Genomic DNA, 230,686 nt, shown 5'->3' on the forward strand with positions numbered 1-230,686 from the left:
CTCGGAATCCTTGTTATCCTCACGGGCAACGAGCGTGATCGTAAATGCGGAATCCTCACCTTCGGTGATCAGCGCATCCTTCTTGGGGGTCAGGCCGAGCGGGCTGGCATACGCCGGAGTCATCGCCACCAGGTCCGCATCATCCAGCATCCGGGCCAGCATCAGCAGATCGACCTCCTCGAACTTAAAGTTCCTGGTATTGGCGGTAATGTCCGCCTGGGTCGCCTGGATGCCTACCCCTTCCTTCAGCGTAATCAGTCCTGCATCCGCGAACATTTGCAGGGAGCGTCCGATATTGGAAGGATCGTTCGCCATCACCAGGGTCGCGCCCTCAGGCAGTTCATCAATGCTCTTGTAGCGCTTGGAATAACCGCCATAAATGGCATCATATACCGGTTGAACCGCAACGAGCTTCGCATCTTTGCTGGCATTGAACTGTTCCATGTAAGGCACATGCTGGAAGAAGTTGGCGTCCACCTCTTTGTTCGCCAGCGCTTCGTTAGGCTGCACGTTATCGGACAGCACTACAACCTCCATATCCACGCCTTCTTCTTTCAGAATCGGCTTCACAATATCAAGGATATCCGTCATCGGCGGAATCAGCGAGGCTACCTTGATCTTCACAGGTTCAGTGCTGGCGGCAGCCGGTGTCTCTTCTGCTTCCTTGTTGTTTCCGCAGCCCGCAAGAGCGAGTACCAATACGAGCAGTGTTAATCCGAAGGCAGCTTTCATTCTTGTTCCGGTTCTCTTAACCGTTCCGTATCCTGCAGTCATCGTCTTCTTCATTATTATCTCCAGCCCCCATTGTTATATAGTATCTCAGCGTTTATCCAGCAGTCTTGCCAGCGTACTTCCTGTGAACTGAATCAATTGCACCAGCACAATCATGACGAGAATGGCGTAGATCATCACTTCTGTCTCGAAGCGCTGATATCCGTAGCGGATCGCGAAATCGCCAACCCCGCCGCCGCCGACCACACCCATTACTGTTGAAAAAGAAATGAAGCTGATCGTAGAAGCTGTCAATCCCAGCACCAGTCCGGAACGGGCCTCCACATACAGAAACTTAAAGATCACTCCCAGCCTGGATGCCCCCATGGATAACGCCGCTTCTATCGTTCCTCTGGGAACCTCCAGCAGAGATTGCTCCACCAGCCGTGAATAATAGGCAATAGCGACAATAGACAGCGGCACCGTTGCCGCCAGCGTGCCAATTGCCGTTCCCACCACCAGGCGGGTAAACGGAATCAGAGCTACTACCAGCAGCAGGAACGGAAACGAACGCACCACATTTACAATGCTGTTCAGTATGAGAGACAGGCTTCTGTTCTCATACAATTGGCCTTTGCGGCAAAAATACAGCAGTGTCCCCAGCGGAAGCCCCAGCAGCAGCGCAGCCCCCACGGAGATTCCGACCATCACAAAGGTCTCTCCGATCGACTGCCACATCTGATCCTGATACTTCAGCATGCTCTCAAACATAGGGTTCCCCCGTTCTTCCCGTAATTCTCTCCCGGTAGGAGCCCGAATGGCTCCCCGGCGGAAGAAAGCCGGCCTCATCCCGGGAAAAGAAATCAACCATCCGCCCGCGCTCCATTACAGATACCTCTGAGCAGATGCTCCGGACAACATCCAGCTCATGGGTAACTATAACGACAGTAACACCAAGCGAATCATTGATGTGGCGGAGCACACCCAGGATATCCGCCGTGGTGCCCGGATCAAGCGCGGAGGTCGGCTCATCGCACAGCAGCAGCTTCGGATTGTTCGCCAGCGCCCGGGCAATCGCTACCCGCTGGCGCTGGCCCCCGCTGAGCTGCGCCGGATAGTAATTAGCTTTGTCCGCAAGCCCGACAAACTGCAGACATTCCAGCGCCCGCTTCATCCGACCGGCACGCGGCACTCCGGCAAGCTCCAGCGGAATCGCCACATTGCGGCTGACGGTGGCATTGCCGACAAGATTGAACTGCTGAAAGATCATGCCGATTCTTTGCCGCTGCTGCCGCAGCTCCTTGTCCGGCAGCTCTGTAAGCAGCTTGCCGTCTACAGTAACCGTTCCCCTATCGGGCCGCTCCAGCAGATTGATCAGCCGCAGGAGTGTAGATTTGCCGGCACCGCTTGCCCCGATAATGCCGTGAATAGCACCCGTCTTCACTTCAAGCGATACATTGTCCACAGCAGTATAAGGGCCGTTCTTCAGAGCGAAGCTTTTGCTAACCTGACTCAGTGATAGAATATGAAGCCCTCCTCAATAGACTGCCCGGACTACAGCGCTCCACCTTCGGCTGTATTGTACTATAATTATTTAAAATCTGTTTCATTAAAAATCTCTTTAAATAATAAGGCATTTCTTCCGCTGTGTCATCATTTTTCTCAAAATGATTTATAAGCGCTCCGGAAGGGATACCCATTATAAGGATTGCCCCCGGGCCGTTTGGGATTATTCTTGTATATACGCCAAAAAGGATGCGGCCCTAATAGGACCCCATCCTTTTTTGCTATTTCACAAGAAAAATCTCCTCCGCTCAGCGGTTCCCCGGCACAATCCGGTTATACGCAGGCTTGGGCTGATGCTTCTCATCGAACAGAAACGGCCAGTTTTTCCGTCCCCGGACGGGGAAATCATCCAGCCAGGTATAGTCATCCGCTGCACCCCAGAAGGTGACAGAGGAGATGACCTCGCGGTATTCCTTCAGCAGCCGGAACACGGCTTCATACCGCTCCGCCTGCAGCTCAAGCAGTTCCGCAGGAGGAGCCTTAAGATCCGTTCGCCTGTCATCGAAGCGGAACAGCGACAGATCAAGCTCCGTAAGCTGCAGCTGAAGGCCGAGCGAAGCATATTTCTCAATCGCTTCCCTGATTTCATCCAGGCCCGGATCATACAGATTCCAGTGGGCCTGCAAGCCGACGCCGTGCACCGGCACCTCCCGGTCAATCAGGGATTTCATGAGCGTGTAAATTTTGTCCCGCTTCTGCGGGTCGGATTCATTATAGTCATTGTAGAAGAGCAGCGCCTGCGGGTCCGCTTCATGCGCGTACCGGAACGCTTCGGCAATGAAGTCCGGTCCGGCGATCTCCAGCCATTTGGAGGGGCGCAGCAGCTTACTGCCTTCATCGGCAATAGCTTCATTGACCACATCCCAGGCATAGATATCTCCCCGGTAACGCCCGACCACGGTTTCAATATGACTTTTGAGCCGGGCCAGCAGTGTATTCTTGTCTACCATTCCGTGCGATTTGTCCTCAAACAGCCAATCGGTTGTCTGATTATGCCATACGAGGGTATGCCCGCGCATCGCCATGCCATGCTTCCGGGCAAAGGCTGCCAGCGTATCCGCCGCCCCGAAACGATAGATCTCCTCTGCCGGATGCAGACTCTCAAACTTCATCTCATTCTCGGCAGTAATACTGTTGAAATGATAAGCCAGCAGCTTTTCCTGTGAACTGGCCGTCCGCGGATTGACCGCTGCGCCGATCTTGAAATCATCAGCGAACACCAGCTTCAGTGCAGGCTCCTTGAAGTCCAGGCTTTCTCTCACGGCTAATAACACTCCTTATTCACATTAGTCGGATCAGGCAAAGCAAGCATCGCTCCGGCCGCCTATTCCTTCACACTGCCGACATTCAAGCCCACTACAAAGTACTTCTGCATAAACGGATACACCAGCAGGATAGGCACAGAGGCCACGACTGTGATTGCTGCCCGTATAGAGAGCGGCGTCACCATCGCTCTTGCCGAATTCTGATCCATCCCCACCCCATTCTGTACGGTTGGGTTGCCGTTGGAATTCATCGTTGAGGATAGCAGCTTCATCAGCTCATATTGCAGCGTACTGAGATTCTGTCTGGATGAGGTATAGATAAAGGCATCGAACCAGGAGTTCCACGCGCCGACAGCCACAAACAGTGCGATGGTAGCCAGCACCGGCTTGCAGAGCGGAAACACCACCCGCATGAATATTCTGAAATCCCCGGCGCCGTCGATCTTCGCCGATTCCAGGAGGCTCTCCGGAATGGTTCCGATATAGGTACGGATGACGATCATATTGAATGCGCTGATCATGGACGGGAAAATATACACCCAGAAGCTGTTTAACAGATGCAGATCCTTGATCAGGAAATAGTTCGGGATCAGACCGGCGCTGAAATACATCGTAAGCACAAAGATAACAGTAATCGGCTGGCGGAATACATATTCCCTGCGGCTTAAGGTGTATGCAAGCATGGTGGTCAGAAAAATATTAAGTATCGTAGAAATTACCGTACGGGCTACTGAAACCAGGAAAGCGTCAAAAATAGTTCCCGTGGCAAAAATCGCCCTGTAATTCTGAAAAGTCCATTCTCTCGGCCATAAGTAAATACCGCCGCGGATCGTATCGTTCCCTTCATTAAACGAAACAGCTATCGTGTTGATGAATGGATATAATGTCACAACCACCAGACAGACCATAAAGAGCGTATTGAAGGAAGTGAACAGAATCGGCTCAAGCCTTCCGGTGCCTAGACTCCTTTTCACCGTATAGCCTGCTTTTGGCCCAGGGCTAATTTGTCGGTTATCCATCATTATAACAACCTCTCTTCCCCAAGCCGCTTGGAAATCCCATTAGCCATAAGCAGCAAGGTTACACTGACAACTGTTTTGAAAATCCCGCCCGCAGTGGCGAGTGAATAATTCCCTTGGGCAAGCCCGTATTTAAGCACGAAGATATCTATCGTCTCCGCCCAGTCCACTACCAGCCCGTTGCCGAGCAGATACTGCACTTCAAAGCCTGCCTCCAGGACATGTCCTATGGACATAATCATCAGAATTACAATCGTTGCTTTGATACCCGGCAGGGTTACAAACATCATCTTCTTGTAACGGTTAGCACCGTCAATTTCGGCAGCTTCATAAAGGGCCGGGTCAATGGAGGCAATGGCTGCCAGATAAATAATGGTATTCCAGCCCACTTCCTTCCACACATGCGAAGCCCCTACGATTCCCCAGAAGTACTTTCCCTCACTGAGCCATAGAATCGGCTCTTTAATCAGATGCAGCTTCATCAGAACGATATTTACAATCCCGTCGTTAATGGAGAGCGAGGTGGCCACAATGCCGGTAACTATAATCCAGGACAGGAAGTGGGGCAGATAAGAGATTGTCTGCACGGTCCTTTTCCAGAAGACCTTCTTGATTTCATTCAGCAGCAGCGCAAGCACGATAGCTGTAACAAAACCGAGAATCAGATTGATAAGCCCCATCGCCAGCGTGTTGCGCAGTACACGAATAAAGTTATCATCTGTAAACAGAAACCTGAATTGCTTGAGTCCCACCCATTCCTGTTCACCGAAGGACTTCGCCGGCTTGTAATTCTGAAAGGCCATGGTCCAGCCCCAAACGGGAACATAGGCAAAAAGAATAATGTAGAGCATCAAAGGCACAGACATCCAAATAAGCTGATTCTGGTTTTTGATCAAGCGCCAGGTAATCGGCTGTTTTTTCTTCTTTCGGTTCTTCTTCGGATGCCGGACGACAGTATCTATTTCTAGGGTCTCATCCATATTCGTTGTCTCCTACTCCATGAAATTAATTTAGCAAGTGGAAGGCCCTGATCGGCCCTCCACCTTCTGATCCCGGAAACAGCGTTCCGTTATTTACTCCAGTTCTCAATTCTCCACTTAATCTGCTCATTGATCTTGTCTTCATATGCCTTCACATTAGCCTTTTCGATCTGTCCGGTGTAATCGGTCCATACGGAATCGAAATCTGCCGGGTCGGCAAGGATGGCTTTAGGCAGGAACTTGGTCTGCAGTTCATTCAGTTTGGTACTGGCTATTTTGGCATCCGATCCTTCAATTAAGTCGATGGACCAGGCAGGATAATAGACCGGGTTGGCAGGTGGTTCACTGAAGAAGTCCACGTAAGAGTCAAAGCCATAGGCATCAAGCACTTCCTTGTCAAAAGGCTTCAGACCCGCTTTGTATTCTTCCGGCTGTGCAGCAGCATCCGTTGAGTTGCCGTCACTGAAGCTTCCTTCGGTTTTGGGCAGGTAATCAAACATCGCTTTGGCTTTGTTGGCCAGCTGCCAGGTGGCATCGGCTGCATTGTCACGCTGTTCCTGGGTTCTCATAAATCTGCCGTTCTCCACGATATAATCTTCGCCTTCCACACCCCAGGAGAACGTTTTCTGCCAGTCTTCCTGAATCAGAGTGTCGAGCAGCTTGATGATCTGCACGGCATTTTTGGCATTGATGCTGATACCGAAGCCGTTGTTAAGGTTAAGAACGGCAAGATCGCGGTAGTAGTCTTTGGTTGACTCGTCGTATACGAGCGGAAGACCGACATAGGTGCGTTCAATTTTACCTTGGGTAGTCAGAGAATCCTCAGCAGCGTTGAAGTTCCAGTGCTGGTCGAACATCCCCAGAACGGTTCCGCTGGACAGCTTTGCCATATACTGGTCATAATTCTGTACAAAGGTCTCTTTATCAATCAGACCCTTCTGGTTGATTTCATTCAGCTTCTGGTAGTATTGCTTCGCATAATCTTTATTTGCAAACACTTCAGCTACGCCGTCATTGACAACCACACCGCCATCATTTGGATGGCCGATCAGATGCTGCGGCGCATTGAACAGACCCCAGTTTTTCCAGTCATAGTTCAGGATTTCGAACCCGATCGTCGGGCTTCCGTCGATTTTAGGATATTTCGCCTTATACTGCTCAATCAGGTCAAAGTATTGGTCCAGTGTCTTCACCTGCGGATAGTTGAATTCCTTGAGGACAGCTTTTTGAATCCAGAAGGCAGGTCCCGAATACCAGGAGCTGTTGACCTTACCATTGTATACACCGTAGTTAGGCAGGATATAAATATGGCCGTCGTTCGGGTCCTTCATCATGTTCCAGTATTCGGCATAATGCGCTTTCAAATTTGGCGCATGCTCTTCAATCAGGTCTTCCAGCGGAATATAAGCCCCTGCTGCTGTAAGCTTGGTATTCCCGGTCATGAGATCCGGGTAATCCTGGCCGGCAATCATAACGCCCAGCTTCTGGTTAATGTCACCTGCCAGGAATTCCATATCGAAGCTGGCTCCGGTTTCTTCCTTGATCTTCTTGTAAATTTTGTTGTCCGGTGTCGGCTGTTGTCCAGCTGCCCCAATGAATACGCTTACCTTAAATGGTTCTATCTTTCCTTCCGTGTTAGCTGAAGCGGTTCCTACCGCAGTTGTCTCTTCAGCTTTGCCCGCAGTATTGTTGTTGTTGCCCCCGCAGCCGGATAGCGTAAAGCTTAGGGATAACAGAACAATTAGGGAAAACTTGTACATCGCTTTCGACTTGCCCCCCATAAAGCACCTCCATAATGTGTTGGTCTTTAATTTGTAAGCACTTACATATATGAATTATAGAGGTGATCACCCTGCTAAAATACGACCGAATTAAAGGTATACCCCCATAAAAGTTTAGAACTTTGCATGGCGGTACTCATTCGGGCCCATGTGCATCTCCTTTTCAAACCGTTTCAAAAACTGGCCGTAATTGACATAACCTACACGTTCAGCTATCTCCGAGAGCTTCAGCTTGCTGCCGCGCAGCAGAACCGCCGCCTCCTGAATCCGCAGATGATGCAGCTGCTCATTGAAGGTCATGCCGTTCTTCTTAATCAGCAATTGCCCCAGATAGACGGGATGCAGGAAGAAGACCTCTGCCAGCTTCTGAATGCTCAGACTCTCCTGAAAATGCGCACCGATATACTCGTTAATCTCCTGCACAATGCCATGCGACTTTTGATTCTGCTCACGCATCAAGAGATCAATTGCCATTTCACCGCACATTAATAAGCGGCTGAGCAATTCATCCAGCGGGATCATGGCCTGCTGGATCTCCGCGATTCCAGACCCTGCCGTCCCCTGCTCCCCGCCTCCGTCCTCCGCCCCGGGTGCGAGCTCGGTGATCCGGTACATGAGATGAATCACAATTTTCCGAACCACCTCCGGTGCCACCTGCTGTGCACGGAAGCTGCGGTCTGCTTCCTCCAGCGCTCTGCGGTAACCGTCCGCATCGAGCAGATTAACAGAATCAAGCAGGGCATCCATCAGCCGGATATGGTCATAATGATAGCTGAAGGAATGGCCCTGTATCCCGCGGTAAGCCAGAATCCCGGCATACTCAGGATTATAGAAAAAATGCTGCAAAGCCTCTTTGGCACTGCGGTAACTCTCCGCAATCCCCGGCAGGGAGTCCTCAGGGGCCCCAATGGCCATATAGATCTGTCGGCTGCCATATTCCTGCCGGAGGATATTCAGCCCCTCTTCTATTGTGCCGCCTTCAGGTCTGTTTGCCGGCATACCGTATACAATCCCGAGTATGCCCGCCTCCAGATCCATCATCACCATGGCCGGATAGGCGGCCAGCAGGGCAGCCGCCCTTCCCCGCAGCTCTGCATACAGCTCCGGGACAGTCTGAATCAGACAAAGATTCCAGATGCGGACTCCCTGAAAGCCTGGCATGCGATCCAGCAGCTCCTGAAGCGCCGGATCTGCTTTTTTCCCGTACAACAGTCCTCTAATCAAGGCCACCGCCTCTTCTTCAGAGGCAATCTCATGAATCATTCTGCGGTTCGCTTCCTGTTCCAGCTCCTGATGAATTTCCCGCAATTCCTCGGCAGCCTCCTCCGGAAAGACCGGCTTCAGCAGATAATGGCTGATTCCGTAGCTGATGGCCGTGCGGGCATATTCAAATTCACTGTAGCCGCTCAGAATCACGAACTTGGGTCTGCCGGCATCCTGCTCTTGCCAGGCCTCTATCATCTCCAAACCATTCATGAGCGGCATGTTCACATCTGTAATCACCAGGTCCGGCTCCAGCAGCTTCATCAGCCGCAGCCCCTCCCGGCCGTTGCCGCAGGTTCCGCACAGCTCGAAGCCGAGTTCCTCCCAATCAATCCACAGCTGCATACCTTCAAGGGCGCTCGGCTCATCATCAATTAATAATACTTTGTATTTCACAGGTTACACCTCGCCTTCCAAGGGATGATTCATCTCCAGCAGCCTGAGCGGAATGCCGAAGGTGACCAAGGTCCCCAGACCCGGTGTGCTGGATATCTCGAAGCGCACCTGATCGGCATAATACAGCTCAAGCCTGCGGTAGACGTTGCGGATTCCGATATTGGCCCCGGAGGAGTCCTCCTTGCGGATGGCGAACAGCAGCTCTTTAAGCTTATCCGGCTCTATGCCTTTGCCGTTATCCGATACGCTAATCTGCAGCCGGTTATCCAGCACTGCCGTGCTCACCCGGATAATGCCAAGCCCTTCAATCGTCTGTAATCCATGCTTGCAGGAGTTCTCGACCAGCGGCTGCATGCTCAGCTTCGGAATTTTATATTTCAGTGACTGCTCATCAATCTCAAACACATAGTCGAATTTATCCCTGAACCTGAATTTCTCGATTTTGAGATACATCTCGATGAATGTGATCTCCTCCTGCACCGACACCAGGTCTTCCTTCCAGCTGAGCAACCTGCGCAGCAGCTTCGACAGGCTTTTCACAATATCCGTAACATCGGAATACTTATTCTTGGTACAGACCACCAGAATCGCATTCAGCGTATTGAACAGAAAATGGGGGTTCATCTGGCTCTGCAGGAAGTTCAGCTCCGCCCTGACGCGCTCCATCTCCAGATTCTTGCTCTGGATCTCCAGCTTATACACATCGTTGATCAGCGAGTGGATTCTGGAGGTCATCCGGTTGAAATTGCGGATTAAGCCGCCGATCTCATCCCGCCCCTCATCGATGGTGATCAGCTCAAACTTCTCGTTAGACACCTTTTGCATATGACGGGACAGGCGTTTCACCCGGTAATTGTAAGAGCGCAGCATAATATAGATGAATCCGCTGGTCAGCAGCGTAAGCGTTGTTGCCAGCCCAGCCGCGTACAGACGTATATCCAGAATCGCCTGGGAAATCCGCTCACCCTGGGTGATTCCGGCAATTCTCCAGCCTTTGAGATAGTTGGCCGTACCCACAGGTACTATCCGAACATCCTCCTCCTGACCTTGACCGTTACCCAGCTGATCGAATACGGGATAGGGTTCTTTGGTGAGCCGCTGATAGCCGCTGTCCGCTGACATGACAATCTTGTTCTGCTCATTGATGAGGTAGAGGCTTAAGTAATCCTTCTCCCGGACAATAATGTCATAGATCTCATTAAGATCCAGATCAATGCGCAGCACCTTCTCATACTTATTCAAGTTTCTGTAATTATCCATCGTTTCAACTACACTTAGCGTAGGGATTGACGATGCCAGATTCTTGTTCTCACTCGTCCGGTAGGCAGTCACAAACACCTGGGTACTCGCATTCTTCGCCTGTCTATACCAGTCGCTGGCCCATACCTTGTCATTCATGACCTGGTAATTCCCGCCGGATACAATGGTGCGGTTGTCTGTGTAGATGCTGATCCGCTCCAGCTGGTTGTTAACAGGCATGTAGCTGTTCATCCGGTCCCTCAGCTGTTCGTCGAACATATTATAGAATTCTATGGAATCCGTGTAGGTGCGGTCCAGCATCTCGTACAGATTCTTATCCGTAGACAATGCATAACCGACGGAGACCCCCCCTTCGATGAAATCAAGAATATCCTTGCGCGCCCGCTCCAGGGAAATCTCCAGGTTCTGCTGTTCTCTGGATTTGATAAGATCCGTAATCCGGTCCAGAAATACAAGATTAAGCACCATTATAGGCAGAAGTACACCGACAATATAAATCAGGTAGAACTTGTAATTGAGCGGGATATCGTTAACAATCGTCGTGAATTTGAATCTTTTTCTCCACATGCCTTATGCACCCGGCTTTCTCAGAGCTGCTTGTTCTTATTGGCATTCTTGTAGACTGAAGGTGAAGAACCAACCCTCCCCTTGAACTTGTCGATAAAATAATCCGTATTCGAAAAGCCCACCTGCAGTGCGATATCCGATATCTTGAGCTGGGTGCGCTTAAGCAGTCCCTTGGCCGCTTCAATCCGCTTCTCATTCAGATAATCGCTGAAGCTCCGGCCCGTTTCCTTACGGAACAGCTGGCCCAAATAGGCCGAATTCATATGAAACTGCTTGGCAATATCCTGAAGCTGCAGCTTGCTCCGGAATTCAAGATCCACGTACTGAATGACATTATAGATCGTATTCCCTTCATTATCCGCCCGTAATTCAGCCAGATAAGCCGCTGCCTGCAGGCAGAGCTTGTCCACATACAGACTCAGCCGGTAATAATCCGCGAGTCCGCCCAGATTGCCATACTCCGTCCGCATCGCGTTCATGATTCGGTCGGGATCTCCCTGCAATTCAGCGATGCTACGGCATAAGGTCATCTCCAGATGGGCCACCTCGGCCTGGGCAGCATCGATCTTCAGCGGCTTGGCGGTAATGGCAGCGAACGCTTCCCTGACACAACTCAGAATCTGCCCGGTCTCGCCTGCCTTGACCTTCTCCAGCACACAGGTGAAGTGCCCTTCAGCTAATTCGAGGGACTGGCCCTTTGCTCCCAGGTCGTTATAGTAGAAGATTCCGCCCTTCTCCCTGCGGTACTTCAATCCCCAGACCTCAAGGCTCTGTGTGTACAACTCCTGGATAGAGCGCGCCCCTTTCCGCTTGCCGCTGATCAGTACGGCCACAGGAACGCCAAGCTTCTCCGACTGTGCCCTCTGCACCTGGGCGGCGGCCGCCTCAATGGCTTCGGAGGACATCCCCGCACACCGCACAATAAGACCCGGCCTGCCCGCAGGGTCCTGAAAGACATAGCCAAGCTCACCCGGGAATCCTTCCCCCTCCCCTTCATTCAGGCTCATTGTGCTTGATACAGCAGCAGCAAGGATGCACTGCAGCTCCGTCTCAGGCTGAAGGTCCGTCAGCCTATCCGCTGCGCGCTCCAGCTCTTCGCTCCATTCCCCCTGAATGAACCGGTTGATCAGATTATGGACCAGGAAGTTTTGCTTCTTGCGGCCCTCCTCTCTGGAAGCGATTTCATTTTGGATGATAGCTTTGATCTTCAAGAGCAGCGCCCCGATCTCCTCATCATCGACCGGCTTCAGCAGATAGCCATCCACCTTCTGGCGCAGCGCAGTGCGGGCATAATTGAAATCGTCATATCCGCTCAGAATAACGAATCTGGGCGGGTGATCCATCACTTCCTTCACGGCAGCAATCAGCTCGAGTCCGTTCATTACGGGAAGGTTGATATCCGTAAGCAGCAGGTCCGGCTTATGCTCCTGAATTAACCGGAGTGCCTCCACAGCGCTAAGCGCTTCGGCGCATACTTCGTAACCGGATTTCTCCCAGTCGACCATCGTCCTAAGTCCTTCAAGAACCCACGGTTCATCGTCAACAATCATGACTTTCAGCATGAGCCTCGCTCCAATCCCCGAATCTAAATTTTGTCAGCAAATGAATTACAAATAATGCTAACATACAAGTTCAATGATGTGAATTACAACTTAATCAGATATCGGAGTCACATAAAGTAACATTGGTCATTTACTTTTTGCGGATATTCTCTATAATTAGGGTTAATTTTATTGATTATCCGGCATTATCTCACACAGGGAAGTGATATTCTTGACGGTCCACAATCTTTTAGCCTCCAACGAATTCAAGAAGCGCCTCTCCCGCTGCTACAATGAAGTGCATAGGGAACTGTATGGGGTGGGTGTCACACAGCTGAGAATAGATGCCGCCGGCGAATCGATGATCCTCTTTCTGGTGAAGCATCAGCGGGTAACCGCGCTGCGGGCGCTGGAAGAGAACTATCCCGAGTTGAAGCAGTCGGTGGATGCTGCGCTACATCAAGAGTTCAAGCGGATCTTCCGGAAGAAGCTGGCCGATGAACTGGATATGCCCGTCACCGGTGTACTCCGGGATTATGATCCGGGTACAGGCTGGGCCAGCACTATTATTATCAGTGAATAACAAGTAGAAGCGGCGGCGTCCGGATTGTATTCTGGGTGCGCTGATTAGGCCTAAGGTTTGCCCGATTTCTGTTTACAGACTGAAGGAAGCCGTTGATTAGAGGGATACCCCTCTAGTTCAGCGGCTTCTTTTCATTTCAAAGGAGCTTACGCCATGAAAATTATCGTCGGCATCACCGGAGCCAGCGGCTCCATTTACGCTTATTCCCTGATCCGCAGCCTGCATCAGCTTGGGGCTGAAACCTATGTCATCGCCACAGGTGCCGGAGAGAATGTGATGAAATACGAGTGCGGCGCGGATATGCAGGAGCTTGCCGGATACGCCACCGTGCTGTCCAATACGGATCTGTTCGCACCCGTGGCCAGCGGGTCCTTCAAGACCGACGGGATGGTGATTATCCCCTGTTCAATGAATACGCTGGGAGCTATCGCTAACGGCATGGGGGATACACTGCTTAGCCGGGCAGCCAGCGTAGTACTTAAGGAGAAGCGGCGGCTGATTATCGTTCCGCGCGAAACCCCGCTCCATCTGATTCATCTGGAGAATATGCTGCGGATTGCCCGGGCGGGGGCGGATATCATGCCCGCTTCGCCGGGCTTTTACAATCATCCGACCGAGATCTGGGAGCTGGTGAATTTCATGAATGCCCGCGTCCTCGACGCACTCGGGATTGACCATCAGCTGATGAAGCGCTGGGGGGAAGCTTAGAGGGCCGTGCCGGTCTTCTGCCGAAACAGGGAAGCCCGCAGCCAGTGTGGCATGGCTGCGGGCTTCCCTGTTCTTTTAAGAAAAATAATGTATGAAAGCCAAGCTAATCCTATTCTCCCAGCTCCGCACGGATCTTCAGGAACACCTGATAGCTCCGTTCGGCAACCTCCGAAATCGCAATCGGGTGGAAGCCCGGCAGATCCGCGTACAGCAGATCATTCAGCGGTGCGGTCCAACTGGCGGGAAGCCGGGCTGCGCCCAGCTTCGCTCCCATAATGGAGCCGACTGTGGCACCGTTGCAGTCGGTATCCATCCCGGCAGAGACAGAGGTAACCACGGCTTTCTCAAAGTCATTGCCGCCGTATATAAGCGAAGCTGCAACGATGGCGGCGTTGTTATTGGTATGCACCGGGTCATAATGGCTGAACCGGTCCCATAGCCTGCTGACAAGCTCACGCTCGCTGCCCGCTTCCTGTGCAATGGCTATTCCGGTCCGCACATCCCCGGCCAGTCTGCTCGTCTGAGGAATTTCGCTGAGTCCAATCTCCACAATCCGCTCGTTATCAAGGCCCGCAAACGCAGCAGAGATCATTGCAGCATTGAACATTTCGCCGTAGATCCCGTTCTTCACATGGGAGAAGGAGGCATCCCGCCAGCCCAGCTCCGCCGCAAGCTCGGGGTTCCCGGCCGATCCATAGGCCAAGGCGTCCGCACGGATGGCCGCCCCGATCCATTCGCGGTACGGATTCAGATGCATGCGCACCCGCTCCTGCCGCAGCGGCCAATCCTCCGGCTTCTCACCGTGCAGATGGGAGGTTTCACCGGCAAAGTTCATATAGGCCTGTGTTTCTGCTGTACATACCTGGCTGTAGGTCAGATGCCCGTGCCACAGCTTGCCGATATCCCAGGAATCCCAGTCCAGCCCTTTCTGCTCCAGCAGCATCAGACCGAGGACCGTATAACGGATATCGTCGTCACTCTCCATGTAGCTGATCTTCTCCCGGGTGCTGGTGAATGACCAGTCGCTTAAGCCCAGACCGTATTCCGCCCGGGCCGTAGAGTACTCAGGTGTATACCCTGTAATCGGCCAGGCATCCGCGCCGCGGAACCACAATTCAATGTTCTCCCAGCCGGTACGGCCGTCCTTCCCGTACAGATAATCCCAGTATTCCAGCGGCTTGCCCAGCGCACAGCCTACACTCCGGCCAAGCCACGCTCCATAGAACCTGTCCCTCCACTCTTCCGGTGTCCAATTCACCGTAAGCTTACGCGGACCTCCGGGGCGCAGCCGTCTGATCGACGCCAGATCCGAGGGCTCCTCGTAAGGAAAGTCCGCGGCCACCTGAAGGGCCATCAGCTCCCGGTACACCTCCATGAGCTTGCCCTCATCACTTCCGGCAGCAGCCAGCTTCTCTGCCAGACGGCCTGGCCGGCAGCCTTCCTCTATCCGCTGCTGCAGCTCCAGCCGCACCGTCTCCTGTAGGCGTTCCCAGCCTGCCATCCGCTACAATTCTCCCGCCGCGGGCAGAGGCCCGCGGTCTAACCGCTCCAGTGAATCAAACAGCAGCTTGATAAAGGCTTCACGGTCTACGCCGAGCAGCACCTCTGTATTGGCAGGCTGCTCCGGCTTCTTGCGCCGGTCGGCAACAGTCATCCCCCGGGTCAGCTTGCCTTCGGTTTCCACTGTTACATGCAGATGCTCCGATTCAAAAAGCTCCGGATGCAGCAGCCAGGCAATCGCGCACGGGTCATGCAGCGCATTGCCGATATAACCCATCTTTTTGCCGTAGATCGAATAGAAATCCAGCAGCTCTCCGACCATTACGGATACGGGTCCACGGGTTTTCAGCTCCTGAATCTCCTCTTCAAAAATCGCCGCCTTATCCGTTACATCCAGTCCGCTCATCACAATGGGAATCCCGGATTCAAAGACAATCCGTGCCGCCTCCGGGTCGACATATATATTGAACTCCGCTGTCCGGGTCACATTGCCATAGGCAAGCCCGCCGCCCATCAGGGAGATCTTCTCGATTCTGTCCTTCACTTCCGGATAAGCGGTAATCAGGAGGGCGATATTCGTTAGCGGAGCTGTAGGCACCAGGGTAATCTTCTCTTTGGATGCGCGGATAATCTCCAGCATGAATTCTACTGCCCCTTGCTCCACCGGCTTAAAGCGGCTGGCCGGAAGCGCGGGGCCGTCCATGCCGGACTCCCCATGTGCTGCTTCTCCGGTTACCAGCTTGCCAAGCAGCGGAGCCGCCGCTCCCTTGGCCACGGGAATATCGGCATTTACAAAGCTAAGCACCTTGAGTGCATTATCGGTGATTTTATCAAGAACCTGGTTGCCGCCAACCGTGGTAATGCCCCGGATCTCCAGCTGCCCGGGATGAGCCAGCGCAAGCAGAATGGCAATCGCGTCATCATGCCCCGGATCGCAGTCAATTATGATAGGTGTTGGCATCGTTGTCGCTCCCTTGTAGGTTTAATATTGAAAAGCCGAAGGCAGCCCTACGCTTCTTTTTGCTTTTCGCTAAATTCTTTAGTGCTTCTTATAGATCTATCTATTTGGCAGTCGTCTTAAGCTTCTTGTTCTTCTTCCTTGTCTCCGAAACCGCGTATATAATCAGCCCCACTACCGTCGCCACGTAAGGAAGCGTGGCGATCAGCTCCGCCGGAATCTTCAGCACCTGCAAGGCATTGGAGAGCGCATCGGCTGCGCCGAAGAGCAGCGAAGTTAACGCTGTTCCTACGGTTGTACTCCGGCCCATGGATTCAGCAGCAATCGCAATCCAGCCCCGGCCGGCCACCATATCACGGGTGAACAGCGACAAATAGCCCATCGACATATAAGCTCCGCCCAGACTGGCGAAGAAGCCGCTGAGCAGCAGCGCCGTGTACTGGATCCGGACCACGCTGACTCCAACCGACTGGGCTGCATGCGGATTCTCGCCTACCGAGCGGATACGCAGCCCCAGCGGGGTGCGGTTCAGCAGATAATAGACCACAAGCACAGACAGAATCGAGAAATAAGTCAGAATGTGATGTCCCGACAGAATCGGACCCAGCACCGGAATATCCTTCAGCAGCGGAATCTGCACACTCGGCAATACTTTGCTCGCCAAGGAGGTCGATGAACCCTTGTCCCCGCTGAGCAGATACAGAATAAACACCGTTCCGCCTGAGGCGAACATATTAATCGCCACACCGCCTAGAATGATATGTGTCTTGAATTTCAAGGTGAAAAAGGCCAAAATCCCGGCAATCAGCGTTCCCGACAATACCGCACCCAGCAGCCCGACCCAGGCGCTATGCGTATAGGCGCTGACAATAACACCGGCCAGAGCCGAGACCAGCATAATCCCTTCCATCCCGATGTTGATGATTCCGGCACGGTTCGAGATGAGCGCTCCCAGTGCAGCGAACAGGATAGGTGTTGTCACACGCAGTACAGAGAAGGCAAAATCCGTCGTCAGAATGACATCTAGCAGACTGTTCATGCTTCCTTCGCCTCCTTCAGCAGCATGCGGTTCTTCCAGAACTTGAGGAACTGCTCAGCCGAAATCAGCAGGATAATCACAGCCTGAATGATCGAGATCATCTCGGACGGCACATCGGACAGCCGCGCCATCAGATCGGCTCCAATACGGATATAGGCCAGGAAAAGCGCAGAGACAATGACAGACAGCGGATTGTTCTTGGCCAGCATCGCCACCAGGGCACCATCCAGGCCATAGCCCGGCAAAGACGTCCACTGAAAGCGGCTGTACATTCCGAGTACTTCCACCGAGCCGCCCATCCCGGCAATAAACCCGGCGATCAGATGCACGAGAATGATAACCTTGGCAGTCTTCATGCCCGAGTAACGGGCAAACTCCCGGTTGACGCCTGTCATCCGCAGCTCATAGCCCCATTTGGTCCGGTAGAGGAACAGATGGGCCAGTACGATCAGCACCAATACAATAATAAGTCCGGTATGAATCCGTGTGCCTGCAAAAAGCTTACTCAGTTGCGCAGTTTTCTCGAATTTAAACGAAACGTTGGCGAAGGCCTTGGCATCCCGCAGATGATAGTTCAGCAGGTATAGCCCCACCCCGAACAGGATATTATTGAACATCAGCGAGGTCACCAGTTCATTGGCGTTCCACTTCGCTTTGAGAATTCCGGGAATGGCTGACAGCAGCGCCCCTGTGATAGAGCCTGCCAATATTGCTACCAGCGGATGCAGCCAGCTGTTCAAGCTGAGATGAATCGCCAGTACAGAGGCCACGACACCGGAGAAATAAAAGATCCCCTCTGCCCCCAGGTTGAACATATTGGCCCGGAACAGCAGCGAGACGGCAAGGCCGGTGAACATCAGCGGAATGGCCATCTCAATGACATTGCCGATATGCCCCTTGGTGGAGAACGGCTCCAGCAGGAAAATACCAATCGTCTTGAGCGGCTGGTCACTGACCAGCGAGATGATCAGGAATGCGATAATCAGCGCAATGACAATAACCGCTGCCGTCCGGATTGCCTCAAAATATTTAGCTCTAAACATGATTTAAGGCCCTCCCGGTCTGCTCTTTGTCCTGCCTGTTAATTCCCAGCATATAGAGTCCCAGCTCTTCCTCACTCACGGCAGAAGGATTGTCGAAATACGCAACGATCTGCCCCTCGTACATCACAAGCAGACTGTCGCTCAGCTCCAGAATTTCATTCAGATCCGCCGATACCAGAACTATGGCGCATTTGTCCGAGCGCAGCTCCAGCAGCTTCTGATGAATGAATTGCGCAGCCCCGATATCCACACCCCGGGTCGGCTGCTCAGCGATCAGCAGCTGCGGATTCGTGGAGCACTCCCTTGCAACGACCACCTTCTGCATATTGCCGCCGGACAGCATGCCGACTGGCTGCCGTGTACCGGAGCAGCGCACTTTGAATTCTTCTACCAGCGATGACGCCAGAGCAGCAATTTTGGAGCTGTGGAGAAAAGGCCCCTTATTCATATCCTTCGAACGGTAGCGCGTAGAGATCAGGTTGTCGGCAATGCTGGCGTCTCCGGCGGAGCCCTGCCGCATCCGGTCCTCCGGGATATAAGATACGCCCAGGCTGCGGATGCCCAGAATATCCAGCCCGCGGATATCCGTGCCTTTTACACTAACCGCCCCACTGCCGGAGACGCCGCGCAGACCGCCGGTCAGCGCTTCAATCAGCTGCGTCTGCCCGTTCCCTTCGACGCCGGCGATGCCGACAATCTGGCCTTCGCGGACCGAGAAGCTAATCTCCGCGAGGAGTGCTTTGCCCTGACTGTCCGAAACAGCCAGCTGCTCTACCCTAAGCACCGGCTTGCCGTGCGGAATGCTGTCCTTGTCGTACTTCAGCACGACATCGCGGCCGACCATCAGCCTGGAAATTTCCTGCTCCGTCACCTCGCGGGTCTGGAAGACTCCTTCGCTCCTGCCGCCGCGCATAATGGTAATCCGGTCACAGATTGCTTTAACTTCCTTCAGTTTGTGCGAGATAAACACGATGGTGTGACCCTGCTCCTTAAGCTGCTGCAGCTCATGGAACAGCTCCTCTGTTTCCTGCGGAGTCAGCACGGCGGTCGGCTCGTCGAGGATGAGGATTTTGGCCCCGCGAACCAGTGCCTTCAGAATTTCCACCTTCTGCTTCATGCCGACCGACAGATCCTCCACCTTAGCCCTGGCGTTTACCGAGAGGTTATATTTGCGTGCCGTTTCCTCCGTCAGACGCACCGCTTCACCAGCATTGAAGCCCACACCTTTTCGCGGCTCCATGCCCAGCACCATATTTTCGGCCACAGTAAAAGAAGGCACCAGCATGAAATGCTGATGAACCATGCCGATGCCGCGGTCAATTGCGTCCTGCGGGGACTGCAGCTTCACTTGTTCTCCCCGGATATAGATCGCGCCTTCACTCGGCTCCTCCATCCCAAACATGATTTTCATCAGAGTCGATTTACCGGCTCCATTCTCTCCCGCGATCGCATGGATTTCGCCCTCCCGCAGGGAGAATCCGACATCCTTATTGGCAACAACGCCGTTCGGGTATACTTTGGTGATTCCCCGCATTTCCAGCAGAGCATTTGCCATGGGTCATCAACGCCTTTCAACTTGGGTGGTCTGCAAAAATAGGCAGCTGGAGCTCTCCCAAAGAGAAGAGCCTCCAACTGCAGAGCTGTGTAAGCCAATTTCATTTTATAAAGCTATCTTTGATCAATAATCTTAAGGCTTCACGGCATTGCGGATCGCTTCAACTTCAGCCGTTTCCATGCCCATCGCATTGTCGACGGTAACTTCCTTATTAATCAGCTTCTGCTTCACTTCTTCCACCTTAGCCTGCAGATCAGCAGGGAATACGTCTTTGTAAATGTCATTCTCCGCAATGCCTACGCCGTCTTCAACGAAGCCGAGCACATCACGTTTGCCCATCTCAAGCGTCCCGTCCTGCAGTTTTTTCACTGCGCCGAGAATGGCCGTATCGATCTTTTTAATCGCGGAAGTGACAATCAGGTTTGCTTTTTCACTATCCGTATCTTTCAGCAGCAGCGCCTGGTCCGAATCAACACCGATAGCATATTTAGTCTTTTCCTTGGCTGCATCAAAGATTCCCAGTCCCGTACCGCCGGCTACGTTGAAAATAATATCCACACCCGAGTTGTACTGGATCAGCGACAATTCCTTGCCTTTGGCAGGGTTCACGAAATCTCCGGCATAGGATACCGCTACCTTCACATCCGGATCAACATACTGTGCGCCCTGGATGTAGCCCACCAGAAAAGCATTAATGCCGGGGATATCCATCCCGCCCAGGAATCCGATCACATTCTCCGGGTTGGCATTCGGCATATCAGACTGTGTCGCAAGTGCTGCCGCCGCCCCTGCCAGGAAAGAGACCTCATTGGTCGAATACGACATGTTGTACATATTTTCAGGCGCTTCATCGATATCGGTATCGTAGTTGATGAATTTTTTATCCGGATTCGCCTCAGCCGTTGCATTGAACATTTCCGTAATTTCTGAGCCGCCCGAGATGACAACATCCCAATCCTCAGCAGCAATATCATTAAAAGTAGGTTCCCACTTCGTCTTGTCCGCGCCCATTTCGACCACTTTTGTTTCGGCGCCGAGCTCGTCCTTCACTTTTTGCAGGCCGCTGTTCGCCGCATCAAAAAACGACTTGTCGCCCAGCGTTCCCGGAATAAGCAGCACCACCTTGAGCTTGTCCCCTGCAGCAGCCTCTCCGCCTTCAGCATTTGTTCCGGAGTTGACCGCATTACCATTGCCGGACGTGTTGTTTCCGCATGCAGTGACCAGTACCATAACCGCCATCAGCAATAAAGCGAGCATCTTCTTTTTCATTTTCTAAGTTCACACCCCTGTTTTGTAATAGATCAACGCTGATAAAATAGCATAAAGTTCCAATTACACGTTTTGTCTAACGGGTAGCATCGGGCAGCATGAATAAAAGACTGTTTAAATTCTGAAAACAAGCAATTTACCTTGAAAACCAAACATTTCATGTTACATTTCTCGAAAAAACCGCATAAATCCGAACAAGATGGCCAGTCCAGTTGAGAATCTTCGGTTTAATTGATAAGATCATAACAAAAGAAAAGATAAATATTTATATATTTTCGGTCATCTTTTTGTACGATTCGGCTAAATGACGATAAAGGGAGGCTCATCATGGACCGTGTTCTATATATTGTAAATGCAGAGCATGAAGCAAATACGTATATCCCTCCGCATCAGCATGAATGTTTCGAGCTTGTGTATTATATCCATGGCCAGGGAACCTGCAGCATTGGACCGCGCAGCTATCATTTCCGGCCCTTCACCTTTGGCCTGATTCCGGCAGGTTTCAAGCATGACGAGAATCATCAGCCCAGCCCGGAGGTGCTGTTCGTCGGCTTCCATTGCGGCAATCCGATTATCAATACGCTATCCGGCGTTTTTGACGATGATAAGGAACATACCGTACTGCAGACCCTGCAGCGGATGAATGCGGAATTCAAGCGCAAGCGTGACGGGTTCGCCGAGCTGCTGAATCTGCAAATGAGCGAAATTACCGTGTATCTGCAGCGGCTGCTCGCCGCCTCGGATTTCCATTCCCCGGCAGAGGATCAGATGCAGTATGTGCTGAATTATATGAATGAGCATTACCGCCATAAGCTCTCCGTGTCCTCTCTGGCAGAAATGTCCGGTTATAGCTACGACCGCTTCCGGCATCTGTTCAAGGAAAGATTTGGACATTCCCCGCACCGTTATCTTGTACTGAAGCGCCTGGATTATGCCAAATCTCTGCTGCTGCATACCCAAATGCATATTTCGGAGGTCTCTTCCGCTGCCGGATTCGTCAATGATGCCCAATTCTGCAATATGTTCAAAAGAGAGAGTGGACTCTCACCGCGTACTTTCCGCATCAGAAGTAAGGTCATGTAATATAACATTAGTCATTTACTTTTCGCTTTTTTTCACTATAATGGAACTTAAGCTTACGTGATGATGACTTATACCGGCTGATCCCGATTATATCCAGATCCGCCGCCCCAATATAAGGTTTGCCCCATTTCTGTTCACAGAATGAAGGAAGCCGCGATTTAGAGAATCTTTTTTCTCTATGTCTGCGGCTTCTTTTTTTATTCCCTTTTTGGAAGGTGCGCGAGTCAAGGCACGCTGAAGCTTACAACGGTGTACAGTTCAACAATTAATGAGTGAAGGAGGTGCAGCCCGGATGGCATTCATGAATATACGGCAATTGCTGGAGCACTGGGAACGCAGCGGCCGGCTGCTGAAGGTCCGCAAGGAGGTGGACCCCAAGTTTGAGCTAGGGGCCGTGATTAAGGCCGTGAAGGGCAGGCAGCCCATGGTCTTCCAGAAGGTAAAAGGTTACTCCGTCCCGATGGCAGCCGGTCTTGGCGGCTCCAAAGAGCTGCTCGCCGGGAGTATGGGCATGCAGCCGGAAGACTTGCTGCCACGGCTGATCGAGGCCGTTGTTCATCCGCTGCCTACGAGAAGCTGTGATCAGGCTCCGGTGCAGGACAACGTGATTACGAGCCGGATTAACCTGCGGGAGCTGTTCCCGGTCTGCACCTATAACGCCTTGGACAGCGGAGCTTATTATGTCTCCGGGGTGATGGTCGTCAAAGGCGCGGACGGGCAGAAGCGCTACACCTCCATCCGGCGGATGCAGCTGCTGGACGGCAACCGGACCAGCATCCTGATCTCCTCCCCTGAATTATTCCAGCAGTACAGGGAATTCGAGGAACGCGGTGAGCCGATGGAGGCGGCATTCATGTTCGGCATCGTCCCGGCAGTCGTGCTGGCTTCCCAGGTCAGCACCCACCTGTTCCATGCCGATAAGCTGGAGGTCGCCTCTGCCCTGCTCGGCCAGCCGCTTGCAGTAGTCCGCTGCAAGACGATCGATCTTGAAGTACTGGCCGAGGCCGAGGTTGTATTCGAGGGCCGGATTCTCCCCCGGGTCCGCGAACCGGAAGGTCCGTTCGGCGAACTCGGCGGTTACTACGGCCCGCGCACCGAGCAGCCGGTCGTGGAATTCTCCGCTGTCACCTACCGGAACAATCCGGTCTGGCAGACCATTCTCCCGGCCAGCTATGAGGAGAAGCTGCCGATGGCGATTGCACGTGAGATTGCCCTGCTGGGCTCCGTCCGCCAGGTCGTCCCCGGTGTCAAAGATGTTCACATCAGCATGGGCGGCGTCGGGCGTTATCATGCGGTCATCCGCATCCGGAAGGTGCAGGAAGGCGACGGCAAAACCGCCCTTCTAGCCGCCTTCGCTGGCGACAAAGATCTCAAGCATGTAGTCGTTGTCGATGAGGACGTTAACCTGCTGGACCCGCTGGATGTGGAGTGGGCCATCGCCACCCGTGTCCAGGCTGATCTGGACACCTTCATCGTCACTGGAGCGAAGGGTTCGCCGCTCGAGCCCTCGCACAACCTGCGTGGCGTCACCGCCAAAATGGGCATCGACGCCACCTTCCCGCTGGCTGAAGCGGAGCATTACCGGCGGACCTCTATCCCCGGCCAGGAGGAAATTGAACTGGCCAGTTATTTATAGACGAAGAAGCCGGATCATCGAGACACAATTTAGCTTAACAGGAGGTGGATCATGCAAGCGATCGGATTGATCGAGACCCGGGGACTAACCCCGGCCCTTGAAGCACTGGATGCGATGTGCAAAGCAGCAAATGTGAAGCTGGTCGACTTCAAGCGCGTCGGCTCCGGACTTATAACGGTTATCGTCGAAGGCGATGTCGCCGCAGTTCAGGCAGCCGTGGAAGCCGGTATCGCCGCTTACCCCCGGACGGGGGGACAGCTGATTTCCTCCAACGTCATTCCCCGGCCGCACCCGGATCTGGCGCGGATGCTGCTGTAGATTGATTGAACTATAGAACTACATGCATGCACCTAAGACTATAGCTAACAGGCTGCAAATCAGCGGTGACCGGAGCAAGCTTTGATTATAAAGGGCGGGTAGCAGGGAGTGCAAGAAACGTTTCTGCGGCTGCATGTAAATAGCCATGAATATGCGCTGGCTATACACAACACGTGTGGCACTCTACCCGAGGACTAACTCGTTACTCTCCGGCCCGCTGCCCGGCAGCGAAACGAGTAACTTAAGTACATCTGTGAGTACTATCTCCTAGCAGCTACTGTGAGTACGTCTGTAAGTGCTACCTCCTAGCCGCTACTGTAAGTACATCTGTGAGTACTACTGTGAGTACATCTGTAAGTACATCTGTGAGTACTACTGTGAGTACATCTGTGAGGACTGTGAGTACTACTGCAAGTACATCTGTGAGTACTACCTTCTAGCCGCTACTGTAAGTACGTCTGTAAGTACTGTGAGTACTACTGTAAGCACATCTGTAAGTACAGGCCTAAAAGTTGTACGTTTTACAACTTAGACACCCCGATACTTGGGAAATTGTAAGGATTGTTGTATGAAATACAACAATTTCCCGCTTAGCAGCTTGAATACGGGAGGAATGTTGCCTTTTATACAACAATTCCGGATTAGGCTACCATTTCACGAGGGGAATGTTGTATTTCGTGCAGGATTTTCGTTAGTGTCTTTAAAGTTTAGCTTGTACTGCACGCTATATAGGACTCTTCCTATGATTAGTGGACGTTTTTCCGTTTGGCAGCACTTCTCTGCGTGTGAACAACACGATCCCAAGTTGTCTGAAAAATTGTCTGAAGGAAACCTATACGGGCGCATTCATACTTAGTTTAGGAGGTGATTTCCCTTGTCCAATTTCATGAAGAGCATTGTTGCCGAGGTTTTGGAGCGAAATCACCCTGCTGCTCCTGCTCTCATATCCGTTGTTTCACCTGTTACCGTTGCTCCACTTGTTACCGTTACTTCACCCGTTACCGTTCCTATTCCAGCTCCGGCGCTTGCTTCTGTCTTTGCTCCCGCTCCGGCTTCTGTTTCTTCTGCTACGGCTACTCCTGCTGCTTCTGCTGCTCCTGTTGCTTCTTCTGCTCCGGCTCCGGGTGCGACTGCTGCTGCTGCTTCTGCTTCTTCTGCTCCGGCTTCTGTTTCCGCCGGCCCTTCCTGTTCAGCAGGCAAGCAGGCGGACTGCCCGGACACTTGCAGCAGTCCCCGGGATTGTCCGCAACCGCCGGGCGGGATCAAGCGGGTCAATTACCAGCGGGAGCAGGCCGGGAAGAGGCTCGCATTACTTGGCCTGCCCGGTGCATTCCCTACTCCAGTCCGGTTGCCGGATAACGCTGCACAACTCAGCAACAGACATCTTCCTCAGGAACTGCCGGCAGCATCCACAGCTACCGGACGATCCCAGGCAGTCAATGTGCCTGGGGATCATCGGAGCTTTGCCGAACGGTATCTGTCCCCTCTGCTCTTGCGCACCCTTCCTACCGGGAGCGTGCATTCTTCCGGGGGCTGGCAATCTTCCGGGAGTGGGCAGGCTTCTATTCCAGTCGGTGCTCAGCATTCGGGCAAGAATTCAGCCGGAGATATTCCCTGCCGGCCCGGTATCCCCGGGGCTGGCGCTACCCAGATCAAGGATTCAGCTGGAATAACATACTCCCGGAACACCGCTTCACCGGACACTCCCTTCCCCCTCATCCGGGATGGAACTATGGATGCCTGGCTGTTCCCTGTAATCAGCAGCAGGCTTCGCGGCGTGCTAGGCACTGCTGGCCGCAGCTGCAGCTCAGCAGGCATACTAAGCGTTCCTGTCTGCCATCCGGGCCAGCTGTTCGCCGCAGAAGAACTGCTGGGCAGTGATCCTGCTCTGGAAGCAGATATCCAGTGGGGCGCCAGCGGCGGGAGCTTTGAGCTACGGCTGTTCAGCAACGATTCCGCCAAGCTGGACCGCTTGCTGACGGAGCTCACCGGCATCCTGCAGCGGGATTCCGCCCGCCGGGTCCGGGTATACACGAGCCTGCAGCCCGGCCCGCTGCTGCGGCGGCATCTGGCTGCAGGCCAACAGGAGGCCATTGCCGTAATCGATGCCGCCTCGCGCTGGAGCAGCATCGGCCTCGCGGAACAGCTGCTCGGCGGCTGCCCGGATGCAGGCCTTAGCCTCCGCGCCGAACGCAGCTACTGCATAATCAGCGGAACCTCCGCTCAGCTGGCAAGTGTGCTGCCTGGGTTAACACGCTTTGCAGACCAGTAGCAACTCTGATAAAACAAGGAATCCCGCCCTGTCGCCCAAGCAGTCCTAAAGACTAAGCCCATCAATAACAAAGGAGGTGCCGGTGATGCAGGCACTCGGATTGATTGAGACTCTCGGATATACCACCGCCGTCTCCGCCGCAGATGCGGCCCTGAAAGCGGCGGATGTGCAGCTGATTGCCGTTGAGAAGGTTATCGGCGTCGGCGGTTCACTCGGTGTAACCATTCACTTAAGCGGTGATGTTGCTGCGGTCGGCGCGGCGGTAGATGCAGGCAAAGCCGAAGCCCAGCGGATAGGTACAGTCATTTCCGCCCATGTCATCGCCAAGGCCCACGAAGATGTGAACCACAAAATACTGTCCAGATTCCTGCCGGGCCTGTCGGCAGACTTCAAGACGACAGACGCCGGAACTACATCGGACGGAGCCAAATCTGCCGCACCTGCCATACTTGCTGAAGCTGATCAAACCGACCAAACCGGAACAGCCAGTACCTCGGCCCCGGATCTGCCAGAAATTGAATAAGCACTAACAATCTACCTATCTACCTATCTATCTATCTGTCTATCTGCCTGCCTGCCTGCCTGTCTGTCTGTCTATCTGTCCACCTATCTACCTATCTAACTATCAGTCTATCTATCTGTTCGTCTGTTCGTCTGTCCGTCCGCCTGTCTATCTGTCTTATCCCCTTACTACGTATCTCGTTTCCAGCAGGCATTTTTGAACTACAACTAAATTATTGGAGGTTTTCTATAATGGGAGAATCACTCGGATTGATCGAAACTAAAGGTCTGGTAGGCGCAATTGAAGCAGCGGATGCCATGGTGAAGGCAGCAAACGTGGAAATCTGCGGATATGAAAAAATCGGCTTTGGTCTGGTCACGGTTATGGTACGCGGGGACGTAGGCGCCGTAAAAGCCGCTACGGATGCGGGAGCTGCCGCTGCCAAACGGGTCGGTGAACTGGTGTCCGTTCATGTCATTCCCCGTCCGCACAGTGAAGTGGAACGCGCACTGCTGTCCAAAGGCATTGAATAAGCACTCCTATGGACAGCCGGCATAGCACAGTTGCGGAGAATGCCCTGCTGGGATTGTCTTACCGGTCCAGAACGGCAGCGCTGAATGAGGAATATCCCCGGGTGCTGGTGCTGCTGGCCGGCCATTTTATCGGCATGGAGGATGGTTACGCTGCGGTGCGGGGCTTAAGCACATGTAACTTCAGGCTGCGCGTATGGGCGGAAGATCAGCTGCTCGGGACAAATAGCGCCGGAGAACTTGCACGACAAACCGGAGTAGATGACCTTATCCCCCCCGGGCAGGCCCATAAACTCTCTCCTGCCGATGCTGACGCCTTGTTGATTCCTGTACTATCGCTGTCGCTCCTGTCCCGGCTCGTTCAGCTGGATACCGGGCATCCCTTCGTGAGGCTGATTGTCGAGAACCTATGTGCCGGCAAGCCGGTGGGCGCTCTTACTCTCGGAGCAGAGCCGGAACATTACCGCTGGAGCGAGCAGGGTTTATCTCAGGCCAGTCCGCTGCTGAAAGAGAAAATGCGCAGCATGGTGACCGCAATATCCGGCTACGGGATCAGGCTCCTGGCGCCCAGCGGTCTAGGAAGCTGGCTGTCTTCCAGTAATGAACCGCCGAGGAAGCAGGTGCTGACAGAGGAGGATATCATCGCAGTCCTCAAGCTGGGCAGAACCTCCATTACTCTGAACGGCCCGGCAGTCATTACCCCGCTGGCCCGGGACACGGCCCGGCAATACGGAATTGAGATTATCCATGTAGGATTTGAATAGAAGAGGTGACAATCACATGAAGCTGGGAATCATTACAGGACACGTCGTAGCTACACGCAAAGATGAGAATCTCGTCGGTGCCAAGCTGCTGATCGTACAGCCCATTCTTCCCGATAACACCCCTGCGGGACAGCCGCTTATTGCGGTTGATACTGTAGGGGCAGGCATCGGAGAGACCATTATCTATGCAGTGGGCAGCGTAGCTTCACGGGCGTCGACGCATCCGAATGCTCCTATAGATGCCGCAATTGTCGGAATCGTGGATAGTGTGGATTGTCCCAGAGCAGGAGGCTTGTAGATTATGCTAACGACCGATATCAAAGATGCGATTCAGCGCCGGCGGATGATTGATGTGCTGCTCTCCGGCCAGCTCCATGCCGACCTGGTGCTGAAGGGCGGCTATATTATCAATGTAATCACCCGTGAGATTTACCCTGGGGATGTAGCTATTAAAGGTGACCGGATTCTGCTTGTGGGCGAGGCTGATAAACTGATCGGGCCGTCCACAGTAGTCGAGGATATGCGCGGTAAATTCATCAGTCCGGGCTTTATCGATTCACATATGCATTTTGAAAGTGCGATGCTGACGGTTACGGAGTTCTCCAAGCTGTCGATTCCAACCGGAACAACCACGCTGGTGGCTGATCCCCATGAGATTGGCAATGTGCTGGGCGTTCCCGGAATGAAGGCGATGATTGAAGAAGCGAAGACCCTGCCTAACCGCGTGCTGTTCACCGTACCTTGCCTTACACCCGATGTGCCCGGTCTTGAGACCGCAGGCGCAGATATCGGCTCCAAAGATATGCAGGAACTGCTGAATGACGACCATGTTCAGGGAATCGGCGAGCTGCAGGGCTTCAGCAACGTCCATCCCGTATACCGAAACGCCCCTTACCTGATCGATGATCTGCTCGCTTCAGTGTCCTATGCCAAGGCTATCGGCAAAAGCATTGAGGGCAACGCCCCCGGCCTGTCCGGCCAGGAGCTGGCTGCCCACATCATCTGCGGCGGAGGCCATGTCTCCTGCCATGAGACAACGACCAAGGAAGAAATGATGGAGAAGCTGCGCTATGGGGTCAGTGTATTCATGCGCGAAGGCTCCTCGCAGCGCAATATGGCGGAGTGCATCCGGGCAATCACTGAGGAGGGTATGGATTCCCGGCGGGCCATCCTGGTCTCCGACGATATGGTGCCGGAGGATCTGCTAAAGCACGGCCATATGAATGATATCATCCGCCGGACGATCGCCGTCGGCATTGATCCGGTTGAGGCAATTCAGATGGCCACAATTAATCCGGCTACCCATTTCGGCTTCCAGGATATCGGCGTGCTGGCTCCAGGCAAGAAGGCCGATATCGCCGTCATCAGCGACCTGACGAACATGACCATTGCCGAAGTCTATATCAGCGGAGCCAAGGTTGCCAGTGATGGCGAGCTGACCCGCGAGATCCCCTCCTATATCTATCCGGACTCCGTTAAAAAGTCTGTGAAGCGCAAACCGGTTAAGCCGGAAGATCTATACCTTTCCGCCGAAGGCGCTCAAGGAACCGTCCGGGTCCGCGCCATCGGGGTCATCCCCGACCAGAATCTGACCGGCTCCGGCATCTTCACCGCTGCCGTGAAGGATGGCGTTGTGCAACCCTCTGTAGAAGAGGATCTGCTGCCCTTGCTCGTCGTAGAACGGCATGGCCGCAGCGGCAAGATCGGCAAAACCTTCGTCCGCGGCATGAAACTGAAGGCCGGTGCCATCGCCGAAAGCGTGGCGCATGACACCCATAATATTATCGTCACCGGCACCAATTACGCCGATATGGTGACTGCGGTCAACCGGGTCATCGCGATGGACGGCGGCATCGCCATGATCGAAGGGGGCAAGGTGGTCGGCGATCTGCCGCTGCGCATCGGCGGATTGATGACCGATGAGCTGACCGGCAAAGAGATGAGCGCAAGAATTACCGAGCTGCACCGGCTGGCCCGCGAGGAGCTGGGCTGTACGCTGCATGTCCCGTTCATGCATCTCTCCTTCCTGTCGCTGGTCACCAGCCCGGCCTGGAAAATCACCGACATCGGCCTGATCGACGCCGATGCCTTCACCGTGCTGCCGCCGCTCGCCTGAGCCCGTATTTTAAATGAAAGGAGTACGCTACATGGGTATTCAGGTAATTGATCTCTCACAGGAAATCTATCAGGGAATGCCGGTTTTTCCGCCGCATCAGAAGACGATGATCTTCCCCAATATGAGTCATGAAGAGAGTAAGAACAAGCTCGGCTTCGAGTTTGCCACGAACAACCTGCTGATTAACGAGCATGGTCCGACCCACAGCGATGCGATTTACGAATATGATCCGCACGGGCCGACGATTGATGAGATGCCGCTGGAGTATTTTTACGGACCGGCTGTCTGCCTGGACCTCTCCCATATTTCACCGGACGCCTACATTACCCGGCCTGATCTGGAACAGGCGCTGCGCAAAGACCATCTCCATCTGGATAAAGGCGATATCGTCCTGCTGTACACTGGACATTATAACCGTGCCTACGGCACTGAAGAATGGCTGACCCGCTATACTGGCCTGGATTATGAAGCGGCCGGATGGCTGGCGAAGCAGGGGATCATTAACATCGGCATTGATGCGCCTTCTATTGATAACCCGCTGGACCCGCTATTTTCCGGCCACCTGATCTGCCGTGAGTACCGGATGACCAATACCGAGAATCTCTGCAATCTGCATCTGATCGCCCAGAAGCGTTTCCTGTATTTCGGACTTCCGCTCCGGATCCGCCGAGGCACCGGCTCCCCTATCCGTGCCGTCGCGGTATTCATAGAATAAACAGATGAGGCAGGTGATTGTACCGTGACCACAGACAAGGTAATTGAAGAAATCCCGGTACCGGCTTACGAGGGAAGAAGCGCGCGGGTCCGCCAAGGCCAGACGCTCTACATCATCGATACCGAGGGCAAGCAGGTGGGCGATTTCGTCTGCTTCAATGCCGAAGACCCTGACGAGCATGTCTCCCCCGTACACATGAGATCCTCGCTCAGCAGTATCCGGCTCAAGCCCGGCGACGGCCTCTACAGCAACCGCCGCAGACCGCTTATGCAGCTGACGAAGGATACGGTGGGGAAACATGATTTCTTTTTTCCGGCATGCGACTATTACCGCTACAAAATCGACTTCGGGCTGGAGGAGCATCCGAACTGCCATGACAATCTACAGAAGGCGCTGCATAAATATCAGCTGGGTCACAAAGAGCTGCCCGATCCGATCAACTGGTTCATGAACAATGCGCTGGATGAGAATCTTGACTATGTCATTGAAGAGCCACTCTCCCGGCCCGGCGATTATGTCGCGCTCCTAGCACTGACTGACGTGATCGTCGCCCTCTCCTCCTGCTCGCAGGATCTGGCCCCGGTCAACGGCTTCAAGGTAACCCCGCTGCTGATGCAGATTACTGAACCAGCTCCGGCTGTACCCCCGCTTTACCGGGATATACCGTATCGTTAAAACTGCACTATGGTAGCTTTTGTACACAAATCTTGCATTTGTTCACTGCCCGATTCTCCATCCTGTTCACTGTTGTAACCTTGCTCTACTGTCCCGTTCATGGTATGCAGCTTATAATTGTACTATGAACAATATAGATCAGGCCGGTATCGCCAGAGTACACAGTGAATCAGGGGGCTGTTTATGGGACTGCACAAACTCGGCAATCGAAGAGCATTGTACAGCAGGTTATTAGTCAGTATTACGCTTTGCGTCTCCTTAACTTTTCTTGTCTCCACCATCATCTATTATAATTACTATATCGGTGTGGAAAAAAAGCAGGCCTTCCAGTCCGACCTCGGCAACCTCACGCAGACCAGCAGGGAAGTCGTTAACATGACCGATGCTGCGCAATCGCTTTCTTTTCAAATTTACCGCAACAGTACGATCTCCAAAATTGTTTTCTACGACAAGCCTGATATCTATGATGTCACGGCAGCCATGTCCGAGCTGGGCAATTACTTAAGCTCCATGCCTTATATTGAGTCCATATATGTCTATAATCCCAAAAGCGGACAGCTGTATATTGCCTCTTCCCACGGGCAGAACGGTGTATTTACTGAGCAAGAGCTGGTAGACACCCCTATTCTGGATATCCTGGGCCATTATCAGGATTACAAGGCCTTCACACCGATTCCCAGAGTGTATTCCAATGGTGCGCGGGAGAATGACCAGGTTCGTGCTTATACTTTTTTGTGTCTGGATGCCATCGGCTGGGACCGGGCTATCAACTCTGCGGTAATCGTTAACATCTCTGCCCCCTGGATCAATAAGGAAATCACCAGTCCTAATAATTCTGCCAGCGCCACTTACATTCTGGACGATCAGGGGGCTTTTCTGTCCGGCAACAGCCTGAAGCAGCAGGAGCTCTCCCCGGAGGAAGCCGGATGGATTGAACAGCGGATCAAAGGCCAGGAGGCGGGTTATTTCATCGGGCCCTTCGGTGGCGTGAACTCGCTGATTTCTTATACTGCACCGGATGACTTAAGCTGGCAGTATGTGCGGATTACACCCTACGACAACATTACTGAGCATACGAATACTATCCGCAACACCACCCTGCTTATTGCAGCCCTTGTTCTGGTGGCCGGCATCGGCCTCTCCTGGATCATGTCCAGAAGCCTGTATCTGCCAATTGACCGGATTGTCAGCGAGATGAACATTCTTGAAACGGAGAAACGAGACAGCATGTTCATGATCCGGCAAAATACACTGCGCGATCTCATTCTCGGCCTCAAGCCGTTGCAGTCTATTCAGCAGGTAGAGAAGCTGCGCCAGCTCGGGATTCACTTCACCTTCAATGATGATTTCCGCCTGATCCTGCTGCGGATTGATCACTACAAAGAGTTCAGGGAAGCCCGCTCTTCCTACCTGCTGGCCTCCAAGTTTGCCATTATGAATATCGCTTCGGAAATTTGCGGCCAGACGTACCGGGTCGAGACTGTGGATATGAACGATGACGGCATCCTTGTGCTGCTGAACATTATCGATCCCGTGGAGTATACGGATACCGGGCTGATCGAGACGCTGCTCCGGCAGATCCAGCAGGCCTGCTCCGACTATCTGAAGCTAAGCCTTACCCTCACCTACAGTCATATTGACCATAACGCGGGCCAGCTGCACCAGCTCTACAAGCAGGTCCGGGAAGCGTCGAATCACCGACTGTTCTACGGACATGGCTGTATCATTAACGCCCAGGACATATGCGCTCTTGAGTCCAGTACGTATCATTATCCTACCGATAAGGAGAAGAAGCTCACCGATGCGCTACTGAGCGGTAAACTGGAGGACGCTGCCGGGCAGTTCAGCAGCATTATCCGGGAGACCGAAGCCTTTCCCTTTCAGACGGTGCAGTTAACGGTATCCAGACTCAGCGTGACGGTCAGGGAGATCGTGAATACTGTCCAGAAACGTAACCGTTTACAAAACGACGCAATCAGCGGGCTGCCTTGCCTGGATTCCATTGAGACCATTGACGAGCTGGAGGAAGCCTTCTCCGCTCTCTTCACTGCATTGCGCGAACAGCTGGACGAGAAGAAGAACTCCAAGCAGCATGATCTGATCTGCCAGATTAATAGCAAGATCAGCGAAAATTACATGAAGCCGAACCTAAGTCTCAATCAGATTGCTGATGAGCTGGATATGTCGCCGATCTATATCAGCCGCCTTTACAAGCAGCAGACCATGAACAGTATCGTCGATGTCATTCTGGAGGTGCGGATGCACGAGGTATGCGCCTTGCTGGAGAACACCGACCTGCCGGTAACGAGCATTGCCGAGCGCTGCGGCTTCACCAGCAGCTCTTATCTGCACCGGATGTTCAAACGCAGCTTCGGTACGACGCCTACGGATTACCGGCGTTCGAAGAATGCTTAATTGTTGACACATTAATGTTCTGGGAGTGTCGGCTATGCTGGCATTTCCGGCTGTTCTGCTGTAGCTGGTTCCAATTCTAGTTCCAGTTCCAATTCCAGTTCAAGTTACAGCTCAAGTTCCAATCCAACTCCAGCTCTAGTTCCTGTTCCACCTCAAGTCTCAGTTCCAGCTCAAGTGCCAGTTTCATTTTCCGGTCCCAGCTCGCTCCAGCTCCAGCTCCAGCTCAAGTCACAATCTAACTCCAGTTCCTATTCCTGTTCCCGCCCGGTTCCCATTGAAATTGGTCGTGACAAGCTAAATGTTGTACGTATTACAACACTAAGCCAACAATACAGGGCATTTATAAGGATTGTTGTAGGAAATACAACAATCCTCGCGATTAGCCGCTAGAATGAGGAAAAATGTTGCATTTCATACAACAATCCCCGCTTAGCTAGCGCATATTGAGCAGAAATGTTGTATTTTGTGCAAGATTAGTCCCCAGTACACAGAGAACTCACCCGCTTTGCTAGTTATTCCCACGCTTTGGTGGAACACCAAGCCAGTCTTTAACTCTACGGAGGTGCTCCCTCCATTTTGCTAGATATTCCCTCGCTTTGGTGGGTGTTCCCTCGCTTTGGCGGAACACCAAGCCAGTCTCTAACTACTCGGAGATACCCCCTCCGCTTTGCTGGATGTTCTCACGCTTTGCTTGGTTTTCCCTCGCTTTGGTGGAACACCAAGCCGTCTCTAACTCTACGGAGATGCCCCTTCCACTTTGGCGGATGTTTTCACGCTTTGCTGGATGTTCTCACGCTTTGCTTGGTGCTCCCTCGCTTTGGCGGAACGCCAAGCCCGCCTCTAGCTACGCGGAGAAGCTCCTCCGCTTTGGCCAGTCTCCATATACACGGAGACTGGCTTTTCTGCTCTCCTCCCCTACCACGGAAGCGGATATCTGACGTGGCTTTCTTTTGCTCTTCGAGTGCTGTATGCAGGTCTAGCTACCGCTTAAACAGCGGAGAAGACGGAATGAATGTGGAGAAGCGGCAGCGGTCGCCTTTGTATACGGATTTTCACCGCTAAGGTAAAATAAATAAAATCCGGATACAACAGCGATCGGAACATCATTTCGTTTTCGGAGCGTCCACCCAATGCGCCTCCGTTGCACCTGCCCCCTCCTACCACCTGCCCATAAAAAAGCCCCAAAAGCCATGCGGCTTCCGGGGCCCTCCTCTACTTAATACCTTTCTCCGCAGTATAAGCATTCCACTGCTTCGTCCACTCCGCCTGGATCTTCTCGAGTCCGGCCTGCTTGGCCTTCTGCATGAAGGTCTCCAGCCCCTTGTCGATATCCTCCACCAGTCCCGCCTCCAGCGGGAACAGATATTGCTTCTCGACCTGCTCCAGCGCCGCTTTCTCTGCCTGATAGGAAGAATAGTCCTCTGCAAAGCCGAGGAACAGATCGGGCTTCTGAATCTTGTCGAGTTCATCGAAGATTGCCTTCACCCCGTCAAAACCCTTGTCGAACAGCATATACTCCGGATTTCTCCATGCCCAGCCGTTCATGCCCTCCCGGGTGAAGCCGTTGGTCTGGCTTGTTCCCAGCAGCTTGTAATAGCCGTCTTCCACAGTATAGTTCTTGCCTTCAATCCCATATTCGGTCAGCTGGTTGTAGCGTTTGTCCAGGACCAGCTTTTCATAGAATGCGAGCGCCCGCTCCGGATTCTTGCTGCTCTTCGGAATCGCAAAACCATTATGAACCGGATGCACCGGAGTGGCATACCCCGTCGTCTTGCCGAACGGATAATACCCCAGCTCCCATTCGGGATGTGTGGTGCTAATCTTCATGACCATATCATTAAAGCGCGTCGGATTATCCCCGAACATGCTCGCCGCCTTGCCGGAAGTAATCGGGTCCTGCATCGTATCCTTGATATTCAGCACATTCTTGGGAATGAAGCCTTTTTCCTGCCAGCGCTTCATGACCTTCAGCTCTTCTTTTTGCTCATCGGAGCCCCAGTACGAGTACACTTCAGTAGGGGATTCATATTTCACGCCCATCCCATATGGCAGCGCACCGACCATCTTATTCAGCTCGGTATAAATGTAATGGAGGTTATTGCCGATATCGCTGTTCAGGGAAGCCGGCATCATATCCGGTTCATTCTGGCGGATTCCGTCCATGTAAGCCTCATAGCTGGCCAGATCCGTAGGCTGGGGAAGATTGTATTTCTTGCGCAGGTCCTCCCGCCAGACGAAGCCGTTGGTCACGTATTCTTTGTACGTCGCAGGCACTGTATAGATTTTGCCGTCTACCTTAACATCCTCCCACATCGACTCAGGAACGAATTTCTGCAGCTCCGGCGCGGCCTTAGGCAGCAGCTCATCCAGGGCCAGGAACGCGCCGCGTTTCGCATAGGAAGCATATTGAGTCCAGTCCGCCGTGAAGATCAGGTCAATCGCCTGGCCCGAGGAGAGCAGCAGCTTGTATTTCTGATCCCAGTCCGTCCAGCTCGTATAGTTGAATTTAACCGTTGTATTAAGCTCCGCTGCCGCCATCTTGTTGACTTCGGCTTCAATCGCCGGCAGATCCTTCGGCGCATCACCGAGCATGTAGAACTGCAGTTCCACTTTCTTGGAGGTGTCAATTCCGGCTTCTGCCGTAGCAGTGGTACTGCCCTCTGTGGCCGCAGCCGTGTTGTTTTTACCGCTATCCGTGCTGCCCGCTGCCTCTTTATTGTTGCCGTTACTGCCGCCGCATCCCGCAGCGAGCAGCGAGACCGCCAGCATGGCTGTCAGGACAGCCAGCGGTTTTTTCCGTGCATTCTTGCTCATCATGAATCCTCCCAAAAATGTTGTTTGGTAATACTGCTTCCTGGTTCAGCTCCTCACAATATCTATGTTAGCCGAATAGCAGCCGCGAAGAACAGCGCGGAGCCGCTACAAGGTTCTAACCTTTTACCGCGCCGATCGTCAGGCCTTTAACGAAATAGCGCTGGATGAACGGGTACAGAAACAGAATAGGTCCGGTGACAACGATGGCCATGGCCATTTTGGTAGACTCTGTAGGCAGATCTGCCCCGAGGCTTACCCCGGTTCCCGCTCCCATATTCGCAATAAACGAAGCCGAGTTGATCACATTGTACAGATGGAACTGCAGCTGATACTTGTGTGTGTCATTGATGAACAGGGAAGACGAGAACCAGTCGTTCCAGTACGTCAGCGCGAGAAACAGTCCAACCGTGGCAATGCCGGGCATCGACAGCTGCAGCACAATCCGCCAGTATATTTTGAAATCGCCCGCCCCGTCAATCTTGGCAGATTCGAACAGCTCCTCAGGAACAGCGGAACGGATGAAGTTCTTCATCAGAATAATCAGGAACGGCGTCATCAGCCCCGGCAGAATCAAGGCTCCATACGAGTCGGTCAGATGCAGATATTTGGTCATCAAAATGTACCAGGGCACGAGGCCCCCGCCGAACAGCGTGGTGAAATAGATATAGAACGAGAACGTATTGCGGTATTTGAAATCCCTGCGGGCCAGCACATAACCAGCCATAGTCATGAAGAACAGCCCCAGCGTCGTCCCCGTAAGTGTAGTGAACAGAGTAACGCCATAGGCGCGCAGTACCTCATCCGGAAAAGTGAACACCGTCTTGTATCCTTCCAGTGAGAATTCCGCAGGAATCAGATGGTAACCGTCCCTGATAATCGATTCATTGGAGGACAGCGAGGCGGATATAATCAGCAGAAACGGGATCAGACACGCCAGCGAGCCGATGATAATGACCGTGTACGCCAGCCCCTGCAGCAGTCTGGTATAGTGATCGTCTTTAATATGCATGCTCTTTCTCTCCTCCTAGAACAACGCGTAATCATCATTGATTTTGCGGATCATGTAGTTCACCGTCATGATCAGGATGAAGCCGAACAGGGATTGATACAGACCCGCCGCCGTCGCCATGCCGATATCAAAGGTCACCTTCAGGGAGCGGAAGACGTACGTATCCAGAATATCTGTTGTGTTATACAGCACCCCGTTGTTGCCGATCAGCTGGTAAAAGAGGTCAAACTGCCCCTTCATAATGCTTCCGAGTGAAAATAGCAGCAGCACAACGAAGGTAGACTTCAGCATCGGCACCGTAATATACCAGATCCGCTGAAAAATATGCGCTCCGTCAATTTTGGCCGCTTCATAGTACTCATCGCTGATCCCTGTGATGGCCGCCAGGTAGATAACCATGCTGTAGCCGAGATTTTTCCACAGATAGAACAGGATGATCAGGAAGATCCAGACCAGCGGCTTATTATAGACATCCACAGGTCCCGCTCCGAACCGGGCCAGCAAGGTGTTCAAGAAACCGCTATCATAATTGAACACGTTGTAGACGATGACGCTCAGAATAACGAAAGAAACAAAATACGGCAGGAACATAATCGACTGGGTCAGTTTCTTGAACCATTTGTGGCGCAGCTCACTAAGCAGGATCGCACAGACAATTGCCAGTACGTTGCCGAGCAGGATGAAGGCCAGATTGTAGCCGATGGTATTGAGCGTCAGCTTGATCAGCGTACCCGATTTCCAGAGAAACTCGAAGTTCTTCAGACCCACGAAGGGAGCATCAAACAACCCGGAATTGAAATCAAATTGGGTGAACGCATAATACACGCCGACCATCGGGAAATACGAATTGACCAGGAAGAACAGCAGCGCCGGCAGCAGCATCAGAAAAAGAATCCGGTTATGAATCAGCTCATGCAGAAATCCCTTCTTCCTTCTCTTCCGCGTGCCGGACTCTATCTGCGGGGACAGCCCGCCTGTTCCCTTCAGTGGAAGCTGGATAGCGAGTGGCATACCCGACTTGCGCTTACGGTGTCTCAAAGCCTTCACTCTCCTATACCTATATAAGTTGGCGGCACTGGCTCCGAAGCCTCCGCCCCTCGCGGCCATTATGGCTTCGTCCAATGGATGCCCTGAGTATAGAAGATACCTCCTGCAGCTGAACAGTGAACCTTACAGCTATCCCTGTATTTTATTGCCAACCCCAGGGTGTACATTTCATACTTTTGTGCAGTAACCACGCTTGAACGCAAATAAGCCCCCGGATTACTCTCCTTCAGGAGAAGAATCCGGGGGAATGGTGTGCGTACTCCCGCGCTCATATCATCATATATACTTCTAAAGCTCTACCGAACATGCCACGCCCGGCTTCTCCCTCACTCCCTGCCGGCGCCCGGCAAACTGCGATTCGGCCTGATTCAGCACCTTCCGTTTCCGCCAGCGCAGCAGCACCAGTCCTCCTCTTGCCGCTTCATCGGCAATCATGCAGCAGTAGATACCCAGCAGCCCCCAGCCGGACGAAATTCCGAGCCAGTAGGAGCCGCCTACGCCAATCAGCGTCATGGAGATCATCGAGACCACCATGGTATAGCGGGTATCACCAATCGCATTAAGCGAGTTGCCCATAGCCATATTTAGCATTTTGCACGGCTGCAGCAGCAGATTAAGCGCCAGCAGGGATACGCCGATAGCGACAATCTCCGGATCGGCAGTGAAGAATCCGAGCAGCGACCGGCCGAACAAATACAATAGCAGCACATTGGCGCTGACGATAGCCAGCCCGATGTACAGCGTCCGGTATGCTGCACGATAGGCCTCCTGCGTCTGCTTGGCACCGAAGAGATAGGCGATCTGAATCTGCCCGGCCATGGCGATGGCATAACCCAGCGTGAAGCAGAAGGACTCCAGCGTGTTCAGATAGGTACGTGCAGCCAGCTCCTTGGCACCCAGCAGGGCGAGAAAAGAATAAATCACCAGCTGTGACAGCACCCAGGAGGAGGAGTTCAGTCCCAGCGGCCAGCTGATCCTGACGATCTCCGCGAATAATTTGCGGTGGAAGGTCCGAAAATCCGGCAGTCTGATTCTGCGCTCAAAAGCGCTGCTGAACATATACAGCAGTACAGCCACACCGATCAGCCTGCTGATCATCGTGGAGACCGCAATGCCGCTTAGTCCCATCTCCGGCAGGCCGAACATGCCGAAGATCAGAATATAATTGAGCAGAATATGAATAACATTCACAGCCACTCCCGTATACATCGGCCCGCGCGTATTGCCTGTATTGCGGATTGCAGAGCCTAGAGAGGCAGTCATTCCAACCATGAACAATCCGCCGCCCACATAAGTGAGGTAGACATGAGATAGCGGAATCAGATTTCCTGAAATATGAAGCATCCGGGCAACCGGATCAGCATACAGAAACAAGCTGACACTGAAGGCAACCCCCAGGATAGTGCTTACGGTAACTCCCATAATCGCAATCGTACGCGCCTCTTCATTGCGGCCGGAGCCGAGCCGCTGCGCAATCAGTATTCCTGCACCTCCGGCGAACGTGGTAAACAGTGTAATCAAAGCGCCAAATAACTGATTCGAAATGCCTACAACGGCAACGGCATCATCAGAGATCCGGCTGACCATGATAGTGTCCACTGTCCCGAGCAGCGTTTGCAGAAATATTTCAATAAATATGGGCCAGGCCAGCATCCACAGTCCGCTCTTCCCACCCATGGGTTTCATGGAATAAACCCTCCTCTGCCGATATGCGGCTGCTATAACCTGTGTAATCAAGCCTTGCAATTCAAGCTTGCTCGAAATAAATTATAGATGATATACTCTGGAAAATGTACCATATCTCAAACCTAAACTTTCAATATTCAAACCATCCTGCAGGAGGCTACCCTAATGAATCCGCTCCTATTCCGCATTCCTCCCCTGCCGCATTATATTGCAAGCGGCTTCAATCACTACCCGCCCGGCTATCAGCATCCGAACCGCCAGCATATCAAAGTATTCGATCTGCTTGTCGTCCGGCAAGGCTGCCTGTACATCGGTGAAGAGGAGCGGCGGTTTACGGTGAAGGCAGGAGATGCCTTAATCCTTCGTCCGGACTGCCACCACTTCGGAACGGAGGGCTGCCGGGAGGAGACTGCCTATTATTGGCTTCATTTTCAAACCTTCCATGACTGGCCCGCGCTGCCCGGTTCCGCACTTGATTCCGGCAGCCCGAATGAGCCGGTGGGCGGCCTGCCCGCTTCGTTCTTCAACATCAGCTCGTTTAACCTCGCGTTGTCGCAATTCGTCACTCTGCTGCAGCCGGCCAAGATCGAAGAGCTGCTAGCCCAGCTGGGGCAGCTGCAAGCCACTGCCCACCTGGAATCGGTCCGCTTCCGGCAGCAGGCTCTCTTCCAGGATATTCTGCAGTTGCTTGCTGCCTCCGTGAAGCCGGAGCAGCACAGCTCCCAGTCCACTGTATGCGCCGAGCAGGCCGCCTCCTTCCTCCGTGCCCATTACCGCGAAGAGATCACTACGGCGATGCTCGGAGACAGCCTTAACTTTCATCCGGTCTATATTGCCCGCTGCATGAACAAGGCGTATGGCTGTGCACCGATGGAATATCTGCTCCGTTACCGGATCGAGCAGAGCAAGCTGCTGCTGATGCAGACCAGCTTCCCTATCGCCCGGATTGCCGAAGAGGTCGGCTTCAACCAGGCGCCTTACTTCAGCTCCACCTTCATGAAGCTGGAGGGGCTGTCACCGCGGGAGTACCGCCAGCGCTTCTCATGAGAACAGGCCATCAGCGGTTTCCTCCGCTGATGGCCTGTTTCACTATTGTTTATATTTCGGGGTCTCCGCAAATTACCTGAGTCATCATCGAAGCCAAAAACCCGCTTTGTGGGGGTATTGTACCGATGCTTACTCCGCCTCCGGCAACGCCGCAGCCATCCAGAACTCCCACTCCAGCTGCTGGTCCGCAGGGATCCGGTATTCCGGATGTACCGGCGCTCCCCAGCTGTCATCGCCGCCGACACCCATTTGCTGCGCGGCAATGGTGACAACCGTGTAGTGCACCTTGGGCAGCTCATAAGGATGCGCTGCCTGCTCCAGCTCGAACGCTGTGTATGGCGACAGCGTACATTCCAGCGGCTCTCCCGCAGCCGCCTGAATCTGCAGCCCGCGGCCGCGCTCGTCCGTAATGCGTACCTGGCGTACGCCGGTACGGTTGCCGGACTCCTGCGGCACCAGATAAGGTGACGGCAGCTCCGTCACCTTACGCCGGAAGCGTCCCAGACGCGCTCCAGACGCGCGGTCACTGTAATTCTCTTCCGGCCCGCGGGCATACCAGTCCGACTCTCCATAATCGGCGGACATCCGGAAGGACACAGCCACAACCGGCACATCCGGCAAGCCGGCCGCTCCGGTATAGACCATACGGACCCGCAGTTTGCCGTCTGCGTAGACCGTATACTCAATTCGGGTCTTCAGCTCCCGGCTGATGCTGAATGCATAGTCAAAGGTCACCGTGGCCCGGTCCTTCCCGGTCTCAAGCCTTACCGCCGTGCAGCTGCGGGCAAGACTGGCCGCGAACCAGCCGCCTGCGTGGTAAGCAAGCGCAGTTCCCTTGTCATTGTCCGTGGTTGCCCGCCAGAACAGCGGAGCAGGCGGAGTAGCAATCATCTCACGCCCCCCGTAGCAGAGCGACACCAGTGAACCTGCCTGCTTGGAGAACAGGGCAGCGAATCCGCGGCCGGTTACGCCAATGTTCACGTCTCCCTCGATCACCCTGAACTCTCCGGCCGCAGGCAGTATAACATCCTCTAGTTCCGCCGCAGCCTCAGCGGCTTCAATCCGGAAGACATGCTCCCCGTAGGCTGTCTCAAATCCCGCCTCAGCCCACAGCTCCGCTTCCTTCAGCAACAGGCTTACCGCCAGCGTGTACTCTCCCGGAGCTCCTGACACCTCCGGCAGCGCAAGCGGAATCCGCGCCTCTGCCTGCGGCGCAACCGCCACCTCCTGCTGCCCCTTGAAGATTTGCCGCCCTTCCAGGTACAGCCGGAACTCCAGCCGCAGCCCTTCTGTCCCTTCGAACAGATTACCGTTGATGATCTTCACTGCATCCCGTTCCGGTACAAGCCGGATGTTCTGGTAGAGGAACTTCACCTCCTGCATCTTCGGGGTCACAGTCCGGTCAGCGTAGACAATCCCGTTGCCGCAGAAGCTGTAATCCGTCGGCCGGTCATCAAAATCACCGCCATAGGCCAGATACTCCTCTCCGTATCTGTTTTTGGCCACCAGTGCCTGGTCAATATAATCCCAGATAAATCCGCCCTGATACTGCGGATACCGGCTCTCCAGCTCGATGTACTTATGAAGTCCGCCTACTGAGTTGCCCATGGCATGCATATATTCACAGCTGATGTATGGCTTATCCGGCTGACCTTCCAGGTATTCTGCAATATCCGCGGGCTTGGCGTACATCCGGCTCTCTATATCACTGGTGTCATTGTATTTGCGGTTATGGAACACCCCTTCATAGTGCACCAGCCGCCCCGGATCGGTCTTGCGGAAATAATGGGACACATTCAGAATTACCTCACCCGCATACGATTCATTACCGCAAGACCAGATGAGGATGGACGGATGGTTCTTATCGCGCTCCAGCATCGACACTGCACGGTCCATTACAATATCCTGCCACTCCGGTTTATCACCGGGAATGTTCCAGGACGGCTCAACCGCGCCCATCTTTTGCCACGAGCCATGGGATTCCAGATTCATCTCGTCAATCACATAGACACCGTACTCATCGCACAGCTCATACCAGAGCGTCTGATTCGGATAATGTGAGGTCCGCACAGCATTGATATTATTCTGCTTCAGGATGATGATGTCCTTAATCATGTCCTCTCTGGTGATGTTCCGCCCTCTGCGGCTGTTGAATTCGTGACGATTGACTCCTTTGAAAATAATCCGTTTGCCGTTCAGCAGCATCAGCTTGTCCTTCAGTTCAAACACGCGGAACCCCGCCAGTTGCACAATCGCCTCCACCTGTTCTCCGCGGCCATCGAATACAGAGATACAGACGCTATAGAGATACGGATTTTCTGCGCTCCACAGCGATACCGTACCTGCCTCCAGGGTAAAGGCCGCCTTTCCAGCCACAACCTGCCCCTCGGTTTCTGCCACAACGGCTCCGGCCGCATCCTTCAACCCGATTTTCACAAAAGCGTCCGCCGCCGTTGCCATGCTAACTTCAGCAGTTAACGTTCCCTCCTGATAGGCAGCATCCAGCTCCGCATTAATCCGCAGATCCTGCACATGGAGCTTCGGCACCGTATACAGATACACCTCGCGGAAGATACCCGAGAACCGCCAGAAATCCTGATCCTCCAGCCAGCTGCCCGTGCAGCGCTGATAGACTTCAACGGCCAGCTTGTTCACACCCTCCTGCAAATAAGGGGTCAACTCAAACTCCGCAGGTGTGAAGCTGTCTTCACTGTAGCCGACGAATTGTCCATTGAGCCAGACATAACACGCCGCCTCTACTCCCTGAAAAGATATAAAGACCGGCCCGTTCTCCATATTCGCCGGAACTTCAAAACATTTCACATAACTCCCCACCGTATTGCTCTCCTCCGGAATCGCCGGCGGCCGCACAGCATCAAGCCCGTCCCAGGGATACATCGTGTTGGCATACTGCGGCTTGCCGTACCCCTGAAGCTGGATATGACCGGGCACCTGAATGTCCCCCCAGCCTCTGGTATCATAATCCGCCTTATAGAAATCCTGAATCCGGCTGGCCGCATTCACCGCGTAGCTGAATTTCCAGTCTCCGTTCAGGGAATGACGCAGCTCCATCGGGGCTTGCCGCTCCGCTTCCTCCATGGTCTTGTAATAACGATGGTCCGAATGCGCTTCCAATCGGTTCACCTTAAAAACCGAAACATCGCTTAACCAGTCCAGACTGGGCTCGTTGCTGAACATTATATTTTCCTCCTTATTGGTCTCTCACAATGATTTTGTTCTCTTCCATGATTCCCTTACCGTCTGCGTCAGCAGTTCCAGCTTAATTTTACCCAAGACCTTCGCAGGTTCATAGTGCAGGATCACAACTAAGGTGCACATAGCTGACTTTGGGGCATTTGACCCTGGCCTCTTACTGCATCTTAAGCTTTTAGCAGCCGCAAATGGAATAGCATATTTACCGTTTTTACTGGATTATTTATCTGTTTATTTAGAGGAACACCCCCCACTCCGCTTTCACGCACATAATCACAAAAAGCCCCAGCTGAGCGGCAACCGCCGTACAGCATGGAGCTTTTAAAGTAAGGGGCTTAGCTTTTATCGCACTAGCCTTTCAACATATTAGCCTTTTACAACAGCATTAACCTTTTACAACAGCATTAACCTCTTTATACTCGGCCAGGGTCAGCACTTCTCCAAAAATCCCGATATCCCGCAGACCCGAGATATGCATCTCCTCATCCTTCGAGGCGCAGCAGTCGCTGATACACTTGACCTTGTAAGTGTGGTACATCGCATCGGATGCCGTAGAGCGGACACAGACGTTGGTCCATACCCCGGTAACTACAACCGTATCAATCCCCTCCTCACGGAGAAAAAGATCCATATCCGTATAGCTGAAGGCGCTATGCCGTCTTTTCTGCACGATATAATCGCCTTTATCCGGCTGCGGGGTCAGCTCGGTTATGAAGTCCGATCCCCAGGTGCCCTTAATCGCATGAACCGGCCTAACCCTGAAGTCAGCATCATTCTGCCGGTGCGCCTCCTGTACGAAGATCACCTGAATATCATTTTCGTGGCTGAATTCGATCAGCTCCTGAATCGCAGGCACGATTCCCGCCCCATTCGGACAAGTCAGTGCTCCATCCGGATGGATGAAATCATTCAGCATATCAATAATTACTACCGCGTGTTTAGCCATTATGTTCTCTCCCCTTCTCCTAGTATTTCAGCAAACGCGGAAGCTCGCTGATCGTCTGCCGTTTCACGAACTCGCCATAGCCCGGTTTACCGACTACACCAAGCTCGTCATCGTAGACCAATGTGCCTCTGACAATGGTTTTTTCCACCTTGCCCTTCAGCTTCATTCCGTGGAACGGCGTATATTTCGGTTTGCAGTGCATTTTATCTTTATCGAGCGTCCATTCCTTCTCCAGATCGACAATCGTGAAGTCGGCATCGGTACCGATTTCAAGGGCGCCTTTCTTCGGATACAGGCCATAATGGATGGCCGGATTCGTGCACAGCAGCTCCACCAGGCGGGACAGGCTGAGTCTGCCTTTGTTGTAGCCTTCACTGATCATAATCGGCACCAGCGTTTCTACACCCGGAATCCCCGGGAAGGAAGTCCAGACATCCATGCCCGGCGTATCCTTTTCCGTAGCAATCTCATAGGGGGCATGGTCGGTAGCCATGAAGTCAATCGTTCCGTCCACCAGCCCCTGCCAGAGCGCTTCATTATCTTCCGGACGGCGCAGCGGAGGTGCTATTTTGGCAAAAGTCCCGAACTCCGTCATCGCATCCACCGCATTCAGCGTCAGGTAGTGCGGACAGGACTCCGCTGTCACCTTCACCCCTTTAAGCTTCGCTTCCTTGATCAGCTGATTGCCTGCCGCCGTACTCATATGCACGATATGCAGGCGGGCTCCCGATTCCTCCGAGAAGCTGATGCCCAGCTGGATCGCCGCTTTTTCCGCCAGAATCTTGCGCGCTTCAGCCCATGCCGGGTAATCCATCCGTCCTTCCTTTTTCAGCTTCTGGGTATAGTAATCGCAGATGGCATAGTTCTCAGCGTGAATTCCGATCGGCATTCCAGTTTCGGCTACAGCATAGAAGGCTTCGAGCATCTCAGGGTCCGTCACACGCGGGTAAGATGGCACGGACGGTGTCATATATACTTTAAAAGCAACCACGCCCTCAGCAGCCTGCTCCTTCACAATATCCAGCACATCATTGCGTACATCCTCGCCGGTAATTCCGCCCCACATGGCGTAGTCGACGATTCCTTTACCTTCGAGCGCATTCAGCTTGTTATGCAGGTTCTCCACCGAACGTACAGACGGTACGCTGCAGCAAGGCATATCTACAATCATCGTTACCCCGCCCGCCGCCGCACTGCTGGTTCCGGTAACGAAGTCTTCACGGTGTGTGAACCCCGGATCATTAAAGTGGGTATGCGAATCAATAACTCCTGGCAGCACCAATTTGCCCTGTGCATCAATAATCGTATCGGCCTCCGCGTCAATATCCTTGGCGAACCCTACGATAACACCTTTGTTCACCAGAATGTCCGTCAGCACTTGTCTGTCGCCTTGCGGAATGCTCGCATTTTTAATGATCAGTTCATAACCCATGAATACACACCTCTTCTTTATAATTTGGTTGAATCCCCACTCTGGCCGGACGAGGCAAGATCAGCTCCACGCTTCTGTACACAACAAAAAACCCAGGGTACAAAAGGCACATAATAGTAAACACTGCCTCACCCGGATACCTCCGCACGGTGAAAAGCAATTCCTATCACATACCTCCTGTAGCCTGGGGCAATTTACGGTCGCCTGGTCGAAACGCTCAAACCAAATTATTGAGCTTATACAAGAGCAAGAGCTTATTTGATTAGTCCATCTGATAAGCAAGCAGTCCCGGCAGCGTCATGTTAATTAATATAACACTATATCCAGGATCGGCTTCCTTAAGTACCTTTATCATATCATCAAGAGGCTTCCCGTCAAGATTATAAACCGCTTTGTCAAGAAACGGTCAATTTATGTGTCATTTAACATCACATGAACGGTCTTTGCATTCCATTTTCCCGGATATTCCGTTCTTTCTGCTGCCCTTCTTATCTACTGTATAAGCAACTTAGGAAAACCCGGGACCCCGGTCTCCGCAAGGATTTCCAACCCAATATAAGGCCTTACTCTATTTATAATTCATCTCATTCTTATACCGGTTTCGCTACAAGCTTAAGTACTGGCTGCAGCATTTCCAATCCTTAATTGCAGCGACAATAATCATACGACCCTGCGGCTCAAGATTAGGGTCTGGCTGCTTTCGCTTCATTCTCCAGGGAGGCAAAATAAGCAATTTTGTGGTCCACCTTTTGCGCAAAGCTCTGAAAGAATTTAATCTTCTCATCAATATGCACTTTATGCTCCTGCAGCAGTCTGCGCTGATCGGGCAAAGCACTTACCCCTTCTTTCGAAAGCGCAATGAATTGCTTGATATCGGCAATCGCCATCCCTGTATCCTTGAGACAGCAGATTAACGAAATTAACTCCAGATCCTCATCGTCAAAACACCGGTTGCCGTTAACATCTCTTGCCACAACCGGCAATACGCCCTCCCGTTCGTAGTAACGCAGCGTATATTGGCTCAGTCCGCTTTTTTGTGCTATGGTTTTGATGCTGTATCCCATTATTGCAGCTCCCTTCTGTCAGCTGGTATCGGTTTCACCTCTTAAGGTAACACCATTTGGTTTCTATGAAAAGCCGCTCTATAAATCTATTGACTTACACCTAACTCTAAGGTCTAAGCTTAACACTGTACCTTCATTTAAGGAGTGAATAATTAATGGTAAAAAGAATTAACGTTGCTAATGGTGCGCTGGAGGTCGCTGAAATCTCCCTGGGCTGTATGCGGATTGCAGATCTGTCACCACAAGAGGCCGATGTACATATTCACAGCGCCCTTGAGGCTGGCATAGACTTTTTTGACCACGCTGACATTTATGCTGCCGGTAAAGCTGAGGAGGTGTTCGGCGACGTGCTGGCTGCAAGTCCGGGCATGCGTGAGCAACTGCTGATTCAGACCAAATGCGGAATCCGTAATGGCTTCTTCGACTTCTCCAAAGAGCATATTGTGAGCTCGGTAGAGAACAGCCTGAAGCGCCTGAAGACCGATTATGTCGATGTTCTGCTGCTGCACCGCCCGGACACCCTTATGGAGCCTGAAGAAGTAGCAGAAGCCTTTGATCAGCTGGAGAGCAGAGGTTTGGTGAAACACTTCGGCGTCAGCAACCAGAATCCCCTGCAGATTGAATTGCTGAAAAAGAACGTCAAGCAGCCCCTGCTGTTCAACCAGCTTCAGCTCAGCGTAATGGTCACCGGCATGATCGATTCCGGGATCAACGTCAATATGACAAATTCCGGATCAGTTGTCCATGATGGAGGCATCCTGGAGTATAGCCGCCTGCATGATATGACGATCCAGCCTTGGTCACCGTTCCAATACGGTTTCTTTGAAGGCGTATTCCTCGGCAATGAGAAGTTCCCGGAGGTGAATGAAGTCATTAACCGTCTGGCTGCGGAAAAAGGTGTAGCAGATACGGCCATCGCCATCGCCTGGCTCCTTCGCCATCCGGCTAAGATGCAGCCGGTGGTCGGTACCACCAACACAGCGCGCTTGCTTGATATCGCCAAAGCTTCCGATATAACCCTCAGCCGCCAGGAATGGTACGAGATCTACCGCGCGGCCGGGAACGTGCTTCCTTAAGTGAGTCTTAGCATCAACATATAAAACATATAAAACCCGCAACGAATTTGATGATCTAAGTTCGTTGCGGGTTTTATCCTTAATTTGAGATGGAGTATAAATATAAAAATCCCTCAGGAGTCAAACTCCTAAGGGACTAGTTTCATAAATTATACCGGCGAGAGGACTCGAACCTCCACGGTTTCCCACTCGATTTTGAGTCGAGCGCGTCTGCCATTCCGCCACGCCGGCATATACATAGAATTAGTTCTAAAAGATAATGGAGGTGCCACCCAGATTTGAACTGGGGATAAAGCTTTTGCAGAGCTTTGCCTTACCACTTGGCTATGGCACCAAAAAAATGGAGCGGACGACGGGAATCGAACCCGCGACCCTCGCCTTGGCAAGGCGATGCTCTACCGCTGAGCCACGTCCGCATATAATGGCTGGGGATATAGGAATCGAACCTATGAATGACGGAGTCAAAGTCCGTTGCCTTACCGCTTGGCTAATCCCCAACATTTGATTTAATAAAATGGGGCGACTGATGGGTCTCGAACCCACGAATGCCGGAACCACAATCCGGTGCGTTAACCCCTTCGCCACAGTCGCCATATGAAGCTTATTTAATTGCAATGCCTTATAACCCTTATAAAAGAAATGGGGCGACCGATGGGTCTCGAACCCACGAATGCCGGAACCACAATCCGGTGCGTTAACCACTTCGCCACGATCGCCATATTAAATTTTATAGGATATTACTTGGCAGGGGCAGCAGGAATTGAACCCACACCAACGGTTTTGGAGACCGTTGTTCTACCTTTAAACTATGCCCCTAAAAATGGTGGAGGCTGATGGATTCGAACCACCGAACACGTACGTGAGCAGATTTACAGTCTGATGCGTTTGGCCACTTCGCTAAGCCTCCGAGGATGGTGCCGGCGAGAGGACTTGAACCCCCAACCTACTGATTACAAGTCAGTTGCTCTACCAATTGAGCTACACCGGCATATTAAGTTGTAAAAAATATGGTGGCGCGGGAGGGAATCGAACCCCCGACACAAGGATTTTCAGTCCTTTGCTCTACCGACTGAGCTACCGAGCCGAACATTTCTTCATAAAGATGGCGGAACCGACGGGATTCGAACCCGCGATCTCCTGCGTGACAGGCAGGCATGTTAGGCCAACTACACCACGGTTCCAAATTGGTTGCGGGGGCAGGATTTGAACCTGCGGCCTTCGGGTTATGAGCCCGACGAGCTACCGGGCTGCTCCACCCCGCGTCAATGTTAAAGATCTATTCTGTTAAAGATAGATGGTGGAGGCTGAGGGGTTCGAACCCCCGACCCTCTGCTTGTAAGGCAGATGCTCTCCCAGCTGAGCTAAGCCTCCATATATGACTCGTATGGGATTCGAACCCATGTTACCTCCGTGAAAGGGAGGTGTCTTAACCCCTTGACCAACGAGCCATGCTGATTAAATATTTGTAAGGTAAAGCTACGGAGAGAGAGGGATTCGAACCCTCGAGACGCTTGTGGCGCCTACACGATTTCCAATCGTGCTCCTTCGGCCAAACTCGGACACCTCTCCAGATGGCTCCCCGAACAGGACTCGAACCTGTGACAACTCGATTAACAGTCGAGTGCTCTACCAACTGAGCTATCAGGGAATATACATATCAGGCTTGATCACCTGAAAACTGAATCCGAAACGAATCTGCATTCTTCGAAATTTGGATAAGCCCTCGACCGATTAGTATTGGTCAGCTCCATGCATTGCTGCACTTCCACCTCCAACCTATCTACCTCGTCGTCTTCAAGGGGTCTTACTAATTGGGAAATCTCATCTTGAGGGGGGCTTCACGCTTAGATGCTTTCAGCGCTTATCCCGTCCGTACGTAGCTACTCAGCCATGCTCCTGGCGGAACAACTGATGCACCAGCGGTACGTCCATCCCGGTCCTCTCGTACTAAGGACAGCTCCTCTCAAATTTCCTGCGCCCACGACAGATAGGGACCGAACTGTCTCACGACGTTCTGAACCCAGCTCGCGTACCGCTTTAATGGGCGAACAGCCCAACCCTTGGGACCTACTTCAGCCCCAGGATGCGATGAGCCGACATCGAGGTGCCAAACCTCCCCGTCGATGTGGACTCTTGGGGGAGATAAGCCTGTTATCCCCAGGGTAGCTTTTATCCGTTGAGCGATGGCCCTTCCATGCGGTACCACCGGATCACTAAGTCCGACTTTCGTCCCTGCTCGACTTGTAGGTCTCGCAGTCAAGCTCCCTTATGCCTTTGCACTCTGCGAATGATTTCCAACCATTCTGAGGGAACCTTTGAACGCCTCCGTTACTCTTTAGGAGGCGACCGCCCCAGTCAAACTGCCCGCCTGACACGGTCCCCGTACCCGGTAAGGGCACTAGGTTAGAACCTAGATACGATCAGGGTGGTATCCCAACGGCGCCTCCGCAGAAGCTTGCGCTCCTGCCTCACCGGCTCCCACCTATCCTGTACAGATCGTACCCAAATTCAATATCAAGCTGCAGTAAAGCTCCATGGGGTCTTTCCGTCTTGTCGCGGGTAACCTGCATCTTCACAGGTATTAAAATTTCACCGGATCTCTCGTTGAGACAGCGCCCAAGTCGTTACGCCATTCGTGCGGGTCAGAATTTACCTGACAAGGAATTTCGCTACCTTAGGACCGTTATAGTTACGGCCGCCGTTTACTGGGGCTTCGGTTCACAGCTTCGGGTTTAACCCCTAACCACTCCCCTTAACCTTCCAGCACCGGGCAGGCGTCAGCCCGTATACTTCGCCTTGCGGCTTCGCACAGACCTGTGTTTTTGCTAAACAGTCGCTTGGGCCTTTTCACTGCGGCCCCCTCGGGCTATTCACCCTACCGAGGCACCTCTTCTCCCGAAGTTACGAGGTCATTTTGCCGAGTTCCTTAACGAGAGTTCTTCCGCGCGCCTTAGAATTCTCTTCTCGCCTACCTGTGTCGGTTTGCGGTACGGGCACCTTCTCCTGGCTAGAGGCTTTTCTTGGCAGTGTGAGATCATGACCTTCGCTACTACAATTTTCGCTCCCCATCACAGCCCAGCCTTAGTGATGTGCGGATTTGCCTACACATCAGCCTCACTGCTTAGACGGACACATCCATCAGTCCGCGTCACTACCCTCCTGCGTCACCCCATCGCTCATAGCGGATTACGGTGGTACAGTAATTTCAAACTGTTGTCCTTCGACTACGCCTTTCGGCCTCGCCTTAGGTCCCGACTTACCCTGAGCGGACGAGCCTTCCTCAGGAAACCTTGGGCTTTCGGCGGATCAGATTCTCACTGATCTTTTCGTTACTCATACCGGCATTCTCACTTGTATGCTGTCCAGCGCTCCTTACGGTACACCTTCAACCTGCATACAACGCTCCCCTACCCCAGATGCAAAGCATCTAGCCATAGCTTCGGTGGTGTGTTTAGCCCCGTTACATTTTCGGCGCAGAGTCACTCGACCAGTGAGCTATTACGCACTCTTTCAATGGTGGCTGCTTCTAAGCCAACATCCTGGTTGTCTGTGCAACTCCACATCCTTTCCCACTTAACACACACTTGGGGACCTTAGCTGATGGTCTGGGCTGTTTCCCTTTTGACAATGGATCTTAGCACTCACTGTCTGACTCCCGGCAAGAAGTTAATGGCATTCGGAGTTTGACTGAGCTTGGTAACCCTTGCGGGCCCCGCACCCAATCAGTGCTCTACCTCCACCACTCCATTCACCGAGGCTAGCCCTAAAGCTATTTCGGGGAGAACCAGCTATCTCCGAGTTCGATTGGAATTTCTCCGCTACCCCCACCTCATCCCCGCATTTTTCAACATGCGTGGGTTCGGGCCTCCAGTGCGTGTTACCGCACCTTCACCCTGGACAGGGGTAGATCACACGGTTTCGGGTCTACGTCCACATACTCAATCGCCCTATTCAGACTCGCTTTCGCTGCGGCTCCGGCTTCTCACCTTAACCTTGCATGTTAAACGTAACTCGCCGGTTCATTCTACAAAAGGCACGCCATCACCCATAGATCGGGCTCTGACTTTTTGTAAGCACACGGTTTCAGGTTCTATTTCACTCCCCTTCCGGGGTGCTTTTCACCTTTCCCTCACGGTACTGTTTCACTATCGGTCGCCAGGTAGTATTTAGCCTTAGCAGATGGTCCTGCTGGATTCATACGGGGTTTCACGTGCCCCGCACTACTCGGGATCCGTCTCGGAGAGAACACAGTTTAGGTTACAGGGCTTTTACCTCTATCGCGGGCCTTTCCAGACCTCTTCGCCTACCATATTCCTTTGTAACTCCATGTGAGACGTCCCACAACCCCAAGGGGCAAGCCCCTTGGTTTAGGCTGTTCCGCGTTCGCTCGCCGCTACTGACGGAATCACTATTGTTTTCTCTTCCTCAGGGTACTTAGATGTTTCAGTTCCCCTGGTCTGCCTCTGCGTATCCTATGTATTCAGATACGAGTAACTGCGAATTACCACAGCTGGGTTTCCCCATTCGGACACCCCCGGATCAAAGCTTGCTTACAGCTCCCCGAGGCAGTTTCGTTGTTCGCCACGTCCTTCGTCGGCTCCTGGCGCCTAGGCATCCTCCGTGTGCTCTTATTAGCTTAACCAATGCGTTTTCCGTTAGGAAAATCGCTGTAGCAACTAATAACTATTTCAACTTGCTTACACAAGTTTCAGCTAAAAGATGTTCTAAAACGCAAATTCGTTTCGGTATCCAGTTTTCAAGGATCAAGTTTAAAGATGAGAGTTTGAGCTCTCAAAACTGACCAACGAGTGAGTAACAGGCCTAGACCTGAGTTTTGGAAGTAATACTTCCGATTTGAATGTCACCGTTGCAGGTGACGATTCTCCATAGAAAGGAGGTGATCCAGCCGCACCTTCCGATACGGCTACCTTGTTACGACTTCACCCCAATCATCTACCCCACCTTCGGCGGCTGGCTCCCTTGCGGGTTACCCCACCGACTTCGGGTGTTGTAAACTCTCGTGGTGTGACGGGCGGTGTGTACAAGACCCGGGAACGTATTCACCGCGGCATGCTGATCCGCGATTACTAGCAATTCCGACTTCATGCAGGCGAGTTGCAGCCTGCAATCCGAACTGAGACCGGCTTTGCTGGGATTGGCTCCACCTCGCGGTTTCGCTTCCCGTTGTACCGGCCATTGTAGTACGTGTGTAGCCCAGGTCATAAGGGGCATGATGATTTGACGTCATCCCCACCTTCCTCCGGTTTGTCACCGGCAGTCACTCTAGAGTGCCCAGCCTTACCTGCTGGCAACTAAAGTCAAGGGTTGCGCTCGTTGCGGGACTTAACCCAACATCTCACGACACGAGCTGACGACAACCATGCACCACCTGTCTCCGATGCTCCGAAGAGGGGCACTATCTCTAATGCTTTCATCGGGATGTCAAGACCTGGTAAGGTTCTTCGCGTTGCTTCGAATTAAACCACATACTCCACTGCTTGTGCGGGTCCCCGTCAATTCCTTTGAGTTTCAGTCTTGCGACCGTACTCCCCAGGCGGAGTGCTTACTGTGTTAACTTCGGCACCAAGGGTATCGAAACCCCTAACACCTAGCACTCATCGTTTACGGCGTGGACTACCAGGGTATCTAATCCTGTTTGCTCCCCACGCTTTCGCGCCTCAGCGTCAGTTACAGCCCAGAAAGTCGCCTTCGCCACTGGTGTTCCTCCACATATCTACGCATTTCACCGCTACACGTGGAATTCCACTTTCCTCTTCTGTACTCAAGTCACCCAGTTTCCAGTGCGACCCCAGGTTGAGCCCAAGGTTTAAACACCAGACTTAAATGACCGCCTGCGCGCGCTTTACGCCCAATAATTCCGGACAACGCTTGCCCCCTACGTATTACCGCGGCTGCTGGCACGTAGTTAGCCGGGGCTTTCTTCTCAGGTACCGTCACTCCGGTAGCAGTTACTCTACCGGACGTTCTTCCCTGGCAACAGAGCTTTACGATCCGAAAACCTTCATCACTCACGCGGCATTGCTCCGTCAGGCTTTCGCCCATTGCGGAAGATTCCCTACTGCTGCCTCCCGTAGGAGTCTGGGCCGTGTCTCAGTCCCAGTGTGGCCGTTCACCCTCTCAGGTCGGCTACGCATCGTCGCCTTGGTGGGCCGTTACCCCACCAACTAGCTAATGCGCCGCAGGCCCATCCCCAAGTGGCAGATTGCTCCGCCTTTCATTCTCTCTTCAGGAGAGGAAAGAAATTATCCGGTATTAGCTACCGTTTCCGGTAGTTATCCCAGTCTTGAGGGCAGGTTGCCTACGTGTTACTCACCCGTCCGCCGCTAAGCATGAATGGAAGCAAGCTTCCATTCAAACTCCGCTCGACTTGCATGTATTAGGCATGCCGCCAGCGTTCGTCCTGAGCCAGGATCAAACTCTCCAAATTGTATTTAGAAAGAGCGATTGCTCATTTTGAAACATCTGACGAGAATTTTCATTCTCTATTTTGGAAGTCACTTTCGTGATTTCCTACTCACTCGTTGTTCAGTTTTCAAAGATCAATGTCTCATCGTTTGTCGCCGTTGTTTGTTTCAGCAGCGACCTTTATAATATATCACAGCGCCCTCGTTTTAGTCAACCTTTTTTTTGATTTCTTTTTTCGGCTGATTTACGACTGCTTTGCAGCGCATCGTTATGTCAGAGGGACGAGTTATAATTTATCACATAAGTTGCGTCCTAGTCAACCCTAAATATTCCCCTCATTTTCTGCGCTCATGCAGCAAGGAACAAATAAAAAAAGAGAGTACACTACCTCTCTCCATCCTCCTGCTTACTTTTTCTATTATAGGTCTATTCATGTCCGTGGACAGCCACATAACTAAAGGGTATACCGAATTGCATGCCCGTCCCCGGCCTCAACAGCCCAAGAAGTAATTTCTCTAATTAATGAACGCGATACAAGCTTGCGCAGAACAAGCGGCAGCTCTGCCTGGAGCTGGCTCAGTCCTGAATGCTGCAGAAGTTCTTTAATACTCCAAGCCTCCTTGCGGCTGCTCAGGATATGGAGAAGCATGGCGCAACAATCCGCCATTTTTGACATTAACGCAAACTCGCAGGCCAGCAAAATCAGTTCGACTCTCTGCTCCAGCGTTTCTGTACTTACTGTCAGTTCTTCATATAACTTATGAACCGGAGAATTCAAATTCTTGACCTGTCCCCACACTGCGGGCTCCGGAAAATATCCGGCCTCGCTCACTTCAATACGTGCCCAATGATACAGAGCGATAAGCACGCAGTTATAAGCATCCATAGTACAGCCTGCTTCAAGGTAACGTTTCGACTTCACGTACATATGTAGAAAACGGGAGAATTCCATAAACAATACCCGCTCTTTCAGCGGACCTTGAAACTGAATGAGTTCCTTCCGCATCTCCGCCAATATCCCCTTAGGGTCCCAGATCACCTCACCGGACATTAAACTGGTAAGGAGTTCATTATTGTCCCCTGCCATCACAGCGCGTTCCAATGCAGATAGACCCACATGCACGGATTGCGTCCGCCTGTCCCCGGCAATGGTGTGGGTTATAATCCGCTCTGTCTCCTGTTCCTCATGCAGCATGAGCACCATCATATCAAAGTCGTGCAGCAGCGCGCTCTGAAACGTGTCATTGCCTCTTTGCCGCAAAGCAACGGCTCCAAGAACATTCTCATCAAATGTCTCCCCACCTAATAGGGTCAAATTGGACAGTTCCATACTTCCCTCCATCAAATTTGGCGATTTTGCATCCAGTCAGTTATAATTCTCTTTACATAAATGATATTCTACATATTCATGTCAGTTCCTCCTGGACAACCGAACTATATTTCAGTTAGGAGATAATACTCATGAAATTTAAATCGGCCAAAATCAACGCTTTTCGCACCTGGGGACTGCTTCTTACGATGCTGGGTATGGGTCTTATGATTATGGGAACCGCAGGCATTGTATTCTGGGGGTCTGCAGGCAAGGTTGTCGCTGCTATCGGTCTCGTCATTGGTCTAATCTCCATGATGGCCAGTCTGGCCATCTACTTCTGGGCGGGCATGCTCTCAACCAGTGCTGTCCAGGTGGAATGTCCCGAATGCCATAAGCAGACCAAAATGCTTGGCAAAACGGACCGCTGTATGTTCTGTCACACCATCCTTACGATGGACCCTGCACAAGCCACAATTACCGCTGAAGAACTCGAAGTCCAGCAATTGAAGCAATAATCGAATTCATATGAATCTTTACAGAAATAATCTTCTGCCGGATACAAACAAAACGGGTGTCGTCCTCTACTGGACGACACCCGTTTTATAATCAATCCACCTAAGCATTATTCAACAATTGCCTTGAGTGCTTCCCACGCTTCCGGATTGGCAAAGCTCCGATTCCATGAGGCTACACCGCCAAGGCCGAAGGACTGCGCCAGATTGACTCTGGCTGCCAGCGAAACTTTATCCTCGATCCATATTTTGCGCAAAACATCCTCTTCTTTGTATTCCACATAATTCTGCCCTGCTTCCTTATCAAGAACCGGTGTCAGCTTCTTCTCGGCAAGTATCTCCTGGACCGCATTCATACTGACGGCCTTGGAACTTACTTTGGTTTCACCTTTCTCGGTCTTCTCGGTCCAGATACGAGTGTACAATGGTATCCCCAGAATCAGCTTCTCGGCAGGGACTGCATCCTCTTCAATAATACGGCTTATAGAATTCTTCACCCACGGCAGGGAAGCTACAGAACCGGCAACCGGACTAGCCGCCCAATGCTCATCGTAAGCCATCACAATCAGGAAATCCGACACGGCTCCAAGCGCCCGGCGATCCAGGAACAAGGACCACATTTCACTGTTTGATTTCGGAGTTACATCAATAGAGACAATCAGATTCCGGCTCTGAGCCATGGGCTTCAGTTCCCGCATGAATTGGGTTACATTAGGTCCGTCCTTGGTATATACATTCTCAAAGTCGATATTAATACCGTCCAGGTTGTACAGATCCGCATACTTCAGCATCTGCACAATTGTATTCATCCGCCTATCATACGTGGATAGTACCTCCGTAGTCAGGTCCGCCTCAAAGCTGTTGCTGAGCAGTCCCCATACCTCCATGCCCTGGGTATGAGCCCACTCCACATAGGCGCTGTCAGCCTGGCTGCGAACATTACCATTAACATCGATAATGCTGAACCATGTTGGACTAACCACATTAATTCCTGGCAAATCAGCGAATTTCGCAGGATTCGGCTTGCGTTCGTAGACTGCCTCCCAGAACATATTAACGGGCTTTCCTTTCCAGCTGCGTTCGGCACGGGTAGGAGCCACAGGCTGCTGCACTACTGTTCTATTCCCGTCTGCTAGAATATCATCCGCCTTGACGAACCCTGTATATCCGCTTTCCAGCTGCACATACAGCCAGCCTTTGATGTCTGAATTCCAGATTCTCACTGTGGCTCCCGGCGGCATATCAGCAAGGATTGGCGCATGTACGGAGGCTCCGCTGCGTAGCGCTTTGGTCCGTCCGCCTTCCTTACCCTTCACCTTGCCTAACGGCACCGTTTCGCCGGCAGTCATTAACAGAACGGCACCTGTACTGCTATCCTCGTCTACCTCAAAGCCATATAGGTCCTCCAGTGTATCTGCCGGAAGATATGTCACCCCATCCTTCTCTTCAGGCGCAAGACGAAGCTGCAGGGGCTCATTGTTCAAACTTGCTGCTGTTGAATCTTCCTGCATATATAAAAGACTGCTGTCTGTCGACAGAATCACAGACTTGCTCTTTTCCTCGTAACGGATAGATGAATCTACGTATTCCTGTAATAGCGGCAGTGGTAATAGCAGGCTGTCCCCTGTCCCTGAGGCTGAGTATCCGGTAAGCTCTCCCTTAACAAAAACAGGCTTCTCCAGCCCCTTCCAATCCGGATCCAGATGCTGACGGTTCGGTAATACATAATAAACAACCCAAAAGGCTGCGGCAGCTATAATGACAAGTCCCAATAAGCGGCGAAAAAGACTTCCACGCTTTTTGACGCGTCTTTGTCTCTGTCTTCTGTCCAAAATATATCCTCCAAACAGTATGATAAATTTATAATCAGATAGCACTTCTGTTAAGTATACGACATCGCGGCCCTATTGGTTGCGCCAAACTGCTGGAAGCTTTGTATTTTTGTAACAGCTCCATAGAAAAAAGCGTGTAGAATCCGCATTCGGATTCTACACGCCTGCAATTCCATATCTTAGTGCTGCTTCTCGTTGCAGCATTTGCAAACACCATACAGTTCCATACGTAATCCATGAATCTTAAAGCCTGTGGCCAATTCGGCACGCTCCTCTACCTCATGGAGAGAAGAATAGCTGAAATCCTCAATCTTACCGCATTCCTGGCAGATGACATGATAATGATCAGACACATTGGCATCGAAACGGCTGGAATTATCACCGTAGGTCAGCTCGCGGACCATACCCGCTTCTATAAACATCTTAAGATTGTTATACACCGTTGCCACACTCATACTGGGAAACTGAGGCTCAAGCGCTCGGTAAATATCGTCTGCCGTAGGATGATTCATCGCTTCCATCAGGTACGTAAGAATCGCATGACGCTGAGGCGTAATACGGACACCGGTTGTCTTCAGTTGCTCCAATGCATGCTGTACGCCACTACCCATCCATGCCACCGCCTTTAATTATACAACTTAATAATAACTCTAATGTAATTGTAAGACCGGGCTTTCAATGTTGTCAACGAAGTCCTTACATTATATTTATTATTATATAATAAAAATTACTTAATTCAATATTTGCTCACATTTAGATTGCTGTTTCCATCCACACGAAGCTTGAACTCACCCGTTCCGATCTGGCCGGAGAGGTTTTTTTTGTCGATTACAAGTCCCGGCAGGTCCGTTACAATATCCCCGTACCCGCTTGAGCCCTCCACCGTATAATTACCCGTAAGCGGCAAGTAGAGATCGATATCTCCGACAGCACTGTAGATATCCCAGTCTCCGCCGAAGTCGTTCGAACGAATGTTGATTCTGCCATTCAAAGATTCGGCATGCAGCTTCGTTCTGGCTCCGGCTACCTCCACATTGCCGTTCTTCGTGGACAGATCCAGTGCATCTCCGCTATCCGTTGCCGATATATTACCGACTGCCGATGACAGCTTCAGAGCCCCGCTAACCTCCCAGGCCCCCATATCTCCACCGCTTGTAGTCAGTTCAACACTCCCCTGTACGTTTCTGGCGCGTACTGCGCCATTGAGGGTTTTACCTTTTACATTGCCGTAAATACGGTGCAGGATCAGCTCCCCGTTCCCTGTCTCCAGAGAAATATCTGAAATAGCCTCCACGTTCTGCAGAGTAATACCGCCGTTCATCGTGCGTACCCCCAGATCAAACCGTCGGTCCTCGGGCAGGGAAATGTCCAGATCTATCCGCGGCTGGCGTTTGCCGGATTCACCGTACGCCTTCCCCTGGGGAGTGATCTTGATCGTCGTGTCTTCTGTCACATCGACAAAAGACTGATCCGCTATGGATTCGGCAAGCACCCCGTCCAGCTGATCCACCCAGACTGTAGCTGTAATCTCAATATCCTCCACAGCAGCCCGGTGGATCAGAATATCCCCGTTAATCGCATCAATATTGATTCCGGACGTATTCAGTTCAACTGGAACAATAAGCGGAGCCTTCTCATAACGGCTTCCTTCAGCTTCTCCATAATCAACTGCCGCTACAGTCAAATTAAGACTGACCCGGTTCCAAAGATGCAGATAATGCTCCTGCTCCGTTACGATAAATACGCATGCCGAGAGCAGGATGGCCGAGAACAGTCCGCGCAGGTCCATACGGGCTCTGGCAGTAGTGACGTTCTGTCTGCGGCGGCGGGAAAAGAAGTGGATCAGCAGATACTCCACTCCCCATAATACCGGAATAACAGGCCACCATTTCAGCAGCAGCATCATATAATCAGTTCCGTCACGCCAATCCATGAGCAACAGAACTCCGACACTAATCAGCACTGCGGAGGCAGTATATCTGCCCACACGCCGGCTCCGCCGTTCCTTGCTCAGACGTGCGCCCGAGTCCTTAGCAATCTCCCGTACACCCAGAAGCAGGCCCAGAATCATCAGCAGAACCGCTACGGTTGCACCTGCGGAGTTCTCAATGAACACTTGAAGCCAGGGCGGCTTCTGGCGGAAAAGGAAGAGCAGCGCCCCGCCAATGAGCAGCAGCAGACCAAAGGAAACTCCCGGCTCGCTGATTCTCACCCGGCGCCCTGTATTCTTTGCAGAATCCTTCATATCCGATAGTTCAGGGTCATGCTCTTCAGGGAACCGCAATATCCGGTCTGCAGACTGGAGCACATCGAACACATTATAGAAGTACAATGCCGGGATCAGGAGCGCCAGCAAAATTAGCAGCGGTACATTGATCTGCATTCCGATGGATGAGAAATACAGCAGCGCCACAATATCCAGCAGAATAAGAAAGATAAACGAAATTCCTTTACGGAGCAGCCCGAGATACAGATGTCCCGTGCCGGGAATAACTGCAGCCAGCAGGCCGGCTATAAATTTGCGTTTGCGGGGACGCCGCTTTTGGCGGGGAGGGATATAAGGGGCATTAGGTGCTCCGCCAGCTTCAGCTTCCTGCAAATCAGCTTCCTTCTCTTCATCCTGCACGGGATTATTCTCATGATCATGTTGACCTGAATTCATCTCGGCACTCCTCCTTTCAGAACGTTTGCTTCGCTTGTCATTCAATCTTGCCGCTCCGGTGAAATTCTACCAGCTCCACACCCGGAGCTACCTCTTCAACACCTGCAGGAATAAACCCGTGTTTGGTGTAGAGCGTTACTGCCGGAACATTCAGCTTCCCCGTAGATACGATAAACTGTTCCATTTCCGCATAACGGGCAAAGATAAATTCTAACATTCTGCCCGCCACCCCTTGGCGAAAATGATCCGGACTTACCATCATGCGTGTAACGGTCAGCTTACCGGGAGCCTCCTCCATTACTGCAACAGCCCCCATGAGCTCCTCATTGTCGTCGAGACAGCCGTAGAAGTCCTCTTTAACCCGGCTCAGCATGTCTCTGGTCTCCAGCAGCGGCGGAATATCACGGAACCCTATGATCTCCGCTTCCAGGCGGTACGCCTTATGCTGAAGACTCCAGAGCTCATCCAGCGTTATCTCATCCTGCAGATCCAGCTTCACAATTGTATCCATCCGTACTAGTCCCCTTATATACTGCAGAGGGCCTGCCGTTGCCGACAAGCCCTGTGCTCATGATTCTATGACTTATTACCCAATCTATTAGCCAAAAGCAGCCCCTAGCTGTTCAATACGTCAGCGAGCAGTGTGTTAACCAGACCCGGGTTTGCTTTTCCTTTGCTTTCTTTCATAACTTGTCCTACGAGGAAGCCGATCGCTTGTTTCTTGCCGGCCTTGTAATCTTCGACAGATTGCGGATTGGCAGCGACCACATCCTGGACAATTTTTTTGATTGCCCCTTCATCACTGATCTGGACCAGCCCCTTCTCTTCAACGATAACTGCCGGCAGCTTACCGCTCTCCAGCATTTCTTTGAAGACGGTCTTGGCAATTTTGCTGCTGATGGTTCCGCCTGTGATCAGGCCGATCATCTCACCCAGCCCCTGCGGCGTAATCTTCACCTGGGATAATTCCAGATTATTGCTGTTCAAATATCCCAGCAGGTCTCCCATCATCCAGTTGGCGACAGCCTTGGCATCCTGTGTGTAGGCCAGACTGCCCTCGAAGAAGTCAGCGAGCAGCTTGGATGAGGTAAGCACTCCGGCATCATAGGCAGTCAGGCCAAATTCTTCACTGTAACGGGCCTGCCGGGCATCCGGAAGCTCCGGAATGGTCGCGCGGATATCTTCCTTCCATGCATCGCTAATATGCAGCACGATAAGATCCGGGTCCGGGAAATAACGGTAGTCATGCGCCTCTTCCTTACCGCGCATAGACAAGGTTTTGCCTCCAGCTTCATCCCAGCGGCGGGTCTCCTGGACAACGATCCCCCCGTCGTCCAGAATCTCGCCTTGACGGAACTGCTCATACTCCAAACCACGGAGTACGCCGCGGAAGGAGTTCATGTTCTTCAGCTCTGCCCGGATGCCGAATTCCTCCTGGCCTTCCGGCCGCAGGCTGATATTGGCATCACAGCGCATCGATCCCTCTTCCATCTTCACATCGGATACATCGCAATACTGCATAATGGCGCGGATCTTCTCCAGATAGGCGCGCGCCTCTTCCGGTGAACGCAGATCGGGCTCAGAGACAATCTCAATAAGCGGAGTCCCCACCCGGTTGAAGTCAACCAGTGAAGCAAAGCCGCCGTCCACATGAGTCAGCTTGCCCGCATCTTCCTCCAGATGAAGACGGGTGATGCCGATCCGTTTGGTCTCTCCGTTCACTTCAATATCAATCCAGCCGTTCAGGCCGATAGGCTGGTCATATTGCGAAATCTGGTACGCTTTTGGCGAATCGGGGTAAAAATAGTTTTTGCGGTCGAATTTGCTGACATCGCCAATCGTACAGTTAAGCGCCATCGCCGCTTTCATCGCGTACTCTACGGCCTGACGGTTAAGAACCGGCAATACGCCGGGGTGGCCGAGACAGACCGGACAGGTATGTGTATTGGGCGGAGCGCCGAATTCTGTGGAGCAGCCGCAGAAGATTTTGGACTTGGTATGAAGCTCCACATGAACTTCAAGCCCGATGACCGTTTCATATTTAGACATAGATAATCTCATCCCTTAAAAGTTTTGTGGGCATATACTCAAACTGGTAGCTACATTTGCGGACGGGCCTTGTGATGCTCTGTATGTTGTTCAAAGGCATGCGCAACGCGCAGTACCGTACTCTCGTCAAACTCCTTGCCGATAATCTGCAAGCCGACAGGCAGGCCTTCAGCGAAGCCGCAAGGAATGCTGATAGCAGGAATACCAGCCAGACTGACAGGTATGGTCAGGATATCATTCAGGTACATGGTCAGCGGATCTTCGGTCTGCGAGCCCAGCTTAAAGGCTGTGGTTGGCGCAGTCGGGCCGATTACGACATCATATTTCTTGAACACTTCATCAAAATCCTGCTTAATCAAGGTGCGTACCTTCTGCGCCTTCAAATAGTAAGCATCATAATATCCGGAGCTGAGCGCATAGGTGCCGAGCATAATCCGGCGTTTGACTTCAGGACCGAAGCCTTGGCTGCGGGAGTTATGGTACAGATCCAGCAAACCGCCGCCATTGTCTACACGAACCCCATAGCGGACGCCGTCAAAACGGGCCAGGTTGGAGGAAGCCTCCGAAGAGGAGAGCAGATAATAAGCGGCTACGGCATATTCAGTATGCGGAAGAGAAACTTCTTCCCACACGGCGCCAAGACCTTCAAGAACTTTAAGCGCTGACAGCACAGATTCGCGGACCGATGCATCTACGCCTTCGCCGATGTATTCCTTCGGCACTGCAATACGCAAACCGGAGATATCGCCGGTCAGCGAGCTCAGGTAATCCGGAATGCTGACCTTGGCCGAGGTGGAATCCTGGGCGTCATAGCCTGCAATCGCCTGCAGTACATACGCGGAATCCTCAACGGTCCGGGTAATCGGGCCAATCTGATCCAGTGAGGAAGCAAATGCCACCAGACCGTAACGCGACACTAACCCGTACGTTGGCTTAAGGCCGACCACTCCGCAATAGGAAGCCGGCTGGCGGATCGAGCCGCCGGTGTCGGAGCCGAGGGTGAAGAACACTTCTCCGGCCGCAACCGCCGCTGCCGAACCACCGCTCGACCCGCCGGGAACACGTTCCAGATCCCACGGATTGCGCACCGCCCCGAAGCTGGAATTCTCATTGGACCCGCCCATGGCGAACTCGTCCATGTTCAGCTTGCCCATGGTTACGGCATCGGCCTGGCGCAGCTTGGAGACTACGGTCGCATCATAAATCGGCTGGAAGTTATTAAGGAACTGGCTGGCACAGGTGGTGCGCAGACCTTTGGTGACAATATTATCCTTGATTCCGGCAGGAAGTCCGAACAGCAGACCGCGCGCGGCTCCGGAAGCCAGCTTGTCGTCTAGTGCTCGTGCTTGATCACGGGCACCCTCTTCATTCAGTGTCAAAAAAGCATGAACCTTACTGTCATGCTCCGCAATGGCAGAAAGCGACGCTTCCGTCAGCTCACTGACCGAGACCTCTTTACTGTGCAGCATGTTATGTACTTCAGGTAATCGATATTGAAACAGGCTCAACTTGCTTCCTCCTCTCAGGCTTTAGTTATTCCAGAACAGCGGGAACCTTAAAATGTCCGTCTTCATCTTCCGGTGCGTTAAGCAGCGCTGCCTCCTGGGACAGGCTCTCCTTGACTACATCGTCACGCATCACATTACTGACCTGCAGCACATGAGTGGTCGGCTCTACATTTTCAGTATCCAGCTCATTCAATTTCTCGGCATATTGTAAAATAGCATTCATTTGTTCGGTGAAGGTAGCCTCTTCTTCCGGGCTTAATTGCAGTCGGGCCAGCTTGGCCACATGCTGCACATCTTTGACGGTGATGCTCATAATGAATATCCCTCCTGTTTAAAGGGCTAAAGCGCCCGGATAACGTTTTTAATTATATTGTAGACGGCCTTACAATTCAATGCGCTTGTCGATGGAGGGAGATATATGCAGCAAAAGACCCGCACCTGCTGATTGTGGCAGGAAGCGGGTCTTGACTGATTAAGCTTAATCCGGCTAATGATTCAACCTGTAATACAGGTCATTCCAGCGCAGCTCATTTTCAAGTGAAATCAAGGTGCTGGAGGCGTCGATGACAAGACACTCGATTCCTGCCATGCGCGCCCAATCCCGGAGCTGTTCACTCGTTGTGTGGAAGGAAAAGGCGAAGTGATGTGCACCCCCGGCCAGAATCCAGGCTTCCGATGCACGGGTCAAGGACGGCTGCGGCTGCCAGAGGAGGCGCGCTACCGGCAGATGAGGCATTCTATGTTCATTCTGTACGGCATTCACTTCATTGACGATCAGGCGGAACCGGTCGCCCATATCCACCAGGGTAGCATTGATTCCTGTGCCGCTTGCGCCGCCAAATATTAGACGCGCCGGAGCTTCCTTCCCGCCGACAAACAAGGGATGCACTTCAATCCTTGGTTTGTCGGCAGCCAGGGACGGGCAGATCTCCAGCATATGGGAACCCAGCACCATTTCATTGCCCTTTTGCAGATGATACGTATAATCCTCCATGAAAGAGGTGCCTTGATTCCCGGCCATAATCTTCATCATCCGTACCAGCGCGGCCGTCTTCCAGTCGCCTTCACCGCCGAAGCCGTAGCCTGCCGCCATCAGCCGCTGAGCCGCCAGCCCCGGCAATTGCTTCAGTCCATGCAGGTCCTGGAAGCTGGTCACGAACGCTGTATATCCGCCCTCCTCCAAAAATTCGCTCAGCGCAATCTCCATCCGCGCCTGTTCACGAATGGCTTCCCGTTCAGCGCCATCGGCACGTCCCTGATCCGTAAAATCGTACAATTCGGCGTATTCATCCATCAGCGTACGAAGCTTGGCATCACTTACACTCCGAACCCGTTCAGCCAGATCGCCGGCCGGATAACCGTTGACCGTCCACCCCAGCTTGATTTGCGCCTCCACCTTATCGCCTTCCGTCACCGCGACATCACGCATATTGTCGCCGAACCTGGCGATTCTCATCGTCTGGCTCCCGGTATAACCCGCCGCCGTCTTCATCCACCCTCCGATTCTTGCACGCACCTCTTCATCCTTCCAGTGGCCTGCAATAATCTTTCGGGCCATGCGCAGGCGGGCGCCGATGAATCCGAACTCACGGTCGCCATGCGCCGCCTGGTTCAAGTTCATAAACTCCATATCAATACTGTCCCAGGGAATCTCGATATTGTATTGGGTATGGAGATGCAGCAGCGGCTTGCGCAGCTGGGTCAGCCCCGAGATCCACATTTTGGCCGGAGAGAAGGTGTGCATCCATGTGATCACCCCCGCGCAGGTCCCGCTGGAATTGGCTTCAAGGCAAACTCGCAGAATCGCTTCCGGAGCCGTAACCGTTTCGCGGAATTGGATCGGATACGGAAGGCCCCCTTCGCGGTTTAACTCCTCCACCATTTTCCTGGAATTCTCCTCCACTTGCTCGAGTACATCCTCTCCGTACAAACCTTGGCTCCCTGTGACAAACCAGAATACATAAGGCTTAGCCTGCAGCATATCAAATTCCTCCGTTTGTTCAACTCGTTTTGAATTTCAATTCAATTTCGTAATGAACGGCCTCTCCAGGCTCAAGCAGCTTCGAAGAATGCGCTCCGCGCTCTTCCGCTCTCCCCCGGGTCCAGCAATTGGACGGCTCGAGTCCCAGCACATGTTCGCCTGCTCCGGGCATTCTCCACTGCACCAGTCTGGGCAGCGTCCGCTGATCCCACTTCAGCTCTGCCGTCAGGCCTCCCGCAGAAGAGGATAAGCCGGGTACAGGAAAAGAAGGGCTGCTGATTTGAGCGCAGATGTATGTTTGCCGCTCCAATGGCTCATGGTAGTACACTTGTTCCTTGAAACGTTGATCCGGCGCCTGCCATTCATGTATCCCTGATATCTCCATATCATCATCACGCGGAGCACAGCTGCTCTCCGGCAAGATGATCCGGGTATCCTCTGCAAGCAGCGGAAAGCCAAAGTTGAAATGATACAGCATCAGATGCGGGGCCGGGGTAAAGCCTGCATTCTCCACGCTATCGCAAAGCTGCAAACTGTTCTCTCCAAGCCTGCTTGTAATCGTGCGGGTCAAACGCAGCTTATGTCCAAAAATGGACGTCTCCTCTACGACTCCCCGCAGGCGCATCTCATATTCATTGCCTTGCCATTCCGCCTGATATGAAGCCTGGCGTGCGGGTGTATGATGGATCTGCCCATGCAATCCATAAGCTCCGTATTCGTCCCGGCCGGCCGCACCCGCCTGTGACAAGCCGCAAGTCATCAGCAAACCGCCGGAAGCCGTCTGCAGCCAATGATTCCCTTCTTCCCTGAAATAAGCAGCATGGGGATCGCCGTTGGCGGCAGACCAGCTAACCGGAATGCCGCAAAATTCAGCCAAAGAGATATCCATTCCTTTCCCGGGATGCACCCAATAGGAGAGGCCTGAGCCCGTCCGCACGCGGAACACTTCCTGACCGGCCTCCGGCCCCTCTCTCATTACAAAGGGCAGCACTCCCGCAAGCTGCTCTATTCGGCCAACTCTGGCCTCCAGCTCGCGCCGGGTCCATTCTCTGCCATAAAGTCTTGCCATACCGCCATTCCTCCTGCACCCGGGAAGGCAAGCCTCAGGCTTGTCCGGCACTCCCGAAAATTCTCATCGTGCGCACAATATCCTGCTGCACTGCTTCCATAGCCCATCTGGATATGTCATGATAATAGCTTTTGTGCTGCTTCGCGCTGTTGGCCGCCAATTTCGCCTGGAGGGTATTCGCCACTTCATGCGCCATATTGGAATAATAGTTGAGCTTGCGGATGCCGCACTGTATGGAGGTGATATAGGCGGCTTCATCCAGTCCGGACCCGCCATGCATCACCAGCGGCAGGCCGGTAAGCTCTTTGATGAGCTTCAAACGCTCAAAATCCAGAACCGGTTCTGTCAGATAAACACCGTGCGCAGTCCCGTAAGCAACGGCGAGCGCATCGACATCGGTATGTTCAATAAAGGTTTGTGCTTCTTGGGGATTGGTGTAAACATCGTCCGGATCATATTCTTCTATTTCTTCCTCCGCTCCGCCGCCCTCCGGACGCAGAATCTTGCCAAGTTCGGCTTCTACGGAAACTCCGAGCGCCTTGGCGATTTTGCTGATTTCATTGGTCTGGCGGATATTCTCATCCAGCGGCAGATGCGCACCGTCGAACATCACCGACGAGAAGCCGAGCTGCATCGCCCGGATCAGAATTTCGTGATCCTGGCCGTGATCCAGGTGTACCGCAACGGGAACCTGCGCTTGCCTCGCAGCCGCCAGTATAATTGGAGCGATCACCTCCAGCGGAACAAGCGGAATATGCACTTCCGCAAAGGACAGAATGACCGGTGAGCGCGCCTCCTCGGCCCCGGCAATGATTCCCCGGATCATCTCCAAATTAATCACATTGTACGCGCCGACGGCATAACGCTTGGCTTCGGCATCCTTCATTAACTCTTTCAGGGTCACTAATGGCATTCTTCAGCATCTCCTATGGGTTCGACATGACGTTATTCACTGCTTGATACAGCCGTTTATATTTGGCGTAATTCTCGTCATAGTGCCTACGGTTCTCAGGGCGCGGATAGAAGGTAGTGCCCATTTTCACCAAACGGCGGGCAGCTTCTGCATAGGAAGGGAACACTCCCAGCGCCACCCCGGCCAGAATAACCGCTCCTAGAATACCCGCCTCTTCGATATCAAGGGCGATGACGGCCCTGTTCATGATGTCCGCCTTGATTTGCAGCCACAGGGCGGACTTGGCACCGCCGCCGCAGGCCTTTAGTTCTCTGATACGCATACCCGCTTGCTCCAGACAATCCAGATTGAGCCTCATCTCATAGGTGACGCCCTCCATCAAGGCTCTGTACAGTTCACCCTTCGTGGTGTTGAAATTCAAGCCCGCGATGACCCCAACCGCAGCCGGATTCATGTAAGGTGTGCCTGTGCCGGCAAAATGCGGCAGTACCAAAATGTCTGTAGGACCTTCTCCGGCGCTCTCGCCCATAATCTCATAGACACTCCGGCCGGACTCATCTGCCGCACATTTCTCTTCATAACCGAACTGGTCCCTGTACCACTTGAGCAGGGAGCCGCCGGTGAAATTAAAAGCATAGGTGGTATAACTCCCCTGGATATAAGGAACTAGCGCCAGCTTGCTGAGTGCAAGTGCTTGGTCATCGACCTGCATGGTATGGAAGACCGGCGTGATGCACTCTACGGTGCCAATGCCGTCTACGGCCGAGCCTTCTTCCGTGACTCCCGCGCCAATGGCAGCACATACCTGGTCATGTCCGCCGAGCACCAGCTGAAGGTGAGCAGGCAGCCCCAGCGCCTCAGCCGCTGCAGGTGAAATCCGGCCGAGCCGTGATCCAAGCTCCAGCGCCTGGGGAAATATCCCGCTCCTTAAGCCTGACGCCCGGATAATCTCCTCATCCCACTCAAGCCGGTGAACATCAAAGGCCATCGTTCTGGATGCCAGCGAATAGTCGATCACGGGTCCTGCACCCAGCTTGAAGAGAATAAATGATCCAAACGGCAGAAAGGTATGAAGCCGCTCATAAATGTCCGGCCGCTTTTCCCGATACCACATCAATTTGGAGAGGGTGTACATCGGATGGGGATGAAGACCCGTCTTGCCAATGATGTTCTCTTCTCCGATATGCTCCACCAAAACCTCCAGTTGCTCGCTTCCCCGCTTGTCAATATACAGCAGGCTGTTTCCAAGCACGCCGCCCCCGCTGTCGAGCAGAACGGCAGCCTCCCCAAAGGAAGAAACGGACAGTCCGGCAAGCATGGCAGGCGGTCGGTCATACTTAATCATTGCGGAACTGATCACAGCTTGAACCGCTTCCCACACCCGCTGCGGACTCAGCTCATAACAGCCGCTTTCCGGCGATTCCATGGGGTATTCCCTGTATGCCTGGGCCAGCACCTCACCCGTTGGAGCCATAATCAGGCATTTCGTTCCTGTTGACCCGATATCTAAGCCTATGAGATCGACGGCCATGTCCCCGATTCAGCCCCTTTCCCCATCCGGGACGTATTTCACACCGGCTAACCTATAGCGCTCAGAGATTATGTCTTGTTCCTCTATGCTCAGACCGCCTTCTTGGGTCACCTTAATTGTGGCAAAAGGCAGGCTCTCAGAAATCATGGAATAGCTGACTGCATCATCACATAAAAGCGAGCATTCCCCTGCTTCCGCACCGTACAGAACAGGCTCTATATTAAAAACGGTGTCGTCCCGGACACATAGAACGGGCTCTGCCCAAGGAATTAGCGCGCCCTGTTTGATATACAGAGGAACTTCATCCTCAGCAACCTGGCGGGTGATCCATTGTCCGCCGTTCAGCCACTCTCCGGTCAATCGTTCGTACCAGCGGCCTTGAGGCAGGTAGAGCTTACGTGTGTCACCGTTACCATAGACAACAGGAGCAGCCATAAGATCCTCTCCAACCATGAACTGGTCGAAGCAATCCAGCACCTCAGAGTCACCCGGGTAATCCATCACTAAGGGACGTATAGGCGGTACCCCCTGCTGACGGTATCTGCCAAATGCGGCATACAGGTAAGGAATCAGACTCATTCTGATTTGCAGAAGCTTCCTGCATTGCTGCGCCAGTTGCGGCCAATCCTCCAGCCATTCACCGGCATGGTTCTTGTCATGATCGAATTGCTTCCACGGCGGCGAAGGAATCATATAACAGTTAAGCACCGCCAGAGGCGAGAAAATCACAGCACCAATCCGGCGCAGCAGCTCTTCCCTCGTTGCTGTCTGGCGGACCTCCGGCGACCAGAGCAGACCTGAGAAGGACGCTGTGGCCAGCCCCCGTACGAAGTCTTCATGGTCGTAGAGGTCGCTGTACAGTACATAGGGATAGGGCGCCGCGAGCGCATGGGAAGCGCGCACCTGTCCATAGGTCCGGCGGTCCGCTGCCTTGAACGGGGCGAGCATCGTTTGCTGATAGAGCTGGCCGAACAAGCTGTGCATCTGCTCCCCGTCCGCGCCTCCCGGAAAACGGGCGAAATCGGGAAAACCCCAGTTGCCGATATAATCGCCGTTATCACATTCATCCAGCTTGAAGCCTGACAACCCCGCCTCGATGAAGGGCTGGTGGATGTCCGTGAAGGCTTTCCGGGCCTCAGCTTGGGTGAAATCCGGCACCAGACCGTCCCATACATAGCTGTCGGCCGAATAAGGCTTCAGCTCCGGGAAGACAGGACTATCAGGATGCACATAAGCATGTTCCCACAGATTAAGCCGGTACCCCATATCCTTCAGATCCTGGATCAGCCTTGTTTCATCCGGAAATCTGTTGCTGTCCCACACATAAGTACAGGAGTAGGCGTTCGTCTGCCAGCCGGGCTCCAGACCAAACATGTCGCAGGGCATCTCATCTTCCCTGATTTGCCGGGCTAACTGCAGGACATCTTCCTGATCCGCATGCCAGTCGGCGCGGTACATCACTCCCAATCCCCACATCGGAGGTAACGCCCCGCCGCCGCTGAACAGATTATAGCGGCTGACCGCGTCCTTCATATCCCCGCCGCAAAACACATAAATATCTACTCCTTGCGCCGCAGGGATATCCACCAGCATATTGCCGCTTCCCTTTTTCACTTCCCAGTGCCCCTTCTCGGTGCCTGCCGATTCGAAGCCTTCCAGATCCTGCCTGCTGCCAACTCTCTTGCACCCTCCGCTGAAAAAGGTCGCGTACCGGGCCGTATCCACCAGAATGGCATAACCGGCAGTACTTACATAAAAGGGAACCGGCGCATGGGAGTCGCCCAGATCCGCGGACGGGTCGGAATTCGTTCGCAGCTTCTTCTTGCTGCCGCTCTGTCTGAACGATTTAAGCTGTAAGCCCAAACCGTATACTTCCTCTTCCGGCTCCAAGGGAATCTCCAGCAATACGGAGCCCTGGCGCGGTTGAAATTGAATGTCCTCCCTTAGAAAGGGAAGCGGATGATCTTCAAGCGCATTCAGCGCTTCGAGACATATGACGGGCTTCAATACCGATACCGGTGTAAATTCTTCGGGTGTTCCGAAGGTCAGCTTAAAGATTCCACTGGCAATTTTCTGCATAATCCATTTCTCCTACTGTAAATAGTTTTTGGAACTATCCCTTCACGCTTCCCAGGACGAGACCAGACACGAAATAACGCTGTAAAAAAGGGTAGACGCACAAGATGGGCAACGTGGCCAGAATGATCTGCGCGCTCTTGGTCGTGCGCGGTGAGATGCTGGCCAGGAGTGCGGCGTCCTCAGACCTCACATTGCTGAAATCGAAGCTGACAATAATGGAGCGTAAATAGGTGGCGAGCGGATAGTTCTCGGTCTGGTTCATGAAGATCATTCCGTCAAACCAGCTATTCCAATGCCCTACCATAGCCAGCAGCAGAATGGTCGCAAAAGCAGGCAACGACAGCGGGAAATATAACCGCCACAGGATGGTCCAGTGTCCGGCTCCATCTATGCGGAAGGACTCATCCAGTTCCCGGGGCAGTCCTCTGAAGAAATTGATCATCAGAACGATGTTGAAGACCGCCAGGGCTGTCGGCAGAACCAGTACCATCATGGTATCCAGCATGTGGAGGGATTTCACCTGCATGTACAGGGGAACAATGCCTCCGCTGAACAGGATGGTGAACATGAAAAACCATACATAAAACGTCCGCATGCTGAAATCCCTGTTCTCCCTGGAAAGGGGATAAGCTGAAATAAAGGTAACCAGCATCTGCAGGGCGCTGCCCACAAGCACACGGATCACAGCCACGCCCAAGGATCTTAGAAATTCCGGACGGGTAGCGATAAATTTATAAGCGTCCAGTGAAAAGTCCGACGGAAAAAACCGTACCTTCCCCATCGCCACCGCCGAGGCGGAGCTGAAGGAAATGGCTAACGTATTGACAATCGGCGCAATGCAGAGGATTCCCAAGAGAATGAGAAACACTTTGTTGAATACTGCGAACACGGTGCTGCCGTTCAAACGGTATTTCACCCTTGCTCCCCCTTTCAAAAAATGCGGTAATCGGCAAACTTATAGGCCATATAATAGGAGACTGAAATAAGTACTCCAGACACCAGCGATTTAAACAGTCCTACGGCTGTCGCTACGCTGTACTGCGCCTGATTGAAGGCCAGCCGGTAGACCAGTGTATCCAGGATATCGCCGGAATCGACCACCAGCGGATTGAGCAGCATGAATACCTGTTCGAACCCGGCGTTCAGCACATTGCCCAGACTGAGAGTAGCCAGAAGAATGATCGTAGGACGAATGCCGGGCAGCGTAACATGCCAGATCTGCCGCCAGCGGCTGGCTCCGTCAATCATGGCTGCTTCATACAAATCCGGATTGATGGAGGTTAGCGCAGCCATATAGATAATCGTATTGAAGCCAAAGTTCTTCCACACTTCAGTAGTGACCAGTACGCCGGGGAACAGCCGGTTGCTGGACAGGAAGCCCACCGGCTCTCCGCCAAAGGCCTGGATGAGGCTGTTAATCACCCCCTCCAGACTGAGGACATCCAGAATGATGCCGCCGAGCACCACCCAGGACAGGAAATAAGGCAGGTACATCGCAGTTTGCAGCACCCGTTTCAGCTTCTGGCCGCGCATTTCGTTCAGCAGCAGCGCAACAACGATAGGCACAATCAATGAAAATACAATTTTCAAAATCGAAATATAGATCGTGTTATACATGACTTGCCCGAAGCGGGGCATGGAAATAATATATTGGAAATTGTCCATCCCGACCCATGGACCCGCAAGCCAGCCCTTGAACACGCTAAAGTTCTGGAAGGCCATCACAATCCCCATCATCGGGATATAGCAGAATAGAACAGCCAGTATAATTCCCGGTATCAAAAACAAATGGTACGGTAATTCATGTCTGAAGCGGCTCTTCAGGTGCAAAGCTCTCACAATAGGCTACCCCTTTCATCACAAGCTGGCGTTGATCTCGTCCAGAATCTGCTGGCCGCCCAGCTTGTGCCACTCGGATACGAAGGTATCGAAGGCGTCAATAGGCTCCGCACCCATGATGATCTTCGTGAAAATTTCACGTTCATAATCGCCCAGAATGCCCATTTTGTTCAGCATCGTTTCCGTGGTGCCTCCATAAGCCTGGGGAATCAGATGATCCGTGCCATAGCCCTCCACAATCGCTTTGAAGGCTTTGACCTGGTGATATTCCATATAGCCGGTCCCCTTGCCGTCCAGATAAGCTACGCTCGGTTCGTATTTCCCCGTCTCGGTCAGAGCCTGATCCAGCTTGCTGGGATCGCGCTTCTCGATGGCTTCGATCAGGTATTCCAAAGATTTCACGGTAGCATCATCGGTCGTAAGGGTCCGGGCCAGGGACAAGTGCCCCTGTTCCACAATGGTCTGCCCTTTTTCGAAAGCAAAGAATTTCTTGACCTCGGGATCATTCCGGTTCGGACCGTAAGCCATCTCGTTGTAATCATTCAATAATTGGACGAGAATTTCGGGATGCTTATAGTCTTTGTTCACCGCATAGTAACTCACCACGGTTGTGCCTACATTGGCAAATACATCCTCGCCGTCGGCGCTTGGAGCCGCCAGTGGAGTCCAGACCATATCCGGCTGGCCCTCCAGGCCCGTACCGTACATGTATACGTTCCAGCAGCGTCCATAGCTGATGCCGTATTTGCCGCCGCTGACCTCCTCCGTTACCTTCGTCGTATCCTTCATGCCAAACTCAGGATCAATCAGGCCGGCCTGATACATTTCTCTGAGCTTAGCCAAGGCATTCTTCATTTCAGGCTGCACGCTGCCGTAGGTGATCTTGCCGTCATCTCCTTTGAGCCAGCTCTGCGGATAGGCATGGTAGCCGTTGAAGAATCCGGTGGTGGAGGTAATCCCGTCGAATAGCCAGTTGCTGAATGCCAGCCCGCCGGTGTCGTCGATGCCGTTGCCGTCCGGGTCCTTTTCTTTGAAGGCCTTGGCCACCGCTATCACATCGTCGATGGTCTTCGGCACAGGCAGGTTCAGCTTATCCAGCCAGTCCTGCCGCACCCATAGCAGACTGGGTTCATAGATGACCGAGGTCGTGTAAGGCAAAGCCATGAGCTTGCCGTCAAAGGTAGCCGAATCCATTGCAAGGCCGCCGTCACCGGTGAGAATCTCCTTCGTCAAATCAGAAGCATGCTCCTCGAAAACATCGGTGAGATCCGCTGTCATACCGGCCTTCACCATGGTCTCCAGCTGGTTGGTGGAGGCTTCAATGACGATATCCGGGATTGAGCCCGAGGCAATAACGATATTCAACTTCTCATTGTATTCATTCTGCAGAGCTGTCCATTCGTGTATGACGTTCAGATTGAACTTGTCAGCATAATGCCGGTACCAGATGTTGTTCGCAAAATCATCCCCTGCGGGATACCCCCAGGTGGGCAGGGAATAACGGCCTACCCGCAGGTCAATGGGTTGCTTCGGATCGGCACTGGAGCTGGCAGTGTCTTTGGTATTGGTATTGGATGGTGAGCTGCAGGCTGTCAGGGCCAAAAGAACGGTACTAATAGATAAAGCGGCAATTTTTCTCATGATTTTGCTTCCCCCTCATATTCGGTTTCTGCATGATCTCTTTATTGCACAATCAGAGCCGGCTGGCCCCAGAAGGCCCTGTCATATCCGTAGTCGCCCAAAGAATCAGTGATCAGGGTGATGATGACCGAAGTTCCGGCATATTCGGCCAGCGGGATACTGAACGGCGTCCAGGCCCCGCCCGGCATGATATCCTGCGACCACTTTACCGTTCCGTTCACCGCTATGCGGAAGCCGGCGCCCTGGGAGTCATCCGATCCGTCCTTAATACCGGCGAATCCCTGCAGTACAGCCTGCGTGTCAGCGGGCAAATTCAAGGCATATTCAATATGCGTCTGCCCGTGCTGCGGCGGGTGGGCATCCAGCCCCTGCTTCTCAACGCCCAGTACAGAGCCGCTTCCCGGGAATCCGCCGAACGGAGACTGGGCTTGCCCTTCGCTTCCGTCCTCGAACACCAGGCTCGAATGATATGGAGCTCCGGGTAACGATAACGGCAGCTGCACAGGAGCAGACACGTTGTGAATCAGATACACCGTACCCGAGGCAGGTGCTGTAATTTCGTAGTGATTGTTACCTAGACTTACAGACGAGGCTGCTCCGTAGCTGGATTGCACCACAGTTAAGGGCAGCGGACTGTTCACCTTGAAGCTTACGCTGCGGTTGCCGCCGTAAGTTGCGACGGCTACCGTAGGTGCCACCCATACGGCAGAATCATTGTCCACCGTCACACCGGGATGCGTCTCCAGCCGGAGGGTCACTTCTTTGCCTGCTAATTCCGACAAATCCAGCTCCATGGCTGTAGGTGAGGCACTTCTGCTGAACTGCTCTTCACTCAGCACCGTACGGTCCCCAGGCGCTTCTGCCTTATCCCAAGCGGATACCTTGAAGGTGACACCGTCACTGCTCGCAACGTTCTGCTCGGAGCCCAGCTGTACACCGGCTTGAAAGCTCGCTGCCGCTGCTGCGGGCAGACTGATATCAAATTCCAGCCAGGTATGCCCGCCCTGCCACTGTCCTGCGTAAGGCGGATGGGCCAGGATCCGGTCGCCCCAGTGCTGCACAGTTCCTCCTCCGGGGAAGGAGTAGGAGAATCCGCCCGTGGTAGGGAACGGGGCAGCGGTTGTATGGACGGTACCGTCTCCCAGAACCTCTCCTGCTCTAACCGGTCCCTCGTAATTCAGCAGATCTATATCCCCGGACTGAAGCTTGTCGTCCATAACGATGGTGGTGTGGGTGGAGCGGCTGGACAGCCGTTTTAGCGCCACATCCTCCGGCCACTCATAGACATGGAATCCGTCGGGATCGCGGACCTGGTTCAAATACAGATACGTTTTGTCCGGGTCCAGCCCGAACAGCTTCTGTTCGTCATAGAGCAGCCACCCCGGAATGCTTCCCGGCAACGGATAGGTCTCTGCCCCGTACAAATAACGCATGATGTCGGTGCCCCCGCCGGAAGGGTTCCCGTCGTAGGCGGTCAGCTTCTCGCCATAGGAATCGCGCACATATTTGGCACTGCCGCCGTTTGCTGTCCTGAAAGCAAACAAAGTGGGATCTGACATGTTGCTGAAATCGGCTGTAGGCTGTGCGCTCTGGTACCAGCCCGCTTCATCCAGCAATTGTTCCATCAGCGGGGTAGGATTGGCGATCTGGCCCAGATTAGGTCTTGTGAGCATGGGAATGGCCCCGAGCCGGTTCTGAACGACCTTATGCCAGGCCATGAAATAATCCTCCGTGATTGGGTTCGCATGATCTGGATGACCGTAAATAGTCGTATACGGGGCAAAAATCGCTGAGCTGGCCGGAACCACCTGATTGATTTTGCTGTCATCCCACGTTCCGCTCGCGGAGAAGATGCCATAGGCATGGCGCTGCGCAAAGGACTCATACCGTGTCGTGATTTCGTTCAGGCTCTCCCCGCCCAAGGCGATATCCGGCAGCGCTTCTCTAAGCTCGCGGTGCAGGGCGATATTGCCTTGCATCATGTTGTTGCCGTCAATCAGGCCGTTGGCATCGTTATACATGAGCAGCGACTGGTCCAGGTGCAGCGCGTCCGGTCCGACCTCATTCACCAGGGCAGTCATCTTGTTAACGAAGAGTTCCCGCCACGCCTCCGCCGCCGGATTAATAACGGCAAATGAAATCTGTTCCGATCCTGCTGTATACTCCCAGCGCTTCCGCTCCAGCGTGAACGGATCCTTCACCTGATAGGGCTGCATCTGTGTGTAATTATCGTTGTTAAATGATGTTCCGAATATATTGACATACAGCATCACGCGGAATCCCAGCGCCTGGGCAGCGTCGATCCTGGCTGCGATATCCGGCTTCGGCTCATAATTGGGAAAATTCACATCATAGGGGTCCGCTCTCCAGCCGGGAACAACCAGCAGCGTCCGCTCCGCATCTACCCGCTGTGCAAGCTCCTCCAGCATCGGCTGGTCTTCCAGATCGGTCAGTACCGTGAATCCGATATCCTTGGCCCAATCCGGTGCCTTCGCGGAAGATTCAGCTAACCCGAAGGCGCCATCTGCCCACTCCCGGTACATCGCCGATCCTTTTGCCCAGTCACCGGCGTAGGCTTTAAGCCGCCAATCCGTGGAGACCGACTTGGTCGTTTGCTGAAACGGAGCGGGCGATTGCGTCTCTATTCCAACATAGAAGCTGCCGTTCTCATGCTTCACATGCAATGTTTTGAAGAAACCGGCATTGTCATCCGCATGAACCAGCAATCCGCCCTCTGCCCCCTGCACAAGAAACATCTGCGCCTCCCAGACATCGGGATAAGTGAACTGGGAGAAGCCATAGGCGGCGTCCGGTGATTCGGCAGTGAGCCGGATCCCGCCCAGTGCAGGAATAATCAGATCATACGTATCGGGGATAATGAATCCCCATTGCACGCCTGATATGCCTGGCTGCTCTGTCTGCGCATGTTGGCTGACGGTCAAGGTACCGTCATATTTACGGGCAACCGTCGTCTCCAGCTCAGCCAGCGAAGTGCCCGAGCCCCAGGTGTGTTCATAGGTGACATGCCCTCTCTTCGCTGAAACGGTGGAAGCTGCCGTATCATTCCACAGATTGTTCTGCGCCAGATGGCGGATACCGGTCAGCTTGCCTTCGTTGCCGCGGGCCAGATTTATCGTTCCATAGGTGAAGTCGATGGCGGCCGTGCCGGAATCAATCGTCACCTTCACATTAGCTGTATCTGCAAAACTAAGACCCGGCAGACTGCCACACAAAAGGATACACGCCACACATACCATCACTGTTCTTCTGACAACATTGATCATTACCTATCCCCTCTCTTCATCCGGATTGGAATGGACCTACATTGCAAACTGCCTGGTAATGAATTCCGCACTCCCCTCACTCACGAACAGCCCCATCCCTCCCTGCTGGAAATCATACAGCCGTGTGCTTAACGCAAGCTCCTCGTTCACATAGACTACGCATACCTGATCTTCCAGATATATGCTTAACGAGCAGGCGGTTCCGGGCAGCAATTGCAGCGGCCGCTCCATGCCGACGGCGTAGGGGACATCTCCCTTCCTCGGCCACTGGTCAACAACAATCCGGTTACGGCCCGGCTCCAGCCGGATCATATACCCCTGCCCGAAGTCCTGATCGGTCCGCAGTACAATGCCGCAGCCCCGGGTACCGGGAGCGAACGTTATCGTCGCCTCCAGCTTGCAGGCGCCGTCCGGTAATAACCCCGCATAGGCACCGGCGAAGGAATCGGTTGCCGTAACCGCGGCCGTGCTGCCGCTGAACTTCCAGCGTCCGAGCACTTCGGTGAAGGATAAAGCGCTTTCCTGATTAAACGCAGCATTCAGGGTATCCGGCACTTTTACAAGCAGCGCACCATCCGTGCCCTGTACGACTTCATGCACAACCAGATGTCCGCCCCATTGCCAGGTGCCCCCGTCATGCTCGCCTTCCCGCGTCGGGTTCCATCCGAATGCATAACGCCGCTCACCGTCGGTCCAGGTCTTGGCGGCATAGAATGCCCGGGTATCAAGTGCATCGTTCTCGGGCGCCAGCCAAGGCCCCTGCAGCGAGCGGCTCATCCGGTAATGCGTGACCGTGCGGTCCGAGAATGTCGAGTACAGAAGGTACCACCAGTCCCCCATCCGGAACAGGTCCGGGCATTCGTGAGTCGTATACAAGTAGGGAGCCCAGAACGGATCGCGTACCTCCCAGCTGGTCAAATCCTTGGAGGCGCATAGGGCAACGCAGCCGCGGCGACCCGCGGGGCCCTTCTTCAGCCGGGCGGCAAGGAGCATCCAATATTCCCCCGCCTCCTCGTTCCAGAACACAAACGGATCACGCCAGTCATGCTCCTCGTAGGCGTCCGTTGGTGCGTAGAAGGCATCCTCCGGCCGTTTTTTCCAATGTACAAAATCGCTGCTGACCGCATGCATCACTGCCTGCTGCGCCTTGCCCTCTGCCGGATAATGAAAATTGTTGCCGGTATAGAAAATATGATACAGTCCGTCTTTCTTCAGCACGCATCCCGTATAGATATACAGATCCTGCTCGGATACCGCGCCCCTCGGCAGAACCTCTCCGTATTCCTTGTAGTGAATGAAATCCCGGGTCCCCAGCAGAAACCAGGGCGTGCCTTCACCGTGTCCTTCCCTGTCGCGCCAATCTTTCAGATACAGCAGCTTGAACTCGCCGTCTTCATAGAACGGGATAACGTCGGCCAGCCAGCCGTCTTCAGGCTTGTAGAATAATTTGCTCATGCTGCTCGTTCACTCTCCTCCATACGGTTCATTAATTTCTTCCAGGATCGCTTTACCGCCAAGCCGGTTCCAATCCGTTACGAATCTATCGAATTCATCAATGGAAACCGCCCCCATAATAATTTTGGTGAAGGTTTCTTTCTCGAGTCTGTCCAGCATGGCCCACTTCTCTGTCATCGTAGGGGTCTGTCCGCCGAAGGCAGTCATCAGCAGCCGGTCGCCGCTATAGCGGTCCATGGTCGTCTCGAACCCGAAGTATTGATGGGCAACGGCCCAATTGTCCATATTCCCGGTTGTCAGGTAATCAAGGGTCGGCCCGTATTTGTCGGTTTCAGTGAGCGCATCCTTCAGCAGGCTTCCATCCTCGTTCCTGATGGCCTCGCGCAGTAACGACAACGACTCTGCCACATCCTCGTTGGATACACCGGATTGGACAAAGGACAGCCTGGAGGTGTTGATCCGTACGCCGGCTTCTTCCACGGTAATGAATTCGCCTTCGCCGCGTCTTGCGCCGTGAACCACCTCTTCATGCAGGTTCAGCATTTTCACCACAGCCTCCGGGTGCGGATAGCCTTTGCGCACTACGACATATCCGCTTGCCGAGAAACCTACGCTGGCCTTGGCCGGCACGCCATCCACTGAAGGTACTGCATACGGCTTCCACTCCATTCCGGGGTTTTGCCGTACCGCATCCAGGAATACATAGGGATTCCAGTTGGCGCCGAACGTCATGCCGAGCTTGTTCGCGGCGATATCCTCCACCACCTGGTCGCTGTCCTTGACACCGAATTCCCGGTCCAGCTGCCCGCTCCTGTACATCTCCTGAAGCTTGCCCAGCGCACGCTTCATCTCCGGCTGAATGGAACCGTACATCACTTGACCGTTCCCGTCCTTGATCCAGGTCTGCGGATAGGCGTGATACGCATTGAAGAATCCGGAAACCGAAGCAATGCCGCCATAGAGGTAATTATTGATGGCCAGGCCAAAGGTATCCTGCCGGTTGTTGCCGTCGGGATCTTGCCCCGTAAATGCATCGGCAATCGCAAACACCTCCTCCAGCGTTTTGGGCTCAGGCAGACCCAATTTGTCCAGCCAGTCCGTACGCACCCACAGCAGATTGGCTTCGTAGATCGGAGCATTGACGATGGGAATGGCCAGCAGTTTGCCGTTGAACGTGGCGGAAGCCAAGGCCGCGCCGCCGTCTCCCATCTGCAGTTTTTTGGTGCGGCTGGAAGCGTAGCGCTCGTAGACCGCGGTCAGATCTTCCAATTGATCCGCATCGGCCAGCTGTTTGAGCTGGCCTGCCGAGACGGAGAACATCTCCGGCAGACTGCCCAATGCGATCAGGACATTCAGCTTGCGGTTGTACTCGCCCGGCAAGGCGGTCCAATCGTGTTCAATTTCGATGCCCAGCAGGCTGCGGTACTCCCGGTACCAGATATTATCTTCAATGCTGTCACCGCCGGGATACGTCCAGGTCTGATCAACCGGACGCGCGATATGAAGCTGAATCGGCGGATCGTATTTTCCAAACGGGTAGGCTTCATGTTCCGCAGAGTTCAAGCTTCTGTCCGTTCCGGGACTGCCAGCGCTCAGCAGAAGCGACAGAACGATTCCGTAAGACGTCAAGACTGCCAATCTCTTTCCCTTCACTTCTTATCCCCCCTAAATCTTGGTGGGTCTTTCGTGAAAGTTCGCCTTATTTAGCATTATTATAGGCTCGCTTCCCCTAACCCCTCTACTCGCCGATTTTCACTTTTGATTATCCGATTTGGATAAGGTATGCCGCTCTCTGTATTCCTGGGGAGTAATGCCGGTCTCCTTCTTGAAAAAGCGGTAGAAGGATTGCTCCGTCATAAAGCCGACCGCTTTCGAAATGTCCTGCACAATCAGACTGCCACCCTCCAGCAGCTTCTGGGCTTCCGCCAACCGGGAGGAAGCCACGTAATCCGGCAACGACTGGCCCGTTAAACGCTTATACAACCGGGTCAAGTAATACGGATTGTAGCCGACGACATCACCGATCCGGGTCAGTGAGAGATCGCCGGCCAAATGGTGCTCCACGTACAACCGGACGCGGGTAATCAAATCATGCTCGCGGTAGACCTGGTCATCTTGCTTTTGTTCAAACAGCCGCATGGCCAGCGCCGACAAATAATCTTCCGCGCTCTCCCAAGAAGGGTGGGCCTCATATCTTGTAAGCTTGTCCAAATCAATGGACTCTCCGATGACCTCATGCAGTTCCCAGCGGTTCATATAAGACAGCAACAAACACATGAGCGAATAGTAGATCTCCAGCTTCAGCCGGTTGTCGGTGCCACGCGCAGGGGAGGCCAACACTGCCAGCTTGCCGAATTCGAGAAAAAAATGCTCCTGCTGTCCGTTGTCCAAATAAGCCGCCATGGCTCCCAGCTTCCCCAATTGGCTGCTAATTTCATGATTGTGCAGCTCTGCCTGCTGCGCCTCATCTCCAGCTTCCTTGCGCTGTTCGATCAGAACAAGCTCCTTGCCCATGCCGAGTCCCCGTCCCAGCAGCGCCTTCAGGGTGCTGAACTGCCGGGGCGCCTCCTCCCAGGGGCGAAATGCTGCACCGGCCGAGAACGACAGCCGCAGCTTCAGCAGCCGCTTGCAGCTCATGGCGATCGTCTCAAGCGTCCCATGGATGAACCGGAGCGCCCGCTCCCTGTCCTCCGGAGCATCTGCCATAGGCTGCAGCAGCCACAGCAGCTTGTTCTTCTCATAACGCAGACTGAGGCAGCGCACGGAGGGGAGCCAATATTCTTCGGCAATATTCCGGATAGCGTACAGCATCAGCTCCCTCTCTGCTACACTAAGCTCGTCCCGCCAATCGTCCACGCGCCCGATGGCGAGCATTACGCCGCATCCGGCATCCAGCGGGCATTCCAGCTCCTGGAATTTATGTGCAAGCTGGCTTACGAGCGGGCTGTCCCCCTGCAACAGCTCCAGCAAATAATCGCCCAGCAGCAGGGGACGGACAAGCTGGAGCTGCCGGTGTGCCCGCTCGATCAGCTCCTCTGCTTCCACCGCCGCATATAGCTGCGCAGCGGCCTGCTCCACAGCGTGAAGAATCGCTTCCTCACCTTCTGTCTTTAACAGGTAGTCCACCCCGCCGCCACGCATGACTTGCTGTATATAATCAAATTCGTTATATCCGCTCAAAAAAATAATTTTGCACCACGGCCAGTGGCGTCTGATTTCCTGCTGCAGCTCAAGCCCGTCCATTCCCGGCATACGGATATCGGACAATACAATATCGAACTTCATCTTTCCGAGCTGCTCCAGTGCCTCCGCAGCGGAATAAGCACCGTATACCTCCAGCTCCAGCTTGTCCCAGTGCCCGAACAGATCAAGCAGGTTCCGTACAATCCACCGTTCATTATCGACAATCAGCAGTCTGATCATGGCTGTCTCCCTTCTTCCCGTCTTATCATCAGCAGCACCTTCAATCCGCCCAGCCCGCTGCGTGACACCTCAATTCCGAACGCCGGACCATAGTTCAACTGAAGCCGGCGGTGCACATTGAGTATTCCTGTCGTCTCCATAGCTTCTTCAGCAAGAGCCAGCGTTCTGCGCAGCGCATTCAGCTGTTCATCGTCCAGCGATTCGCCGTTGTCTTCCACCCCGATGACAAGCCGGTCCGCCCCTTCCTCCCGGAAGGTTACCCGCAGCATCCCTTCTGCCAGCTTGTTCTCCAGCCCGTGGGCATAAGCATTCTCAATTAATGGCTGGACAATGAGCCGAGGCACCATAGAAGTCTCCCACCCTTGCGGTATGGGCTCCAGTTCGGCTGTAACTGTACCGGCAAAGCGTATATTCTGAATCTCCACATAAGACCATGCGTGCTTCATCTCTGCAAGCAGACTGACCTGTTCTGCTCCACTACGTGTAATAAACTGAAAATAGCCGCTGAGATGGTGAAGCATCCGCTCGGCTACTTCATGTTCCCTCATACGAACGAGACCCTGCAGAATGAAGAAGGTGTTGTAAAAAAAATGGGGGTTAATCTGCGATTGCAATTGCTTAAGCTCGGATTGCTGGGATCTGATCTGCTGCTCATACACCTCATGAATCAACTCCTGAATCCGCTCCAGCATATGGTTGAAGTGGTTATATACATAATTGAATTCATCCTGATTGCCGTGATAGAGCCTGACACTCAGATCACCCATCTCCACTCTCCGGAAGGAAGTAATCAGCCGCCTCATCGGCTTATGAATAAACCTGTATATCCAGTAAGAGAAAACTACGGCGAGCAGCAAAGCGACCAGCGACTCTCCCCAAATCCAGTTGCGATGCTTGTTCAGCGGCTCCAGCACCGTTTCCGCAGGAACAAACACGGCCAAAGTCGTTCCCAGCAGCGGTGAATATTCACTGGCTCCAAAATAGTCAACGCCTGCCGACTCCAGCCGGTATTGGCCGGACTCGCCGCTGTCGTTGAGCAACTCCCCGCGGGGAGCTTCCCCGAACGCAGCCAGCAGCGAGTCCTCCACACCGGAGGCAATCTGCCACTGACCGCCAGTGTCCATCCATACAGCTCCGCCGCCCTCCCCCTCGGCCATGCTGGAGAGTGAGCGGAGAATCTCCGGGCGTGACAGCTGAATTTCGATGGCCAGCACAGGCGGCCGGCCGGCATACACGGCATCGGGATACACGCCGCTCATCAGCAGCTTCTCGCCCATACCGAAGATCGGCGATTTCATGTGAGCCGGGTTCAGAATGTCCTCCAGTTCTTCAAGCGGCATCTCACTGTCGAAATTGTTGGCATTAATGCTCCGGTCCAGGGAAGGAATATACAGCTTAACGTTCTCCACGAACGGGCTGGAGCTTTTGAGCAAATATAATTTGCTCTTGGCGGATAACAAGGCGCGGGTCCGTTCATAATCGTTCAACTGGTTCGGAACCGTCGCCAGCAAGAGCAAATCATCGTCATTGACATACTCCAGCTTCAGCCGCGTCAGCCGTGTCAGCTCTGTCTCCAGCGAAGTCAGATAGAAGTGGACACGGCTGGCCATGGATTCCGAGATTTGCTTCTGGACAACCTCCTGTCCGGATTGATTCATGACTAGACCCCACAGGTAGAGCGGAATAATGACAAGCAAGAAAGCCATAACAAGTTTGGGATAAATTGAAAGCGTTCTCATAAATCTGATCAACAGCATCTCTCTCCTTCCACAAGCCTCCCCTGTAGTCCCATCATACCTCTGCAGCAGGCCCTTAAACAATAATAAAGAGAGGCGGTTAGCCTCTCACATTTCAAGCAGAAATTGTATGGTTTTGTCCTCGAAGCCCGGCAGCCGCTCATGGATGAAATCGGGATAGATCTCCAGTTTCTTCTCGCAGCGGAGGCGGTTATAGGCGGCGAATTGCGTCGAAGGCGGACACACCGTATCCAGTAATCCTACCCCCATCATCACTTTCCCGCTGATCCGGTCCGCCAGGTGTTGAACATCAATATAGCCGAGCCGTTCAAAAATCTCATCCTCCCGCAGGTGCTGGGGATCGCGGTGACGGAAAAACGTCCGCAGTTCCTCGTAAGCATCTCTGGCCAGGTCCATTTCCCATACCCTTTTATAATCACACAGGAACGGGACACTTGGCGCAGCCCGGTTGATCCGCGGCTCAAGCGCCGCACAGGCCAGCGCCAGCCCCCCTCCCTGCGATCCGCCGATTGCACCGACGCGGGCGGCATCCACTTCCGGCATGTCCATTACAATTCCAGCGAGCTGTGCCGCATCAAGATAGATCTGCCGGAACAGCAGCCGTTCGGGCGCATCATCCAGTCCGCGGATCAGGTGCCCTTTATGTGTGGTTCCTTTGACCCCGCCAACATCTTCGGACAGTCCTCCCTGGCCTCTGCAATCCAATGTGGCTATAGTAAAGCCCAAGGAAGCATAGATTAGCTTGTCGGCCCAGTCATCCGAATGATGGGCGTACCCGTGGAACTGCACTACCGCCGGGTGCGGACCTGCAACATGCTTCGGCTTGACCAGCTTCGCATGGATACGCGCTCCGCCTGTCCCCGTGAAATACAAATGGAAGCATTCGGCGAACGGAACCTGAAACCCGCTTCTCACCAGTTCAACACGGGCATCCGTATTTCTCATCTCTTGCAGTGCTTGTTCCCAGTAAGCCTCGAAGTTGGCCGGACGGGGATTACGTCCCTCATACGTTAATAATTGTTCTAACGGCATATCGACTAGCGGCATTAATAAGCACCTCCGTCTCTCTTGGTTTGTGTGTCCTATATCAAATACAGTACAATGTTGCCAGCAACGCAGAACAACCCGGAAGAAGAGGAGGCCGCACCATGAGCTTGTTGTTCAACCTGCCCGAAGTCAAGGAATTGCTGCGCAATTTCTATACATTGACCGGTATCCGCACAGTGATTTTCGACAATTCCTTTACTGAGCTGGCTGCCTATCCCACCCGCCATTCGACATATTGCCACATCATCCGGAGTGATCCGCGCGCAGAGGCCCAGTGCATCCTCTGCGACCAGGCAGCCTGCACCCAAGTGAAAAAGGAGAAAACCCTCTACACCTATCAATGTCATGCCGGACTTACCGAAACGGTGGTGCCTATTCAAACGGACAATCAGGTCATCGGGTATATTATGTTCGGCCAATTGCTGCAGACCGGGTCCCGCGATGAGTTATGGGAGAAGGTCTGTGAGAATATAAGCCCCTATAATGTGGATATGAATAAACTGTACAGCGCCTTCCAGCGAAAAAAATACATCTCCAAGGAAGTCATTGATGCTTACGCCAAAACCATGGAGATGAGCGCCAGCTACCTGTATCTATCCCGGATGCTGGTTCTGAAGGAGGATACGCTGGCACAAAAGATCGACGGTTATATTACAGAGCATATCCAGGAACCGCTGTCCGTTCCCGTTCTGTGCAAAGAATTCAGCATCAGCAAATCCCATCTCTACAAGCTCTCGGAGCAGAACTTTGGCATGGGCATTGCGGAATACATCCGTAGCCTGCGTATCCAAATGGCCAAAAGGCTGCTGGGTGACACCGATAGTCCGATTTACGAAATTGCGGAGCAAGTCGGCATTCCCGATTATAATTACTTTACCAAAGCCTTTAAAAAGGTCACCGGCACCTTGCCCAGAGTCTACCGCAAAGAAAACACTTTACAAGGACGCACTCTGGACCGGTTCTGATTGCACCTGAGTGGAAGCGTATACAGCAGGGAAGGCGCCATGGCAGCTTCCCGCAATAACATATTTTTATCACCCCCAGCTTATAGCAGTTCTGCCTGCTCTTTGCTGATCTTATCATCCGGTCCCTAGAGCAAAATAGTAATAAACGTTTCAGTTAATAGTCATTTTGTTTCAAGGTGTGCACTACTGTACGCGAAGAAAATGCTAATTCATTTCTACATTTTCACCGGTTAGGGTGATGCATGCTTGGCTGGGCACGCGACAAACAAAAAAGCCGGCTTTCGCCGGCTCTGCTTAAATCCAAGCGCGAAGATTCACCTGTTTGATGAAATCCGCTTGGGACATACTTTCCTTGGATGTTGCCTCTATCTCTTCCGCCTCAACTTCTTCACCGTTCATCAGATGATGGAACAGCTTCTCGTTGTACGTCGATAGAGCATAATCTATCAAAGCTTCGTGCGTGGCTCTTTCAGCTTCTAGTACCAGCAATTGCTCTTCGGCCTCAATATCCTCCGCCGTAACATAGAAATTTCTATTGGCCTCGGGAACACGAATGACATAATCAAACGCATTATCTGGATTGCGGTCGTAAGCAATTAGGTAGCCGTAGTCTCCGATAGGAAGACTCTGCTCAAAAGCGTCCGCGACAATGACAATCTTCTCTCCTAAACGCAGCATCGTCCTACCTCCTGACCAAAATCTATCATGGTTCTGCTTGTTTCAACAGTCTACTAAAAAAAGATAGAGCTGTCCAGCCGCAGGAGAGTAGTCCGATGATTTTTCGCAGAAAATACTCTGAAAATTCTTGAAAACGTGCTATTCTATTGCAATTTTATCAATTCGGCAATTTATTCCTGCGAATGAGCAGCGAAGCTCCAGCAATACAAGCAACGATTAACACGGCTGCTGAGATCATCGGCCCGCCGGTTACTCTGCCTTCTGCAAGCACGCCGGCAGACATTCCAGGAAGCGCTGCAGGCAACCAGGCAGTCCTGGAAGGCAGCAGGCTGTGGGCAAGACTCATGCCAGCAGCCAGCAGGAGAGCAAACCCGGCAGCAGCAGGTCCGCGCAGCCAGGCGCTGAAGAGCAGCGTAAGTGACACCGCACACAGCAGCCAGAGTGCATAGAGTCCTGAAGCCGCCGCAACTGTGCCCCAGGCCAAACTCCCCATTAGCTGGACTGTATAATAAGCCGCTCCCGCGACCCCCAATACCAGTGCAATTATCAGCACTGTGAAATTTGCCGCCCATTTGGCAACAACGATGGATACCGGTGAAACAGGTCTGGCCATCAGCAGCTCGGCTGTCCCGCTGCTCCGCTCCCCGGCCAGGCTGTTCATTGTCCCCAGCGCCAGAATCAGGATGCCAATCGTTCCGTATTGGCCCAGAGCCTGAGCCATTACCGCAGCGGCCCCAGGCATCTCGTAGCTGTCCATAAATCCTGCCGGGACATTTGAAGAGGCTGCCAGTATATCAGCCATATAAAAGGTGACCAGCGGCTGCATGATACCCAGAATAATGAACACTATAGGTATCCAGATCAGCTTATAGCTGCGCACTGCCTCCAGCATCTCTCTCGAATACAGGGCCCAGAGCTTGCTCATGTTCCCACCACTTTCATAAACAGGTCCTCCAGCGTCGATGAACCTGCTTCAAATTGCAGCAGCGGAATATCCAGCCCTGCCGCTTCCTGCAGAATCATCCGGCGCGCGAGCCCGACATCGCTTACGTTAAAGACTGCCCTGCCGTCCGAAATACTTGCTTCTTCAATAAAAGCTTTGTGCTTAAGCTCCTCCAGCCACCGGACAGCCTTGTCTTCCTTCGCTGTGGTTATTCTGATAACCGGAAGACTGTACTCTGCCCGGAGACGGGCCAAGGTCCCCTGCACAGCTATAGCTCCCCTGTTCATCAATATGACGTCATCGCATATCTCTTCCGCATCATGCAGCACATGGGTGGAGAAAATCACAGTTGTCTCTTCCCGGATGTCCCGCAGCAGCTCCATCACTTCCCGGCGCCCTATAGGATCAAGCGCAGAGACAGGCTCGTCAAGCAGCAGCAGACGCGGGCGGTGCACTAAGGCCTGGGCCAGCCCCAGGCGCTGCTTCATACCGCCGGAATATCCGCCGATCCGGCGGCGCGCTGCGGAGCTAAGCCCCACGCGCTCCAGCACTGCGCCCGACACCGCCGCAGCTTCTTTGGCGGCCATGCCGCTAAGCTTGGCGGCAAAGATCATATATTCGAGTCCGCTCATCCAGCTGTAAAAAGCCGGAGACTGCGGCAGATAACCAAGCTGCCGGCGGTAATCCGTTCCGGGAGGAGCGCCGCCAAAGGAGATGCTCCCTCCGGTAGGCGGCAGAAGACCGGCAAGCATGCGCAGTGTGGTGGTTTTGCCTGCTCCATTGGGTCCCAGCAAAGCGACACAACGCCCGGCTTCGGCTCCGAAGCTGATGCCGTCCACGGAGGGATGTCCGCCAAAGCTTTTGCGGAGATTCGTAACCTCAAGCAGCGGCATCAGAGTTCTTTCCTTCCCAGTGTGAAATAAGCTATACTTCCTAGCAGGTTGCCAAATACCAGGAGCAGCACCCACATCCATTTGGGCCCGCGGACCTGCTCTGTCCTGGCCAGCGAGATCAGTCCCACAACCGCCAGCAGAATCTGCAGCGCCAGCAGCGGCGCAATCAACCCCCAGTTCACTTTATCCATCCGTATACCCTCCATACTCCAGTTTGCTATTCTGAAATCGCCTTCCCTGTCCGCCTTCAGCGCTTCTGCCCGGCCTTCCGCCTGCCCGGGAGAACTACAAACAGCAGATAACACAAAACTGGTGACGGGAAACCGGTAAGGCCCCAAATTCCCCAGAACCAGGCCATTCGGCCCTTCCCTCTGCCCTGAGCATTACGGAACAGCCAAGTCCCCTGCAGCATCAGTACAGCAGCTATACAAAGCCACAGCCACAAAGGCGCCTTCTGCAATTCACTCACTCTTCAGCATCCTCCCGTCGCAGCCTGATCCGTGCTACTCCCAGACTGCCAAGTGCTGCCAGCGGAAATAGCGCCTGCAAGCCCCAAAACAGTGCCGGGGCAGAGTTTAGAATAGACAGCACTACGCTGAGCAGGAGTAAAGCCACCAGAGAGAATATTAGCAGTTCCTTGCGCTGCCGCTTCACGCGGCGGATTGCTTCTGCCGCAATAAGCTGCTCCAGCTCCGGCAAGGAGGGGGGCGCCACATCGGCATAGTGCTGATCCAGAATCTCCAGTTCTGCTGACAGCTTATTCAGCAGCTCTTCATCACTGTTAAACCTCATCCTCGTCCAGCTCCTTTCGCAGTTGATTCAATCCGGCTGCTACCCTTGATTTGGCCGTGCCGGAAGGGATCTGCAGCATCTGGCCGATTTCATCATAGCCATATCCGTAATAATGTTTCAGCAGTACAGCCATTCTGTGGGCAGTAGACAGGCGGGATAAGGCATCAAGCACTTCACTCCACTCCATATTCCGGCTCTCAAACCTCCAGCGGATACTGCGGCTCCCCTGCTCCTGAGCCTGCTCCTTCTGCCACTTCAACTCACGCTTCCACCGCCGCTTGCGGTCGATGTAGAGCCGGCTGGCAATCGTTATCAGCCATGAAGAAAATGCAGAGGTTCCATTGTAACTTCCCATCTTCTCCATGCATCTGACCATTGTATCCTGAGCCAGTTCTTCCGCAAGTGAAGGGTCCATTGTAGCTTTAATCAGATACTTGTACAGGAAGGGATAATGCTCCCGCAGCAGCATAGCTGTTGCCTTGGCATCCCCCTGCTGCGCCAGTCTGATCTTCTCCAGCGTCCCGTCGCCCATAGTCCCTCCTCTTTCTCTTCCTCACCTCTGTAATACGATTATGTATTGTAGATCGTTCATTCAGGGTCAGAATTATTCTGCAATTCCCACAGCCTGCGCCTCCATGGCTGGACGGCTCCCTTGCCTCTGGGGAAGCGCCAGAACAGAGAAATCTTATTATCCCCATTCTCTGCAGCATACTCTACGGAATTCTGCTCCGCCACGCCTTCCCCGTCTGTTCTCAATTCCCCATAGTCCAGTTGGTGATGCATATCTTCCTTCATCTGCTTCCTCCCATGAAATTAAAGACATATAGACAAAAAAAAGAACGCAAACCGGGATTATTCCACAGTCTGCGTGCTTCGCGAGGTAAATGTTACATTTAATTAACATTATTGTAGCAACTCTGTATCTTCTTGTCCATCTCTAATTTCCCGAATTATGTCATAACCGGCATAAACACGTCGTTACATAGGAACGTATGGGTTATTTTGCTTCTCAAACCCGATAGAGGTGCGCGGACCATGTCCGGGAAATACCCTCACTTCTTCATCCAGCCGGTACAGCTTACCGCGGATCGAATCAAACAGATCACGTTCTCTGCCGCCGGGAAGATCGGTGCGTCCTACTCCCATTTTGAACAATACATCGCCGGAGAACAGATCATTTCCGCACAGGAAGCTGACACTCCCCGGAGAGTGTCCAGGCGTATGCAGCACCCGGAAGGTTAAACCGAGCAGCTTCAGAATCTGGCCTTCCGCCAAATCATATTCTGCCGGATCTGTACTGACCGGAGGGGATGATTCAGGCCACATCAGCGAGCCGTTCAGCTTGGGACTGCCCAGCCACTCACTCTCCAGAGCATGGATATACACTGGGCATTTCTTGGCCTTACGGACCTCATCCAGACCGGCAATATGATCAAAGTGGGCGTGAGTCAGCAGGATGGCCTCAATTTCCATACCCTCAGCAGCACGGAGAAGGGCAGCCGGATTGGCTCCGGGATCAATAATTACACCTTTGGCAGGGTCGGCTCCTGTCAGGAGATAAGCGTTCGTCTGAAGCGGTCCAAGATTATAAGACCTAATATTAAGCATCGGCATTAGAATCCGGAGATCAGACTGCGCAGCTCTTTGGCAATAACCGCGTGTGATTCCGTTCCTTCTCCGTAGGCTTGGCCCATGGCTTTGCGCACTTCGGTGATTTTGCCCTCATAATCCGCAGCTTCGCGGTCCGGATTCTGCTGTTTAAACTCTCTCATCAGTGACTGTACATGCTCCGGACGCGGTCCCCAATGGCCCAGCACATAGCCGCCGGTATCGGCAAAAATCACGATCGGAACCGAACGTCCGCCCATGGTCAGGAAGTTATCCATAACATCCTGATTCTCTTCCAGAATCAGAACTTCAGTCTTAATGCCTGCCGTCTCCAAGATGCGGAACACCACAGGGACATTACGAACCACATCCCCGCACCAGTCAGCAGCCAGAATCAGTACCCTCAGATCATCCCGGTGATTCAGGCTCTCGAAATATTCCCGGTCACCCTCATCTGTCCAGGCAAACTTCTCATACCAGGATTCAAAAGCCTGCTGGTTCTTCGTCATGCCTTCCACGAACTGGCGCGGGGTCAATCCCTGACCAAATTTAGAAGCTACATTCTGTTTCATACTGCACTACCTTTCTTCTTGGATTTGTACCACTTGAACAGGAAATACAGAACAATAACCGCAAGTGCGGCAAGAATGATTTCATGCGTATACTTAGCTGCGACTTCATCAATAGTCTCCCATTTATCGCCGAGAGTATATCCGAGATATACAAACAGTGCACTCCATGGAATAACAGCCAGCGTGGTCAGCATAGTGAACTTACCGAGCGGCATGCGCGAAATACCAGCGGGAACAGAGATCGCATGACGGACAACCGGGATAAAACGGGCGGTGAAGATTACTCCGGTCCCGTATTTCTGGAACCATTCTTCAGAATGGTCAATATGCTTCTTTTTGATAAAAATATACTTCCCGTACTTCTCCAGCACCGGTCTGCCGCCATAACGGCCGATCCAATACACAAAAATCTGGGCGACTACCCCGCCAATTGTACCAAACAGAACCGCGCCAAAATAATTAATATCTCCCTGCGAGACCAGATAGCCGCCAAAAGCCAATACAATCTCACTTGGTATGACTTCAATCATCAGGCCAATCATTATTCCGAAGTAACCCAAACTCTGAATCCATTCAAATAAATGCGAAATCAGTTCAGATATAAAATGCAACTGCAGCTCTCCTTCCGTGTATTGCGTAATCAGCCTGGCACTCTGCTGGCAGAATCCTAAGCCTCGTCCGCTCTATGTATCCAGCTTCTCCTAGCCTATTCTAGCATATGCAGGCTTACGACTTCTACTTATGGAAAATGGACATTCGGTTCTCTGCTATAGAAAAGCAGGTATTCCAGCATTGACAAAGTGTGGAATGAAGATCTATTATACATTTAGATAATTATTTAAATGTCGAAAGGGGGCTGCGGAGTTGAATGAATCCTTCAAGGCGCTGGCTGATCCGACCCGCAGACAGATTCTCCGCCTGCTGCGGGAAAAGGATAGGACGGCCGGAGAAATTGCCGATTTTTTCAATATGTCCAAACCCAGCATCTCCCATCATCTGAATGCACTGAAGCATGCGGGACTGGTGCAGGACGAACGGAAAGGCCAGTTTATTCTCTATTCGCTGGATTCCACGGTGCTCGAAGAGGTGCTGGGCTGGTTCCTGGAATTGACGGGTACGGGTAAGGACGGTACGGAGAGTAAGACCATTGCGGATAAACCGGCTGAAGATGCGTTAGGCTCAAAAGGCGCAGGTTCAAAGGGGACCAGGAGCCGGGAGCATTATTCTGACACGGAGGGTGAATCAAGATGAAGGATTTCCAATGGAAATGGCAGGACACACTGATTGTCATTCTGGGATTGTTCTCGCTGGGCTACGCATTGTTGAATTACGGCAGGCTGCCGGATCAGCTTCCTGCCCAGTTCAGCATTACAGGCAAGGTTAACACTTACTGGAGCAAGGGCTCCCTCATTGCTTTTTTCTCCTTCATGGGACTGATCTTCCCTATAGCCATGCAGTTTATGCGTACAATTGATCCCAAAAGAGAGAACTACACTAAGTTTCAAAGCGCTTATAAAATGATCCGCCTGGCAGTGGGCATTATATGCGATGCTGCACTTGTGCTGTCGGTCACGCACGGTCTGGATGAGCAATTTGCCGCCGGGAAGTGGGCTACTGTGAGTCTCGGGCTGCTGTTTATAGTGATCGGAAACTTCATGCCGCAGATCAGGGATAATTATTTCACGGGTGTCCGTACACCCTGGACGCTGGCTAACCCTGTAGTCTGGCGGAAGACCCACCGTCTCTCCGGAATCATGTGGGTGATTGGCGGACTGCTGATTGCACTGGGGGCTTTTATGCCAAAAGCTCTGTCGGTCAGCATGATCATTACCGCCCTGGTTATCGCCATTATCGTACCTTATGTGTATTCGTGGCTGATTTCACGGAGGATCAAGGCCTGAAGCCGGCCGCAGGACTGCACCGAGATCTGGAAGAACGCTGCTGGAGATGCGCATGTAATAAATTCAGCCGGACAGAGTGCCTGCTTAGAGCTTCATTGTTCAGCGGGCCACAATCTTCTCCCGCTCCTCAAGCGTAGCCAGTGCCTGCAAAGCTCTCAGCCGAAGGTAAACCCCTTCGGCTTGTTCATTGATCCCGAAGCCGCGGTCATTATGACGCCGGCCTGCGCTATACTCCCTGCCGGCAAGCAGGCTGTATTGCCGCAGCAGTTCCAGTCCGGCAGCTGCGCTGTCTGCTGCCCTCTGCCTGTTCCCTTCCGCCCATCCGCGTTCGGCCATTTTAAGCATCCCTTCAATCGCCGCCAGTCTTTTGGCGGCGTTAAATATGTCCGCCTTCAGGCTGCGGCGCACCCAGTACAAGGCCTCTCCCGGATCGCGGCCTTGCAGATAACGCTCTGCAAGTTCCCAGTGCAGAGCCGCATCTCCGGGGGAGAATTGCAAACTGCCCAGCAGCAGGTCCATTCCCTGATCCTCTGGAAGCAGCCGTGATAATGCGGCCGCCGTATGCGGCTCTCTTGGATTCCACGCCAGCGATTGCCGCAACAGCGCAGTTTGTGCAGCAGGATCAGCGCTTGTGCGGGCAGCCTGCTTATACAAGGCAGCCCCTCTCATCGCCTGATATGAAAGAATGCTTAGCATGAAGGTCAAGGCGCAGAGAACGGCGATTGCTGCATACGGCCATGATCGCCGCAGCCGTGTAAGGATGGCGGTATCCTCCGCAACTGGCCGAGCTATAGTTTCTGCAAGAGCCCATGCAGGCAGCAGCAGGAGCAGCAGCCATATCAATCCGTAGCTCCAGTCAAAATCAACTGCGCTATGCAGGATGATGACAAGCAGAGGCGGAAGCAGCCTTGGTGACGCCTTGAATACGAGCCAGCCTGCGGCCAGCAGCAGCAGGAGGACAGCAGCCAGACCGGCTGTCCCCAGATTGAGCAGGATGTCGAGATAACCGCTGTGCACCTGGCTGCCTACATAGGGGCGGGACTGGGCGGCGAGGTACGAATGCCGCCAGGTCTCGCCCCCGCGCCCCAGCCAGGGCGCCTCTGCCGCGAGCTTCCAGGCATCGCGGTAGAAGAGCCCGCGCGCGGCGGCCGTCGGGGACGGCCCCGTGATCCGCGCGCGTACCTGCAGCAGGACGGCGCTGGCTGCCGCCGTCCAGGCCCCCGCCGCCAGCACCAGCATGGCGGCGCGGTGCCAGCCCGCCGCGCGGCAGCTGCGGCGGTGCAGCCATAGGCCGGCTAGCAGCGCGCCGGCCCAGAGCCCGGCCAGCAGCAGCAGGCCGGGCAAGGGCTCTGCCGCCAGCCCGGTACGGGCCAGCTGGCGGTACAGGAGCGCCGCGGCGGCCACAGGCGCGGCGCCGGTGATTAGAAGCGGCGCGGACAGCTGCCGCTTCCAGAGCAGGGCTGCGGCGCCGGCGGAGGCCGCAGCCAGCCATGCGCCGCGCGACTCGCTGAGCAGCAGCGCGGCGGCGTACGGGAACAGCGGCAGCAGGCGCGCCGCTGTCTGCCACAGCTCTGCGGACCAGCCCCGTGCACGGTCCGCTCTGCTTACCGCTCCACCCTTCGCTCCACCCTCCGCTTCACCACTGGCTATGTTCTCCTGCTCCGCTCTGCTTACCGTTCCATCCTTCGCTCCACCGCTGGCTATGTTCTCCTGCTCCGCTCTGCTTACCGTTCCATCCTTCGCTCCACCGCTGGCTATGTTCTCCTGCTCCGCCCGGTTTACCGCTCCACGGGATGCTTCAACCTCTCCCTCTGCGCAGTCTTCTCCACTCACGGTTCCCGAAGGACCTGTCAGCCTGAAGCCATAAGCAGCAGCAAATAGCCGTTCCAGCAGAAACACGGCCATCACCGCGCCAAAGGCATTCGGATACTGGAGCAGTCCGGCCAGCCGGGCACCGGTCGCACTGACCTCAGGTGACTGGCTGTAGGCTACCGCGTAAGGAACCGGCAGGCCACCGCACACCGCCAATAAGGCAGACAGGCTGATCACGAGACCCAGCAGATGCCAGACCGCTGCAAGAAGAGTTCCTCCCCGGCGGGTTCCCGCCACAAGTACAGCAAATACAGCAAAGCTGGCGTAGAATCCCCAGCGCAGCAATTCATCCAATGTTCCTTGCGAGGATAGCGGGCCACGGAATGCATGAATAGCGTAAAGAATACAGATGACAATGCAGCAGCCCGGCAACAACCATACAATCGCCCTCAACCCCGTAACTCTACTCATACTGCCCTCCAACATACGGCCACTCCCGGACACTGCCTCATCTGCTGCCTGCGTTACAGCAATCTTCCCGGCATTATCTGTCACCAACCGCCCACTTCCGGCTAACCTCTCAGCTTCAGCTATATCTTCCTTCACGCCCCCTCCAGGTAGCGCCCGCACGGTCTCCGTCTTCCCCGCCGGCCCCCCCTGCGGCTTTAGCCGCTTTTCCCAGCCGGAGGCGGCATACAGGACAAGTCCTCCTAGGGTTAGAACTCCGCACAACACAAACCATAGGGTCAGGAAGAGATACATTTCCTTGGCAAAAAAGAATCCTCGCAGCACACAGGCCGCTCCGCCCGCTGCTATCACCGCCAAACTGCAAGCCAGAGTGACCGCCATTCCTCCGTACTGCTGAAACCGATTTATCCGCATTTCTAAATCCCCTATTCTTATTGTTGCTTACAGTCTTCCCATATCTATAGCAATGCAAAAGAAAGTCGCTATATGAACCACACTTAAGTCTAAGATTGGGGAAATAAACGCTTAAGAGCTGGTAGTCAAGCGGGATTATTCGAAATGTTGTATGTATTACAACTTTGCTTCAGAAATACCCGGGTGTTTGGATGGATTGTTGTACAAAATACAAGAATAGTTTCATAAATCGGCTTGGGGGAGGGGAAATGCTGCATTTTGTACAACAATTCCCGATTAGAGGCGGCATAATGAAAGAATTGTTGTATTTGATGCAAGAATTTAATTCAGGGCATCACAGATGGCCCTACAAAAGTACGAAAACAGCACTAAAATAGCACTAACAATACGAATTCACTACAGATGCGCTACAGCAGCACCACAGCACCACAGTACCACAGTTAGCACTACATCAGCACTCCATCAGCGTCTACAGCTGCACCACAGCTGCACTCCATTAACACCACAGCAGCACCGCAATAGCGGCCGAAGCTTCCAATAGCAATCCCAAGTGGAACCGACTTTGCGGTCCTATTAAAGGACGGCACCCTTTCAGCGAGAAATAAATTATATTTGCACAAAAACAGCCGCCCCCCATAGGAAGCAGCCGTTCTGTCATACTCTGAACTATTAAGTTGATTAATTAAGCTCCGCATTTCCCCCGGGCAGCAGATCAGAGCAGACGCGCTCCAGATAAGGCTTGGCGCCGAGAAAATCGCGGAACGCGGTGTACTCGCGCCATTTGGCGGCGTTGTCGCCGCTGTCGCTCCGCACGGCACGGATTAGAATGTTCTTCGGCGTATGCTCCATGTCGATGAATTCCAGCAGCTGGCTGCGGTAACCCATCAGATCGAGCAGCTTGGCCCGGATTGCATCCGTGGCCAGTGCCGAGAAGCGTTCCTTCAGGATTCCGTGTGACAGCAGCGGACTCAGCACATCGCTCTGCACCTGGGCGAACAGCTCATGCTGGCAGCAAGGCACCGAGAGGATGACCGATGCGCCCCAGCGTACCGCCTTCTCCAGAGCTGCATCTGTAGCTGTATCACAGGCATGCAGGGTAACAACCATGTCCACCTGGTCCAGTTCATTATAGTCAGCGATATCACCGACAAGGAACTGCAGACGGTCGTAGCCCAGCTTGGCAGCGAGGGCACCGCAGTGCGCAATGACATCCGCCTTCAGATCAAGACCGACTATATTCAGCTCCCGCTGCTCACGGACGGCCAGATAGTGGTACAGTGCAAAGGTCAGATAGGATTTGCCGCAGCCGAAATCCACAATCGTCAGCGGACGGCCTGCCGGAAGATCACCGAGCACATCCTGGACCATCTCCAGGAACCGGTTAATCTGGCGGAACTTATCATATTTCTTAGCCAGCACTTTGCCTTCGCTGTTCATAATGCCCAGCTCTACGAGAAACGGCACAGGTTCTCCTTCGTCCAGGACATACTGCTTCCGGCGGTTATGTGCCAGGTCCGGTGCCTCCTGTTTGCTGGCAGACTTGGTCAGAATGGACACCTTGTATTTTTTGCTGATCAGCACCTGGTAGTCGGCACTGGCGGTACAGAGCAGGCCTTGGCGGAAGGTCTCTCTCAGCAAAGTCAGCATTTCTTCAGCGGCATCCTCTGCCGGAATATTGCGGTGTTCGACCTTAGGGCCGATATAGTAGGCGAACTGATAGTGCAGCTTGCCCTTTAATTCAACAGGTTTGATCTGCACTTTGCTGTAGGTGACCCCACCCTTACTGCGCAGCTGGCTTAGCGTAGCCGTAATCAGCGTACGGCCGGTAATCACTTGGTCGATCAATGCTTTCAAAGATTCCAATGGGTACATCTCACTTTCAATTTATAAATGGAGCACGTTGTCTCCTGAATATCGTTATATTATAGCATTAACCGTAAGCTTGCTCCATTCTTCTCCGCCCTGCTGCACTTCCTCCAGAGGAAGCCCCCCCTGGGCTAACCGCTCCGGACTCAACAGCAGCAGCCGTCCGTACAGCTCCCTGCCCTCCGCCGCAACATCCTCCCCTTGCTCCCATAACCGGTACAGGCTGTTCTCCGCTTTGGCGTAATGTCCCATGGATTCCTGGTAGGCCATCAGCAGCCGCTCTGTTTTGGCCGGGAGGCGGTAAGGCTCTACTTCCTCCAATAACTCCTTGATATCGCCCGTCATGTTCAGCAGCTCACGGTCCGCACCATGCAGATCCGCATACAAAAACAGATGCAAGGACCGCATCGCCCTGAACAGGGCTTGATCCTGATCCCCTTTTGCCGCGTAAATACCGCCTTCCTCCTTCAGCAGCCGGGCTACCCCTTGCAGCTTATCGGACTCCAGCACACCGCCGAGACGAAACATATCAATAATGTCCTCTACGGACAGCGAATTGAGCAGACGGGAATTTATGCGGAAATGCCGCATCAGCAGCTCGTCCACTTCCCACAGGGCTTCTGTTGTTTTTTTATCCTGCTTCAAGGTCATTACCTTGGCAACCATTGCCGTCATATCCTCGATCATGCGCACGATATAATCTCTCCGGAACATGTTTGCTCACCCTTTCGCCTTTGAAATCATCTTAAACCATTCCACCCGCCTGCGCCACCTGGCATAACCCCTGTCCTTCAGCCAACACTTGTTACAATGCTACTGATTGCTCTTGACATAAAGTAACAGCCTCAAATACAATACAAATAACCAATCTGGAATCCAGATCACACTGTTACACAGATCGATTTATAGGAGGAAACGTGATGTCACAACCCGCTGACCCGGGGCAAAGCCAGCCGGAAGCAGCTGCTTCAAGCAAGTCTCAACTGGAAGATAACGTACAGCCTTTGAAGGTCACCCCGGAACAGGATAAGCTGCTGGAAAGCGCCTTGCGGATTAAGATCATGCATACACTGTCGGGGGAACCCCTCACGTCCAAGCAGGTTGCCGGGAAGCTGAACAAGACACCGGGGAACATCCACTACCACATCATCAAGCTCTATGAGGGCGGGCTCCTGGAGCTTGTCCGCACCGAAGCAGCAGGAGGCATCATCCAGAAATTCTACCGCTCCAAAGGGACGATGTTCCGCTCGGAACAGCTTAGCAGCTTCCACTTCCGCCAAGAAGACCAGGTGGAGCATTTCATTACCAGACTCACCCTCTCTCCTCCGGAGCTTGCGAAATTCCATCAGGAGATGCTGGAGCTGATCACCGCCTGGGAATCTAAAGTGACTGCCGGTGACGAGTATGGTGTTGAAATCGTGATGGGCCGTCTGCAGTCTGCTGAGCCTGCTCCGGAGACGGATACAGATGCGGAGGTACAGGAGTAGATGAATACCGCCGCTCCTGCCGGACAGGAAAGGCGCAATCCGCTGCAGGGTTTCGCTGCTCCTTTTGTCCGCTCACGCGCTTTTCCCTATCTGTGGCTGGGACATTTAATTTCATTCCTCGGCAGCTCGGTGACGATGGTCATTCTGCCCGTCCTCGTCTATTCACTGACCGGATCAACCACCACGATGGGTCTGGTTATGGCCGCTTACATGCTGCCGAATGTGATCATGCTTCCGGTATCCGGACATATCGTGGACCGTTACGACCGTGTGCGGATTATGATGCTGGCCGATATTGCCCGCTTTGCCGTGATGATGATAACGGCAGTCTTGGCCCTGACCGGAATACTCAGTATTCCGCTGCTCTATATCCTGGTAGCCTTCTACGGCCTTCTCGATGGTCTATTCCAGCCTGCTTATGCTGCAGTCCGGGCCACAGTATTCACTCCGGACATCCGCGTGGCTGCGAATTCACTGACCCAAATCACTACCCAGTCCGTACGCCTGATCGGCCCCGCACTGGGCGGCCTGCTGATCACTCACCTGTCCGCAGGTGTCGGCTTCGGCCTGGATGCCTTCACTTATCTGATCTCCCTAATCTGCCTTGTCTACCTGCGCAGAGTGCTGATCGTCAAATTACAGCCCGGACCCGCCGCAGATTCCGCGGCCTCCGTTCTTCCGGATACTGAAGCCCCGGATACTCCTAACTGGAAAGAGGATTTCATCGAGGGAATCTCCGTTCTGCGCAGCCACCCCTGGCTGTGGATTACGATTCTGGCCTTCTGCTTCATCAACATCTGCTACGCGGGGATCAGCAGTGTCCTTCTTCCCTGGCTCTTCAAGGTCCATCACGGCTGGCCTCCTTATGTCTACGGGCTTGCCGTTACTTTCTCCGGTGTAGGCGCAATTATCGCAGGCTTGCTGTTCGGACTGCGGCCGAAATGGAAGAACCGCGGCATTATGGCTTACGGCGGTGCTATGCTGGGTGGTGTGGCTCTGCTGCTGATGCCGTTTGCGGGTACTCCGGCTGCAGCCATCGCTTTCTTTGCACTTGAAGGCTTCGGGCTGATGATATTCGGACTGATCTGGGAGATCAGCCTGCAGGAGCTGGTTCCGAAGGAAGCCTTCGGACGGGTAGCCAGTCTCGATTTATTCGGCTCCTTCGCCCTGCTGCCGGTCGGCTATATCTTTGTCGGCTGGCTGGCCGACCTGATTGGCGGGGTTCCGACCATAATTATTTTCTCCAGTCTGGGACTTACCTGTGTCGCTCTCGTGCTCTGCGTTCCGGCTATCCGTAAATTTCAATAAAAGCCGCAGCGCGGCCAACACAAAGAAGCAGCACTCCGCCATCCGGCGGGTGCTGCCTCTTTGTGTGCTAAATGAATTACTTCTGCACAGGCGTGTGTACAAAATCCTTGATAATCTGCGACAAATGCTCCGGAGCTTCAAACATGCTCATGTGGCCCACTCCTGCTATCGTCACCTTGGTAATATTCGGATTATCCGAGGTGAAGGTCCGTTCTGGAGTCACCTTCGAATCCTCCGCTCCGGCTACCAGCAGCACCGGCAGCGCTGTTGCCGAGATCACATCACGCCGGTCCGGGCGCTCACGCATAGCCATGGCCGCGCCTACCGCGCCTTGCGGCGGGGTCTTATAGCCGATCTCCTTGGCACGTTCCAGCAGCTGCGGAGCTGCTCCGGAAGCAAAGAGTCCGGGCACCAGCTGATCTACAAAAGCAAAGATCCCTTCATTCTGGATCATGCTGACGCTCTTCAGCCGGTTCTCCTTGGCTTCCTCACTATCCGGATAACCGGAGGAATGAATCAGTCCGAAGCCCTTCAGCCTGGAGGCATGGCGCTGGGCAAACGACAACGTAATGTAGCCTCCCAGGGAATGTCCAAGCAAATAACACTCAGGAATCTCCAGGGCATTCAGCAGTGAAAGAACATCATCGGCCATCTGTTCGATCGTGTAGGCTCCGAGCGGAGCATCTGAAGATCCGTGTCCGCGCAAATCAGGGGCAATGACCCGGTAATTGGCGATTAGGCCAGGAATAACCTTCTCAAAGTATTCCGAGCTCCCGCAGAATCCATGCAGCAGAACAATGACATCACCTTTACCTTGATCACTGTAACAAATGTTGTTTCCTTCGCATCGAACATTTTCCATGGCTGCTTCCTTCTTTCTATGTAGTATCCGGTTGAAGACCGCGGCTTGTCTTTATTATTAAGCTAGATCAGGTACCTTTGAAACGCTCTCAGCCCGGGAGCCCGAAACCCTGGGCGGCAGCACGGGCAATCTGGTCGGCCATAACGATCACCCGGTGCAGCGGCGTGGTCTGCAGCGTACGGTAAGGCCGGGGACTGTTCACATCGACAATCGCTGCCAGACTGTAGTTTCCGACTGCGGGCAGCAATAACCCGACAGACTGTGCCGGACGAAGCGGCTCCGCAGCCGCGAAGTAATACCCGAGCGCAGCGGGCGGCCCCAGGCAGGCATCCACAGCGATAATAATCTGCCCTTCCGGAATCTCTGCTATCCGCCGGATCAGATTATCCGCATCGCATGGTGCCGGCAGCGTACCGGTAACATGGGGGAAACCATATTCCAGCAGACGGCTGCCTGTCAGCGGCCCCAGAGCATCACCAGTGGAGCGGTCCGTTCCGATGCACAGAAAGGTCAGCTGCTCTGCCGGATGCAAGGCGGCGATCTCCCGGAAGAAAGAAGCCAGCCCGTCAGCATCCATTTTGCGGCGTTTCCTGCTCTCTTCTTCTCTGATTGCCAAAGACTTCTCTCCCCCTCATTCCATTGCCTGCGAATTATTCCCTCTAATTTAACATGTTTTCTGTGATCCAGACAAAAAAATGGTCTTTCACTGTCCAAACATGATAAAATACTTGAACTATCACTTAGGGAGGACTGTTATACCCCATGGATTTATCGAAACCAAGCCAGGAAAATGTTGAGTATATGATCGAGGGTATCAAAAACAAGCTGAAAATGGCCAGCGCTGCGGCTATGCAGGCCTCGGCTTTTTCGGTGGAGCATTATGAGGATATTCAGGATATTTATGAGGTTGCCATGGGCAGCGACAGGCTCAGCATCTCACAGGTGGAGGCACTTGTCTCTGAGCTTGGACGCTTGCGCAAGAAATAAACCGGTTAAATTGGCATGATAAAAGCCCTTCTCTCCGACCCATCCGCAGGAATGGACAGGGAAGCTGAAGGGCTTTTGTGCGTTGATGCTCGAGTATAGGCAGGTCTGCACCCGGCATTTACGGCAGATCAATCAGGATGAACTCTGCATCTCCGCCATTGCTTGTCCCTTTAATCGTCAGATCACAGCTCTTGCGGATACGCGCCGCATCTCCCTGCTGAAGCTGAAACACGCCGTCTGAGCAGCTAATCTCCAGATTCCCGGAAATCAGATAAATATGAGTGCGCCGCTCCTCTTGCTGCGGGTAATGCAGCTCCCGGTTCGTCTGCAGAAGGGACAAATAGACCGTAACATCCTCGCCCAGCTTAAGCGCTCCCTTGTCCGCTGATCCGGAAGCCACCGGAAGCAGGTTGTTCAGCTTAAGCTCGTCCGGAAAGAATCTTGCGTCCCACCTCGGCGTCATTCCCGGACGGTCCGGCAGCAGCCAGATTTGCAAGAAACGGACATTCGAGCTTAGGGACGGATTCGTCTCCGAATGATTGATGCCTGTACCCGCGCTCATCATCTGTACACTTCCGGCCTGCAGATCCGCATGATTACCAAGATCATCCTGATGCTTCAGGACTCCGGAAACTACATAAGTAATAATCTCCAGATCATGATGCGGATGCTCATGCATGCCTTGCTCCGGCTTCAATTCATTGTCGTTATGGGCCAGCAGTGCGCCAAAGTGGGCATTGCTGGGGTCATCGTAATCGGCAAAAGAAAAGCTGAATTCACTGTGTATCCATTCTCTATTCGAAGTATGACGCTCTGCTGATGTGACTACTTTAATCATAAACTTTGCACCTCCATAGATGTTGGAACCTTCACCATATCTTAAACAGGGGATAAATGCTCCTTATATGAGATGTATATAGGCGCTGTGATTTAGTATCTCTTACCCCCTTCCTTTCTTCATCAATCAACCGTTTGTAAAGCCGTAAATGTGGCCGTTTATATATAGAAAAGACCCTTTATTGCCGGGATGCTCCCCTATACTCCGGCAATCTTTCCCATGCTCACCAACTGTTTCAGTATATACCCCTACGTTTATATACGAAGTAAGATACTTCAGGCTATCCTGAATTTGAATGACGGCAGGCAGCATAGCAGCCGGAGTTCAAATCATAATAATCTAATGAGGAGTGATTGGTGATGAACAAGGCAGAAACGGAATATCCAGTAGAAAGCGGCGGCACATTTTTCAAGGGAATTTTCATAGGCGGTCTGCTTGGGGCTGCGGCGGCACTGTTGTTCGCACCGAAACCCGGTCGTGAAATGCGCAGTGATTTGTCGGACAAGCTCTCGATTGCCACTGACAAAACCAAAGAGGTTGCAGGAGCCGTAACAGACAAGACCAAAACGCTGGCAACTACAGTCAGCGAAAAAGCAACCGATCTGGCAGGTACAGTATCTGCTAAAGCCTCCGACATCTTCACAACGGTCAGCGACAGCAAACAACAAATTGCTGCTACATTGTCGGAAACAGGCAAGAAGATTGGTGAAACTGTAAGCGAAGCCTCCAAGGATGTGGCTGGTGACGTTAAAGACGCTTCCAAGGATGTCACGGATGAAGCTAAAGACTCCTCTAAAGAGGTAGCCGACAAGGCTAAAGATGCTTCCAAAGACATAGCTGATGAAGCTAAGGATGCTAAAGAGGAAGTTAAATCCTCTTACAAGTCCAATTATTAAAAACGGCGATATACGGCCTTTTTAGGCAGTACAAGAGAGCAGCCAGCTCGCCGTAGCTGGCTGCTCTCTATTTATGCATGCCTTTTTTAGGCTTATAGGCCCACACTAAGCCGAAATGGATTATACCCTCATATTCTCAATAAAGCCTGTTCCAGGCTATAGAAAGCAGGTACGCCTTATGGGAGAAGCGGACACCAGAACTAAAGCTTATGAAGTTGATGAGCATCCCTTCGAGCTGCGGCATGAGGTCAAACGCTTGAATGCACGGCTCGACAAAATCGCAGATTCACTCGAAAAATCAGAATTCAAGGATATTCTGGAGAATTATACGGACCCCAAGAAGCGGATCATTACCAATCTGATGGCCGGCGTATCCAGAGGCCTGGGGCTTTCCCTTGGTACGTTCGTGATCCTCGGTTTATTGGGCTATATTCTTAGTTTGTTTCTTGATGTGCCGGTTATCGGGGAATATCTTGGAGAAATCAAAAAGTATATTGATGCCAACAGCTAAGTGAATTTCCCGCTCACCCCTCCTGCAGCCTACTCCGCCAGAATAGACTGCAGGAGGGGTGTTGCTCGTGGAACTACGGGAGATTATTCCTGCCTACAGCAAAACAAGCCCTATCCCGGCGGGGAAGGGCTTGTCCTGCTATTCAATATAAAGGCATACTTCTTAAGCTTAATAAGAGGAGTTAGCCATAATCTGCTTCAGCTTCTCGGTAGCACGCTTCTGTATGCGGGAAACACTCATCTGCGATACCCCAAGCTTCTGGGCGATGGCACGCTGTGACTGGCCATCCTGGAAGGCCAGCAGCAGCACCTGCTGTTCCTGCTCCTTCAGCTGTCCCAGAGCCTGCTGGAGATCCATGCGCTTCTCCACAGTCTCATAGTCATTGGCGTCAGAGCTGATCAATTCGCCGAGTGTAGCACCCGTCTCTTCCTGTGAGAGCGGTGAATCCAGGGAGACATAATGATAACATTCCCTGCCGGCCAGTACTTCTACAGTTTCTTCCACGGTAAGATCCAGATAATGGGCAATTTCTTCCACTGCAGGGGAACGTTCCAATCGAATGGTAAGTTCATCAATGGCCTGCTGTACAAGTGCTCCTTTTTCTTTGATCCGTCTTGGAACCTGTATGTACCAGGATTTATCACGCAGGAAATTCTTCATATGTCCGATCATGCTTTTCATAGCATAGGGCTCAAAAGGTATCCCCAGGCTAATATCATACTGCTGCAACAGCCGGATCAGCGCCATTTGTCCCACTTGATACAGATCTTCATAAAGATCCGGACGGTTACGGGCAATTTTGCCGGCTGCCATCTTCACCATGGGCTCGTACTTACGGATGAGCACTGTAGCTATTTCATTGTCTTTCGTCTGCTGGTATTCCCAGATCAGGCTTACTGCTTCATTCATGGACTCTGGGGGAGTCACTTTGTCGTTCATACTTTCTCCTCGCTGTAATTAAGCCGCTTAGTCAGGGTAACGACTGTCCCTTTCCCTGCTTCGCTAACGACGCTAACGTCATCCATAAGCGCCTGCATTAAATAAAATCCCAGTCCGCCCACCTGAACATCATTCAGCTCCTTGTCATGCAGCGTCATACGTTCATCGGACGAATCCAAACCGTCAAAGCTCTCCCCCTCATCTTTGACAGTAATGGACAAAGCACTTGATCCTACTTCAAAGATTACATCAACCAAACCGTCTTCCTGCCCGTAAGCATAAAGCACGGAGTTGTTACAGGCTTCCGAGACTGCTACCTTCATATCCTCAATATCTTCATAAGTGAAACCCATCTTAGAGGCAATGCCATATAAATTAAGTCTGACGATATCGACATATTCTGCACTGGCGGGTAACTGAAGAACTACTCTTTGCACGTCATCACTCATCCTTAGTTCGATCCTTTCCTAGTGGGAATTCTCTTGGGGGGCAAAAAACTTGGAAATGCCGGTCATATCAAACAATTTCTGTATTTGTGGAGGAACTTCCTCAACGGCAAATTTAACTTCCATTCCGTGTCTTGCTTTGAGAATCGACAACAAAATCCCGATTCCTGTGCTGTCAATGTATCTCAAATCCTTAAGATTAATCACGAGATCAAGTCCCGTATCTCCCACTAGGGGTTCCATGACCAGACGGAAATCAGGAGCCACAGACAAATCGAGCTCTCCAATCAGATAAACGGTGCATACTGTGCCTTCTGTTTCGGTTTTTGCGTGGAACTTTTCGCTTTTATGTGTATTCATAGACAACTCTCCTGATAAATGTTTTCTTTACCAATAACCCTAATGGAACACTGTTGAAACAACAATTGGGACTTAACGGCTGTGGTAATTACTGGATCATGCATTAAAAAGTGAGGCATTCCGCTGGGCAGCGGGGTTATCCTTGACAGAATACCGGGAAATAATCTGCTTGATGCTGCTTAGCTTGAGCGGTTTGCTGATATAACCGTCCATTCCGGCAGCGGTGCAGCGATTCTGGATGCCCTCCATGACATTCGCAGTCATGGCAATAATAATGGTCTTGTCCGGGGAACCGCCGCTGTCCTCGCGAATCCTGGAGGTTGCTGTCAGCCCGTCCATCACCGGCATCTGCAGATCCATGAATATAAAATCGTAAGCAGAGTTCCGGGCCATCTCTACAGCCTGGCTGCCATCCTCGGCAACCTCGGCATTATAGCCAAGCTTGTCCAGCATGCTTACCATCAGTCGCTGGTTGATCGGATGGTCATCCACGACAAGCACCTTGCTGCGCCAATGCCGGTCAATCACTTTCCCCGCACTCTGTTCCTCCTGGCAGTTGCCTGCCAGTTCATCCTCCGGGACAGCTACCTGTATCGTGAATACGAATGTAGCTCCCTTCTCTTCCATCGACTCCACACGGATATCTCCGCCCATCATCCCAACAAGCGACTTACAGATGGCGAGCCCCAGGCCTGTCCCTCCGTATTTGCGGGTCATGGATGAATCAAGCTGAGAGAAGGGCTGGAACAGCCGGTCACATTTCTCCGGTGAAATTCCAATGCCTGTATCTTTCACTGTAAATTCCACTACCAGTTTATTATCAGCTGTAGGCACGCTGGACGCAACCAAATATACGCCGCCCTGGTTGGTAAATTTGACCGCATTGGCCACCAGATTAATTAATACCTGGCGCAAACGGGCCATATCCCCGTAAATGAGCTTGGGCAGCTTCTGGTCGATGAAATAAGCCAGCTCCAGATTCTTTTTGCCTGCTTCGGCAGAAAATAAGCTAAACACCTCTTGGATGGTGGTTTGTAGCTCAAACAACTGCTCTTCCATTTCCATTTTGCCTGATTCCATCTTGGTGAAATCAAGGATATCGTTAATGACCGTAATCAGGGTATCCGCACTTTTGCGGATAATCTCCGTATATTCCTTCTGCTCAGGAGCAAGCTCCGTCTCCATCAGAAGATCGATCATGCCTACTACCCCGTTCATCGGCGTACGGATCTCATGGCTCATCATCGCGAGGAATTCGGTCTTGGCATTAGCGGCAATTTCCGCCTCTTCCTTGGCTTTGACCAGTTCCCCGTTAATCCGCTCGAGTTCCTGCGTCTTCTGCTGCAGCAGCATAGACTGAAGCTGCTGCTTCTTGCTGGTCAGATACATGTTAACAAAGCCTTCGATCTTGGACTTCAGGATCTGTGGAATAAATGGTTTGACCATATAATCAATGGCACCGGCAGAATAACCCGCGAACAGATGCTCCGCCTCCTTGCTGTTGGCAGAGATAAATATGATCGGAATATCCTTGGTTTTCTCTCTGGCTTTGATTAATTTGGCGGTTTCGATTCCGTCCATACCCGGCATCTGCACGTCCAGTACGATAACTGCAAATTCATATCTTAATAAGCACCGCAGTGCTTCTTCACCAGAATTGGCTTTGACAAGCTTGTAATGCTGACTCTCAAGCACTGCTTCCAGTGCCAGCAGATTCTCGGGACGGTCGTCAACCAGCAGTATATGAATCGGTTCCTGAACCCCCATAGGCCCCTCCTTACCCGCTACTTATTCTTGCGGTATATTTTTTCCACCCTGTCCAAAGCTTCGTAGCTGTCACTGTATTTCGTGAAATGAATGGATTCCTTGGAACCAAGGACCAGCACTCCAAACCGGCTGAGACTTTCGTGGAATAAGCCATGAACATGATCGCGGAGCTCATCGTTGAAATAGATCATTACGTTGCGGCAAAAAATAACATTAAATTCATTAAATGAAGTGTCTGTCGCCAGATTATGCTCGGCAAAAATAATATTCTTGCGCAAGTAAGGCTGCAGAATCACTGAATTATACTTTGCAGTGTAGTATTCCGAGAACGCGCGTGTACCGCCCGCCTCCAGATAATTCTTGGTATATTGCTTCATCTTCCCGATCTCATACACGCCTTCTTTGGCCTGCTGCAGGGAACGGGCGTTCATATCCGTTGCATAAATCCGTGCCTTGTCGTAAAGCCCTTCCTCATGCAGCATAATAGCCATGGAATATACCTCTTCGCCTGTGGAACAGCCGGCATGCCAGATCCGGATATACGGATAGGTCCGCAGCAGGGGGACCACCTTCTGCCTGAAGGTCAGGAAGAGTCCCGGATCACGGAACATTTCCGTTACAGGGATCGAAAGACTGTATACAAACCGTTCAAAGCAGGCACGGTCATGCAGCACTTTCTCCTGCAGGGCGGATATGCTGGGCACATTCTCGGCATGGACATGATGCCAGATACGCCGTTTCAATGAAGGCAGCGCATAATTCCTGAAGTCATATCCATATAGACGGTGTACCCCGCTAAGAAGCAGCTCAATTTCAATCTGTTCAAGCTCCTGTTTGCTCCCTGCCTGAATAGCCTGCTCCTCATATCCGCGATCCATAGCTGTCATTGTTATCAATACTCCCTTGCCTAAGCCTTATTTCCGGACTCGTTCCAAATGGTACTGTATAGCTATTACCCCGAAATCGCCCTTACGAATACAACCAGACACGCATTAAGGAAAGAAGCTGATCTGTACTGATCGGTTTCTTCATATAATCGGACGCTCCGGCCTCAATACACTTCGCCCGGTCCTCCTTCATCGCCTTGGCCGTAAGTGCAATAATCGGCAATTTCTGGTACTGCGGCATTTGCCGGATACGGCGCATCGCTTCATAGCCGTCCATTTCCGGCATCATCATATCCATAAGCACCAGATCATAATCCGTCTGCTCCACCAGCATATCTATGGCCTCCCGCCCATTCTCGGCGAACTTCACTTCCATGTGATACCCTTCGAGAACACTGGAGAGGGCAAAGACGTTTCGGATATCATCATCAACGAGCAATATTTTTTTGCCGTCGAACAATTCTTCTTTATTGTGCAGCTTTTGCAGAATTTTACGCTTATCTTCCGGAAGATTAGCCTCTACCCGGTGCAGGAACAGCGTAGTTTCATCCAGCAGCCGTTCCGGCGAGCGGACATCCTTGATAATGATCGATTCCGCATATTTACGCAGCTGTGTCTCTTCTTTGCTGTCCAGATCTTTACCGGTGTAAATAATGATCGGCAGATCATTCAGCTCTTCATCGTCCCGGATCTGATCCAGCAGCTCGAACCCGGTCATATCCTCCAGCATAAGATCGAGGACCATACAGTCGTACCTCTGCTTGCGCAGCTCGCCCAGGGCTTCATGGCCGGTGGAAACCGCAGTAATGGCTACATCATCATGCCCGATAAGCTCCATGATGGATCGGCGCTGGATATCATCATCTTCTACAATGAGCAGATGCTTAAGTGTGCTGGCGGTGTAGTTCTCAATCTGCGAGAATGCCCGGTCCAGCGCTTCGCGGGAAGAAGGCTTTCTTAGGTAGGCCATCGCGCCCATCATGAGGCCCTGCTTAATCTCATCGTTCACGGAAATCACATGCACAGGGATATGCCGGGTCTGGGATGCACCCTTAAGTTCCCTGAGTATGGACCAGCCGTCCATGACGGGCAGCTGGATATCGAGAATAATCGCGTCAGGCAAATAGGTCTTGGCCATCTGCAGGCCGGTATCTCCCTGAAGAGCCACCAGTCCCTTGAAGCCGCGGCCGCGGGCCATGCCGAGCAGTATCTTGGCAAAGCTCTCGTCATCCTCGATAATGAGCAGAACCTTGTCGCCGGCGGTCAGCGATTCGCGGTCGTCCTCAACAATAACCGGCACGAGGGGCGTAGGGGTCACATCGCCGGTTTCATCCCATGAACGTTCGTCCCGGTATTCTTCAAGCGTCGCCGCATCCCGTGCAGCGGCTGCTTCTGCCACTCCCGGCAGCAGGCTGTAATTCCCTTTGACCGGCAGGTACAAGGTGAAGATGCTTCCTTGTCCTTCGCGCGATTCCAGTCCAATTGCCCCGCCCATCAGACGGGCCAGCTCGCGGCTGATCGACAGACCTAGACCTGTGCCCCCATACTTGCGGCTGGTTGTCCCGTCGACCTGCTGGAAAGCCTCAAAGACAATATCCATCTTGTCAGACGGGATGCCGATTCCGCTATCCTTGACGGACAGTGCAATGTATTCAAATTCATGCGGCAGATAGGAAGGCAGCTGCTTGGTGTCCGCCCGGCTGACGGAGAACTCCACATGTCCTTCGCTGGTAAATTTGAACGCATTGGACAAGAGATTGCGGAGCACCTGCTTCAGTCTGTGGCTGTCCGTGAACACATGGTCCGGCAGCGGCTCTTCGAAGGATAAGCGCAGCGACAGCCCCTTCTTACTGGCCAACGGCGCAAAGTTCTGCTTCACGAAGGTCTTTAGCTCCGTAAGCGGAATCTCTTCGTAATTGAGCTCCATTTTGCCGGCATCCACCTTGGACAAATCGAGGATCTCATCTATCATCTTGAGCAGGTCCGCACCTGACATATAGATGGTATGGGCGAATTCCACCTGCTTGTCGCTCAGATTCCCTTCTTTATTCTCCGTAAGAAGCTGAGACAGGATTAACAGGCTGTTCAGCGGCGTCCGCAGCTCATGGGACATATTCGCCAGGAACTCAGATTTGTATTTGCTGGTCACCGCAAGCTGCATCGCCTGCTTCTCAAGCTGGACGCGGGCCTGCTCAATCTCATCCTTCTTCTCTTCGACCTCCTGCACCTGCTCCTGCAGCGCATGGGTCTTGGCGACCAGTTCCGTATTATAATGCTCCAGCTCTCCCTGCTGGCGCTGCAGCAGCTCCTCGGAACGCTTCAGCGCATCTGTCTGTTCCTCAAGATTCTCGTTGGAACGGCGGAGTTCTTCCTGCTGGGTCTGCAGTTCCTCTGACTGGCATTGCAGCTCTTCTGTGAGCGCCTGCGATTCCCGCAGCAGCTCTTCAACGACAAGCCTGCGGCTGATATTATTCAGAATGATACCCAAATTATTCGATAGCTGATGAAGCAGCTCATTCTGCAGCACCGAGAAAGGAGTAAAGGAAGCGAATTCCACTACCCCCATAAGCTCATCTTCAAATAAAAGCGGATGGATGGAAATGTAACCCGGATGCGATTCCCCGAATCCGGAGGAAACGGAAATATAGTTATCCGGTGCCTCTGTCAGCTTGATCGGCAGCTTGTCCAAGGCACTCTGCCCGACCAGCCCCTGACCGATCTCGAAGCTCTCCTTCGGTTTGATGCCTTCCTCACCGGCATAGAAAGCGCTGCTGACCAGCAGGTTCGGATTATTCTGATCCTTCAAATATACAGCACCGTACTGGGCTCCCAGCACAGGTGTGAACTCACTGATAAAAGTCTGCGATACCTGATCCAGTGAACTGACTCCGCGCAGCAGCTCCGTTACCCGGGCTATGTTCGCATTCAGCCAAGCCTGATCACTCTGCGCCTGGGCATAGGATTTCTCAAGCTGCTGTTTCTGCTCAATATCCTCAGCCATCTGCTGGAACACGCGGGCTACATCACCAATCTCATCTTTGGATTTGACCTTGATCCGCCGGATCGCCCGCATCTTGCCGTTACCAAAGCTGGTAATCATCATGGATACGACACTCAGACCGCGCGTAATACTCGGGATAACCCACAGGATCACCCCAAGCCCCAGCAGCAGTCCCACAATCATAATCAGGGTTACCATCTGAATCGAACGCTCGGAGGCCTCCTTGGCTTTGGCGGTCTCATCGGTCATCCGGAAGGCATTATAATCGGAAAGTGCGTTCAGACTGTTCAGCACCTCGTTCTGGATATCTTGTCCTTCTGTATTACGGTAAGTATTGGCATTCTGGAAGTACCCGGCAGTCAGCATCTCCAGCACTTTATTCTGATAATTCTTATACGCAGAATAAGAAGCCTCAATCCGCGATAACAGCTGTAATTCTTCTGTGGTCTTCATGGAGTCCTGTATATTCTTCAGATGATCCTCGGCTTTGAGCACCTTGCTGTTAATTTCCGCCTTCTGTGCATCCACAGAGAGTGTATCCGCGTTAAGCATCGAGGTGGTTAAAATCCGTGCCATATCATTCACTTCACCGCGAAGCCCTGAAGAGGAGCGGCCTTTGCTGTATCTCTCCTGGAAGCTGTCAAGCTGTCCGCTCATATAATGTAGCCGGTCATACCCGATCATGGTAAGAGCCAGCATAATGGCCAGCATGGCACTGAAGCCGATTAGCAGTTTAGCCTTTATTTTCATTCCCTATCTGTCCCTTTCTTCAGCGAAATCCATACCAGACACTTGTCGTCATCGCGCTCCTGATTCACAGGCTCATTCAGGAAAGCAGTGCGCATAACTTCTTCCTGCCAGTCATGACCGGCATTCAAATGCCCGATCATGAATTCGAGCTGTTCTGCCTGCTCTCCCTGGACCATCTCCAGCAAGCCGTCTGTAAACAGCACCAGATGTCCTTCTTCCTCATAGCTGAGGCTCTGCGGCTGGATATCAATCCGGTCAAACAGCCCGACCGGGTGGCAGTTGCTCTCCAGCAGAACCGGGGTCTTGGCCTCTCCTTCGAAGAGCAGCGCCGGCGGATGTCCGGCATTCACATAATCAATCCGCTTCATCCGTGTATCAATGACAAGATAGATTGCCGTGAAGTAATACTGGACCAGCTGCTTCTCAATATAGAGCTGGTTGAAACGCCTGTTGAGTTCTTGAATAACCTTCTCCGGCTCCACATAGGTAGTCACGGTATCCTTCAATACCGAGGCCAGGAACATACAGAACAGCGATGAAGAAATCCCGTGTCCCATCATATCCAGCAGAATGACAGCATAACGCCCGTCACCCAGCGGATACCAGGCGTATAAGTCACCGGCCAGCTCAAAGGACGGCTGATAAATGGCATGCACCTCAAACGTTTCCTCGGTAAGCGGCAAGCTGAGTACTGCATTCTGCACTAAGGCAGCCAGCTTCAGCTCATCCTGGATGCGCTGATCCCGCTCCTTATGCCAATCCTTCTCGCGTTTCAGCCGCAGGGCCAGACGGATGCGGGCCATCAGCTCCACCTTGTTAATCGGTTTCGTAACATAATCTACGGCACCTGCATCCAGTGCTTCTGCGAGCTTCTTGGAATCTCCCACAGCGGTGACCATAATAATGGGAATGTCCTTCAGATGCTCATATTGCTGAACCACACGGCATGCCTCAATCCCGTCCATCTCCGGCATCATCATATCCAGCAGTATCAAATCGATATCCGACTGCTTAGGTCGCTTCTCATCACTGCCAGAACCCACACCGAGCAGCTTCAACATATCTTTAGCGGACGAAGCCGTTATAAAATTCCGGTAATCTTCTTTTTTCAGGATTTCACGGATAATGATTACATTGGTCGGATTGTCATCTACGATTAAAATTCTCAAGCTCCCTCACCTCACACGAATAGTATTAGGACCGTAAAACCTGTAATTCTATCACTCTATCATACGATATTTGAACGGCCTGTTTCCATATATCAAGATATTGGAAGAGAATCAGGCCCTCGTCTTCAACAAAGTAACCTCCAGCCCCACTGCTTGTAGTGGGGCTGGAGGTTACGCTATTGGACTATAGAGGTCACAGAAAGCTGACCGGCAATTATTTCGGATTTCTTTTGGCGATAACGAGAACTTTGCCCAGATCGAGCTCCTTCTCATAAAATGCCGCTTCCGCCGCACTGAAGCCGAGCGAAGTAATCTTGAACCGGAGAGCATCGCCGCGTGAACGGAAAAGGTTAGCAATCGCACCAAATAATCCTTCTTCGCTAAGCCCGACCTCATTCACGTCTGCAGCATCCACGATACGGCCTTCACGGTCTTCATCGTGACTGATCACGTAGAGGTCATCTCTTGTATAGCCGGTGCTACGCAGCCGATTCACTTCTTCTATCGCCTGAACACCATTCTCCAGCAACTTGGCATATGCCTGAGTACCGATTGAATCCATGAAATCACTCTCCTTGTATTGTTTAAGAGGGCAACGCAGGTAAAAGATGACTGAGCATTCATTAACCTGAATTGCCGCCCTTGAAACAGCCTCAGAAAGAATTTCCGTCAAATAAATCAATACCCTCCCATTGTCCGGTGTTCATATTGCGGTAGACTTTGAGCGCTGCACTTCCTCTTATATATACATCGCCGTCCTCGGCTTCAAAATCCGGGGCCCCTAATGTCTCCTGCAGGCTGGAAGTTACCGGATTCAGCTCCTGACCGTTAAGATTCAGGCCGAATTGTTCTGCCTGGGAAGGTGAAGCATGTACATAGAGGACAACACCCTCACAAACACCGGCGGAGACGTCAGCATATTGATATTCAAGGCAATCTCCCCAAGGGTCCGGAGTAATCTCAGGCGGGATACCTTTGGTCTGCAGCAGCGCTTCTTCCGGCATATACAGGGTAACCCCCGCCAGAGACTCGAAACTGCTTATGTAGGGAACTGTATTGACACTATGCTCGAATGCGAGCCTTACCGGCGGTTGCACGGTTGCCGAAGAAGCGGCAGGGACAGTCTCAGCTTGCGGCGGAATGGTGATAAAGGGAGAAAGCAGACTAAGCAAAAGAATAACGATTTTCATATAAACTCCCGCCTCTCATAAGCTGTAATTGCCCTTGGCCTGAACCCTGCGCTACTTAACCTGATTAATGGCGGAACTTCTGCCAGATGGCGGCTGCAGCATCCACGCCCTTAAGCGCTGTTGCTATTTTACCCTTGGACTTGCTTTCGTTTACCGCTTCGTAGGATTGAATCGTTCTTTCTTCGGACGGAGTAAGCGGAACTTCTGCAATAGATACGGATTTGGCCTTATCCTTCAGTTCACGTGATTTGCGGAATTTCTCAATGACGGTTACCGATACCTGCTTCACGGTCAGTGTCAGTTCATTCATTACATCACCGAGGTTCTTCACAGAATCGACAATAGGATCAATCTTCTGAATTTTGCCCTGAACATCGGCAGTGATATCGTTGGCATGTCTGACCGTTGTTTTCACTTCATACGTAAGCTCATCAATGGTCTTTTGCACTTCCTGCAGAGTCTGACTGACCTTGTCGAGGGATTCCTTCGCTGATTTCAAGGTTTTAATTAAGAAGAATACGAGGACTGCGAATGCAACAGCAACTAGTGCTACGCTAAGTTCAATGATCATTTCCATAACCCCTTCCGAATGTCTTATAATGTCGTTTGCTCTGCCTGTTACTGCATAGTTACCCTTACGGAATTAGGCCGAAACAAATTGTCAAGCGCCTTAAAGACCATCCCCTTCTGTTTGTTTCAAAATGATAGGCACCGTTTAAACAATGACTACATCACCACACAGAAAGGATGACATCTCATGTTAAGATGGTCAGTAATTCTGCTGGTAGTTGCTCTGATTGCCGGTATCTTCGGTTTCTTCAATATCGTGGCAGCCGCTGTAGGTATTGCCAAAGTATTGTTCTACATCTTCCTCGTTCTCTTCATTGTTTCGCTCTTTATGGGACGCAGAGGAAGATCAATGTAGTCATTCATTCCGCTAACTGCAACCCAAGCATTGCTGTAGAGCCTGAGGCTTCCACGAGAAGCCCCGGGCTTATTTCTATTTATGCAACTTATTCCCGCTTGATATATCCTATTCACCCTTCAGAAAGTATAGGCCTTTCCTCTCAGGTTGTCACTTGCCCTCTGAATCATAAATACAAGGCCGCCCCGGCATAAAACAAAATTAAAATATTTCATTCCGATGTCTGGTTCATTACATACACTTTATGTTTACATGCTTATTAGCACAGCACGAACATGTTAAAGTACACTACTAAACCAAAATCAGGAGGAATCATCGATGAAAAAATTAGCCAGCTTAACAGTAGCAATGGGTCTTATGGCTTCCATAGCAGCAACCGCTTCTGCTGCTGAAGTAACAGGTACTACTACTACTACTACCACTACACCTACTTCTGATGCAGCAGTGTCTGTAACCGGAAGTACATACCTGGAGCCATTCGACACTGTAATCACTCCAGCAGACATCAAACTAGCGACTCCTCAGATTATCCTGACCAAGATCACTGCCTTCCACCTTTCCGTGGGCAGCATGGCTCCTATCGGCTGGCTGGGTGCGCAGACTGTCGATACAACAGGTGTAATCATGACCGACACTTGGGGCAATGAGTGGAGAGAAGTATATACTTGGCTGGGCAAAGCTTGGCTCAAGGTTCCTGCTTCCGCTTATGTAATTACTCCATAAATACTTAACGATAAGCGAAGTCATAACAGCTGATGTGCTACCTTTGCTATGACTTCGCAGTTGGTATACTCAAGAGGCCCATGGACGTTAGTCCTGACGGCCTTTTTGCTGTGTATAAACGGAAAAGGGGTTATCCTTTCAGTAGAAGAATCTACTGAAAGGATAACCCCACAAAACATCTGCCCTAGTTAGTTCACCCGTCACAAACTTGTACTACTGCCGCTTCATGCTCTCTACATCTATTGTTATATTAGCGGATGACCGAGCCTCCATAAAGGAAACGGTTCATCCAAGAAGCGCTTAATTTGTCTACTCTAACGCCGCCGGAAGATACGGAATACGTCTGTAACAACTGCCCGTCTCCCAAATACATCGCTACATGCGTAATTCTTGCTGCAGACTTGTCGATCCCCGCATAGGCGGAAGCCGAGCTTCCCTTATAATCCATGAAGAACATCAAATCACCGCGTTTCAACCCAGCAATGTCCGTTATTACATTACTATTCTGCTTCACCCAGTCTCCCTGCTGCCGGGAGTCGGCAGGCAGCTTCAAATTCGCTGCATCCATGAAAATCTGGCGGATGAAATCCGAGCAGTCGAACGTGCTGGTATCATTCCGGCTGGACCCGTACTCATACGGTGTACCGAGGTAGCCCATGCCTGCGGCTATTACACTTTCAATCACAGCAGCCTGCGGCGGAGCCGTAGGAACTGGCGTAGGTGCAGGTGTCGGTATCGGTGTTGGCACCGGTGTCGGTATTGGTGTCGGAACAGGCGCAGGAGCAGGTGCCGCCGTTGCTTCAATATATTGATCCGCAGAGCTTGTATATCCGGTTGTACCGTTAGCTGCTCTTACTTTGTACCAATAGCTATTGGTCTCTTCCAGGATTGTTACCTGGTCATTCTTGTATAGGTAACCCAGCACTTTACCGCTTGTGGAAGGTGTCTCCCGAAGGCGGACTGTGGACTGGATGACTGCTGTTTGTACTGCAGGTGTAGCCACAGGAGCCGTAATCACACTGATGTATTGGTCTCCCGCACTGGTATAACCGATCTCGCCGTCTGCAGTTCTGACTTTGTACCAATAGCTGTTCGTCGCTTCCAGAATTGTTACCTGATCTCCCTTACTGAGGTACTTCAATACCTTACCGCTGGTAGATGGAGTCGTGCGCAGCCGCACCGAGGATTGAATTATACCTGTCTGTACCGCCGACGCAGCCAAAGACGAATTGGCAGAAGCCGATGCGGCGAAGGACTGCTGAGGACTTAACACTCCCAAGGATAGTGCAAGTGTTGCCGAGACCAATAACGATGCTGTCAGTTTCTTATGTGATACGATCATAGCGTTCCCCCGCTTAGCGTATTGAGAATTCAACAACGGCGCGCGCTACGTTTGTTGCTTTCTGCCCTCATTATAGGCTTGCCCGGGATTTGGAACATGCTCCAAATTTCACAAAAAACCTTTCCATCTTATGGTAACACCCAGGTCTATAGTCACGATTTCTCCTTGGATTTGGTGGAAATTACAGCTAACTAGGAGAAATTAAGGAATGTTAATCCTTGGGTTCGACGTGAACCTGCACATTCATGATGTTATGCAGCTTACTCATCCGCTCTTCGATGGAGTCACTGATGGCATGGCCCTCCATTACCGTCATCTGTGCATTCACTTGTACCACTACATCAACCAGCACATGATTGCCATGAACCCGGGCTTTCAAATCCTTGATGCCCTCCACTCCCGGTGTCCGGGCAATGGTGCTGCGCAGATCAAGCAGTTTATCTTCGTCAAAGCCGTCAGTCAGCCGGTAAGTGGAGTCGCGGAATATATCCCAGGCCGTCTTGGAGATCAGCAGTCCTACAGCAACAGCGGCTGCGGAATCGATCCAGGGAAGGCCGAACTGTGCTCCAACAATACCTATTGCAGCTCCGATACTAACCATGGCATCCGAGAAATTATCCTTGGCTGCAGCCATCAGCGCATTGTTGTTAATCTGCTTCGCCAAACGCTTGTTATATATATATACCCCCATCATGGCTACGGCACACACCAGGGCAACTCCCGCCGACCAGAGCTGCGGCGTTGCCTTCGCTCCTTCAAACAAGGATCGCACCGCTTCCACAATAACCTGAATGCCGACCATTGCCATGATAAAAGAAGCCATCAGCGCAGCGACCGTCTCGGCCCGGAAATGCCCGTAGGTATGGTCTGAATCCGGCGGCTTCCGCGAGATGCGCAGACCAATCAGCACGGCCAGTGAAGCCACAATATCGGTCAGATTGTTAAAGCCGTCTGCCAGGAGAGCGCTGGAAGCGAACAAGTAGCCGCAGACCAGCTTGAAAGCTGACAAAACCAGATAAGCGACAATACTGACCAGCGCGCCTTTTTCTCCTTTGCGTATATCTTCATAAATATCGGACATCCCAGCTACCCCCTGTCAATCTCCATCCTTGTCACATAAATACAGGAAAACTTTCTTTGAGTTATTCTTGCCCTTGTGGCAGCATTTAAAAACAATTAGAATAAGGAAAAGGACTTGCTGCCTAAGGGGGTTAACATAATGAGCGAGAACAATGATAAACCAAAAATTAATTTGGCCGAGGCGATCCGCCAGAAGCTTGAACAGAAGAAACAGCATGCTTCGGGTAAACCGGGTTCAACTTTTCAAGCCGGTTCCGCGAAGCCGCTGAAAAGCCAGAACAATAAGAAGCCAAACAATCAGCGCCGTCGTACAGGCGGATCTTAGGCTTCTTACACTCTTATATGTGAACATAAACGGCTGCGTTATCCCTTCCGGGACGACGCAGCCGTTTTCGTATGAACTCATTACCGTTCATCCTACCTATATCTAGTTCTTAAGCCTCTACAGGATACATGCGTGCACGCATTTCCTTAATTTCCGGATTCTCCAGATATTCATCATAGCTCATCGAGCGGTCGATGACACCAGCCGGTGTAATTTCAATAATGCGGTTGGCGATTGTCTGGATGAACTGATGGTCATGGGAAGTGAACAGGATGGTGCCGTCAAAGTCAATCAGGCCGTTATTGAGCGCTGTGATTGATTCCAGATCCAAGTGGTTGGTTGGCTCATCGAACACGAGCACATTCGCCCCGTTCAGCATCATCTTGGCCAGCATGCAGCGGACCTTCTCGCCCCCGGACAGTACACTCGCCTTCTTCAGTGCTTCTTCACCGGCAAACAGCATCCGGCCCAGGAATCCGCGCAGGAAAGTTTCATCCTGATCCTTGGAATACTGGCGCAGCCATTCTACCAGGTTCATATTCACACCGTCGAAATAACTCGAGTTGTCCTTAGGGAAATAAGCCTGGGTTGTTGTAACGCCCCAAGTATATTCACCGGCATCCGCTTCCTTCTCGCCCATAAGGACATCGAACAGCAGTGATTTCGGCTGGGAGTATGGACCCACAAAGGCAATCTTATCGCCCTTGTTCACGACAAAGCTGACTTCATCCAGCAGCTGCTCACCGTCAACCGACTTGCTCAGTCCGCTGACCGTAAGCAGCTGTTTGCCGGCTTCACGTTCAGGCTTGAAGTTCAGGAACGGATATTTACGGTTGGAGGGACGGATATCGTCCAGTGTAATCTTCTCCAGCTGCTTCTTACGGGAAGTAGCCTGTTTCGATTTGGAAGCATTAGCCGAGAAGCGCTGGATAAAGGCTTGCAGTTCCTTCATCTTGTCTTCCTTCTTCTTGTTCGAGTCGCGCTGCAGGGCCTGGGCCAGTTGGCTGGACTCGTACCAGAAGTCGTAGTTGCCGACGTACATCTGGATTTTGCCGAAATCGATATCCGCAATATGCGTGCAGACCTTGTTCAGGAAGTGACGGTCATGGGATACCACGATAACGGTGCCTTCGTAGTCCATGAGGAAGTTCTCCAGCCAGCCGATGGATTCAAGATCCAAATGGTTGGTAGGCTCATCGAGCAGCAGGTTGTTCGGACGTCCGAACAGGGCTTGCGCCAGGAGTACCCGGACCTTTTCGTTGCCGCTGAGTTCGGCCATTTTCTTGTCATGCATTTCGCGCATAATACCAAGTCCGATCAGCATTGCAGCAGCATCCGGCTCTGCATCCCAGCCGTTCAGTTCAGCGAATTCGCCTTCCAGCTCACCGGCGCGAAGGCCGTCAGCTTCCGTGAAGTCGCTCTTGGCATACAGGGAATCCTTCTCCTTCATGATCTCATAAAGGCGGGTATGGCCCATAATTACCGTTTCCAGTACCAGGAATTCGTCATACTCGAAATGGTTCTGTTTCAGTATAGCCAGACGTTCACCGGGTGTAATATGCACATCGCCGATGTTGGCTTCGATCTCTCCGGACAGGATCTTTAGAAAGGTCGATTTGCCGGCGCCGTTCGCGCCGATCAGACCATAGCAGTTGCCGGGTGTGAATTTTATGTTTACGTCCTCAAATAGTGCGCGTTTTCCGTAGCGGAGTGTTACGCCGCTTGTGCTAATCATTAAGCATTACCATCCTTTTCACTTAGGGTTCCGGCTCATTATAGCATAAAATCAAGGCAAATGGCCCGTAATTGTAGCCCTTTAAGGGGCATCTTTGCCCTTTTCCGGGCAAATATCTTATCAAGTGGAAACAACTTTGCCGTCCTTTTAAGGAAGGCACCGTTTCAGCGAGAAATAGAAGGATAAGTTATCGTGTGAAACATATAATTTCTTATATTTTTAGTAGAAGGGTTATGCGGGACTTCTCCCGGTCAGCCGCCGGCAGTTATTGTCCGGGCGGGCGCTCTTCGGGATGCACCACCAGTGTCTCCCCATAACCTAATGTACGGATACGTTCCTCACTGATCCCTTGTGCCACACGCGCCAGCTCCATCCGGTCCAGTGCTTCGCGCGCGGTATCATCAGCCAGCCGGAACGTCCCGAAATGCATCGGAATCATGAGCTCTGCCCCTACATCCAGGAACGCCTGTACAGCCTCCTCGGGATTCACATGCTGGGAGTTCATGAACCACTCCGGTTCATAGGCCCCGATTGGCATCAGTGCGACATGCAGCTTAAAGCGGCTGCCGATCTCCTTGAAGCCCGGGAAGAAGCCGCTGTCTCCGGCAAAATACAGATTCGGCGGAAGCTTGCGCTGCCCCTTGCCCTCTTCGCCCTCCGGATGCTTCTGCGGGTCCGCCGGCTGAATCACATAACCGCCCCAGTGCGAGGAATTCGTATCAAACGGTGTCCGCCGGGTCCAGTGCTGGGTCGGGACAAAGGTCAGCTTGACGGCACCGAGCGTAAGCTCCTGCCACCACTGCATCTCCAGGCAGTCCGTGAACCCTTTACGTAGCATTTTGCGCTTCAGTCCTTCCGGGACCACAAGGGTCGTCGTCCCTGCCCGGTACAATTTGCGGATGGAAGCGATGTGCAGATGATCATAATGGGAATGGGAAATCAGGATAAGGTCTATCGGCGGAATATCGCCGAGGGGGATCCCCGGCTGCCCGATCCGCTTCTCAAACCCCAGTCTGCGCGCCCAGATCGGGTCCGTAATGATATTAAGCCCTTCATATTGCAGAAAAAAAGTGGAGTGCCCGATCCACGTAATCGTTGTTTCCAGCCGGTTTCCGGCCAGATAACTGAGCTGCGGCGGATGATTCGGCACCTTATAGGTATAATCCTTCTTCTTCCGGCGGCGTTCCTCGCGCCATTGGCGGAATTCCTTAAGCGTTTTATCGGTACTTACATTATCGATGTTGTTATAGCGTATTTTAGCCATGGTTGAAACCACTCCTTATAACCGCTCTGCCGGATCTCTCTGGTGCGGCAAATCAGATACTCTAACTATAGGGTTCCGCAGAGCCATTTGCAAAATCACAGAGGTGTGCAGGTGCGTACAAGAGTGTGCCGATGTGTAATGCCACTCCTTACAAATGTTACCCATTTGGCCCAAACGGAAACGTCAGTGTGAAATAGAAGATTAACAAATCTAACGCTGACAGCGGTTATGAATCAGGAAATCCGGAGACAACAGCGGCCGGAAGTCCAAATGTACACCGCAGTAACGAGTGGGCTGGAAGTTATTAACTTATGTATCTCTTATCTGTCCTAATATTTTAAATTTTAGCGGGTTCAGACCTCTGCCCTTTTGTGTTCCACCGCTGAAATGATGTAAAATGCGGGTAAAGCGCACGGTGCTTATGCCACTTATCAAAGAGGAGCTGACGTATGAAGATTACCTTTATTGAACCGACTCCGAGTCCAAATACGATGAAGCTTCACCTGGACGAAAGTCTGGAACCCGGCATCCGCCGGACCTACACGCCGGAAAGCCGGCGCTCTGCCCCTTCCTGGGCGCAGGATATGCTGGAAATTCCGGGCGTCACCAGTATCTATCACGCTGCCGATTTCGCGGCCCTGGAACGCAAGGGCAGTGCCGATTGGGCCGCTATTCTCCGCGAGGTCCAGAACCGCTTCGGCGCGGACGGCCTCGCCGCCGATTTCAGCCTGGAGGATGAGAACGCCGGCGCCCATTTCGGGGAAGCCCAGGTGTTCGTGCAGATGTTCCGCGCGATCCCGATTCAGATCCGCGTCAAAACCGGCGCGAAGGAGGAGCGCATCGCCTTGTCGAGCCGCTTCACGCAGGCGGTGACCGATGTGGCCAGCGCCGTGCTGATCAAGGAGCGTAAGCTCACCGATTACGGCGTACGTTACGGCGAGCCGCCGGACATTGCGCGCGAGGTCGAGCAGGAGCTGGAGGCGGCGTATCCGCAGGAACGCCTCGACTCCCTCGTGCAGCAGGCGATCGCGCACGGGGCTGCCGGCGAGTTCGTCGAGCAGCGGCACAAGAAAGAGCAGGCCGAGCTGCTGCGGGACCTGCATGATGAGGACTGGCGCGTGCGCTACGCCGCGCTGGAGGATCTGGCGCCGAGCGAGCAGCTCCTGCCGGAGCTGCGCACGGCGCTGCACGACCCCAAGCTGCATATCCGCAGATTGGCGGTCGTGTACCTTGGCGACATCCGCACGCCAGGGGCGATGGAGCTGCTCTATGAGGCGATGCAGGACAGCGCCCCCGCCGTCCGGCGCACCGCCGGCGACACACTGTCCGACATCGGCGACCCGGCAGCGACGCCGGTGATGACGGCGTCGCTGCGTGACGCCAGCAAGCTGGTGCGCTGGCGGGCGGCACGCTTCCTGTATGAGGTCGGCACGGCCGAAGCCCAGGAAGCCCTGAGCATTGCGGCAGAGGATCCTGAATTCGAGGTCGGGCTGCAGGCCAAGATGGCGCTGGAGCGGATTCTGTCCGGCGAAGAGGCCGCGGGCACCGTCTGGCAGCAGATGTCGGAGCGCCGGCGGACCTGACGTCAACCTGCCGTATTTTGTCATTGCCTGCGAGGCCAAGTTGCATTATACTGATTCCTGTTGTTCATATCGTTACAAGATAGCCTCATCATACCTAGGATGAGGTAGAGGTCGCGGATATAAAGAGTACGCGCGTGGAGATGCCTAAGAGCCATCTATGATACGCGCCGAAAGGAATATCCGCCGAAATCCGGGCTGCTGCTCTTAGTTTAGCAGCCCAGATTGGGGCCGTCAGCCGAAAGGCGCGGAACTGTCACCGTGTATATGCCTGCCAGGAAACTGCGGGAATTGCACCGTGTTGCGCTATCTTAACAGGGAGTATGATGCGGAGCCTATAATCAGGAAACCGCAGCGTCCGTCTGCGGTTTTTTTGTGTGCATAACGCTAAGCAGAAGACACAGGGCCAAGCAGGCTGCAGCAACTCCCCGCTGTGAACCGAACCAACAACTTAAAGGGAGTGTCCTATTCATGCAAGCGAAGCAAGAGAAGCAGCCGGCATTACAGGCGGGTAACGCCAGTACTCCGGGCCTGCGCAAAACATTCAAAGCAAGACATCTGACCATGATCGCCCTGGGCGGTTCCATCGGAACCGGGCTGTTCCTGGCCAGCGGCGGTGCGATCGCCTCCTCCGGTCCGGGCGGAGCACTGCTTGCCTATACCGCAGTCGGCATCATGGTCTATTTCCTGATGACCAGCCTCGGTGAGCTGGCTACCTATTTGCCGGATTCCGGTTCTTTCAGCACGTACGGAACACGTTTTGTCAGTCCCGCCTTCGGCTTCGCCATCGGCTGGAACTTCTGGTACAACTGGGCGGTAACGATAGCAGCGGAACTCTCAGCTGCTACCGTCATTATTAAATACTGGTTCCCGGACAGCCCTTCCATGCTCTGGAGCCTGTTGTTCCTGCTGATCATGTTCGGCCTGAACTTCCTCTCCTCGCGCGGTTACGGCGAATCGGAATATTGGTTTGCCATCATTAAGATTATTACTGTCATTGTCTTCCTCGTTGTCGGTGTCCTTATGATCTTCGGTATTATGGGCGGTAAGGCGGTGGGGCTCAGCAACTTCCAGCTGGGAGGCAGCTCGTTCCACGGCGGCTTCTTCGCCTTCGTCGGCGTCTTCATGGCCGCCGGATTCTCCTTCCAGGGGACGGAGCTGGTCGGGGTCGCTGCGGGAGAGAGTGAGAATCCCCGCAAGAATGTACCGGTAGCCATCCGCCAGGTATTCTGGCGCATCCTGATCTTCTATATCTTTGCCATTCTCGTAATTGGTCTGCTGATTCCTTATACGAATCCCGATCTGCTCCGCGGCGGGATTGATGATATCGGTGTCAGCCCGTTCACGATCGTCTTTAACAAAGCCGGACTGGCAATTGCCGCTTCCGTAATGAACGCCGTCATCCTCAGCTCCGTGCTGTCTGCCGGGAATTCCGGGATGTACGCCTCTACACGTGTCCTGTACGCCATGGCGAAGGACGGCATGGCTCCGCGTGCCCTCGGCAAGCTGAACCGCAGAGGCGTGCCTGTAGGCGCGCTTCTCGTGACCACAGCTGTCGGCATGCTGGCCTTCCTCGCCTCCTTCTTCGGAGACGGCGCAGTTTACAACTGGCTGCTGAACGCCTCCGGGATGTGCGGCTTCATCAACTGGCTTGGAATTGCCGTCTGTCATTACCGCTTCCGCCGCGCCTTCGTCAAGCAGGGGCATTCGCTGGATGAACTGCCTTACCGGGCGAAATGGTTCCCGTTTGGTCCGCTGTTTGCCTTCGCCCTCTGTATGGTGGCCGTATTCGGCCAGAACATGGGCGCCTTCACCGGTTCCAAAATCGACTGGTACGGCATTCTGGTCTCTTATGTTAGCGTACCTCTGTTCCTTCTGATCTGGCTGGGCTACGGCTGGTTCCGCAAGAGCAGCATTGTCCCGCTGGACAAATGTGATCTGAGCACTCACGCAGAGTAACTCTTTGCAGGTCATATAATCAAGTACCAAGCCTATATACAACAATTGGAAACGGCTACGCCGTCCTTTAAAAGGATAGCGTAGCCGTTTCAGCGAGAAATAGAAGGTTAAGTGGATCATGTTAAACATACAATTTCTTATATTGAACAAAATTACCCTTACGGGTGAATTAAGCTAGGGGCTTGTGCGACCTGCTCCTCATTTGCTCCTTTAGCTCGCATCAGGGGAATTCAAGGGCACTAATGCTCCTCATTTGCTCCTTTGGCTCACATTCGGGGAATTTAAGGGCACTAATGCTCCTCATTTGCTCCTTTAGCTCGCATTCGGGGAATTCAAGGGCACTTATTCTCTTCATTCCCTCCTTTGGCCAACGTACGGCGGAATTAGTGGGATTTATCCCTTTGATTTCTCCATACCGCCCACTTTCAGCGGAATTAGTGGGATTTATCCCTTTATTTTCACCATACCGCCGACTTTCAGCGGAATTAGTGGGATTTATCCCTTTGATTTCTCCATACCGCCGACTTTCAGCGGAATTAGTGGGATTTATCCCTTTGATTTCTCCATACCGCCCACTTTCAGCGGAATTAGTGGGATTTATCCCTTTGATTTCTCCATACCGCCCACTTTCAGCGGAATTAGAGGGATTTATCCCTTTAGTTTCACCATACCGCCCACTTTCGGCGGATTCAGTACAAAGACCGGTTTCGGCCACATTATCGTGGCCTGAACCGGTCTTTTTTTGCGTCAGTAGATTAAGTTTAAGTATGCTTTTGTACTAAAGAACGTCCCCTTGGAGCTGTTGATTATGCCCAGGTTGTGATTGTCTCAACCGGCAGGCGGTAGGATGGGTAGCCTTCTTTGGCTGCTTTCCCTATCGAGATCAGCATGACCGGCTGGAACCGGTCTTTGTCCAGACCAAAAGCTTCCGCGATCTTGTCCTTCTCATAACCGGCCATCGGGTTGGTGTCATATCCATGGGCCCGGGCAACAAGCATCAGCTGCATCGAAATAAGCGCCGAGTCAATCAGATTCACATCACGCAGCTCGGATGCAGATATCCCCGCATAATAAGGCTTCACTTGTTGCAGCTGCATATCCTTGACGTCGCTCGGCATGTAACCAAGTTCCACCGATTTGCCGAAAATTTCCTCTATATATTCAACATTCTTTGCATCGTAAAATACCGCAATAACTGCCGAGGAAGTCAGAGCCTGTGTCTGGTTGAAGGAGGCCAGCGGTGCAAGCTTTTCTTTGCCTTCCGCGCTGTCAATAACAAGGAAACGCCATGGCTGCATGTTAATGGCAGACGGTGCACGGGAGGCTTCCGCCAGAATCTCGGTCATTTCCTCCCGGCTGATTTTTACTTCAGGATCATAGGCCTTCACGGAACGGCGCTCCAGAACGATCTCATTGAAATCGTTGGTTGTATGGTATTTCCCGGTGATTGTACTCATGTAAATTTCTCTCCTTTATCTATAGGTTTTCTTGTGCTGAAATGTCACTTATCATCACTACAAGAATTCTAAACTATGAAGTATACTTTATAGCAAGAGGGAAAAACGGGGTGATTTAACATGAAGATTAGTGAAGTCGCAAAAATTGTTGACCTGCCTATATCAACCATCCGTTACTATGAGAAAATGGGCATTATCACGGATGAATATATCCTCAGGGAAGAGAACAATTACCGGAATTATGATGCAGAGATCATTCATCATTTGGGTGTTGTCAAGAATTGTCTGGCTGTCGGTTTTTCAATTAATGATATAAAATCCATGATCTCTAAAAATGGAATCTCCAAAGAAGAACAAACACGTATTATCAAAGATAAAATAGCAGATATTGAAGCTGCGCAAAAAAACCTTGAGGATTCCAAGCAATCTCTTTATGATCTTCTTGAGCTGGATATAACGTGCGAGGACGGGTTCGGAAAGTATTCTTGAGCGCTTCCGGCTGATTATCCGGAATTACAACAAACAGGGATGTCCCGCAGCCTATCGGCGCGGCAGACATCCCTGTTTGTTTGCTGTCCTGATGTAATTTTTTATTTTGGGGGCAAGCTAATACATATTCACAATCTACAATCTAAGGAGACTGCCATGAAAAAAATTTGGATCACCGCTCTGCTGGCGCTTATCTTCACCCTTAACAGCCCGGTGAGTTCAGCCGCTCCTGAGTATGCCAAATGGGGTGTCGTAGCTGTGAAAGCTGCACAGCAGAAATACAATGCCGAGGTTATCGATTATAAGCATGTAGGCCGAACTCAAATAAAGCCAACGCTTGCGGAGGAGAAATTCAAGCTGTGGATCCGGAGCAAAGCCGGCCGGGAATTTGGCATATTCGTCATGGTCCGCTTCGACCCGTCGGACGATCAGCTGCAAACCATTCTTTTCTCGGAGACGGATCAATGGCGATAAAGCTATACTGTATCCCTTTCAATACTCTTATTTCCAGGTCACATACACCTTAAGATCCCCTGTATTGTCAAAAGGTGAACTGTTGAATGCCAAATTATTCAGCCCTATCTCATAGAGGACCTGCAGGTCCTGCCTCAGCAGCTTCTCACTGCCCCGGTAACGGAACAGCAGTGAGAGTTGGCCTGAATCCGCCGCCTGCTGCGCAAGCTTCTTCAAGTCTGCCGCCGAAGCGATCACTTGATCCTCCTCATACAGCCTGTAATCCAGAACCTCCTGCAGCTTCTTGTATCCGTCTGTCCCCTGTCCGCCCCGGCTGACCAGCTGTGACAGTGTCTCGGCATAACCGGTTGAAGCGGCCGGATAAGTCTTGGTCCAGCTGTGGTCACGGCGCATCTGGGCATCCGTTCTCATGTAATATACGGTACTGATTCCACCCTCCGGACTAGGCTCCGGATCATCCCAGGTCGTGTCGAGATGATACCAGAGTCCGTCCAGCTGCACGAGATTCCAGGCATGCGACTGGGCAACGCCCCCCTCGGGCCTCGCAGTACCCTCCACAATCCTATTCGGTATACCCGCTCCCAGCAGCAGCTTATAGGTCAGCAGGGAATACCCCTGACATACCGCACTGCCCGTCTGAAGTCCCTCATACGCCGTATATTTACGGTATGAATTATCATATTGCAAATGCAGCACCACCCAGTCGTGGATGACTTTGACCTTCTGATGGCTGCTCATCCCCGGTGTAATTAATTCCTGCAGAATGGTCTTCACCTGCTTGTTAACATATGCTGTCTGCTGCAGCGTCTCCCGGTACTCCACCTGAATCGTCACGTTGGCAGAGCGTGTGCTCCCCCGGTAAGAAAACGCATAGCTGTCAATAATATAATAGAGATACGGATCGCTCCCCATCGCCTGATCGATTGCCGTCTGCACCTGGCTCTTCAGCTTATTTGTCTTGCCCTGATAAGTGAAGGTAATTGTCTCTCTGCGGTTGCTCATCGCCCCGGTCAGCTTCTGTGTCATCTCATTGACAGAACGCAGCACCACAGAATCAGCAGCAGCATAGGCATGCTCATACCCCCAGTATGTTGCGGGCGGGATAGCAGCAAAAACCAGCATGCCGCAAATCACGGTCTTCATCAGCGATATACGTCTCTTCCCCATAGCCTTCAAGTGCCTCCTGCAATCTATATAATGGATGATTAGCCGTTTACTCTATAGTAAATGCCGGAAATCCCCTGTATACAACTCCAACCCTAGAAACCTTTGAACCTGAACCTGAGATACCTGTTATATTCATTATTATCGGCCCGGCACACCCGGCGCATAAGTATCCACCCCATAAATATTATCAGGACAAGCACTGGTGGGCGGATGGGTGATGGGCAGGCGGTGGAGTGCTGGGACAGGCGGAGTGCTGGGGCAGGCGGTGAAGTGCTGGGGCAGGCGGAGTGCTGGGGCAGGCAGAATGCTCAGGAGGTATGCGGGCACGCGAAAATAGATCATTAAAAAAGCCGCTGCATCCCGGTCCATCTCCGGGAAGCAGCGGCTTCGGCTGCGCTTATCTATGCTACACTTAAGCGTTCACGTTCACTGCTTACAACCTACAGCCTACAGCGTCACAAGATAAGTCACGCCGGCTTTAACCTCAATCGCAGGTTCTACCACCTGCGTGCTGCCGTCAGGAAGCTGCAGCTTCAGCTCCTGCGCATAGCTTAGACGCAGCAGTCCATCATACTTCGCTGTGATCCGGGCGGATACCAGCAGTCCATCCTGCCAGTCCATGTCAACCACATAGCCGCCGCGTGCCTTCAGGCCGCTAATCCGGCCGTTCTTCCAGGCTCGGGGCAGCGCCGGAAGCAGCGTAAGCTCACCCAGATGACTCTGCAGCAGCATTTCCGCAATACCCGCGGCAGCGCCGAAATTACCGTCAATCTGAAACGGCGGATGCGCGTCGAACAGATTCGGATAGACCGAACGGGTTAACAGCGTACGGACAAAGCCATAAGCCGAATCACCATCCTCCAGCCGGGCATACAGATTAATCAGCCAGGCGCAGCTCCAGCCGGTATGCCCGCCGCCGGAAGCGATCCGCTTCTGAAGCGATAAACGGCTCGCCTCCAGCAGCTCCGGTGTGTCCCGTTTGTTGATCCGGTTGCCAGGATAAAGGCTGTACAAGTGCGAGACATGACGGTGTCCAGGCTCGGATTCAGTGAAGTCATAGATCCACTCCTGCAGCCGCCCGTCCTCAGCAATCTTCAGTGGCGACAGACGGGAGAGCGTCTTCTCCAATTCAGCCTGGAACTCCGGATCCACGCCGAGAATCCGTGCAGCCTGCAGGCAGTGCTGCATCAATTCATTGATCAGGCTCATATCCATGGCCGAGCCCATGGATATGCTGCTGGCTCTGCCATCTTCTGTTACAAACCGGTTCTCCGGTGAAGTAGACGGGCTGGTTACCAGCTGGCCGTCCGGCCCCTCCACCAGCCAGTCCAGGCAGAAGAGCGCCGCTCCCTTCATTAACGGATAAGCCGTCTCTTCGAGATAAACGGCATCCGGCGTGAATTCGTAATGCTCCCACAAATGCCGGGACAACCAGACGCCGCCCATCGGCCAGAACGCCCAGCTGGCATCTCCGCCGGAAGGGTTAGACGCCTTCCACAGATCGACATTGTGATGAGCTACCCAGCCGCGTGCCCCGTAATGAATTGCAGCCGTTCTGGCCCCGGTCTCACTGAGCTCCTTGATCAGCTCAATTAACGGCTCATGAAATTCACTGAGATTACAGACCTCTGCCAGCCAGTAATTCATCTGCGTATTAATATTTGTTGTATAATTGCTGTTCCATGGCGGCTGTACATGATTATTCCAGATGCCCTGCAGATTGGCGGCCTGTGTTCCGGCACGCGAGCTGCCCATCAGCAGATAACGGCCATATTGGAACAGCAGCGCCTCCAGCGCCGGGTCCTCCTGACCGTTCTTATAGGCAGCCAGACGTTCATCGGTCGGCAGGTTGTCCGCTTCATGACCGCCCAGATCCAGATCCATGCGGCGGAATACCGCCTGATGATCTTCTGTATGCCGTCTCCGCAGCTCCTCATAGGACTTGCCGGCAGCTGCGGTCAGCCTGCTTGCACACAAATCCGCAGGGCTGACAATAACTGCGGAATCCTGAGCCGCCCCGGATTTCTTATGGCTTGCTCTGGACCGCACCTCTTCATAGTCCGTGCCGGCCGCAAGCAGCAGAAGTACACGATCAGCGCCGGATATGACAAGCTTGCCATCCGAATGATGGATGCTTCCTCCCCCGGTTACCTGTACCTGCAGGTGCAGCTCGAAGGCAATCCCGAGACCCTCCTCATAGCGAACGGCCACGGGGTGATCCTGATGATAGTTGTCAGCAATGTGCGACGGACAGCGGCCATGGAGCACCAGTTGTTGCTCAGTTTCAGAACTGACCGTATGCTTCAGCTGGCTGCTGAGAGCAAGCTCCAGATGAAGTCCGCCCGGCACCGCACTTGTAACGTGAACGACACCCACCTTGTCAGGAGCACTGATAAATACTTCACGGGTAAAAGCCCCCTGCTCATTCTGATAAGTAACTCTGGCAATCCCGCTGTCCAGATCAAGCTCCCGTTCATACGCCGTGCAGTTCTCTACGCCAGCCTGCTCCAGCAACAGGTCACCCAGCGGCATATACGCCTGTGCATTTACCCCAAGCATATGCGCGTTGACCACATCCTCGGCTTCACCATATTTGCCGGAGGATACCAGCTCCCGTACCTTCTTCAGATACCGCAGGGCTTCATAGTTGTTCGTGTCCCGCGGAAATCCGGACCACAGGGTATCTTCATTCAGCTGAATCTGCTCTTTGGCGGTACCGCCAAACACCATAGCGCCCATATACCCGTTACCAAGCGGCAGCGCTTCTTCCCAGACTGCCGCCGGCTGGCCGTACTTTAATTTCCACGGGTGATGCCTGTTGTTATCCATTCTCTTCTCGCCCTCCGTAATAATATCTGAGTACGGCAAAAGGCCCTGACCTAAGTCGGGCCTTCGCTGTATGGAATGACCTACATCCCATTATTGATTAGAACGTTTTACCTGTCCACAGGGTTACTCTCTTTTTCACGAGCTCTGTGAATTCTTTTTCCATATCCTGAGCGCCGGCTTTATCCAGCTCTGCCAGGAAGGCATCATACACTTTATCGAAGTCTGCAGGTTTCGACAGGATGGCTTCAGGAATACGTTTGCGGATGATATCCTGTGTCTTCTTGAAGATTACCTGATATTGACCGTCAGTAGGAACCGGCAGGTTGTACAGGGCTCCTGTTTCTTTGATCGGGAATTCATCTTCTTTAGGGAACAGATCTTTCCATGTAGTAGCCTTGTAACCTGCAAGTGATTCCTTCTCAGCATCGGAGTAAGAAGCTACGATCTGTTCAGGGAAGCTTGTAGTGTAGTAGTTGCCAGTGGAATCCTTCACACCATCACCATAACGTGCACCGAAGATAAGGTACTGGCCAATCCCGGTTTTCTTCTGGGTGTTTGCGGTATCGTTAGCTAGACCATCGCTGATTTCCGGAAGAACTTCGCGTTTACCATCTGCATTTACAGTGTAGTGCGTGCCTTCAATACCCCAGGTTCTCAGAATCTGACCTTCATCGGAAGACATCCAGTCCAGCCATTTGATGATCCGGACAGGGTCTTTAGCTGCGGTAGTGATCGCAAGACCATAGCCGTCGATACCTGTCTGCATGAAGGAATGATCTTTATACTCATCAGACAGGGTTACAGGGAAGTGACCGTAAGTATACTCGTCTTTACCGGCTGCCTTCAGAGCATTCTCACCATCGGAGTATTCCCATTCCTGGGAGATCAGACCGAGTACACGGCCGCTGGCAACTTTAGCTTTGTATTGATCGTCTTTTTGTACGAAGGTATCCTTATCAAGCAGGCCTTGAGCGTACATTCCGTTCAACCAGCGGAAATACTCTTTTTCTGCCGGACGTTTGTAGTGCAGCTGTGCTTCATAGGTTTCAGGATCTACATAATACTCGCCATCATCCGGTGCACCTGTTGTAGTGAAAGCCGGGTTTGTAACGGTGATCATGATTTTCCAGTCATCAGCGTTCAGCGTCAGCGGAATGGTAGGCTGGCCATCGGTTTCCGGATGCAGAGCCACATAATCCTTAAGCACTTTCTCATAATCTGCCAGTGTCTTCACTTCAGGATAGCCCAGTTCCTTCAATACGCGGTGTTGAATTTCAAATCCGCCTGTAGCGTCGAAGGCTTGTTGGCCGACACCCATATTCGTAGGAATCTGATAGATCGCTTGGTCATCCAGGCTGTATTTCAGACGGCCCATGTTTTCGCCATAGACCTTCTTGAGGTTCGGAGCATATTTATCAATCAGTTCCGTCATATCAATAATCAGGCCGGCATCCACCAGGGTGCTCAAGTTTCCTTTGGCGAAGATCAGATCAGGTACGTCGCCGCTGGCAGCCATCATCGGGATTTTTTGGTCGCCGCCGCCGCTGCCTACATCAAATTCAGCGTCAATAGTAACACCTGTTTTTTCAGTAATGGCTTTACCGACTTCATCCTGCATTTTGTTCCAGTTCGGACTGGCGTCACCGCCGAAGAAAGAGATCGTGAACGGAGAAGTATCTAATGCGGTATCATCTGCTGCTGCATTAGTCGCTGCAGGTGTGTTTCCTGTGTTGTTAGATGTCGTGTTGTTGGCCGCATTATTGTTATTGCCTCCACAACCGGCGATCAGCATAGAGCTCATAAGCATGAGTGTAAAGATTGTTTTGGTACTCTTGCGATTCATTGTATATCCCCCTTGTAAATTAGTATGTTTCATCTATGCATATCAGGATAGACCTGAATATACCATTGTGAACGCTTGCAAAACTACTATAAATATAAATTCCACTATTTAACAATAACCCTGAGATTGGATAGCCGCCTGATCCTGCACTGAACCAGGCAGCTGTTCCATTTCAATCTATTGTCAGGCTTACGCTTTAACTGCACCCAGCGTCATACCGCCTACGAAGTACTTTTGCAGGAACGGGTATACAACCAGAATAGGTACAGTTACGACAATCGTAATCGCCATCTTGATCGATTCTGGTGAAATCTGCGCCATCTGCCGCGCCATATCGTTCGCATTCACCATGCCGCTGCCCTGATTGGTAGACGACAATACCTTCATCAGCTCATACTGCAATGTAGTCAAGTGCGGCTTGTTACCGTTATACAGATACGTTGTGAACCATTCATTCCATTGGCCAACGGCCAGGAACAGCGCGATGGTTGCCAGTACCGGTTTACAGAGCGGAAGGATGATCTTATAGAAAATCATAAAGTCATTCGCCCCGTCCAGCTTGGCGGATTCCTGAAGAGCAAATGGCAGCCCGTCCATAAAGGAACGGATAATGAAGACGTTAAATGCGGAAACCATACCCGGAAGGATGTAAATCCAGAACGTTCCGATCAGATTCAAATCTTTCATCAGAATGTACATAGGCACCATACCGCCGGAGAAATACATCGTCAGGGCCAGGAAAGTCGAGATGAATTTTCTCGCTCTGAATTCCGGACGGCTGAGCGTAAAGGCCAGCATGGAAGCACTGATCAGACCCAGAAGTGTACCTGAAAGGGTACGCAGAATGGAGATCTTGAAGCCCTGAATCAGACCGGTATAGCTGAAGATCCGCTGGTAATTCTCAAGCGTCCAGGCTCTCGGGAAGATATAGATGCCGCCCCGAACGGTATCTGTAGATTCATTGAAAGAAATCGCCAGTACGTTCAGGAAGGGATACAACGTCACAATCATGATTAATGTAAGTGCAGTGTACAGAAAGATGTCGAATGCACGCTCACCTTTTGTCATTTGAAATGCTTTGCCACCCATTTATGGTCCCCTCCTTACATAATGCTTTCTTTAGTGAATTTCTTCATCAGACCGTTAGCCGTGAACAGCAGAATTACACTGACTACGGAGGTGAACATGCTTATTGCAGTACCATAAGAGAACCGCATGATCTGAATACCATACTTAAGCGCATACAAATCCAGCACTTCCGAATAATCGGTGACCAGGTTGTTCTGCAGCTGGAACTGCTTCTCGAAGCCGATACCGATCAGATGGCCGATGTTCATAATGAGCAGCACCATAACGGTTGAACGGATACCCGGCAAAGTAATATTGAATGCCTGCTTAATTCTTCCCGCACCATCCACTTTTGCCGCTTCGTACAGCTCTTTATCGATCCCTGTAATCGCTGCCAAATAGATGATTGCACCCCAGCCTGTTTCTTTCCATATATCGGATGCAGTCAAAATTCCCCAGAAATATTTGCCTTGGGCCATGAATTGGATCGGCTCATCAGTGATATGTAACCACATCAGCAAATCGTTCACGATTCCTCCGTCGATCGCGAGTGTCTTGTAGACAATCCCGCCTACAACGACCCAGGAGACAAAGTGAGGCAGATAAGATACCGTTTGAACCGTTCTCTTGAAAATACTCCCCCGCAGCTCATTGAGCATGATAGCAAACGTAATGGGAACCACGAAGCCAAAGATCAGCCCGAGGACGCTCATGGACAGGGTATTTCTTAATACGAGATAGAAACGTTCGTCATGGAACAACTCCTTGAAGTTATCCAGTCCGACCCACTTCTGTTCGCCGAATGTCTTAGCCGGCTTATAATTTTGGAATGCCATCAACCATCCCCATATGGGTACATAGCTGAAAATAAATACCCAGATCACGAATGGAAGAGACATCAGATATAAGTACTTTTGCTGCAGTACGCTTTTCCAAAATCCACTATTCCGTTTCGCAGGTGGGCGGGGGGTTACGCTTTCATTTGCTGTAACACCGTTTTCAGTGAGCGCTTTCACGATCATTATTCCCCCTTCGTTTTTATAGTCTTATCTTACCGCAGCACCCCGGGAGAGAATACCCAACAGATTTCACGTAAAATCCTGTCTAAATTAGAGATTCTCCCAGGCCGCGCTGCTTAAGACTTGAACTCGCTTTCAACGGGAATAGAAAACGCTATCTCGGTACCTTCACCTGATCGGCTTGTAATCCTCAGACCATGCTCCTCTCCGTAATATAGAGTCAGTCTCTGATGAACATTGCGCAGGCCGATCCGTCCCCGTTCCTCTTCCTCCACTTTGCTAATCACATCCACGATCTCGGACAGTCTTTCCTCCTTCATGCCGATGCCGTCATCTGTCACAAGCACCTGAACCTCCTGGTTCTCATCCAGCGTTATACTGACATTGACATGAACGGTACCTTGCTTATTCTCCAGCCCGTGGACTACGGAATTCTCTACAAGCGGCTGGATAATGAGCGGCGGGATCATGATTTCAGCTGCTCTAGGGTCAAATTTAATCTCATACTCCAGCCTGTCCTCATACCGGAATTTCTGGATCTCCAGATAAGAGCGGATCATCTCTACTTCTTCCTTGATCGGCGCCCGTTCGCGGCCTACTTCGAGGTTCTTGCGCATAAGCTTACCGAGCAGTCTGACGATGTTCGCAATCTCCTTCTCGCCCTTAAGATGCGCATTCATGCGGATCGATTCCAGTGCGTTGAACAGGAAATGCGGATGGATCTGGCTCGCCATCATCTTCAATTTGATCTCCCGCTGGGCGATCTCCAGTGCACTGTTCTTCTCATTGCTCTCAATAACCTGGGTGATCAGCCGGTTAATACTTGCCACCATATAATTGAATTGCCGCGACAGCTGGCCGATCTCATCCGTCCCGTCAATCCGTGAGACGATATTCAGATTGCCAAGGGCTACCTGATTCAGCTGGCGGCTCAGGCGCAGCAGACGGTTGGTGGTCAGCAGGGAGATGGTGTATACAAACACAAGGGCAACCAGCAGCACACCAATAACGATCAGGAGGCCCAGCTTGCTGACATTATTGGCATCGCTCAGAATGCTTTTCGTTTCAAATATAGAGATAATCTTCAGCTTGCTGCTGCTCAGCTCAGGAGACATTTCATCAATAATGACGTAAGAATCCTTGTCCTTCACCCTGGTTTTGAGCACCCCCTTGGACTGCAATTGCACATCAACACCAATGTCAAAATCATCCACTGTGCTGCCTACAAGCTGCGGATCATTGGCCGACACAATATAACCCTGCTCATCGATGATTAACGTATCGAACGGCTCCTGATAGAGCATCTGATTCAGTTCATCCTGAGAAACCTGCACCATCAGTATTCCGGATTTGCCGGATTCCCGGTAATACACCTGACGGATCAGGCTGAGCTTGTTGATCGTCCCTTTGGGGCTGTTGAAATATTTCTCCTTGTCGGGAATATACATCCAGTAAATCTCTCCGGACTGCATGGCTTTCTTGTACCAGGCTCTCGACTCCAGCTCCGGAGTCAATGGTGCAATCGACATATCATCAACCAGGCTCGGATTATCAATGAAAAAACGGATATTAGAAATTTCCCGGTACCGCAGAACATATACACGGATATCTGTGTAATTCAAATAAGCCTTTGTAAGCGCCAATGCATCCGGGTAATGCGTAGTGACCAGCTGCTCAAGCTCCTCGTCAAAATAGAGCAGATTAGAAATATCCGTCGGAACACGCAGCTTACTGGACAATTGGCTTTTGATCTTCTCCACATTGTTGGTGGCCTGATCAATCGCTCTGTTCAAGGCTCCCTCTCGAAAATAGCTTGTAAGAATAATACCAACAATCAGCACGGGTATCATGACGACAATAATGTAGAAAAAAATCAGCTTATATTTCAGCTTCATATTATTGATCATTCGCACCAGCTTCTTAATAACAATTCCCCCTTCCGTTCCATGGAAAACAGGCTGCTCCCCTTATCCTCTGCAGATAGGGAACAGCCTGTATATCATAAGCCTCACGCTGAACGTTCGGCAAGTTCACAGTTCTAACCGCCCATGCTGCTCGCGGGCCTGCCCGGCAGCCGGGATATTAATTCTCTTTGCGGTAGGCCGACGGGGACACTCCGACATATTTGCGGAATTTGGCATTAAAATAATCGGAGTTCATATAACCGACCCGCTCTGCAACCTCATAGACCTTCATGCCTTGGGTCAGGAACTGCTTGGCTTTCTCAATTCTGACTTTATCCAGATACGTGTTGAAGTGTTCTCCCACCTGATTCTTGAACATTTTGCCCAAATACGCGCTATTATAGTTGAAAATTTCGGAAAGCGAGCCCAGCTTCAAATTCTCATTATAGCGGCGCTGGATCAGGTCCGTGATCCGCTTGATTTCATCTCCGCGCCCGCCGCTGCCGATCAGCCCGGAAATTTGCTCCATATAAGCGGATACCAGCTGCTCCACATCATGCAGGTTAGCACTGCTGTACATTTCACCCATAGGCGAGGCTTGACCGGCAATCAGTGCACGGATGTCCGGATTCGCTGCCTCCAGGCGGGCGATGGTACTGCTGACAATCCGCATCAGATTATCCTTGATATAAGTTTCTTCGCGCCGGGCATGAACCAGCTGGCGGACAATTTGCCCTATAAGCCCGCGGGCCACCTCACCGCTTCCGGCCTCAACAGCAAGCAGCAGCTGTACCTCTACATCCCGCTCCGGGTCCGGCTCCTCCTCGAATTCTCCTGTCCTCTTCACGGGTTCATTCCAGTTATCCGGCTTCCCGCTGAGCAGCGTGTCCTTCTGCCCGAAAAAAGCATCGTCCAGCCGGGCACGTGCTGTGGCAAACGACAGGAACGCCTCTTCCGGGCTGCCGGCTGCACCGCCTGCTGCGGCCTGAAACTCCAGTCCTTCCTTCGCTGTAATATAATGCAGCTCCTGCCATAGCGACTCCCGGGCACTGTCATTTGCAAGCGGTTCCTTCAAAAGAATCCCCATATACGGGGGAAGCGTGAAGAATAAGCCGCGCTCTTCCTCTTCCAGCCAATGCCTCTCCATCAGGCTCTTCACCTGTTCCTCACGGCTGTCCTCCCCTTTGTTAAGCCCTTTCAATTCCAGCAATATCACTTCGCAGCTGCATCCTTCCAGCCCCAGCTGAGCCGCAGCCTCTGCGGAAGCCTCTCCGCCTTCCTTCGGCTGCAGCAGCTCGCGCAGCAGCACTTCGGTGGTCTTCGCCGGCTCCCCGGACTGCCATTCGATCATCCGTTCTTCCAGGCTTATCTTCTCACGCAGCTCCTGCAGATAGGTGATCAATTCCTCCTCATCGACCGGCTTAAGCAAATAACCGTCGATATGGTAGGCAATCGCCCGTTTGGCATATTCAAAGTCGGCATAGCCGCTAAGAATCAGCACATGGCAGTTAGGGCTCTCTTTGCGGAGCTCGGAGATCAGTTCCAGACCGTCCATCCCGGGCATGCGGATATCTGCAATCACAAGGCCGGGCGCGAGCGCATGGAACTTGTCCAGTGCTTCATATCCGTTCGCCGCTGTTGCCACTACGGTGTATCCCTCTTCTTCCCAGGGGATCAGCGTCCGCATCCCTTCTCTTAGCTTGGGCTCATCATCTACAATCAGTACTTTGATCAATATGGGTTCACCCCCTCATTTAAAAAGAAAACAGCTGCCACCCTGTGAGGAATGGCAGACATTAAGTGCTGGATATACGACTGGTATAAAATGAACAAATGATCTCCCATTAGGCGAGGACGTAACTACAGTGAATATTTGGACTTCCGGCCGCTGTTGTCCCCAGATTTCTTGAATTCAAACCGCTGTTCGCGGTGGAAATCCGCAGACTGATGATGCTTCCGGAGCGAGCTTTCCTGCGGAAAGCTTTCAGGCGGACGCTGTCGCTCCTTCCAGTTCCAAAATTCCCCTCCGTTACTATAGCCCTTTTGGTATGGAATTAAGTTCAACTTATACAAGTTCATTAAAATATGGGATAGTTTATATTTTACACTAAATTATTTGCGATACAAAGCCAGCTTCTCATTCAGTTCGCGGGTCTGGCCGTAAACATCCTGGTACAAGGCGAAGATACCGTCGTAGATTGCAGCCTGCTCTGCATTAGGAGTGTAGGTTTCAGCCGGACGGATGAAGGCTTCCGCGCACGCTCCCAGCGATTCAAACCAGCCGGCACCGTAAGCAGCCAGCATCGCTGCGCCCATAGCCGGACCTTGCTCGCTCTCCAGCTTGATGATCGAAGCGCCGAAGATATCGGCCTGCATCTGCAGCCAGGCCTCATTCTTGGCGCCGCCGCCGATCGCTACCACCTCGGTGATCTCTTTGCCGGATTCACGTACAATCTCAATCGATTCACGCAGCGAGAAGGTGATGCCTTCCAGCACAGCGCGTGTAAAGTGGGACAATGTATGGCCGGAATCCATGCCGATGAAGCTGCCGCGGATGTTCGCATCCGGATGCGGTGTACGTTCTCCGCTGATATACGGTGTGAACAAGAGGCCGCTGCTGCCGGCCGGGATATCATTAACGCCGTGAAGCAATTCGTCGAAGCTCTTCTCAGCCGCAAAGGTTTCCTTAAACCAGGTCAGACTGTGGCCCGCTGCCAGTGTAACGCCCATGATGTAGAAGGCATCCTTCTCACTATGGTTGAAGAAATGGACTTTGCCTTCAAGGTTAAGATCCTTGTTGCTCTCATAAGACAACACGACTCCGGAAGTACCGATGCTGCACATCGTCCGGCCTTCACCCAGAATTCCGGCACCGAGTGCGCCGCAGGCATTGTCTGCACCACCGGCGAACACCTTGGTGGAAGGCAGCAATCCGGAAGCTTCGGCAATCTCCGGAAGCAGGGTTCCGGTCTGCTCGAAGGATTCCACAAGTCTAGGGCAGATAGAGAGCGGCAGACCGAAGGCTTCGGCAATCTCCGGACTCCACTGCTTGGAGCCTACGTCGAGCAGCAGGGTTCCGGCTGCGTCTGAATAATCCATAGCGTAGTCACCGGTCAGGCGGTAACGTACATAATCCTTCGGCAGCAGGAACAGCTCAGCCTGCGACAATACCTCCGGCTCGTTCTCTTGAACCCAAAGAATCTTCGGAAGCGTGAAGCCTTCCAGCGCGCGGTTTCTGGCAATTTCGATCAGCTTGCCGCCAAGCGTCTTCTCAATCTTGCGGCACTGGGCTGTTGTGCGTGTATCGTTCCACAGGATCGCCGGACGCAGAGCCTTACCTTCGCCGTCAACGAGCACCAGTCCGTGCATTTGACCGGAGAAGCTGATTCCGTCCACTTGCGAAGAATCTACACCGGATACCTCCATCAGCCGCTTCAGGCTGACGATTGTTCCTTTGACCCAATCCTCCGGATTCTGCTCACTCCAGTTCGGCTGGGGTCTGCTGAGCGGATAAGCCTCAGAGTGCTCGAACGCAACTTTGCCCTGGGGATCTACCAATACAGTCTTCACTGCGCTGGTTCCGAGATCGACACCGATTACATATTTCATAGTTATCCTCCTAAAAGTTATATGAAGCATTACTTCTATTGGAACATCTCCGCAATATAACTCGCCTCGTAAGCATAATCTTAAGTTTTGCGAGCTTCTGCTTCCTGAATTCACTTCGAGCAAAACTCGCTTCGTAAGCATCTGCTTAATTATATGAAGCATTAACCCTATTACCGAAGCCTGTGCATCAGCCATTCTACGCCGTGCACATCTATTCTCCACCAATAAAAGGGGGCTGCCGAAGAATGCTCTCTTCAGCAACCCCCGTTGCGTTTATCCTCTGATGAATCTGCGGCAGCTGCCGCAAATCCGGTGCAGTCTTACTCTACTGTCAGGATGTACTGGTTAAGTGTAGCTCTTAGCAGTTCCTGGCGTCCGGACTTGTTCGGACGCGGGTTTTCGTTGTTCAGTGCATAGTCAGCAAGCGAAGCAAGTGTCGCTTTGCCGGATACGATGTCCGCGCCGATACCTTCATTGAAGCTGCTGTAACGCTCAGCAATGAAGTTCTCGAATACGCCGTCTTCCAGCAGCTTAGCAGCTACCTTCAGACCCTTGGCATATACGTCCATACCGGAGATATGTGCCAGGAACAGATCCTCAGGCTCGAAGGAAGGACGGCGCACTTTGGAGTCAAAGTTGATTCCGCCTTTGCCCAGACCATCGTTCTTCAGTACTTCGTACAGAGTCAGAGTAGAATCGTAGATGCTTGCAGGGAATTCATCGGTATCCCAGCCGAGCAATGGATCGCCCTGGTTCGCATCAAGCGATCCCAGCATGCCGTTGATACGGGCTACGTGCAGCTCATGCTCGAACGTATGGCCGGCCAGTGTGGCATGGTTAGCTTCAAGGTTCAGCTTGAAGTGCTTATCCAGGTTGTACTTCTGCAGGAATGCGATACAGGTTGCTGCATCGAAGTCATATTGGTGTTTGGTAGGCTCTTTCGGTTTAGGCTCGATCAGGAACTGGCCGTCGAAGCCGATTTCCTTAGCATAATCAACAGCCATGCTGAACAGGCGGGCAATGTTGTCCTGCTCAAGACTCATATTGGTGTTCAGCAGCGTTTCGTAACCTTCACGGCCGCCCCAGAATACATAGTTGTCAGCGCCCAGACGTTTACCAACTTCTAGACCCTTCTTCACTTGTGCAGCAGCGTGTGCGAACACATCAGCGTTGCAAGTGGAGCCTGCACCGTGCATGTAGCGCGGGTTGGTGAACATGTTAGCTGTGTTCCACAGCAATTTTTTGCCGGAAGCCTTCATGCCTTGTTCAAGGATATCTACGATTGTATCGATGTTGCTGTAGAATTCACGCAGGGACGCGCCTTCAGGAGCGATGTCCACATCATGGAAGCAGTAGTACTGCAGATCCATCTTCTCCATGAATTCGAATGCTGCTTCTGCACGGGCTTTAGCCTTGTCCAGTGTGCTCAGCTTATCCCAAGCGCGGACTGCAGTTTCAGCGCCGAACGGATCGGAACCGCCAGCTGTTAATGTATGCCAATATGCCATTGCAAATTTCAGGTGCTCTTCCATAGTTTTGCCGGCAACGATTTCTGTAGGGTTGTAGAATTTGAATGCGTAAGGGTTAGTGGAACGGCTTCCCTCGTAAGAGATCTTGCTCACTGTTTCAAAATAAGCCATTTGTAAAATCCTCCTCGATATTTTGCTTCGCCCGCAAGCGTTTACAGCAACATCTTATCACATCTTCAGGACTTTGTATATTGGTTAAACAAAGTTTTTGAGAACTTTTATTTTGCCTGTTTTTTATTCTGTGCCGGGCAGAGCAGCCTCTCTCTTCTCGCTTGATTTTCACCTGATGATGCTGAACATAAAGTACCCTCCGGCAGTGCAGCCTATGCGTATAACTGTAATTTCCCCGCCTCACCCGGACGTTAATCTAGTTGCTTTTTGCCGCTCTTCATTCTAGACTAAATGGCATACCTTCTCCGCGTAAGCGCTGCTTCAAGGCTTAATGCATTACGTATGCGGGAAAACCGAAACCTATAAGCTCCGCCCTGATCGAGTGCCTTCCTCATTGTTATGTGACGTACTCAGCAGGCCGGATAGTCTTATATTTCAAAAAAGGAAGTGTGCTTCTTGAAAGTTACCGGTGATCAGGCGCTGGTCAAAAAAATCAACAAATCGATTATTTTACATACGATCCGTATGCAGTCCCCCGTCTCCCGGGCCAAGGTGTCCGAGATGACAGGCCTTAATAAGGCTACGGTCTCCAATCTAGTCGCCGAGCTCTGCGGGCAGGAGCTGGTTACCGAAGCCGGTCCCGGAGAATCCAGCGGGGGACGCAAACCGCTTATGCTGCATTTCAACGAAATGGCCGGAAGCGTTATCGGGATCGAGCTGCGTGTTAAACAGCTTAAGGCCGTGCTCTGCAATCTGGGAGGCGGTATTCTTCATGAACGGGATTGTGCGCTGGAGGCCCACGACTTCCCTTATGTACTGGGGCAGATGCAGCAGATGATCTCGGAGCTGATTGCCGAGGCGCCTCCTTCGCCCTATGGCATTGTCGGCATCGGAGTCGGCGTGCCGGGAATGGTGGATGAACACGGAGTCGTCCTGTTTGCGCCCAACCTTGGCTGGGAAATGGTCGATCTGCGGTCGATTCTGGAAAGCGCCTTCGCGGTTCCGGTCACCATTGACAATGAAGCCAATGCCGGGGCACAAGGGGAGCTGAACTTCGGGGCGGCGCGAGATGTGCGCCATCTGCTGTATATCAGCGCTGGTTCGGGGATCGGGTCCGGAATCATCATCGGCGGAGAATTGTATAAGGGCGCACGCGGATACGCCGGGGAGACCGGGCATATGACGATTGAGGCGGAAGGCAAGCCCTGCAGCTGCGGCAGCCGGGGCTGCTGGGAGCTCTATGCTTCGGAGAAAACATACGATAACCCCGGCCTTTCCCTGCCTGCCCGCACCACGACCGAACTGGTGGCGTATGCGCTGGAGGGGCAGCCGGATACCCTGCGCCATTTTGGCTCCATCGGGGAATATCTGGGCATCGGGGTCACTAATCTGATCAACAGCTTCAATCCGGAGCTGATTGTCATTGGGGGTGCTCTGTCTGAAGCCGAACCGTGGCTGGGCGAGCCGCTGCGCCGGGTAGTAGCCGAGCGTACGCTTCCTTACCACAAGCAGCAGCTTGAGATCACTTTCTCCAGGCTGGGCAGCCGCGGAACGATGATTGGCGCAGGCTTTTCTGCAGTCATGCACTTTCTCGGCAACATCCGGGTAACCCTATAGACTAGTAGAAACGGGTGCCTTCCTTTTTTAGGAGGGCACCCGTTTTAGAGAGAAATAGAAGGATAATTTTAGCGTAGAATATACAAGCTCTTATATTTTCGTAAAATTGCCGCATTTGCAGCAGCATTTCCTGCACTAAAAGGAATAGCAATCCTATATAATAAGGATATACGTGTGACATTTATCACCATACCCCTTTTTCTGAATGGAGAGAGCGTCCATGACCTATGTTGATACGTCAGATATTTCGGCGAAGATATTCATCACCGTGCTGCTGCTGCTGCTTATTATCGCCCCACTCATCAGCCTTGGCGTCCTGCGCCTGTTCCAATCGAGGAAGAAATCCGGATTCATGCTCATTAGCAGCGGCATTGCCGTATATGCTGTTTTTCAAATTGTCATGTCGTTTACCCATACTTAGCCTAGCGGCCTCCAAACGGGGTTCACGCTTGCAAGACAGCGACATCTTGTATCCCCTTCATGTATCTGTTTTAGCGGGAAATACAAAAAGCAGCCTGGATTCAAAGACTGCTTTTTGATATATCCGTTGTTCCCCTGGTGCGCAGTACACACTTAAACCGCTCAACCCCCGGATATTTTTCTCCCAGACTGTGAATCTCATACCCTGCCTTGCTATAAAAGCCTACCGCATCCTGATCCGTTTCTGCCCTCAGCACCTCTACCTGCTCCCAACCGGCAATTTCTGCGATCATATTGCTGCCAATCGTGCGTCCGCGCCAATTCTTCTGGACAGCCAGATGTCTGATCTCCACCTCATGTGCAGCAGCGCAGCTGATTCCTGTGATTCCGGCCAGTTCCCCGTTAATGAAGCAGCCAAACAGCTCACAGCCCTCCGCAGCAAGGTATCTCTTCAGCTCTTCGTTAACTCTCTGATCATCCGTCCACATACATTCTGCGAGCAGGCTCTTCACCGCATCGCTGTCCCAGTAATTCTTTAAGCTGATTAACAATTCACCCTTCTCCTCTCATTCAGGACAACGAAAAACCGCCTCCGGAGGGAAGCGGCTACTGTATTCTCCTTAAGTCCGGCCAGCTATTCCTTAAATCGTAGCCAAAGCCTTGTCGAACTTGGTTTTGTTCATGCCGACGATTTTGAACTCACCGATAACCGTAATAGGAACAGCTCTCATTCCCATATCCCATACCTGCTGTGCATAATCATCGTTCTGCTCGATGTTGCGCTCTTCGTAGGCTACACCTTTATCGTTCAGGAAGCTCTTCACCTGACGGCAATGCGGACAATTGGTTGAAGTGTACACAATTACATTCTCCATAGTATGATCTCCTCCTAATTTGTAAGTATAAGAATCTGTGATCTATTGTAGCACCGGAGTGCCTTCTATTCCAAATGGAATCTTACAGAATAACCGCGCTGTGCTCCAGGCTCTCGATATATTTCTCGGCATCCATCGCCGCCATACAGCCGCTGCCTGCAGCCGTAATCGCTTGTCTGTAACGGGTATCCTGCACGTCACCGCAAGCAAACACGCCGGGAATATTCGTCTCGGAGGTTCCGGGATTCGACACAATGTAGCCGTTAGCATCCGTAGTGATTTGTCCGCCCAGGAAAGAAGTATTCGGATGATGGCCTACAGCTACGAATACACCGCTGGCTTCAATGAATTCTTCTTCACCGGTCTCATTGTTAATCACCTTCAGGCCAGTCACACCTTTGTCTCCGGCAATAACTTCAACAGGCGTACGGTTGAGTCCCCAGGTAACTTTGGCATTGTCACGTACACGGTCCTGCATAATCTTGGAGGCACGCAGCTCTTCGCGGCGGTGCACCAGGGTTACCTTTGACGCGAATCTTGTCAGGAAGCCCGCTTCCTCCAGCGCCGAATCGCCGCCGCCGACAACCACGATTTCTTTGCCGCGGAAGAAGAATCCGTCACAGGTTGCGCAAGTGCTGACACCGCGTCCGATATTATCCTGCTCCCCGGGAATTCCGAGATATTTCGCTGTAGCACCGGTGGAAATAATCAATGTATCTGTAACCAGTGTGCCCATGCCTTCAACATTCAGCTTGAACGGACGTTCACCCAGCTCTACACTGTTCACCCAGCCGGTAACGAACTGTGCTCCGAAACGTTCAGCCTGCTTGCGCATATTGTCCATCAGATCCGGACCCAAAATGCCTTCCGGGAATCCTGGGAAGTTCTCGATTTCTGTTGTAGTCGTAAGCTGTCCGCCTGGCTGCGGACCTTCAATAACGAGCGGGCTCAGGTTCGCCCGGGCCAAGTATATGGCAGCCGTCAATCCGGCCGGTCCAGTACCTACAATAATTGATTTGTACATGATTATATCCTCCTTGAGATGGACGGCAAAGACGCCATTTCTTAATTAAAATTATTATAATGTAGTATTTATTATGATCATCTCAAGGGAATATGTCAATATGCCAGACACGGTGAAAACGTTCCTATTTTGTGAACAATTCAATTTTAAGCAATTAAATATTTGGCAGGGCCGGTTAAACGGTCGTTCCGGCTTTTTTAGCGCAACAGACGCAGTCCGTTAAGGATTACAAGAATGGTGCTGCCCTCATGGCCCACCACGCCAAACGGCAGCGCGATCCCCTGTACAAAGTTACTAATCATCAGTGTAGCTATCACCGTCACGGCAAAAATCATATTCTGCTTCACAATCCGCTGCGTGCGGCGGGCCAGGGCAATCGTAGAAGCGATCTCCTCGATATTATCGTTCATCAGCACCACGTCGGCAATCTCCAGCGCAGCTCCGCTGCCTTTCATGCCCATCCCCATACCAACCGTTGCTGTAGCCAGCGCAGGCGCATCATTAACACCGTCACCCACCATAATCACATGGCCGTATTGTTCACGAAGCGATTTGATATGCGATACCTTATCCTCCGGCAAAAGACCGGCGAATACCAGGTCCACTCCGGTCTTCCTGGCAATCACCTGTGCGGTGGCCTCACGGTCACCGGTAAGCATCGCTACCTTAATGCCCAGCTCCTGCAGCTTGCGCACCGCCGTCTCCGCCTGGGGACGCACCGTATCCTGCAGCGCAATCATTCCGGCGATGGTGTCTCCGGCGAGAATCAGCGATACTGTCTTCCCTTCCTGCTCCAGTCGGCTGCGCAGCGCTCTCCAGTCTTCCGAACCCTCCTGCGGTTCAGCGCCGTCCACTTCATCCAGCAGATTGGACTTGCCGATCCTCCACAGCTGGCCGTTAATGGTTCCCTCAATGCCCCAGCCGGTAACCGATTTGCTCTCTTCAATATTGTGCAGCTCTACCTGCTCGGCTTCGGCAAGCGCAACAATAGCCTCCGCAAGCGGGTGGCCGGACAGCTTCTCAATCGAAGCACTGACGGCCAGCAGCTCTTCGCGTCCATACCCTTCTCCGGCGATAAAATCCGTGACCTGCGGAACGCCTTCCGTCAATGTACCCGTTTTGTCAAAAGCAACTACAGAGGTGCGTGCCATATTTTCCAGGTGGACACCGCCTTTGAAGAGAATCCCTTTGCGCGCACTCTTCGAGATGGCCGACAGCATGGCCGGCATAATGGAGGACACGAGTGCACACGGAGAAGCCACTACCAGGAAGACCATTGCTTTATAGAAGGTATCGCTCCAGCTCCAGTCCAGCAGAAACGGCGGCAAAGTGATCAACAGGGCCGTTGCGGCTACTACAACGCGGGCATAGACGGATTCAAGCCGTTTGATAAAACGCTGTGAATCCGGCACTTCATTCTCGGCTTCTTCAACCATCCGGATGATCTTGGCGAACAAAGTATTTTCTGCCGATTTGGTAACTTCAATATATAGCGGGCCTTCGCCATTCACTGTACCGGCGAACACTTCACTTCCGGCTGCTTTGTCAACGGGAAGCGATTCTCCGGTAATGGACGCCTGATTAACAGAGGATTCCCCGCGGCATACCTTGCCATCTGCAGGGATAAGCTCCCCGGGACGGACCAGCAGCAGATCTCCGATGGCCAGCAGATCAATCGCCACCTCATTCATTGCCCCCTGCTCAATGCGCACACCCGTGGCAGGTTTGAGCGCCAGCAGCGAGGAGATATCCTTCTTACTGCGCTCCATCGTGTAACTCTCGAGCGCGCCACTCAGCGCGAAGATGAAGATCAGCATCGCGCCTTCATTCCAGTAACCGATGGAAGCTGCGCCTAGAGCCGCAGCAATCATCAGCAGATTGACATCCAGATCGCGCTCCTTGACCAGCGTCTCCACGCCTTCCTTCGCCTTGATCCAGCCGCCTATCGAATAGGAGATCACATAGAGAATAACGGATATCGTCTCAGACCAGCCGCTGGCTGCCCAGGCGATCAGCATCATCAGCCCGCTTCCGAGCGCTGCCTGCATTTCGGCGTTTGAGATCATAGCCAGCGGATCGAAGCGGCGCGGCTCCGGCGTCCGCGGCTGCTTAGCGCCTCCTTGACGCGCGATGGATTTAGGCATTTCTTTCGAGGTTGCTTGCATTATAAATCACCTTCCTGATTGTAGTTGTATAAGAGGCACACTTGAGAATGAGAGCCAGAATGAGAACCATTATGATCCGACTGAGAATGAGAGCCATTATTAAGACCCTTAAAATGACACATGCTGCCCCGGCTTAGCCGGGACAGCATGTTAAATGAGAATGATAATCATTGTTGCGATAATGCAACTATATTTCCTCAATGCAACTTATAGCTATACTATATCACGCCCGGCGGAAAAGTAAACCCGGAAACAAGCCTGTTTTTTCGGAGGGTTGACCTCCACCTTGAGCAAAGCCCGCGTGCCGGTTGGGGGACATTTTGAGGGAAGTTTTGAGGAAATTATGGAGGCTGCTGAGAATGGCACTGGTATTGCGAGCGAAAGGTGTGTGGAGTTTGCATAAGCCGGCTGCTGAGTGCTGTTATGAGAGTCCGCCCATATGATGCTATATAGAGTGAACTTAAGTATCTAACTTGCTGCATGGGCGGAACCCTTGGGTAGCAAGGGGTTCGTCCATCGGCAGGTCATCATTCTTAGGTTCAGCATATATAAGTGGAAAAACGTATCTTAATTCGGAAGAATGGAGTGATTTCAAGCAAGCAATTGGAAAAAAGGCATTTAATTCGGTTCATTTACCTTCATGTAGCTCATACGCAGCGATTTAAGTGCTGTTTATCCAACTGCTGTTTCAGCAGACGCTCTTCGTTCATCAGCAATTTGAGAAAATCCAACTGCTATTTCCGGCCGCCGCAGCATCCCGTGACGGAGAATTTGAGGATAATTGCTATTTCGAGGGATAAAAAAATGCCCGCCATAATTCTGCTGGTGCAGCTGGCGGGACACTTTTGAGTATGCATTAAGCTCTGCCTACAACTATAGTAGAACCTCCACTTTCACCGAGCTACGATCCGGATAGACAGGAACTACCGTACCTGCCAGCAGTTCACCGTCAACACGGATTTCCTTGACGCCTGTGCAGACACCGTTCTCGTTCTTCACGGTAATCTCATACAAGCAGCCGCGGAATCTCCGGGAAACGGAGAAGCCCTCCCAGGAAGACGGGATGCACGGGTTAACCGACAGTCCGCCGAGTACGGGCTTAATGCCCATAATATACTGCGTAGCGGCTACATACATCCACGCAGCAGTTCCGGTCAGCCAGGATACATTCGCCAGCCCGAATCTGTCAGATTCCGGTCCGAACAGGTTGGAGGCATAGACATACGGTTCCGCTTTATAGCGCCATAATCCGGCTTGCTCCATCGCAATATTAGGAATCAGCTGGCGGTAATATTTGTAGGCCTGATCTCCTCTGCCCAGCATGCATTCCGCAATAATCGCCCAGGTATTGGCGTGGCAGAAGACGGCCCCGTTCTCGCCTGTCCCCTTGTTGTAATTGGTCAATGGATCTGCAGGATCGGGGAAATTGGTAATGGACGGGTGCAGCTTCTTAATGCCAAGCTCCGTATCCAGAATGTCGCGGACACTGTCCATGGCCTGGAGCGCTTTATCAGGCTCACCCATGCCGGACAGGGTTGCCCAGGTCTGGGCGTTAAGCCAGATCTGGGCTTCATCATGCTCTGCGGTGCCCAGATAACGCCCGTCATCCATGACTGCCCGCCGGAACCATTGGCCGTCCCAACCGAGCGTGTTCACCAGCCGCTTCTGCTCCTCGTACAGCCTGTCATAATCCGCCGCATGCTCCGGATGACCGGCTGCCGCCGCCAGGTCCTTCATGCGCAGCAGCACGGTTCCGAACTGCATCGCCGTCCAGATGCTCTCCCCTCTGCCCTCACGGCATACGCGGAACAGCTGGTCATTCCAGTCCGAGCGGAGCATCAGCGGGAAGCCGTTCGGCCCCAGCCGGGAGACGGTGAAGTCTACCGCACGCTTCAAATGATCATACAGCGGTGCTTCCCCGCCATCATAGAAAGGCAGACTCTCCTGCAGGAATCCGGCATCGCCGGTCTCTGCGAGAATATCCCATACGGCCAGCGCCGTCCACAGGTGGTCATCCGAGTGAATACTGGTCACCGGGTCCCAGCCCTCATTCGGGAAAAAGTAATGATTCACATGTCCGTCCTGATACTGCTGCCCAAGCAGCAGGCGGACCTTGTCTTTGGCCGCCTCCGGATCTAATGGAACTGCGGCCAATATATCCTGGGCTGTATCCCGGAAGCCTACTCCCCGGAATGTTCCCGTAGCATAGAACGAAATATTGCGCGAGAAGAGAAAGTTCCGCTGCGACTGATACGGATTCCAGATATTGATCATGCGCTGCGCATCTTTATCCGGCAATTCGCAGTTCCAGGCGCCCAGATAGCTGTCCCAGTTCTCCTTAAGCGCCGCAAAGGAACGGGTGACGAAATCCGCCTCCCGGGAATGGCCGATGGCCTGTTCGATCTCTGCCTCATTCTTCGCCGTCCCCAGGAAGAAGTTCACGGTACGGGTCTCGCCGGGCTGCAGCCTCACTTGAACCTGAAGCGCTCCGCAAGGATCTCCGCCAAGTATTGTCGAGCCGGTACAGCCGCCCTGCTCAACCGCAGCCGGATTCGATTCACTGCGGTAGCTGCCGATGAATTCCTCCCGGTCCCCGTCATAACCGGCCAGAGGCGCATCCGACATCATATAGACCAGCGGCGTCTCATCCGGCTTGGGCTGATTCTCAACTCCGTACTTGTAGATAAGGGCTTCCTTGTCATGATACTGCACCGACACCTGATGCTTGTTGTAGCATTGCCATTGCAGCTCGCGCATGAATTCCATCATGCCAAACTCGGCATAGGCATACACGTTCAGCTCCTTGACCTCTGTACTATGGTTAGTCAGCGTCAAATTCCAGATCAGCGAGTTCTCGTAAGGTCCGACAAAATAAACGGTCTTTGCCGAAACTTCATCCTGCGCGGCTTCAAAGCGGGTATACCCCATGCCGTGGCTGCTCTTCCACTCCTGCGGCTTCTGAAAAGCAGGCTCATAGGTAGGGCACCAATAGCTGCCCGTTCCGGCATCCTGCAGGTAAATATAAGGACCGGAACGGTCGGTCGGCAGATGAAAGAAACGGTAGCGTGTAATCCGCCAGATCTGCGGGGATTTATAAAAGGCTAATCCGCCGCCCGCATGGGACAGCATGGTATGGAAGGTGCCGTTGGATAAATAGTTCAGCCATGGGGTCGGCATATCATGGCGCTTGAACTCTACCTCCTTCGCGTCATCGCGGAAGGTGAAATACTGGTCCAGCTCCTGCCCGCGGGCAAACGCGCTGCCCCCGGCTGCCGGTTTTGCAGCCTTGTTACTCTGTGTGCGGCCGGAATGGCCTGCCGGATGGATTGTTCCCGGTTGGTTCGTCATTAGTCTGGCTCCTCTCCATTTAGGATTACTCATTGCTCATTCTTATTGCTTTTTGCTTATTTAGGCTCAACCTCATCCATTGTCATGCGGAACTCCAAATCATTCATATATGTGCCATCCGGGTTCAGGAAAACCATGCCGAAGGAGATATCCTCCCGGCCTCTCCGGATGATGGCAACCAGCCGGTTGATTCCTTTTCTCAAAATGATCTCCCGCTCCGGCTGAGTCACATGCTGACCGTTCATATAAATCTCATAAGCACATTCTGAGTTCACCCGCAGCCTGCCGGTCCGGATATCCGCAGGTTCCCCGCTGCCCGAGACGGGCGCAGGCAGATGCACGAAGCAGCTCAGAAACAGCGGACGGCCTTCCGGCGCCGGGATCAGCAGCGTTCCGTCTTCGCGCCGTTCTTTTTTCTTCATCCAGCCGTACAGGCCTTCACCCAGATTGTTCAGGGAGAATTCAGGGTCGGTATAGTAATCCTTCATGGCCTGATAATCGGTATACGGCGGACAGAACAGCGTCATCGCGGCTTCCACCGCCCACTGCGCATCTCCTTTATCCAGCTGCAGCAGCTCATCCGCGAAGTCGGCCCCCAGATTGCCCAGCAGGCGGGTGTACAGCCTCAGGCTTTTGTCACTGCCCGGGTCGGTGAGCAGCTGCGAGCAGATAATCTCACCCTCGCCGACTGCCTGGCGGATCACAAAAGCTCCGGGAGCACAGGCCTTGCTGCGGTTCAGCTCGACCAGCGCCAACCTGCTGTATTCCGCCGTATGCAACCCGGCGAAGTAATCCTTCCAGGCTGTGCCTTCCACGCTGGTGCACAGCACCTCCGCGCCCTGCACCTCCAGCCTGTGACCGGCCAGCTCCCGGTTGACCACGTCCCGGGGCGAGAGATGCACCTTGTCGAACCCGAACAGGTCGACAGGGCTGATCCCGCAGACGGCGGCGTGCGTGTAGTCCGCCGCCAGATGATAGGTCCCGTGCGGCGCTATACGCACGGGGCGGTCCAGCAGGCGGGCAAGCGCCTCCTGCCCGCCTGGCTCTGCAGGCAGCACCAGCACTGTGCTGCCTGCTTGCGCTGCCTGCCGGACGGCTTCCGCCGCGCCCGGGCCGTGCAGCAGTCCGGCCTCCACGACCAGGAGGCCGGGGTTCAGGCTGGACAAGCCTGCGGCGCTGTCCAGCCTCTGGCCCTTCAGGCGGAGCTTGCCCAGCAAGGCTTCCGCCGCCCCGCCGCTGCGGACCCACACCGCAGCGGGCACCGGTGCAGCGGCCGCGTGGACTGCGCGGCCCGCATACTGGAGCAGGCTCCGCAGCAGCAGGCAGGCCTGGGGAATCCGGTGGAGATGATCCATGATCTCCAGCTGATTCGCCAGGAACATGCCCGCTCCGCTCCGGTACTCCAGCAGCGGCGACCACAGATCGCCGCCGTCTCCAAAGTCACCCGCGCTGCATTCCAGCAGCAGGGTGAAATCACCGGTCACCGGCTTCTCGAACGCTGCCCGGATAATCGGCAGCGGCCCGTCCTCGCGCAGCCCCTCATGCCAGTACATGAGGTCCTCTGCTCCCAGGCCCCGAAGCACCGGATGTCCATAGTCGCCTGCATGGGCACGGATGAATTCCCTGCGTACCAGCGAGAGCCTGCCGGGGGAGAGGTGAAGCTGTTCCAGCAGCAGTAATCTGCCACCCCGCTGCACGTAGCTTCTCAGCTTCCGGTCCAGCGCCCCGTCCTTGTCCTGCATGCGGCTGCCGACAATCAGCAGCGTCCCGCCCGCAAGCCGCTCTACCGCCTCCGCTTCTGCCCGGACCAGACCGGGCACCAGGGCGCGGATCGCCTCATAGTCCCGGTCAGAGCCTATATAAGAAGCGGGAAGCGCTACTTCTACCGGCTCTGTCTTGCAGCTTCCGGACAGCAGCCGGTAGCTTAACTGAAGCTCATGCTTCAGCTCCGTGCCATGGAACAGCCGGGCAGACAGCACCGCTTCCGCTTCTGCTACTCCTGCTGATGCTGCTGGTGCTGCTGGTGCTCCCACCCCTACTCTTACTTCTGCACCATCTCCTGCTCTTGCTTCTGCCCCATCTCCTTCTCTTGCTCCTGCCCCATCTACTGCTCTTGCTCCTACGCCTACGCCTTCATCCCCTCCCACTCCAGCTCCTTCGCCATTGACCGGTTCCGGCATCCATTCCAGCCGGATGCTCCGGCGGGCGGCAGGCTCGTGGCGGAAACGGAACGTCTCGCTATGAACCACATGTCCGCCTTGCCGGACTGTGCATTCAACAGTCACTTCCTGTTCTGCCAGCGTATCGTTGTAGACATCGAAGCTGCGGCGGACCGGCTCATCATCGAAGAAGCAGCGGTTATATTCGGCGGCAATCAATGTTACCGGCTTGAAGGCTTCAGCCATAATGGCAAAAGCGGGATTGGCCTTGAATGCCGGATATTCCTCCGGCAGCAGCCCGTTGTTCAGGGAAAGGGAGTAAGCCGGAATTACCGCAGGCTTAGGGCCTGGTGTGGTCAGGTCGGCAGGCGGCAGCTGAATATTCCGTTCCGGCATCGCCCGCATGAAATAATGGGCGAAGTTGAAGGTAGAGATACCGGAGACACCTTGGCGGCGTGCATACTCCACGAACAGCCTTTCCTTCTGGGCCAAGCCGGCAGCACTTGCATCTGAGTCACGGTATGCATCCAGTCCGACATACATGCTGCTGTTCTGCGGGCAGATGTACCACCATCCGCCATGCTCGCCGAAGGTGAGCGGAACGCTGCGGTCCCACTGCGCGATCGTGCCGTCAATGTTGTAATGGCGGCTCTCCACCTCTGTCCCTGGCTTGGTGACCAACCGGTTATCCCCTTCCACCATAATCGGGCGGGTAGAATCAAGGGCTCTCATCAGCTCCATCAGACCCGGGATATGCTGTTTGTAGGTATCCCGGCCGTCCACCCAGCGCATCTCGTTCTGCACGCTCCACAGAATGACGGATGGGTGATTCTTATCCCGCTGTACCAGCCGCTGCACATGCGCCCGGCAATTGGAGATGAAGTCAGGGTGAGCAGCATCCATGGTTTTGCTCGACCCGTAGATTGCTGTCTCATCGACAATCAGCATCCCTTCCTCATCGGCAATCCGCAGATAATCAGCCGGATACGGCTCGGCATGCAGCCGGATGCTGTTGATGCCCGCCTGTCTGCACAGACGGTACCAATTGCGGATATAGTCTTCTGTCTGCTGCGCCGCCCCCTGGAAATGCCAGGAATCGCCCCGCAGGTTAACGGGAATCCCGTTCAGCATGAACTGCGGGCCTTCGCACCAGAACTCCCGGAAGCCGAATACATCGGTCCGACGGTCAAGGACCTCCCCGTCTGCCTGAAGCTCCAGCTCCAGCTCATATAGAACCGGGTGATCCGGACTCCACAGCACAGCATCCTGCCAGGGCAGCGCAAAAGATGCTCCGCCCCACTCCCGGCTGCCGGTGTTCCAGCATAATTGCCGTCCTTCTCCTGCCTGCGCAGGCAGAACATCTACTCCTGCTTCCGCTTCAAGCACCGGCAGCGGCTCTGCACCCTTCACAGGCAGGGTACCGGCCTTCCGTTCCCTGACTTTCAGGAACACCTGCAGCGATTCCACCGCAGGTCCGCCGGATTCCGTCCCAATAAGGGCCTCTACTTCCAGCATGCCCTGCCGGACAGAGGTGCGGATCGTGAGATCCTCCAGCGATACAGGCGGGTAGCCTTCGAGGAAGACATCCTGCCATATTCCCCTTGCGATCCTGCCGAACCACGAACCGGCAAGTCCGGTGATTCTCTCCTCCCCGGAGGGGAGCACCGCCATGTCGAAGCTTCCGCATACCACATGCAGCTGCTGCTCCCGGCCGGGCTGCACCAGCCGGGTGATATCCAGCCGCAAAGGCAGATACCCGTCCTCCCAGACGGCAATCCGCTCGCGGTCCAGATATACCGCTGCCTTCTGCATGATTCCATCGAAGCGCAGCACAATCCGCTGCCCCAGCATAGTCTCCGGCACCTGAAAAGAACGGTGCAGCACCCCAGCCTCGGCCGCATTCCATTCTCCCGGGTAGCCGTACACATCAAACGGCACATAGTTATGGTCCGGTACTTCTCCAAATTTGCTGCCCGAAGGCGTATTATAGCTGTGGCGCCAGCTCGAAGGTACCTGTATCTTGCGCGCCTCATATTGCAGCCTCTCAGGAAGACTGCGGCAGCGCGGCTGATCGTAGAGTGGCATGAAATCCCATTCGCCGTTCAGGCATATGGATGTGCGCAGCATATTCATTCTCCTTTTCCCCTTTGCGGGAGGTTAATAGTTAGGACAGGTGTAAGCTTTTTCCAGATTTCCTGATCCGGCTCTACATTCTTCCACTTGATAAAATGCGGCTCCATAACCTCTCCCCACTGCTCCGGACGCAGATTGGTTGTGAGTTTCCCCCTATAGGGAGCGGGCTCCACGGTTGCGGGCAGCTCGGAATAAAAGAACAGCAGGTTCTCATGAAGACCGATGATCCCGTATTTGTCACCGTCTCCCGGGCGCTCCTCCTGATATTGATAATGGTAATAGACATAGCTTGAGACCTGCTCCGGCTTGAGTACTGCCAGCCTGCCGTAGGGCGCCCCCGGAACCTGGTTGCGCTTCCAATGCTGCCCGGACACCGGCTGCTGATAATGAAAAATGTCCATCATCGGCACCCACAGCCGCGGGTACTCCCCGCCCGGCCAGACCTTGAGGATCTCCAATGCGCCCGGAAACAGCTGCTCCGGCTCAACCCCCATGCCGCTGCATTCGTAATATAGAAACAGCCCCTGGCCGTCTTGAAAGATGCTTAGCCAAGAAATGCCCAGCCAGTCCATACGTTCATTAAGCAATTCCACCTGTGAGCCCAAAAAAGCAGCCGCGCCGCAGCCCTCTCTGCATTCGGCTCTATATAAACATCTCTGCATAAATTCCCTCCAACCGTGTGTCATCTTCCTCTTAAGATTAACGCAAACGGCGGAACGGTTCCTTGACGATCATGCCCTTCTTTAGCATAATAACGACATGACAAATAAACTCTATGCACGGGATTTAGGACTCGAGCCTGGCTTTACTTTCCGCATTCAGAAATGCCCGCTGACTCAGGATTATTATGTTCACTGCCATGATTTCTCGGAGCTGGTGGTCATCCTGGAGGGAAGCGCAATTCATATCATTGAAGGAAGGGAGTACCCCGTATCGGCGGGTCAGGTGTTTTTTATCCACAGCGATATTTCGCATGGGTACAAAAATGTGCAGAATATTGAGTACATTAATGTGATGTTCCATCCCGATCAGCTGCTGCAGCTGCCTGAGCTGAAGCTCCTGCCGGGGTTTCAGGCGCTGTTCTATCTGGAGCCGTTCTTCCGCAAAGAGATGTATTTCAAAGGCATGCTCTCCTTGCAGCCCGCGCAGCTGGAAGAGGCTACTGTTCTGCTGGACCGGATTCTGGAGGAGTATGACCGGCAGTCTGACGGCTACCGGCTGATGATCCGTACGTATTTCACCGCGCTTGTCGGCACACTATCACGATATTACCGGCAGAATGGCGGCGGAACGGAGAACAGGGCGCTGCAGATCGGTGAGGCGGTTACCTATATTGAGGAGCATTTCCTGCAGCCTATTTCACTTCAGTCTCTGGCAGATCTGGCTTATATGTCGAAGCGCCAGTTCCTCCGCGTATTCACCCGGAATTATCATACGACGCCCATGGATTATGTCATCCGCAAACGGCTGGAGTATTCCTGTACGCTGCTGCGCAATGCCGGATTCACCATCTCACAGGTGGCCATGGACAGCGGGTTCCGGGATCATAATTATTATTCCAGACAATTCAAAAAAGTGTTCCTGTGCACGCCCTCCGAGTACCGGATGCATAAGGCCGGAATGTAGCGGCTGACAAGCGGAAAACTGCAGTTTTCTCAAAAACGGCAACCGGGATATTGTTGCGGGTTTGGCTGATTGTACTTTGTGCAATAAAACTCCTTTGGAATCGCGGAAAAATGATATTCTATTGCATTTCATACAGTTGATTATGGGAAAAGGGGCAAAAAACAGCGGAAACCTGAATTTCTGCTGTATAATGTACAACAGATTTAATTTCCAGGCTGATTTAATGTTCTTCTGTTGTACAAAGTGCAATAGAACCTCCTCGCCCCTAATAGCTGTATAAGACAAATAATCCAACCCCCTGCGGCCATTCCCAGTTGTCCATCGAGATGATGCCAATAGGCGCCGTTTCCTGAATGGAGCCTCTCATATCCTTCATCCGCTCAATGACGCGGCTATATGCCCTTCGAGTACTGTCCGTGATACTGCTTCCATAATGCTCCTCCTTGTGGATGTCCTGACCAGAGCTTGGGGCTGCCGAACCGCCCTCTTCGCCACCCCAGTGTAGTCAAGCGGCGGAATGCCGTCCATTAACAAGAATCTTGCTAATCGCTTTCATTTCTGGCATTGTTCATGATGGGGCTGTATCCGTCATAAGGAGGAACACATGCTCACGATCACATTCTATATAGATTGGACCTGTAAATTTAATAATGGGAGAAGTAACTTAGAGAAATCGGCAGACTGGCAGCGCCCCGAAGAGCAAGGCCTCCACGGAGTCAGGAACAAATCCCAAATTATAAATTTCCAGTTCAATCTACATAGAGAGAAATCAGGGAGGCTAACAGGTAATGAAAATCAAATTTGATCTTTTTCCGGGCGGCGTTACTAAAGCGCTAACATTAAGCTGGGATGATGGAAGAATCCACGACAGACGTCTTGTGGAGATCCTTAACCGGCATGGGCTAAAAGGCTCCTTCCATTTGAATTCAGGATTCTTCGGCAATGAGGGCTACATCACGGAAGAGGAAGTAGCTTCCCTCTATGGGGGGCATGAGATTTCAGCACATACGAGCACTCATCCCTTTCTCTCCATGACCCCGCGTGAGGGCATCGCCGAAGAGATTCTGAAGGACCGCAGACATCTGGAAGCGATAGCGGGCTATCCCGTAAGGGGGATGTCCTATCCGTTCGGCGATTACAGTGATCAGGTGCTGAGCATTCTGCCGGCGCTGGGGATTGAGTATTCACGCACGGTGAAGTCGCATGGCAGCTTCAGCCTGCCGGACAACCTCCTGGCTTGGCATCCCACCTGCCATCACCGCGACATGCTGGCGCTGGGCAAGCAGTTCCAGGAGGAGCAGCCCCGGTTCTCCCATATGCAGCTTCTGTATGTATGGGGACACAGCTACGAATTCAACGACAACAACAACTGGGAGGAGCTTGAGCAATTTGCCGATATGATGGGCGGCCGCGAAGAGATCTGGTATGCCACCAATATTGAGATCGCCGACTATCTGACCGCTCTAAAAGGACTGCGCTTCTCCGCTTCCCGGGAGATGGTCTATAATCCGTCGGCAGTGGATGTATGGATCACCGCCGGGGACGAGGCATGCCGGATATCCGGAGGAGCTACGGTTCAACTGGGTTAGGAATTGCTGTGGGTTTGTTAGGGAGCGATGAATGGCTTATGAGCATTCGGACGTGGTCGTGGTCGCGGCACGGTTGCGGACAGGAACATAGTCGCGGGCTTGGGGATGTTTGTAGCCACGGTTGCAGGCGTGGCCGGGGGCGCGGGCACAGATACGGTTGCAGGCGCGGCCAGGGGCGCGGGCACAGACACGGTTGCAGGCACGGCCAGGGGCGCGGGCACAGACACGGTTGCAGGCACGGCCAGGGGCGCGGGCACAGACACGGTTGCAGGCGCGGTAAGGAGAAATGTTGTATAAATTGCAACTTTGATTCATTAATCCCTGGGTGTTTGAGAGGATTGTTGTACAAAATACAAGAATTCTCTCGCTGAGCGGCTTTGGGGATGAGAAATGCTGTATTTCATACAACAATCCATAGTTATAGCCGATTTAACGCGGAGAATGTTGTATTTAGTGCAGGATTTCAGTAGTAAACGCACGCCGTAACGCATTCGTAATAAAACCAGCTATTAACCGCGCCAGTTGTGTCTAGTCATAGGTACAGTCGTAGTTACAGTTAAAGTCACAGTTGCCAGATTTCTGCCACAAACAGTGGTTTAATTTAGCTAATTCTATTAATATCTACTTCATTCAGCCAGAACTCGAGTTGCAGGCCTGTTTGGACTGAAGCAGATGCTGATTTGAGCTTAATTATCAGCATAGCGAGATTCCCTTATATCTAAGTGACCTTTACTCCCTTCTTTCTATGAGCATAATAAAACCCGATTCCAACACAGCCTGGATGGCTGGTGGAATCGGGTTATTATTATAGTAGATGCGCTTAGGCACTGAGGGTCTCCGGTAATGGTATTGATGTCGGCTGGCGGCATAGCTAGATTCACGGCGCGTGCTTGACAGTGCAGATACTTATAGCTCGCCGTAACAGATTGAACACGGCGAGTGATTCAGATGGGTTCGCGGCTGTGAGTAGCAGAGGCCTGTTATCGGCGCGTGACAGTGGTGGTGCTTATGGCGTTAGCAGCAGTTTGAGTGAGATGAGCAGCATGGATAGATTGGGCACAACCGGTCTAACCGGCTGCTACTGCCATCCTCCGGCGGCAGCATCTATATTGTCCTGCCGGGCGATCCACGTCAGGCAGGCCGCCCGGAGCAGCGCTTCGGTCCGCTGGGCCGCGCTGCAGAAGATCCCGCTCAGGCCGATCTGATACAGATCGGCCAGCGCGTACGCCGCCGGTGCCCCCGCGGCGAGCACGGCCGCCGCCGGCTTTACCCGGCGCACGGCGGCGAGCACCTCAGCCGCCGCTGTGGCGAAGCCATCGGCGGTGCTCTCCTCCAGCGCGGCTTCACCTGCCGCGCCGTCCAGCACCAGGAAATCGGCGATGCGCGCGATTTCCCCCGCGTCAGCGCGCCCCACATCGGGGAGCAGAAGCGCCCCGATGCGGCACGCTGCCGCGTAAGCGTGGCCGAGGGTCTGCTCGGCCACGCCCTCAATGAATTCGCGCTGTGCTGCGAATTCGGCTGCGCTGGCGGGGTACGGCGCCAGCAGGTCCACGCGGCTGTCGCCGCCCAGCCGCTGGCTCTCCGCCACCGCGGCGAACAGCGCTTCAAGCTGCGCATCCTGCAGCGCGGCCAGTCTTGCCGGGCGAGCGGCAAGCTCCGGCGTATAGGGCAGAGCTACTGCGGCCCAGACACCGTCCGCCGACTCCAGGAGTGCGGCAGCGGCAGCCCGCAGCCGGTAATAAATCCGCTGCAGGATACGCTCGGCCTGCCCCTCATCCCCGCAGGACATCCAGCTCGAATAGAGTGCGGCAAGCTCCGGCTCCAGCAGCCATTCCTCGCTGCGGATCAGACAGGGACCAGCAGGGTAAATGCCGGGCTCCTCCCGAAGAAGGGACCGGTCGCCCAGTCCATCGCGCAGCACCAGAAAAGCCGGACGTTCACCCGGACGGCGGAAATAGGTCCGGCTCATGTTCCCATTACTCTTACGCCGCTCCCCGTCGGTAAGAAATTCCGCTGCAGCGGAAGCTACAGATGCAGACTGGCTCATCTCCATGCCAATAGTCCGGTCGCCGGCATTATACTTGAACGGGCGCTCCTCATTATTTTGATTCTGATCCTGCTGACGTTCACCCTTCATCATCGCACCCACCTTTTTAACTTTGGATTGCTGCCGGCGCTGCTCCCCTTATGGCGATGCCACCGGCATTTTACGATGCTTCAATCTATAAATACTGGCAAAGGTCCCGAAATATGCAAACGGTATCAAATGAATACGGCGCAGCCCCATAAACTTGTGAGTTTACCAATTCAAAATACCGGAACCATTCCCTTTTCCCGCCAACCGCACTTATACTATTCTGGGTTAGTGTTTTCTCATTCCTCACTTTTTCCATTTGTTAGTAATCTCGATAAATACTACGCTGGAGGAGCTTATGCAATTAGACGATAACCTTATTAAAAATAGGCGGTTACTTGTAATCCTGCTTTTGCTTATATCCAATATGGTTCTGCTGTCAGTGCTCCAAATGTTCGGATATGATTTCGTCCCTTGCTTCTTTGACTTTTATCAAGAAGCCTTCTTCGGATTATTCATGAAAAAGCTGGAGGGACAAGATATTTCACTCAAATTCAGGCACCCTCAGTGGATCTTACACCCGAGCAGTTCCGGGAACTGGCTATCTCCAATCGAAGAACAAAATCCCGCTAACGGGTGAATCAGCCGAAGCTATGCAGCCTGTGCAGCTGATGTAGACTTTAAGCCCATCTCACATTGCTCTATTCTGACTACTTCCGGGGCAGCCGCCGGTAAAATCAGGGGCACTTTTGCCCCTCATTCCTGCCTGCCGCCTACTTTCAGCTGATTCAGAGGGATTTATCCCTTTGATTTCCTCCTACCGACTACTTTCAGCTGATTCAGAGGGATTTATCCCTTTGTCTTTCCCATACCGCCCACTTTCGGCGGATTCAGAGGGATTTATCCCTTTGATTTTCCAAGCCTCCGACTGCCGGGGATTCTGTGGAATTCCGGATACAAGAACACATTCGTCCTTCAGACGGACCTGCTTCAAATTCCAGAGAAACTTATCCACAACAGACGAATATCGTAATTTTTCCAATGGAACAATGAAAAGGCACAATTCAATTGAATTGTGCCCTCAGGTTAAGACATAGCAATATTATACTGTACATCCTTATACCCTTGGAAATCGCCGGACGATACTTATATTTACGGCTGCTGGCTGGCAGCGATCGCCTGCTCCAGATCGTAGAGGATATCATCGATCGACTCCGTACCGATGGACAAGCGCAGCAGCTCCGGAGTAACCCCGGCCGTAATCTGCTCTTCGTCTGACAGCTGCTGATGTGTAGTGCTTGCCGGATGGATGATCAGCGACTTGGAATCACCGACATTGGCCAGATGGGAGAACAGCTTCACGTTCTCAATCAGCTTGACGCCTGCCGCTGCTCCGCCTTTGATTCCGAAGGTAAGGATGGCACCCTGGCCCTTGGGCAGATATTTCTTCGCCAGCTCATAGGAAGGATGACTCTGCAGCCCGGCATAGCTTACCCACTCTACAGAATCATGCGCTTCGAGATACTGGGCTACCTTGAGGGCATTCTGGCTATGGCGTTCCAGACGCAAATGCAGCGTTTCGAGTCCCTGAAGCAGCAGCCAGGAGTTGAATGGCGAGATCGCTGCGCCGAGGTCACGAAGGAGCTGTACGCGTGCTTTGATGATATAGGCAATGGGTCCTACAGCTTCAGTGTAGACTACCCCATGATAACTTGGGTCCGGTTCTGTAAGGCCGGGGAACTTGCCGCTTGCCTTCCAGTCAAACTTGCCCCCGTCCACAATAATTCCGCCGATAGAGGTGCCGTGACCGCCGATGAACTTGGTAGCCGAATGCACGACAATATCCGCTCCGTGTTCAATCGGACGCAGCAGGTACGGGCTTGGGAAGGTATTATCGACAATCAGCGGAATCCCGTGCTCATGGGCGATAGCCGCCACTGCTTCGATATCCAGCACGTTACCCTGCGGATTGCCGATGGTTTCGGCGTAAAGCGCTTTGGTTTTGTCCGTAATCGCTGCCCGGAAGTTCTCCGGGTTATCCGAGTCAACAAAATGCACCTTAATTCCCAGCTTCGGCAGCGTGGTCGAGAACAGATTATACGTCCCGCCATACAGGCTTGCAGAGGAAACAATCTCATCTCCTGCACCGGCAATATTCAGAATAGAGAAGGAAATAGCCGCTGCTCCGGAAGCTGTCGCAAGCGCACCCGCTCCGCCCTCCAGCGCCGCAAGGCGCTGTTCGAACACATCGGTGGTCGGGTTCATCAGCCGGGTATAGATGTTGCCGAATTCCTTAAGCGCGAACAGATTGGCCGCATGCTCTGCATCACGGAAACCGTAGGATGTAGTCTGATACAGCGGTACAGCACGGGCTAAAGTAGTTGGATCAATCTCCTGGCCTGCATGAACGGTTAAGGTCTCAAATGACAGCTTGCGCTCTTCTGACATGGGGTATTTCCTCCTCTAAAAGTATAATGGCAAAGGTTAACAATTAAGAATTGTACCTATTCTCTCACAAACCATGTCATTTGGAAAGATAAAATTCTCATTATTTCCCTATGTTTTATTAGTTTAATAAAAGGATAATTCAAGCCTTTTTCTCGGGCCACAACAAAAAATCCCGCCGCAAGCAGCGAGAGTCGGAGAATAACGGTACCCGTCTTCATTTCTGTGATAAATCCACCCTTATTTCAATCCAGCTTCAGGTGTCGTAACTGACCAGATAATGATGGAGCTCTGTGTTATAGCAGCCGATACTGTGTTCAATCAGCCGGCCTTCCCCGTCATAGGAGTTGCGCAGGCGCTTAAGCACAAACGTCCCCGGCGGAATCTCCAGCAGAAGACATACCTCTGGAGGCGCCGGCTCTACAAAGAAACGGTCCTTGAAGCTCTCCAGCACAATGTCGTTCTCCTCCAGAGAGTCGTAGAGAGAGTAGATATCCTTATCCATGGGTCTGGCCCCGCCGCCGGGCAGGGCGGCTGCCGTCAGGAGGTGTACCAGATGAATATAGGGCTGTCCGTTCAGAATATAGAGACGTTCAATCCGCTGGCAATACGGTCCGTAACGGTTATATTCTTCTGTACCGGTATCATGGACGACCAGTCCGGACCCCAGCAGTCTTTTTTCCAGCTTATGGCCCTCCTCTACGAGCAGCTCCGTAAACCGTTTGCCCTTGGAGAGCTTCTGATAGGAAGTATTACGCGTCACTATCGTTCCGATCCCGCTTTTCTTCTGCACATAACCTTCCTGGGACAGCTCCTGGACCGCGCCCCGGACCGTCATTTTGCTGACGCCGAATTCCTTTTCCAGCTGCGGTTCAGACGGAATGATGCTGCCGAGCGGGTATACCCCGTGCAGAATCCGGTCTTTGAGGATTTTTTGGATCTGCTGGTATAAGGGGCCTTGCTTGCGTTTCAGAGACACGCTTTCGTTCACTACCTTTCAACATCTAAGGTATGGCCACACAGCGCCCGGAGCACCTCGCTCTCGGTAAACAGCGCTGTATCGCCTTGGGTGGTGTGGGCCAGCATCGCCGCCGCCGCTGCCAGATTAACCGTCTCCTGCTGCGGGTACTGCTGCAATTCACCATGGATGACCGCACTGGTAAAAGCATCGCCCGCACCGATCCGGTCAAATACAGGGAAGGTCAGCTTGCGGGAAAATCTAAACGTTCCCTGATGATAAATATATCCCGTCAGGGAATGTGTATTGTCAGCGTTAATCTCACGGTGGGTTCCCGCTGCCGTTCCGATTCCGAAGCGCTCCGCCACTTCGGGAATCGCTTGCTTCAACTGTGTTATTCTATCATATTCTCCAGTTCCGATGCCAAGAATATACTGTGCATCCTTCTCATTCATCATCACCGTATCGGCCAGCGTAAGCAGCTCCTCATAATGCGGGCGGGCCTTGGCATAACCGTCCGCCCCCCATAGCGCCGGACGGTAATTACAGTCAAAGACGACCTTGCCCCCGGCACTTTTCACTTCTGCAGCAAGCCATTTCATCTGCTGGCGCACTCCTTCATTCATAGCCAGTGTTATGCCGCACAAATGAAGGACATCCACACGGGAGGCAAGAGCAGCCATATCATAACTGCCTGCCTCTGCGGTATTGAAGCTGCTCCCCAGCCGGTCTGTGTAGGTGACTCTGCCGGGACGGGCTCCAAAGCCATTCTCCAGAAAATACATGCCCAGCTGCTTGCCGCCCCGGTTGATCAGAGAGGTATCCACCCCAAGCTTGCGCAGATAAGCGATCGCCGCTTCACCCACCGGAGTTTCCGGCAAGGTGGTGATGAGCGCCCCGTTGTGGCCGTATCTGGAGAGTGCTGCCGTTACATTCACCCCGCTGCCGGAAAAAGAATACTCCAGCCTGCTGCTCTGGGCCAGCGTTTCATAGCCAGGGACCTGCAGCCGCATCATCACTTCACCAAAAGCAGCAATCCTAGGCATACTGGTCCACCAGCGATTTCATCGTTTGAAGCAGTCTGCGGACATCCTGCACATTCGTGCTCCCCGTCTGCCGATCAATAATAGAAGAATAGACATGCGGTATAACCTGCGGCACGCCCGCCTGAAGCGCAATCTCCAGAATGGGGCCAAAGTTATCCAGGTCGATTCCGCCGGTTGGCTCCAGGGCAAATCCGGCTTCCCCGCAGGCTTTGGCAACCGCACGGTACTCTTCTTCCAGCTTCAGCCCCTGCATCGGATAATACTTGAGCGCATTGCCCCCCATGTCACGAACGAGCGCAATGGCGGCATGAACCGGAACAATCGCATGCGGAGTATTCCCCGCGCTGATTGGGCCGGTCGATATATTTACATAGCCCGGCTGTCCGCAGGGGGAGACCAGGCTGTTAATCCAGCTGTCCTTCGCTCCCAGATTGGCGCGGGTTGCCCCCACTGCCGGAAATACCTGATTGATATGGCTTCCCGCGTAGCTTGAGGCAATCTCTGCCACAACGGCCGCCTGGCGGTTGTCTCCGGCCCCGAGTCCGATCGATACGGCATCTTCAATCGATTGGCCATATCCGGCCATGGCAGCGGCTGCCTGCTCCGCCGTGGCATAATTTTTGGAGAGCACGCCTACCAGAACATGCCCTTCCGCAGCCTCATAGATATCCTTGGCATTCCCGATACTGCCGGCCAGCACATTAAGTGCGGCTCTGTTCTTATACAGGCGCTGCTGAATATTGCTCATTCTTGTTTGCCCCCCACGATTTCATTGATTCTGCTTACGATGACCTGAAGATCATCTCCCTGCAGCGACCTTGGATCGATATCGAAATAGCCCTGCTTAACGCCATAATCCCGGGTATACACTGCAATTCCGCCTTCACGCAGCTGGTCATTAACGGTCTTGGCGTCTACTCCCGCCGCAGAGGCATCAATCTGGACCCGTCCACGAAAAATCGCTCTGCCCGCTTCATCCTGCACGATGCGGACCGAAGTTCCGGGAAGAGCGGCCAGCGGCTGCAGAGCCTCCAGCGCCTGCTTTTCCAGTTCGCTGTTGTCGGCTTTATCCTGGTATTCCTCCAGTGCCTGGAGCAGTCCGAAGGTCGTCTCTTTGCCGACCTTCATGCTGCGGCCGATCCCGTGGAGCTGTACCTTCAACCACCCGATGTATTTCTTCTTGCCGGCAACAATACCCGAGGTAGGGCCTTCAATAGCTTTCGAACCGCTGTAAATGGCCAGATCGGAATATTGGACATATTTGAGCAGATCCTCTTCCGCTGCCGCATCCACAATCAGCGGCACCCCTCTGCGCTGTGCAACCTCCCAGGCCTCTTCCACAGAAATCATGTTCTTCTGGACAGCGTGATGGGATTTGACATAAAGTATGGCTGCAGTACGCTCACCAATCGCCTGTTCAATATGCTCCTTCCGGCCTTCATTGGCATATCCGGCTTCCACGACCCGGCCGCCGCCAAGGAATACCATGGTTTCAACAGGCGCTCCATACTGCACATTATGGCCCTTCAGCATAATTATTTCATTCTTCAGCACCGGCTCCTGGTGCAGGCGGAGGCTGAGCCGCGAATCTCCGCCGGTCACGATGGCTGCCACCGACAGCGCAATGCCGCTGGATGCCGAGTTGACGACAACCGCCCCTTCAGAGCCAAGCAGCCGGGCAATATAATCACCGGATTTGTCCACAAGATCGGCAATTTCCACGTACTGCTGTCCGCCCTGCTTCATCGCCTCCATGACCGAATCCGTCGGGGCGGAAACGCCAAGAATGCTCATTCTTCCACTGGCATTAATCACACGCTTCAATCCATATCTAGCCTGTAATGAGTGACCCATTCGCATAGACTCCTTTAGCCTCAATATAGTAATGCGCGGCCCGGACATCGCCTTCCGAGTCCTTAAGCTGCTTCCCGCCTGCTTCCACGGCAAACAAGGTCAGGTTCGCCTGCTGCCCTACTCTTATTTGGGCAAGCTCCGGCTTGCCGAGCCACTCCGCTGCGCTGCTTGTGACCGCGCGGATGACCTCTTCCAGACTGTAGCCGAGATAGAGGAATTTCGTCAGCACATTCGACATACTATACACCGGCCCGTTCAGACGGTTGCCCCGGTAAATATCCGTGCTGATGGTATTCAGGGCAATGCCTGCCGCCTTCGCCTGTTCCGCAACCCGGAAGGAGAAGCTCGCCGTGCCATGCCCCACATCCAGATGAACCCCCCGGGCGGCTGCATCCAGCAGCTCCTGCAGCGGTGTGCCGTCCTCATGGAACAGATTATTGGACTTGCCGTTAAGATAATGGGTGATCACATCGCCCCGCTGTAGAAGCTCCAGCACTTCGGTGACCGCCGGCGGAGCAGAACCGATATGCACCATAAGTGGAAGCTTCGTTTCTTCCGACAGTGCACGCGCCAGCTTAAGCGGCTGTATACCGCTGTCTTTAACGACACTTTGGCTGATGCGGGCTTTGAGGCCGACAATGAATTCTGGATAGGCGGCTGCCGCCTCCAGGGCCTTGGACCGGTCAATCCATTCCAGCTGCGACAGTTCATCGGTCCGTTCCAGCCCGATCCTTGAAATATTCAACAAAGCAAACACCCGTGTTGCAGCCTTCAGACTCCCGGTATAAAAATCTCCGATCCGGTCTGCACCGCAGCTTCCGGCATCGACCAGGGTGGTTACCCCCTGCTTCACACCAATTTCGTCGATATCATCACCATAGGGATCAAGCTCAGGCACGGCATGCACATGCAGATCAATCCATCCGCTGGATACATATAACCCGGAACAGTCCATGCTGTGCTCTCCTTCAGCCTGGCCTGGCGGTGTAATGGCGGTGATGACCCCGTCCTGAATAGCAATATCAACCCTCTGCCCGCCAACAAGCTGCAAATTGCGCAGGACATTCTCTGTGCCCACTCTTCCCATCTCCTTCTTCAACCCGGATAGATAAGCGAAATCTAAAAAATGGTTAATGACATGAAACCTGTACATTCTTATATTTAATATGGAGAAGCATATACACCCTAATATTTAATAAACCTGAGTTGCTGCTCCATTTTAAAGATTATAATGTTATAATGTTTATATTAGCATAAGTGTTATCCAGAAGAGAACAGTGATTTATAATTCCAAGATTTCTAATCCGAATATCTTAACACTGGAGGGACTGCTTCATGGCAAATCCGGCACTCAAGCCATCCTTGCTCAACAGGTTCAGGCTCAGCTGGAATCATTTCAAATCAAGGCTGCTGCTGAAATATGCATTTTCCTACATCCTTATGTTCCTTATCCCTCTCACCGGTGTAACCATCTTCGTCTATGAAAACGCCGTCAAGGGCCTGCGTGTCGAGATTGAACAATCCAATGTCAATCAGCTTAACCAGGTGAAAAGCACCATAGATGACCGTATGAACGAGCTTCAGGAAATATCGGGGAGAATCGCCTATGACAAACACCTGACTCCCTATATGGTACGGCATCCATACTACAGCCTGGAGGCCATCCAGGCCCTGGCGAATTACAAGGCCAGCAGCAGCATTGCGGAGGATTTGCTCCTCTATTTCCATGACGATTCCAACATCTATTCTTACCGCGGTCTGGCTGATCTTCATGTCACCTTTGATACCCTTTATCAGTTCGAGCGCTGGACCCCGGAAGACTTGCGGCGGGACTTGAATGAAACCCGGCAGCCGCTGGTACGCCCCGCCGAGAATGTAACGGTCAATTCCCGTGTGGAGCCTATGCTGGTCATGCTCGTACCCATTAAACCGAATGACCCGTTTCCTTATGGCACCGTTGTCTATTTGTTGAAAGAATCCAATCTTACCGGGGTCATGGATTCGATTCTGAGTGATTTCTCGGGAAGCAGCTATATTTTTGGCGCCTCCGGAGAGGTGCTGACCGCGAACAGCCATGACGTCAGCCTTCCCCAGGACGAGCTTGAGAATCTGTCCGCACTTGAGCCGGGTATCCATAATCTGGAGCTGGACGGGGAACAGTATTCCGTTGTTTCGGTAAAATCCGAAGAAAATGGCTGGACCTATGTGACCACGATGCCAAGCTTCCAGTTCTTCAGCCGCGTTGCACACGTCCAGACCCTGATCCTGATCGTGTTCTGTATTACGGTCATTACCGGCATAGCTGCCGCACTGCTGCTGGCCAAGCGGCAGTACCATCCGATCCGGGATCTGATGGAATTCGCCAAGCTGCGCAGCAGCGGCAACGACACGTCCAAGCTCCGCAATGAATGGGAATGGATCCGCCAGACTCTCCACGATTACAGCGCCAGAATTGATCTTCAGGAGCCCTTCGTCCGCAACCAGTGCATGCTGCTGCTGCTCAAGCACGGCAAGCCGGATGATCCCGAGATTGAGCAGATGATCCTCAGCGCAGGCTTCAGTCATCCTCAGGGGCAAGGCCTCTATTTCTCGGCTATCCTCTCCTGGGATGAACCTGTGCCGGGCGGCAAGTCCTGGCAGGAACGCCATCAGCTGCAGGAGATGCTCAGCAATGTTTCTATTCCCGGACCAGATGCCCAGATCTTCGGTGTTGAATTCTCGGTTAAGGACCAGTTCGCCCTGATTATTTCACTCCCCGGCGAAGAGGACATGCCGGTTCAGAGCCGTATGGAACAGGTGATCGAAGCGATTCAGGCAGTGATCCGCGAGCACTCGCAGCTGGCTCTGAGTATCGGTGTCGGCATGGCCTACAGGGACTTGGCGCGGCTTAACCAATCCTTCATCGAGGCTGCAGCAGCACTGGAGCACCGGATGATCCGGCGCAGCGGACAGGTAACCTACTTCGAGCAGTTGGCAGAGCTGAATCCGTCCGCCGCCGAGAGCTTCTGGATTCCGCGCAAATCCATGCTGAAGCTGGAGCAGAGCCTGAAGCAGGGCAACGAATCAGTCGCCGTCCAGATGATCGCCGACACCATCGATACCATCAAGGGTGAGCCATTGCAGGTTCATCTGCTGCGCTGTATCTGCTTCGATCTGCTGAACGCTTTTCTGCGCACCGCCTCCGAGCTTGGCATGGACGAGGTGTTCGCCAATATGCCGGAGCTGACCTCCTTCGAGACGCTTGAAGAGCTGGAGAGCCGTCTGCTCGTTCTGGCTGCCGCCATTTGCGCGCAGGTTGAGCGGAATACGGAGACCAGTGAGTCTTCATTAATGGACGACATCCTGGCTTACGTGGACCAGCAGTTCGCAGACTACACCCTCAGCCTGGAGCATGTGGCGCTTAAGTTCGCCATTTCAACCTCTTATTTAAGCCGGAGCTTCAAAGAGAAGACCGGCAGCAATTTCTCACAATATATCTGGCAGCGGCGTGTGGATGAGGTCATCCGGCTGCTGGTGAACACGAGCTCACCGCTCAAGGAGATCATTGAGCAGGTAGGTTATCTGGATGCGCCGAACTTCATCCGCAAGTTCAAAAAAGAAACCGGTCTGACGCCGGGGCAGTACCGCAAGGAACATGCCTTGAAGGGGGCTGCTGCGAAAAGACCGGTTTAAAGCGGACGGAGCCTCCGCCCTGCCCGAATAGGCTGAACTTAAGATTTTGACATACAACCAAGCCTTCACCCTGGGAATAGCCAGACTTCCGTGCGGCAGCTGTTGCCGCAGTATAAAATCCTGCCCATAATACAACATTTCCCTCATCAGTTCGATCCAAATCTACAATTGTTGTACAAAAGGCAGGATTTCACCTTTTTCAAGCGGCTTGAGAGGATTATTCTTGTATTTCATACAACAATCTTCCTGAACACCCGGCTGTCTATGAATAAAAGTTGCACAACGTACAACATTGATGTCTACAGCGCTTCTTAAGCAGTCTCCATTCTGCCGGTAACGAATCAATTGCCCCACTTTACGGGATTATTGTGCTACTGCGCTTCCTGGAGAATATGCTCAACCAGCTCATCCAGCGGAACGGTCGCTAGCGCAATCGCCGTATCCGTTACCCCGTAATAGATATAGAGCAGCCCGTCCTTGACCACATTACCGGTCGGGAAGATGACATTCGGAATCTGGAATCCGAATTTCTCGTAGTAGGTCTCCGGCTCCATGATGAAATTATGCGTCCGGGCAATGATTTTCTCCGGCTGCTCCAGATCCAGCAGCATCGCCCCTACACGGTAGACAATATCCTCGTCAACGCCGTGATAGAGCACCAGCCAGCCTTTGTCCGTACGCACCGGAGGCGAGGAGCCTCCGATCTTCCTCGACTCCCAGGACAGGTTCCCGGCGGTGGCGAGCAGCTTGGGCTCTTCCCAATTCACCAGATCCTCGGAGTAGGTAATCCACATGGCCGCCTTCTCGGTTCCGTAGGCTTCTCCCACATATTCCTCGGGGCGGCGCAGCAGCACGAATTTGCCGCCGATTTTCTCAGGGAACAGAATGTTGTCCCGGTCATTGATGTCCAGCGGCGTCGTGTCCGCCACAAACTCCCAGTCCAGCAGATTATCCGATTTCAGAATGGAGGAACGGGTCAGCCAGTGGCCTTCCTGCTCCCCCCACCCGTCCGGATATTCCGGAATGGAGCGCTGCGGCACCCCTGCCCCGGTAGGATAATAGCTCATGGCGCAGGGGCGCAGGGCGTAGTTCAGATAGAAGGTTCCGTCGATTTTGACAATCCGCGGGTCCTGTACACTGCCGTAAGGAAATCCCAGCATATCGGGCGTCACAATCGGCTCATCCTTCACATGGGTAAAGCTCACACCATCCTCGCTCTCCAGCAGGCCCAGATAATTCTTACACGGGGTCAGGGAACCGGCGGTGCGCTCAATCATGTAGAATTTCCCGTTATCGATGATGACCGCAGGATTGAAGACCGTAACCTTGCGCCATTCATAGCCGCCCGGGACGACTATAGGATTATTCGGATGTCTTGTGATTTGCATGTCTATTCCTCCTGCGAATAAGGTTCGTGGTATATATAGGACGCACTTAAGTTTTGAACTTGAAGCTTCATCGTCACTGCGGTGAACATTTGGACTTCCGGCCACTGTTGTCAACAGATTTCTTGAATTATTCCGCTGTACTCGCGGTGGAAATCCGTTGACAAAGGCGGTCGCTACCGCTCCTACAGTTCCAAATTTCCCCTCCGCTTCTTTTGCTTTCTGTTAATTTCTTTCGTGCTTCTTATATAGTTTGACCGTCTGGACCTCATAGGGTCTAAAGGACAGCGAGGCCGCTCCGCCGGAAGTCTCCAGCGTGCCCGTCTCACTCTCCAGCAGATTGACCCGGCAGGCACGGATATTTGCATCCTTCCAGTCCAGCGCAGCCGTCCCTCTGCTGCCTGCAGATTCATACATCCGGACAATAACTCCGCTGCCGTCCTCTGCACTCTTGATCGTGTCCAGCATCACATGACTGCTCTGGAAGTTGAGCCAGGCATAAGTGCTTGAATAACGGCCTGAATGCGGCTGCTCGCCAATCACCTGCACCGGTTCATTCAGCTCAGCCGCCTCCCGTACAACGTCAGCCTGCCGCCACTCCCCGCCGTGGGGATACAGGGAATACGTAAATTCATGTTCACCCTGATCCGCATTACGGTCAGGCCAGCGGGGAGAACGCAGCAGCGACAGGCGCAGCACCCCGTCATGAATGTCATAGCCGTATTTGCAGTCGTTCAGCAGACTGACGCCATAGCCGCCTTCGGACAGATCTGCCCAGCGGTGTCCGCAGACCTCGAATTGCGCCTGCTCCCAGCTGGTATTGCGGTGAGTCGGACGCTCCAGCGCTCCAAATGGAATCTCGTACGTAGCCTTTGCGGCCACAATGTCCACCGGAAAAGCAACCTTCAGCAGCTTATGTTGCTCCCTCCAGCTTACGTTAGTCCGGAAATCCACCCTGCGGCTGTGCCGGGGCAGAATGATCTCCTGCTCAATCAGGGATTCATTCAGCTGCCAGCGGAATTTCAGCACGGTCAGCACAGGTCCGCTTGTGACAACTTGCCGGTCCAGCAGCTTCGCCTTGCCTGCAGGCTGCTCTTCATAACGCGGGTCGAGGTCCCAGGCATCCCACAAAGGCGGGGTGTCATGATAGAACTGCAGCTGATTGCCGGTCTGTCCGGGCTGAAGCAGCTCCCGGCCGGCGCTTTTGTCAACCCAGCGGCTGATTTCCCCGTGTTCATTAAAGTTAAGAATATAGTGGTCCGTCTCCCATTGCTCCGGGAAACCGTCTACACTGACGGGCTCGGCCTGCCGCCCAGGCTGTTCGCCGGCAGGCGCAGCCGCCTCCCGCAGCCAGAATGTCCGGCAGCCAAAAGCAGGAACCTTCCGGACTCGGACAACCAGGGTATAGCTGCCGCCGTCTTCATCCGTGCTCCAACCTTCACTGTCCAGCAGGCCGTCTTCATCGAACGCCTGCAGCGCCGCCAGACTGCGGTCTCCCTCCAGCCGGATCAGCTCTGTGCGTTCCCAGCCCAGGCTGTTGAAGACCACATAGGGACGGCCCTCTCCCGTAGTATTCACTTTGCTTGCCAAGGCACGGAGTGAGGTATCCAGCACCCGCTGGCCTATGCTGAATATGTCCGCGTATTGCTCCCGTGAAGTGGCATATACCTCCGGAATCGAAGTGCCGGGAATGATATCATGGAACTGGTTAAGCAGCAGCAGCTTCCAGCCTTCCGCCAGCTCCTCCTGATGCTTCAGCAGCAGCTTCAGCTCCGGCTGCGCAGGCTCAGGAAGGCCTCTCTTCTGCGCGAGCACGCTCCAGATCTCCGCTTGCCGGTATAAGACCTCCGCCTTGCGGTTGCTGCGCTTATTGAAGGCATGCGTTGTGAAGGTTCCCCGGTGAAGCTCCAGATAGAGGTCTCCATGCCATGCCGGAAGCCCCGGCTGGCGCAAGCCGATCTCCGAGAAGAAAGCCTCCGCCGTAGAGAATTTGCTGACGGGCTGGCCCGGCGCCAGGCCGGTGCGGGACACGTATTCCAGCATTTCATGGGTAACCCCGCCCCCGCCGTCGCCGTGGCCGTAGAGCAGCATCAGCTCATCATGCTGTTCCTTCTGGGCATAGGCTTGCCAATGCTCCTGAACATCCTTCGGATGGGTATGCTCATTCACGCCGTGATTCTGATAGGCCACAATCTTCGTTCCGTCAATGCCGACCCAGTGGAACAGCGTATGCGGGAAGGGATTGGTATCATTCCAGCCGAGCTTGGTCGTCATGAAATAATCAATTCCGGCCTGCTTCAGCAGTTGCGGCAGAGAAGCGCAATAGCCGAAGGTATCCGGCAGCCACTCAATCGTAGAGCGCTTGCCGAATTCCTTCATATAGAAGCCCTGGCCGTACAGCATCTGCCGCACCAGCGATTCTCCGCCGGGGATGTTCAGATCCGGCTCGACCCACATACCGCCGACCAGCTCCCACCGGCCCTCGGCAATCCGTTCCTTGATTCGCCCGTATAGCTGCGGATAATGCTCCTTGGCGAAGGCATACAGCTGGGGCTGGCTCTGGGAGTACCGGAACTCAGGATATCTGTTCATCAATACGCAGACTGTGGAGAAGGTCCGGCTGACCTTGCGTACCGTCTCGCGGACTGGCCACAGCCAGGCAATATCGATATGCGACTGGCCCACCATGTGCATTGTCCCCGGATGCAGTCCCGCAGACCGTTCCGCCGCCGCTTCTGTCCGCAGCTGCTGTTCAGCCGCAGTGACGGCAGCGCCGTCAAGGAGCAGCGGCTCCTTCATATAGAGCGTGTCCATTACCCGCTCCAGTGCCTTAAGGCTGCGGATGCGGCGCATATCTCCCTCCGGCAGCAGCAGGGCCGCTTCATGCACGATCTTCACCGTATGCAGCAGGCTGTAGACCGCCAGGTTCACACGCACAAGCGTGATTTCTACTCCCGTAAGCGGCGGCTTGATCACCGCCTGGCGGTTCAGCGGGTCCTCCGGCTCAGGCACCGGATCATACAGCTCGATGTCCAGCTGAAGGACTTCTCCCGCAGTGCCGGGCGGCAGCGGGATGAACCAGTGATTGCTGTCCAGGCCATGATAGGGCGCTCCATTAAGCTTCAGCAGGCCCTCCCCGCGCCCCAGATAGAGCAGCGCCGACTCTTCCGGCCCCCAGTCTCCCGGAACCGTAATCTCCCGCTGAAGGAAATACGTGGTGCCGTAGCCGCCGTCCAGCCGTGCAATCCTGTAATTCAGGTGAAGCTCCTCTTCATGCTCATAGTTGCCGGGAGAGAGGTAGCGGGACTTGCGCATATTCCATTCCGCAAGCTCTACCTTCTCTGTCCACTGCCTCTTCGCCAGCCACTCAATGAAACGGTTCATACGCTTCATGACTCAGCCCTCCTCCCTCACATGGAGTGGTGCGGTCAGATATTCTGCAGAGTGGGGTCCTGCCATGATCGTAAATTCACCCGGCTCCACGATCCGCGTTAAATCCGCCGATACATACTCCAGCTGCTCCCGGCCGACGCTGAACGTCACCGTCTTCGTTGCTCCCGGCTGGAGGCTGATCTTGCGGAAGCCCTTGAGCTGCTTCTCCGGACGGGTAATGGCAGAGGCCAGATCGGAAATATACAGCTGCACAACCTCGCTCCCCGCCCGGTCACCGGAATGGGTCACATCCACGGAGACAAGTGCTTCGCCATCCGCTGTAATGACGGAGGGCTCTACCTTCAAGTTGCTGTATTTGAATTCACTGAAGCTAAGGCCGTAGCCGAACGGATACTCGGCATTGAAGTCCGTCTCCAGATAACGCTTGCCTCTCGTCCGCCGCTTATAGTAATAGACGGGAAGCTGACCTGCATGCTTCGGAATGCTGATCGTCAGCCGCCCGGAAGGGTTCACGTCGCCGAACAGAATATCGGCAATCGCATGTCCGCCTTCCTGGCCGGGGTACCAGGCTTCCAGAATGGCATCGGCATGCTCTACAATCCACGGCTCAGCAACCGGGCGGCCGTTGATATAGACCACAATCAGCGGCTTACCCAGCTTGTGGATGGCCTGTGCCAGCTCTAGCTGCACGCCCATCAGATTGAGCGTGGCCCGGTCGATGCCTTCGCCGCATTCCATATCACTCCAGGAATGTTCGGTCACGACAGAAGCCCCTGTGAGCAGATCAATCGTTCCCTCGCCGAAGTCTCTGGCACTTGAGCCGCCGATTGCCAGCACGACAGCATCTGCTTCCGCTGCACAGGCCAGTGCATGCGCGAAGCCTTCCCGGGAATCACCTTTAATCCGGCAGCCGGGTGCATACAGCACATTGTCCGCATTACCGCCTAGAGCCTGCCGGATTCCCTCCAGCACAGTTACAGTCGCGCCTTTGGGTTGCGGCGAGGTGTAGTCGCCCAATTGATTGTACGGCGCATCCGCATTAGGCCCGATCACTGCAAGCTTCGGAATCCGCCTGCTCAGCGGTAGCGTGCCGTTCTCATTCTTGAGCATAATGATGCTCTCACCGGCAATCCGCCGCGCCAGCTCCCGGTGCTCCGGCTTGCCGATTGTCCGCTCAGCCTGCTCGGGATCAGCATAGGGACGGTCGAACAGCCCGAGCTTGAACTTCAGTTCCAGAATCCGGGCGGCCGCGCGGTCCAGGTCATACTCCTGCAGCCGTCCATGATCGATAGCATCCGCGATATGCTTCTCGAACATCTCTCCCGACATCTCCATATCGATGCCGGCCAGCAGCGCCTGCGCGACCGCCGCTTCCCCGCTGTCCGCGGTGTTATGCCCGTTCGTCAGCATCCCCAGCGCTCCGCAATCCGTGATCACGAAGCCGTCAAAGCCCCATTGCTCCCTCAGCACATCCTGCAGAAGATAACGGTTCGTGGTGCAGGGCACCCCGTCAATTTCGTTATAGGCGGTCATGATCGAGAGTGCTCCGGCCTCCACCGCTTTACGGAAGGGCAGCAGATCCACCTCATGCAGCTCGCGGAGTCCCATATGCACGGGCGCGGAATTCCGCCCTCCTTCCGAGCTGCCATAAGCGGCGAAATGCTTCAGCGTCGCCATAACGGAATCCTCCGCATCCAGACGCTCGCCCTGCAAGCCCTTTACCGCCTCCACGCCCATGGCAGCAATCAGAAACGGATCTTCGCCGAAGGTCTCCTCTGTCCGCCCCCAGCGCGGATCGCGCACCACATCCAGCACCGGCGAATAGGTAGCCGCTCCTCCCTGGCTGCGGGTCTCCAAGGCTACTACCCGGCACATCTCCCGGTACAGCTCCGGATTCCACATGCTGCCCAGAGCCAGCGGAACCGGAAATACCGTCGCACCTATTGCCATATGTCCGTGCGAGCACTCCTCCCCGAACAGAATAGGAATGCCAAGCCGGCTCTCCTGCATAGCGTAAGCCTGAATGGCATTGACCGCCTCTGCTCCCTGCTTCGGGGACAGGCCCGTCTCCAGCGTGACGCCGGTCCATGGATCTGCACGCAGCGTTCCATACAGGGAGCCGACGCCTCCGGCTGCAACCTGGCGCTTGAAGGCTTCCGTCATACCTGTGGTTCCATCCGGACGCTTCTCATAACACTGCCAGCCGAAAGGCTGGACTAACTGTCCAGCCTTCTCTCCAAGGGTCATGCGCTGCAGCAGGTCCTGTACACGATCCGCCACAGGGCGTGTCTTATCCTTATAGATCATTTACACAGCACCTTTCTGCACAACTGAATGCATTAGTTCGATTTCCAGCGGTCATAGGCGGCCTGGTTGATCTCGGCCACACGCTCTCCGCCCATCTTCTTGACGGTCGCCACATAATTGTCCCAGCCCGTAAGCGGCTCGGCTCCGGTGATGAACTTCGCTTCCATCTGCTTCACATACGTGCTCAGATCCGAATTCAGACTGCTGATCTCGGTCTGTTCTTCCACGGTGAGGAACAGGGCCGGGAAGGGAATCCGTGCACCTTTATCGAGGAGCTTCTGCTTGGTTTCCTGCTCTACCCAGAGGTCAAAGTCCGTCTTCAGCCCTTTGTTGATATCATCCATGGACAGCGTTGGAGCGGGAATACCGTAGTTTGGCGTCAGCGTTGCCCGGTAATCTTCCATTTCCTTTCCGTCCGGTACCGGCAGGTATTGCTTAACCCGGTTGTCTTTGTCGGTGTATTCCCAGAGAACGCCCTCTGGCCCTTTGTTGAAGAACAAGGCGCCTTCATAGGAGTAGAGATAATCGACCCAGCGCAGCGAGGCTTCCGGCTCCGGATTGCTGTTCGTGATCGCAAAGGCGCCGGTTGTAATCCCTCTGTTCTTGGCAATCGCCGGGGCAGCCACCGATTCGCTGCGGACCGGCGCAAACATCGGATCTGTCGTTGAAGGCTCTCCGCCCTTAGTCATATAGGCATGCCAGTCGGAGAAGAGGGCGACGCGGTTGTTCTGCGCTTTGGCCTTCTTCTGCTCCGCCGTCTGCGAGAAGCTCTCATGATCCAGCAGCTCCTCGGACCACAGGCGGTTCATATAGGTCAGATACTCCTTGTAGCCTTCTTCAAGCGGCGTATAATGCACCTTGTCCGCATCGTCCACATATATTTCCTCTTCATAAATGCCGAAGGCGCCCAGCAGCCAGGTGCGGATATCGCGGAGGTTCGCAGCGGCCGTTGTAACCGAAGAAATCGGAATCTCATCGGCAGTACCATTTCCGTTCGGATCTTCTTCCTTCACACGCTTCAGATAGGTATACAGCTCCTCCGTAGTTTCAGGAAGCTTGTCAATATTCAGCGCCTTCAGGAAATCGCCGTTATACCACATCGGATTGCGGTACCAATGCTGGCTGAATTCCACCACTGGCAAGGAATAGATATGCCCGTCCGGTGCTGTGATTGATTTGCGGACATCCGGATTCTCCTCCAGCAGCGCCTTGAAGTTAGGAGCATATTCTTCGATCAGATCCTCCAGGGGAATCAGGATACCCTGCTCTCCATAATTCATCTGCTCTGCGGTCGTCAGACCGGCAGCATAGAAGATATCCGGGTAATCCCCGCTGGCAAACACCAGATTCTTCTTGGTCTCGAAGCTGTCCTTCGGCGCATTCTTGTATTCCAGCGTAATGCCGGTCTTCTCCTGCATCTGCTGGAGCACCGCCATATTCTCCCAGTTCTGAATCCCTACATCCGGCGCCATCAGCGTCAGGGTAACGGGTTCAGTAACAATCGGGAAACCTTCCTTGTTGACTGTGACTTCTCCGGTACTATTGTTTGCTGCGCCCTCGTTCGAATTCCCGCAGCCTGCCAGCAGTGTAAGGATCACAGCCGAAGACAGCAGAAGCTTCCATGGTTTACGTGTGGTCTGCATTGATGATTCCTCCCTTATGTTCTTTACATTTTACCTTTTTAGCCTTTAACAGAGCCAATCATGACCCCTTGGACAAAGTAACGCTGCAGGAACGGATAGACAGCCACAATGGGCAGTGTCGAGACGACAATGACTCCATATTTGACCAGCGATGCCGTCTCTGCCTTATTATTCATGGCCATAGCCACCTCGCCGTTGATCGCAGCACCTGTGGTTTCGGCAGACATTTCCTGAAGGACCAGGATTTGGCGCAGCACCATCTGCAGAGGATACTTGGCTTCATCATTCAAATAGATCAAGGACGGGAAATAGCTGTTCCAGTGGCCTACCCCATAGAACAGGGCCATAACGGCTACAATCGGTGCGGACAGCGGCAAAATAATACGGATAAACAGCCCCAGATTCGTACAGCCGTCAATGTGCGCCGCTTCCTGCAATTCTTTCGGGATGGTCGTCTGAAAAAAGGTGCGGGCCACGACGATGTTCCAGACCGAAGCGGCCACCGGCAGAATCAATGCACCCATGCTGTTGATAAGGCCCAGATTCTTGACCAGCAGATACGTCGGCACGAGTCCGCCGCTGAAGAACATTGTGAACAATATGAGGCCCATAAACAGCTGGCGTCCGACAAAATCAGATCTGCTGAGCGCATAAGAGGCCGGCAGCGTAACGGCGAGATTGAGCAGAGTGCCCGCCACCGTATAAACAATAGTGTTCCAGTAACCGTTCCATATCTTCGGGTTCTCAAAAACAAGCTTGTATCCGTCCAGTGTCACATTCTTCGGAAACAGCCACATGGCTCCCGAATTGACGTCCTGCGGTGAACTGATGGAAGCGCTGAGAATATAGATCAGCGGATAGAGAACAACCAGCAGCGCGAGGAACAGATAAATGTAGGTACTGATCAGAAACAGCTTGTCTCCCCTGGATTCTTTCATGGCAGTAACCAAAGACTTCAACTCCTTTCTACCAGAGGCTGTTCTCACTGGTGCGTTTGGCAATCCGGTTGACGGTAACCAGCAGAATCACATTGACCACCGAGTTGAACAATCCCACAGCCGTTGAGAAGCTGTATTGGGCGTTCACCAGACCGGCACGGTATACATAGGTGGATATGACATCGGAGGCTTCCATATTGAGCGAATTCTGCAGCAGCAGAATTTTCTCGAAGCCAAGGCCCAGAATATTCCCCATATTCAGGATTAGCATGATCGTAATCGTGGGGATAATCGTTGGCAGATTGATATGCAGCACCCGTTTGATCCGGCTTGCTCCATCCACAATGGCCGCTTCATGCAGCTGGGGATCTACGCCTGACAGAGCCGCGAGATAGATAATCGTTCCCCACCCGGTGCTCTGCCAGACGCCCGAGAAAACGTATACCGTCTTGAACCAGGCTGGATCGGTCAGAAACTCCGCCGGCTGAAGGCCCAGGAACTCAATGGCCCGGACAATCATTCCGCTGGACGGCGACAGGAAGGTAATGATCATCCCCGCCATAACCACTACAGAAATGAAATGCGGCGCATAGGTTACCGTCTGGACCGATTTTTTGAACGGGCCGTTGCGGACCTCATTGAAGGCCAGCGCCAGAATGATCGGCAGCGGGAACCCGATTGCGAGTTCATAGAAGCTGATGCTGAAGGTGTTCCAGAGCAGATCCCAGAAGAAATAGGAATTAAAGAACCGTTCAAAATGATCAAAGCCAACCCATTCGCTGCCCGTAATTCCTTTCGAGGGTACGAAATTCTTAAAAGCGATCTGAATGCCGTACATCGGACCGTAATGAAAAACGAGGAAATACAATAACGCGGGAAGCATGAACAGATAGAGCTCCCAGTTTTGCCAGATTCTTTTGCCAAGGGACTTGTTCTTCAATGAAGGATTTCCGGATACTGCAGCATTACTCCCCTTCATTCTCCCACTCCTCTCTATGTTAGTTTTCGTAACATTAAATCATGTAGCCGCTTCGCATTCTTCGTGACAGCCTCTCTGCTAACGCTTACAACACAAAGTGTAGTGAAACAAAGCTAACATCGTAAATATGTAGGTTCTGCATTGTCATGTTAAGGGAGTGTAAAACCGCGCTGCTGCGGGACTTTCCGGCCTGCCCTGCTCTTGTTGACTACAGCTTGCCCCCCGCCGTAAATGTGTGAATTATGAACCTTCCTTTTCGCTGCAAAAGTTACATATTGTGATCGCCCGGCAGGTATGCAAACATTTGCTACGAATGCCAAAGCTAAATAATTGACTGATGATATAGGAGGTTTCTGTCATGACCCGTACAACCGCACACCTGATCTCCCACACGCATTGGGACCGGGAATGGTACATGCCTTACGAGCGTCATCATGTTCTGCTGGCGAAGCTGATGAATGAGCTCCTGGAGACCCTGGAGAAGGATGAACGCTACCGTTATTTCCATCTGGACGGACAGACCATTATTATTGAAGACTATCTTCAGGTTCATCCTGAGAAAAGAGAACTCCTGGAGAGATTCATCCGTGAAGGACGCATTGTCATCGGTCCCTGGTATGTGCTCCAGGATGAGTTCCTGACCAGCTCAGAAGCGAATGTCCGCAATCTGCTGACCGGTCATCAGGACGCGGCCAAATATGGCGTTATCTCCAAGCTGGGTTATTTTCCGGATTCCTTCGGCAATATGGGACAAGCGCCCCAACTGCTCCGGCAGGCAGACATCGGGACTGCGGTGTTCGGACGCGGTGTGAAGCCGACGGGCTTCGACAATATGGTCGGTGAGTTGACCAGCACAAGCTATGAATCGCCTTACTCCGAGATGTTCTGGGAATCCCCCGATGGTTCCAGCGTGCTTGGACTGCTCTTCGCCAACTGGTACAGCAACGGCAACGAGGTGCCTGTGGATGCAGGTGAAGCCAAGATCTTCTGGGATAAAAAAATCGCTGATGCCGGCAAATATGCCTCCACCCCGGAGCTGCTGTTCATGAACGGCTGTGATCATCAGCCGGTACAGCGTGATCTCGCCGATGCGCTTGAGACGGCCAGGGAGCTGTACCCGGACACGGATTTTGTCCATTCCAGCTTCGAGCAATACTTACATGCGCTTGGGCCTTCACTGCCGGAGGATCTCGTGACCGTGACCGGCGAGCTGCGCAGCCAGCACACGGACGGCTGGGGAACGCTGGTGAATACCGCTTCCGCCCGCGTCTACCTGAAGCAGCTGAACCAGCGGGGCCAGACCCTGCTGGAGAAGGGCGCCGAGCCGCTGGCAACACTTGCTTATCTGGTCAGCGGGCAGGCTTATCCCCACGCCCTGCTGACTTACGCCTGGAAGACGCTGATGCAGAATCATCCGCATGACAGCATCTGCGGCTGCAGCGTGGATGAGGTTCACCGCGAAATGATTACACGCTTCGAGAAGAGCAGGCATGTAGGGGAGGCTATTATTGAAGAAAGTCTGAAGGCGGTCTCCGGTCAGATTGGAACCAAGGACGTAGATGCCTGGGGAGAATCCGCCATTCCTGTGACGGTCTTCAATACGACAGGCTGGGAACGCAGCGGCACGGTAAGCGTGGAAGTGATCTTCGCGAAGCGCTACTTCAAGGAGGGGCCGAATCCTGCAGCCATTGCCGAGGCGCTGGACCAGCTTCCGCGTGTGCTGGAGCGCGGGCGGCTGTTGGATGCGGACGGACGGGTCCTAGCCTGCAAGGCGGAGGATCTTGGCACCCGGTTCGGCTATGAGCTGCCGGATGAGCAGTTCCGCAAGCCTTATATGGCCCGCATTGTGCGGCTGACCTTCGAAGCCGCGCAGGTACCTCCGCTCGGCTACACAAGCTTTGCCTGGGTACAATTACCGGGCGGCGAATCCGCCGGGGCTGCTGCAAGTCCGCTTGCGCTCACCAAGACGGGGATGGAGAATGGATTCCTGGCCGTCCTTATCCGGGAGGACGGCTCCTATGATGTAACGGATAAGCGCACCGGCAAAACTTTCACGGGACTCGGCGTCTATGAGAACTGCGGCGATATCGGCAATGAGTATGTATTCCGCCAGCCGGAGGGCGATACCCCGCTGACTACCAGGGGACTGGACGCCCGCATCACGCTTGCTGAGCATGAGCCCTACCGCATCACCTATGAAATCGTGCATGAATGGACCATTCCTGCTTCCGCCGACGCTTCGTTCGCGGAGGAGAAGCGCCGGATGGTTCCGTTCCGGCAGCGTAAGGCTGGACGCTCCTCTGAGCAGATACCGCTGCGGATTGTGACCCGGATTAGCCTGGAGGCTAACGGGACTGGTGTCTTGGTCTCGGCCAAGTTTAATAATCAGGCCATGGACCACCGGCTGCGTGTCCTCTTCCCTACCGGACTTGCCGCCTCCACCCTTCTGGCCGATTCTGTATTTGAAGCGGCGGAGCGCGAGATTGAGCCGGCTCAGGGCTGGCTCAATCCGAGCAATGCCCAGCATCAGCAGGCTTTTGTCAGCGTGTCGGACGGCAGCGCCGGAGTAGTGATCGCAAACAAGGGTCTGAACGAATATGAGGTTCTGCGTGACGGAAGAAATACCATTGCTGTAACCCTGCTGCGCAGTGTGTCGGAGCTGGGGGACTGGGGCGTGTTCCCCACACCGGAAGCCCAGTGTCTGGGTGAGCAGACCGTTGAATTCGCAGTTCGTCCTTATGCCGGAGATGCCGCCCAGCCGGAGGCCTTTGCCTGGGCTTATCAATACCAGGTCCCATGGTTCGCTGTGCAGACCGGCTGGCAAGAGGGCTCTCTGCCTGCCGAGTATCAGCCGCTGAAGTGGCAGGGCCGCACGCTGGCGCTCTCCGCATTCAAGCTGTCGGAAGCTCATGAGGATATTATCCTGCGATGGTACAATCTGGCGCATACCGAGCAGCCCATTGTGCTGGAGCCCCATTTCCCCGTACAGGCCGTACATGCCAGTGATATTCTGGAGCGGCGGAAACACAGGGAATTATTAGATGAAGGAATTCTCCGCAGCTCCGTCGGCAAAGCCCAGATTGTCACCTATGCGCTGCAAGCAGTACAACCCTAATCATAACTATGTCCAGGAGGAATTAGACTATGAAGCTGCCAGCTTCCATTACCACGTATCTGACTGAAGCCGACGAACGGCTTGCGCATCATCCGAAATTGCAGCAATTATTCCGCAACTGTTTCCCGAATACGCTGGAGACTACAACTAAGCTGCTTAACGACGGCACCACCTTCGTATTCACCGGCGATATTCCGGCCATGTGGCTGCGCGATTCCACGGAGCAGGTGCGCCACTACATTCCTTTTGCCAAAAATGATCCTGAATTGCAGCGGATTCTCCGCGGCCTGATTGCCCGGCAGATGTTCTATGTCAATATTGATCCCTACACGAATGCCTTCAACGAAACGGCCAGCGACAAGCATTACCGGGATACCGATGACTGCAATCTGAACCCGTGGATGTGGGAGCGCAAATACGAGCTGGACTCCCTCTGCTTCGTCGTACAGCTGGCTTATATGTACTGGAAGGAAGCGGAGCAGACCGATATCTTCGACACCGCCTGCTACCAGGCGCTGACCTCCATCGTGAATGTTATAGAGACTGAGCAGTACCACGGGGAGAAATCGCCGTACCACTTCATCCGGCAGACGCTTCAGGATACGGAGACTTTGTACAATAACGGACGCGGCATGCCCGTCAACTATACCGGCATGAGCTGGTCGGGCTTCCGCCCGAGCGATGACAGCTGCGAGTTCGGCTACAATATTCCCTCCAATATGTTCGCCGTGGTGATTCTGGGATATATCCGCGAGATCGCAAGCGAGGTCTACGGGGATGAAAGACTGGCGGCGCGGGCAGCGAAGCTGCGTAAGGAGATCGACTTCGGCATCCGTACCTACGGTATCGTGACTCATCCGAAATACGGCAGAATCTACGCCTATGAAACGGACGGCTTCGGCAATTATTCTCTGATGGACGATGCCGGCACACCGGGATTGATGTCCATTCCTTATATTGGTTATGTGGGTGTGGAGGATGAAATTTATCAGAACACCCGCCGGTTTGCCCTCAGCTTCGACAATCCCTTCTATTTCGAAGGTAAACATGCCAAAGGCATCGGCAGTCCGCATACACCGGGAGGTTATGTGTGGCATATGGCGCTGTCCATGCAGGCACTGACGGCAGATAACGATGAGGAGATCAAAGAACTGATCGACATGCTGATCCGGACCGATGCGGATACCGGTTATATGCACGAAGGCTTTCACCCGGATGATCCCTCCGATTTCTCGCGCGAGTGGTTCGCCTGGTCCAACAGCCTGTTCGCCACGCTGATCAGCAAAGCGATGGACAAAGGGCTGGTCTAGGCACGGCGAATCGGGAGTACCACCCATTTGTATGAGGGGGCACACTGCAGTACAGCCGGCTTCCGGCAGATTCAGAGGGGGTTAACCCTTTGATTTCCCCGCTCAGCCGCTCAGCCGCTCAGCCCACTCAGCCCACTAAGCCAACTTTCGGCGGCCCATTTTTATATTTAGCTTATCTACAACAGATAACTAGATAACCATCATAATTTCGTTTACACCAACGGATTTAGTGGGATTTATCCCTTTAATCCCGCCGCTCAACCCACTTCCGGCCGATTTAGTGGGATTTATCTCTTTATTTCCGCCGCTCAGCCCACTCGGCTAACTTTCGGCGGCCCATTTCATATTCAGCTTATCTACAACAGATACCAGACGACTATTCTAATTCCCTTTACAGAAACGAAAAGGCTGCGGCCTCCCGAAATCCAGGAGGCCACAGCCTTTTCTGTGCATAGCTGAGTTGTATTTAGTAGCTGCTCTGACTTTGCTCACCTTTGGCAATGGCTACGCCGCCGCTTGTCCCGATCCGGGTAGCGCCTGCTCCGACCATTACGAGGGCATCTTCCGCACTGCGCACACCGCCGGATGCCTTAACGCCGATAGCAGGGCCGACAGTCGCCCGCATGAGTGCGATATCTTCCTTCGTTGCGCCTCCCGTGGAGAATCCGGTCGAAGTCTTCACGAAGTCTGCTCCCGCTTCTACAGCGAGCTTACAGGCGCGGACCTTCTCTTCATCGGTCAGCAGGCAGGTCTCAATGATGACTTTGGTCAGTGCTTTACCGCGGGCAGCTTCAACCACTGCGGCGATATCACGTTTCACCAGCTCGTCATTACCGTCTTTCAGTGCGCCGATATTGATAACCATATCCACTTCGCCGGCACCGTTAGCAATCGCATCGGTGGTTTCAAAGGCTTTGGTTTCCGGTGTGGACGATCCCAGCGGGAACCCGATCACTGTACATACTTTAACTTCCGGCGTATCCTTCAGCACTGCATGGGCCGTGGACACCCAGGCCGGGTTCACACAGACCGAAGCGAATTTGTATGCTTTGGCTTCCTCAGCCAGCTTGATAATATCGTCTTTACGGGCATCCGCCTTCAGCAGCGTATGATCAATAATCCCGGATATTGTAGTTTCACTCATTATTAATTCCTCCATGTAATCGGTAGTAGATGTTCGCATTCCTTGTAATCATACCAATAGTCGAACACTTTGGAAAGCCGGAGAGCGAACACCTGCTACTACGCCCGATCAACACTTGAAGCGCCGCTTACACCTTCACCTGCCGGATAGCTTCCCGCAAGTCGCCTGTATTCGCGCTGATCATCATCGAAGCTTCGTATACTTCTTTGATCTTCTCCAGTTGAAGACCGGTCAGCTCACGGATCTGCCTTGTCTGCTCCGAGACACCTCCGGCAATGGAAGCCATGCTGCCCACCGTTGCAGCAACCTCCTCTGTGCCTGCTGACAGCTGCTCTGCCGTCGCCGACATATCGACAATCTGTCCGGCCACCTCACGAAAAGCGGCCGATGCTTCCAGCAGCGCAGCTTCTGCTTCGGCAGACATCCGCACACCTTCACTGACTTCATGGGAAGCGTCCGTCATTTGCGTACCAATGCTTGCTGAGGCATTGCCGATATGAATCAGTAAATCGGCAACCCGCTCGACCGAAGCCGCAGAGCCCTCCGCCAGCTTGCGTACTTCTCCGGCTACGACAGTGAAGCCCCGCCCGTGTTCTCCCGCACGCGCTGCCTCAATCGAGGCATTCAGCGCAAGCAGCTTCGTCTGATCGGCGAACTGCCTGATCGCAGCCAGCGCGCCCTCGATTTCATTCGCATAGCCTTGCAGCAGCAGCACGATGTCCAGGGTATGGCCGGTAGATACGGAAATCGACTTCATCTGCTGATTCGTATGATTCATGGCAGTCTGGGAGGACTGCACGATATCCAGAGCCTTGACCGCGAATTCGGAGACAACGGCCGAAGCTGCCGAAATGCGCGAAATCCCCTGCGCCATCTCATCCATTGCCACAGCGCTGCTCTGTGCTCCTTCGGTCTGCGAATGGGCACCGGCGTAGATGTCGCCGATTCTGCCGTTAACGGCCTCACTCATCTTCAGTACATCATCGGCATTCCTGGCGAATGTCTCAGAGGAGCCGTAGAGAGAATCGGATGCCGTGGACACACCAGACACCATCCCTCTCACTCTTGCATTCAAATCACCTGACATCTGAAGCATCGCCTGATAAGCCGTTCCAATCTCATCCCGGGACCTGACCGGACGGGCATTCAGAATCCGCGCGGCCTCAGCCAAGTCGCCCCTGGCCATGGTGCCCGCACTCTGCGTGATCGTCCCCAGTGGACGCAATGACCGGGATACAAACCAGGCCAGCACCGCCAAAGCGGCCAGGGATAAGGCGAGAATAATACCATAGAGAGGCAGACTTTGGATCAGGACGTCACGGGTCAGGCTGCTAAGGACAGCGACATCGGTGTCAATGCCCAGCGCCCCGATCAGAGCCCCGTCAGCCCCTTTCACCGGTACAAATGCCGAGATATAATCCCCATATTCAGGATTCATGATCAGCGGCGTACTCGCATTCTCTCCTGCAAGGACCGCCTCAACTGCAGCAGCCGGCATATCTGTAATTTCATTAATCTGCGAAGCCAGCGGGTCCCCCTCCGGTCTGCCGTCAATCATCAGCTGCGGCTGATTGGCTTCATCGATCCTGACAAAGTATACATAACGGGCACCGATCGACACCCTGAACTGATCCAGTTCATTGCGGAGCGACCAATACAGATCCGATTCCCGGGGATCGGCCAGGAACTCGCTGTAACGGCCGGCATCAATCTGCGTAACATAATGGCTGGCAATACTCATGTTGTAACTGCTGATCGTCCCTTTCACCGCTGATCCGGTGTTCGCCCGCTGAATCGCAATGTTCCCTGCCGTGATACATAGAATGACTACAGTCATGATACAGAGGATACGGGCAATAAGTCTTGTTCGGATAAAAGAAAACATGTAGGCATTCCCTTTCGCGCACGGCAATTGCGTTAATAAAGTAGGGTCATTCCTGAACACGCAATGACAAATGTCCCTCTACCGGAAAATTTCGACAATTTTTTCGAAATTCCTTTTTCCTGCCGCAAAAGATATTACAAAAAAAGAGACTGCCTCTGAAGCCATAACAGCTCCAAAGACAGCCTCAATACATTTATCCTTCAATGCCCGCCCGACAAGCTCAGGCCGATCCGTTTCACCAGCCGGGCACTTTCTTCATTTAATCCGGTAATCGTTACCTTTTTGCCGAGTGCCGCGTATTTGTCCAGCGTTTTGGCAATAGCTCCCACCGCCGACTGATCCCACACATGGGAATGGGAGAAGTCGATAATCACCTGCTGCGGATCACTCTCATACATAAATTCATGCACGAAATGACTGGTTGTACCGAAGAACAGCTGGCCCGATACTTTGTAGGTAGTTACAGATGCCGTCGTATGGACGCCGAGCTTTATTGAAGCCATTTTCCAGGCAAAAGACAAAGCGCTTAGCAGAACACCGAACAATACGCCGATCGACAGATTATCCGTCACTACCACGGTGACTACCGTAACGATCATGACCAGTGCATCGCTGAGCGGCACCTTGGCTAAAGTCTTCAGTGAACCCCACTCGAAGGTGCTAATGCAGACCATGATCATAACACCGACCAAGGCGCCCATCGGAATCTGCTTAACCACATCGCCCAGAACGAGAATCAGGAACAAAAGAAAGATCCCCGATACAAAAGTAGACAGCCGTGTACGTCCGCCCGATTTCATATTAACCATCGACTGGCCGATCATTGCACAGCCTGCCATCCCGCCGAAGAAGCCGGTCACGATATTGGCCAGGCCTTGTCCCTTCGCTTCCCGGTTCTTGTCACTGCCGGTGCCGGTAATATCATCAATCAGCGTTGCGGTCATTAGGGATTCCAGCAATCCGACTACAGCGAGCGACAGTGAATAGGGCAGAATGATCAGCAGTGTATCCAGCGTGAAGGGAAGATCCGGCAGATGGAACACCGGCAGAGCCGAAGTAATGGTGCCCATATCGCCTACGGTTCTTACATCCAGATTAAGAACAATGCTGAGTACGGAAACTGCGATAATCGCTACAAGTGCCGAAGGGACAGCCTTCGTGATCCGCGGAACCGTATAAATGATGACCAGTGTAAGTGCCACCAGCGCATACATAATCCAGCCCTGTCCTTCAAAATGCACCAATTGGGCCATGAAGATAAGAATGGCTAATGCGTTGACGAAGCCGGTCATTACCGGCTGCGGCAGGAACGTGATGAATCTGCCAAGCTTCAGCATTCCCATCAGAATCTGAAAGATTCCCGCCAGTACGGTGGCCGCGAACAGGTACTCAATTCCGTGTGAAATCACCAGGCTACCGACCAATAGCGCCATCGCTCCGGTCGCCGCTGAGATCATGCCCGGTCTTCCGCCGGCAAATGCCGTCACAATAGCAATACAGAAAGATGCGTACAATCCAACCATCGGGCTTACGCCAGCGAGGATGGAGAAAGCAATCGCTTCAGGGATTAAGGCAATCGCCACGGTCATACCTGACAGAATGTCGCTCCGTGTGTTGGAAAACCAACCGTTGTTGTATAAGCTTGACTGCTTCAAATTGTGCTGCTCCTCCTGTGTCTTGTTATAAGGTTATAGGCTCTTCCATAGAGCCCGGGGCCGGTGCACCGCCAATGCTTCTTATTGTACCTGACCCGCCTTAACCTCCACAAAAGTCCAACCTGTGCTTGTAAGCGCTACTTCCTGCCCCGTTCTCACCGATCCTGCTATTTTCGCCTGAACTCTAGATATTAAAATTAACGGTACAGTCCGGAGGCTTTCACTTCATTGAAGAAGGTGTTGAACTCTTCAATATTAAGCTGCTGCGCCGCATCCGATAAGGCGGTTGCCGGATCGGGATGCACCTCCACCATGATGCCGTCGGCTCCGGCGGCAAGTGCGGCTTTGGCACATGGGATCAGGATATCCTTGCGTCCGGTGGAATGGGTCACATCGACCAGCACCGGCAGATGGCATTCCTGCTTGAGAATCGGCACTGCCGAAATATCCAGCGTGTTACGGGTCGCTTTCTCATAGGTACGGATGCCGCGTTCAATCAGTATGATCTCCATATTGCCCCGGGACATAATGTATTCTGCCGCATGGACGAATTCATCCAGTGTAGCGGATAATCCGCGCTTCAGCAGTACCGGCTTGTTCACTTCCCCTACCGCTTTGAGCAGTTCGAAGTTGTGCATGTTCCGTGCACCGACCTGAATAACATCGACATAATCAAGGGCCTCTTCAATATGACGCGGGTCTACAATTTCGCTGATGGTCAGAAGCCCGTATTCATCCGCTGCTTCACGCAGAATTCTCAGACCGTCCATTCCAAGTCCCTGGAAATCATACGGAGAGGTACGGGGCTTGAAGGCTCCGCCGCGCATCACCTTCACTCCTGCCTTCTGCAGGGCAGCGGCAACTGTACGGGTCTGCAGCTCACTCTCCACCGAGCAGGGTCCGGCAACCATCAGCGAAGATAATCCGCCGACGGTTACATTACCCGGAAGGGTAATTACTGTATCTTCGGCGTGATTTTTCCGGGCTACCAGCAGGGACTTCTTATGTTCCGTGCTTTGCAGATCCAGTGAAGCAGAGAAAATCTGCTTGAACAGGGTACGGATCGTGCCGCTGGTGAAAGGTCCCTTGTTGCTTGCTACCAGCTTATCCAGCATGGCTTTCTCGCGTTCAGGATCGAACTTCGGCACACCCTGCTTCTCCTTGAGCACTCCGATTTCCTGAACGATTTCCGCACGTTCCGAGATCAGCTCCAGCAGTTGTCCGTTAATTTCATCAAGCCGTGCTCTCAGCTTATCCAATTCCACATTACTCATTTCCTGACACTCCCTTAAGTAGTTAATAGTTAATCCTATGAACGAACGCAAAAAGGCCCCCCGTCGCAAGGGACGAGGAGCCGTGGTACCACCCTTATTTAGAGATGAATCCTGCTGACGCGTCAGCACCCGGAAAGCTGTTACCTCATTCCCGGACCGGATTAACTCTGTCTTACACCCGTTAACGCTGGAAGCGGGCCTCCCTACTCATACCTGCTGCAGCAGTGTACTTCAGGGGCCGACTCGGAAGTGAACTTCGGCACTAAGCGTCAAATGAGGGTGCTCTCAGTCTCCGGCACACCTTCCCTGTTAAGATCCGCTATAAAGTGCTTACTCTCTTCGTCATTGTCATTTAATGGTATATCGGTGCGTCTTGTGCACCGGTTTCTGCTATCTTAATCAAAATGACTTCCACATGCAAGATGTCAGAGTGACGCATTACAGCTTTAACGCAGCAACGTTAATCATTGATGGATAGACGGAAGACTGCCTGCTGATTAAAAGAATTTCCCGATAACATTCACTATCGTCTCGCTTCTCAGCGGCTTGCTGATATACTCGTCCATTCCGGCTTCAATGCATAATTCCCGGTCGCCTTTGAGTGCATTAGCCGTTACGGCAATAATGACCGGCTGCGAATCTGCCGGCTGCGTCTGCCTGATTCTCGATGTAGCCTCCAGGCCGTTCATGCCGGGCATCTGCACATCCATGAAGATCAGATCATAGCTGCGCTGAGTGACCATCTCGACTACCTGCAGCCCGTCTTCCGCAACATCCACGGCGAACCCGCGCTTCTCCAGAATTTTGCGCAGCACAATCTGATTAATGACATTGTCTTCAGCCACCAGGATGCGCAAAGAACGGCTGAGCTGCTGCGGACTCAGCAGGCCCGGCTCCGCCCCCTCAGCAGTCTGGGCCTGCTTCTCGGTCCGGAGCACCACCGTAAATACAAAGGTTGCCCCCTGCCCGGTCTGCGGCTCCAGCTGAATCCTGCCCCCCATCATTTCAACCAGCTGCTTGCTGATCGCCAGCCCCAGACCACTTCCTTCATGTTTGCGGCTCATGTAATGATCCAGCTGGTAGAACGGCTCGAACAACCGGCTGCGGGCATCCTCCGGAATGCCTATTCCTGTATCCGCCACTGTAAATTGCAGCGTTACCCCATCAGCAGCCTCTTCTCCCCGTATCCTTTGCACGCCGACTTTTACCCCGCCAGTGTGAGTGAACTTCACTGCATTGCCGACCAGATTGATCAGGATCTGCTTCAAGCGTTCTCCGTCCCCGATCAGATCAGCGGGTACATCCGGGCCTACCTCCACCTGGATGGCGAGGCCCTTATTCTCCGCCTTAAGCTGCAGCAGCTCCAGAGCAGACTCCATGCAGTGCTGAAGGACAAACGGTTCTTCATGCAATGAGGTTTTGCCCGCCTCAATCTTGGACAGATCCAGAATATCGTTAATGATATTCAGCAGGGATTCTCCGCTCTGGCGGATGATTTCCAGGTATTCCCTTTGCTGAGAATCCGGATCACTGAGGTCCAGCAGCAGATCGGTCATCCCGATCACCCCGTTCATCGGCGTGCGGATTTCATGGCTCATCATAGCCAGGAACTCGCTTTTGGCCCGGTTCGTATTCTCGGCGGTTTCTTTGGCGATCAGCAGCTTCTTCTGCTCGGTAATATCCTTGACGATAATATAAAAGCCCACCGTCTCATTGTTGATAATGATAGGGGCAAGGGTTGTCAGCACCTCCACGGAATGTCCGTCCTTATGCCAGATGAGGTCAATGCTTCGTTCCATGGAACCCTTCTTCTGGCAGAAGCTGATTACGTCGTGAAGATGGTGGTTCCCGATAATCCGTCCGACACTCATTCCCACCAGCTCAGGAATCGTGTAGCCTGTCAGCTCTACGGCCTTCTCATTCCCGTTGATAATGTTACCTTCCAGATCCAGGGAAATAATCGCATCATGGTTATATTTCTTCAGCGAGGTATACCGCTCTACCGATTCCTGCAGCTTCTGCTCCATAATCTTGCGCTGTGTCACATCACGGCCTACGGCAAGTACGCTCCAGTTCCCGCTGTCTTCCACAATCCGCAGCGTGAATTCAATCCAGAGATACCTCCCGTCCTTATGAAGAATCCGCAGCTGCACACTCTGAAGCTCAGCCGCCTGCGGAGCGCTCATAAATTCCATATCCCCGGGGTGAACCAGTCCGCGGATATCACAGCCGATCAATTCCTCAGGCTTATACCCGAGTACTTCCACAATCGAAGGAGAACAGTATCTGCAGATACCATCCGGGGTTGCATAATATACAATGTCTCTAATATTGGCTGCGATCAAGCGGTACAGCTCATCTGGCGGTGCAGGAAGTTCATTCCTGGACTTAGCCTCTGTGTGCGGCAATCCGGCCAGATGAACGATATAATACAAGCCCATTCCCGTAGAGGGCTCGCTAATCAGAGAAACATGCAGCAGTACTGCAACCACAGAGCCGTCTGCATGCCGGAAATTCAGTTCACATTCAAAAAAGGGAGCCTCTCCCGCTTTTAGAGTCCCCATTTTTTGCCTATGAATCTCCAGGGAATCTTCAGACAGAAACTCCGCGAAGCCATGCCCCAGCAATCGTTCTTCCATGTATCCGAGCAACAGGGTTACCGCCGGGTTCACACTGGTCCATTCTTCGGAAATGGAGAGAAATGCGACTCCGGCAGTCCCCTTTTTGAATGCCTGTTCGAATGGAGAAGAGCTCTCCGTATGTTGTCTTAGCATAAATTCCACCGCCCGTTCGTGGAGTAATACATGCAATAGTTCAAATCTGTAATATAAATATCTTGCATATCCGGGCGAAAGTCAAATGATTCTGTCGAAATAGAAACTATAAAATGTATAGCAGATTATATTAACCCGCGAACCAGCCTTCAGACAGAGCTCTCCCCAGTTCCCCGCCTTTGTTCAATCCATTCCTGCATTACTTTATCCTTGATTTATAGCCCGCCGTCCAGCAGTCTCTTCACCATTTCAGTGAAGGCTTTGACCTGGAAAGGTTTGGTGATATACGCAGCAAAACCCTTATTCCTGGCTTTTTCAATATCCGATAATTGAGCAAACGCACTGGTTCCCAGTACCGGAATATGGCAAGTAGCCTCATCCTGCTGCAATATTTCCAGAGCTTCATATCCGTTGAGGCCGGGCAGCCCGATATCCAGGATGATCAGATCCGGCAGTGCTTCACGGGCTATACTTAGCCCCAGCTCTGCCGTTTCAGCTTTCAGCAGCAATACGGAGGGCAGGTTTCTTTTGAAGATATGATGCATTAGGGCCATGTTGAGTTGATTATCTTCCACATATAATACTGTCCGCTTGTATTCCTCCATCCGGCATATCCTCCTAAAAAGTCCCAGCACAACAGCCCATAAACAGGCAGAAAATAAAAAAGCCGAAGAAAGGGACGATTCCCCCTTCTCCGGCTCATGTTCGGCTCATTCGCATGTCCGACTCATTTCCGCCTTATTTATAGTTAAACTTATTGAAAAGTATATGCTATCACACTGGTATCTTTGTCGAAATCCCAATCCACATATATATCCGACAGTTCCTTGCCGAGCATCGGGGCAATCGTGGTGGTATCCTCCAAATAGCGTTTTTCCATCTTGCGTTTGGTGGTCTTAAGCGTATTCTCATAACCAAGACCAATCAGTTCCTTCTCCAGCGGGATCAGGATACCCTCACGTTTGATAATCAGAATGCGCGGGCCCAGCCACCAGGAGTCGGTATAGACCGGTTCCTTCTGAACCTTTCTGCTAACTTCATTAATCTGGGCATGGACTTCTTGACGCCCCGCATAATCGTCAATGACCATAACGTCATTCTTAATGAGCGCAACGATCATTCCAGACGCGTTATGTATACCCCAGTCATAGAAAAGCTCGCCAACCTCCATAGCCATCGTTTCCTTCAGGTAAGCCGCAAGCTCGGGCAGCAGAGACTTCATCAGAAGCTCTCTCGTATAGCGAAACGCCTGTTCTTCTTCCTTATTTAACAAAAATCTCTCCACAGGCCCGATAAAATTACGGATATGCAGCGCTATACATTGCTTCCCGATGGAGGCGTGTATGGATTCAGGCCCTTTCCCAAAGCGTTCCCGCAGTAATCTTCCTGTGAAACTGGAAAGTTGGCTAGTAAGTTCTGTAGTGCTCATTCAATTTCCTCCAGCATAATATTCTTGTCTGTGTTATACGTATGGGGAGACGCTCCGCCTGCTGAAAAAACGGTTCGTTCACTTTAGTATAATCTCAACCGGGGGACTTCGTATATATAAATATATAAAAGTTCATAAAGGGCTGCCGGGGCCTTCCTGGATATGTATGTAGGGGCACAACATTAGTATTGCCCTAACAGTGTATTATTAGTTTGACACCCAAAATTAAATTGTTTAAAATTAAATAGCTATAAATATTAATTCATATACCGGAAGGATGAAGCAGCAATGAGCATTTATGAGTATGAGGCCCGCAATATCCGGGGGAAAGAGACCCGGCTTGAACAATACAAGAATAAGGTCCTCCTGATCGTTAATACTGCCAGCAAATGCGGCTATACTCCGCAATACTCCGACCTTCAGAAGCTTCATGAGAAGTACCAGGAGCAGGGACTGCAAATTCTCGGGTTTCCCAGCAACCAGTTCGGCGAACAGGAGCCCGGCTCCAATGAAGAGGTTAACGTGTTCTGCCAGATCAATTACGGCGTAACCTTCCCGCTTTTCGAAAAAATTGATGTTAAGGGGGATAACCGTCATCCCCTATTCGCTTATCTGACGGAACAGGCCGGCTTCCAGGGCTTCGACGATACGGACTCAAACGGCAAGCTGCTGCACACCATGCTTCAGGAACGTGATCCTGCAGCGCTCACAAACGATGAGATTAAATGGAATTTCACCAAGTTCCTGATTGACCGTAACGGCAACGTGGTGGAGCGCTTCGAATCTCCGGTTGATCCGCTGGATATGGAGCCTGCCATTCAGAAGCTGCTGTAAAGCGTTATAGCGAGAATGACGAAGACTATGTTACCCGTGAAATATTCAAATAAAAAAAGGTGTTCCGCTGCCGGCAAGGGCTGCAGAACACCTTTTTGTCATTTACTTGCTTATTCCTGATTACTTGCCGCGGTAAGTCTCGGTGAACACCTCGAAGAAAGGTGTCGTGTCCCGCTCCGCCATCGTATCCTCCGCACCCGGGTTCCAGCCGATCTCTGCCCGCCAGCTGCCCAGCAGGCCTGATTCAATCAGCTCCTGCTCATCCACCTCCATGGACAGATCTGCCTGCGGCGCCACATAGAGCGCATCCGCCGGACAATACGCCTCGCACATGAAGCAGGTCTGGCAATCCTCCTGGCGGGCAATGACGGCAAGCTTGCCCTGCATCTCGAAGACATTCGTCGGGCAGACCTTCACGCACAGCCTGCAGCCGATGCAGCGGTCCTGGCTGACCAGTTCAATCATATCGCCCGCTCCTCTCTTGGTATCCGCAGCTCCTGGGCATGAGGCACACTTTCGGTGCGGATGCCAATCGTATCGATACCGGAGAGGATCAGGCGGTGGGTCTGGCGCGGGTCCAGCGCCGGATACTCGGCCAGGCGCTGCAGGCCGCGGCTCTCCTTGCGGGCCAGCGCGGCGGTGTAGATCCAGCGGCCGACATTCAGCATGGCGGCCGCTTCACGCGATTGCACGATGCCCTGAACCGTCGCGGGCACCTGCCCGCTGAGCTCAGGCATCAGGCTGTTCAGCCGCTGCAGGGCTGCGGCGACCATAGGCTCGCTGCGGAAGTAGTTAATCCGCAGCGGCAGGATCTCCCGCTGGACCGCCGCGATCAGCGGCTTCGCGTCCAGCGCCCTGGCTGTGCCGGCGCCAGCCGGCATCCCGTAGCGGCCCGCCGCGCGGAGCAGCCGGCTGTCCGCCGGACGCGGCTCCTGCAGAGCGTGCCGCGCCGCGCCTTGTCCTGCCCAGCTGCCGCTGCAGATGGCCCAGGATGCATTGTAGGCGCCGCCGCCGGAGATGGCGCCGGTGACTTTCTCGCGGGATGCGGCATCTCCGGCCGCATACAGCCCCGGCACCGAGGTGGCACAATCGGTACCGGTCAGGCGCAAGCCGCCCGTGCCGCGCATCGTGCCTTCATAGCGCAGCGTAAGCGGGAATTTATCCTTGAATGGATCAATCCCCGCCCGCTCCAGCGGCATGAAGAAGATCGGATGGGCGTTACGGAGGAAATCCTGCTTCTCCTTCGTATCCGCCAGATCCAGCGAGGCGTAGACCGGGCCCCTCAGCATCAGCTCAGGGATGCTGCCGAAGGTGCGGTCACCCTGATGCAGTGGCCTTCCCGCTTCATCATACAGCGTGGCCCAGGCCAGCATCCGCCCGCGTGTTACCGTTCCGTCCGCGAAGCTCGGAGCATATTGCCGGGTGAATTCCATACCCGACAGCTCGGCACCAGCCTCGGCTGACATCAGCAGTCCTTCGCCCGTGAGCACATTACAGCCCAGCCCCTTGCTGAGGAAGGCACAGCCTCCGGTAGCCATAATCACCGCGTTCGCCTTCACTTCCCAGGTCTCCCCGGTTAAGCGGTTAATTCCGCGTGCTCCGCCCACGCCGTGCTGATCATGGAGCAGCTCCAGCGCCGGCGATTGATCCCATATACGCACCCCCGCCTTGCGCACCACTTTACGCATAAGCTTCATGTATTCCGGGCCATGCAGATGCGTCCGCAGCGGCCTGCCCTCCTCATCCTTCGGAAAGGGATACCCCCACTCCTCTACCAGCTCCAGATTCTGCTCGACCTGATCCAGCACACGGTGAATCCAGGCATTCTCCGAGAGATAGCCGCCTGCCTTAAGTCTGGCCTGCACAGCCTGCTCCCGTAGCTCTGCCACCGGCTGAATCACCAGCAGCGTTGTTCCTCCCGGCGCGGTAGCCCCGCTTGTTCCGAGATATCCCTTATCGGCCAGAATTACCTTCGCTCCCTGAGAAGCTGCACTCCATGCCGCCCATGCTCCGGCCGGGCCTCCGCCCAGCACTAGAACATCTGTTGTTGCCTGCTGTTGCTGCTGCGGCATTCCGCTTCCCCCTCTTCATGGTCCCCTGAAATGTAGAATTAAGATCAGACCAGCTTCTCCTGCAAAAATGCTATTGTCGAGGCAACAGCCTCATTCAGCGCAGAGGTGGAGCCTTCGTACGGGTCCACCGTGCCAAAGGTGTGATCCGCACCCCGGATGCTCTGATACCGGTGATGCGGCGCTTGTTCCCTGAAGCCTGCATGCTGCTGCAGCAAGGCTTCACGGTCCTGATCACCCTGAATCAGCAGCGCTGCGGCCGGTACTCTGCCGAGTGCCTTCTCCAGATTGAAGCGCTCCTTGTTACGCTGCTGATCCTCGCGGATCGTCCGCTCCTGCAGCGTAAGCGCCGGGGCACCTTCACCCTGCTGCGGCTGCGGTGGTGAACCGCCGTTCCAGACCACCAGCGCCTTCACCTCAGGATGCTCTGCCGCGAACAGAATGTTACTTCCGCCTGCACGGCTGTGCCCCAGAACTGCTATCCGCTCCGTGTCGGCCAGTCCGGCAAGCGGCAGCCTGCCCTCAAGCAGGCTGTGGAGCACCTGCTCCAGATCCAGCAGCTCCCGGCTCAGCGTAGCCGCTCCGGCAGCTTCCTCCGGGCTAACCCCGTCCAAATTGCGGGCAGCGATCCGTGAGAAATTGAAGCTTACGGTGTAGAACCCGCTCCCGGCAAGTCTGCCGGAGACCTCCGGCCAGAATGCCCAGTCCTTATGTCCTCGGAAGCCATGGCTGATCAGGATGACGGGCTTCGGTGCAGTCCCCGCAGGAACCCGCACCTCGCCCTCCAGATACAGCCCGTTCTCCAGCGGCAGCTTGAAATGTTCAATGGTCAAGGTTTCTTCGGACATCTGCATCCCCTCCGTTCACCTGTTTACCTGTCATGAATTACTTGAGCTGCCAGTCGCTGATGTTGAAATCCTTCTTGGCCAGCTTCTCTTCCACGAGGAAGTTCTTGGTGCCCTCCAGCAGCTTCGTGCCGTCTTCCGTGAAGGCTGTATCCTTAATATCACTGATCGGATTCACCTGCTTCGCGAGTTCCGGGGTTGTATCCCCGATCTCGGCCAGGAACTCATAATACTCATCTTCATGCTGCTTCAGGTCGGCCAGTGCCTTCTCCCGTGCCGCATTCCAGACCTTAGGGAAATCCGGGAATTTCGCAAGATACTCCTCTGACACTACGGTAGCACTGCTTCCGAGCAGATCCGGATGGGTAGAGGCATCATCCAAATGAGTGTATCCCTGCTCGATCTGCTTAAGCGCCGCTACACCGTTATTGGTGGTCGCGTCCACATCGCCGCGGGCAAGTGCTGCGGTAGCATCCGGAATCAGCATGTGAACCAGCTTATAGTCGGTTACCCCTTCCTGCTTCAGCAGGCCGACTACGTAGCGGTGCATGAAGGACCCTTTCTGGATCGCAATGGTTTTGCCCTTCAGTTCCTGCACTGTCTTTGGTCCGTCCTTCTTGCCGATCAGATAACCGACCGTATGCGCGGAAGTCTGGGCGATCAACCGGGTCTTGGCTCCTGAAGCGTAGGCGATAATCGCCGGGGTATCCCCAAGGCTGCCGAAATCAAGTCTTCCGCTGATTAAGGATTCCGTCTGATCCGGTCCGTTCGGGAAGCCGGTCAGCTTCACTTCGGTAATTCCGTACTGCTTCAGCTCTTCCTGAATAATCCCTTTATAGAGTCCCCAGCCTTCTGCACCGCCCGGTACATTCAGCTTATTGGAGCCAATGTATCCGAAATTCAGCACAGCAGGAACATTGCTTGAAGCCTCACTGCCCGCCGCGTCGGCCGTATTCGTTCCTGCGCCGTTGGCTGCCGTTCCGTTGTTCCCGGAGCCGGTATTATTACCGCAAGCCTGCAGCACCAGCATGATCATCACCACACCTGTAATCAGCGTGAGGCGTCCCCCTTTGCTCCATACACCTTTAATCTCTCTGTACAATTTGCTCATTTCTGTATTCTCCCCTCAGTCGTCTGCTGGATGTTTGATGTTTGTATAAGGACTCTTGCCTGTATTTTGGATTAGTGTCTATAACGGCGCATCACTCAGAAGCCTGCCCGGGCTGCCAGCTTATACATGAAGTCATGACTGGCTACCGGCTGTCTGCCCTTGCCCCAGCCTACCTTCTCGCGGTAACCGCCGAGCAGTCCCTGCTGTTCCAGCTCCGCCTCAGTAATTCCGGTAATCCCCTCGGAATCCGGAGCCACATACAGGGCATCCACCGGGCAATACAGCTCACACATGAAGCAGGTCTGGCAGTCGCTCTGCCGGGCGATAACCGGAATTCCGTTATCCACCCTGTCGAATACATTGGTCGGGCAGACAGATACACATTGATTGCATTCTACACACCGGTCAGCGCTGATGACTTCAATCACAACAATACACTCTCCTTCGCTACCTCTTCTGTCTTCACCCATACCTGGTCCAGTCCGCCGCTAATCAGGCGGTGATGCTGGCTGTCGTCACTTCCCTTGAAATCCTCCCGTTTGTGCATTCCCCGGGTTTCGGTGCGGGCCAGAGCGGAGCTGTACATCCAGCGTGCCGTTGCCGTCATCGCTTCGGCTTCGCGTGCCTTCACACCTTCCGGTGTGCGCTGGATTTCCCGGCTGCGCTGCTCTTTCCATAGTCCGTCCAGACGCTCCAGCGAAGATTCCAGCCCCTGCTCTGTACGGAACAGATTAATATCGTACGGTTTGACTTCTGCCTGCACAGCCTCCACATATTCTGCGGTTCTGGCAGCGGCGCCCGCCTTCACTTCCTGGTGAACCAGCGGTGAAGAGGATAACCCTACGGGTGCACGGTGAACTGAATGCCAGCCGAGTCCGGCTGCATAGTCTGCCGCCCCTTCTCCGGCGAAGGAGCCGGAAGACATCGCCCAGGCGGCATTATGGCTGCCGCCTCCGGTGAACCCTCCGCAGATCAGCTCACGGGTAGCCGCATCCCCTGCTGCATACAGCCCCGGAACCCCAGTGCCGCAGCTCTCGTCTGTAATCCGGATGCCGCCTGTGCCGCGGACTGTACCTTCCAGCCGCAGCGTCACCGGGAATACATCCTTGAAGGGATTAATGCCCCGCCGGTCGAACGGCAGGAAGAAATTCGTCTGCGCCACCCGCAGCAGCGGCTGCAATGCTTCATCCGCTCCGTCAAGCTTCGCGAATACCTGGCGCCCGGCCAGCAGATTCCTGGCAATGACTGAGCGGCCCTTCTTGGAGCCTGCTCCTTCCACTACAGTTCCGTCTTCATAATAGAAGCTGGCGTAGCTGTAATAAGCAGTCTTCGTTACGGAGGAGAAGGTCGGGCAGATCGCGTAGGCATTGGAGAACTCCATACCCGACAAGCTCGCTCCTGCTTCAGCGGCGAACAAGTACCCGTCACCGGTCAATACGTTGCAGCCAAGCGCCTTGCTGAGGAAAGCGCAGCCTCCGGTAGCGATAACTACCGCCCCGGCATGCACACTCCAGGCTTCTCCGCTCTGGGTCTGCACGCCGGCCGCTCCGGCTACCCCGTGCTCATCGGCGAGCAGCTCAAGCACCGGACTATGGTCCAGAATTTTCACGCCCGCCTTCTTCACCAGCTTGCGCATCAGGCGCATATATTCAGGTCCCTGCAGGCTCCGGCGGTATTGATTGCCTTCCTCATCCACCGGGAACGGATAGCCGGCAACGCCCAGTCTGTTCATATTCTCATAAGTCCGGTCCAGCACCCGGTCCATCCAGCGGTGCTCAGCCAGCTTGCCGCCCATAGCGTAACGGCTGGCCTTCGCTGCCTCGCGCAGCTCTTCTTCCGGCTTCACGTACCAGACTCCGGTGCCCGACGGGGCAGTTGCACCGCTGGAGCCGCAGTATCCCTTGTCGGCCAGGATCACCTTCACTCCCTTAGCTGCGGCTGTAAGTGCCGCCCATGTTCCTGCCGGACCTCCGCCGATTACCAGTACATCCGCCGTCAGTTTCAATGTTTCCTTCAGTGCCGGTTGGTTCATGTTGTTGCCCCCTTGGTTTCATTAGCGTTAGCGTTTCATTAGCTTGTCTTTAACCTTGATAGCTGTCACGCCAGTACAGGAATTTGCGTTCGATGATGCGGAAGAGAGAATCGATCAGCTTGCCGACCACTGCAAAAATAATAATTCCGACAAAAATAACGGCCGTATTGGAATTCTGCTTCGCCTCATTAATGAGAAACCCAACCCCGGACTGTGATCCGATCAGTTCGGCAACCACCAGACCGATCCAGGCCACAGCCATCGACAGGCGCAGTCCCAGCAGAATGCCCGGCAGCGCCGCCGGCAGGATCAGCCGCCGCAGCTTCTGCAGCGGGCTGAATCCGAGCACCCGGGCTACTTCAAACAGCTTGTTGTCCACTCCCCGGATGCCCATGAATGTATTGATATAGAGCGGAAAGAAAGAGCCGCTCATGATAATAACCACCTTCGAAATCTCCCCGAAGCCGAACCATAGAATGATCAGCGGGGCAATAGCCAGATGGGGAACCAGCCGCAGAATCTGCACGCTCGGGTCCAGCAGATAGGCTGCACTGCGGAACAGGCCGGTCAGTGTCCCCAGCAGCAGGCCGAGAATTCCTCCGATAAGGAATCCGATGCCAGCCCGTCCGATACTGACGCCCAGATGATGGACAAGCTCCCCGCTAACCGCCAGATCTGCAAAAGCGGAGAGAATCGTCAGCGGCGCCGGAAGAAACTCCGGCGAGATCCAGCCTGCGCTTCCGGCAAGCTGCCATACGGCGATTACAGCTACAGGAATAACAGCCCCGGTGCCCCAGTCGGACAAAAGAGTTTTCCAGGATGCAACCATTAATCTTCTCTTGTTGTTATGCGTAGTAATTGGAGCGGTTCCGCTATAATCACGGGCTTCCCTTACCCCCTTGGCAGTCTTGATTATTGCTTCTATCCCTTCACTCATGCGGTTCTTCCCTCCTATCCTTGATAGCTGTCCCGCCACCGCAGCAGCCGCTGCTCGATCAGGCGGACAATGGTGTCACTCAGCAGCCCGGCAGCGGCGAATACAATTATCCCGACAAACACTACAGGCGTATCAGCAAACTGGCGGGCATCCGACATCATATAGCCGATCCCCGAGGTGGAAGCAATGAGCTCCGCCACCACCAGCCCCAGCCATGAGAGACCCAGCGACAAGCGCACACCGAGCATGATATTCGGCACTGCTGCCGGGAGCACCAGCCGCACAATCTGCTTCCCTCTGCTGAAGCCAAGCACCCGGGCTACTTCGAACAGCTTATTATCCGTTCCGCGTATCCCCATAAAGGTATTAATATAGATCGGGAAAAACGCTCCCTTGGCAATCAGCAGCACCTTGGATTCCTCCCCGATGCCGAACCACAGAATGAACAGCGGCACTACCGCAAGGCTCGGGATCATCCGGATCATTTGCAGCGAGGGGTCCAGCAGCTTCTCCGATCTGCGGAATAATCCGACCAGAATGCCGAACAGCAGACCTAGCCCGCCGCCAAGCAGAAATCCTGACAATGCCCGCACGACACTGATTCTGAGGTTGCTCCATAAATCCCCGGTAGATGCCAGGGTAATGAATGACTGGACAATCGTAGAAGGCGCCGGGAACAGCATCTCCGAGATCATTCCGTAATGGCTCAAAATCTGCCACAGGATTAATACACCTGCCGGAAGCAGCAATCCCAGACCGGCAATCGCCGCCTTTCCGGGGCCGTCAGGCCTTCCTGTTCTTCCGGCATTCCCTGCCGCTACAGCCCGTTCAGCCATGGCTGTCCCTCCCTCTGAATTAATTAGTATATTCACATTGATTAAGTCGGATATAAATCCGCACTTGTTCACTCTTTTTCACAATACAACCTTCCTGCACCGTCTTCCTGCACAAAATACAACATTTCCCTCATCATATCGTTCATAACTCAAAATTGTTGTACAAAAGGCATCAATTCTTCCTCTCCAAGCCTCTTAGCGGGATAATTCTTGTATTTTGTACAACAATCCCTTCGAGCTCGCCTGGTGTCGTTGATCAAAGTTGTATTACGTACAACAATATGTGTATACCGTGTCTACTGAGGAGTATCCATTCTGACAACAACGATCCACGAACAACGAATCAGGAGTCACTTTATATTCCCGCCCCGTCCTTCAGCTCAAGCTCATCGACCTTCTCAAAGTAGTTCAATACCTTCAGGCGCAGCTCTTGAAAGGAGGTTGTTGTTTTTTTACGCGGATAGGGGAGGTCGACAGGTACGATCTTGCGGATTTTACCCGGACGGGGTTCCAGAATAACGACCCGGTTGCCGAGGAATACTGCTTCATCAATATCATGGGTTACAAAAATCATCGTAGTCCGGTTCCGCCGCCAAATATCGAGCAGCACCGTCTGCATATGCGCCCGGGTGAAGGCATCCAGCGCACCAAAGGGTTCATCCAGCAGCAGAATCTTCGGGTTCCTCAGCAGCGCACGGGCAATTGCCACACGCTGGGCCATCCCGCCCGACAGCTCCCGGGGATAGGACTTCTCGAAGCCGCCCAGCTTCACCAGATCAATCAGCTCATCCACCCGCTTCCGGATATCCGGCCTGCCCAGCGGCAGATCGGAGGCAATGTTCTTCTCTACCGTAAGCCACGGGAACAAGCGGTGCTCCTGAAAAATAAACCCCTTATCGATCCCCGGCCCGCCTATCTCTGCACCTTCCAGCGTAACGTTGCCGGTATAGCCGGTATCCAGACCGGCAACGATGCGCAGCAGAGTGCTTTTGCCGCAGCCGCTGGGACCAATCACCGTGATGAATTCCCCTTCCTCTACATGCAGCTCCACATCCTGCAATGCCTGCACATGTCCTCCGGCGGTATCAAAGCGCTTATTCAGCTGTGTGATGGACAATAAAGCTTCTCCCATATCTGCTCCTCCTTCTGGCTGAAATATAAATGTACTATTGTAATACAAAAAAAACAGAGGAACCTCGCGATAGAACTCGCGCGGCACCTCTGTCTGTACAGTCGGCTAATTTTAATCCAAAGTAAATCAATTGGAATTTGTAAATTTAAAATATCACCTATCTGTAAATCTGTCAATGAAAATACACAAATTCCGCCCGGATTAATTATTTTCGATATAGACTTTCTGAAAGCACTCTGTATCCCATCAAGTGTATACGCAAAAAACAGTATTACGCTTTTGGTAATGCCTGCTGCTGCTCATCTGCTCATTTGTTCATCTGCTCATCTCCATCTCCTCACATCACAAACTTACACTCATATACTTACATTTTGTAAGTCGTTATGGTATAGTAGAGTATATCCTTGCTGTAACGGACAAGCTTAAGCTTTAAACCTAATAAATATTCTGGATAATAAGGGGTCTGTACCAATGAACAATCTAGGGAATGATCAAGCGAAGCAAGCGGCTGAACCGGAGTTCGAGTTCGGTATTTATACACTCGGGGATATCGTAACCGATTGTGAAACGGGGCAGCGGATTAGCCCCCGCCAGCGGCTCCATGAAGTGATTGCCGCCGCGAAGCTTGCCGATGAAGCGGGGCTGGATGTATTCGGCGTGGGTGAACATCACCGGCTGGATTTCGTCATCTCCTCAGTGCCGGTTGTGCTGGCAGCTATTGCCCAGGTTACAGAGCGGATTAAGCTTACCAGCGCAACCACCGTACTGAGCACGGTTGATCCGGTTCGTGTCTTCGAGGATTTCGCTACACTGGATCTGCTGTCGGACGGCCGGGCAGAGATTATCGCCGGACGCGGCGCTTTCCTGGAATCCTTCCCGCTGTTCGGCTATGAGCTGGAGGATTACAAACAGCTGTTCAGCGAGAATCTCGACCTGCTGCTCACGCTGAACCAGCATGAGGTCATGAACTGGGAAGGCAAGTTCCGCTCCCCGCTGCATAACGCCGAGATTGCCCCGCGTCCGCTGCAGCAGAAGCTTCCGCTCTGGGTCGGCATCGGCGGTTCGGCCGAAAGTGCCCAGAAGGCCGGGGCGCTGGGTGTAGGTATGGCTATCGCCATTCTAAGCGGCAGTCCGGAGCCTTTCCAGAATCTGGCCGACACCTACCGCCGTTCCGGCGCCGCAGCAGGGCACAGGCCGGAAGACTTGAAGATCGCCATCACAAGTCACGGCTATATCGCCAGAACCTCCCAGCAGGCGCTGGATGAGTATTATCCTTATTACTACAGCTACCGCAATGCGATCAGCCCGAAGCCCGGCCAGCAATACCGCGTCTCGCGCAATGAATTCGGCCGGTTCACCTCTCCTGACAATACTTTGGCCGTGGGCAGCCCGCAGCAGATTATTGAGAAGATCCTCTATCAGCATGAGCTGTTCGGCCATCACCGCTTCATGACCCAGCTGGATATCGGCGGCCTCCCCTATGCCAAGGTGGCAGAAGCCATTGAGCTGCTGGCAACAGAAGTAGCTCCGGTTGTGCGGCGCGAGCTCGCCAAGAAGCGCAGCGGCATCTCTTCCCCCCAATAATAAGCAGAACCAAAAAGGTTGCCGTCCGGTAATAGGGCGACAACCTTTTTTTGCGGAAAATCAATAGTATATGTATCAGAATATATCCGGCAGATGTATCCGGCACACCTGCTGCAGCGCGTCATAACTGTCATTGAACTCTAGCTGCCGGAGAAGATCCAGGTAACTCAATAACTGCAACGTATCGTCTTTATGCTTCAGACAGAGCAGCGTGATCTCATAGTACACCAATGTGACAATTTTATCGTACAGCAGATTCGTCTTATCCGCTAAGGGCAGCGCTTTTTTAAGAAAGAACAGGCTTTGCTTGTAATTATGCTCTTTCAGGCAAATTTTCGCGATGTTCTGCATCAGATGCTGCTGGATGGTCCGGCTCTCGGCAAAGTCATGGTATTTATCAAATTCATCCACAGCCCTTAGTCCAAAAAAGATCGCGTCGCCGCTGCTTAGCGTAAACAGGAAATTATTCAGCAGCTTGAACTCATACAGATACCATATGTCCGCACCCATCAGATAAGGCTTGATCTCCCCGGCTAATTCGCTTAACTGCCTGATCTCATCCTCCCGCTGATACTGAATCAGAAAACCCTGGCCCAGCAGATACAAATGATAATAAACCTCCGTGCGCGTCGCCCCGTACAAGAAACGGCATTCATAGCTGATCGTTCTTACTTTGTCGAATTCATAACGGTTCGCCGCCTCCACCAGACTTAGGTGAAGCGTACGTTTCTCCGGCTGTGCATAGCCATTCTGCAGGAACAGCAGCTCCTCAAGGGACATTTCCAGCTTGTCCAGCAAGAGGATCAGCTTGTCATACCCGGGATAATATTTACCGCCCTCGAAGCGTGACAAGTTGGATCGGCTCATAATCCCATCCGCCAGAATCGACTGGCTTATTCCTTTGGAGGAACGGATTTGCCTAATTGTAGAGCCCAGAAACATGATTTCACTCCTCCGCTCTGCCGTGTGAGTATACAGCACAATTTCCCGGTCTGATTTTCATTGTATGCTACACTCGGCACAAATCAAAATATAAAAAGCAGGGGAAGGATTATCATGGGCTTTCATTTGTCACGGAAACTAAACAGTAGAGTATGGAACATTCTGGCCGGAACTTTTTTCACGAGAACTGCACTATTTATGAGCGTCCCTTATCTGGCTATCTTTCTGACGAGTCAAAAACATCTCTCCATCTTCCTGGCCGGCTGTGTTCTCAGTATCAATCCGCTGGTGAATGTACTCTTCAGCGGCTTCGGAGGGGCGCTTGCGGACCGGCTGCCTCTGCACAAAATCATCGCCGTTGTCCCCGTAGTCTGGGGAAGCCTATTCATTCTGTTCTATTATGCGGACAGCTTCCCGGCCTTCCTGCTGCTTAACGGCCTTAACGGATTATGCTACTCCATCTTCGAGCCTGCCAGCAAAAAAGTGCTGTCCACCGAAACGCTCCCGGAGAACCGGCTGCTCGTCTTCAATCTGCGGTATACGGCGATTAATCTGGGCTGTTTTCTCGGCCCGCTGTTAAGCCTGATGTTCAATATGAAGCTGACGCTCTTTCCTTATGTTATTCTGGGCGTGCTTTATATTCTGTATGGCGTCTCCACGCAATTCTTCTTCCGGCACGGGGGCCGCATCCACGCTTCTGTTGCAGCCCGGAGTATCGGCAGCCTCAAGAATCTTGGTGCAATCCGCAAGGACTATGTATTCCTCCTCCTGCTGGCCGGAATGAGCTTCTCCTTCTTCGGGTATTCCCAGCTGAACGGAACCGTATCCCAATATTTAAACTCCACTTCTGCCTTGGCCGACGGTGCCCGGATGTATTCGGTGATCCTGTCGCTCAATGCGGTTGTAATTCTGGCTGCGCAATTTGCCGTACTGCGCTGGATCTCGAAGTGGAATCCTTTCCATGTGGTACTCACCAGCAATCTGCTGATTGCCGCAAGCTTTCTGTTCTTTGTGCTGCCCGTCTCCCCGTCGATGCCGCTGCTGTTCATTACAGTGTTCAGTCTGGGGGAGCTGCTGATTGGTGCTCGGTTCGATGCCTTGGTGGATGAGCTGTCCCCGGAGAGTAATAAGGGGCTCTATTTCGGCTGCTCGGAGTTTGTTAAGATCGGAACCACTTTCGGCCCTATGCTTGGGGCGGGTCTGCTGGGGCTGTACGGGGTAGAATCTCCTGTCCCGGTGTTCGGACTGATTGGCGGGATTACTGCTGCCGGGGCTGCTCTGATCGGAGGCGCATGGTTCCAGCATCTGCGGAAGACCCGGCAGCCAGTGGATGCTAAATATACAGGAGTGCATCAGGAGGGTGGGTAAAAGAACAAACTACTTCTGGAATAGCATCGGTAAAATTGCCCCACATCCAGCGGAATTAAGGGCGCTTGTGCTCCTAATTTCCTCGTTTGCCCGTAGTCGGCGGGATCAAGGGCACTTATTTCCTCATTTGGCCCGTACCCGGTGAATTCAGGGGCACTAATGCCCCTCATTTCCTCGTTTGGCCCGTACCCGGTGAATTCAGGAGCACTAATGCCCCTCATTTCCTCGTTTGGCCCGTACCCGGTGAATTAGTGGGATTTATCCCTTTCATTTCCTCGTACCGCCCACTTTCAGCCGATTTAGTGGGATTTATCCCTTTAATTTCCTCATACCGTCCACTTTCAGCCGAATTAGTGGGATTTATCCCTTTAATTTTCTCATACCGTCCACTTTCGGCGGATTTAGTGGGATTTATCCCTTTAATTTTCTCATACCGTCCACTTTCAGCCGGATTAGTGGGATTTATCCCTTTAATTTTCTCATACCGTCCACTTTCGGCCGGATTAGTGGGATTTATGCCTTTAATTTTCTCATACCGCCCACTTTCGGCCGGATTAGTGGGATTTATCCCTTGATTCCCCCACACCACCCGCGTCCGGCCGGCAGAGGGATTCCTGCTATAAGAACTATTGCGTCCGGCAGACGTTTCTGCCCCGAACTCCAAGGAAACTTATCCATACATTACGCTCCTTATCTACATAGACGAATCTCATAATCCCTTAAAGAACAATTAAAGAACAAAAAAGGCCCCCGGCCATGCCGGAGACCTGCTCAATGCTCGATGTAAGCAGTATTCAGTATTCAGTATTCAGTATTCAGTATTCAGTATTCAGTATTCAGTATTCAGTATTCAGTATTCAATATTCGTTATACTGTATCCAGTATGCGTTATGCGAATGATGGCTTGTTATTATCCACTTTACCGCTGACCAGCTTCTTGTACTCGTCGTCTCCGCCCTCCAGAGAAGGCGCTAAATATACATTAAGCGCGGATGGAGAGAGCTTGGTGCCGGACTTGCGTCTGGAACGGCCTTTGCCTCCCGCACTGTTACCGTTACCGCCTTCAGACCGGCGGACGCTACTAGAAACACTAACTGCATTCTTCATATTCTTCATCCTGTCAGTCCCCTTCCACTAGATGATTGACGGTACGGAACAAATCACGGTTATAGGCAACCACTGCTGTAAGATCCTCTGCCGATAATCCCCCGCTTCCGGAGAAATGTACAGAAATCACGTGGTTCTCCCCTAAAGGATAGCATAGGATATATACCTCCGCAACTTCCGTACGCTGTAAGAAAGTCCATTCCTTAGCCAAAAAAGCATCCAGCACACCCGGTTTTCCGCCTCCGTCTTCAGAGGTCGAGAACGGATAGACATGCCCGCGGCCTACATTGCCGCCCACCTGTTTCAGGCCTTCCCCCTCTTCGGCCCGCCACATGGCGGCTCCGATCACCCGGCAATCCTCCGGAGGTATGAATGAATTACGGACGGCTTCGCTGAGCGCCTGATAGTTCTCACCCGGCTGGGGAGGCGTCACATTATTATTATATTGCCAAAAGAAGTGAAGGATACTTTCTTTTCGCCTAAGCTCTGCTCTAAGCTGCTGCAGCTCAACAGCCGGATCATGGTACATGCCCTGTCCCTGAATGCTGTCGATGATTTTGCCGCAGCTGACATCCACCGCAGCTGTAGCATTCTCATGCTGCCACTCGTATTCCAGCGGCGTCAGCCCTGACAGATCAGACAGCAGGTGGTACTCTTCCACATTCTCCCCCGGAATCAGATCGCTGCGGGAGGGTACCTGATCCGGCAGCAGGCAGAAGACCCGGCCGCGCCGTAATCTGGACCAGAACAAACCCATTTCAAACTGGGTATTATCCCGGGTTACATAATAATATTTACCCCTGATCCGGGCTACATCATCAGGCGAGAACACGAATACGGCAAAGTCACTGATATCCAGATTCCGCTCCAGTGCCTCCATCGTATATTCATTCGGCCGGAAAGCAGCTGCATACCAAGGATGAACTTCTGCAGTCCGCTTCAGCTGCTCGTGGATGGCCCTGGCGTAGCGGATGGATTCTCTGGAGGATCCAATGAATAATCTAGGTCTGATCACGGCGGCACTCCTTTATCTGTTTCCCCAATATGTAATAATTATACAGACATTTCCCCCTAAGGAATAGGGCCGCCAGGTATATTAAACAGCAAGACATCTTAGTGTGAATTGTCGTTGTTATATGTAGAATCGAATCACAATTATCCTTAATTTTAATAAATCGTTGTTCTCCGGCCGATGAAACGGGTAATAGAAATTTATCTATCCGGGAAAAGAGGCTTTATATGAAAAGAATATTACATACCGCCGTACTGGCAGCCTGTCTGTTGACTTCATATGCGCTGCCGTCTTCTGCTGCCCATGCTGCAGATACCTATACAGCCAAAGTATACGCGAACTCCCTGAATGTGCGCAGTGAGCCTGCTGCAAGCGCAGCCATCACCGGCTCTCTGGCGGGTGGAGCCGTAGTCACTGTCACAGAGGAGCAGCATGGCTGGCTCAAAGTACGGGCCGGATCTGTATCCGGATGGGTCGCCGGGTATTATCTGAAGCGGACCAGCGGAGCTGCCTCCGCGGGAACCTCATCCGCCTCATCCGCCAGCACATCCGTTAAGACCTCCTCTGCCTCCAGCGGAACAGCTGTTGTCACCGCCTCTTCCCTGCGTATCCGGGGAGGACCGGGAACCAGTTATGAGGTAGTGGGTTCTTTGCAGTCCGGGAATGCTGTTACGATTCTGCTCCGCCAGGACGGATGGTCAAGAATCCGTACAGCCGGAGGAACTACCGGCTGGGTATCCACCCAGTACCTTGCCGGGGGAAGCGTCCCGAACTTAAGCACTGCCAGTTCAAACGCCCAGAACACCAGTGTAATAAGGAAATCCGGCAGCATCCGCGGAAAGCTGATTATAGTCGATCCCGGTCATGGGGGCAGTGACCCGGGTATGCTCGGCACAACCTATGACACGATGGAGAAGGATCTTACCCTGCAGACCTCTCTATATCTCCGGGATTACCTGACCGCCAAGGGGGCCCGGGTAGAGCTGACCCGTACCCGTGGAGACCAGAAGCCGGCGCTCTCGCGGCGGGTGCAGATCGGGACGCAGCTCGGGGCGGACGCTTTTGTCAGCATCCATTATAATTCCTCTCCGAAGAATGTCTCCGGCACGCTTACCTTCTTCTATTCGGAGCAGAATGATCTCCGGCTGGCCCGGGCGATTGAAACCCGGCTTGGCGCAGGAATCGGCCTCCGTAGCAACGGCCTCTCCTTCGGCAATTATCATATTCTAAGGGAAAATCCGCTTCCCGCAGCCCTTATAGAGCTTGGGTTCCTCAGCAATCCTTACGACGAGTCGATTGTCCGCAAGGCCGCTTATCAGCGGAAGGCTGCACAGGCTATCGCCGAGGGGCTGGCTGATTATTATAAAAACTGAAAGGAAGTCATCTGAAATTATATGGTGATTTCCCGGATATTGAGTTCTTTTATTTTGCTGAGGTCAATATATTCATCGTTAATGCGGATAAGCGGTGTTTCGATATCATGCGGATTCAAATAGACGATCTCGCCGACCCGGCCATCGGTTAATACTACCTCACGGCCAACAGTCCGCTTCACAATGTTCTCCAGAAAAACCGAAACAATATGCGGGTCCAGCGCGCCAAAGCTGCCTCTTCTCATCTGATCGACAATCACATGGAAAGGCATAGCCTCATGGTAGGGGCGTTTGCTGGACATGGCATGAAAAATATCGGCAACCGCTATAATTTTGCTATAGGAATCAATCTGTTCATCCTTAAGTCCCAGCGGATATCCCTTGCCGTCGTTCCTCTCATGATGCTGCAGTGCCGCCAGTGTAATGCGCGAATTGGCCCCGGTGGTTTCCTTCAGCATCTCATAGCCGTATATTGTGTGTTTCTTCACCAGGTTGAACTCTTCGTCCGTCAGCTTGCCGGGCTTGTTCAGAATCTCATTGGGAATCTTCAGCTTGCCGATATCATGCAGGGTTGCCGCCAGGGACAGCACGGACAGCTCGGCTTCACTCATATGTAACCATCTGCCGATTAGGGTGGACAGTACACCGACTCCAACATTGTGCTGGTATGTATAATCATCTCTGCCCTGGACCGAACTGAACAAAGCAAAAATATCCGGATTGCGCGAGATCTCCTGTATTACCGGAACGACATCCTTCCTGATATCCGCCAGGGGAATTTTCCGCGATATTCTGTAAGATTCAAACATTTCCTTGGAGCTATCTACTACACTATTTGCCATTTGACGATAAGAGGGAGCCTGCTGTTCATCCACAAAAATGATATCAAGCACATCAATTCTTTGTTTGCGGATGAGTTCGAGATGTTCTGCATTCAATTTGCTCTTGGCAGGAATAACTGTAACTCCGTATGCATTGATCAGATCATTCTTAATCGTTCTTCCCAGATAGTTGTCCATACCTTCCAGCCCTCCCAGATAACCGAAACATTATATAAATTGACCATATAGCTATTATCGGTTTATCGCTGGAAAATGTTGAAAGGGAAGTTAGGCCGTTCTTAATCTTCCTCTTCCTGCTTACGGTACTCCCGCGGGGTTACTCCAGTGGATTTCTTGAAGACACGGCTGAAATATTTCTCGTCTTCATACCCTACCAGCTCCGCGATCTGCGACAGCCGCAAATTCGTATTCTGCAGCAGAGTCTTCGCCTTATCCACTCTGAGACTCGTTAAATAATCCGACAGATTCTCCCCGGTGATCTGCTTGAATTTGCGGGAGACATTCTCCCTGCTGATGAAAAAGCGTTCCGCAATATGCTGCAGCGTCATCTCCTGTGCATAGTTCTGGTTCAGGTATTCCCTGATTTCCAGCACGAGTCTGCTATCCGGAGCCTGAGCGATACCTTTGGAGAGGTGCTGCAGCAGAGATTTAAGCTGACTCTCCCAGTTCTCCACCGAGAACAGCCCCTGTGAGTCATAACAAAGCTCCAGGCTGATCTCCTCCTCCGGCCGCCAGCGTGTCAGAACCGCACGGATCTCCTCCTGCTGGTGGAGAAAGCTGCTCTCCGTAAGCAGCGGCAACCCGGTAAGCTCCCGCGCCCACTCCTCCACAACCCGCTGCATCCTTTCCAGATCGCCCGACAATACCGCGATTCTAAGCTTGTCCAGCTGCATATCCGGAGCGTAGTCTTCTTTAGGCCTACTCTCATCCCCAGCCGCTCTGCAGAGGTGTATCCGTCCGTCACGCTGAAGGAGATTCCGTTCCTCCAGCCCTTGGCGTGCCTGGGCAAAAGCAGGCTGCAGCCCCTCCGGCAACGGGTTCAGCAGGCTGAGCCCGATATCCACCTGAACGCCATACGCCTGGCGGATCGATTCATTCACTCCGTTCAGTACCGTCTCCGCCTGTTGAACAGCATTCCACAGCAGAATCACAAGCTCTCCACCGCTCTGCCAGCTGCGGAAGGCATAACCGCTGTAGTCCGGTGCCATAACTTCATTGCAGACGTTGGCCAGCACAAAAGCCGTCAGCGCCACATCGCCATGAAATCTCTGCAGCAGACGGCAGTCTGCACCTTGCATCGAGATGACAGCCACTCTGCAGGAGGCTGCTCCAATCGGCATCCCCAGCTCTTCGCAGAGCGCCAGCTTCAGCTCCTGAAAGGAGGCATGCCCGTAGACCAGATCGGACAGCACCTTGTCCCAGTAGAGCGGACGCAGTACGTTCAGCTGCATGTTCTGGCGCTGCGACTGCTTCCGCACCGCCTCCTCCTCCATCCACAGCTTAAAGGCATGCTCCGCCGAGGCAATCAGCTGCTTGCTGTTCAACGGCTTCAGCAGATAATCGGTCCCGCCGTAGACAATCGCCGGCTTCACGTAATTGAAATCCTGATACCCGCTGATGACAATGGTCTTCGTATTCGGATAATGCTTATGCAGCCATTCCAGCAGCTCCGCTCCGTCCATCAGCGGCATCCGCATATCCGTGAACACGATCGCCGGCTGATGCTCCTGCATAATCAGGGTCGCTTCCTGACCGTTGGTAGCCTCATATATATCGGAGATATTATATTTGTCCCACGGAACAAAATAACGGATCGCCTCCCGTACATGCTTCTCATCATCTACAATCAGCACCTTCATGTATAGCCGCTCCTTTAGGTTATGTCTGCACCCTTCTTCATTCATCACTCTATCATCCATAATTCATTGCGTTAAACATTCATACTGTAACTGTCTCTCCGGGAGGGTGGCATTATCCGTCTGGCCCCTCCAGCGGAATAATCAGGGTAACCGTAACCCCTTGGCCCTCTTCATTATGCAGCTGCATCTCCGCCCCGCTGCCGAACTGCAGCCGCAGGCGGGCCAGCACATTATACAGGCCGATTTCTTCGTTCTCAGGCCGGCCGCTGCTTCTAAGTCCGGCTGTAATCTCCTCCAGCCGTTCCGGGCTAATGCCCTTGCCGTTATCCTTGACGGCAAGAACCAGCCGCGACTGCCCCTCCAGCGTGCAGTCTATCCGGATGACGGCTTCGCGGATTCCGTCCGCGAAGCCGTGCTTGAAGATATTCTCCACGATCGGCTGGAGAATCATCTTGGGCAGGACCGTCTCCAGCGCTGCTTCCGCCGCATGAATCTCCAGGCGCAGATTCTCTTCGCCGAACCGCTCGGTCTGCAGAATCACATAATTCTGCACATGCTCCATTTCATCGCGCAGCGGCACCTGCGTCCGTTCCGTGTTCATGGAGTAGCGCATCATACTGCCCAGGGAATAGATGAGATCATACACCTTCGGCGCATTATAGCGCAAGGATAAGCTGGCGATGGACTGCAGGGCATTGTAAAGAAAATGCGGATTGACCTGGGCCTGCAGCGCCTTCAGCTGATTCGTCTTGTTCGCCAGCTCCAGGCGGTATTCCTTGACGATCAGGTCATTGATGGTCCGGGTCATGCCGGTGATTTTGCGGGTCAGCAGGCCGAATTCATCCTCGCGTTCGGCGTCCATATGCGCATCCAGCTGGCCGATCTGCACCTTCTGGGTGAAGTTGATCAGCTTCTTGATCGGCCGGGTAAAGCCGATGGAGATGAGCACCGCGCTGATTCCCCCGATCAGGAGAAACAGCAGCCCGATCCCCATATTGAACCGGGTGATAACCCTCGCATCACCATACAGATCCTCATAAGGCACCAGCTTGATGATGCTGCCGCTGAAGAGCGGGTCCTTGATATGCTTGTACATGACAATGCCCTGGAAGCCGTCCTTTTTCCAGGTGAAATGCCCGCTGTCACTATCTTCGGGAAGACGGCTCCATCCGGTCTCCACCTGTTTGCCGACCCAGTCCGGATCGGAAGCGAACAAGGCCTGCCCCTGCTCATTCAGCACATACAGACGCTCCGTGTCCGAGTTGTACATCGATTTGACGATTCCCTCCAGCTCCTCCAGGGTGTAATCAATGGACAGATCGGCCAGTACACTGTCGCTGGGCGTACGGTAGAGGGGGAAATGTGCAGTGAAGACCGGAACGCTCCCCGGCTTCAGATTGGGGAAGCCGGACTTTACGCCGTATTGATGATCCATATGTGTCACCTCAATATACGGCCGGTATGTCCCTTCAGGATGCTCTGCCTCCGCGTAATCCGCATTCTCTTCCCGGCGGAACAATCCGCCCAGCAGCAGATTGGACTGCCGGGCCGCTCTGACGTAGAGATGGATCTGGAAGGTATTGCGGTCCGAGAGGAACAAATTGTATAGCTGGGTGGAGATCACCGCACGGGTATCCGGCAGAACCGTACCTTCTGGCGCCTGCTCATTGCTTTTGGCGGTAAGCAGCGTGGTGTAGAAGGAGCTCGGAACATTAATTCCGCTGTACAGCGACATGGCCTGCTGATTCATGCCGCTGAAATAACTGCTGAGATTCGCTTCCCCCAGCGTCAGCAGCTTCGTATTCTGCTTCACGGACTGCTCCGTAACCGACTGTTTGGTATAGAGATAGGAGAAGGTAACGGATATGCCTGACGGAATCACTGACGCCAGCAGCACTAGGGCCATCAGCCGCGTCCGGATACTGTTTCTGAACATGGGCGAACCTCCTGAACGTTTTGCGGAAGAACCGCTTCTCTGATATAACCTTGCAGCAGAACTCGCTCCGGAAGCAACCCGGCTGCAATATAATCCACTTTTCTCATCATCAAATTGAGTGTTGGCGATGGCCCGGGCTTTCTATAATGAAGCTGTGAACACGTAGAAATATTATACAAAGGAGATTCCATATGAGAAAAGCTCTGCGCTTGCAACGAGGCTGGGGACAGCAAATCGTATTTCTCGGCCCCTGTCTGCTCTTTTTCCTGACCATTGTGGTCACCCCATTCTTCCTCGGCTTCTACTACTCTTCCACCGACTGGAACGGGCTCGATCTGGACAAAGCTGTCTGGACCGGCGCGGCCAACTGGAGACGGATTTTTACGAACGACGATAAGTTCTGGGAGTCTCTGCTCTTTACGCTCCGCTTCACCGTAATTTCCGTAGTGGCCGCCAACGTACTGGCGCTGCTGCTTGCCTTCATTCTGATGACGACGCTGAAGACGAAGAAGCTGCTCCGCACCATCTTTTTCATGCCCAATGTAATCGGCGGCATTCTGCTCGGCTACATCTGGCAGTTCATCTTCACCAAAGGCTTCGCCACGATCGGCGAGCTTACCGGGATTTCCTTCTTCCAGCTGCCTTGGCTGGGTACGCCCAGCACAGGATTCTGGGGTCTGGTCATTGTGTTCGTCTGGCAGACTGCCGGGTATATGATGGTCATTTATATTGCGGCGCTGGCTGGTATCCCTAAGGATCTGGTCGAAGCGGCCAAAATTGACGGCGCCCGTGCCCCGCAGCTGTTCAAGAGTGTCTATGTACCTCTGATTATGCCGGCGATCACCATCTGCCTGTTCCTGACAACCTCTAACGCATTCAAAATGTTCGACCTCAACCTGTCGCTGACCAAAGGCGGACCGGGCACCTCGACCCAGTCGCTGGCCTATAACATTTATGCGGAAGCACTGATCAACAACCGGTACGGCCTCGGTACGGCCAAAGCGCTGCTCTTCTTCGCCGCCGTTTCACTGATCACGGTCACTCAGGTCTGGCTTACCAAAAGAAAAGAGGTGTCGGCCTAATGAACAGCAGCAGATACCGGCCCAGAAACTTCATTCTGGAGATCGCCGCCATACTTCTGGCCATTATTTTCCTATCCCCCTTCTACCTGGTACTGAGCAATTCGGTTAAGGGGCTGAAGGACATCCTGATCGACGCCGCTTCCTGGCCGCAGGTGTTCCACTGGGATAATTACTCCAAGGTCTGGGATGCCATTGACTTCCCGCAAGCCTTCTTCAGTTCCCTGCAAATCACTGTCTTAAGCGTAATCTTCATCGTCCTGTTCAGCTCGATGGCCGCTTATCAGATTGTACGGAAGCCGACGCGCTTCAATTCCTTCGTCTTCCTGCTGCTGGTCTCGGCGATGATCATTCCGTTCCAGTCGCTGATGTTGCAATTAGTCCGTGTGACCAGTATTCTGGAGCTTCGCGGGGAATTATACGGAATCGTGGCCTGCTATCTCGGCTTCGGAATGCCGCTGTCCGTATTTCTGTTCCACGGGTTCATTAAGACAGTGCCTTTTGAGCTGGAGGAAGCGGCGCGGGTGGATGGCTCCAATCCGTATGGCGTATTCTTCAAAATTGTGTTCCCGCTGCTCATGCCGATTATTGTAACGGTCATTATCCTTAACACACTGTGGATCTGGAATGACTATCTGCTGCCGGTGCTCGTCATCGGGGGAAATAAGGATCTGACGACCCTGCCGGTCGCCGTGACCAAGTTCTTCGGGCAGTACACCAAGAAGTGGGATCTGGCCCTTGCGGGTCTCGTGATGGCGATTACGCCTATCCTCATATTCTTCCTGTCCCTGCAGCGTTATATTGTCGAAGGTGTAACCACAGGCTCCATTAAGGGATGATCGCGAGATCCCTTGCAACAATATCCACTTTTCCCGGCAAAATATTAAGTGTAAGTCCACTCTCATTTGCATTACGATCTAGTTGCAGGAACCACAGACCAGGGAGGTTATTCTATGAAAAGAAAGTTCGCGTTCGTTATCGCAACCGTTTGCACACTTATTATCGCAGGTTGCGGGAATAGCGGCAATACGAATTCCGCAGGCAATGGAAACGCAACCAATGCTCCTAACACGTCAACCGAAACCACAGCACCGGAAGCAACCAAGGCACCTGCCAAGGATGTTACGATCAAAATGTTCCAGTTCAAGGTTGAAATTGCCGAGCAGCTGAATGCACTCGCCGAAGAATATGAGAAAGAAACCGGTGTGAAGGTCGAGGTGGAAACACATGGCGGCGGTGAAGATTACGGCGCGCTGCTCAAAGCGGAGATTGCTTCCGGCTCTGAACCTGAAATTTTCAATAACGGCGGTTATACTGCCCTCGTACCTTATATGGACCGCGCCACTGATTTGAGCAATGAGCCTTGGGCGGAGAGTCTGATCCCAACCTCCAAAACTCCGGCAACCGTGGACGGCAAGCTCTATGGTATGCCAATGAACGTAGAAGGCTATGGACTGATCTACAACAAGGATCTGTTCGCCAAAGCCGGCATTACGGAAGAGCCTAAGACCCTCTCGCAGCTGAAAGATACGGCCGCCAAGCTGAAAGCCGCCGGCATCACACCGTTTGAAGCCACGAATGAGTGGTGGTCGATGGGAATTCACCTTGTGAACGTAGGTCTGGCCCATCAGCCTGATCCGAAGCAGTTCATTGATGATGTCAAAGCCGGTACGCAGACGATCAAAGGCAACGCTGTATTCGAGCAGTGGCTGGATCTGGTGGATGTGATCTTCGACAATGCCCAGGATAACAAGATGACTACCGACTATGCTACCCAGGTTGCGGAATTCGCATCCGGCAAAGCCGCGATGATGCTGCAGGGTAACTGGACGCAAGGCGATATCGACAAAATCGATCCTGCCCTGAATCTGGGCCTCCTCCCGCTTCCGATCAGCGACGAAGAAGGCACTATCCTTGTAGGCGTACCTAACAACTATGTGGTGAACAGCAAATCCGAGCATCCGGAAGAAGCCAAAGCCTTCCTGAACTGGCTCGTAAGCTCGGAGACCGGCCAGAAGTATCTGACCAAGGAATTCAAGTTCATTCCGGCTGAAACTAACGTCACCGCTGACGCGGCAGACATCGGCCAGGTTGCCGTTGCCGTGCAGGAGAAATCCGCTACCGCCCTCGGCTGGAACTGGGATATGTTCCCTGACGGCGTAACCCAGGGCTTCGGCGCTGCGATGCAGGAATATCTAGGCGGACAGCTTGACCGTGATAAGCTGCTGGATAAGCTGGATAAGGCTGTGCAGGATATTGTGAAGCAATAATTTTATTGAATTAGTGCATAAATAGGGGGTGTCTTCAGCGGCCATGATTGGCTGTTGAGACCCCCCTGTTTTGCTTATCAGTATAAATTACGTCGACGCTCGGTGAGCACGCTCCGCAAACGGAACGTTGTTCCAATCGCTCTTGTATCCAGATTTTAATTATTCCCCTTAGCGGTGAAAATCCGGACACAAAGGCGACCGCTCCGCTTTTCCGCGGGTCATTCCGTCCGCTCCGCTGTTTAAGAGGGGAGCTTCTGCAATCTTAAAGACCTAACCCAATAATCCTGCATATATTACAACATTCCCCTCCCTAACTCGGACAAAATCCAAAAATGTTGTATAAAAAGCAGCATTTCTCCTGCTACAAGCGATTTTCCGGGAAAATTGCTGTATATCGTACAACAATCCTTGCGAATACCCTGATATTGCTGGGCCAAAGTTGTAATACGTACAACATAATAGGCATTAAGATGCTCACCGTTAACACAGCGTCCATCCAAGCGCTCAAGTCATAAAACAAAGCAGCAACCCTCCAGTCAAGGAGAATCGCTGCTCTGTTCATTCTAACGTAAAATATTCAATTCCTTATAGAACTTACACAAACATCTCCACAATCAGGAACAAATTCAGCGACACTACCAGAGCCGAGATAATCCAGCCGAGGATGGTGGTGATCCGGTGGTTCACCAGCCCCTTCATGATCGAGCGGTCGCTGGTGAAGATCACGAGCGGAATCAGGGCGAAGGCAATCCCGAAGGAGAGCACGACCTGACTCATCACCAGTGCACTTGTCGCGTTAATCCCGAAGGCGATGATGGTCAGCGGTGGGATGATGGTAATCGCCCGCCGCAGGTAGAGATTGATCTTTTTATTAATGAAGCCCTGCATGACCACATCACCGGCCATTGTACCGACCGACGAGCTCGACAGACCTGCGATCAGGAGGCCGAGGCCGAAGGAGATGGCGGTAACCGGTCCTGCCAGATTACGGAACTGCTCGAAGGCGACATCCAAATCCTCAACGACCAGACCATTCTTGAAAAAGAGCGCCGCAGCTACAACCACCATGGCCATATTCACGGCACCGGCGATCAGCATCGCAATCAGAATATCGATGAATTCCAGCCGGAAAATCTGTTTCTTCTCCCGTTCATCGATCCCGACGACCCGGCTCTGGGTCAGCGAGGAATGCAGATAAATCGCATGCGGCATAACTGTCGCGCCGAGAATCCCGGCAGCCAGCAGGATGCTGTCCACACCCTCGAATCTTGGCGTAAACATTCCGGCAACCACACTGCCCGCATCGGGCTTCGCCATAATGACCTGGAATGCAAAAGCCAGAACAACAATCATTACCATCCCGGCAATTCCGGCCTCCAGGGTCCGGTAGCCGCGCCGCTGGAGCTCCAGAATAGCGAAAGATCCAACAGCGGTAATCAGCGCAGCCGGCAGCATTGGTATACCGAACAGTAAGTATAGTCCAAGGGCTGCCCCGATAAATTCCGCCAGATCGGTAGCGATAATGACCAGTTCACTCTGAATCCACAGGAAGATGGACACGCCTCTCGGGAATTTCTCCCGGGCGACCTCAGGCAGATTCTTGCCGGTGGCAATGCCAAGCTTGGCGGATAAGGATTGTATAAGGACAGCCATCAGATTCGAGGCAAAGATAACCCATAATAACAAATATCCGTATTTCGAGCCTGCTGTAATATTAGTGGCGAAATTGCCGGGGTCCAGGTACGCTACAGAAGCGATAAAAGCCGGACCCAGGAAAGGAAGGAGTCTCTTCAGTCCTTTGACATCTCCATTCAGCACTGATTGTGCCGAGTGTTTATTAGTATGTCCTTTTAGTATAGGGGATGATTCTACTGCTGTATTTTGCTCCATCATTTCTATCCCTCCTCTTGCCCGGAAAAAGTTGTCTATATACACGAAAGTTTCCCTGATGCAACATTTGATTTGTTTTCATTATAATCCGCTAATTGAGAAATGTAAATGTATTTTCATTGGATTTTTCATACGAGCAATGGGTTGATTCTAAACTACGGCATCCGCCCGGCTGCTCCAAATTATATTATGTGCAAACCTGCAGCAAAGTGATGCTCCGGTCCATATGTAATTACCCAATACAACACAGAGTTATTTAAGCAGTTAAAACATAAAATAACCCCACAAAGTAGGGCCGTAGCTTCGACGATTACTCAGGCACTTTGCGGGAACCCCAAAACAAAAAACAGGCGAGCCCCAGGACATTCATCCTGACTCTCGCCCGCCGGGCATTCCGGTGTGATCCACACCGCTTAAGAGGTAATACTGCGGATATCTGCACGCATCTGTTCATTCTGCAGCTTCAGCTCATTCAGCTCCTGCTGCAGCTTCTCCACATCCGCCTGCTTCCTCGAGTGGCCTCCATGTCCATGTTTGCCGCGCATGCCGGGCATTCCGAACATCATAAGGATCATCATCAGCGGACAGATCAGTGTGATTAACCAGGACCAGTTCATGGCTTTTCCTCCCTCCGGGATTCAAGGTGCTGCCATTAGTATAGCCGCCGTTTGTGGAGAAACTGTGTTGAAGCTTATTTTTCTGCTTTCCCTTTCCAGGTGTCCTTCAGCGGTACGATCCGGTTGAATACCAGCCTGTGCCCTGAGCTGAACCTGCTGTCGACGCAGAAATAGCCGTGGCGCAGGAATTGAAATTTATCCCCGGGCTGTGGTTTATCCGCAAGCGGCTCCAGCAGACAATCCTTAAGCAAAGTGGCAGAATCCGGGTTGATGTACGCTTCCCAGGTCTCCCCTTCCTCCTTCGGCCCTTCATTGTCTACAAGCAGCTTCTCATACAGGTACACATCACTTTTGACCGCATGCTCGGCGGACACCCAATGGATGGTTCCTTTAACCTTCCGCCCGTCAAAACCGCTCCCGCTTCTCGTATCCGGATCATAAGTACAGCGCAGCTCGACAATCTCACCAGTGTCCGCACTCTTAATCACTTCGTTACAGCGGATGAAATACCCGCCCTTCAGCCTTACTTCACCGCCAAGCGTCAGTCTGCGGAAGCCCTTGGAGGGTACCTCCATGAAGTCCTCCCGCTCGATATAGAGTGTGCCGGAGAACGGAACGTCCCTTGTGCCGAGCGCGGGATTCTCACTGTTGTACTCAATGGTAAGGAATTCAGAAGCCCCGGCTTCATAGTTGGTAAGCACGACCTTCAGCGGATTCAGCACGGCCATGATGGCCGGTGCCTTCGCCTTAAGATCCTGTCTTACGCAGTGCTCCAGCAGCGAGAAATCAACCATTGCCGTATTGCGGGCCATCCCGATCTCCCGGACAAAAGCCTTGATGCTCTCCGGAGTGAATCCGCGTCTGCGCAGTCCACGGAGCGTAGGCAGACGCGGATCATCCCAGCCGTCCACATACTTCCCGGTAACCAGCGCCCGGAGATAACGTTTGCTCGTGACCACTCCCGTCAGATTCACCCGGCCGAATTCCCTTTGCTTAGGGGGTTCAGGAATATTCAGCTCCTTAAGCACCCACTCATATAGCGGCCGGTGATCCTTGAACTCGATGGAGCACAGTGAATGCGTCACCCCTTCAATGGCATCCTGAATCGGATGGGCAAAATCATACATCGGATAGATGCACCAGGCTTTTCCCGTGCGGTAATGCTCCGCATGAATGATCCGGTAGAGCACCGGGTCGCGCAGATTGATATTCGGCGAAGACATGTCGATTCTGGCCCGCAGCACCTTAGCACCGTTAGGATATTCTCCATTACGCATCTCCCGGAACAGCCGCAAATTCTCTTCCGGCGAGCGTTCCCGGTACGGACTGTCCTTACCAGGTTCGGTTAATGTCCCCCTGTAGGACGTCACTTCCTCCGGAGTCAGGTCGCAGACATAAGCTTTCCCCTTAAGAATCAGCTCCTCTGCGCTGCGGCAGATTTCCTCCGAATAATCGGAGCCATAATAGATATGCTCTCCCGGGCTGCAGCCCAGCCATTCCATATCCTCGGTAATAGCTTTTACATACTCCATATCCTCTTTCAGCGGGTTGGTATCATCGAAGCGCAGATGGAATCTGCCGCCATTCTTACGTGCAATCTCAACATTCGTGTGGATGGCAAAAGCGCTGCCGATATGCAGATAACCATTGGGCTCCGGCGGAAACCTTGTGCAGATCTCCCTGCTGTAGACTCCGCCCTCCACGTCTTCTCTGATCAGCTTATCCATATAATTCTCCGGCACGGCCGGTTCACTCTCATTCACATTAACGTCAGTCATTCTGATCTCCTCCTGTATATTGGTGATACCTGCCCTTACGGGACAACAAAAAAGAACCTCACCTCCAAGACTGTAGTCTTGGGGACGAGATTCTCGCGGTACCACCCCAGGTTTATTAATATGTCGCCATATTAATCTCATCAAGTACGGCGCTGCCGGCAAGGCAGGGCTTATACTCTAGCTCTGTAACAGGAGCTCCTGTTGTACCATCCCCGGCCATAGCCGGTTCCGGTGCACCGCTCAGAGGCTTGTTTCGGTCCAGCCTTCCCTGCTCCTTCGCACCACCCGGAGCTCTCTGTGAGGGAATGAATAGACGTACTCTTCTCGTCATCGCGTTTCATCATTTGATCCAGAATAACAAATCACAGGCAGCGTGTAAAGTGTAGCAGTGTCCGGAGGCGCAGCAGTCTGCGGGACAACCTTACCCCTGACTCAGCGCCGCCAAGAGCTCCAAAGCTTCCTCATGCTCCGGCTCAATCAGAAGCGATCTGCGCGTGTAATCCAGCGCCGCTTCGTCATCCTCCTGCTCATAGCTGCAAATAGCCAGGCAGTACAGTACAGTAATTACCGG

General features: G+C 53.1%; 179 protein-coding genes, 16 tRNA genes, 2 rRNA genes, 1 pseudogene, 2 riboswitches and 1 other annotated feature (2 of these 201 running past the window's edge). Of the genes and pseudogenes, 47 read left to right on the forward strand and 151 right to left on the reverse strand.

The genetic code is table 11. The annotated features are described in order from the left end of the window. From P40081_RS31135 to P40081_RS31180, 10 genes are all read right to left on the reverse strand, one after another. A protein-coding gene (locus P40081_RS31135) for a MetQ/NlpA family ABC transporter substrate-binding protein (RefSeq protein WP_042141666.1) crosses the window boundary here: on the reverse strand, positions 1-732 show its 5' portion. Its footprint begins 93 nt before the window's first position; the window shows 732 of its 825 coding nt (coding positions 1-732); its start codon is at positions 730-732; its stop codon lies beyond the left edge, outside the window. Positions 733-819: 87 nt separating this feature from the next. Then, positions 820-1,482 (reverse strand): methionine ABC transporter permease, encoded by a 663-nt coding sequence (locus P40081_RS31140; protein WP_039307317.1) that lies wholly within the window; start codon positions 1,480-1,482, stop codon positions 820-822. Continuing rightward, on the reverse strand, positions 1,475-2,236 hold the full coding sequence (locus P40081_RS31145; RefSeq protein WP_076247733.1) for a methionine ABC transporter ATP-binding protein: 762 nt from the start codon (positions 2,234-2,236) through the stop codon (positions 1,475-1,477). Before P40081_RS31145 ends, P40081_RS31140 begins: the two co-directional genes overlap by 8 nt. 289 nt (positions 2,237-2,525) lie before the next feature. Next, a complete protein-coding gene (locus tag P40081_RS31150) occupies positions 2,526-3,539 on the reverse strand; it encodes an endo-1,4-beta-xylanase (RefSeq protein WP_081970277.1) in 1,014 nt (337 codons plus the stop codon). Between the two features lie 62 nt (positions 3,540-3,601). Further along, a complete protein-coding gene (locus P40081_RS31155) occupies positions 3,602-4,561 on the reverse strand; it encodes a carbohydrate ABC transporter permease (protein ID WP_081970570.1) in 960 nt (319 codons plus the stop codon). A 2-nt stretch (positions 4,562-4,563) separates the two neighbouring features. Next, on the reverse strand, positions 4,564-5,541 hold the full coding sequence (locus tag P40081_RS31160) for an ABC transporter permease (protein WP_039307312.1): 978 nt from the start codon (positions 5,539-5,541) through the stop codon (positions 4,564-4,566). Positions 5,542-5,630: 89 nt separating this feature from the next. Continuing rightward, positions 5,631-7,322 (reverse strand): type 2 periplasmic-binding domain-containing protein, encoded by a 1,692-nt coding sequence (locus tag P40081_RS31165; protein ID WP_042139947.1) that lies wholly within the window; start codon positions 7,320-7,322, stop codon positions 5,631-5,633. Between the two features lie 114 nt (positions 7,323-7,436). Then, positions 7,437-8,981, reverse strand: coding sequence for a response regulator (locus P40081_RS31170; RefSeq protein WP_042139949.1), 1,545 nt, complete (start codon positions 8,979-8,981; stop codon positions 7,437-7,439). A gap of 3 nt (positions 8,982-8,984) precedes the next feature. Continuing rightward, on the reverse strand, positions 8,985-10,808 hold the full coding sequence (locus P40081_RS31175) for a cache domain-containing sensor histidine kinase (RefSeq protein ID WP_042139950.1): 1,824 nt from the start codon (positions 10,806-10,808) through the stop codon (positions 8,985-8,987). Positions 10,809-10,828: 20 nt separating this feature from the next. Next, positions 10,829-12,370, reverse strand: a complete 1,542-nt coding sequence (locus tag P40081_RS31180) for a response regulator (RefSeq protein ID WP_042139952.1) — start codon at positions 12,368-12,370, stop codon at positions 10,829-10,831. Between the two features lie 211 nt (positions 12,371-12,581). On the opposite strand from P40081_RS31180, the gene P40081_RS31185 reads away from it, so the two are divergent. Together P40081_RS31185 and P40081_RS31190 are read left to right on the forward strand one after the other, a co-directional pair. Next, positions 12,582-12,932 (forward strand): Na-translocating system protein MpsC family protein, encoded by a 351-nt coding sequence (locus P40081_RS31185; protein WP_042139953.1) that lies wholly within the window; start codon positions 12,582-12,584, stop codon positions 12,930-12,932. Between the two features lie 153 nt (positions 12,933-13,085). Then, positions 13,086-13,640 carry a UbiX family flavin prenyltransferase gene (locus P40081_RS31190; protein WP_042139954.1) on the forward strand — a complete coding sequence of 185 codons (555 nt, stop codon included), beginning with the start codon at positions 13,086-13,088 and terminating at the stop codon, positions 13,638-13,640. A 109-nt stretch (positions 13,641-13,749) separates the two neighbouring features. Here P40081_RS31190 and P40081_RS31195 read toward each other — a convergent pair whose 3' ends face one another. The 6 genes from P40081_RS31195 to P40081_RS31220 form a co-directional block, all read right to left on the reverse strand. Further along, positions 13,750-15,141 (reverse strand): ADP-ribosylglycohydrolase family protein, encoded by a 1,392-nt coding sequence (locus P40081_RS31195; RefSeq protein WP_042139955.1) that lies wholly within the window; start codon positions 15,139-15,141, stop codon positions 13,750-13,752. Between the two features lie 3 nt (positions 15,142-15,144). Further along, positions 15,145-16,101: a nucleoside hydrolase gene (locus P40081_RS31200; RefSeq protein WP_042139957.1), complete on the reverse strand. Its 957-nt coding sequence runs from the start codon at positions 16,099-16,101 to the stop codon at positions 15,145-15,147. Positions 16,102-16,201: 100 nt separating this feature from the next. Next, complete coding sequence (locus P40081_RS31205) at positions 16,202-17,137, reverse strand: ABC transporter permease (protein ID WP_042139958.1); 936 nt, start codon at positions 17,135-17,137, stop codon at positions 16,202-16,204. Further along, a complete protein-coding gene (locus P40081_RS31210; protein WP_039307289.1) occupies positions 17,134-18,180 on the reverse strand; it encodes an ABC transporter permease in 1,047 nt (348 codons plus the stop codon). Before P40081_RS31210 ends, P40081_RS31205 begins: the two co-directional genes overlap by 4 nt. Next, a complete protein-coding gene (locus P40081_RS31215; protein ID WP_039307286.1) occupies positions 18,173-19,735 on the reverse strand; it encodes an ABC transporter ATP-binding protein in 1,563 nt (520 codons plus the stop codon). Before P40081_RS31215 ends, P40081_RS31210 begins: the two co-directional genes overlap by 8 nt. 132 nt (positions 19,736-19,867) lie before the next feature. Beyond that, positions 19,868-21,004 (reverse strand): BMP family ABC transporter substrate-binding protein, encoded by a 1,137-nt coding sequence (locus tag P40081_RS31220; protein ID WP_042139960.1) that lies wholly within the window; start codon positions 21,002-21,004, stop codon positions 19,868-19,870. Between the two features lie 327 nt (positions 21,005-21,331). On the opposite strand from P40081_RS31220, the gene P40081_RS31225 reads away from it, so the two are divergent. From P40081_RS31225 to P40081_RS31285, 12 genes are all read left to right on the forward strand, one after another. Beyond that, entirely contained in the window at positions 21,332-22,087 is a 756-nt protein-coding gene (locus P40081_RS31225) for a helix-turn-helix domain-containing protein (protein WP_039307282.1), read from the forward strand. Between the two features lie 292 nt (positions 22,088-22,379). Continuing rightward, positions 22,380-23,723: a UbiD family decarboxylase gene (locus P40081_RS31230; RefSeq protein ID WP_042139962.1), complete on the forward strand. Its 1,344-nt coding sequence runs from the start codon at positions 22,380-22,382 to the stop codon at positions 23,721-23,723. A gap of 51 nt (positions 23,724-23,774) precedes the next feature. After that, the gene (locus P40081_RS31235; protein WP_042139963.1) at positions 23,775-24,041 is read left to right on the forward strand and encodes a BMC domain-containing protein; all 267 of its coding nucleotides are present in this window, start codon (positions 23,775-23,777) and stop codon (positions 24,039-24,041) included. Between the two features lie 874 nt (positions 24,042-24,915). After that, a complete protein-coding gene (locus tag P40081_RS38860) occupies positions 24,916-26,313 on the forward strand; it encodes a hypothetical protein (protein WP_156118739.1) in 1,398 nt (465 codons plus the stop codon). A gap of 85 nt (positions 26,314-26,398) precedes the next feature. Next, positions 26,399-26,836 (forward strand): BMC domain-containing protein, encoded by a 438-nt coding sequence (locus P40081_RS40205; RefSeq protein WP_081970283.1) that lies wholly within the window; start codon positions 26,399-26,401, stop codon positions 26,834-26,836. A 230-nt stretch (positions 26,837-27,066) separates the two neighbouring features. Next, entirely contained in the window at positions 27,067-27,348 is a 282-nt protein-coding gene (locus P40081_RS31255) for a BMC domain-containing protein (protein ID WP_019908484.1), read from the forward strand. An 8-nt stretch (positions 27,349-27,356) separates the two neighbouring features. After that, positions 27,357-28,109: a hypothetical protein gene (locus P40081_RS31260; protein WP_042139966.1), complete on the forward strand. Its 753-nt coding sequence runs from the start codon at positions 27,357-27,359 to the stop codon at positions 28,107-28,109. A gap of 16 nt (positions 28,110-28,125) precedes the next feature. After that, on the forward strand, positions 28,126-28,407 hold the full coding sequence (locus P40081_RS31265; RefSeq protein WP_039307265.1) for a EutN/CcmL family microcompartment protein: 282 nt from the start codon (positions 28,126-28,128) through the stop codon (positions 28,405-28,407). Between the two features lie 3 nt (positions 28,408-28,410). After that, positions 28,411-30,225, forward strand: a complete 1,815-nt coding sequence (ade, locus tag P40081_RS31270) for an adenine deaminase (protein ID WP_042139967.1) — start codon at positions 28,411-28,413, stop codon at positions 30,223-30,225. Positions 30,226-30,256: 31 nt separating this feature from the next. Beyond that, positions 30,257-30,940, forward strand: a complete 684-nt coding sequence (locus tag P40081_RS31275) for a cyclase family protein (protein ID WP_039307263.1) — start codon at positions 30,257-30,259, stop codon at positions 30,938-30,940. 24 nt (positions 30,941-30,964) lie between these two features. Continuing rightward, positions 30,965-31,615 (forward strand): DUF1989 domain-containing protein, encoded by a 651-nt coding sequence (locus P40081_RS31280; RefSeq protein WP_042139968.1) that lies wholly within the window; start codon positions 30,965-30,967, stop codon positions 31,613-31,615. A 183-nt stretch (positions 31,616-31,798) separates the two neighbouring features. Next, positions 31,799-34,030, forward strand: coding sequence for an AraC family transcriptional regulator (locus tag P40081_RS31285; RefSeq protein ID WP_042139969.1), 2,232 nt, complete (start codon positions 31,799-31,801; stop codon positions 34,028-34,030). A 1,212-nt stretch (positions 34,031-35,242) separates the two neighbouring features. On the opposite strand, the gene P40081_RS31290 is transcribed toward P40081_RS31285, so the two are convergent. From P40081_RS31290 to P40081_RS31305, 4 genes are all read right to left on the reverse strand, one after another. After that, a complete protein-coding gene (locus tag P40081_RS31290) occupies positions 35,243-36,799 on the reverse strand; it encodes an extracellular solute-binding protein (RefSeq protein WP_442950239.1) in 1,557 nt (518 codons plus the stop codon). A 160-nt stretch (positions 36,800-36,959) separates the two neighbouring features. Then, the gene (locus P40081_RS31295) at positions 36,960-37,853 is read right to left on the reverse strand and encodes a carbohydrate ABC transporter permease (protein WP_042139971.1); all 894 of its coding nucleotides are present in this window, start codon (positions 37,851-37,853) and stop codon (positions 36,960-36,962) included. Positions 37,854-37,868: 15 nt separating this feature from the next. Then, the gene (locus P40081_RS31300) at positions 37,869-38,735 is read right to left on the reverse strand and encodes an ABC transporter permease (protein WP_425415555.1); all 867 of its coding nucleotides are present in this window, start codon (positions 38,733-38,735) and stop codon (positions 37,869-37,871) included. A 453-nt stretch (positions 38,736-39,188) separates the two neighbouring features. Then, on the reverse strand, positions 39,189-40,586 hold the full coding sequence (locus tag P40081_RS31305; protein ID WP_042139972.1) for an MATE family efflux transporter: 1,398 nt from the start codon (positions 40,584-40,586) through the stop codon (positions 39,189-39,191). 165 nt (positions 40,587-40,751) lie between these two features. Between P40081_RS31305 and P40081_RS31310 the strand changes: the two genes are divergently transcribed. After that, entirely contained in the window at positions 40,752-41,633 is an 882-nt protein-coding gene (locus tag P40081_RS31310) for a helix-turn-helix transcriptional regulator (protein WP_042139973.1), read from the forward strand. Between the two features lie 129 nt (positions 41,634-41,762). Here the strand turns inward: P40081_RS31310 and P40081_RS31315 are convergent, their stop codons facing one another. From P40081_RS31315 to P40081_RS31330, 4 genes are all read right to left on the reverse strand, one after another. Then, positions 41,763-44,831: a beta-galactosidase, LacZ type gene (locus tag P40081_RS31315; RefSeq protein WP_042139974.1), complete on the reverse strand. Its 3,069-nt coding sequence runs from the start codon at positions 44,829-44,831 to the stop codon at positions 41,763-41,765. 400 nt (positions 44,832-45,231) lie between these two features. Next, positions 45,232-45,792 carry a cysteine hydrolase family protein gene (locus tag P40081_RS31320; RefSeq protein WP_039309438.1) on the reverse strand — a complete coding sequence of 187 codons (561 nt, stop codon included), beginning with the start codon at positions 45,790-45,792 and terminating at the stop codon, positions 45,232-45,234. Between the two features lie 19 nt (positions 45,793-45,811). Further along, a complete protein-coding gene (gene allB / locus P40081_RS31325; RefSeq protein ID WP_042139975.1) occupies positions 45,812-47,224 on the reverse strand; it encodes an allantoinase AllB in 1,413 nt (470 codons plus the stop codon). A gap of 160 nt (positions 47,225-47,384) precedes the next feature. Further along, a riboswitch (purine riboswitch) is annotated at positions 47,385-47,488 on the reverse strand. 419 nt (positions 47,489-47,907) lie between these two features. After that, the gene (locus P40081_RS31330) at positions 47,908-48,288 is read right to left on the reverse strand and encodes a MerR family transcriptional regulator (protein WP_042139976.1); all 381 of its coding nucleotides are present in this window, start codon (positions 48,286-48,288) and stop codon (positions 47,908-47,910) included. 155 nt (positions 48,289-48,443) lie between these two features. Here P40081_RS31330 and P40081_RS31335 point away from each other — a divergent pair, with 155 nt between their 5' ends. Beyond that, positions 48,444-49,364 carry an aldo/keto reductase gene (locus P40081_RS31335; RefSeq protein ID WP_039309431.1) on the forward strand — a complete coding sequence of 307 codons (921 nt, stop codon included), beginning with the start codon at positions 48,444-48,446 and terminating at the stop codon, positions 49,362-49,364. Between the two features lie 152 nt (positions 49,365-49,516). On the opposite strand, the gene P40081_RS31340 is transcribed toward P40081_RS31335, so the two are convergent. From P40081_RS31340 to P40081_RS31430, 19 genes are all read right to left on the reverse strand, one after another. Next, a tRNA-Leu gene (locus P40081_RS31340) sits at positions 49,517-49,595 on the reverse strand. A gap of 29 nt (positions 49,596-49,624) precedes the next feature. Then, a tRNA-Cys gene (locus P40081_RS31345) sits at positions 49,625-49,698 on the reverse strand. 7 nt (positions 49,699-49,705) lie between these two features. Beyond that, positions 49,706-49,780: transfer RNA gene (locus P40081_RS31350), tRNA-Gly, on the reverse strand. Between the two features lie 6 nt (positions 49,781-49,786). Then, a tRNA-Gln gene (locus P40081_RS31355) sits at positions 49,787-49,861 on the reverse strand. An 18-nt stretch (positions 49,862-49,879) separates the two neighbouring features. After that, positions 49,880-49,955, reverse strand: a tRNA-His gene (locus P40081_RS31360). 49 nt (positions 49,956-50,004) lie between these two features. Then, positions 50,005-50,080 (reverse strand) — tRNA-His (locus P40081_RS31365). Positions 50,081-50,106: 26 nt separating this feature from the next. Next, positions 50,107-50,180 (reverse strand) — tRNA-Trp (locus P40081_RS31370). Between the two features lie 5 nt (positions 50,181-50,185). Beyond that, positions 50,186-50,271, reverse strand: a tRNA-Tyr gene (locus P40081_RS31375). A gap of 5 nt (positions 50,272-50,276) precedes the next feature. After that, positions 50,277-50,352 (reverse strand) — tRNA-Thr (locus tag P40081_RS31380). Between the two features lie 20 nt (positions 50,353-50,372). Next, a tRNA-Phe gene (locus P40081_RS31385) sits at positions 50,373-50,448 on the reverse strand. Positions 50,449-50,467: 19 nt separating this feature from the next. Then, positions 50,468-50,545: transfer RNA gene (locus tag P40081_RS31390), tRNA-Asp, on the reverse strand. A gap of 4 nt (positions 50,546-50,549) precedes the next feature. After that, positions 50,550-50,626, reverse strand: a tRNA-Met gene (locus tag P40081_RS31395). A 33-nt stretch (positions 50,627-50,659) separates the two neighbouring features. Further along, positions 50,660-50,735, reverse strand: a tRNA-Val gene (locus P40081_RS31400). Between the two features lie 5 nt (positions 50,736-50,740). Next, positions 50,741-50,812, reverse strand: a tRNA-Glu gene (locus P40081_RS31405). A 31-nt stretch (positions 50,813-50,843) separates the two neighbouring features. Continuing rightward, positions 50,844-50,933, reverse strand: a tRNA-Ser gene (locus P40081_RS31410). Positions 50,934-50,936: 3 nt separating this feature from the next. After that, a tRNA-Asn gene (locus tag P40081_RS31415) sits at positions 50,937-51,012 on the reverse strand. A gap of 63 nt (positions 51,013-51,075) precedes the next feature. Then, positions 51,076-54,006, reverse strand: a 23S ribosomal RNA gene (locus P40081_RS31420). A gap of 248 nt (positions 54,007-54,254) precedes the next feature. Beyond that, positions 54,255-55,812 (reverse strand): 16S ribosomal RNA (locus P40081_RS31425). The 16S and 23S rRNA genes sit together here with 16 tRNA genes alongside, the layout of an rRNA operon. A gap of 432 nt (positions 55,813-56,244) precedes the next feature. Beyond that, positions 56,245-57,120, reverse strand: a complete 876-nt coding sequence (locus tag P40081_RS31430; protein ID WP_042139977.1) for a nucleotidyltransferase-like protein — start codon at positions 57,118-57,120, stop codon at positions 56,245-56,247. A 131-nt stretch (positions 57,121-57,251) separates the two neighbouring features. Between P40081_RS31430 and P40081_RS31435 the strand changes: the two genes are divergently transcribed. After that, on the forward strand, positions 57,252-57,617 hold the full coding sequence (locus P40081_RS31435; RefSeq protein ID WP_042139978.1) for a DUF2614 family zinc ribbon-containing protein: 366 nt from the start codon (positions 57,252-57,254) through the stop codon (positions 57,615-57,617). Positions 57,618-57,724: 107 nt separating this feature from the next. Here P40081_RS31435 and P40081_RS31440 read toward each other — a convergent pair whose 3' ends face one another. The 21 genes from P40081_RS31440 to P40081_RS31540 all read right to left on the reverse strand — a co-directional run bounded on the left by P40081_RS31440 (position 57,725) and on the right by P40081_RS31540 (position 87,684). Next, complete coding sequence (locus P40081_RS31440) at positions 57,725-59,446, reverse strand: glycosyl hydrolase family 18 protein (protein WP_042139979.1); 1,722 nt, start codon at positions 59,444-59,446, stop codon at positions 57,725-57,727. A 179-nt stretch (positions 59,447-59,625) separates the two neighbouring features. Next, positions 59,626-60,057 (reverse strand): Fur family transcriptional regulator, encoded by a 432-nt coding sequence (locus P40081_RS31445; RefSeq protein ID WP_039310392.1) that lies wholly within the window; start codon positions 60,055-60,057, stop codon positions 59,626-59,628. 125 nt (positions 60,058-60,182) lie between these two features. Next, positions 60,183-62,108, reverse strand: a complete 1,926-nt coding sequence (locus P40081_RS31450) for a DUF4097 family beta strand repeat-containing protein (RefSeq protein ID WP_231575228.1) — start codon at positions 62,106-62,108, stop codon at positions 60,183-60,185. A 37-nt stretch (positions 62,109-62,145) separates the two neighbouring features. Continuing rightward, entirely contained in the window at positions 62,146-62,619 is a 474-nt protein-coding gene (locus P40081_RS31455) for a GNAT family N-acetyltransferase (RefSeq protein WP_042139980.1), read from the reverse strand. A 104-nt stretch (positions 62,620-62,723) separates the two neighbouring features. Beyond that, positions 62,724-64,169 (reverse strand): Asp-tRNA(Asn)/Glu-tRNA(Gln) amidotransferase subunit GatB, encoded by a 1,446-nt coding sequence (gene gatB / locus P40081_RS31460; protein WP_042139981.1) that lies wholly within the window; start codon positions 64,167-64,169, stop codon positions 62,724-62,726. 38 nt (positions 64,170-64,207) lie between these two features. Continuing rightward, positions 64,208-65,665, reverse strand: a complete 1,458-nt coding sequence (gene gatA / locus P40081_RS31465; protein WP_042139982.1) for an Asp-tRNA(Asn)/Glu-tRNA(Gln) amidotransferase subunit GatA — start codon at positions 65,663-65,665, stop codon at positions 64,208-64,210. Between the two features lie 25 nt (positions 65,666-65,690). Next, the gene (gene gatC / locus P40081_RS31470) at positions 65,691-65,978 is read right to left on the reverse strand and encodes an Asp-tRNA(Asn)/Glu-tRNA(Gln) amidotransferase subunit GatC (RefSeq protein ID WP_042139983.1); all 288 of its coding nucleotides are present in this window, start codon (positions 65,976-65,978) and stop codon (positions 65,691-65,693) included. Positions 65,979-66,152: 174 nt separating this feature from the next. Then, on the reverse strand, positions 66,153-67,646 hold the full coding sequence (gene araA, locus P40081_RS31475) for an L-arabinose isomerase (RefSeq protein ID WP_042139984.1): 1,494 nt from the start codon (positions 67,644-67,646) through the stop codon (positions 66,153-66,155). 19 nt (positions 67,647-67,665) lie between these two features. Next, entirely contained in the window at positions 67,666-68,715 is a 1,050-nt protein-coding gene (locus tag P40081_RS31480) for a DUF4432 family protein (RefSeq protein WP_042139985.1), read from the reverse strand. A gap of 34 nt (positions 68,716-68,749) precedes the next feature. After that, a complete protein-coding gene (locus P40081_RS31485) occupies positions 68,750-69,628 on the reverse strand; it encodes a class II fructose-bisphosphate aldolase (protein ID WP_039303072.1) in 879 nt (292 codons plus the stop codon). Positions 69,629-69,641: 13 nt separating this feature from the next. Continuing rightward, positions 69,642-71,159: an FGGY-family carbohydrate kinase gene (locus P40081_RS31490; protein ID WP_042139986.1), complete on the reverse strand. Its 1,518-nt coding sequence runs from the start codon at positions 71,157-71,159 to the stop codon at positions 69,642-69,644. Between the two features lie 9 nt (positions 71,160-71,168). Further along, positions 71,169-73,238 (reverse strand): TIM-barrel domain-containing protein, encoded by a 2,070-nt coding sequence (locus P40081_RS31495; RefSeq protein ID WP_042139987.1) that lies wholly within the window; start codon positions 73,236-73,238, stop codon positions 71,169-71,171. A gap of 34 nt (positions 73,239-73,272) precedes the next feature. Next, a complete protein-coding gene (locus tag P40081_RS31500) occupies positions 73,273-74,154 on the reverse strand; it encodes a carbohydrate ABC transporter permease (RefSeq protein WP_042139988.1) in 882 nt (293 codons plus the stop codon). Positions 74,155-74,168: 14 nt separating this feature from the next. Beyond that, positions 74,169-75,077 carry an ABC transporter permease gene (locus tag P40081_RS31505; RefSeq protein WP_442950218.1) on the reverse strand — a complete coding sequence of 303 codons (909 nt, stop codon included), beginning with the start codon at positions 75,075-75,077 and terminating at the stop codon, positions 74,169-74,171. 18 nt (positions 75,078-75,095) lie between these two features. After that, complete coding sequence (locus P40081_RS31510) at positions 75,096-76,718, reverse strand: extracellular solute-binding protein (protein ID WP_042139989.1); 1,623 nt, start codon at positions 76,716-76,718, stop codon at positions 75,096-75,098. Between the two features lie 41 nt (positions 76,719-76,759). Then, the gene (locus P40081_RS31515; protein WP_042139990.1) at positions 76,760-80,002 is read right to left on the reverse strand and encodes a DUF6259 domain-containing protein; all 3,243 of its coding nucleotides are present in this window, start codon (positions 80,000-80,002) and stop codon (positions 76,760-76,762) included. Positions 80,003-80,038: 36 nt separating this feature from the next. Further along, complete coding sequence (locus P40081_RS31520) at positions 80,039-81,457, reverse strand: family 43 glycosylhydrolase (protein ID WP_042139991.1); 1,419 nt, start codon at positions 81,455-81,457, stop codon at positions 80,039-80,041. A gap of 9 nt (positions 81,458-81,466) precedes the next feature. Continuing rightward, the gene (locus P40081_RS31525; RefSeq protein ID WP_042139992.1) at positions 81,467-83,110 is read right to left on the reverse strand and encodes an extracellular solute-binding protein; all 1,644 of its coding nucleotides are present in this window, start codon (positions 83,108-83,110) and stop codon (positions 81,467-81,469) included. A gap of 99 nt (positions 83,111-83,209) precedes the next feature. Continuing rightward, positions 83,210-84,880, reverse strand: coding sequence for a response regulator (locus tag P40081_RS31530; protein WP_042139993.1), 1,671 nt, complete (start codon positions 84,878-84,880; stop codon positions 83,210-83,212). Continuing rightward, the gene (locus P40081_RS31535) at positions 84,877-86,538 is read right to left on the reverse strand and encodes a sensor histidine kinase (protein WP_197074305.1); all 1,662 of its coding nucleotides are present in this window, start codon (positions 86,536-86,538) and stop codon (positions 84,877-84,879) included. Before P40081_RS31535 ends, P40081_RS31530 begins: the two co-directional genes overlap by 4 nt. Before the next feature lie 186 nt (positions 86,539-86,724). Beyond that, on the reverse strand, positions 86,725-87,684 hold the full coding sequence (locus P40081_RS31540; protein WP_042139994.1) for an acetylxylan esterase: 960 nt from the start codon (positions 87,682-87,684) through the stop codon (positions 86,725-86,727). A gap of 101 nt (positions 87,685-87,785) precedes the next feature. On the opposite strand from P40081_RS31540, the gene P40081_RS31545 reads away from it, so the two are divergent. After that, the gene (locus tag P40081_RS31545) at positions 87,786-88,649 is read left to right on the forward strand and encodes a PocR ligand-binding domain-containing protein (RefSeq protein WP_042139995.1); all 864 of its coding nucleotides are present in this window, start codon (positions 87,786-87,788) and stop codon (positions 88,647-88,649) included. A gap of 294 nt (positions 88,650-88,943) precedes the next feature. Here the strand turns inward: P40081_RS31545 and P40081_RS31550 are convergent, their stop codons facing one another. The 11 genes from P40081_RS31550 to P40081_RS31600 all read right to left on the reverse strand — a co-directional run bounded on the left by P40081_RS31550 (position 88,944) and on the right by P40081_RS31600 (position 94,746). Then, positions 88,944-89,327: a hypothetical protein gene (locus P40081_RS31550; protein ID WP_042139996.1), complete on the reverse strand. Its 384-nt coding sequence runs from the start codon at positions 89,325-89,327 to the stop codon at positions 88,944-88,946. Positions 89,328-89,484: 157 nt separating this feature from the next. Then, positions 89,485-90,252: an ABC transporter permease gene (locus P40081_RS31555; protein ID WP_042139997.1), complete on the reverse strand. Its 768-nt coding sequence runs from the start codon at positions 90,250-90,252 to the stop codon at positions 89,485-89,487. Then, on the reverse strand, positions 90,249-91,163 hold the full coding sequence (locus tag P40081_RS31560; RefSeq protein WP_042139998.1) for an ABC transporter ATP-binding protein: 915 nt from the start codon (positions 91,161-91,163) through the stop codon (positions 90,249-90,251). Before P40081_RS31560 ends, P40081_RS31555 begins: the two co-directional genes overlap by 4 nt. Continuing rightward, positions 91,163-91,354 (reverse strand): PLD nuclease N-terminal domain-containing protein, encoded by a 192-nt coding sequence (locus tag P40081_RS31565; protein WP_042139999.1) that lies wholly within the window; start codon positions 91,352-91,354, stop codon positions 91,163-91,165. Before P40081_RS31565 ends, P40081_RS31560 begins: the two co-directional genes overlap by 1 nt. A 56-nt stretch (positions 91,355-91,410) precedes the next feature. Next, positions 91,411-91,632: a hypothetical protein gene (locus P40081_RS31570; protein WP_042140000.1), complete on the reverse strand. Its 222-nt coding sequence runs from the start codon at positions 91,630-91,632 to the stop codon at positions 91,411-91,413. After that, positions 91,629-91,955, reverse strand: coding sequence for a YxlC family protein (locus P40081_RS31575; protein ID WP_039303114.1), 327 nt, complete (start codon positions 91,953-91,955; stop codon positions 91,629-91,631). Before P40081_RS31575 ends, P40081_RS31570 begins: the two co-directional genes overlap by 4 nt. Next, the gene (sigY, locus tag P40081_RS31580; protein WP_039303115.1) at positions 91,945-92,487 is read right to left on the reverse strand and encodes an RNA polymerase sigma factor SigY; all 543 of its coding nucleotides are present in this window, start codon (positions 92,485-92,487) and stop codon (positions 91,945-91,947) included. The genes P40081_RS31575 and sigY overlap by 11 nt, the downstream gene beginning before the upstream one ends. Before the next feature lie 56 nt (positions 92,488-92,543). Continuing rightward, positions 92,544-92,750, reverse strand: a complete 207-nt coding sequence (locus tag P40081_RS31585; protein WP_039303119.1) for a hypothetical protein — start codon at positions 92,748-92,750, stop codon at positions 92,544-92,546. A gap of 183 nt (positions 92,751-92,933) precedes the next feature. Beyond that, a complete protein-coding gene (locus P40081_RS31590; RefSeq protein ID WP_042141679.1) occupies positions 92,934-93,563 on the reverse strand; it encodes an MBL fold metallo-hydrolase in 630 nt (209 codons plus the stop codon). Between the two features lie 5 nt (positions 93,564-93,568). Continuing rightward, the gene (locus P40081_RS31595; protein WP_042140001.1) at positions 93,569-94,135 is read right to left on the reverse strand and encodes a thioredoxin family protein; all 567 of its coding nucleotides are present in this window, start codon (positions 94,133-94,135) and stop codon (positions 93,569-93,571) included. Further along, positions 94,132-94,746, reverse strand: coding sequence for an undecaprenyl phosphate transporter UptA (locus P40081_RS31600; protein WP_039303123.1), 615 nt, complete (start codon positions 94,744-94,746; stop codon positions 94,132-94,134). Before P40081_RS31600 ends, P40081_RS31595 begins: the two co-directional genes overlap by 4 nt. Positions 94,747-94,999: 253 nt before the next feature. Between P40081_RS31600 and P40081_RS31605 the strand changes: the two are divergent. Both P40081_RS31605 and P40081_RS31610 read left to right on the forward strand, forming a co-directional pair. Then, a pseudogene (locus P40081_RS31605) lies at positions 95,000-95,266 on the forward strand (autorepressor SdpR family transcription factor); the annotation flags it as partial. 116 nt (positions 95,267-95,382) lie between these two features. Next, positions 95,383-96,036, forward strand: coding sequence for an SdpI family protein (locus P40081_RS31610; RefSeq protein ID WP_042140002.1), 654 nt, complete (start codon positions 95,383-95,385; stop codon positions 96,034-96,036). Between the two features lie 99 nt (positions 96,037-96,135). Here P40081_RS31610 and P40081_RS36845 read toward each other — a convergent pair whose 3' ends face one another. From P40081_RS36845 to P40081_RS31625, 3 genes are all read right to left on the reverse strand, one after another. Further along, on the reverse strand, positions 96,136-98,730 hold the full coding sequence (locus tag P40081_RS36845) for an O-antigen ligase family protein (protein WP_052422109.1): 2,595 nt from the start codon (positions 98,728-98,730) through the stop codon (positions 96,136-96,138). Between the two features lie 678 nt (positions 98,731-99,408). Beyond that, a complete protein-coding gene (locus P40081_RS31620) occupies positions 99,409-100,602 on the reverse strand; it encodes a class I SAM-dependent methyltransferase (RefSeq protein ID WP_042140003.1) in 1,194 nt (397 codons plus the stop codon). Between the two features lie 45 nt (positions 100,603-100,647). Further along, a complete protein-coding gene (locus P40081_RS31625; protein WP_042140004.1) occupies positions 100,648-101,310 on the reverse strand; it encodes a DUF6483 family protein in 663 nt (220 codons plus the stop codon). A 206-nt stretch (positions 101,311-101,516) separates the two neighbouring features. On the opposite strand from P40081_RS31625, the gene P40081_RS31630 reads away from it, so the two are divergent. Together P40081_RS31630 and P40081_RS31635 are read left to right on the forward strand one after the other, a co-directional pair. Next, positions 101,517-102,083, forward strand: coding sequence for a winged helix-turn-helix domain-containing protein (locus P40081_RS31630; RefSeq protein WP_052422110.1), 567 nt, complete (start codon positions 101,517-101,519; stop codon positions 102,081-102,083). Next, positions 102,084-103,391, forward strand: coding sequence for an MFS transporter (locus P40081_RS31635; protein ID WP_052422111.1), 1,308 nt, complete (start codon positions 102,084-102,086; stop codon positions 103,389-103,391). 76 nt (positions 103,392-103,467) lie between these two features. Here P40081_RS31635 and P40081_RS31640 read toward each other — a convergent pair whose 3' ends face one another. Then, positions 103,468-104,253: an alpha/beta fold hydrolase gene (locus P40081_RS31640; protein WP_042140005.1), complete on the reverse strand. Its 786-nt coding sequence runs from the start codon at positions 104,251-104,253 to the stop codon at positions 103,468-103,470. Between the two features lie 88 nt (positions 104,254-104,341). After that, positions 104,342-104,869, reverse strand: coding sequence for a spore protease YyaC (yyaC, locus tag P40081_RS31645; RefSeq protein WP_052422112.1), 528 nt, complete (start codon positions 104,867-104,869; stop codon positions 104,342-104,344). 146 nt (positions 104,870-105,015) lie between these two features. Here yyaC and P40081_RS31650 point away from each other — a divergent pair, with 146 nt between their 5' ends. After that, positions 105,016-105,240, forward strand: coding sequence for a DUF1128 domain-containing protein (locus P40081_RS31650; RefSeq protein WP_039309247.1), 225 nt, complete (start codon positions 105,016-105,018; stop codon positions 105,238-105,240). A gap of 118 nt (positions 105,241-105,358) precedes the next feature. Here the strand turns inward: P40081_RS31650 and P40081_RS31655 are convergent, their stop codons facing one another. Continuing rightward, positions 105,359-106,078 carry a pirin family protein gene (locus P40081_RS31655; protein ID WP_042140006.1) on the reverse strand — a complete coding sequence of 240 codons (720 nt, stop codon included), beginning with the start codon at positions 106,076-106,078 and terminating at the stop codon, positions 105,359-105,361. Positions 106,079-106,437: 359 nt separating this feature from the next. Between P40081_RS31655 and P40081_RS40210 the strand changes: the two genes are divergently transcribed. After that, complete coding sequence (locus tag P40081_RS40210) at positions 106,438-106,974, forward strand: YtxH domain-containing protein (protein WP_081970286.1); 537 nt, start codon at positions 106,438-106,440, stop codon at positions 106,972-106,974. A gap of 178 nt (positions 106,975-107,152) precedes the next feature. Continuing rightward, on the forward strand, positions 107,153-107,485 hold the full coding sequence (locus P40081_RS31665) for a DUF5665 domain-containing protein (protein WP_042140007.1): 333 nt from the start codon (positions 107,153-107,155) through the stop codon (positions 107,483-107,485). Positions 107,486-107,653: 168 nt separating this feature from the next. Here P40081_RS31665 and P40081_RS31670 read toward each other — a convergent pair whose 3' ends face one another. From P40081_RS31670 to P40081_RS31715, 10 genes are all read right to left on the reverse strand, one after another. After that, complete coding sequence (locus P40081_RS31670) at positions 107,654-108,424, reverse strand: sigma-70 family RNA polymerase sigma factor (RefSeq protein ID WP_039309251.1); 771 nt, start codon at positions 108,422-108,424, stop codon at positions 107,654-107,656. Continuing rightward, a complete protein-coding gene (gene rsbW, locus P40081_RS31675; protein ID WP_042140008.1) occupies positions 108,421-108,873 on the reverse strand; it encodes an anti-sigma B factor RsbW in 453 nt (150 codons plus the stop codon). Before rsbW ends, P40081_RS31670 begins: the two co-directional genes overlap by 4 nt. Before the next feature lie 18 nt (positions 108,874-108,891). After that, positions 108,892-109,230 carry an STAS domain-containing protein gene (locus P40081_RS31680; protein WP_039309255.1) on the reverse strand — a complete coding sequence of 113 codons (339 nt, stop codon included), beginning with the start codon at positions 109,228-109,230 and terminating at the stop codon, positions 108,892-108,894. Between the two features lie 96 nt (positions 109,231-109,326). Continuing rightward, on the reverse strand, positions 109,327-110,997 hold the full coding sequence (locus tag P40081_RS31685) for a response regulator (RefSeq protein ID WP_042140009.1): 1,671 nt from the start codon (positions 110,995-110,997) through the stop codon (positions 109,327-109,329). A gap of 17 nt (positions 110,998-111,014) precedes the next feature. Then, on the reverse strand, positions 111,015-111,884 hold the full coding sequence (locus P40081_RS31690) for a CheR family methyltransferase (protein ID WP_042140010.1): 870 nt from the start codon (positions 111,882-111,884) through the stop codon (positions 111,015-111,017). 82 nt (positions 111,885-111,966) lie between these two features. Beyond that, positions 111,967-115,635 (reverse strand): response regulator, encoded by a 3,669-nt coding sequence (locus tag P40081_RS31695; protein ID WP_042140011.1) that lies wholly within the window; start codon positions 115,633-115,635, stop codon positions 111,967-111,969. Then, positions 115,632-116,804, reverse strand: coding sequence for a SpoIIE family protein phosphatase (locus P40081_RS31700; RefSeq protein WP_042140012.1), 1,173 nt, complete (start codon positions 116,802-116,804; stop codon positions 115,632-115,634). Before P40081_RS31700 ends, P40081_RS31695 begins: the two co-directional genes overlap by 4 nt. 214 nt (positions 116,805-117,018) lie before the next feature. Then, positions 117,019-117,366, reverse strand: coding sequence for a YflT domain-containing protein (locus tag P40081_RS31705; protein WP_042140013.1), 348 nt, complete (start codon positions 117,364-117,366; stop codon positions 117,019-117,021). A gap of 91 nt (positions 117,367-117,457) precedes the next feature. Then, positions 117,458-117,994, reverse strand: a complete 537-nt coding sequence (locus P40081_RS36850; protein ID WP_052422113.1) for a hypothetical protein — start codon at positions 117,992-117,994, stop codon at positions 117,458-117,460. A 64-nt stretch (positions 117,995-118,058) separates the two neighbouring features. Continuing rightward, positions 118,059-118,565 (reverse strand): DUF948 domain-containing protein, encoded by a 507-nt coding sequence (locus tag P40081_RS31715; protein ID WP_039309267.1) that lies wholly within the window; start codon positions 118,563-118,565, stop codon positions 118,059-118,061. A 186-nt stretch (positions 118,566-118,751) separates the two neighbouring features. On the opposite strand from P40081_RS31715, the gene P40081_RS38030 reads away from it, so the two are divergent. Both P40081_RS38030 and P40081_RS31725 read left to right on the forward strand, forming a co-directional pair. Then, on the forward strand, positions 118,752-118,919 hold the full coding sequence (locus tag P40081_RS38030; RefSeq protein ID WP_042140014.1) for a DUF1328 domain-containing protein: 168 nt from the start codon (positions 118,752-118,754) through the stop codon (positions 118,917-118,919). A gap of 318 nt (positions 118,920-119,237) precedes the next feature. Further along, complete coding sequence (locus P40081_RS31725; protein ID WP_042140015.1) at positions 119,238-119,642, forward strand: hypothetical protein; 405 nt, start codon at positions 119,238-119,240, stop codon at positions 119,640-119,642. A 250-nt stretch (positions 119,643-119,892) separates the two neighbouring features. Here P40081_RS31725 and P40081_RS31730 read toward each other — a convergent pair whose 3' ends face one another. Further along, complete coding sequence (locus tag P40081_RS31730) at positions 119,893-120,984, reverse strand: C40 family peptidase (protein WP_042140016.1); 1,092 nt, start codon at positions 120,982-120,984, stop codon at positions 119,893-119,895. Positions 120,985-121,195: 211 nt separating this feature from the next. Further along, a complete protein-coding gene (locus P40081_RS31735; RefSeq protein WP_042140017.1) occupies positions 121,196-122,065 on the reverse strand; it encodes a cation diffusion facilitator family transporter in 870 nt (289 codons plus the stop codon). Between the two features lie 138 nt (positions 122,066-122,203). Here P40081_RS31735 and P40081_RS31740 point away from each other — a divergent pair, with 138 nt between their 5' ends. Continuing rightward, complete coding sequence (locus P40081_RS31740; RefSeq protein WP_039309279.1) at positions 122,204-122,389, forward strand: hypothetical protein; 186 nt, start codon at positions 122,204-122,206, stop codon at positions 122,387-122,389. 109 nt (positions 122,390-122,498) lie between these two features. On the opposite strand, the gene P40081_RS31745 is transcribed toward P40081_RS31740, so the two are convergent. Together P40081_RS31745 and P40081_RS31750 are read right to left on the reverse strand one after the other, a co-directional pair. After that, positions 122,499-124,124 carry an ABC-F family ATP-binding cassette domain-containing protein gene (locus tag P40081_RS31745; protein WP_039309280.1) on the reverse strand — a complete coding sequence of 542 codons (1,626 nt, stop codon included), beginning with the start codon at positions 124,122-124,124 and terminating at the stop codon, positions 122,499-122,501. A gap of 265 nt (positions 124,125-124,389) precedes the next feature. After that, positions 124,390-125,388 carry an MBL fold metallo-hydrolase gene (locus P40081_RS31750; RefSeq protein ID WP_042140018.1) on the reverse strand — a complete coding sequence of 333 codons (999 nt, stop codon included), beginning with the start codon at positions 125,386-125,388 and terminating at the stop codon, positions 124,390-124,392. Between the two features lie 449 nt (positions 125,389-125,837). Between P40081_RS31750 and P40081_RS31755 the strand changes: the two genes are divergently transcribed. After that, positions 125,838-126,971 carry a virulence factor gene (locus tag P40081_RS31755; RefSeq protein WP_042140019.1) on the forward strand — a complete coding sequence of 378 codons (1,134 nt, stop codon included), beginning with the start codon at positions 125,838-125,840 and terminating at the stop codon, positions 126,969-126,971. 97 nt (positions 126,972-127,068) lie between these two features. After that, a riboswitch (Lysine riboswitch) is annotated at positions 127,069-127,285 on the forward strand. Positions 127,286-127,439: 154 nt separating this feature from the next. After that, positions 127,440-128,927, forward strand: coding sequence for an amino acid permease (locus tag P40081_RS31760; protein ID WP_042140020.1), 1,488 nt, complete (start codon positions 127,440-127,442; stop codon positions 128,925-128,927). 806 nt (positions 128,928-129,733) lie between these two features. Here P40081_RS31760 and P40081_RS31765 read toward each other — a convergent pair. Then, positions 129,734-130,384: a nitroreductase family protein gene (locus tag P40081_RS31765; RefSeq protein WP_042140021.1), complete on the reverse strand. Its 651-nt coding sequence runs from the start codon at positions 130,382-130,384 to the stop codon at positions 129,734-129,736. A gap of 120 nt (positions 130,385-130,504) precedes the next feature. Between P40081_RS31765 and P40081_RS31770 the strand changes: the two genes are divergently transcribed. After that, entirely contained in the window at positions 130,505-130,873 is a 369-nt protein-coding gene (locus tag P40081_RS31770) for a helix-turn-helix domain-containing protein (protein ID WP_042140022.1), read from the forward strand. A 156-nt stretch (positions 130,874-131,029) separates the two neighbouring features. Beyond that, on the forward strand, positions 131,030-131,347 hold the full coding sequence (locus P40081_RS31775) for a DUF3889 domain-containing protein (protein ID WP_039308575.1): 318 nt from the start codon (positions 131,030-131,032) through the stop codon (positions 131,345-131,347). A gap of 27 nt (positions 131,348-131,374) precedes the next feature. Here P40081_RS31775 and P40081_RS31780 read toward each other — a convergent pair whose 3' ends face one another. The 9 genes from P40081_RS31780 to xylA form a co-directional block, all read right to left on the reverse strand. Then, on the reverse strand, positions 131,375-132,514 hold the full coding sequence (locus P40081_RS31780) for a transglutaminase domain-containing protein (RefSeq protein ID WP_042140023.1): 1,140 nt from the start codon (positions 132,512-132,514) through the stop codon (positions 131,375-131,377). Between the two features lie 447 nt (positions 132,515-132,961). Next, positions 132,962-135,343 (reverse strand): glycoside hydrolase family 95 protein, encoded by a 2,382-nt coding sequence (locus P40081_RS31785; RefSeq protein ID WP_042140024.1) that lies wholly within the window; start codon positions 135,341-135,343, stop codon positions 132,962-132,964. A 97-nt stretch (positions 135,344-135,440) separates the two neighbouring features. Continuing rightward, entirely contained in the window at positions 135,441-137,186 is a 1,746-nt protein-coding gene (locus P40081_RS31790) for an ABC transporter substrate-binding protein (protein WP_042140025.1), read from the reverse strand. A 189-nt stretch (positions 137,187-137,375) separates the two neighbouring features. Next, complete coding sequence (locus tag P40081_RS31795) at positions 137,376-138,275, reverse strand: carbohydrate ABC transporter permease (protein ID WP_042140026.1); 900 nt, start codon at positions 138,273-138,275, stop codon at positions 137,376-137,378. 14 nt (positions 138,276-138,289) lie between these two features. Further along, complete coding sequence (locus tag P40081_RS31800; RefSeq protein ID WP_081970288.1) at positions 138,290-139,276, reverse strand: ABC transporter permease; 987 nt, start codon at positions 139,274-139,276, stop codon at positions 138,290-138,292. Positions 139,277-139,389: 113 nt separating this feature from the next. Further along, complete coding sequence (locus P40081_RS31805) at positions 139,390-141,180, reverse strand: sensor histidine kinase (protein WP_042140027.1); 1,791 nt, start codon at positions 141,178-141,180, stop codon at positions 139,390-139,392. 175 nt (positions 141,181-141,355) lie between these two features. Continuing rightward, a complete protein-coding gene (locus P40081_RS31810) occupies positions 141,356-142,912 on the reverse strand; it encodes a response regulator transcription factor (protein ID WP_042140028.1) in 1,557 nt (518 codons plus the stop codon). 377 nt (positions 142,913-143,289) lie between these two features. Further along, positions 143,290-144,786 carry a xylulokinase gene (gene xylB, locus P40081_RS31820; protein WP_042140030.1) on the reverse strand — a complete coding sequence of 499 codons (1,497 nt, stop codon included), beginning with the start codon at positions 144,784-144,786 and terminating at the stop codon, positions 143,290-143,292. A gap of 320 nt (positions 144,787-145,106) precedes the next feature. Then, the gene (gene xylA, locus P40081_RS31825; RefSeq protein WP_042140031.1) at positions 145,107-146,426 is read right to left on the reverse strand and encodes a xylose isomerase; all 1,320 of its coding nucleotides are present in this window, start codon (positions 146,424-146,426) and stop codon (positions 145,107-145,109) included. Positions 146,427-146,882: 456 nt separating this feature from the next. On the opposite strand from xylA, the gene P40081_RS31830 reads away from it, so the two are divergent. Both P40081_RS31830 and P40081_RS31840 read left to right on the forward strand, forming a co-directional pair. Beyond that, on the forward strand, positions 146,883-148,043 hold the full coding sequence (locus tag P40081_RS31830; RefSeq protein WP_039308600.1) for an ROK family transcriptional regulator: 1,161 nt from the start codon (positions 146,883-146,885) through the stop codon (positions 148,041-148,043). 220 nt (positions 148,044-148,263) lie between these two features. Further along, entirely contained in the window at positions 148,264-148,464 is a 201-nt protein-coding gene (locus P40081_RS31840; RefSeq protein WP_042140033.1) for a hypothetical protein, read from the forward strand. A 100-nt stretch (positions 148,465-148,564) separates the two neighbouring features. Here P40081_RS31840 and P40081_RS31845 read toward each other — a convergent pair whose 3' ends face one another. From P40081_RS31845 to P40081_RS31875, 7 genes are all read right to left on the reverse strand, one after another. Then, positions 148,565-149,014 carry a GNAT family N-acetyltransferase gene (locus P40081_RS31845; RefSeq protein ID WP_042140034.1) on the reverse strand — a complete coding sequence of 150 codons (450 nt, stop codon included), beginning with the start codon at positions 149,012-149,014 and terminating at the stop codon, positions 148,565-148,567. 90 nt (positions 149,015-149,104) lie between these two features. After that, positions 149,105-149,338, reverse strand: a complete 234-nt coding sequence (locus P40081_RS31850; protein WP_039308604.1) for a glutaredoxin family protein — start codon at positions 149,336-149,338, stop codon at positions 149,105-149,107. Between the two features lie 82 nt (positions 149,339-149,420). Next, entirely contained in the window at positions 149,421-150,362 is a 942-nt protein-coding gene (gene trxB, locus P40081_RS31855; protein WP_039308607.1) for a thioredoxin-disulfide reductase, read from the reverse strand. 197 nt (positions 150,363-150,559) lie between these two features. Next, the gene (locus tag P40081_RS31860; RefSeq protein WP_042140035.1) at positions 150,560-152,527 is read right to left on the reverse strand and encodes a heavy metal translocating P-type ATPase; all 1,968 of its coding nucleotides are present in this window, start codon (positions 152,525-152,527) and stop codon (positions 150,560-150,562) included. An 873-nt stretch (positions 152,528-153,400) separates the two neighbouring features. Beyond that, positions 153,401-155,875, reverse strand: a complete 2,475-nt coding sequence (locus tag P40081_RS31865; protein ID WP_042140036.1) for a GH36-type glycosyl hydrolase domain-containing protein — start codon at positions 155,873-155,875, stop codon at positions 153,401-153,403. A gap of 56 nt (positions 155,876-155,931) precedes the next feature. Further along, positions 155,932-160,167, reverse strand: coding sequence for a glycoside hydrolase family 2 TIM barrel-domain containing protein (locus P40081_RS39620; protein ID WP_231575229.1), 4,236 nt, complete (start codon positions 160,165-160,167; stop codon positions 155,932-155,934). After that, a complete protein-coding gene (locus tag P40081_RS31875) occupies positions 160,164-160,829 on the reverse strand; it encodes a hypothetical protein (protein WP_231575230.1) in 666 nt (221 codons plus the stop codon). Before P40081_RS31875 ends, P40081_RS39620 begins: the two co-directional genes overlap by 4 nt. A gap of 97 nt (positions 160,830-160,926) precedes the next feature. Here P40081_RS31875 and P40081_RS31880 point away from each other — a divergent pair, with 97 nt between their 5' ends. The 3 genes from P40081_RS31880 to P40081_RS31895 all read left to right on the forward strand — a co-directional run bounded on the left by P40081_RS31880 (position 160,927) and on the right by P40081_RS31895 (position 163,679). Further along, entirely contained in the window at positions 160,927-161,793 is an 867-nt protein-coding gene (locus tag P40081_RS31880; protein ID WP_042140038.1) for a helix-turn-helix domain-containing protein, read from the forward strand. 788 nt (positions 161,794-162,581) lie between these two features. Further along, on the forward strand, positions 162,582-163,382 hold the full coding sequence (locus tag P40081_RS31890; RefSeq protein WP_042140039.1) for a polysaccharide deacetylase family protein: 801 nt from the start codon (positions 162,582-162,584) through the stop codon (positions 163,380-163,382). 105 nt (positions 163,383-163,487) lie between these two features. Further along, positions 163,488-163,679: a hypothetical protein gene (locus tag P40081_RS31895; protein WP_156118741.1), complete on the forward strand. Its 192-nt coding sequence runs from the start codon at positions 163,488-163,490 to the stop codon at positions 163,677-163,679. Positions 163,680-164,460: 781 nt separating this feature from the next. On the opposite strand, the gene P40081_RS31900 is transcribed toward P40081_RS31895, so the two are convergent. The 7 genes from P40081_RS31900 to P40081_RS31935 form a co-directional block, all read right to left on the reverse strand. Further along, entirely contained in the window at positions 164,461-165,522 is a 1,062-nt protein-coding gene (locus P40081_RS31900; RefSeq protein WP_156118742.1) for a hypothetical protein, read from the reverse strand. A gap of 1,086 nt (positions 165,523-166,608) precedes the next feature. Continuing rightward, a complete protein-coding gene (locus P40081_RS31910) occupies positions 166,609-167,904 on the reverse strand; it encodes a homocysteine synthase (RefSeq protein ID WP_042140043.1) in 1,296 nt (431 codons plus the stop codon). Between the two features lie 253 nt (positions 167,905-168,157). Further along, positions 168,158-168,892, reverse strand: coding sequence for a GntR family transcriptional regulator (locus tag P40081_RS31915; RefSeq protein ID WP_197074306.1), 735 nt, complete (start codon positions 168,890-168,892; stop codon positions 168,158-168,160). Then, positions 168,892-169,905: a sugar kinase gene (locus P40081_RS31920; RefSeq protein WP_042140044.1), complete on the reverse strand. Its 1,014-nt coding sequence runs from the start codon at positions 169,903-169,905 to the stop codon at positions 168,892-168,894. The genes P40081_RS31915 and P40081_RS31920 overlap by 1 nt, the downstream gene beginning before the upstream one ends. Continuing rightward, positions 169,898-170,653, reverse strand: a complete 756-nt coding sequence (gene dagF / locus P40081_RS31925; protein ID WP_042140045.1) for a 2-dehydro-3-deoxy-phosphogluconate aldolase — start codon at positions 170,651-170,653, stop codon at positions 169,898-169,900. Before dagF ends, P40081_RS31920 begins: the two co-directional genes overlap by 8 nt. Further along, positions 170,650-171,759 carry a DgaE family pyridoxal phosphate-dependent ammonia lyase gene (locus tag P40081_RS31930; protein WP_039297418.1) on the reverse strand — a complete coding sequence of 370 codons (1,110 nt, stop codon included), beginning with the start codon at positions 171,757-171,759 and terminating at the stop codon, positions 170,650-170,652. The genes dagF and P40081_RS31930 overlap by 4 nt, the downstream gene beginning before the upstream one ends. After that, positions 171,737-172,837: an amidohydrolase/deacetylase family metallohydrolase gene (locus P40081_RS31935; protein WP_231575231.1), complete on the reverse strand. Its 1,101-nt coding sequence runs from the start codon at positions 172,835-172,837 to the stop codon at positions 171,737-171,739. Before P40081_RS31935 ends, P40081_RS31930 begins: the two co-directional genes overlap by 23 nt. Before the next feature lie 257 nt (positions 172,838-173,094). On the opposite strand from P40081_RS31935, the gene P40081_RS31940 reads away from it, so the two are divergent. Further along, complete coding sequence (locus tag P40081_RS31940) at positions 173,095-175,431, forward strand: helix-turn-helix domain-containing protein (protein ID WP_042140047.1); 2,337 nt, start codon at positions 173,095-173,097, stop codon at positions 175,429-175,431. A gap of 371 nt (positions 175,432-175,802) precedes the next feature. Here the strand turns inward: P40081_RS31940 and P40081_RS31945 are convergent, their stop codons facing one another. From P40081_RS31945 to P40081_RS31970, 6 genes are all read right to left on the reverse strand, one after another. Next, positions 175,803-176,819, reverse strand: a complete 1,017-nt coding sequence (locus tag P40081_RS31945; RefSeq protein ID WP_042140048.1) for a glycoside hydrolase family 130 protein — start codon at positions 176,817-176,819, stop codon at positions 175,803-175,805. 222 nt (positions 176,820-177,041) lie between these two features. Further along, positions 177,042-180,209: an alpha-mannosidase gene (locus P40081_RS31950; protein WP_042140049.1), complete on the reverse strand. Its 3,168-nt coding sequence runs from the start codon at positions 180,207-180,209 to the stop codon at positions 177,042-177,044. Positions 180,210-180,212: 3 nt separating this feature from the next. After that, entirely contained in the window at positions 180,213-182,516 is a 2,304-nt protein-coding gene (locus P40081_RS31955) for a glycoside hydrolase family 3 N-terminal domain-containing protein (RefSeq protein ID WP_042140050.1), read from the reverse strand. Between the two features lie 32 nt (positions 182,517-182,548). Then, positions 182,549-184,159, reverse strand: coding sequence for an extracellular solute-binding protein (locus P40081_RS31960; RefSeq protein WP_042140051.1), 1,611 nt, complete (start codon positions 184,157-184,159; stop codon positions 182,549-182,551). A gap of 38 nt (positions 184,160-184,197) precedes the next feature. Continuing rightward, positions 184,198-185,109 carry a carbohydrate ABC transporter permease gene (locus P40081_RS31965; protein ID WP_042140052.1) on the reverse strand — a complete coding sequence of 304 codons (912 nt, stop codon included), beginning with the start codon at positions 185,107-185,109 and terminating at the stop codon, positions 184,198-184,200. A 16-nt stretch (positions 185,110-185,125) separates the two neighbouring features. Then, on the reverse strand, positions 185,126-186,076 hold the full coding sequence (locus P40081_RS31970; RefSeq protein ID WP_042140053.1) for an ABC transporter permease: 951 nt from the start codon (positions 186,074-186,076) through the stop codon (positions 185,126-185,128). A gap of 358 nt (positions 186,077-186,434) precedes the next feature. On the opposite strand from P40081_RS31970, the gene P40081_RS31975 reads away from it, so the two are divergent. Both P40081_RS31975 and P40081_RS31980 read left to right on the forward strand, forming a co-directional pair. Next, a complete protein-coding gene (locus P40081_RS31975; protein ID WP_042140054.1) occupies positions 186,435-189,191 on the forward strand; it encodes an alpha-mannosidase in 2,757 nt (918 codons plus the stop codon). Positions 189,192-189,220: 29 nt separating this feature from the next. Further along, positions 189,221-190,501 (forward strand): glycoside hydrolase family 125 protein, encoded by a 1,281-nt coding sequence (locus P40081_RS31980; protein ID WP_042140055.1) that lies wholly within the window; start codon positions 189,221-189,223, stop codon positions 190,499-190,501. A gap of 466 nt (positions 190,502-190,967) precedes the next feature. Here the strand turns inward: P40081_RS31980 and deoC are convergent, their stop codons facing one another. The 7 genes from deoC to P40081_RS32015 form a co-directional block, all read right to left on the reverse strand. After that, positions 190,968-191,645 carry a deoxyribose-phosphate aldolase gene (gene deoC / locus P40081_RS31985; RefSeq protein WP_042140056.1) on the reverse strand — a complete coding sequence of 226 codons (678 nt, stop codon included), beginning with the start codon at positions 191,643-191,645 and terminating at the stop codon, positions 190,968-190,970. A gap of 127 nt (positions 191,646-191,772) precedes the next feature. Then, positions 191,773-193,530 carry a methyl-accepting chemotaxis protein gene (locus P40081_RS31990; protein ID WP_042140057.1) on the reverse strand — a complete coding sequence of 586 codons (1,758 nt, stop codon included), beginning with the start codon at positions 193,528-193,530 and terminating at the stop codon, positions 191,773-191,775. A 200-nt stretch (positions 193,531-193,730) separates the two neighbouring features. Next, positions 193,731-195,185 carry a SulP family inorganic anion transporter gene (locus tag P40081_RS31995; protein ID WP_042140058.1) on the reverse strand — a complete coding sequence of 485 codons (1,455 nt, stop codon included), beginning with the start codon at positions 195,183-195,185 and terminating at the stop codon, positions 193,731-193,733. A 197-nt stretch (positions 195,186-195,382) separates the two neighbouring features. Beyond that, positions 195,383-196,459 carry a bifunctional 3-deoxy-7-phosphoheptulonate synthase/chorismate mutase gene (locus tag P40081_RS32000; protein WP_042140059.1) on the reverse strand — a complete coding sequence of 359 codons (1,077 nt, stop codon included), beginning with the start codon at positions 196,457-196,459 and terminating at the stop codon, positions 195,383-195,385. Between the two features lie 497 nt (positions 196,460-196,956). Continuing rightward, on the reverse strand, positions 196,957-199,233 hold the full coding sequence (locus tag P40081_RS32005; protein ID WP_052422114.1) for a PAS domain-containing hybrid sensor histidine kinase/response regulator: 2,277 nt from the start codon (positions 199,231-199,233) through the stop codon (positions 196,957-196,959). A gap of 215 nt (positions 199,234-199,448) precedes the next feature. Then, complete coding sequence (locus P40081_RS32010; RefSeq protein ID WP_042140060.1) at positions 199,449-199,838, reverse strand: response regulator; 390 nt, start codon at positions 199,836-199,838, stop codon at positions 199,449-199,451. A 149-nt stretch (positions 199,839-199,987) separates the two neighbouring features. Continuing rightward, complete coding sequence (locus tag P40081_RS32015; RefSeq protein ID WP_042140061.1) at positions 199,988-200,662, reverse strand: Na-translocating system protein MpsC family protein; 675 nt, start codon at positions 200,660-200,662, stop codon at positions 199,988-199,990. A 288-nt stretch (positions 200,663-200,950) separates the two neighbouring features. Between P40081_RS32015 and P40081_RS32020 the strand changes: the two genes are divergently transcribed. Continuing rightward, complete coding sequence (locus P40081_RS32020; protein WP_042140062.1) at positions 200,951-201,496, forward strand: glutathione peroxidase; 546 nt, start codon at positions 200,951-200,953, stop codon at positions 201,494-201,496. Positions 201,497-201,616: 120 nt separating this feature from the next. Here the strand turns inward: P40081_RS32020 and P40081_RS32025 are convergent, their stop codons facing one another. From P40081_RS32025 to P40081_RS32065, 9 genes are all read right to left on the reverse strand, one after another. Continuing rightward, on the reverse strand, positions 201,617-201,961 hold the full coding sequence (locus P40081_RS32025) for a 4Fe-4S dicluster domain-containing protein (protein WP_039297374.1): 345 nt from the start codon (positions 201,959-201,961) through the stop codon (positions 201,617-201,619). Continuing rightward, the gene (locus P40081_RS32030) at positions 201,958-203,568 is read right to left on the reverse strand and encodes an FAD-binding protein (RefSeq protein ID WP_042140063.1); all 1,611 of its coding nucleotides are present in this window, start codon (positions 203,566-203,568) and stop codon (positions 201,958-201,960) included. Before P40081_RS32030 ends, P40081_RS32025 begins: the two co-directional genes overlap by 4 nt. A 44-nt stretch (positions 203,569-203,612) precedes the next feature. Then, complete coding sequence (locus tag P40081_RS32035; RefSeq protein ID WP_052422115.1) at positions 203,613-204,413, reverse strand: alpha/beta hydrolase family protein; 801 nt, start codon at positions 204,411-204,413, stop codon at positions 203,613-203,615. 37 nt (positions 204,414-204,450) lie between these two features. Beyond that, positions 204,451-205,521, reverse strand: coding sequence for an ABC transporter substrate-binding protein (locus P40081_RS32040; protein WP_042140064.1), 1,071 nt, complete (start codon positions 205,519-205,521; stop codon positions 204,451-204,453). Positions 205,522-205,616: 95 nt separating this feature from the next. Beyond that, on the reverse strand, positions 205,617-205,949 hold the full coding sequence (locus tag P40081_RS32045; protein ID WP_042140065.1) for a 4Fe-4S dicluster domain-containing protein: 333 nt from the start codon (positions 205,947-205,949) through the stop codon (positions 205,617-205,619). Continuing rightward, positions 205,946-207,553 (reverse strand): FAD-dependent oxidoreductase, encoded by a 1,608-nt coding sequence (locus P40081_RS32050; RefSeq protein WP_042140066.1) that lies wholly within the window; start codon positions 207,551-207,553, stop codon positions 205,946-205,948. Before P40081_RS32050 ends, P40081_RS32045 begins: the two co-directional genes overlap by 4 nt. A 49-nt stretch (positions 207,554-207,602) precedes the next feature. Continuing rightward, a complete protein-coding gene (locus tag P40081_RS32055; protein WP_052422116.1) occupies positions 207,603-208,490 on the reverse strand; it encodes an ABC transporter permease in 888 nt (295 codons plus the stop codon). Positions 208,491-208,504: 14 nt separating this feature from the next. Then, the gene (locus P40081_RS32060) at positions 208,505-209,326 is read right to left on the reverse strand and encodes an ABC transporter permease (protein WP_042140067.1); all 822 of its coding nucleotides are present in this window, start codon (positions 209,324-209,326) and stop codon (positions 208,505-208,507) included. A gap of 355 nt (positions 209,327-209,681) precedes the next feature. Next, positions 209,682-210,458, reverse strand: a complete 777-nt coding sequence (locus P40081_RS32065) for an ABC transporter ATP-binding protein (protein WP_042140068.1) — start codon at positions 210,456-210,458, stop codon at positions 209,682-209,684. A 471-nt stretch (positions 210,459-210,929) separates the two neighbouring features. Here P40081_RS32065 and P40081_RS32070 point away from each other — a divergent pair, with 471 nt between their 5' ends. Further along, a complete protein-coding gene (locus P40081_RS32070) occupies positions 210,930-212,042 on the forward strand; it encodes an LLM class flavin-dependent oxidoreductase (RefSeq protein ID WP_042140069.1) in 1,113 nt (370 codons plus the stop codon). Positions 212,043-212,117: 75 nt separating this feature from the next. On the opposite strand, the gene P40081_RS32075 is transcribed toward P40081_RS32070, so the two are convergent. Continuing rightward, the gene (locus P40081_RS32075) at positions 212,118-212,984 is read right to left on the reverse strand and encodes a helix-turn-helix domain-containing protein (RefSeq protein WP_042140070.1); all 867 of its coding nucleotides are present in this window, start codon (positions 212,982-212,984) and stop codon (positions 212,118-212,120) included. 114 nt (positions 212,985-213,098) lie between these two features. Between P40081_RS32075 and P40081_RS32080 the strand changes: the two genes are divergently transcribed. Next, a complete protein-coding gene (locus P40081_RS32080; RefSeq protein ID WP_042140071.1) occupies positions 213,099-214,352 on the forward strand; it encodes an MFS transporter in 1,254 nt (417 codons plus the stop codon). 888 nt (positions 214,353-215,240) lie between these two features. Here P40081_RS32080 and P40081_RS32090 read toward each other — a convergent pair. Beyond that, entirely contained in the window at positions 215,241-215,468 is a 228-nt protein-coding gene (locus P40081_RS32090; RefSeq protein WP_052422117.1) for a hypothetical protein, read from the reverse strand. A gap of 4 nt (positions 215,469-215,472) precedes the next feature. Next, positions 215,473-216,474 carry a TIR domain-containing protein gene (locus tag P40081_RS32095; RefSeq protein WP_042140073.1) on the reverse strand — a complete coding sequence of 334 codons (1,002 nt, stop codon included), beginning with the start codon at positions 216,472-216,474 and terminating at the stop codon, positions 215,473-215,475. A 224-nt stretch (positions 216,475-216,698) separates the two neighbouring features. On the opposite strand from P40081_RS32095, the gene P40081_RS32100 reads away from it, so the two are divergent. Then, positions 216,699-217,844 carry an N-acetylmuramoyl-L-alanine amidase family protein gene (locus P40081_RS32100; RefSeq protein ID WP_042140074.1) on the forward strand — a complete coding sequence of 382 codons (1,146 nt, stop codon included), beginning with the start codon at positions 216,699-216,701 and terminating at the stop codon, positions 217,842-217,844. Positions 217,845-217,861: 17 nt separating this feature from the next. Here the strand turns inward: P40081_RS32100 and P40081_RS32105 are convergent, their stop codons facing one another. From P40081_RS32105 to P40081_RS32115, 3 genes are all read right to left on the reverse strand, one after another. After that, a complete protein-coding gene (locus P40081_RS32105; RefSeq protein WP_039300694.1) occupies positions 217,862-218,863 on the reverse strand; it encodes an HD-GYP domain-containing protein in 1,002 nt (333 codons plus the stop codon). Positions 218,864-218,964: 101 nt separating this feature from the next. Continuing rightward, a complete protein-coding gene (locus P40081_RS32110; protein ID WP_042140075.1) occupies positions 218,965-220,545 on the reverse strand; it encodes a response regulator in 1,581 nt (526 codons plus the stop codon). A 112-nt stretch (positions 220,546-220,657) separates the two neighbouring features. Further along, the gene (locus tag P40081_RS32115) at positions 220,658-222,481 is read right to left on the reverse strand and encodes a sensor histidine kinase (RefSeq protein ID WP_042140076.1); all 1,824 of its coding nucleotides are present in this window, start codon (positions 222,479-222,481) and stop codon (positions 220,658-220,660) included. Between the two features lie 191 nt (positions 222,482-222,672). On the opposite strand from P40081_RS32115, the gene P40081_RS32120 reads away from it, so the two are divergent. The 3 genes from P40081_RS32120 (at position 222,673) to P40081_RS32130 (ending at position 225,830) form a co-directional block, all read left to right on the forward strand. Continuing rightward, on the forward strand, positions 222,673-223,563 hold the full coding sequence (locus P40081_RS32120) for a carbohydrate ABC transporter permease (RefSeq protein WP_039300685.1): 891 nt from the start codon (positions 222,673-222,675) through the stop codon (positions 223,561-223,563). Further along, positions 223,563-224,399, forward strand: coding sequence for a carbohydrate ABC transporter permease (locus P40081_RS32125; protein WP_039300683.1), 837 nt, complete (start codon positions 223,563-223,565; stop codon positions 224,397-224,399). The genes P40081_RS32120 and P40081_RS32125 overlap by 1 nt, the downstream gene beginning before the upstream one ends. Positions 224,400-224,513: 114 nt before the next feature. Continuing rightward, positions 224,514-225,830, forward strand: a complete 1,317-nt coding sequence (locus tag P40081_RS32130; RefSeq protein ID WP_042140077.1) for an ABC transporter substrate-binding protein — start codon at positions 224,514-224,516, stop codon at positions 225,828-225,830. A 594-nt stretch (positions 225,831-226,424) separates the two neighbouring features. On the opposite strand, the gene P40081_RS32135 is transcribed toward P40081_RS32130, so the two are convergent. The 4 genes from P40081_RS32135 to P40081_RS32155 form a co-directional block, all read right to left on the reverse strand. Then, the gene (locus P40081_RS32135) at positions 226,425-227,720 is read right to left on the reverse strand and encodes an Nramp family divalent metal transporter (RefSeq protein ID WP_042141703.1); all 1,296 of its coding nucleotides are present in this window, start codon (positions 227,718-227,720) and stop codon (positions 226,425-226,427) included. A 413-nt stretch (positions 227,721-228,133) separates the two neighbouring features. Beyond that, on the reverse strand, positions 228,134-228,337 hold the full coding sequence (locus tag P40081_RS32140; protein WP_042140078.1) for an FtsB family cell division protein: 204 nt from the start codon (positions 228,335-228,337) through the stop codon (positions 228,134-228,136). A gap of 74 nt (positions 228,338-228,411) precedes the next feature. Next, positions 228,412-230,115 (reverse strand): glutamine--tRNA ligase/YqeY domain fusion protein, encoded by a 1,704-nt coding sequence (locus P40081_RS32145; protein ID WP_042140079.1) that lies wholly within the window; start codon positions 230,113-230,115, stop codon positions 228,412-228,414. 77 nt (positions 230,116-230,192) lie between these two features. After that, positions 230,193-230,455: a binding site (T-box leader), on the reverse strand. Positions 230,456-230,536: 81 nt separating this feature from the next. Next, a protein-coding gene (locus tag P40081_RS32155; protein ID WP_042140081.1) for a class I SAM-dependent methyltransferase crosses the window boundary here: on the reverse strand, positions 230,537-230,686 show its end. Its footprint extends 1,407 nt past the window's final position; the window shows 150 of its 1,557 coding nt (coding positions 1,408-1,557); the start codon falls outside the window, past its right edge; it ends in the stop codon at positions 230,537-230,539.

The organism is Paenibacillus sp. FSL P4-0081 (assembly GCF_000758565.1).
GTDB classification, from domain to species: Bacteria; Bacillota; Bacilli; order Paenibacillales; family Paenibacillaceae; genus Paenibacillus_AQ; species Paenibacillus_AQ phytohabitans.

Coding starts and splice junctions, on each gene's coding strand:
- P40081_RS31140 (WP_039307317.1), bottom strand. CDS start 1,482: ATGTTTGAGAGCATGCTGAAGTATCAGGATCAGATGTGGCAGTCGATC.
- P40081_RS31155 (WP_081970570.1), bottom strand. CDS start 4,561: ATGGATAACCGACAAATTAGCCCTGGGCCAAAAGCAGGCTATACGGTG.
- P40081_RS31160 (WP_039307312.1), bottom strand. CDS start 5,541: ATGGATGAGACCCTAGAAATAGATACTGTCGTCCGGCATCCGAAGAAG.
- P40081_RS31165 (WP_042139947.1), bottom strand. CDS start 7,322: ATGGGGGGCAAGTCGAAAGCGATGTACAAGTTTTCCCTAATTGTTCTG.
- P40081_RS31175 (WP_042139950.1), bottom strand. CDS start 10,808: ATGTGGAGAAAAAGATTCAAATTCACGACGATTGTTAACGATATCCCG.
- P40081_RS31180 (WP_042139952.1), bottom strand. CDS start 12,370: ATGCTGAAAGTCATGATTGTTGACGATGAACCGTGGGTTCTTGAAGGA.
- P40081_RS31190 (WP_042139954.1), top strand. CDS start 13,086: ATGAAAATTATCGTCGGCATCACCGGAGCCAGCGGCTCCATTTACGCT.
- P40081_RS31195 (WP_042139955.1), bottom strand. CDS start 15,141: ATGGCAGGCTGGGAACGCCTACAGGAGACGGTGCGGCTGGAGCTGCAG.
- P40081_RS31200 (WP_042139957.1), bottom strand. CDS start 16,101: ATGCCAACACCTATCATAATTGACTGCGATCCGGGGCATGATGACGCG.
- P40081_RS31205 (WP_042139958.1), bottom strand. CDS start 17,137: ATGAACAGTCTGCTAGATGTCATTCTGACGACGGATTTTGCCTTCTCT.
- P40081_RS31210 (WP_039307289.1), bottom strand. CDS start 18,180: ATGTTTAGAGCTAAATATTTTGAGGCAATCCGGACGGCAGCGGTTATT.
- P40081_RS31215 (WP_039307286.1), bottom strand. CDS start 19,735: ATGGCAAATGCTCTGCTGGAAATGCGGGGAATCACCAAAGTATACCCG.
- P40081_RS31220 (WP_042139960.1), bottom strand. CDS start 21,004: ATGAAAAAGAAGATGCTCGCTTTATTGCTGATGGCGGTTATGGTACTG.
- P40081_RS31225 (WP_039307282.1), top strand. CDS start 21,332: ATGGACCGTGTTCTATATATTGTAAATGCAGAGCATGAAGCAAATACG.
- P40081_RS31230 (WP_042139962.1), top strand. CDS start 22,380: ATGGCATTCATGAATATACGGCAATTGCTGGAGCACTGGGAACGCAGC.
- P40081_RS31235 (WP_042139963.1), top strand. CDS start 23,775: ATGCAAGCGATCGGATTGATCGAGACCCGGGGACTAACCCCGGCCCTT.
- P40081_RS40205 (WP_081970283.1), top strand. CDS start 26,399: ATGCAGGCACTCGGATTGATTGAGACTCTCGGATATACCACCGCCGTC.
- P40081_RS31255 (WP_019908484.1), top strand. CDS start 27,067: ATGGGAGAATCACTCGGATTGATCGAAACTAAAGGTCTGGTAGGCGCA.
- P40081_RS31260 (WP_042139966.1), top strand. CDS start 27,357: ATGGACAGCCGGCATAGCACAGTTGCGGAGAATGCCCTGCTGGGATTG.
- P40081_RS31265 (WP_039307265.1), top strand. CDS start 28,126: ATGAAGCTGGGAATCATTACAGGACACGTCGTAGCTACACGCAAAGAT.
- ade (WP_042139967.1), top strand. CDS start 28,411: ATGCTAACGACCGATATCAAAGATGCGATTCAGCGCCGGCGGATGATT.
- P40081_RS31275 (WP_039307263.1), top strand. CDS start 30,257: ATGGGTATTCAGGTAATTGATCTCTCACAGGAAATCTATCAGGGAATG.
- P40081_RS31285 (WP_042139969.1), top strand. CDS start 31,799: ATGGGACTGCACAAACTCGGCAATCGAAGAGCATTGTACAGCAGGTTA.
- P40081_RS31290 (WP_442950239.1), bottom strand. CDS start 36,799: ATGCTGGCGGTCTCGCTGCTCGCTGCGGGATGCGGCGGCAGTAACGGC.
- P40081_RS31295 (WP_042139971.1), bottom strand. CDS start 37,853: ATGCATATTAAAGACGATCACTATACCAGACTGCTGCAGGGGCTGGCG.
- P40081_RS31300 (WP_425415555.1), bottom strand. CDS start 38,735: ATGCTGCTGCCGGCGCTGCTGTTCTTCCTGGTCAATTCGTATTTCCCG.
- P40081_RS31305 (WP_042139972.1), bottom strand. CDS start 40,586: ATGAAACCCATGGGTGGGAAGAGCGGACTGTGGATGCTGGCCTGGCCC.
- P40081_RS31310 (WP_042139973.1), top strand. CDS start 40,752: ATGAATCCGCTCCTATTCCGCATTCCTCCCCTGCCGCATTATATTGCA.
- P40081_RS31315 (WP_042139974.1), bottom strand. CDS start 44,831: ATGTTCAGCAACGAGCCCAGTCTGGACTGGTTAAGCGATGTTTCGGTT.
- P40081_RS31320 (WP_039309438.1), bottom strand. CDS start 45,792: ATGGCTAAACACGCGGTAGTAATTATTGATATGCTGAATGATTTCATC.
- allB (WP_042139975.1), bottom strand. CDS start 47,224: ATGGGTTATGAACTGATCATTAAAAATGCGAGCATTCCGCAAGGCGAC.
- P40081_RS31330 (WP_042139976.1), bottom strand. CDS start 48,288: ATGGGATACAGCATCAAAACCATAGCACAAAAAAGCGGACTGAGCCAA.
- P40081_RS31335 (WP_039309431.1), top strand. CDS start 48,444: ATGGTAAAAAGAATTAACGTTGCTAATGGTGCGCTGGAGGTCGCTGAA.
- P40081_RS31430 (WP_042139977.1), bottom strand. CDS start 57,120: ATGGAACTGTCCAATTTGACCCTATTAGGTGGGGAGACATTTGATGAG.
- P40081_RS31435 (WP_042139978.1), top strand. CDS start 57,252: ATGAAATTTAAATCGGCCAAAATCAACGCTTTTCGCACCTGGGGACTG.
- P40081_RS31445 (WP_039310392.1), bottom strand. CDS start 60,057: ATGGGTAGTGGCGTACAGCATGCATTGGAGCAACTGAAGACAACCGGT.
- P40081_RS31450 (WP_231575228.1), bottom strand. CDS start 62,108: ATGAATTCAGGTCAACATGATCATGAGAATAATCCCGTGCAGGATGAA.
- P40081_RS31455 (WP_042139980.1), bottom strand. CDS start 62,619: ATGGATACAATTGTGAAGCTGGATCTGCAGGATGAGATAACGCTGGAT.
- gatB (WP_042139981.1), bottom strand. CDS start 64,169: ATGAGATTATCTATGTCTAAATATGAAACGGTCATCGGGCTTGAAGTT.
- gatC (WP_042139983.1), bottom strand. CDS start 65,978: ATGAGCATCACCGTCAAAGATGTGCAGCATGTGGCCAAGCTGGCCCGA.
- araA (WP_042139984.1), bottom strand. CDS start 67,646: ATGCTGCAGGCTAAGCCTTATGTATTCTGGTTTGTCACAGGGAGCCAA.
- P40081_RS31480 (WP_042139985.1), bottom strand. CDS start 68,715: ATGGCAAGACTTTATGGCAGAGAATGGACCCGGCGCGAGCTGGAGGCC.
- P40081_RS31485 (WP_039303072.1), bottom strand. CDS start 69,628: ATGCCATTAGTGACCCTGAAAGAGTTAATGAAGGATGCCGAAGCCAAG.
- P40081_RS31490 (WP_042139986.1), bottom strand. CDS start 71,159: ATGGCCGTCGATCTCATAGGCTTAGATATCGGGTCAACAGGAACGAAA.
- P40081_RS31495 (WP_042139987.1), bottom strand. CDS start 73,238: ATGCAGAAAATTGCCAGTGGAATCTTTAAGCTGACCTTCGGAACACCC.
- P40081_RS31510 (WP_042139989.1), bottom strand. CDS start 76,718: ATGAGAAAAATTGCCGCTTTATCTATTAGTACCGTTCTTTTGGCCCTG.
- P40081_RS31515 (WP_042139990.1), bottom strand. CDS start 80,002: ATGATCAATGTTGTCAGAAGAACAGTGATGGTATGTGTGGCGTGTATC.
- P40081_RS31520 (WP_042139991.1), bottom strand. CDS start 81,457: ATGAGCAAATTATTCTACAAGCCTGAAGACGGCTGGCTGGCCGACGTT.
- P40081_RS31530 (WP_042139993.1), bottom strand. CDS start 84,880: ATGATCAGACTGCTGATTGTCGATAATGAACGGTGGATTGTACGGAAC.
- P40081_RS31535 (WP_197074305.1), bottom strand. CDS start 86,538: ATGAATCAATCCGGACAGGAGGTTGTCCAGAAGCAAATCTCGGAATCC.
- P40081_RS31540 (WP_042139994.1), bottom strand. CDS start 87,684: ATGCCGCTAGTCGATATGCCGTTAGAACAATTATTAACGTATGAGGGA.
- P40081_RS31545 (WP_042139995.1), top strand. CDS start 87,786: ATGAGCTTGTTGTTCAACCTGCCCGAAGTCAAGGAATTGCTGCGCAAT.
- P40081_RS31550 (WP_042139996.1), bottom strand. CDS start 89,327: ATGCTGCGTTTAGGAGAGAAGATTGTCATTGTCGCGGACGCTTTTGAG.
- P40081_RS31555 (WP_042139997.1), bottom strand. CDS start 90,252: ATGAGCAAGCTCTGGGCCCTGTATTCGAGAGAGATGCTGGAGGCAGTG.
- P40081_RS31560 (WP_042139998.1), bottom strand. CDS start 91,163: ATGCCGCTGCTTGAGGTTACGAATCTCCGCAAAAGCTTTGGCGGACAT.
- P40081_RS31565 (WP_042139999.1), bottom strand. CDS start 91,354: ATGGATAAAGTGAACTGGGGGTTGATTGCGCCGCTGCTGGCGCTGCAG.
- P40081_RS31575 (WP_039303114.1), bottom strand. CDS start 91,955: ATGAGGTTTAACAGTGATGAAGAGCTGCTGAATAAGCTGTCAGCAGAA.
- sigY (WP_039303115.1), bottom strand. CDS start 92,487: ATGGGCGACGGGACGCTGGAGAAGATCAGACTGGCGCAGCAGGGGGAT.
- P40081_RS31585 (WP_039303119.1), bottom strand. CDS start 92,750: ATGAAGGAAGATATGCATCACCAACTGGACTATGGGGAATTGAGAACA.
- P40081_RS31590 (WP_042141679.1), bottom strand. CDS start 93,563: ATGCTTAATATTAGGTCTTATAATCTTGGACCGCTTCAGACGAACGCT.
- P40081_RS31595 (WP_042140001.1), bottom strand. CDS start 94,135: ATGAAACAGAATGTAGCTTCTAAATTTGGTCAGGGATTGACCCCGCGC.
- P40081_RS31610 (WP_042140002.1), top strand. CDS start 95,383: ATGAAGGATTTCCAATGGAAATGGCAGGACACACTGATTGTCATTCTG.
- P40081_RS36845 (WP_052422109.1), bottom strand. CDS start 98,730: ATGCGGATAAATCGGTTTCAGCAGTACGGAGGAATGGCGGTCACTCTG.
- P40081_RS31620 (WP_042140003.1), bottom strand. CDS start 100,602: ATGTACCCATTGGAATCTTTGAAAGCATTGATCGACCAAGTGATTACC.
- P40081_RS31625 (WP_042140004.1), bottom strand. CDS start 101,310: ATGTTCCGGAGAGATTATATCGTGCGCATGATCGAGGATATGACGGCA.
- P40081_RS31630 (WP_052422110.1), top strand. CDS start 101,517: ATGTCACAACCCGCTGACCCGGGGCAAAGCCAGCCGGAAGCAGCTGCT.
- P40081_RS31635 (WP_052422111.1), top strand. CDS start 102,084: ATGAATACCGCCGCTCCTGCCGGACAGGAAAGGCGCAATCCGCTGCAG.
- P40081_RS31640 (WP_042140005.1), bottom strand. CDS start 104,253: ATGGAAAATGTTCGATGCGAAGGAAACAACATTTGTTACAGTGATCAA.
- P40081_RS31650 (WP_039309247.1), top strand. CDS start 105,016: ATGGATTTATCGAAACCAAGCCAGGAAAATGTTGAGTATATGATCGAG.
- P40081_RS31655 (WP_042140006.1), bottom strand. CDS start 106,078: ATGATTAAAGTAGTCACATCAGCAGAGCGTCATACTTCGAATAGAGAA.
- P40081_RS40210 (WP_081970286.1), top strand. CDS start 106,438: ATGAACAAGGCAGAAACGGAATATCCAGTAGAAAGCGGCGGCACATTT.
- P40081_RS31665 (WP_042140007.1), top strand. CDS start 107,153: ATGGGAGAAGCGGACACCAGAACTAAAGCTTATGAAGTTGATGAGCAT.
- P40081_RS31670 (WP_039309251.1), bottom strand. CDS start 108,424: ATGAACGACAAAGTGACTCCCCCAGAGTCCATGAATGAAGCAGTAAGC.
- rsbW (WP_042140008.1), bottom strand. CDS start 108,873: ATGAGTGATGACGTGCAAAGAGTAGTTCTTCAGTTACCCGCCAGTGCA.
- P40081_RS31680 (WP_039309255.1), bottom strand. CDS start 109,230: ATGAATACACATAAAAGCGAAAAGTTCCACGCAAAAACCGAAACAGAA.
- P40081_RS31685 (WP_042140009.1), bottom strand. CDS start 110,997: ATGGGGGTTCAGGAACCGATTCATATACTGCTGGTTGACGACCGTCCC.
- P40081_RS31690 (WP_042140010.1), bottom strand. CDS start 111,884: ATGACAGCTATGGATCGCGGATATGAGGAGCAGGCTATTCAGGCAGGG.
- P40081_RS31695 (WP_042140011.1), bottom strand. CDS start 115,635: ATGAAAATAAAGGCTAAACTGCTAATCGGCTTCAGTGCCATGCTGGCC.
- P40081_RS31705 (WP_042140013.1), bottom strand. CDS start 117,366: ATGGATTCAATCGGTACTCAGGCATATGCCAAGTTGCTGGAGAATGGT.
- P40081_RS36850 (WP_052422113.1), bottom strand. CDS start 117,994: ATGAAAATCGTTATTCTTTTGCTTAGTCTGCTTTCTCCCTTTATCACC.
- P40081_RS31715 (WP_039309267.1), bottom strand. CDS start 118,565: ATGATCATTGAACTTAGCGTAGCACTAGTTGCTGTTGCATTCGCAGTC.
- P40081_RS38030 (WP_042140014.1), top strand. CDS start 118,752: ATGTTAAGATGGTCAGTAATTCTGCTGGTAGTTGCTCTGATTGCCGGT.
- P40081_RS31725 (WP_042140015.1), top strand. CDS start 119,238: ATGAAAAAATTAGCCAGCTTAACAGTAGCAATGGGTCTTATGGCTTCC.
- P40081_RS31730 (WP_042140016.1), bottom strand. CDS start 120,984: ATGATCGTATCACATAAGAAACTGACAGCATCGTTATTGGTCTCGGCA.
- P40081_RS31735 (WP_042140017.1), bottom strand. CDS start 122,065: ATGTCCGATATTTATGAAGATATACGCAAAGGAGAAAAAGGCGCGCTG.
- P40081_RS31740 (WP_039309279.1), top strand. CDS start 122,204: ATGAGCGAGAACAATGATAAACCAAAAATTAATTTGGCCGAGGCGATC.
- P40081_RS31745 (WP_039309280.1), bottom strand. CDS start 124,124: ATGATTAGCACAAGCGGCGTAACACTCCGCTACGGAAAACGCGCACTA.
- P40081_RS31750 (WP_042140018.1), bottom strand. CDS start 125,388: ATGGCTAAAATACGCTATAACAACATCGATAATGTAAGTACCGATAAA.
- P40081_RS31755 (WP_042140019.1), top strand. CDS start 125,838: ATGAAGATTACCTTTATTGAACCGACTCCGAGTCCAAATACGATGAAG.
- P40081_RS31760 (WP_042140020.1), top strand. CDS start 127,440: ATGCAAGCGAAGCAAGAGAAGCAGCCGGCATTACAGGCGGGTAACGCC.
- P40081_RS31765 (WP_042140021.1), bottom strand. CDS start 130,384: ATGAGTACAATCACCGGGAAATACCATACAACCAACGATTTCAATGAG.
- P40081_RS31770 (WP_042140022.1), top strand. CDS start 130,505: ATGAAGATTAGTGAAGTCGCAAAAATTGTTGACCTGCCTATATCAACC.
- P40081_RS31775 (WP_039308575.1), top strand. CDS start 131,030: ATGAAAAAAATTTGGATCACCGCTCTGCTGGCGCTTATCTTCACCCTT.
- P40081_RS31780 (WP_042140023.1), bottom strand. CDS start 132,514: ATGGGGAAGAGACGTATATCGCTGATGAAGACCGTGATTTGCGGCATG.
- P40081_RS31785 (WP_042140024.1), bottom strand. CDS start 135,343: ATGGATAACAACAGGCATCACCCGTGGAAATTAAAGTACGGCCAGCCG.
- P40081_RS31790 (WP_042140025.1), bottom strand. CDS start 137,186: ATGAATCGCAAGAGTACCAAAACAATCTTTACACTCATGCTTATGAGC.
- P40081_RS31795 (WP_042140026.1), bottom strand. CDS start 138,275: ATGGGTGGCAAAGCATTTCAAATGACAAAAGGTGAGCGTGCATTCGAC.
- P40081_RS31800 (WP_081970288.1), bottom strand. CDS start 139,276: ATGATCGTGAAAGCGCTCACTGAAAACGGTGTTACAGCAAATGAAAGC.
- P40081_RS31805 (WP_042140027.1), bottom strand. CDS start 141,180: ATGATCAATAATATGAAGCTGAAATATAAGCTGATTTTTTTCTACATT.
- xylB (WP_042140030.1), bottom strand. CDS start 144,786: ATGAAATATGTAATCGGTGTCGATCTCGGAACCAGCGCAGTGAAGACT.
- xylA (WP_042140031.1), bottom strand. CDS start 146,426: ATGGCTTATTTTGAAACAGTGAGCAAGATCTCTTACGAGGGAAGCCGT.
- P40081_RS31840 (WP_042140033.1), top strand. CDS start 148,264: ATGACCTATGTTGATACGTCAGATATTTCGGCGAAGATATTCATCACC.
- P40081_RS31850 (WP_039308604.1), bottom strand. CDS start 149,338: ATGGAGAATGTAATTGTGTACACTTCAACCAATTGTCCGCATTGCCGT.
- trxB (WP_039308607.1), bottom strand. CDS start 150,362: ATGTACAAATCAATTATTGTAGGTACTGGACCGGCCGGATTGACGGCT.
- P40081_RS31860 (WP_042140035.1), bottom strand. CDS start 152,527: ATGCAAGCAACCTCGAAAGAAATGCCTAAATCCATCGCGCGTCAAGGA.
- P40081_RS31865 (WP_042140036.1), bottom strand. CDS start 155,875: ATGACGAACCAACCGGGAACAATCCATCCGGCAGGCCATTCCGGCCGC.
- P40081_RS39620 (WP_231575229.1), bottom strand. CDS start 160,167: ATGAATATGCTGCGCACATCCATATGCCTGAACGGCGAATGGGATTTC.
- P40081_RS31875 (WP_231575230.1), bottom strand. CDS start 160,829: ATGCAGAGATGTTTATATAGAGCCGAATGCAGAGAGGGCTGCGGCGCG.
- P40081_RS31880 (WP_042140038.1), top strand. CDS start 160,927: ATGACAAATAAACTCTATGCACGGGATTTAGGACTCGAGCCTGGCTTT.
- P40081_RS31890 (WP_042140039.1), top strand. CDS start 162,582: ATGAAAATCAAATTTGATCTTTTTCCGGGCGGCGTTACTAAAGCGCTA.
- P40081_RS31895 (WP_156118741.1), top strand. CDS start 163,488: ATGTTTGTAGCCACGGTTGCAGGCGTGGCCGGGGGCGCGGGCACAGAT.
- P40081_RS31900 (WP_156118742.1), bottom strand. CDS start 165,522: ATGATGAAGGGTGAACGTCAGCAGGATCAGAATCAAAATAATGAGGAG.
- P40081_RS31910 (WP_042140043.1), bottom strand. CDS start 167,904: ATGTCAGAAGAGCGCAAGCTGTCATTTGAGACCTTAACCGTTCATGCA.
- P40081_RS31920 (WP_042140044.1), bottom strand. CDS start 169,905: ATGCCTAGGATTGCTGCTTTTGGTGAAGTGATGATGCGGCTGCAGGTC.
- dagF (WP_042140045.1), bottom strand. CDS start 170,653: ATGAGCAATATTCAGCAGCGCCTGTATAAGAACAGAGCCGCACTTAAT.
- P40081_RS31930 (WP_039297418.1), bottom strand. CDS start 171,759: ATGGGTCACTCATTACAGGCTAGATATGGATTGAAGCGTGTGATTAAT.
- P40081_RS31940 (WP_042140047.1), top strand. CDS start 173,095: ATGGCAAATCCGGCACTCAAGCCATCCTTGCTCAACAGGTTCAGGCTC.
- P40081_RS31945 (WP_042140048.1), bottom strand. CDS start 176,819: ATGCAAATCACAAGACATCCGAATAATCCTATAGTCGTCCCGGGCGGC.
- P40081_RS31950 (WP_042140049.1), bottom strand. CDS start 180,209: ATGAAGCGTATGAACCGTTTCATTGAGTGGCTGGCGAAGAGGCAGTGG.
- P40081_RS31955 (WP_042140050.1), bottom strand. CDS start 182,516: ATGATCTATAAGGATAAGACACGCCCTGTGGCGGATCGTGTACAGGAC.
- P40081_RS31960 (WP_042140051.1), bottom strand. CDS start 184,159: ATGCAGACCACACGTAAACCATGGAAGCTTCTGCTGTCTTCGGCTGTG.
- P40081_RS31970 (WP_042140053.1), bottom strand. CDS start 186,076: ATGAAGGGGAGTAATGCTGCAGTATCCGGAAATCCTTCATTGAAGAAC.
- P40081_RS31975 (WP_042140054.1), top strand. CDS start 186,435: ATGACCCGTACAACCGCACACCTGATCTCCCACACGCATTGGGACCGG.
- P40081_RS31980 (WP_042140055.1), top strand. CDS start 189,221: ATGAAGCTGCCAGCTTCCATTACCACGTATCTGACTGAAGCCGACGAA.
- deoC (WP_042140056.1), bottom strand. CDS start 191,645: ATGAGTGAAACTACAATATCCGGGATTATTGATCATACGCTGCTGAAG.
- P40081_RS31990 (WP_042140057.1), bottom strand. CDS start 193,530: ATGTTTTCTTTTATCCGAACAAGACTTATTGCCCGTATCCTCTGTATC.
- P40081_RS32000 (WP_042140059.1), bottom strand. CDS start 196,459: ATGAGTAATGTGGAATTGGATAAGCTGAGAGCACGGCTTGATGAAATT.
- P40081_RS32005 (WP_052422114.1), bottom strand. CDS start 199,233: ATGCTAAGACAACATACGGAGAGCTCTTCTCCATTCGAACAGGCATTC.
- P40081_RS32010 (WP_042140060.1), bottom strand. CDS start 199,838: ATGGAGGAATACAAGCGGACAGTATTATATGTGGAAGATAATCAACTC.
- P40081_RS32015 (WP_042140061.1), bottom strand. CDS start 200,662: ATGAGCACTACAGAACTTACTAGCCAACTTTCCAGTTTCACAGGAAGA.
- P40081_RS32020 (WP_042140062.1), top strand. CDS start 200,951: ATGAGCATTTATGAGTATGAGGCCCGCAATATCCGGGGGAAAGAGACC.
- P40081_RS32025 (WP_039297374.1), bottom strand. CDS start 201,961: ATGATTGAACTGGTCAGCCAGGACCGCTGCATCGGCTGCAGGCTGTGC.
- P40081_RS32030 (WP_042140063.1), bottom strand. CDS start 203,568: ATGCCGCAGCAGCAACAGCAGGCAACAACAGATGTTCTAGTGCTGGGC.
- P40081_RS32035 (WP_052422115.1), bottom strand. CDS start 204,413: ATGTCCGAAGAAACCTTGACCATTGAACATTTCAAGCTGCCGCTGGAG.
- P40081_RS32040 (WP_042140064.1), bottom strand. CDS start 205,521: ATGAGCAAATTGTACAGAGAGATTAAAGGTGTATGGAGCAAAGGGGGA.
- P40081_RS32050 (WP_042140066.1), bottom strand. CDS start 207,553: ATGAACCAACCGGCACTGAAGGAAACATTGAAACTGACGGCGGATGTA.
- P40081_RS32055 (WP_052422116.1), bottom strand. CDS start 208,490: ATGAGTGAAGGGATAGAAGCAATAATCAAGACTGCCAAGGGGGTAAGG.
- P40081_RS32060 (WP_042140067.1), bottom strand. CDS start 209,326: ATGGCTGAACGGGCTGTAGCGGCAGGGAATGCCGGAAGAACAGGAAGG.
- P40081_RS32065 (WP_042140068.1), bottom strand. CDS start 210,458: ATGGGAGAAGCTTTATTGTCCATCACACAGCTGAATAAGCGCTTTGAT.
- P40081_RS32070 (WP_042140069.1), top strand. CDS start 210,930: ATGAACAATCTAGGGAATGATCAAGCGAAGCAAGCGGCTGAACCGGAG.
- P40081_RS32075 (WP_042140070.1), bottom strand. CDS start 212,984: ATGTTTCTGGGCTCTACAATTAGGCAAATCCGTTCCTCCAAAGGAATA.
- P40081_RS32080 (WP_042140071.1), top strand. CDS start 213,099: ATGGGCTTTCATTTGTCACGGAAACTAAACAGTAGAGTATGGAACATT.
- P40081_RS32090 (WP_052422117.1), bottom strand. CDS start 215,468: ATGAAGAATATGAAGAATGCAGTTAGTGTTTCTAGTAGCGTCCGCCGG.
- P40081_RS32100 (WP_042140074.1), top strand. CDS start 216,699: ATGAAAAGAATATTACATACCGCCGTACTGGCAGCCTGTCTGTTGACT.
- P40081_RS32105 (WP_039300694.1), bottom strand. CDS start 218,863: ATGGACAACTATCTGGGAAGAACGATTAAGAATGATCTGATCAATGCA.
- P40081_RS32110 (WP_042140075.1), bottom strand. CDS start 220,545: ATGAAGGTGCTGATTGTAGATGATGAGAAGCATGTACGGGAGGCGATC.
- P40081_RS32115 (WP_042140076.1), bottom strand. CDS start 222,481: ATGTTCAGAAACAGTATCCGGACGCGGCTGATGGCCCTAGTGCTGCTG.
- P40081_RS32120 (WP_039300685.1), top strand. CDS start 222,673: ATGAGAAAAGCTCTGCGCTTGCAACGAGGCTGGGGACAGCAAATCGTA.
- P40081_RS32125 (WP_039300683.1), top strand. CDS start 223,563: ATGAACAGCAGCAGATACCGGCCCAGAAACTTCATTCTGGAGATCGCC.
- P40081_RS32130 (WP_042140077.1), top strand. CDS start 224,514: ATGAAAAGAAAGTTCGCGTTCGTTATCGCAACCGTTTGCACACTTATT.
- P40081_RS32135 (WP_042141703.1), bottom strand. CDS start 227,720: ATGGAGCAAAATACAGCAGTAGAATCATCCCCTATACTAAAAGGACAT.
- P40081_RS32140 (WP_042140078.1), bottom strand. CDS start 228,337: ATGAACTGGTCCTGGTTAATCACACTGATCTGTCCGCTGATGATGATC.
- P40081_RS32145 (WP_042140079.1), bottom strand. CDS start 230,115: ATGACTGACGTTAATGTGAATGAGAGTGAACCGGCCGTGCCGGAGAAT.